This window comes from Marinimicrobium alkaliphilum (assembly GCF_003259155.1).
GTDB lineage: Bacteria > Pseudomonadota > Gammaproteobacteria > Pseudomonadales > Cellvibrionaceae > Marinimicrobium_A > Marinimicrobium_A alkaliphilum.
On sequence record NZ_QGMQ01000003.1, the window covers coordinates 115,344 to 346,029 of the forward strand.

Consider the following 230,686-nt stretch of genomic DNA (forward strand, 5'->3'; position numbering starts at 1 on the left):
ACCGACACTGTTTTGCGGGTAGAGCCGGTCGACACTGGCCACATTCTCGCGAATCGCTTGAATATCTTCCCCGAGCAGGCGGATTTGCCGACCGGTAGGCATACCCTGATAGGGGATTTGGGTGCGCCCCTGGGACCAGATCCATACCGAGTTGGCCGTGGGCGGGAAACCGGACATGGCGCCGTTCTCCAACGCTTTGCCCGCACCCAACAGCACCGTGAGCATAAAGATGCCCCAAAACACCCCAAAGGCGGTTAGCGCCGTGCGCAGCTTGTGCTGCCCGAGGGTAAGAAAAATTTCCTGCCATTTCTGAACGTCAATCATCCCGGCTACTCCGCGCGCATCGCTTCAATGGGCGGAATACGCGCCGCTTTGAGCGCGGGCATCAAGCCCGCCAGGGCACCGACTACCACCAACAAAACAATCGCCGTGAGCGCCGCCTGAAAATTCACCTCGGGGTTCTGGAAGTACGCCATGTCCGCACCGGAAGTGGCCAGTCCCAAACTCACCAGCTCGATCAGCCCGACACCCACCACCAAACCGGCGTAGCCCGCGATACTGGTCACCAACACCGACTCCAGCAACAAGGTACGCACGATATGGCCAGGGGAGGCCCCCAACGCTTTGCGGATGCCAATCTCCCGGGTACGCTCCTTGACGGTAATAATCATGATGTTACTCACCCCCACAATCCCTGCCGCCAATGTTCCGAGCCCCACAAACCAGATGAAGGCATTGATCGCGATAAACATGCCCGACACCATCTGGGCTGGCTCGGCCATATTGAACGACTGGATCGCGCGCCTATCTTCCGGAGACACCCCATGACGGCGCTGCAGGAGCGCGATCACCTGGCGCTCGAACTCAAAACCGTCGATGCCGGCCTCCGGTCGCAGCCACAAGCTCTGGACATTGTCGCCGCCGCCAAACACAGTGCGATAGGTGGAATCGGCGATATAGATGCGCTCGGAATCACGCCCCCGGTTGCCGCGATCATAAAAAATGCCGACCACGGTCATCACCACGTTATTGACCTCCACCTGGCGTCCGACCGGATCGACACCGGCGCCAAAAATGCGGTCCGCCACCGTGCGTCCGAGCAGCGCGGATTTGCGAGTCCGATCCTGATCAAGGGGGTTCAACCGACGACCGAAGTCAAACGCCCCCGGCTCCTTGATGCGCAAAAAATCATCGGGAATGCCGCGCAGGGAAAAACTGCCGGTGCGATTGCCGTGGCGAATGGTGGCGTTGCCCATCTGGTTTTCCGAGGCGATAAAGCGCACACCCGGCACCTGGCGCTTGACCGCGTCGACGTCCGCCGTGGTCAGGCGGATCTGCCGCCCCAAGCCCATGCCCTGATGCGCCACCGAGGTGGTGTTGGTCCAGACAACAACGAAGTCGCGCACATCGGTACCAAAGGTACTGTAGACCCCGTTTTGCAGGCCGCGCCCGGCGCCGAGCAGGAGAATCAGCATCAAAATGCCCCAGAACACGCCGAAGGCGGTCAGGGCCGTACGCAACTTGTTCTTGCGCAGGGTATAAAGAATTTCCTGTAAACCGTCCATGGCTTATTCCTCAGTCACCGCCACCGGCGTTTCATTGTGAAGTTCATGACCATCCACAATCAAACCATCCCTGAGCACAATCTGACGCTGTGTCTGGTCAGCCACATCCTGTTCGTGGGTCACAATCACGATGGTGTTACCCAGATTGTGCACCTCCTTGATCAGCGCCATGATGTCTTCGGTGGTATGGCTGTCGAGCGCCCCGGTGGGTTCATCCGCCAGAATCACTTTGGGCTGGGTCACGAGCGCGCGGGCGATAGCGACGCGCTGCTTCTGTCCACCGGAGAGCTCATTGGGCATGTGATGACCACGGTCATCCAGGCCCACCATCTCCAGGTAGCGGGCCGCACGGCGGTTGCGCTCGCGCCGGCCCACCCCCTGATAGTAGAGCGGTAAGGCAACGTTTTCGATCGCGTTCTTGAAGGGCAGAAGATTGAACGACTGGAACACAAACCCGAGCAACTGGTTGCGCATCTGCGCTGCCGCCTTCTGCTTGAGGTTTCGAATCTCACGCCCGGCAAGCAAATAGTTACCCTCGTCATAGTCGTCGAGGATACCGAGGATGTTAAGTAGAGTAGACTTACCAGAACCGGAGGAGCCCATAATGGACACCAGCTCCCCTTCACGGATATGCAGGTCGATGCCCTGGAGCACATGCAAACGCTGCTCGCCGGTGGTGTAATATTTGTGGATATTCTCAAGCTTAATCATGACTTCCCACCTGATATAACGCGCCTTTCCCGGGCGCCGCTTTATTGTGTTCCACCTTTTCGGGAACATCCAACCGTCGCCGTGTTACGACTTAACAGAGGGTTAGACGTCGCCGAAGTGAAAATGGATTCAAAGGCGGGGAAAAGTATATCAGGTCGGCGGGACTATATCCTTATCCTAAGATCCCCCACTGAATCAGCGCTGTGCCCACCAGGCTCACCACCACGATCCCGGCGACGTTGAGTGCCAAACCGGCGCTGACCATCTGCTTAATGCGCAGCTGACCCGAGCCGAACACGATGGCGTTGGGGGGCGTGGCCACCGGCAGCATAAAGGCACAGCTGGCGGCGATGGCGGCGGGCACCGCCAGGGCTTCCGGCGGCAGGCCGATGGCCAGGGCCAGGGCGCCGAGCAGCGGCAGAAATGCAGCGGTAGTGGCGGTGTTGCTGGTCACCTCGGTGAGGAAAATCACCGTCACGGTCACGGCGCCGATGATCAACAGAATGGGCAGGCCGCCTACGGCTTGCAAACCCTCAGCAATCGCACCCGCCAGGCCCGAGCTCTGAATGATCGCCGCCAATGCCAAACCGCCACCGAACAACAACAGGACATCCCAGGGCAATTTTTTGGTGGTGGCCCAGTTCATCAAGGAGCCTCCCGCCTTGTCACCGGAGGGAATCGCGTGGAGGACAATGGCACAACTGATGGCGATGGAGGTATCGGTAATCGGCACGCCGGGCAACAGGCGCGCCAACAGCGGTTGAAAAATCCAGGCCAGCGCGGTCAAAGCAAACACCGCCGCCACACGCTTTTCCATGGTGGTCATGGCGCCCAGTTCACGCAGCCGGTCCTTGAAAACGGAATGGTCACCATCATTGCCCACGTCGGCCTCAGCGTCAGTGCCCGCGGTCAGGCCACGGGCCACCACTTTCGAGAGCCAGAACCAGGCGAGCACCAGCATGATCGCCGACACCGGCAGTCCGATCACCATCCACTGGGCAAACCCGATGTTCATCTCATGCTGATCCGACAGATAGGCCGCCAGCAACGCGTTGGGCGGCGTACCAATAAGAGTGGCGATGCCGCCGATACTGGCGGCGTAGGCAACCCCCAGCAACAGCGCGACGGCGTAAGGATTGCCTTCGGTGGCCGCGGATGCCCCCTTGAACTTCACCACCGACAATACAATCGGTAGCATCATGATCGCCGTGGCGGTGTTGCTCACCCACATACTCAAAAAGGCCGTAGCGAGCATAAATCCGGCCAGCTCCCTGGCCGGCGTACCACCCACTGTCGAGAGCGTGAACAGAGCGATGCGTTCGTGCAGACGCCAACGCTCCATGGCCAGCCCCAACACAAAGCCCCCCAGGAACAGGAAAATCAGCGGATGGGCATAGCCTCGCGTAACGTCGCCCGGGTTGGCAATCCCCAGGGCCGGACCCAGCACAATGGGCAGCAGCGAGGTAATGGCGAGCGGCAGCACCTCGGCAATCCAGAAGGTGGCCATCAAAAACGCCAACCCGGCCGCCCGCCAAGCCTCGGGCTCCAGGCCGAAGGGCGCGGGTACTACCCAGGTCAAGATCAGCCCGGTCAGGCCGATACCACCGCCTATCAGGCGGCCACGGTTGTCGGCGGCAGCAGGCACGACGTTGTTGGGGGCGGCTTCAGTCATAGTGTTGAATCTCACGCAATTGGGCTCAGAAGTTGTTATGCTTTCTATCATAGCCGCCTGAAACGGGGTCTGCCTTTGACCCGACGCAAACCGACACGCATCGAGGGAACTTTGCCCGAGCTAGACCGCCATCAACTGATTGCCGCCGCCAAACGCTTCAGCGCTTTGAACGAGGTCCGGCGCACCCGCATGCTGGATGCCCTGCGCGATCGTCAGCACAGCTTTGTTGCGCTCCTGCCACTGTTTTTCCACCTCAACCACCGGCAACTGCCCGGCTATATCGATGAGGACACCCCCGTCGGGGTATTTGGTTACAGCCCGGACAAAAACCAACAACGCCTGGCTCAGGGCCTGGCGCCAGGCTACTACTACCGGCATGAACCGGCGCGCGGCAAACCCGCCATCGATGCGCTCTTCGTCATGGGCAGTGCGGGTACCATCGCCCAGGGCCACAAAAGCGACTTCGATATCTGGGTGTGCGTCAACCCGGCGCTCACCTACGAGCAACGCCAACAAGTTCAGCGAAAGTGCAGCGCACTCAGCCAGTGGGCCGAGCAGCAGCTGCGCCTGGAAGTGCACTGCTTTTTGATGGACCCGATCAAATTTCGCGCCGGCGCCACGTCCGCCATGAGCGGTGAAGCCAGCGGGTCCACCCAACACTACCTGTTGCTCGATGAATTCTACCGCACCGCCATCTGGCTGGCGGGCAAAAAACCGCTGTGGTGGTCTATCCCCGCAGAACGCGAAAGCGAATACGCGGCCCTCGCGGCCGAGCTGGAGCACACGCGCATGCTGCGCACCGACGAGCTGGTGGACTTTGGTCCGGTGGCGGAAATCCCCACGGCGGAATTTGTCGGCGCCGGGATGTGGCAGCTGTACAAGGGCATCCACTCGCCCCACAAATCGATACTCAAACTGTTGTTGTTGGAAGTCTGCGCCAGCCACCCGGCGCGCCGCCCCCTGTGCCTGGACTACAAACTCCAGGTTCAGAGCGAAGCCCGTACCCCGGAGACCTTGCCCGACCCCTACCTGCTGATCTACCAGCACCTCGCGCGGCACCTCGAAGAGCGCCAACAGCCCCGGCGCCTGGAACTGGTGCGCCGGTGCCTGTACTTCAAAATCGACAAACCCCTATCGCGGCGCGAACGCAGCGCCTCACCAAGCTGGCAGCGGCAACAACTTGAGGCTCTGGTGAGCGAATGGGGCTGGTCGGAGGCGCAGATCCACAGCCTGGACAACCGGCGCCAGTGGCGCACCCCCGAGGTCACCGAGGAGTACAGCCTGCTGGTCAACGAACTGACCAACAGCTATCGACTGATCAGCAACCTGAGCAAAACGTCCGCCGGCGCATCGGCAATCGATCGCCAGGAGCTGGCCATACTCGGGCGCAAACTGCATGCAGCGTTCGAGCGCAAGGCGGGTAAAATCAACCCGATCAACCCGGATATCGCCTTGTCCCTGGAAGAGCCGGCACTGAGTTTTCTCGAGGAACGCAGCGCGCAGCCGGATACCCATGGCTGGCGAGTCTACGCCGGGCGCCTCAACACACTGCCCGCGGGCGAGGCGCCGCTTAAACGCGCGCGCCACCTGCTTGAACTGTTCTGGTGGTGCTACTACAACGGCATTGTTTCCGGTGCCTCCCGAGTCGATATCCAAAGCCAGCGACTCAGCCTGTCCGCACCCCAGCAACAGGCGCTGCTCAACCAATTGCGCCAATGGCTGCCTTTGCCGGCACCGAGCCCGAGTCACGAGGCTTTTACCCACAAGGCCGAGGTCGAACAGCTGCTGTTAACCCTCAATATCGGGGTCAGCGCTGCGGCACAGGACCGGGTCCTGCGCGCCGACCAGGACCCGATCAACCTGCCCACGGCACCGGGCAGCCTGGTGCGCGAGGCCGAACTCAGCTACACCAACAGTTGGCAAGAACTGGTCTGCCGACACTTCGACGGCGATGCACTGATCAGCGCTCTGATCCACGCCCTGCGCCTGACACCGCCGGATACCCGCGCCCACTTGCCAAGCCCCACGGTGTTTACCCTCCCGCACCCCAATGCCCAGAGCCTCATCCAGAGAGTTCAGCACCTGTGGCAAGACATCGACCGTGCCTTCTACCGCCACAACACCCCCGGGGCGCGCTACATCATGGAATACAGCGGGGACTACCTGCTGATCCAGCTGTTGCATCAGCAGCCCCAGGTCACTCGTTTTACATCGGTAGACGCCTTGATGACCAAGCTGGGGGACGCCCAGGCCCAGTTCAGCCCCCTGCGTATCGACCGCTACGCCCTGCGCCACCACCTACTGGGGCAACTGAGCGAACTCCTGGAGCAACCGGCCGTTACCCTCTGCTACCGTCCTGCCCAATCCGCCCGCAAGGCGCAACTGTTGATCGCTGACGAGCGCGCCTCACTCTTTACCCTGGGCGGAGGCATTTTCGATCCACGCTTCTCTCTGCGTCCGCTGCAACAGTTTATTGAAGCCACCCAGGAACGTCAGCTGCAAGACGGCGACCTGAACGAACTACCCCCGGTCCGCTGGTACACGCTCAACGGCGGCGACACCCTGCAACCGAGCCAGGTTGCCCCCGGCAGCAGCCTGCCCATGGCCAACCTGCGCGCGATTGCCGAGCCCGATGACAACGGCGGTCTGGGTTACACCCTGCTGTGCGAGGAGCAGGAATTCAGCGCCCTGGAGCACGGCTCGGATCTGTTTCCGGCGGTCGCCCGCTACATCCTCTCCATGCGCCAAAAGCGCCAGCGCTACCCCTGTCACATCACCGACCTGGACCTGTCCCAGTGCCGCGACCTGCTGGCGCCCGCCAGCGGGCTGCAACTGAGCCACTACCTGCGCATCAAAGCCCGAATTGAACAACGCCTGAACCTCGCGATTCAGCAGGTCTGAGGTTATACTGCCCGGCTATTACACCCGCAGCGCGAACCACCGTCGGAGTTCTGATATGGCACACCCGAAAATCCTCGCCCTGAGCCTGGGCAGCCTGTTGCTGGCGGCGACCCTGGCTGGCTGCGGTCAAACCGGGCCGCTGTATTTGCCCGAACAGGAACAGCCGCCCGAGTTGGAAGAAACGGTCCCCGCAGACGCGGATTAATTCACGACACAATCAGAGAACACTATGGAGCACTTTACCGAGCGCCAGGGCGAATTGTTTGTCGAATCCCTGCCCCTGCGCCAATTGGCCGAGCAGTTCGGCACGCCCACTTACGTCTACAGCCGCGCCGCCTTCACCGAGCGCTACCTGGCTTACGCCCAGGCTCTGGGTGAGCACCCGGGCATGATCTGCTACGCGGTCAAAGCCAACGCCAACCTGTCGGTACTGAATGTACTGGCGCGTCTGGGTGCGGGCTTTGATATCGTCTCGGGGGGCGAGCTGGAGCGGGTCTTGCGCGCGGGCGGCAAACCCGAACGCATCCTGTTCTCGGGCGTCGGCAAAACCGCCGAGGAGATGGCGCGCGCGCTCGAGGTAGGCATTTTCTGCTTTAATGTCGAGTCCGAAGCCGAGCTGACGCTGCTCAGTGAAGTCGCGACCCGTCTGGGTAAAACCGCCAACATCTCCCTGCGGGTCAATCCGGACGTGGATGCCAAAACCCATCCCTATATTTCCACCGGATTGAAGGAAAACAAATTCGGTGTCGATATTACCCAGGCGCCCGCGGTCTATCGGCGGGCGGCAGCGCTGCCGGGGATCAGCATCCAGGGCCTGGACTGCCACATCGGCTCACAACTGACCGAATTGACGCCGTTTCTCGATGCCCTCGACCGGCTGTTGCTGCTGATTGACGAGCTGGCTGAGAACGACATCCGGATCCATCACCTGGATCTGGGCGGCGGCCTGGGCGTGACCTATCGGGACGAGCAACCGCCAGCGGTAGCGGACTATATGGCTGCCGTCAAAGCCAGACTGGGCGACCGCCCGCTGAGCCTGATGTTCGAGCCCGGCCGCTCCATCGCCGCCAATGCCGGTGTGCTGCTCACCCGGGTGCTCTACCTCAAGCCCACCGAGCACAAAAACTTTGCGGTGATCGACGCGGCCATGAACGACAACATCCGCCCGGCGCTCTACCAGGCCTGGCAGGCCATTCGCCCACTGCAAGCGCGCGCCGAAGGCGAAAAAACCTGGGATCTGGTGGGCCCGATCTGCGAAACCGGCGACTTCCTGGGCAAAGACCGCAATTTGTCGCTCGAAGCCGGAGATTTGCTGGCAATTATGTCCGCAGGCGCTTATGGTTTCGCTATGAGCTCCAACTACAATACCCGCGGGCGCGCCGCCGAGGTCCTGGTAGACGGTGACCAGGTACACCTGGCCCGCGCCCGGGAAACTTTTGAGGATCAGGTACGCGGCGAAACCGTACTGCCGGAATAACAGGGATACCAATGCGACTGCGCTTTACCAAAATGCACGGCCTGGGCAACGACTTTATGGTGATCGACGGGATCAGCCAGCGCGTGCGCCTAAGCCCGGAAGAGATTCGGCGATTGGGCGACCGTCATTTCGGGGTCGGCTTCGACCAGTTATTGCTGGTGGAAATCCCCACCCGCCCGGACGTGGATTTTGGCTACCGGATTTTTAACGCCGATGGCTCCGAAGTCGAGAACTGCGGCAACGGCGCGCGCTGCTTTGCCCGCTTTGTCATCGACCGGCAACTGACCGGCAAGCGCACCATCCGCGTGGAAACCGCCGGGGGCCTACTCACCCTGGACGTCGACGACAATGACGATGTTCAGGTCGACATGGGCGTGCCGCGTCTCGCGCCCGCCGACCTGCCGTTTACAGCCGACGCGCAAGCGGTGACCTATCCGCTGACGGTCGATGACCAGACGCTGGACATTTCTGCCGTCTCCATGGGCAACCCTCATGCGGTGACGCTGGTCGACGATATCGAGCAGGCGCCGGTTGAACAGCTGGGGCCGCTGGTGGAAAACCACCCGCGCTTCGCCAAGCGCGTCAACGCCGGTTTTATGCAAGTACTCTCGCGCTCGGAAGTGTGCGTGCGGGTATACGAGCGCGGCGCGGGCGAGACCCTCGCCTGCGGCACCGGCGCCTGTGCGGCGGTGGTGGCGGGACGCTTGCGCGGTCTACTCGACCCGGCGGTGACGGTTCACCTGCCCGGCGGCGCACTGCGCATTCACTGGGAAGGGGAAGGTCAAACGGTTATCATGACCGGACCTGCCACCACTGTGTATCACGGACAAATCAAACTATAAAATGACTGATAAAACTCGCCAGACAGCTTCTCTCAGCGCCCAGCAAGTGGCCGACTACCTGCAGGCGCATCCGGATTTTTTTGTTGAGCACGGCAACCTGCTCGGCGACCTGAACCTGCCCCACGATAGCGGCAAGGCGGTGTCGCTGATTGAACGGCAAGTTGCGGTACTGCGCGAGCGCAACATGGATATGCGCCACCGCCTGGGCAAACTGCTCGACAACGCCCGGGAGAACGATCGACTGTTCGACAAAACCAAGCGTCTGGTGCTGACGCTGATCGAAGGCCAGGACATGGGCGACGTGGTCGATGCGCTTTACTTCGCCTTCGACAAGGAATTCGACATCCACTACACCAGCCTGGTGCTGTTTGGCTACGCCAACAAAATCCCCAGCAGCCAGGCGCGAGTCGTCACCGTCAATGAAGCTCGGGACAACATCCCGGATCTGCTCAAAAGCAGCCGCGCCACCTGTGGCCGTCTGGGCGATAAAGAAAAGCAGTTTCTGTTCGGCAAGGACAGCGCCGAAGTCGGCTCCGTCGCCACTATTCCGCTGATGCACGGCACCGCCTTCGGCCTGCTCGCCATCGGCAACCGGGATCCGGATTACTACCGTTCCAGCATGGGCACCCTGTTTCTCGGCTACATTGCCGAAGTGCTCAACCGCCTGCTGCCCCGGCACCTGCCCCGGGGCTGATGGCCCGACGCCGGGAGGCTGCGTATGCCCCACGAGACCAACGACACACTGCCGTTTCACACCGAAGTGGACGCCTTTCTGCATTACCTGCGCACCCAAAAGCAGCTCTCACCGCACACCTGCAACAGCTATGGCCGTGACCTGGCGAGCTTTCAGAGCGGCTGCGCGCGCCTCGGCTTCGAGCATCTGGACGCGCTCCACCCCCAGGATATTCGCCAACTGTTGGCCGCCGAGTTCCGCCGCGGCCTGGCCAGTAAAAGCCTGCAGCGCTGGCTCTCGGCCCTGCGCAGCTTTTTTCGCTACGGTATTCGCAAAGGCTGGCTCAAACACAACCCCGCCGATGGCATTCGCGCGCCCAAGGCCACCAAAAAACTCCCCAAACTCCTGGACGTGGACCAGGCTGGGCAGTTTATGGAACTGGGGGGCGACGGCTTTCTGGATTACCGGGATCGGGCGCTGCTGGAGTTGATGTATTCCTCAGGCCTGCGCCTGGCGGAAGCGGTGAGCTTGAACGTGGCCGACATCGACCTGCGCGAAGCCATGGTCAGTGTCACCGGTAAGGGAAGTAAAACCCGTATGCTGCCCATCGGGCGACTGGCGGTGAAAGCACTCAAGGCCTGGTTGGGGCACCGGGAGACCTGCGTAAAAACCGGCGAGCATGCACTCTTTATCAGCCAGAAAGGCACCCGCCTGAGCCACCGCGCAGTACAGGCGCGGCTCCAGCGCCTGAGCCTGCGTCAGGGCATGGATACGCCCGTACACCCGCACATGCTGCGCCACTCTTTCGCCAGCCACATGCTCGAATCCAGCGGCGATCTGCGCCTGGTACAAGACCTGCTCGGGCACGCCAATATCGGCACCACTCAGATATACACCCACCTGGACTTTCAGCACCTGGCCAAGGTCTACGACAAGGCGCATCCCCGAGCCCAGCGCAAGCCAGACTCGGGCGAGGACTGAGAGCCGGTCAACCCGGTCTAGAAAGCCCGACCGCCAAAATCCGAGGCGGGCTTCTTCGGGGGTACACTGCTGAATGCGGTGGGCAGCTCATTGATCTTGCCACCGCGCGCCAGGAACGCTTCGATCTGAGCGTTGAGCTCATCACGCATGCGCTGACGGGCCGCAATACTGAAGTCTTCCAATGGCTCTGAGCGGCGACTGGTGGGCTCATCGTCCACCTCGGTGTCGTCGTCGAGGGTCTCCTCTTCCAGAGTGTTTTCCTCAACACTCTCGTCCAGCAGTTCTTCGGGTTCTTCTATAATTTCACGCCGAGCCATAGTCACCACCTGTCAGTAGCGGAGTGGGGTTTTCGCCTTCTTTATATCGCAGTCAGATGTCAGCGTCATGAAAAAATTCAGCGATTTTTAGGCTTTTTTTTCCTTACCTGCGTACCTGTTCAAGCTTTTGGTTATGATGGCCAGAGCGGCCGTCCGGCGAGCGCTACCGAGCCATGTATAATGGCGGTTTTCGACCCTGCAATACTGGATTTTTTATGAATAGCAACCTCCTGCTGCGCCACTACCCCGAGTTGCACCATCTGCCCCCCGAGGCCCAACTGAGCGTGCTTGAGAAAGCCAAAGAAGACGCCTTTGGCCAGAGCCAGAAGCTGCGCATCTGGCGCAAGAACATGGTGACGCTCGCCATCATCTGCGCCATTTCCTTTGGCCTGGTGATGTGGGTCGGTCCAGCCCTGGGACTGCCCGGTGTGGCCACGGCGGTGGTCATGATGGTCGTGGTGCTACCGGTGTTTATGATCGTTCAACAGCGGCGCTATATCGCCGACCTGCGACCGGCGGTGCAGGCGCGGCTGGCGGCGTACGAACAGGCGCAATAAAAAAGGCGCGCTGTTGCCAGCGCGCCTTTTTCGATCGGGCCCATCGGGGCCCAAGCAGAGGACTTAGATAGCGTCCGGGCCGGTCTCGCCGGTACGGATGCGGATGATCTCCTCCAGCGGGGTAATAAAGATCTTACCGTCGCCGATTTTACCGGTCTGTGCCGCCTTGGTAATGGCTTCTACAGACTGTTCAACCATGGAGTCGTCAACCGCCAGCTCGATTTTTACCTTGGGCAGAAAGTCGACCACGTATTCCGCACCACGGTAAAGCTCAGTGTGACCTTTCTGACGACCGAAGCCTTTGACCTCGGTCACGGTCATGCCCTGTACGCCCACTTCAGACAGTGCGGTACGCACATCGTCGAGTTTGAAGGGTTTTACAACAGCAGTAATCAGTTTCATTGCATGTTCCTTTAAGTTGCGTCTAGTGACTTGTCAGCTCTTGAGCTCACCGGGGCGGGCGGTTAGCGCGCCTTTGTGTCTAGCTTACACACAGCCCCGGTGAAATTCATCTGTTACTTGTTGACGAACTCTGGGTAGGCTTCCATACCGCACTCGCTCAGGTCAACACCTTCGTACTCTTCCTCTTCGCTCACACGGATACCGATAGTGGCTTTGAGGATAGCCCAGACAATCAGGCTAGTCACGAAGACCCAGACAAAGATAGTCAACGCACCGATGATTTGCCCACCGAAGGACGCATCGCCAGTGACCGGCACAGCCAGCAGACCAAACAGACCGACAACACCGTGAACAGAGATGGCACCGACGGGATCATCGATTTTCAGCTTGTCCAGACCGACGATAGAGAACACAACGATCACGCCACCGATAGCACCGATGATGGTGGCACCCAAGGCGCTCGGGGTGTCCGGGCCAGCAGTAATGGCAACCAGACCGGCGAGGGCGCCGTTCAGGGCCATGGTCAAGTCAGCTTTACCGAACAACAGGCGGCTGACAATCAACGCAGCGACCAGGCCGCCAGCAGCAGATGCGTTGGTGTTCAGGAACACCATAGCCACTTCGTTGGCAACGGAGATATCGCCCAGTTTAAGAACCGAACCACCGTTGAAACCGAACCAGCCCATCCACAGGATGAACATACCCAGGGTCGCCAGGGGCAGGTTAGCACCGGGAATGGCATTGATTTCGCCGTTCGGGCCGTATTTGCCTTTACGTGCACCCAGCAGCAGAACACCCGCCAGAGCCGCAGCAGCACCGGCCATGTGCACAATACCGGAGCCGGCAAAGTCACTGAAACCCAAGTCTCCCAGAGTGTACAGACCAAAGACCGAAGCGTCGCCCCAGGTCCAGCTACCTTGCGTCGGGTAGATGACACCGGTCATAACCACAGCAAACGCCAGGAAGGCCCACAGCTTCATACGCTCAGCGACCGCACCAGACACGATGGACATGGCGGTAGCCACGAACACCACCTGGAAGAAGAAGTCAGAGGCCGGCGCGTAGATAGAGTCGCCCTCGAAATCGCCACGGTCAGCGTACTCGCCCAGTGTCGCCGCAACGTCAACTTCGCCGATGCCGGACAGGAAGGGGGCACCGCCGTACATGATCGCGTAACCGCAAACCAGATACATGATGCACGAGATCGCGTAGAGCGATACGTTTTTGGTGAGAATTTCGGTTGTGTTTTTAGCCCTTACCAGGCCTGACTCCAGCATAGAAAAGCCGGCAGCCATCCACATAACCAGCGCACCGCACACCAGGAAGTAAAACGTATCCATGGCGTACTGTAGGTGAAAAAGATTTTCTTCCATTATTGATTCCCCGTCGATGTTTACGTGTTGATGCTCGGCTTTGGCACAGGTCTTTTCGGGAGCAAGGCCTGGCCGAACGTGTTCATCGTGGGGGATTGCACAGAGTAGGCCAAGTCACTAATAATGTTTAATTTCAATGGGTTAGCTTTAAAAGCGGGGTGAACCCCAGGAAATTCGGGGCACCAATAGCGGGCTCGCGCCCCAAAATCGAACACACCCAAAAGGCATCCGCACCATTTTGGTGCCGAATGGCACGCAAATCGCGCTTCTTGCCTCTGTCTCACTGTCCTGGGCTCGGCTTTGCTACAATAGCGAGCACATCCACGCGCACTCTTTGAGCGGACCGACGCCATGAATGACTTTGCCCAACGCTTTTTTCAGGACCTGAAAGCCCAACTCCCCCAAGCCGCACAACTGCTGCCCAAGAAAGAACTCCAGGCCGCCCTGCAGTCGAGCCTGAATCGTCTCGATCTGGTGACCCGGGAAGAGTTTGATGCCCAGTCCGCCGTGCTCCAGCGCACCCGCCAACGGCTCGAGGCGCTTGAGGTGGAGCTGGCGCAACTGCAAGCCCAGCTGGACCGACCCGCGCCCGAAAACGACAAATAGGTCACAGCGCAGGCGAGCGCTTTGCCCTAGACTGGGCCTTTTACTGACCAAGGATGGACTATGTCACTCGCTATTGTTTACTCACGTGCCAAACTCGGCGTCGAAGCCCCCCTGGTCACCGTCGAGGTGCACCTCTCCAACGGCCTCCCCGGCCTCTCTATTGTCGGACTGCCGGAAACAGCCGTGAAAGAGAGCAAGGATCGGGTACGCAGCGCCATCCTCAACAGCCACCTGGAATTCCCCGCCCGGCGCATCACCGTCAACCTGGCCCCCGCGGATTTGCCCAAAGAGGGCGGCCGTTTTGATCTGCCCATCGCCATTGGCATTCTGGCCGCGTCGGAACAATTACCCATGGAGGCACTCACCCGGCACGAGTTTCTGGGTGAGCTGGCCCTGTCCGGGGATCTGCGTCAGGTGGGCGGGTCCCTGCCGGCGGCGCTGGCCGCCGGCGATGCCAAACGTGCACTGATAGTGAGCGCCCACAATGCCGCCGAAGCGGCCTTGAGCACCATTACGCAGGTCCATGGCGCGGACAACCTATTAACAGTGTGCGCTCACTTACACGGGCGCGAGGCGCTCCCCAAAGCCGAGCCCGAGCCCCCTATCAGCGAGCGGGTGATTCAGGATATCCGCGACGTCAAAGGCCAAACCCAGGCCAAGCGCGCCCTGGAAGTGGCGGCCAGCGGCGGCCACAACCTCCTGTTCTTCGGCCCGCCGGGCACCGGTAAAACCATGCTCGCCAGCCGCTTGCCCGGTATTCTCCCAACCCTGCAGGAGCGCGAGATGCTGGAAGTGGCAGCGGTGTATTCGGTCGCCTCGGGCAGCCAGAGGGCCATCAGCCACGAACGGCCCTTTCGCGCGCCCCACCACACCAGCTCAGCGATCTCGCTGGTAGGCGGCGGCGCCCACCCCAAGCCCGGAGAAATCTCCCTGGCCCACAGCGGCGTCCTGTTCCTGGATGAGTTGCCGGAATTTTCCCGGCACGTGTTGGAGGTGCTGCGCGAACCGCTGGAAAGCGGCGAAGTGCGGATATCCCGGGCCAAGGCCCAAACCACCTACCCGGCGCGCTTCCAGTTGATCGCGGCCATGAATCCCTGCCCTTGCGGCTACCACGGCAACGATGACAACCGCTGCCGCTGTACCCCGGATCAGATCCGCCGTTACAAGGATAAAATCTCCGGGCCACTGCTGGATCGCATTGACATGCACGTGCCCGTGCGCCTGCTCAAGCGCGAGGAGCTCCAGAGCCCGGCCAGCGGCGACAGCAGCACCCAGATCCGGGATCGGGTCGAGGCCGCCCGCGCGCGCCAGATTGCGCGCCAGGGCAAGTGCAACCACCAGCTGACACCGCCAGAGCTGGACACCGTCTGCCCGCTCACGCCTGCGCAACACCAACTGCTTGACGGCGCCATCGACAAGCTCGGGCTCTCGACCCGCGCCTACCACCGGGTACTCAAAGTGGCGCGCACGCTGGCGGACATGCAGGGTGAGGAAGCACTTACAAACGGGCATATCACCGAGGCGCTGAGTTATCGCAATCTGGACCGCCAGAAACACTGAAGCGGGTCCCCGGCTCTGCTACAATGCGCGGCTGTCCAGTCACTGTGCAAATCGGCCGCCCGGCCAACCGAGGTAGTGTGAACCAACTCAACCCCCGCCAAAAAGAAGCTGTCCACTATATCGACGGCCCCTGTCTGGTACTGGCGGGCGCCGGCAGCGGCAAGACCAGCGTGATCACCCGCAAAATCGCCTACCTGATTCAGCAGTGCGAACTGCCCGCCCGGCATATCGCGGCCCTGACCTTTACCAACAAGGCCGCCCGGGAGATGAAGGAGCGGGTCGCAAGCCTGGTGCGCGGCCCCGCCGCCAAGGGCCTGACCGTCTCCACCTTCCACAACCTGGGCCTGAACATTATCCGTCGGGAGTACAAAGCCCTGGGCTACAAGCCCGGGTTTTCGATTTTTGATGCAGAGGACGCCCGCTCGCTGCTCAAGGAGCTGATGCTCAAAGACGGGGAGATGGACAGCGACCTGCTCAACCGGGTACAGCACCAGGTTTCCAACTGGAAGAACGATCTGACCACGCCCGAGCAGGCGATTGCCATGGCCCAGAGCCCCGGCGAGCAGACCATCGGCATGATCTACCAGCGCTACAACCAGGCCCTGCGGGCCTACAACGCGGTCGACTTCGACGATCTGATTCTGGTACCGGTGGAGCTGTTTCAGAGCCAGCCGGAGGTCCTGCAACGCTGGCAACGCAAAATCCGCTACCTGCTGGTGGACGAATACCAGGACACCAACTCCAGCCAGTATTTGCTGGTGCAACTGTTGATCGGCAACCGGGGGGCGCTCACCGTGGTAGGGGACGACGACCAGTCCATCTACGCCTGGCGCGGCGCCCGGCCGGAGAACATGTCCCTGCTCAAGCAGGATTTCCCGCAACTGCGGGTCATCAAGCTGGAGCAGAACTACCGCTCCACCAGCCGGATTCTACGGGTGGCCAACCACCTGATCGCCCACAATCCGCACGACTTTGAGAAGGCCCTGTGGAGTGAGATGGGCCTGGGCGATCCCATCCGGGTGGTGCGCTGCGTCAATGAAGACGCCGAAGCCGAGCGGGTCGCCACCGAGATCCTCACCGACCGACTGCGTCTGCAGCGCAAGTTCCGGGACTACGCCGTGCTCTATCGGGGCAACCATCAGGCCCGGCTGCTGGAGATCAAGCTTCAGCACCACCAGATTCCCTACAAGATCAGTGGCGGCTCCTCCTTCTTCAGCAAGACCGAGATTAAAGATGCCATGGCCTACCTGCGCCTGGTGGTCAATCCGGACGACGATAATGCCTTTTTACGGGTGATCAATACCCCCCGGCGTCAGATCGGCACCAGCACCCTGGAAGCGCTGGGCCACTACGCCACCGAACGGCATATCAGCTTATACGCGGCTGTGGATGAGGTGGGCTTTCAGGGCCGGGTGGCGGACAAGGCCCACGAACGTCTGCAACGCTTTGTCCACTGGCTGGGCAAAGTCAGCGACAACTGCCGGGGCGACGCGCCCGTGCATGCGATCCGCGAAATGCTGGAAGACATGGATTACGAGGGCTGGCTGCACCAGAACGCCAGCACCCCCAAGGCCGCCGAACGGCGCTGGGAGAACGTCAATTACCTGGTGGAGGCGCTTCAGAAGACCCTTGAGCGCAATGAGGACGACAACCAGGAAGGGGATGTACGCATTGAAGACGCCATCGCCAAACTGGTGCTGCGCGACCTGCTCGAGCGCCAGGAGGAAGAGGATCTGAGCGATCAGGTGCAACTGATGACCCTGCACGCCTCCAAGGGCCTGGAGTTTCCCCATGTGTATATGGTGGGCATGGAGGAGGATCTACTGCCGCACCGCAACAGCATTGAAGACGGCAACATCGAAGAGGAACGGCGCCTGACCTACGTGGGTATCACCCGCGCCCAGCGCACCCTCACCATGACCCTGGCCGGCAAGCGCAAGCAGTTTGGAGATATCAGCGAGACCACCCCGAGCCGGTTTTTGGAGGAGTTGCCGCAAGAGGATGTGGAGTACGAGGGGTATGGGGAGCATAACCCCGAGAAGAACAAGGCGAAGGGGGAGGAGACCCTCAACAGTTTGTTGAATATGTTTGATTGATATTGGCGGGGTTTGGGTGCCTCAGGTGTCGGATTACGCCCTGCGGGCTAATCCGACCTACTCGGACATTGGGGCCTTGAATCTGGGGGCATTTGGGGGCCCATTGTCGGATTACGCCTTCGGCTAATCCGACCTACGCGGGCGTTGGTGCGTTGGATTTGGGGGGATTTTCGGGGGGTGGTGCCGGATTGTCGGATTACGCCCCTTTGGGGCTAATCCGACCTACGCGAACATGGGTGCGCAGTTTCCAGTAGGTCGGATTAGCCGAAGGCGTAATCCGACAAAACGTGTCGTAACCCAAAAAAACGTTCCGAAAACCGACAAAATATCCCAAAACCGCGCCGTATTCCGGCAATATTTTCGGGGATGGTGCCGGGTTGTCGGATTACGCCCCTTTGGGGCTAATCCGACCTACTGGCTCTGCTCGATCATGTAATCCACGGTTACGCGGATCTCTTCTTCCGAACAATTCATACACAGGCCCATGGCCGGCATGCCGCCGATACCGTTGATGGCATTGGCATACACTTCATCGATATCCCGGGCAAACACATCCGCCCAACTATCCGCATCGCCCATTATCGGGGCGCCAGCCACACCGGCGGCGTGGCAGGTCGCGCAATGCGCGTCATAAATTTCACCGCCGCTGCGCGGCTCGTCGGACGCAGCAGCGGTCGGTGCGGCGGCACAGTCTTCGCCTTCCATGCACAAGGTGCCTACCGGGGCCAGACGCTGCTGCATGGCTTCGCTCAGGCGGTCAGATTGTGCAAAGGCCAGGGTCGACATGCCCAGAGCCACCACCAACATCAGGCGAATCATTTGCTTCATTTGAATCACAGTGCTTTCCTCATTGTGTCACCGGGCCACTCGGGCAGCCCGCCATAAAATTCGATCGCGGCATTATACCCACAAAGCCCCCTTAGGGCTATGGTCCCCCGGGGGCCACCAAGGGCGATAACGGGAGGCTGTATCTGGCGTCAGATACTGCTATCCTGAGTCCTGGAACGGCACCGCAAGGACTCACAATGGAATACGATAATGTCACGCTGACAGCCTACTTGAGCGCCCTGGTCGTCTCGGCCCTGCTCACGGCGGTATTTGGCTATCAAAAGCTCAAGGCGCAGCGCACCGGGGTTTTCGTCTATGCCGCCGCAGTGCACACCATTCACCTGGCCAGTATCACCCTTGCACTGGCAGGCTGGTTTCGCTTTCCAGTGTGGTTGCTGTTCTTCGAAACCCTGCATTTCGCGGTGTGGATCTACGCCATCCATCAGTTGTTGCGCCAATTCACCCCGGATGGCCGGCTGCCGCGCAGCCTATTGATTCTGTTCGGCCTCGCCTGGCCGGTCACCCTGGTCGCCCTGCTGGGTGCCCTCATCAACCTGCAGGTCATGCTCGCGCTCGCGCCCTGGTTCGCACTGGTGCTGGCGGTCATCAGTCTCGCCAGTACCGAACAGCTTTTCCGTCAGGCCGCGGCCAACAACCGCCAGATCAAGCTGCTCTGCCTATGTCTGGTCGCCCTGTTCCTGTACGACATCTACCTGTTCACCCACGTGCTTATCTTTCAGGAGATCGACTCGCTCATGTGGCAAGGGCGCGCGGCGGTGTCGTCCGCCGCTTTCCTGTTTATGGCCCTGGGGGCACTGCTGTTGATGCAACAGCGCGACGACCGACCCGCGCATTTCAACCTGTCGCGACCGGTCGCCTTTTACAGTACCTCGTTAGTAGCTGTCGGTTTTCTTATCACTATGCTGGCACTGGGTGGCTATTACGTGCGCCTTTACGGCGGCGAGTGGGGCACCATCGTCTACGGCTTTTTCATGGTGGGTGCCGTGCTCTCGATCGGCGCCGTGTTTGTGTCCTCGCGCATTCGCTCGAACCTGTCGGTACTGATCAACAAGCACCTGTTTCGTCATAAATACGACTACCGCAGCGAATGGCTGCGACTGATCAACTTCCTCGCGCAACCGGCGGACAGCAGCGAAGTGAATATGCGCGCGTTTTACGCCGTGGCCGCCATCACCCGCACGCCCGGCGGCGCCCTGTGGCTGCGCAAGCAGAATCGCTTTGAACCGGTGTATCAGGCGGGGCTGCCCTACCATATGGACCTGGAAGCCGAATCCGTGGACAGCCCCTTTTGTCGCACGCTGATCGAATCCGAATGGGTGTTCTTCCCCGACGGCGCCGAGGGCCAAGCCCTCGGGCAATACAACGAACGCCTGCCCGACTGGGCCCACCGTATTCCCAAACTCTGGCTGATCTTCCCTTTGATTGTGGGCGAGGAACTGGTGGGTTTTATGGCGCTGACCAAACCGCTGGCCAACGCCGAGCTCACCTGGGAAGACCTGGACCTGCTTAAAACCATGGGCCGACAGCTGGCGAGCTATCTCAAACGTCACCAGCAAGCCGAGCAACTGGCCGAGGGCCGTCAGTTTGAAACCTACAACAAACTGGTCGCCTTTATTATCCACGACCTGAACAACCTGATCGCCCAACAGGCACTGGTGGTGCGTAACGCCGAGCGCCACAAACACAACCCGGAATTTGTCGACGATGCCATCCACACCATCAGCAACTCTGTGGAGCGCATGAACAAACTCCTGCTCAAGCTGCGTCCGAGCGCGAGCGAAGTCATCTCCCGCATCAGTCTGCACGGCGCACTGGCGGAAGCGATCGATGAGTGTAATGACACCAGCGGCAGACTCAGCGCCGAACTCAACCCGCAGCCGACGAGCCTGGACGCCGACCAGATGCGCCTGGTCAAAACCTTCAGCCATTTTATCAAGAACGCCCTGGAGGCCACACCCGACGACGGTCGCGTTCATGTTACACTGGACTACAAAGAACACCTCGCCGTTGTTAAGATTGAGGACAACGGCAGCGGCATGGATTGGGACTTTATTCACAACCGCCTGTTCAAACCCTTCGAGACCACCAAGTCCGGCAAGGGTATGGGCATCGGGGTGTACCTGTCCCGGGAATACATCAGCGACCTGCGCGGCTCGCTGGACATCGCCAGTAAACCAGGACAAGGCACCACCGTCACAGTGACACTGCCCGTAATACAGGACTAGAGCGCCCGACCACTATGAGCCATAAAGCGAACGACAACCCGACGCTGTTGATCATCGAAGACGACAAGGGCCTGCAGGGACAACTACGCTGGCACTTCGATAGCTACGAAACCGTATTTGCAGAAAACCACAAGGACGCCATCGCCGCCCTGCGCTTGCATGAGGCACCGGTGATCATCCAGGACCTGGGGTTGCCGCCGGACCCGGACGGTGTCGATGAAGGTTTCAAATGCCTGGAAGACATCCTGCGCATGGTGCCCACCAGCAAGGTGATTGTCATGACCGGTAAAACCGGCCAGGAACACGCCATCCGCGCCGTCGACATGGGCGCCTACGACTATTACCAGAAGCCCGTCGACCCGCAAACACTCGACCTGATCGTCAACCGCGCCTTCAATATCTTCAACCTGGAAGAAGAAAACCGCCGGCTGCAACAACTCCATCAGGAGCCGCTGGAAGGGCTGGTCACCAACGACCCGCAGATGCTCAAGATTTGCCGGATGCTGGAAAAAATCGGGCCCGCCAACGTCACCTGCACCCTGCTGGGTGAAAGCGGTACCGGCAAGGAAGTCCTGGCCCGCGCCATCCATCAGCTCAGCCCGCGCAACGAACAGCGTTTTATCCCCATCAACTGTGCCGCCGTGCCGGAAAACCTGATCGAAAGTGAACTCTTCGGCTACGAGCGCGGTGCCTTTACCGGCGCCAACAAAACCACCCTGGGCAAAGTCGAAACCGCCCACGAAGGCACCCTGTTTCTGGATGAAATCGGCGACATGCCCCTGAATCTGCAGTCCAAGTTACTGCGCTTCCTGCAAGAGCGGGTGATTGAGCGCGTCGGCGGCCGCACTGAAATCCCCGTGGATGTGCGCGTGATCTGCGCCACCAACAAAGACCTGAAGCAGATGGTCAACGAAGGGACTTTTCGGGAAGACCTGTATTACCGAATCGGGGAAATGGTGGTGGAAATTCCGCCGCTGCATCAACGTACAGGCGATAAAGCCCTACTGGCACGGCACTTTCTGAAAAAATTCTCCCGCGAGCACAACCCCCAGGTCAACGGCTTCACTCCGGACTGCGTGGCAGCGCTGGAGGCTTACCCCTGGCCCGGCAATATTCGGGAAATGGAAAACCGGGTGAAACGGGCCGTGATCATGGCCGATGGCAAACAGGTCACCCGCGACGACATGGGTCTGATCAACGACAGCGACGACCTGGCCCTGTCACTGAATTTACGTCAGGTCCGGCAAGAGGCCGAGAAGCACGCGATTTTACGGGCAGTAGCGATGACCGATAACAACATCTCGGCGGCGTCCAAGTTGTTGGGCGTCACCCGGCCCACCTTCTATGACCTGATCAAAAAGCACGATATTCCGCTGGGCAACCAAGCACCGCAAGCCAAGTAGCAATGACGGCGCCACTGGGCACCAGCGACCGCTTCTTCCCGCTTCACCATCGGGCCGGGCTGTTCTACTCCCCGGCCTGGCTGGATGCCTGGCAAGCGGCCTGGGGTGATTTCTCAGGCATAACCCGGTTTGATGACGCTTCCCTTCCCTTCTACCACACGCGCGCACTGAAAAAGGGACTGGTCCCCATCGCCAGCCTGGTACCCATCGGCGCGGGCGGGCCGGGCGTGCGAAGCATCCGCTCGGAATACCTCTGCCTGGCCCCGGAAGCGTCGCATTATCTCGACAAGGCCCTCACCTACCGCTGGGATCAGTTGCTGCTACCCGACGTCATCATCGACAGTGCGGAGTATCATTCAGCGATCGCCCAGGCGAAGGCGCACGGCCTGCTGGCCATTGAACTGCAACGGGAACTCAGCTATGCGGTGGACCTGCGCAGCGGCACTTTCGACAACTACCTGCAATCCCTTGGCAAACACTCACGCTTGCGTCTGTACAACCGTCGCAAGCGCCTTGCCCAAGAGGCAACCATCACGCAGGAAGACATGTGGCCGGACCAAAGTGGATTTCTGGATCTTCTCAACGGCTTTCATCAGGCACGCTGGGGCAAACCCTGCTTTGACGGCCGTAACCTGGAGCAGGTCTCCCAGCTGCTGAAAAAGCTGCCGGAGCACGGCGCCAAGGTCGAACTGTCAGTGATGTCGGCAGATGGGGAGCCAGTGTCGGTGGTGCTGGATATTATCAGCCAGGGGCGCTGCTACAACCTTCAATCCGGGTACCGGGAAGATGCCTTTAAAGGCGTGTCCCTGGGCACGCTGCACTTCGGCTACCGCATCGAACGGGGATTTCAGCAAGGCTGGGATCACTACGACTTTCTTGCCGGCACCGGTAAAAATGCCAACTATAAGGCATCTCTGGCAAACACCGATACCGAGCTTGCGACTCTCGCCCTGGTACGCTCGCTGCCGCTCAAACTGGCTTACCGGCTCAGGGGATATGCTTCACTATCGGCGGGCCCAGCCAACGTGACACCCACACCGGCAGGCGCTGCCACACCGCGATCATCAATTTGAATTTGGGGTTGTCCGGATTTAATCCCGGCAGCTCGCCGCCCTCAGGCAAGATGTAGTACCAGTGATGCTCATGCGGCTCGGCGCCCCACTGCTTCTTGAATCGGTAAGTGCCTGCATCCCGGGTCGAGCGTCCAAAATCAAAGAAATCGTAACCCTGCTCCACCGCGTAATCCAGAATGCGCCGGTACATCCACATGTTGGTGTCCAGTGTATTTGCGCGGCGTAAGGTCGACGCCCACGGAATCTCCAGCATGCCGTTATGGCCCATAAGAAAACCGGCGGAGACCGGCCTGGCATCCACGTACACCACAACCAGACGCGCGTTCAGCTCATCACGCTGGAGGATTTCAGAAAACCAGCGCTTGGTGTAAACCGGCGTCCCCAGGTCGCGCATATTGTGAGCAAACACCCGATAAAAGTCGTCCAGCAATTCCAGGCCGCCAAAGCAAATACCGGGGCGTGCGGCGTCTGCCTTTTTGCATTGAGCTCTTACCTTGGCCCCCAGCTGTGTGTCCAGCGCCTCTGCACTGTCGGGCAGCGCAAGCACCATGGACACTTTCTTGGTCACGCCCGGCAAGGGCAGGCCCGCCTGCATGGTACGAATTTCAATGTGCTCAAGGCGCTCATCGACCACCACTTGCTGAAGATGGGCGATCAGCGCGGAGGCAATCGTGCCATACTCGGCCAGCAGGCCGCCGTAGTTGAAGTAAGGCACCGACACCGCAAAGCGGCCAAACAGGAAATGAGAGAAAAAGGTGAGGGGCACACCCCCGAGGACTTTTCCATCGGGATCAAAGGCCGCCCAGACCCGAGTGGTTCGACCGAAGGCGTTGGCCATCACGTCCCGCCACAGGGGCTGACAATACAGCGGTGCCTGGGGCGTGCTGCGCACAAACTCCTGCCACGCCTGCCAATCGTGTTCGTCCGCCAGCTCGCGGATGACGAACTCACCCTCGTAGAGGCGCTCAAGCGGCAACCGATAAAACGGTGGTTCAAGTTGATCCGGATCGGATGAAGGCGCCAGCATTGTCAACGCTTCACTCAGGGCGCTCTCTTCGGCCTTCAACTTGGCTTCGACAGCCTTACACGTTTCTGCCACGTGGGTCATTCGCGCCACCAGATCGGCGTGCTCGGCCGAACCAGACTCTACGGCCTTAAACTCCCGGGCCACCACCGCTTTTTTCTGCTTCAGTGTCTTTAGTGTCCGTTTGAGCTCGCGAAGGTGACCGGCTTTCCCGAGCAACAAGGCCCCGTTTTTATCACTGCCGGAGAATCCGGCGTCAGCGAGGGCTTTTTCGGGGTTCTGCAAAAACGTTTTTGTATCCATACTGAAACTCAGGGACTCTATCAAACGGGAAACTTACTGCGCAATGCTTCAAGCCAGGAGGTATAGCGTGCGAACTGGTCGAGGTGGTTCGGGAAGCCAATCCGCGCCACGCGGAAAGGGTTGCGCGCGATCTCCCGATAAAAGGCGACTTTTGAAATGGTGCTGACGGCAGCTTTATAACCGGCCTGCTTTACCAGCTGTTCGTGCTCAGGCGCAAAATCGAAACGCGTACCCGAGGGGTAACAGAACACGCCCGACGGCGATACCAGCTCGGTCGACAAGCGGTTTTGTGAATGGTTGAGCTCTGCCGCCACCTGCTCATTGTCCATCGCATTGAGCAAGTTGTGGCTCCGGCTATGAGAACCGATAACCAGGCCCTGACGCTCACTGGCCCGCAACAGGTCCCAGCTCGCAGGGCGATAACCGTCAGGCGCCTTAGCGGGAATGGTCAGATCGCAGGCTACTTCCAGCGCGGCTAAAAACGTCTGCACCTGGGTTCGACTCATACGCTTGGCGTAACTGACCAGGCGGCGACGGGCCTCAACCCGCGCGTCCGCATTCACCAGCGATATCGCCGTGTTCTGGTTATCGAGTGCAAGCTGAATCTTGTCTCGGCGCGTACTTCTCACCGCATAGGCCACTTTGGCATCCCAGGGCCAATCCAGGTCATCGGCAAAATCGGTAATGGCAAACAGGGTGGGCTTTGCCTCGGCCTCCAGCAGCACCGGCACCAGCCGTGTCAGCTGATCCTCGTAGCCATCGTCGAGGGTGATACAAATCTGTGGCCGCTCCGGTTTCAAGCCGACACGGGCGGCCGCAATCACCTCATCCAAGCCCACAAAGGTGAAGCGACGTTTGCGGGCGTAATCCAGGCACTCCCGTAAAAACGTCTCGGAAATACCGTTGAACGCGCCATTCTCCGGCTTGGGGCGGTGCAGGGTAAAAATGGTCACGTAGGGGCCAGCAAACCCGGAGAAACAGCGCCTCAGAGTATGACTGAACATGATCGACTGCAGGCCCCGGTTTATCATAAGCGGCCTCTAGACCCAACCCGACAGGCGGGCATCAAAGCGGGTAGGCGTGTTGGCGATATCGTCGTGAATACCGACCCGGGTCAGCTCGTGCAGTGCCAAGGTGTCGGACTGATTGATCCCCCGGTTGGTGGTTACGGCGGCCTTGTAGGTTTCTTTCACCAGCGCCAGCGCTTCCGGATTGAAATCGCCGTTGGGGAAACAAAACAGATCCACCGCCCGCTGAATTTTGTCTTCAAGCCGCGCCTTGCTGGACACAATCTCGTCACTCAACGCCTGGGCGGGCAAGGCGGAGGTCAAGCGGGCATGGGTCCGTGTGTGGGAGCCGATATCAACCAGCCCGGAGGCCTGCATGTCCAGCAGCTGCTCCCAGTTCATCAACGCTGGCACCATGGCACTGGGAATCTGGGCGCGCCAGTCCATCGCGTCCAGCGCGCCGAAGATCTCCGCATCCGAGCGGGACTTGAGCCGCTTTATCGCGCCCGCCACCGCCTCCTGATCGGGATAGGCTTCGTGGGTCGCCGCGTCCGCCAGCACCGGGTCATTCTTGAAACGCGATCCGGCACCACTGAGGAGCAGGCTGGCCACAATGTTGGGCCAAAACTGAAAGTCGGTACCGATCTTGTCCACCACGGCAAAAAGCGTGGCCGGGGCGTTGTACTGCTTCAACAACGGAAAGGCGTACTCATAGTTGTCCCGCCAGCCATCGTCAAAGGTGATTGCGCAAGCTTTTGGCGGCAATTCCCGCCCCTCTTCCCGGGCACTCACCCAATCCTTCAGGGACACCAGCTCAAAATGCTTACGCAGTTGCTGCAAATGCATCTCGAAGCTTTCCGGCGTTACCCGCATCCCCGGCTCTTCCAGGTGGTAGCGCTCGTCGGTGACCGGAAGTATGCGGTGGTACATCAGCACCCATAGCCGTGGCGTCGCCGAGTGCTGGCGATGGGCGCCATAGCGACTCGCCAGGGAAGTCAGCACAGGCTTGAGCGGCTTCTTGATTAACGCTTTTACCATCGCACTATCGCCCCACAAGTTGCTTGATGTAACACGTCAGTTCGTACCACGCCGGCTTCAGATCCCCAAAGCGGTTGACCTCGTGCCGGCAACGCCAGCTGGGTAACAGAAACCCGAACAACCGGCGCAACTTCTGAGCGGCGCTATAGGGCCCCTTGCAATAGATATACAGGCTGTCCAGATCCCCCAGCCACCAGCGCAAGCGCTGACCAATCCGGTAGGTCCAGTCCCGATCGATAGCCTGTGACTGATGAACTTGCCACAGTAATAAAGGAAAATCGACGCCAGCGTCAACGGCCAATTGCAACGACCCCCAAAAGCGGGTGTTGACCTCCATCAGATAGGGTTGCCCATCCGGGGTCACCCGGAACTCGACCATGGCCACACCGTGCCACTGACAGTGGTCAAGCAGAAGCTCCGCGTAACGGCTCAGTTCGGGATTGACCGCAACACTTTCACTCAAAACACTGACGCCACCCTGCGGAGGTTTTTCGCGCACACGCCGATGGGCAAAATTGGCAACCGGCTGTCCGTGCCCATACAGATAGAAAACGCCCGCACCACTGCCCGGCACAAAGGCCTGAATCATAAAAGGATAGTCGGCCAGGTAAGGCGACGCCGCCAGCTCTGCCTCCAGAGCCTCGGCGTTTTCGACCACCTTCACCCGGGTATGAATCCAGCCGCTTCCAGTGTAGATACGAGACAGGCAGGGCTTGATGACACAGGGGTAGTCCAACGCCTGGAGCTTCAATTCATCGGCTTTGGCAAAGCGCCGGGTAGCGGGGTAGGGAATACCCAGCTCATCCGCCAGCGCCATCAACTCACCTTTGTCCGCCATCGCCATCACTTGCTCGTAGCGGGCGAAAGGAAAGACACCGCTCGGAAACCGTTCCTGATTCATCAGCAGCAGCTGACTGGTCACCTCGGTGACCGGAAGCACCATCGAAAACGGTGTCTCCGCCAGAAGATCTTCCAGCCACTGCAGAAAAGCGTTGGGCTCGTCTTCGGGACTCGGGGTTTTTAGATAGGTTTTGGAATAACGGGAGCATCCCGCTAGAGCTTTTTGTTTAGCGTCAGCGGTATACACAGTCAAACCCGCTCGTCCCAGCGAACGAACCACCGACAAGGCGCTGCGTTGCGCTGCATCCAAAACCAACACTCTGTTATCCATAAAAACCTGACTTTTCCTTACCCCTAAATTCGTTACCCGCCAACGCTCACAAGTGTCGATAATCCTTACACCCGATCGTGTAGTAAGGGAACATGCGCCTATAGTAAACTGTTTGTCAGTTGTCCGGATAGGGATTAAGGGTACATGAGCCAACACCCAGGGTCGATACTACACCTGATTGACACAACAGGCCCCGGTGGAGCAGAAACGGTCTTTACACAATTGGCCGCTCACACACATCGCGAGGGTTACCGCACGCTTGCCATCATTCGCGGCCCGGGTTGGGTACGTGATGAACTTGAGCGTCTGAATATCGAAACCCGGATCATCAATTGCAAAGGCTCTTTCAATCTGACGTTCCTGCGCGAGTTGATTCGCACCATCAGACAGGAACGCGCCTGCCTGATACAGGCTCACCTGCTCGGCTCGTCTGTCTATGCCAGTCTCGCAGGATTACTGACGCGCACCCCGGTGATCAGCACCTTTCACGGTCACGTGGACGTCTCTCCCAAAGAGCGGCTGCGCTGGGCAAAATTTCTCATCATTCAGCTGGGCAGTAAAAAGGTCATTGCGGTAACCCAAAAGCTCGCGACCATGCTCAACAACGTCAAGACCCTGAGCGTCCGACGCATCACCACGATACCCAACGGCATCGATACCGATCACTTTGAGCAGGCGCCGCCGGCACCGTTGCGCGAGACCTACGGCATTCCAGCCACGGCCCTGGTGATCGGGTGCCTGGGCAACGTCCGCCCCGCCAAGAACTACACACTCGCGATAGACACGCTCAAGCAACTGACAGATGACGGCGCGGACGCCTACCTGTTGATCGCGGGCGATGACACCAACACCCTGGCCCAATCGGTAAAAGCCCATGTGGAAAGCCTCGGGATGAGCGACCGAGTGCGCTGGCTGGGGTTCTACGGTGACAACGCGGGCTATTTGAAAGGCCTGGACGTATTCCTGCTGACCTCAAGCTCCGAGGGACACCCCCTCGCCCTGACGCAAGCCATGGCGGCGGGCACACCGATTGTCAGCACCGCTTCCGGTGTCGAAGAGATCGTGAGCCACGGCAAAGAAGCACTGATCGACCATACCCATACCGCCAGGGCGCTGGCTGAGCAGATTCTGACACTGACTGGTAATGACGCAGAGCGCTCAAGTCTGGTCGACCAGGCAAAGCACCTCGCCTCCGAGCGTTACAGCCAGCGGGCCATGATTGCGGCTTATGACAGCCTCTATCGCGAGCACCAACGACTGCGGCCCAAGCACACCAAAGCCGCGCAGTTCATCATCGACCGGTTCGGCAGCAAGCGTGCGCTACTGACAACAGTCAATCTGACACTGACCGATGTGTTCACCCGGCGTTACGACCGCTACAAACAGATACCTGACGCTATCGGCCGCGTCGTGTTTGTGTGCAAGGGGAATATCTGCCGGAGCGCTGCCGCCGAAGCTGTTTTCAGAGCATCATCGGACATACCCACAGCCTCGGTAGGTCTGGATACGCAGACCGGACACCCGGCGGACCCGCGCATTAACCGCATTGCCAATGCCGCAGGACTGGATATGAGCCACCACAGAACCACGGCGGCCCGAGACTTCCAGCCTCAGCCTGGCGATCTCTACATTTGCATGGAGCCGAGGCACTTGCCATTGCTTCAGGAACAACTCGGAGACGTGCCGGCGGTGTTACTGGGAACCATTACCAAGCCGACTCGCCTCTACATTCACGACCCGTACAGTTCTTCCGACGCCTACGCCCAACGATGCACACAGAGCATCACCGCACGCACCAAACAGCTGGCACAGCAGTTAGAAGCCCACACCGCGAGCAGGAGTCATTCCCGTGCAACTGGTTAAGGACGCCAAATCTTACCTCTCGCAGCTCAAGGGGCACCATCTCGGATTTTATCTTGCTGCGGCGTATCTGTTTTTTGAATATTTCCGGCCTCAAGTCATCTATACGGCTATCGATGTTCCTCCTTGGGCCAGGAGGGCACATCCGAGTCACGACTTATCTATTGGGAGAAGAGCTGGGTAATGATGACTGAACACAAATGGACTGGCGTGGAGAACTATGCGTTTCCCAGCTACCTTGAGTACCATTATGCCTCTTATGTGGTGCTTGAAGAGTTCAGCTACAGAAGGGAGGTTGCGCACTACACGTATATTCAAGCAAGTAGCGAAATGGGATATCCTGAGCAGATTTTATATTTAGTTATTCTTTTTCATATATATAGACTGTCGAATCAACCCTCAAGATTGGCGTGCCCTGTCCCACACGACAAGGATCTGATTTGGGTGACAGCCTACTGCAAAGGTAGAAATATCACCCTTACCGGACACATGGTAGTATCAATTTTTATGTCTGTTGCCTTCTACCCTTATGTTTATTTATTTTTAATGCTAAATCAATCCGCGCTAAACGCGGTCCGGAAACAGGCAAACCTGCCTCAGAGTAACGCCTGAAAACCGATTCAGAAAGCGTTAAACGAAATAATTTGGATCAACAATTATGTGCGGAATTTCAGGGTTAGCTCTATTCAATAAAGCCTCTTCGATGGAGTTACGCTCCTATCTAGACCCCATGGTTGAAAATCAAAACCACAGAGGTCCAGACGCGTCGGGAATTCATATCAACGACCAGAAAACGCTAGCTCTAGGCCACAACAGGCTATCAATAATTGACTTAAGTTTCTCCGCCAACCAGCCAATGTCTTCCGAGTGCGGAAATTTCACCATTGTCTTTAACGGAGAGATTTACAACCACAAAGAGCTCGCTACAATACTAGAAAGGCAAGGTATTATTTTCCGAACCCATAGCGACACAGAAGTACTGCTGTATTGCTTGATCTGTTTAGGAGTAGACGAAACGATTAGAAACTTGAAAGGGATGTATGCCTTCGCATTCTACGACTCAAAGGAAGATGTTCTGACGCTTGCTCGCGATTACATCGGCGAGAAACCGTTACATTACTGTATCAACGAAAGAGGATTGGCATTCAGCTCTGAGCTAAAAGCGCTATTCGCCTCAGGATTTCTCAAGACAAAAGAAATAAACAAAGAGTCTCTTGCACAGTATTTTAGATATGGATACATACCTTCACCAAACACGATCATCAATCAATGCTACAAGCTTCACCCAGGGCACTCTTTGACGTACTTCTCTAGAGATAAGAAGATAACAACAAAAGATCATAGACGAGAAACCCTTACATCTGAAAAGAACAAGTGCCCTAATGTTGAGGATTACCCCTCAGCTAAAAGCGCACTAAAACACCGGCTTAACTCCATCATTGAAAGGCAGTCTATTTCGGACGTCCCCCTTGGAGCTTTTCTTTCCGGGGGCATCGATTCAACGCTTGTGACCTCCGTATTGCAGTCACAGAGCGAGTCTCCAGTTGATACCTTTACTATTGGGTTTACAAACAAGGCATTTGACGAATCATCGTATGCCAAAGACATATCAAACTACCTAGGAACAAACCACAATGAAGTTATCCTGGATGGAAACGATCTGGTCGAAATGCTAGACACCTACTGCGACGTATTTGACGAACCTTTCGCTGACGCTTCGGCACTTCCGTCGCTCGCGATAAACAAGCATGCGAGAAAATCCGTAAAGGTCTGCCTTTCAGGTGATGGAGGGGATGAGCTCTTCTGTGGATACAACCGCTACTCCCACACATTTCAAGCACACACTCGAATGTCTAAGCTTCCCTCATGGGCAGCAAGAACCATTGAGCTCGCGCATGGCTCACTGAGCTCTGAAAAGGTTGATCATTTCTACCATGTACTTATGCGAATACTGAGACGGCCAACGTCCTCGAATATAGGCCTAAAGTTACAGAAGCTCGTGGCGGCTAAAAACTACAAATCCGCGTCTGAATACTACACTTACCTATGCTCATATTGGACTAATTTAGAAGACCTTATAGGCGTTTCAGACGACACAGGAGTCGTTCCTTTCATAAGTAACGAAAACGAGGTAGATTTTATCAAAAGCGCAATGTCCTGGGACATGGAGAACTATCTCCCGGGTGACAACCTTGTAAAAACCGATCGCACAAGTATGCATAACAATTTGGAAATTAGAGTACCCCTACTCGACATCGATATGCTAGCACTTAGTAACAGTATGCCGCTTGACCATAAATACTACAAATCTCAGAAGAAGTTTATTTTGAAAGATACACTAACGGACTACGTTCCTAGCAAATACATCGATAGGCCAAAAATGGGGTTCACACCACCAATCGGAGATTGGCTTAATAGTTGCCTAAACGAACAATTAAGAGAGTACCTTTCTTCCGAAAGAATCAGAAAGGGTGGAATTTTGTCCGAGCCCGCCATCTTTCAAACGATAACAGAACATCAAACCGGCTTCCGGGATCATTCAAATAAGTTGTGGGCAGCGCTCATATTCCAGCGATGGCACGAGAGACATTACGAACACATCAAGATTAGTTAGGTAACTTTCTATAATGGATCAAATATGAAACGCATTCTATGGCTATCACACATTGTTCCCTTTCCGCTGGAGAGCGGAGTTATACTGCGAAGCTATAACCTGATAAAGGAACTGTCGAAGAAACACTCTATTACTATGATAGCGTTTAACCAGACAGACAACTGCCCTAGTCAAGATGATCTAGATACTGCAACTACAGAGCTGTCGAAGTTTTGTAGTATCGAAGGCGTCGTAGACATCCCCAAAGATGTCAGTCTAGCATCACGTATCACCTTGCCTATCAAAGGTCTGCTCCCAAACAGAACCTATACGAACCTCTGGCTAAAATCCCAAGCATACAAGGATCTCGTACATCGCGTTCTTATCGAGAACGAGTTTGACGTAATACATGTCGACACAATTAGTCTCGCCCAGTATCTTCCTTCCGATACGCGCTCGTACACAGTTCTAAATCACCACAATATTGAATCTTTAATGATGCTTCGCCGAGCATCACAAGAAAAAAATCTCTTAAAGAAATTCTATTTCTATCAAGAAGGCAAGAAACTCAAAGCCTATGAGGCTCAAGTTTGCCCACAGTTCGATCTCAATATTACATGCTCTGATCTGGACATAGAGCGCCTTTCAACAGTTACTTCTGTAAGAAAATGCATTTCAGTACCCAATGGGGTTGATACGAAATACTTTTCCCCCTCCGAATCGGTGCAAGTCGAAAATAGACTCATCTTCACCGGGTCGCTCGCATGGTACCCCAATGCCGATGCCGTCCGTTTTTTCTTCAACAAGGTATGGAACCGCCTAAAAGACATCGTCCCCAATGTAACTATTACAATTATCGGTAAAAGCCCACCCTCCTGGCTAATGGCGTTGAGTAAATCTGACAAGCAGGTGATGGTATTGGGATATGTGGATGACGTAAGACCTTATATGGATGAGTCATCAGTTTACATTTGCCCGATAAAAGATGGGGGAGGAACAAAGCTGAAGGTACTTAATGCTCTATCAATGGGAATGTGTATAGTTGCGGATCCAATCGCATGCGAAGGAATTTCCGTAGAAAATGGTGGCAGTGTCATTCTGGCGTCCACACCTGACGAATACGTCAGGTCAATTGCGGACATCCTGAACAACGAAAGCGATAGGTTACGCATCGGGCGACAAGCTAGAGACCTTGCTATCAAAAATTATGACTATACGGAAATCGGAGGCTTGTTGTCAGACTCCCTAGATGCAGCTCACTAGTGGAAACTCAACAGAATGATCAATATCTTTAAGGTGAAAGAGATAATCAATACCTTTCTTAGAAATAAGATTTCGGCAGCGATCGGCACTGTTACCTACGCTGCAGGTCAATCTCTGATGCTCACCAGAGCAACACACTCGCAGATCAAGCTATTTTTCATATCCTTAACACTATGCGATATACACTTGCTAGCCTCAGGCACTGAGACAAGCTGAATTCGAGAGAGCTCGCATCTCAATCGCCGTGCGGAACAGAAGTATTTGAGCGATTTATCATCCTTTCTTCGCCCGTACAGAAAAATGAAGGAAGTCGGATTGGAACCCGAAGTGCACCACTTGATAAAAAGAAAAGGCGGCCCGCTAAGAGTATGCTTTGCCGCTTTTCTCCGGCAAGAGATTCAGTTATGGCAAAACCATAAAACCAGCTGACCTACGGAAAAGGTGCGAGATTTACGTGCTAAATAGAAGCGGTTTAAGCCAAAGAGAGATAGCCCCAGCTGTTGATGTCAGCCAGTCAACAATTAGCAGAGAGCTGGCCAAGAACCTAGGAGACCGAGATTATCACCTTCAGAAAGCGCATGCTAAAGTCGTTGAGCAGCGCCCGCCGACTACTGAGGAGCGATCACGAGTAGGTGGCTGGGGGATAGATACAGTCATCTGCAAATGCCATAGCGGTACCCTACTGACCCTTGTTGATCGCGCGACGAAGTCTACCGTGCTTGCCCAGACTATCAGCAAGAGTGCATCTGATGTTACCCGGTCCACTATTGCGCTGGCTCGGTCCTACAAGGAGGCGGCGCATACCATTATTACTGACAACGGCAAGGAGTTCGTCTATCATGAGAAGATTACTAAAGCGCGCCACGGACCGGCAGAAGAACCGCGCAAGAAAAACGTTGAGATTAAGAACGCCCGGAAAGCTAATAATCGATCACATGACGGGGCTGGCAGAATAGGTGGTTATTCGATTCAGAGACGAACCCAAACTTTTACTATTTAGGGAAACGAGAAATTATGAGTTTAGCCGCATCCTAAATTGAACCTTTAATTTTCAATTTATAGATATTTACAGAAAACCATTTCCTTAATGATTATAAATTTCGATAGAGAGCCAATTAATGGCAATGAATAGTAAACTTAGCACCAACTATCTGGTGATAGATTGACGGATTTTATAGACCTAATTAAAGGTAAAAGTCGTCTCATAACAGTAGTCAGTTTTTCTAAGTATGTATCTAACCGGCTTAGGTAGTATTTAGCAACTCATGTTTTTTATATAGGTAAATGATAATGATATTGGCACGCTTTAATGGACGATATGATAACTTCGGGGATATTTTGATTTTTAGTAAACTGTATTCTGAACTGATAAAGTACGATCAAGTATATTTGTTGGGGGCGGCAGTTCCTGGGATTGACGCAAAAGCCGTTCGATTTAGAGAAGCCTATGTTCTTGCGCTAAAAGAGCGTTTTCTTAAGCGGAAGCCAGTTTTGGTAATAGGACCTCCAGGGGCCAGATTTACCCCGAAGGTGAAAGCTGTTGTTCCTCCAGCTGAAAGGGTCCGAAGATTCTCAATTTCATTTCTCTGGAGGTTGATAAGCGCGAAGTTCCATGTTGCTGGAATCTCTGTAGATTCCAAGGTATGCGTGCGTGATTATGAGCACTGGGAAACTATAGGCGTTAGAGATTTCAATAGTTTGGATAAGTTGGCGAGAGCTGGTGTGAGCGCCTCATTTTGTCCCGACATGGCCTGTCTAGCACCACCAATACTTTCGGCCTGGTCGAGACAAGATGTGCTGATAAGTTTGCGCCGAGAGAGTCCAGACAACGGTTACACTGGACGGTATTCGCTCGACTTGGAGTCAGCACTACCAAATGTGATGAAAATTCTAAGAAAGCCCTCTACGGAATTTGTATTCTACGCTCAAGTTCTAGAGGATGTGGATTATAATAAGAGTTTATCTTCGCGGTTGCGCAATGGCGATCTCTGTAAATACTTTGATTTTTTCCCCGCACTATCCGATTATAGAGAAGTGTATAAAAGATATAAATTTGTTGTGAGCAATCGGTTGCATGTATTGCTTCCAGCGATATCTGAAGGTGCAGTGCCAATCGCGCTAGTATCTACTGGCCACTCTAAGATAATTAATCTTTTTGAAAGCTATGGCTTTGAGTGGGCAATAGTCTATGTTGATGGAGATATTTCTGTTGAAGATCAATTGGTTCGTTTGCTAGATAGCCACAAAGACTTACTCATTGAGAATTATAATAAGATGTGCGATCTGAACTTACAAGCTAAAAAGTATATTCAGGATGTAGCAACGACTTCGCGGTTGCCCTCCGCTAAGTTCGGCGAAGTGAACTCCGTATGATGTCCTCCCTTAAGGATATAGAGAACAACAATCGCCAACTGAAGAAGATATAAAAGACACCGCTCGGAAACCGTTCCTGATTCATCAGCAGCAGCTGACTGGTCACTTCGGTGACCGGAAGCACCATCGAAAACGGTGTCTCCGCCAGCAGATCTTCCAGCCACTGCAGAAAAGCGTTGGGCTCGTCTTCGGGACTCGGGGTTTTTAGATAGGTTTTGGAATAACGGGAGCATCCCGCTAGAGCTTTTTGTTTAGCGTCAGCGGTATACACAGTCAAACCCGCTCGTCCCAGCGAACGAACCACCGACAAGGCGCTGCGTTGCGCTGCATCCAAAACCAACACTCTGTTATCCATAAAAACCTGACTTTTCCTTACCCCTAAATTCGTTACCCGCCAACGCTCGCAAGTGTCGATAATCCTTACACCCGATCGTGTAGTAAGGGAACATGCGCCTATAGTAAACTGTTTGTCAGTTGTCCGGATAGGGATTAAGGGTACATGAGCCAACACCCAGGGTCGATACTACACCTGATTGACACAACAGGCCCCGGTGGAGCAGAAACGGTCTTTACACAATTGGCCGCTCACACACATCGCGAGGGTTACCGCACGCTTGCCATCATTCGCGGCCCGGGTTGGGTACGTGATGAACTTGAGCGTCTGAATATCGAAACCCGGATCATCAATTGCAAAGGCTCTTTCAACCTGACGTTCCTGCGCGAGTTGATTCGCACCATCAGACAGGAACGCGCCTGCCTGATACAGGCTCACCTGCTCGGCTCGTCTGTCTATGCCAGTCTCGCAGGATTACTGACGCGCACCCCGGTGATCAGCACCTTTCACGGTCACGTGGACGTCTCTCCCAAAGAGCGGCTGCGCTGGGTAAAATTTCTACTGATACGACTCGGCAGCCGGCGGGTCATCGCGGTCACCCAAAAACTCGCCGCCATGCTCAAAAGCGTGAAAGCCCTTGATGATAGCCGCGTAACGGTCATACCTAACGGCATCGATACCGAGTTGTTCACACACGCCAACCCGCCCCCCCTCAGGGAAGAGCACCAACTACCTTCGTCGGCCTTGGTCATGGGTTGCCTCGGCAATGTCCGCACCGCCAAAAATTACACGCTTGCGATCGACACCGTGAAGGAACTCGAGGGCAAGGGCCTGGACCCCTATCTATTTATAGCCGGCGACGACACCAACAGTCTCGCGCAACAACTTAAACAGCATGCGTTCGACCTCGGCCTCGCCCACAGGATCATCTGGCTCGACTTCTATCAAGACAATGCCGGGTTTCTGAAAGCTGTGGATATGCTACTGCTAACTTCCAGCAGCGAGGGTCACCCCCTAGCAATCATCCAGGCGATGGCCTCAGGCACCCCCGTCATCAGCACGCCCTGCGGCGTCGAAGAAATCGTTACCGACAATGAGACTGCCCTGCTGAGCAGTACACACTCCTCGCAAGCGCTGGCCGACCGCATTGCCAGCCTGCATGAGGACAAAGAGGGCCGACAACGCATCATCAGCGCCGCTCGAGTGCTCGCTCGCGACACCTACAGTCTACAGGCGATGATCGATCAATACGAAAACCTCTACTGCAACAGCCGCCGCCCCCCAAAAAAGCACAATTGGCTGGCCCAGATCATTATTGACCGCTTCGGCAGCAAACGGGCGCTACTGACGACTGTTCAGATTGGCCTGAAAGACGTCACGCCATCCAATTATCGACGCTTCAAACACATTTCAGCGCACCGCGACCGGATGGTATTTGTGTGTAAAGGCAACATCTGCCGTAGCGCCGCCGCTGCTTTCTCCCGGCACAGTGATATTGACGTGGCGACTGCTGGCCTCAACACCCACACTGGCAATCCGGGCAACGAGCGAATTACCGCTCTCATGAGCGACAACGGGTACGATATGAGCAACCGCCGAACGATGGCACTGACGGATCTTAACCCATTGCCGAGCGATTTCTATATCTACATGGATTCGGGGCACCCCCAGGCGCTCGCGCAAAGCTACCCGAACGCAGCCATCGCGCTGCTCGGCACCATAACCTCTCCGAAACAGCTCTACCATACACGCCCCCTACTCCTCATCCGACCGGTACACCAAAGGCTTCACAGAGAGCATTATTGCGAGAAACCGAGCCCTGGCCAAAGGGTCGGCCGAAAATGCTCAAACGCAGAGGGCGCATCGTGCAGTTAGTTAATGACGGAAAGACGCTCTTAAAGCGCCTTATGGGACACCACGCAGGGTTCTATCTCGCCGCAGCGTACCTGTTTTTCGAATATTTTCGACCCCAAGTCATTTATACTTGGATCGATGTACTTCCCTGGGCGAGAATCATTATCCTTAGTGGTTTCTTCTACGTAATCGCCAAAGGTCACGTAAAACTGCAGGGCATGCACTGGTTGCTTTTTACTTTTATGTGCCTCGTCTTTGTATCGACCTATTTCTCTTTCGATCGCATCGCATCACTAAATACCATAGATTACATAATCTCTTGGGTTGTTATTGTCGTCTTCTTTACGGCCGCAGTAAGAAACCTAGAACAATACAAAGTCCTGCTTATACTACTCTTCATATTTTTATTCAAAATGTCTTTTTTCGGAGCGAGGACATGGGCGACGCGAGGGTTTGGTTTTGCAGACTGGGGCATCTCCGGACCAAAAGGTTTTTTTCAGAACTCTGGTGAGCTCTCGCTACTGATGGTTGTTTTTACAGCGATGAGCTTGGGTTTCATTTTGGGCCACAAAAACGTGAACAAAATTTACTATCTCGTTCCTATAACAGCTGCCATGACTGTTTTGGCGTCGAGCACCCGAGGCAGCCAACTGGCACTCGCCGTCGTAGCTGTGCTCTTTCTACTCTGTTACGGAAAACTGCGCATCAAGTATATTCTGGCCTTTTCCGTCATCGCATGGATAGGGTTTGCGCTACTGCCCGAAGAGCAAAAGGACAGGTTCAGAGACATGGGGCAAGATGACACCTCAGAATCTCGCCTAACCTACTGGGAGAAGGGCTGGGAAATGATGAACAATCACAAGCTAGTCGGGGTGGGCTACTACGCATTCCCCAGCTACTTCGAGCACCACTACGCGCCATACATTCAGTTTGAGAACTTTACTTATAGGCGCGAAGTGGCACACAACAGCTTCATACAGGTAGGCAGTGAAATGGGGTATCCGGGACTAATAGTGTATCTCCTTCTACTGTGGCAGTGTTACAAACTGAACAAAAAATCTCAGAAATATGCCAATGCCAACCCGAACAACGCCTCTATCTCATGGGTCCCCTCCTATTGTACCGGCCAAAATATTGCGCTCGCAGGTTATGTAGTAGGGTCTCTATTCATGTCGGTTGCCTTTTACCCTTACCTTTACTTGTTTTTAATGCTAGCTGCGTCCTTGCATCAAGTTATCACTCCTCATAACAAAGCCCCTGAAATCGGGGCTGCCTACATTAAAGGACCCACGAATGTACCCCAAAACTAAGGTCAGAGAGATGGCTCTATCAGCCATACGGAAGTACCTTATACCGATGATAGCGATATTATTTTATCTATCGGCGCCACTGCTATACATTGCGGGACTGAAAACCAAAGCGACAAAATTGCTTCTAGCCTCCATACGCTACCGCAACCTACCAGGGGCTATACGACTGCTTCTGAGAAAAAAGCGCAGCGGCGAGCTTAAATACGAAAAGCTTATTTCTCCTCCGACAACAAGCAATGACTTTTACTCCAGAGCTATCATCCTCAGCATGCCAGAGATCGGAAAGGATGAGCAAATAATAAAGGGGGTCATGCTAGTAACCTTCACTCATACATTCTCGTATTTATTGCATAGCCCCAATTGGCCAGACATCAATAAACACTTCCTATTTGTACTGGAGCCGAGCTCGTCCGGATATGCGGATCCCGAAATACTGCTTTTCATTGATAAAGCTACTGATTGCATAGTTCAGTGCACCGAGCCCATGGACAGAGCTTTTCTTCAATCATACGCACCCGAGGTTACTTGCCTGGACATTGGATCAGGAAACTGGGTCGATCACGAATTATTCAACGACAGAAACAATAGCCGCGAAAAGCAGTATGATGCCATTTACATCGCCAACTTAAATCCCGTAAAAAGAGTTTATCGAGTTATTAAAGCCATGGCCGAGTGTGCGAGAAAACGCGAATATCGCGGCGCCATATTATGTGCGCCCTTCGGATCAGGGAGCATAGAAGACATAAAACGCTATGTTCAAAATCTAGGAATGGAAAAATCAATAGAAATACTTCCGGGAACAAACAAGGAAGGAGTTGTTAACCTTTTGGCCTCGTCGAAATGCAGCCTACTGGCCTCCCTAAAGGAAGGTAGCAGCAGAGTAATCTCCGAATCAATGTTCTGCAATACACCCGTGATATGTTTATCCGAAAACATAGGCGTAAACAAATCATATATCAACGAGCAGACAGGGCTTCTTGTAAGTGACCATGCATTGACGGACGCACTGCTTTACCTCCAGTCCTATTACGAGCTTTTCTCGCCAAGAGAGTGGGCTTTACGCCACATCAGCCCCGAAGCCTCCACCGACAGAGTCAGGGCAACTCTTCTATTGAAGAGCAAAGGCAAGGTAAACTCTACCCTACGAATCAAGACAAATAGCCCAGAGGTTGAATATCAGGATAAGACACAGCAGCAAAGAGAAGTCTTAATAGCTGCACTCAACGACATAGAGCAGAACAGGCTCCCTACTTGGCCCGCCCACAACGAGGAGAAATGAGATCCAATTTAGACGTCTCATAAAGTATTTCACTCTTTTTAGGTCATCTTGGTAAGAATTTGTGAATTCACAAAACGACTTGAGTATTGCCATTAGAGTTCAAGTGACGCACTATATTTGACTAATCACACGCGACATGCTGATCGCGAGCGGCACTCATATAACGAAATGGACTTAACACAGGGCTATGGGAACATATTGTTATTATATGAATACAGATTTGTGACGCCTTACCGAAAAGTTAGACCGAATTATGGCAGAATATCAAACAATGACGCCAATTCCGGTGCTCGTTTTCTCCAACGCCAAATATCAACCAGCAACTAGCGGATCTACAGCTTCCGCAAGCAGAGGCACAATGAACACACTCAAGACTATCAAGAGGGTCGCTCCTGTCATCGGACTATTAATTTCGTCTTTGCCGCTAGCGGCTGCAGCTTTTACGCTGACGATTTCAGGAGAAGGTGGCGACCCAGGAGAGAAGGCCTCAAGCCGTGACTGCCAAAGAGGAGGTCAAGAGGCCTTCACACACGCAGCCGGAAGCACGGAGTACACAGACGAGGAGTTTTTTAGCGGGACCAAAGGCCTACGACTCGAAATCAAAGAGGGCAGAACAGGCTGGGGGAGCTTAGGAGGCGTAGTCAACTTCGAGGATTGCTCTCACGCAGGAGGCCGCCATCTTACCCGAGGCGACGAGCTTTGGGTCAGAACCCGTCTCTTTTTCCCAGTCGGCTTCGAATTCATGGATAGAGGAAGGCATAAGTTTCTGCGGGCTAGACACTATTCTATGGTGGACGGCCAAAAGATAAGCGAGGGCTACTTGAATCTTTACATTAACCCTCAAGTAAACGACCCTGAGTACAAGCCTTTTGCATATATTCTCGAAGCTCACGTACCGGGTGGACTCCGTTGGGCTTCCGTCGGAGAATCTCGCCACTTTTTCCAACTAGGACAGTGGCACACCGTAGAATATTACGTAAAACTTGATACCGTGACAGCCGCAGACGGCGGCCAAGCCTTGATAAGAGTTTGGGTTGACGGGGAACTTATTGGCGAAATTGACAACCGAATCACGCTGATAAACCCTGATAGTTGGGTGGAGTCTCTTTACTATTTTACCTACTGGAATGACGAAGGCCCAGATAGAACAATGCACTTTTATGCTGATGATATCGTGATCACCTCCGACACTCCTGCCGATAGGGACGAGCAAGGCAATCCTTTCATCGGAGTTGGTGGCGATCAATCATCCAGACCTAGGCCGCCAGCCCCCCTCAATTAACCTCACATAACCAGGGGCGCCACAATATTGCGGCGCCCCACTGTTGAGCATATAAAAAAAGATCCAGAAAGGGGAAAAACTGATCTCAGAAAATGGGTACCCTCTCGTGAAAGAAACGTATGACCATTACCCAAATAGGACTAAGTTTCGACCGAAGACCTAGAAATCTGTTTTAAGGCTCGAAATAAGCTATCGTACTCCCAGTGGACATATGCAATCCGTCGCACTTTCAAGCTAAAGATAGCGCTCAGAAAACTCTTTGGCTACGTTTTTAATGACCACCTTGAGACTTTCACTTCGGCCGCGATACTCTTCGCATATGAACGACGTTCTCAATAGCCGGCCTGATAAAACTCTTTCTTTACCAAGGCTCATAGCGACCCAATAAAAACATTTCCTCAATCTTCACCCTTTTATTGCCAAATGAGATGTGGGGAGATCCACATACTGCTTGAGTTATAGCAGGAAAACGCTATGATTATGCTAGAATGGCGATGCTTCTAAACGAAACCATCGAATACCCAGGTCCAGTTAAGGGAACTAGTATGCCTTTTTTTTCTGTAATAATTCCTACCTACAATCGTTCTAGCATGGTGGCAGAAGCGGTTTCGTCAGTTCTCAACCAAACATTCAAAGACTTTGAGATACTTGTGATCGATGATGGATCTACAGACGACACTCAAAGTGCATTGTCACCCTTCAGCGATAGAGTATGTTATTTCAGGCAGGAAAATGGTGGCGTGGCATCAGCCCGAAACTTAGGCATAGCCAAGTCCCGAGGTGAATACATATGTTATCTTGATAGCGACGACTTATGGCCCGCTAACAAGCTGTCAAGTTACAACGACGCTATTCGAAAAGCAAACGACCCTCACTTTTTATTTTCAGACTTTGTAAAGCACGATTGCAGTAGAAATATTACCTATGACATTTCAAATAGTCGTATATTTAGCTATTTATATAGCCTATGCACTATCGAGGAACAATTGGCTCAACTGTCAGGGAAAGATCTCAAAGAGCTATTGCTCCGGGGCTACCCGCTATACCCGTCCACGTTTTGTATAAAACGCAACGTACATCAGCAATACCTTTGGGACCCAGGCGTATTAAAATCAGAAGACTTTAATTTTGTTCTAAAGTTGGCCCAGAAATATAGCTTTTTTTATATAGATCAAACACTCTGCACAGTTAGAGTTCACGACTCCAACAAATCATCTGACTTCCTCACTAAAAATGCTGTTATTATCGGGACAATGCGAGCTGTCAGAGATCTATATGAAAGCAATGATCAAAAACATTTCTATAACTTGTATATCGCGAAGAAGCACCTTTCAAATATGACGCATTATCGAGAGGTTGGATTGTATAAAAAATCCATAGAACAGCTAGTTTCTGCACTCTGCTACAAGAACACTTGGGCCCGCCTTCTCCCTCCAATTTTTGGAAAGAGGAATATTGAGAAGTCCGACTAACTTTCTCCAGATCGGGAGCTTCGACTACGATACCAGCTACGCATTACAACCCAATAGAGTCGCGCTCCTTCCCAGCGGATGATGACCGAGATCGCCCCGTCTTCCCCTGCAATCTATTCCAAACTATGCAGTGGACATAGCACCCTAGTTTGAGTCGCAAAAAGCTGGGCACATTAACATAGCTATTTCACACTCTATCTTCCACCAGTGCAATGAGACATTCCCCCACTACTCTAACTGATGAGATTCTTCCGCTATTAATCTAGAGCCTAGCTTTCATATTTCGACCAAACTCCCAATCCTTATCTCGCCCAAACCTCGATAGCATCATCATTCTTGCTAAGTATTTTCGCGGCCATCTAAAAAACATTTTTATCGAAAGCGCGTCTCTAAATAGGGACTTTCTTCCGTAGGTTCCACCGCCGTGATCAACTATGTAGGCTGCCACCGGAAACCCAAAGGGTTCTAAGGGCACACCTTTTTCCCTCATTACTTTAAGCAGAAACCGGTGGTGACCATAGATCTCCCGAATTTTCTTATCGGGAATATCCTCAACTTTCTTATTTATATCAAAAAGTGATGTTTTAACGACTGCAAATGTCCCGCACCAGTTATAAAAATCTGTAAGCAGAAGGGCTACCTTAGATCGATGAGGAAGCATCCAACCCTTGTCTACATACCATCCATTTTTACCTCTATTAGCCTTAACATGATCGATAATATGGCGAGACACCAAATCGTCAGCGTCAACATTCATTACATACTCTGACCCTCGGTCTAACGCCCAGACCACGCCTGTTGCCACCTTGTGGCCTTTGTCCCGACTAAGCATTTTGATTCGATCTGCCTCATCCGTATCACCCTTAAAGACAGATCTTGCCGGAGGCCCAAGCGAAACCCTCGCGACACTTACGGTACTGGGAAACTCTACCGAGTCCAGTTCGGCTTCTTTGTTCGCGACTACTACAGCCCCGACACCTTTATGCCCTCTGCAGGCATTGTCGATCGAGCTCAGCGTTTCTTGTAATCGTTCAAGAACGTCTGACCAATTGCGTGCAGATTCAGGATGAATCAGTGGGACGATAAACGTAATCATCATTGACATTAAAGAACCCCTTAACTTATCAACTCAACAATCTATTTCAACATTCCAGCAAGAGATTACAAAAGACAATACAGATAGAGTGTAAACACGCCAGAAGCCGCAAGAGAGTCCAGGTACTTGTGAGTACGGCTATCAACGCAGCAGCATAAGTACCGCCGGTCTAATAGCATGCTAAGGTTGATTAATTCACGTTAGCTTTTACCATAGCCTCGCGAAATTCTCTAAGCATCTTCTCCTCAGTGTAGTTGTTCAAGACCGAGAGCCTAGCATTCCACCCAATTTCTTTCCGACGCTCTACTGATGAGATCAATGCTCCAAGCTTTTCAGCGCAATCTTCCACGTCCTCGGAGCGATAGATAACTGCATCCTTACCATCTGTTAAGAAAGAGCTAACCGATGAGTTGTCCGAGGTTAGCACCGGAAGCCCCGTCCCCATGTACTCTAGCAAAGCAAGCGACATCGCCTCGCCTCTAGATGGATGAAACGCTATGTCATAGTGGGGGAGACGCTCGCCAATATCATTTGTCGCGCCGGGGAAGTCAACAAATTCGTCAACACCCAGCTTCCGCGCTAGCGCTTTGAATGCCTCAAGATCCGGTCCGTCGCCATAGAGCGTATACCGGATAGTTTTATCACCCCTCTGAACTAGCCGTGAGAGCACACTTAGTGCGAAATCGATACCTTTATAATAGTTAGCTCGACCAATGGAAACAATTTTTGTTGTTTCGGCGCTCTCATATTCCGTCTTAACACTTTGAGGAGGATGAATACCGTTGGTTATACAAACGACCCTCTCTCGAGGAAAGCAATTGACCTCCTCAAGGCGTCGGGCAATATAAGGGCTAACGGCAAAGCATTGATCAGCCGCGAAAAACGGCGCTCTGTTGTAAAGTCGCTTGAAGAGACGCTTTAGAAAACCTGGTCTAGTCCTGATTCCGGGCATGTGATCGTGAATGATGATTTTTTTTACACCGAAACCTTTGAAAATTGCATACCGCCAAGATGCCGTGGCGAAATCGGTGAAATAAATACATCGAACATCATTGCGTCGTATATAAAGACACTGCTTAAATAACCCAGACCATGAGCGCACTTTAAAGTCGAGAGCGTCAATTTGAAATCCAGCTTCTGATAAGATCTTCGGTTCATCGGAGACAGACGGATAAACCACTATTGGTCGATACCCGTACTCTCTCAGAGTACTGGCTGCTTCCAGCCACAACTTCTCCATCAGCTTCCATGCATAGCCTGTACTGGAGTCAAAGTTCCCAACCGCAAGAAACCCGTATTCTCTATTCATCTCAGCCGCCTTTTCCAACCATCTCACAAATCAATCGAAGCCATGTACTTTTATAGGCCAAAAAAACCATAAAGTCTCAGTTGGGAGTGGCCTCTCTATAGTGAAGAAGCTTTTCCGGAGGCCAAATGTCTTCGCTGTTCAAATAAAGAATATATTCACCACTCGCTGCAAAAAATCCGGCATTACGTGCGGTTCCGACACCTTGATATACCTGTCACATATAGCGGTTACTTGAACGAGATTCCTATATTACGGTCTCAATATCATCCCTTGATCCACTATTCACAACTATGATCTCGTAGCCATCAGTATCTTTCCCGAGGACAGATTCAATTGCTTCTTTCACCATCTCAGAACGATTGTAAGTTCGAGTAATAACTTAGAACTTTGGCATATAGAAGACGCATAAGTATGGCAGACTCTAATTGAGGAGAGTTACATTCACATATCTATGCGAAGACTAGAATAGTGACTCAAGCTCATTTCTATATTCTTCTACCTGCCCTTTCACTCGCCTGTATGACTCTTCAAAGGACCTAAACCTCTCTTCGACGAGCCTTTCCAAAGCCTGGTCGACATCGCGTAAAAATTCATCATTAGAACCCTCTTTTAATGTCAGATAGTAACTTCCCATATCAAACATATCGAAGAGAACCTGTTTTTTATAATCCCCAATGCTGCCATCTTGCTTGATCGAATACCGGCCCATCCCTACAACAGGAACACCGGCACTCATCGCATTGACACAGACATGGTAGGTATCTGTGATCACAAACTGCGACTCCATTATCTGCTTAACATTCTTCGAAAAATGACGATGCGCATTCTTAGTATCCAGCGTCAACCATCCGTCGAGCTCATGTCCGACACAGCCACTTATCTTCTCGATATTTCTGATTATCTTTCGAGTTTCCGGCAACTTAGAGCGATCAAAAAAGTAACTGAACATGGGGCTTTCTGGGGCTGAGCTTGCATTTTCAGCATTCAGCCCGGAGTGGTCTAGCAGAAAGGCACAATCCAGCCCTTGTCCTAATCTCGGCTTAGAGCGCGCGCCCAACAACCTCTCAACTTGCTCTAACGATTTAACATCTCGCGGCAAGATTACATCGAAGTGTTTTTCCCAACAATCAATCACCTGTTTATTATAAGGATCTTCTGCGTCAAGTGGATTCTGTATATTGTTACCTATCGAATATACCTTTTTCCCATTCACATCCTGTCCTTTAAGAGCAAATAAAGATAACCACTTCTTCCTGGCAATCTCCTCACTAGCGGACAGATGCATATAGTGATCCCGGTTTGCGTACCCATCTCTGCCGTAATCCGGATTGTTCAAGAAATCACCCCAGTACACGATATGACTATGTTCTTTCAATTGGTCAATGGACTTCAAATAGTGACACTTCAGTTTACCGACGTGGTCGACAGGTGCAATGGTCCAGTTCGGGTTAACCCTTTCAATAAACCTAGCCCCTCTTCTCCGAAGCTTTTGGGCAACATACATTTTGTAGTCGACATCAAGCGAATCGAAAAACTGCTTCGCCGCAAGGTCAACACTGTACATGCCTGAATTATTCGGGTTAAACGCGAGAATAACCGCTATACTTGACTTCATTTATTTGCTTCCCTTTGCTCATATCAACCAGGTGGTATTCCGTGATATCCGCATTAAACTCATACGCTCTATCGATTTACGAAATCACTTAACGCACTAGCCAGGTCTTTACCATACTCTTCGACATTGTATTGACTTACTACTTTCTTCCGGGCATTTTTCCTAATCCTGTCTGACAACTGATTGTCATTCATAAGACTGGCTATACCTACCAACAGAGAGTCAGGGTTATCCGGCTCAGAGAATACAATATCTTCTCCCTCTGAGAAATATTCCTCCAGAACAGGCGTTCTGGTAGCAACAACCGGAATACCCATAAGCATAGCCTCCATCACCGCCCGGATTCCGGAGGGATAACTAATGCCTGCCTTGAGCGGGACGACCGCTACACATGACCTTGAATACGTTTCAAATAACTCTTTGTAGCTCAGTCTCTCATAGATATTTATTCTGCTCGACTCCGCCGCATTCTCAGGAAGCAGGTAAGGCAGTGTCACCAGATCCAATGTAGCGTCAGTCTTACTTACTGCCTGCATGAGAGAACCAAAGTCTCTGCCCACATCCCGACCAATGGAAATAATATGCCTTTCTTTGGAGGAGTTCAGTTTTTCGGTATAGGGATAGAAGTCACAGTCCATCGCATAATAGAGCGGAATTATACGACCACTCGGGATAGTCAGTGACTGAGACCAAAGGCGTGCTTGAGATGACGACAATGCAATAACACCATCGGACCACTTAATGGCGATTTTGAGCAATTTCCGTTTTACCCGGCTTTCTGGCAGCTTGAAAAGCGTATCCAAATAGACAATTCTCTTTCCCATCAAGCGCGCCAGAAAGGACTGAAGCGGCGAAAACTCATCTTTCACAACAATAACGTCGGCCTTCCAGAAGTCTCTCAACAATCCCACTGACGGAATTTGAATGTATCGCCGGGCGAACCGCCTAAGCCCGGACAACCCGGAGCTCCAACGATGATCAGAAATAGCGACATTCATCCCCATCATCTTCAGCTGATAAAACCCTGTCAGCCGTTCCTTAGGTATCTCTCCTCGCTCGATCTGCTGAACTGCAGGGGACGCGACATCCGGATATAGAAAGACATATTTATTGTATTTATCCACCTGGGGAGAATCATTCTCAATCGTCATAGTGCACTTCCTCGGTCATCATCGACTTAAATGAAGGTATTCTTTCAATGAGACTCTCATACCCCCCCCTATCGACTATTGAGCCCTTATCCATAAGAATGATCTCATCGGACATTTGTATCGATGCCGGCCGGTGCGAGATAATAAGTATAATCATATCTTTCTTTAACTTATTAAGATTTTTTAGTAGATTAACCTCTGAGACAATATCCAAAGCGCTTGTCGGCTCATCCAATACGAGAAGATCCGTCTGCCGATAGAGCGCTCTCGCTATACCTATCCGTTGCCGCTGACCTCCGCTCAGCAACTTCCCGTCCTGCCCCAAATTCGTTTCTAATCCCTGGGGCAACTGAGCGACGAAGTCCGAAGCGTTCGCTAACGATAGCGCGCGCTTAACTCGCTCCATATCGATATCTCTCTCGACCTCGCCAAAAGCAACATTCTCAATAACTGACCCTTCCAAAATAAAAATGTTTTGCGCTACGTAGCTAAGGCTGTTTCGAAATCCGAGCCGCAACGAGTCGGTAATCGGTTCGCCATTTACCTTAATTTGCCCCTCGGACGGATACAGCAATCCCAGAAGAACGTCTGCCAACGTTGACTTTCCTGACCCCGAATGGCCAGCGAGGGAATATATCTTCCCTCGCTCCAACGCGAATGAAATATCTTTTATCGCTGGCTCATTCGACTCGGGATACTCGAACGAAATTCCACTAAATTCCACCGTATGGACCGACATCTTTTCCGCGCTTATAGGACCAGCTTCGTTCTTCTCAATATCTCTCAACGCAGCACCTATACTTGTCGCCACGGCCCCATGCCCACTGAGACTTGATATTGACTTGTAAATCTGCTGCATTGTGGGTAGCAGTTTGTAACCAGCAAGCGCATAGATACTTAATACTGGAACTATGGAGCGCATATCATCTTGGGTAATTAACAGTACGACGGCCAACAACAGTATCGCGCCAAACGCAACAGACTCGATAATGAACTTGGGGATTTCTCCTGAAAGGGCGATAAAAGCTTGGGAACGAAGACCTCTTAAATTAACCTCGTTAAACTGGTCAATATAGTTCTGCTCCATGCATCCGAGCTTGACATCTTTTATACCCACAAAAGACTCTGACAGTATGCTCTGTATGCGACTGTTCTTGTATGACACATACTCTCCATGACGGAAAAGATTATGACGCAGAAAAACATATGTTGCTAAATAAGCCCCACCAATCAGCACTCCGGCGATAACAGCGAGAAGAGGGTTAAAGAGCAGCAGCCCCATAAGCACTATCATGCCAATGAACAGTTTGCTTGTTAGAAGTAGAAAAGGTTGAAAAACCATGTAGACGAACCTGGGCACCTGTTGCGACACTACGGCAATCAGCTTGTTATAGTTCTTTGTTTTGTGGTACAGATAATCCTGAAGCAGAAACCCTCTATATAGAGTCCTCTGGAGCCTCCCACCCAACACCACGGAAAATTTGTAGGTAAACCACATCGTAAGTCCAGCCACGGCATTGGACATCAAAATCATTACCAATGACCCCAGAGCGGCTGCGATAATAAACGTTATATCTCGCTCAAAGCCAAACCTTTCGTACGTCCATGAAAGAATAGAGTTTGTGTGAATTATTTCAGGGTTGGAAATAATAGCTATGAAGGGCCCGATACTGGCGATGCCCAGGACCTGAAATATTGCAGATAGAAAATAGAATATCTGAATGCCAATATACTGCTTCATGGCCCTTGAATCCAGGAGGCGGAAAATACTCTTTATTACTGTCAACAGGTACATTAATGCTCCAATCCTATAGCAGCTTTGTTTCGTTGTACACTCGGGGATTCACGAGATTTCGATACAGGCTCATTGTTTTTTCAGCACAGCAATCTATCGCATAATTCGGGTTCAGCTCCACATCATAGCTTGGGAGTGAGGGAACTATATTCTCAATCGCAATCGCATAGCCCTTGGGGGCATGGTCGCTCACAAGAAGGTCAGGATACTCCGACAGTATATCTTTCAATCCCCCAACACTATGGGCAATTACAGGAATACCGATAGCCAAGGCCTCCAATGCCACCATTGGCATTCCCTCATGATCTGAACACATTACCAACAAGTCGCTCTCACTCAACGCCCGAAGAATTTCGTTCGTGTGTCCGTGCCAATGTATATTGTCTGGCGACGAATAGCCGTCGGAGCCATCACTTGTTCTGGCGTATGGCTCCAGCATCTCACGCTGAGACCCATCGCCATAGATATGGAATTCCAGCTTGCCGGAAAGGGGCCCCTGATTGAGGCGCTTCGCCATCTGAAGAAATATGTCGACACGCTTTACCGGTTCAAGCCTTCCCGCCATTACAACGCGAATGGGATCGCCAGATACGCCTGTCGCTGGCTTGCGGAACTGCTTCAGCGCGTGTACGTCTACGCCGTTCGCGATTACGTGCACAGAACTAGATGAAAAAGTCTTTTCAAGCTGCATCGCCAAATCGCAAGAAACAGCAATAATGGCCTTCTGGCAGAAACGGCCTACCCAATGATCTAAAAGTACTTGTAGCCGCTGCTTTAAAGAGGGGTCATATTCCGGCGCCCCATGCACAGTGCGTAGGCAGGCTGCACGCACTGTCAACAAGTTTGCAAGCGCTGCGAGGATATTTTCTTTTTGGCGATGAGTGTGAATAATTGTTGGCTTGATGGTTTTTATTAGGCGAATCAATGCACGAAATATCTTCCAGCTAGAAAGCTGCCTCTCGTCCAACACATAGACGTTGACTTCAAGCCGCTCTAATTCTTCGGATAGCCGCCCAAAATTCAGCACCGCAACGTGGACTTCACAGTACACGGACAGCTGTTTTATCAGAGCGTACACCTGTGCCTCAGCGCCTGCCCACAGGTCCCCCGAGATAACATGCAGCACCTTGGCTCTGGATCGTTCCTCTGCCATCTAACTCGCCTTCAGTAAATCCTTTTCGATAGGCGGCCACTATAGCATAATTGGGTCTCGCGCCATATTACGCGCCACACCACTTTCCGTAAATTTTTCCGACAGGTGCTGCATGCTAGGATTGTTATTTTGGGTTTTTTTACTGGGCGCCATTTATAGCTATTTTGTCTATCCCTGCCTGCTGTTAATTCTTTCCCGATCCAAGGGCAAGTTGTCTCTGAATGAAAACAACAGCTTGCCGAAGCTCTCAATTATCGTAACTGCCTACAATGAGAAAGATCGTATAGAGCCCAAAATCAAAAACACCCTGGCCCTGCAATATCCGCGCGAGCAACTGGAGGTTATTATCGCCTCTGACTGCTCCACGGACGGTACCGACGACATCGCCACAGGCTTTGCAGAACAGGGCGTGAAACTTGTGCGAGCTGAAGAGCGGCTGGGCAAGGAGAATGCACAACTTGCGGCCATTAACGCTGCGTCAGGTGACATTCTGGTATTTTCCGACGTAGCCACCGAGATCCCCAATGACGCCCTCCTCAAACTGGCCAATTATTTTTCATCCCCTGAGGTTGGCTCGCTCTCCAGTGAAGACCGCTTCATTACCGAGGAAGGCAAAGTTGCCGGCGAAGGGGCCTACGTCAAGTACGAGATGTGGCTGAGAAGTATGGAATCCCGACTCGCGGGCCTGGTGGGCTTGAGCGGCTCTTTCTTCGCGGCCCGAGCTCAGGTCTGCCAGGACTGGGACATCCATTCCCCGAGCGACTTTAACACCGCCCTCAATACCGCCAAGGCCGGACTGGTGGCCGTCAGCGCGCCGGACGTCAATGGCTACTACAAGGATCTGAAGGACCCCAAAAAGGAGTACGCGCGCAAAGTCCGGACTGTACTGCGCGGTATGGTGGGCCTATCTCGCCACAAGGACGCGATGAACCCGTCCAAGCGAGGGCTTTTTGCCTTTCAGGTAATCTCCCACAAGCTGATGCGCTGGGCCGTCCCCTGGTGTTTGCTCGCGCTGTTTGTCGTTACCCTGGCACTGGTCAGCCGCTCATGGCTCTACGACCTGGCGCTTATCGGGCAGCTGGCTTTTTATGGCGTGGCACTGCTGGCACACGGGGTTCCCCGGCTGCAGGAGATTGGGCCGATCAGAATCGTGTACTTTTTTGTTCAGGTCAATATTGCCGTACTTCACGCGGGAGTCAAGTTTCTCTCCGGGCAGCGCATGACAACATGGACTCCGTCAGCACGATGAGTCGGACTGTGCTTCCGCCGTCAGGCAACCGTATTCATGTAGCCCGCTCGGAGGGGCTCCCGACTGACCTCTTCGCTGATACGGCTTCGCTCGCCTGGCTGGACTCCGGCACGAGTGCGCTCGGGCACTGTTTGGAACACATCAAGCAGTCCGCTACTATTGAGGGCCGCCCTGAGGTTGTAATACCAGGCTATTGCTGCCCGGATCTTGTAGCGGCAGCTCACGCTGCGGGCTTTCTCCCGGTCGCCGTTGACCTGGCGCCTGACAGCACCTCGTATGACCTGACGCAGCTGGAAAGTGCGCTTTCGCCAGATACATTGGCGGTGATTGCTGTGAACTTTATGGGTATTTCCGCCGATATCGCCGCACTCAGGGGCGCAACCCAGAATCACGGCAAGATACAGATTATTGAAGATAATGCGCAGTGGTTCCCCAGGGACTCAAAGCCCTATTCCCCCAAAGGCGACTACAGTATTTTTTCGTTTGGCCGCGGAAAGCCTGTAAGCCTGCTGGGCGGTGGCGTGGCGCTAGGCAAGTACGCTGGCACCAAAGTCGCTCCCGCTGCCGCTGGCGCACTCAAGGACACACTGACACACACAAAAATCGGACTCTACAACACCCTGTCCGCGCCCCGCGCCTATCGCTGGCTGGCCAACAATCCCTTGCTAAAACTGGGCGCGACCGAGTACAGCTCCCTCGAAAAGATCGCGCCCATGGATACGTTCCGGGCGTCGCTCCTGGCGCACAGCCTTATGCACTATCGAGAGCGGCCGTTGACAATTCAGGCCACTTATCTGGAACAGTTTGCGGCGATCAACCGCCTGAAGCTCGATGATAATACGCTCGGTCAGCAGGCGGTGTTTTTGCGCTATCCGCTGCTGCTCGAATCCGAGCGAGAGAGAGATCGGGTTTTGAATGCCCTGGACGCTGAAGGTTTGGGCGCCAGCCGGCTGTACGCGACGGTCATTACTGAGATTGAAGGTGTAAAGGACATCGAAGCCAGGGGCACGCTGGACAATGCGTACGCCTTTGCAAAAAGACTGTTGACGCTACCCACTCACGACAAGGTCTTGCCTCGGTATGCCGAGCGTATCTGCGCAGTTATAAAGTCGGAAATAACTCGCTAGCCCCACTTGAGAGCGCCGCCTCGATCCGCTCGCGCGCACTTTCACAGCCTCCGCGGGTACATTCGGCCTGGAGTGTGAAGATATAGAAGTCGTTAATGCCCCGAAATACGGCGGGCACCTGAAGGACTTTGGCGTGGGGGACGGAGTTTGTTTTTATATCCCCTATGCGAAACCATTGAACCTGGACGACGGCGCGTCGCTCTGATACGGCACTGAACTCCGACAGGGTGTAGCTGAAGCCCTCGTGCTCAAAACTGAACGTTTCGCCCCGGTGCCAGAACTGGTGATCAAACAATCGCGGAATGTAGGGCACCAGCTTATCGTCCATTGACTGTCGGCGATAGTGATCCTTCCTGACAAAGACCCCTTCGGAACGCTCAACTGACGTCACGGCGCCCGGCGGGGCTCTGACTGTCATGGGCATCGATGGCCCTTGCACGTTCATACTGGAAGCCTCATCGCCAGCCCGATTGCCGAAAGAGGAGGAGGCCTGCGCGCTGAAGTAGAGTGCGAGCAAAGGTCCGACCAGTACACACAGCCCCAACATAATCCCCCGCCGCGCAGGTAGAACCGCCCGGTCGGGCATGTCGTGGGCCATGGCTTTTGCCTTCACAACCGGGGCGAAATAGATCGCCGGTATGCAGATGGCCGCAAACAGTATCCACCCGAACAGCTCGTGATCCTGCATCAGGCTACTTTGCATTTCTGTGCGGTAGCCGATGAGGATCAACACAAAGATACGGACCCAGTTTGTCATCAGCCCGAGGAGGGCACCGATCATCAAAAGGGCCGCCATGCGTCCTTCACGGTAGTTATTCAAGCAACCAATCAGGTAGGCCAGCGTCAGGGCAATCACAAAGTATCGGATGCCCGAGCAGCCATCGGCAATCAGAATTTGACCAAAAGGAATATGGATACTGTTTCCACGGATAACCGCCGGTATTTCAATCCAGCGGACCATTTCGCCGACCACAAGGCTCGCCATTTCCAGCAAGATATTATTAAAACTTCCCCAAATGGGGATGGCAAAAACGGGAAAAAGCAGCACAAAACGGTGCACAAATACGACCTTCCAACCATAAATGGCTGCGAAGACTGACAGGAGGATGGGAACCAGCAGTAACTGTTCAATGATCTGGATGTTGACGGCGTAGGCCACAGCCCAGACAAACACCAGGAGCACAATCACTCCCAACGTGAGTCCGTATTCGACGATCCTAAGCGGCTGGGACGGTGCATTCCAAGGAAGGCTTCGCCAAAGCAGGTAAAAGAAAACCAAGAAAGTCGGGATACCATGTGCCATCTCGCTATCCCAGCGTGTCCAACGGCCCCACAGATCCTGAAAGGTCGTAAAGAACAACACAACCCAACCTAGCGCAATCACCAGCGGCAAATGTCGCTTCAGCCATTGGGCGCAGTCGTTCCGACTTATTCTCTGTTCTATTTCCATGCGGAGCCAAAGTAAGGTATTGACGCGAAATCCTGCATCAATGTTACCTCAAATCGTGTTGACGTAACCACGATTTTGAATAAAAAAAAGCCGGCCCGAGGCCGGCTTTTTCTAAGCGTGATGCTGTTCAGGATTTGGCAGCTTTACGACGCGCCGCACCCAAGCCCAGCAGGCCCAACCCCATCAGGATCAGTGTGCCCGGCTCCGGCAGGCGACCGACAGTAACGTTGTCGATGCCCCAGCCGTCATAACCCACTGAGTTGCTGAAAGTGAACGTTCCGCCCAGAATGTTCTGGTCGCTGGATACAGACACGTACTTCAGGTTGCCGTTAGGCTGCGGATGGAAGATTTGCGCAGTGTCAAACGAGCTGGTGGTACCGTCCTCGAAAGTCAGAGTCAGGAAACCGGCGATGTCGCCGGCATCAGCAAGCTGGAAGCCAAAGGCATTGAAGTTACCTGACAAGGGAGCGCCAAAAGTCCAAACCACTTCGAGAGCATCGGCGCTATCGAGCCAGAAGTCACCATCATCCAGCGTTTCGCGACCAAACTGACCGGTAGCTTGACTCTCGATTTTGAGCTCCTCGCGGTAGGTGTTGCCGCCATACTGGCCAGCCACTGTCAACTCAAAAGTCCCTACATTAGTGACGAAATACGAATTTTTCGCTTCGTAGGATTCGTATTGATTGAGGTTTCCACCTGGCGCTACGATTGATTGAGTGTAGTCACCTGAGCCAGTAAGCGCTGCGATGTTCGCAAGGTCGTTGAAACCTTCTTCTGCAACGATGCTGTTCAAGCTTGCCAAGAAGCTCGCCTCGCCAGCAGCGGCATCCTCATGGACAGTAATATTGATATTGGCGGCTTGCACGGCACTTGCACCAACCAGTGCGCTCGCCGCAATAAGTGTTTTAAGCATAGTGTTCATAAGTCCATCCTTTGATGTATCGGTCGTTGAACCAAAATCTCGCATTTGAGGCTTAGGGTGAAATGGAAGCCTTGACCCTTAATAAAGCAGGATGCGTGCCATATAATTTTATTGTTCTAATTCAATAGGTTAAGGCGGCGTGATTGGTGCAAAGCTTATGTCCTGTAAGCTTTCCCGACTGATTTATAGCGGTTTGTTGAAACGTGTGGCAGGGGAGAAGGGGGCCCTGTAGACCCCCAGGAATTGTCAGTCTGACGCTTTCACAATTTGCAGATTCTGCTGAATTTCTTCCGAGTTGGGGGCCAGTTCAGCCGCTCGCTCGAGGAAGCTCAGGGCCCCTGCCCGGTCGCCCTGGAGGTGGAGCAACCAGCCGTAGGTATCCAGAATAGGCGCGGAGTCCGGCTCCAGTGTCACCGCCCGCTCCGCCAACTGGGTCGCGCGGCCCAGCTCACGGTCTTTCAGGAGCCAGGCGAGGTTATTGAGAGCGACAGGGTCTTCGGGGTTGCGCTCGATCATTTGCTCGTAGGTCGCAATCGCGGCGCGCTCGTCGCCGCCCCGCTGCTGCTCTCCGGCAACATAGAGCAAGCGCAGGCGGCTGTCCGGCTCGGCCTCGGCCCATTGCGTTAAAATACCCGGCACCGCCTCGGGGTTCACGGCTCTGGCCAGGTTCAACAGGCTTATCGCCATCTGACCGTCGGGCCGCTGGTCCCATACCTGACGTAACTCCCGGTAGGCCTGGGCTTCACCGTGCTGCGCATTGGTAGCCCGGGCCTGCATCAACGCCACCTCGGTATCTGTCGGGAAGCGCTCACGCAGGTCGCGCAGTACCGCATTTGCTTCGCGATAGCGCTCCTGGTGCAGATCGATCCTCACCAGATCCAGACTCAGGGAGCGACTGTTCGGGAAGGCGCTCAAGGCATCCATAATCAGCGCCCGGCTCTGCGCCGGCTCGCCGGCGTCAAGGAGCTGTATCGCGCGATCGCGATACACTAATGAGCGGGTCTGGCGCAGGTAGTCGCTTTGCTGGCCTTCATGTTCATCAACCCGCTCAACCGCGGATACCAGGTCGCCGGCATCCCGGTACAGCATCGCGCGCAACGCGGTAACATTTGCGCGCAACGTTGGATCTTCAGCGGGCAGGGACGCGAGCCACGCCTGCGGTTCGATGTCTGCGCTGCCACTGCGAATGATCTCGACCCCAAACCGAAGCGCCTGGTCGTTAGCCGGCTCAAGCGGCAACAGCCGCTCCAACGAGGCCAGCGCAGGCCCCGTCTGACCTTGCTCGTAGTACATCTGCGCCAGCACACCGTGCGCCCGGGCATAGCCCGGCTCACGCTGTAACAGCTCGCGCAATTGACTCACCGCCTGCTCCGGCTGATCGTCGCGGAACCGGTACTGGGCCTCAAACATGGCGGTTTCTCTGGCTCTGGGCGCGGCTGATTTCAAGGTATCAATTACCTGACTCAACTCGCTCATTTGCCCCTGCCTGAGCAGCTCATTGACATAAGCGGTGGTGACCGGCCAGTTCGCAGGCTGGTAGTTAAAGGCGCTGCGAAGCTGCGCCATCCCCTGCTCCCGCTCATCCTGCTGGAAGTGGTAACGGGCCAGCGCCAAACGCAGGCCACCCCGATGCGGATCCCGCGCCAAGGCTTTCTGGAGTGCAAGGTAGCCCTGCTCCCGGTGATCTTCGGTATTGAGGGCCAGTGCGCCATAAAGTGACAGCAGCGTAATATTGTCGGGTCGAGCACGCACGGAGCGCGCCAGTGACGCCAGGGCCATATCGACGTTGCCCATTTGTGCCTGAGCCATCGCCAGCGCCTGAATTGCCTGGGTACCCGCTGTTTCAACATCCACAGCCTGGGTCAATAGCGGTTCAGCGGCCTCGACGTCGCCCTGACTGAGCTTCACCATGCCCAATAACAGTCCCGCCTGCTGGCTTTCGGGGTTTTCTTCAAGCAGTTCCCGCAGCAGTGTTTCGGCTTCGTCCAGACTGCCGGCTTCCGCGTAGGCAATGGCATCCGTGAGCTTCTGCTGCGCCTCGAACGATTCGGGTGAATCCTCGGCCAGTACCCGTGTGTAAATCATGGCCTCGGACGTGCGCCCCAAGGCAGTCAGGGTTTCTGACAAGAGCTCCAGAATGGCCGCACGCTCTGGCAGCATCAGGTCTACCGTGGGGATGTGCAATAACGCTTCGGTTAACCAGGCTTCGGCGCGCTCGTAATTCTCTCGCTGTAGTGCCGCTATGGCGCTGAACTGGAAGGCCTCGGGATTTTCCGGCGCATCCTGGCGCAGTTGACTTAGATACGTCTCCGCATCATCCGGACGCCCCTGAAAAATAAGGTTTTCGGCCAGCCGCAACCGTATGACCACGTCGCCAGGGTATTGCTCAAGCAGCTCGCGGTACCCGGCTTCGCTCTCGTCGAGCCGCCCGCGCATACGATCGGCGTCGACCAGGTAGAGCGCTTTGAGGCGTCGATCGGCATCGTTGCCAGGTTCGTAGGGCTCAAGGACCTCTTCGGCGGACAAAAACCTACCCTGTAAGAGGTATGAACGCGCGAGTGCGAGCGCGACGGCGTCGCCGTGGTCGTCCTGAAACTCTTCCAACAAACCCGAGGCCCGTCGACCCGCCCCCAGCGTATTGAAAATGTCAGCCATAAACAAAGCGGGCTCTGGCGCATCCGGCGCGGCGTTCATCGCGTTGGTGGCTTCCAGCATCGCTGCCCGGTACTGGCCCTGATCGCGATAGAGCTCCGCTCGATTAAGGTAGTCTTCCATTTGCTGGCGACCACCCTCGCGGCTACAGCCGGAAAGCGCGACAACGACCATCAGTAAGAGGAAAGGAAGAAAGCGGTGGGCGTGGGTAAGCATAATGTGTCCCTTCAGCGGGTATAGCTTTATTCATTGACCGAGCTTGAAGGAAGTATACGCCGCCAGTGGGCGCTTTGAAACATGACGGGAAATTTAACAGCTTCGGGCCAGAAAAGGTCTGGCCCGAAGGAGAAGGGAGGAGTTGACTCAGTACTGCGGGGTAATATCCACAAAGCGGCTGTAAAGGCCACTGGAATCGTAAACCGCGATGGTAAAGTGGTAGTTACCTTCAAGATTCTCGAAGACAACTTCGTCGGCGTCCGGACCCAGCTCGGTGACTTCATAGGTGTCTGAGCCGACTTCCCGATAACGCAACTCGTAGCCGCCGATATCTTCCAGGAACAGGTTCTCGCCGTTTTCGCGCTCACTCGGGCGCTCCCAGCGCAGCTTGATGTAAGCATTGACCTCAACACCCGAATCGTCGTTGTCGGCAATGGGCGTCTCGCCAGCTTCGTCTTGGTCTGCTGCTGGATCAGTATCCGCAACCGGGTCAGTGACCTGCTCGGTTTCGTCCACGATTTCTTCCGGCGCGTCTTCCTGGGCGTTGTTCTGACCGTTGCCTGCGGAGTTGCCCGGGTTACGGTTCTGGCCCGGTGCCTGGTCGCGATTGCTATTGGCGTTACTCGCAAGCGTGCTTTCCAACAGAGAGCCCTCTTGGGCTTCACCGCCGCAAGCACTCAGGAAAAGTGCGGCCAGCAAGAAGGCGGCAATACGGGTGGTGCGAAAAACACTGTTTTGGACTATCTGGGTCATGGCGGTTACCGGGTTACGTTAAGTCGTTGAATTCCTGCGTGTCGAAATTCCTTACGACTATTTGTAACACCCCGGCATATGCCTTTTCAGTAGTTGACAACCCTTTATTTCAGTTCTGCGCAGTGGCCCACAGAGACTGTGCGGACTGGTTTTTCAAGGCGTTAGGTGCTCTATAACAAAGAGTTATATCGCCTTGCGTACTGTTATGTTTCGCGCGATTTGGCTAACTGAGAGTTATGAGAAAAGCGGAAGCAAAACAATGCTTTAGGCGCCAAAATGCCGCCTGCGGAGGAGGTGCGTGGAGTTTGACGACAGCTGGAACGCCCTAAAGGAGGTCGTACGTCAGACCGAACCCGGCTACCGCTTCCGTGTATTCGCGGCGACTGGCATCGGCATCAGCCCAATGGGAACCCCGCTGGTGGTAGCGGACATAGACGCGGGTATTCAGGCCACTGATAAACCGGTGGTTATAGCTCACCTGAGTGCGGGTAAGTCGGTAGTCGGGGCGGTCGCTGTCTTCGTCAAAGCTGTGATCGCGCCGATCCCAGCTGAGGCGAACCGATGTGCTCGGCGCCAGGCGGTAGTCCAGTCCGGCTCGAGCGCCCAGCTCCGACCGGTCTTCGTCGATTTCCTGGTAGTCGTCCGCTCGGTAAAAAAGGCCGGCGCTCAAGGAGCAGCGCTGGCACAACGCCTGAGTCCTCCAAGTGAACTCGGCGTCGATACGCTCCATCTGATCGAGCCTGGCGGTGGAGGCATCGCGCGGATTGAAACGATCAAATTCACCGGCGCTGCCACCGCCGCCCGAGCTGTCCGTGAGGAATCGACTCGCGGACAGCGACCACAGGTTGGGCCCGCTGGTGTAATTGATGTCTGCACTGTAGGTCGGGCGGGACACGGACTCGCCTATCGCGGGTTTGGTCCGGTTGCGACCCGCCCGAAGGCTGTAGCTGAGCTGGCGCAACTCGACCGCGTAGGTCACGGCCAGAGTCGTCAGGTCGTAATCCACCTCGGGCGCCGCATCGAAGGCAATCTCCGTCTGCTGGGCAGTAAAGGTAAAGTTGTCTGTGGGCGACATCCGGCGCAGCCAGGTGAGCGTAGCGCCGGTGCGCTCGCTGCGGCGTTCGGGAGCAAAGCGGTAGTCGATTCGGGCATAGTTGCCACTGGTAACAAACGTATTCGCCGCGCTCGCACGCCAGCGCAGGGAGGGCCGCGCCGTGAGAATTTCCCGCTCGTCCGTGTTGGCCAGCAGGTCGACATCGTCAGGGGCGTTGAGGACGGATTGCCGAGTATGGCTGATATAGAGGTCGCCGAGGTGGTAAGGCTTGCCGATGGTCAGCTCGCTGCGGCCTTCCAGGCGGCGCCGGTCTTTCTGGCTGTCCTTGTCGAAACGGCGCTCGCTGGCTCGATAGTTCACGCCCAGCTCGATCAGGCTGTTGCTGTAGTCCCCGCCCAACTCAAGGCGCGCCTCGTCCTGGCGCTCAGACAGGGTGTCTTCGCCGTGGACTTTACCCGCGTTGTTGGTGATTTCGCTGACCAACCCGACCGAGGCCCGCCAGTCGAGGTCTACGGCATCGGGATCCTGGGCGCTGACATTCATCGCCGCCGTGAGCAGCGACAACGCCAAATAAGGGGAGAGCTTGCCCAGGGTGATGTCCATGTCATTGCAGCCGCTAGTTGTTGAAGATTACGCCGGTAAACTTGTCTCGCCCGAGCGCGTCGATACCGAAGTTGACGTCCTCTTTGGTGGCTTTGCCAAAGGGCACCACCAGCAGGGCGTGATCGCAATAGCGCGAGAGAATCCGCGCTTCGGTAGAGAATTGCACCGAGGGCGCATCCAGGACCACAAACCGGTCCGGATAGCGGGATTTAATCTCGGAGATCAGCACTTCCATGCGCTTGGAGTTGAACACTTCGGCTGCCGAGTCGCTGCCCATGCCCGAGGGGATCACCCGCAGGCGCTCGACGCCGGAGGGGTAGATAATCCGCTTGAGCGGCACGGTGTAATCGTTGAGGTACTGGGTCAGCCCGTCTTCCACTGGCTCCACCGCAAACTTCTCCGCCGCTGACCGGTAGGGGTTACAGTCCACAAAGAGCGCGGTTTTGTGGCGATCCAGGGCAAAAGTGGCCGCCAGATTGAACGCCACAAAGGTGCCGCCGCCGTTGTCGGTAACCGAAGACACCAGCGCCACCACGTTATCGGTTTTGCTTTTTTGCAGGATCTTGATTCGAATTTCCCGAAAGGCGTTGATCAGCTCCCGCTGGCGCATGCCGGAAAAGATCACCTTTTTTGCGTAGAGCTCGTCCTGGTTCCACAACAGGGGTGTGGTCATGCTTTTGATTTGGGCGCGCTTGCGGTGTTCGGACACCACACTGCGCATCATGGCTTCGTGGCTCTGGTAGGCGCGGTCGGAATCGTCGCGCTCTACCACTTCCATCAGCTCGGAACTGGCCCTTTTCGACTCAAATTCCCGCGTTTTATCATTCATAATTCGGCCTCTGAGTTCGGTCAGCTCTTGATTTCATACAGGGTGTAACCCAGCCCGGCGTAGCCCGCCATGGCAAGCACACTCAGGATAAAGAGCAAAATAATGTCTTTGCGCAGTATGCGCCGGGTCAGCGGTGTATGGTAATGGGGAATCGCCCCAATCACTTCAACACCTTCCGGCAGACTCAGCTGGAGATTGCGCGCCGAGCGCAGATGCGGATCCAGCATGATGTAAATGATCAGTAACCCCAACGGCGCGAGAAAACCCACAAACGGGCCGATGGCGGCGAAGTGGACATAGCGCAAGCCGGACGGGCCGAGCGGGAACGTTGCCGGATCCTGAATGCGGTAGCTGACGCCCTGACCTTCAACATCCAGGGTCATGGACAGGCGCGCGGACTCGCGCCGCTGGAGCATCTCTTCGTACACATCGCGGGTGACGTTCAGGTCCCGGGTCAGGTCCGAGAGCTCGGCCTGATTGGCGGCGACCCGCTCGGCACGTTCGTGTTCACGTTCAAGCATGCGCTGCAAAGAATCCAGGCGACGCTCGCGCGTACGTTTTTCCACCTCGGCGATGGACATCTGCAAGCGCAACTCTTCGTACAGGGGATTTTCGATGCGCTCGCCTGACGAGTAGGTGTCGCCGGCGGCATCCAGGTTGGCGATTTCATTGTCCAGGTCCTGGATCTGCTGGCGCACAGAAACGATATCCGGGTAGCTGTCCTGGTAGCTCATGCGCAGCTGTTCAAGCTGCCGGTTCAGATCCCGACGGCGCTCACGCAACGTGTCCGCTTGACCGCGTGCCATCTGGTACTCGCTTTCCTGACTCAACTGTTGCTGTATGGACAGAAGCCGGGATTCAGATTCCTCAATTTCAACGCCCAGGTTTTCAATGTCGTTGCGCAGCTGATTGATACGGGCACTGACTTGCGCCTCGGTACCATCGGTATTCTGGGAGCGAAACTCTTTTAACCGTTGTTCGGCGCGCTCCAGTTGGCGCCGGTAGGAGTCCGCCTGGGCATCGATAAAGTTGAACGCGCCCATGCTCTCTTCACGTTTGCGCCGGGCACTGTCCTGAATAAACACATTGACGACGCTGTTAAGCACCAGAAAGGACTGGTCCGGATCATCGGAGCTGTAACTTACCCGAAAGTGCTGCCGACCTTCAGTAGCCACCCGCACCCGGCTGCGGATATGGCGCACGGCCTGGGCTTTTTCGTCATCCGAAGCCCGGGCACTGACCAGACCGGCACTTTCCGCCGCCCGCTCCAAAACCCGGCGACTGTAAATGACCTCGCGCGCTTCGGCGGCGCGGTCAACGTTGGTGATCTGCGCCCGACCGCGTAACAGCGGTTCGATGATGTTCGACTCCTCGGCATGCAACAAGGCCTCGGTGGAGTAGGAGTTGGGCCAGTAATAGCCTACCGCCAGGGGTACAAAGGCCACCACCACGAACAGCAACACATACAAGACCCGAAAGCGAATAGCCTCGAACTTGAGGGCGTTGAAAAGATCTCTAATCAGTGTTTTATCCATACCGCTAACTCTTAACTAGAACGACCGCTCGGGCACCGTGACGATGTCCGAGGGCTGAAGCGAATAATTGGTCTCGATCTCACCTTTTTCGATCAAGTCACGCAGGCGCACCGGGAAAACTTTTACCTCGCCATCCACCTGCCGGTAGAGGCGCGCCCGATTGGACGAGGCATATTCGTTGGGACCGCCGGCCATCAGTACCAGATCGAGCACTGTCATCCCCTCGCGGTAGGCCAGCGACTGAGGGCTACGCACGGCCCCGGTGATGCGTACCCGACGCTGAAAATCCGAGCTGCTGGGGTTGGTCACAATCACCGTGACCTGAGGGCTGCGAATGTATTCTGTGAGCGCGTTGGCGAGGTCGTTACTCAGTTCCGTGGTGGTCTGACCAGCGGCCTGCACATCCCCCACCAGGGGCAGCGAAATTTTCCCGTCCGGGCGCACAGGGACATCGCTGGACAGCTCGGCATTGCGCCAGACGTTGATGCGCAAAGCATCGCCCACACCGATACGGTATTCATCCAGAACGCTACTGGTCGTCTGCGGCGGCACTACCGGCGAGCGCGAGCAGCCCACCAGCGCAAACAGCACCATGACTGCCAGCAGCCCTTTTATGCCTGTATTCTTTAATGTCGTGTTCACGCCCAGCTCTCCTGTAAAACCGTGGTGTCTAATGCACACCCTTACCCAACAAGATGATTTCTACCGTTTGAATCATGATCAACAAATCCATCAACAAACTGTGATTCTTGGTGTAGTAAAGGTCGTACTGCAATTTCTGACGGGCATCCTCAACCGAGGCCCCGTAGGGGTATTTTAACTGCGCCCAACCCATCAACCCGGGCTTGACCTTGTGGCGCATGTCATAAAACGGAATATGCTCTTTCAATTCGTCCACAAACTCGGGACGCTCGGGGCGCGGCCCCACAAAACTCATATTACCGCGCAATACATTCCAGAGTTGGGGTAGCTCATCGAGCCGGGTGTTGCGAATAAAGGCGCCCACTCGGGTGATCCGGTTGTCGTTCTTTTGGGCCCACACTGCCTTGCCACCCTTTTCCGCATCTTTGCGCATACTGCGAAACTTGTAGATGCGAAACACTTTGCCGTTCAGGCCGACCCGCTCCTGGTGATACAGCACCGGGCGGCCGGATTCGAGCGCCACCGCCAGGGCCGTCAGCAACATCAACGGCCAGAGCACCAGGAGGAACACGGTGGCAATGCTCAGATCGAGCACACGCTTGGCGAAATCCCGCCGGCGCGAATGCTTGAAACCGTCAGAAAACAGCATCCAGCCAGGCGTCAGCAAGCTCACATCCACCTTGCCCAACTCACGCTCGTAAAAGGTCAACACATCAGTCGCGGGCACGCCGGCGAGCTTGCAATTGATCAGTTCTTCCAGCGGGAAGCTGGCACCATCACGCCGGCGGCGTTCGTCCGGGGCAATCACCACCTCCGAGATATGGTTGTCTTTGACGAAACTGAGCCAGTCGCTCGGGGTGTCCATCATGGAGGCTGGCGACACTCGAGTCTGTTCGCTACCGCTCGATACACAGCCGACTACTTTGACACTCAGGGCCCGGGTCTCCGGGGCCAGGTCGCGCAGCAGGCGCAAAGCCCGCTCGCCAGAGCCGAGAATCACGACCCGGCGCTTCAGATCATCAATATCGACGAGCCGCAGGAAAATACTGCGGGTCAGAAGAACACCCACGGTGGCAAAGAGCACCCCCCAAAACACGAGCCGCTGAGGAATAAAGCCGTTACCGATCAGCAGGTTAAGCAAAAACAGCGCCAGACTGCCAAGCAGGAAGAAGCTCACCACCGTGCGCAACACCATGCTCGCGAAGCCCTCGCGCACCATGGCCATGTAGACGCCCATCGACAGGGTGCAGCAGCTCAGGATGACACCGAAGGCCAATACCGTGAGCCACTTTTCCTCAACCCAGACACTGGCCAGGCTACCGGTGACGACAAACTGCTGAAACTGAATCGCAAGCCAGGCCGCCAGGCCGAGCAATAAAAACTCGACCAGTCCCAGCATCAGGTAGGGCGTGTGGATATAGTGCTTATTAATGCGTATGTAAGACAAACCTGAATCCTTTATTTGGCAAGCAGTACAGGCAAAAAAAACCGGCACCAAAGTGCGTTACGCCAACCGTTTCCATTCGAGCGATTATAACGGAACATGCGCCACACATTCGAGACATATCTGTCAAGAGTTTTACACCTGTAAAGTATATCGACGAACACGCACCGCGACGGATTTTTTACCCTTGCCCGTATAAATCTTTCAGACGAGTGTGATACCTTATAAGGCGCTGTTCAAGGATTTCTTTTCGCCCCTAAAAACACTATTCAGATCAAGGGATTAGCCTTCATGTTTTCTGACTCCCCGAAACTTGCAATCATCGGTTTGGGCTACGTTGGCTTGCCGCTGGCGGTCGAATTTGGAAAAAAAATCGACACCATTGGTTTCGATATTAACGCCACCCGAATTCGGGAGCTGGGACAGGGACAGGATCATACCCGCGAGCTGACGACCGACGAGTTACAGCAGGCCGATAAACTGCGCTTTACAGCCAACGAAAATGATCTAAAAGGTTGTGATGTTTATATCGTTACGGTGCCAACGCCCATTACCGACAGCAAGCAACCGGACCTGACGCCGCTGGAAAAAGCCTCGGCATTGCTCGGTCGGGTGATCGGGAAGAACAGCATCGTCATTTTTGAATCCACGGTATACCCAGGCTGCACGGAAGAAGTCTGTGTGCCGATTATCGAGCAGACCGCTGGCCTGGTGTTCAACAAGGACTTTTTTGCCGGCTACAGCCCTGAGCGGATCAACCCGGGCGATAAAGAGCACCGGGTCCACAATATTGTCAAAGTCACGGCCGGCTCCACCCCTGAGGCCGCCGACTATATCGATGCCCTCTACCGCCGGGTGGTGACGGTGGGCACCCACAAGGCCAGCTGCATCAAAGTCGCGGAAGCGGCGAAAGTGATCGAGAACACCCAGCGCGACATCAATATCGCCCTGATCAATGAGCTGGCCCTGATTTTCAAGCGCCTGGGCATCGATACCCTCGAAGTGCTGGAAGCCGCGGGCACCAAATGGAATTTCCTGCCCTTTCGCCCGGGTCTGGTGGGCGGGCACTGCATCAGTGTCGACCCCTACTACCTGACCCACAAGGCCCAACAGCTGGGCTATAACCCGGAAGTCATTCTCGCCGGGCGCCGGATCAACGATGGCATGGGCAGCTTTATTGCCGAGTCGGTGATCAAGTTGATGACCCAGCGCAAGATTCATGTGGTGGGCAGCAATATCCTGCTGATGGGACTGGCGTTCAAGGAGAACTGCCCGGACCTGCGCAACACCCGGGTGATCGACATCATTGACGAGCTGGGCACCTACAACGCTCAGGTCGATGTCTACGACCCCTGGGTTGATGCCGAGGAAGCCAAGGAAGAGTACGGTCTGGACCTGATTGCCGAGCCCGCCGCTGATCATTATGATGCTATTATCCTGTGCGTCGCGCACACTGAATTCCGGGCCATGGGCGTCGACGCTCTGCGCCGCCTGGGTAAAAGCAAACATATCCTCTTTGATGTCAAACACCTGTTCCCCAAAGAGGCCGTGGACGCCCGCCTGTAGGCGGCGCCACCCAAAGCCAGACATAAGGACTACCGAATGAAAGTGTTGGTCACCGGTACCGCCGGTTTTATCGGCTTCAGCCTCGCCCGGAAGCTGCTCGCCCGGGGCGATGAAGTTATCGGCATCGACAACGTCAACGACTACTACGACGTCAATATCAAGTATGCCCGCCTCGCGATCCTCAAGAAGGAGCCCGGCTTTACCGACATCCGCCTGGACCTGCAGGATCAGGCCGGTATCAACAAGGTCTTTGCCGAGCACAAACCCGAGCGGGTGGTGAACCTCGCGGCTCAGGCCGGTGTGCGCCACTCTTTGGAGCACCCCCATACCTACGTCGACACCAATATCAGCGGTTTTTTGAGCATTCTCGAAGCCTGCCGCCACTACGGCACCGAGCACCTGGTGTATGCCTCCAGTGCCTCGGTCTACGGCGCCAATACCACGCTGCCCTTTTCCGTCGACCACAACGTCGACCACCCCATCAGCCTCTACGCCGCCAGCAAGAAGTGCAACGAGTTGATGGCGCACACCTACAGCCACCTGTTTGGCATCCCCACCACCGGCCTGCGCTTCTTTACCGCCTATGGCCCCTGGGGTCGTCCGGACATGGCGCTGTTCATTTTTGCCCGCAAGATCATCGCCGGCGAGCCCATCGATGTGTACAACTACGGCAAGCACCGCCGGGGTTTCACCTATATTGATGACATCGTTGAGGGCGTGATCCGCACCCTGGACAAGCCGGCTACGCCCGACCCCAATTGGAGCGGCGCCGACCCGCACCCGGCCACCTCGAACGCCCCCTACCGGGTGTACAACATCGGCAGCAACACCCTGGTGGAGCTGTCCGACTATATCGAGCTGCTGGAGAAGTGCCTGGGCAAGAAAGCCGAACGCAACTTGCTGCCCATGCAGCCGGGCGATATTCCGGATGCCTATGCCAATGTCGACGCCCTGATGCAGGACGTCGGTTACGCGCCCACCACACCGGTTGAGGTGGGTGTCGCCCGCTTTGTGGAGTGGTACCGGGACTACTACAAGATTTAACGGAGTTACCTATGTCAGTCACTCATGCCATGACCGTCGATGTCGAGGATTACTACCAGGTACAGGCGCTCGCCGAGGCCGTGGACAGAGACCGTTGGGATGAGTGGCCGTCGCGGGTCGAGGAAAACACCGACCGGTTGCTGCAGCTGTTTGACGATGCCGGGATCAAGATCACTTTCTTTATTCTGGGCTGGGTGGCCGAGCGCCACCCCGACCTGGTGCGCCGGATTCAGGCTCAGGGCCACGAAATTGCCTCCCACGGCTACAGCCATCGGCTGATTTATACCCAGACACCGGAGGTGTTCCGGGAGGAGACCGAGCGCTCCAAACGGATTCTGGAAGACCAGATTCAGCGCCCGGTGACCGGCTACCGCGCCGCCAGCTACTCCATCACCCGCAAGTCCCTGTGGGCGCTGGATACGCTGGCGGAACTGGGCTTTACCTGGGATTCAAGCATCTTTCCCACCCGCCACGACAATTACGGCATCCCCGGCAGCCCGGAGCAGCCCTATAAGATCATTACCACCAACGGCGCCACGCTGACCGAGTTCCCGCTCACCACCGCCAAGGTGCTGGGCCAGCCGGTACCGGCCGCTGGCGGTGGCTACTTCCGCCAGTACCCCTATGTGCTGTCCCGCTGGCTGTTCCGCCGGGCCAGCGACAATGGCACCAAGCCGCAGATTTTTTATCTGCACCCCTGGGAAATTGACCCCCACCAGCCCCGGGTCCCCAATGTGCGCTGGTTTTCCCGCTTCCGCCACTACACCAACCTGCACCGCTGCCTGCCCCGGCTGGAGCGCATGGTGGCGGACTTTCCTTTCGGCACGATAAGCCAGAGCCTTGGCACCACCGAGGTGACCCAGACCCTGACGTTGCAGCAACTGGCAGAAAGCCAGCCGGGCAAGTAGACGGGAGCCCCACAGAACTGTAAAATCGCGCCCTGCTCTCGAGCACGCTGTTTTTAGCACCCGTAGCTCAGTTGGGTGAGCCCGGGCGTTTGCGAAGCACCGCTTCGCGCCCGGAGCGAACGCCTTTTGGCTAGGCCAAAAGGCCGGGCCCGAACGCAGTGAGGGGAGTAGCGGCAGCGCATAGCGCTGCTAGAAGGTTCGGCTACCGCCGGAACTTCAATAGAACACCAGTTTTTTGCACCCGTAGCTCAGTCGGATAGAGTAGCGGTTTCCGAAGCCGTTGGTCGCAGGTTCAAATCCTGCCGGGTGCGCCAATTTAATGAAGCCCGCGCTTATGCGCGGGTTTTTTGTAGGCACCCTCGGATTGCCGGTCGCCAGGCACAGCCTGGCGCCGTTCGCTCCGGGCGCGAAGCGGTGCTTCGCAAACGCCCAGGCTCACCCTGCCGGGTGCGCCATTTTAATGAAGCCCGCGCTTATGCGTGGGCTTTTTTTGTTGGCTTCTTCCTTTCCTGTCGCTCAAAACCCCCATTGCTTTCAGCCACTTACGCACCTATACCTCCCCTTGGGCAGCTGTTTTTGGCAGCCGACGGCCAAAAACAGTGGAATCTGTCGTTTTTTTAATCGATAATGTAGAAAAACGCGCCAATTTCCCAACGCAAGGGCCTCATGAAATCCAGATCCTTTCAGCTCCTGGTAATTCTGCTCATCGCGCTGACCTTTGTCGCGATTGCCGCAGAACGCTTCCTACCGGATCGTCGCTTGGTACTCTTACCCAGCGAAGACCTGGTGCTGTTCCTCTATTCTGACGGAGAGGAGCCCAACGGCAACAGCGAAGTGACCTGGATAGACGAGTCCAGACACCACTTTCGCTGCTCTGTCCGGCCCGGGGCCAACTATCTTTACTGCGGTTTCAATCTGATGATAGAGCGCGAATCCGGTGAGGGCATCGACCTCACCGGATTCGATCGACTGGAGATGACATTGAGCCATAGCGGCGACAGCCGGCATATGGTCTTTTTCATGCGCCATTATGACGAGCGCTATTCTTCGCTCACGGACGGCAACAGCTCCCTTTATATGTCCCGCACGCTCCTGAGCGAGGATGTCACTTCCGATCTCACCCTGCAGCTGAGTGAGTTCAAAGTGGCGGACTGGTGGGAGATGGCCCACGATATTCCGCGCGCGATGAGCCAGCCAGCTTTCGGTAACGTCACCGTTTTTGGCATCAACTTCGACCGCATCGGAGAGCACGAGTTGCGTCTGGATGAAATCGCCGTTGTGGGCGACTGGGTCACCACCGAAGACTGGTATTTGAGCATACTCGCGCTCTGGCTGAGCGGTGCGCTGTTTATGGCCTTTAACCGCCTCGCCTATCTGCACCGGCGCAACCGCCGCGACCTGCGCCGGATTCAGGAGCTGGCCCAGCTCAACATCCGTCTGGAAACGGACAAGGACCTGTACGAGAAGTTGGCTCAGCACGACGCTCTGACCGGCACCCTGAATCGTCACGGCTTTAACCGGATTGTGCACGAGATACTGAGCCGCAATGATCGCGCGACCCACAGCCTGATCCTGATGGATATCGACCACTTCAAGGCCATTAACGACAGCGCCGGCCACGACGCGGGGGACGATATCCTGCAGGAACTGACCCGGCTGATTGAGGCAAATATCCGTTCGAACGATTATCTGGGGCGTTGGGGCGGTGAAGAGTTCATCATGTTCTGCGCTGGCAGCCCCCTCACCAACGCCTACCCACTGGCCGAAAAGCTGCGCATAGCGATCAACGACACGGCGTTAACGCCGGACGGCAGCCCGTTAAGCGCCAGCTTTGGGGTGGCTGAATTTATTCCGGGAGAGCGCTTTGAAAGTGTCTTTCGGCGGGCGGACAAAGCGCTCTACAAAGCCAAGCGCGAGGGCCGCAATCAGAGTGTCATTGCCACCACGACCGATCAGGACTGATCGGCCGTGGTGCGTTAACGATCCCTTTAAAGCTTGTCGAAGGCATCGGTGATCAGGCAGTCATAACGGCGGGCATCGTACTCTTTGATCTTGTCGATCTCCTCCGCTTTAATCACCCCTTTCTCAGCCGCATCTTTCAGCCGCTCTTCCAGGGTATCGCCTTCCAGTTTGCCTTTGTTCTGGGCCTTGAGGAAATCGCCCCAGGCACTGCCCAGCGACAGTAGCAATTGATAAGTGCTCTCCACCCGCCCCGAAACATCGTCCGGATCGCGGTTGACATACACCAGCGGCGCGAAGGACTGACGGATGGGATTGTCCTCCATGATCAGGTCGCCGAGCTCCCGGATCAGATTATCGCTGGGTTTGCGGACAATACGACCGTAGGGAAAGGCCGCACACTGAATGGCCCTGGCCAGGAAGCGGGCCGGGAAGTTGGCGTAAAAGTCGTACAGTGCTTCCTGCGCCTTGTAGATGGCCAGATGCAGCGCGTACTCGGCATGCGCATCTTCCGCCCGGGTATGAGGATGGGCGGAGTGGTACTTGAGAATCGCCGTGGCGATAAAGAGCTGACTGTGCACATCGCCCAGACGCGCGGACAACAGCTCGCGCCGCTTCAGGTTGCCCCCCAACACACCCAGCGCCAGATCCGAGGTCACGGCAAAGGCCGCACTCAGCAGGTTGATGCGCTGGTACCAGCGGCGACTGAAGCCGTTGGCATTGACCGGGGTATCACTGAAGATCGCCCGGGTGAAGCCCAGAAACTTGGTCCGGGTCAGGTTACTGAACACATGCCCCATATGGCGGATGAACAGCCGATCGAACTCTTCCAGCCCGGCCTCCTGGTCTTCGGCCTGAATCGCCTGCAGCTCGTCAAACAGGTAGGGATGGCAACGCATGGCACCCTGACCAAAGATCATCAGTGAGCGGGTGAGGATGTTCGCCCCTTCCACGGTAATGGCCACCGGCACGCTGTGGTAGGCATAGATCATAAAGTTGCGCGGGCCCATCTGAATGGCGCGGCCACCGACGATATCCATGCTGTGGTTGGTGAGGGTGCGGAACATTTCCGTGGCGTGGTATTTGGCCATGGCGGTCATTACTGAGGGCGCACCATCTTCCAGCCCCTTGGTCACCAGCTGACGCATGGCTTCAAGGGTGTAGGCACCGGCGGCGATTTGCGCGCTCGCCTCCTGCACCCCTTCGAACTTGCCGATCTCGGTGTTGAACTGGCGGCGAATGCTGCTGTAGGCACCGACCAGGCGGTAGCAGACTTCGCTGCCCGCCGTGGCGAGCGCGGGCAGCGACACACCCCGCCCGGCACCCAAACATTCGATCAGCATGCGCCAGCCTTTACCGGCCATGGCCGCACCGCCAATCACCCAATCGATAGGGATAAATACGTCGCTGCCCTGAATCGGCCCGTTCATAAAGGGCGAGCCGGGGTTGTGCCGGCGTCCGATTTCAATGCCCGGGTGATTGGCAGGCAACAGTGCGCAGGTAATGCCGTAGTCGACTTTGTTTTTGTCACCCAGCAGGCCTTCCGGGTCACTGAGTTTAAACGCCAGCCCAACCACTGTAGCCACCGGCGCCAGGGTGATCCAGCGTTTGTTAAAGTTGAGGCGCAGGCCGATAACCTCCTTGCCCTCAAACTCGCCCTTGCAGACGATACCGGTATCCGGAATCGAGCCCGCGTCTGAGCCCGCTTCGGGGCCGGTCAAACCAAAACAGGGAATCTCGCTGCCGTCAGCCAGACCGGGGAGCCAGCGCTTCTTCTGATCCTCGGTGCCGTACTTCATCAGGAGTTCGCCAGGCCCGAGGGAGTTAGGCACCATGGCGGTCACAGCAGCGGTACTGGAGCGGCTGGCAATCTTACTCATCACCCGGCTCTGGGCGTAGGGGCTGAAATCGTGACCGCCAAATTCACGGGGAATGATCAGACCGAAGAAGCCTTTTTTCTTGAGGAACGCCCAGGCCTCTTCGGGCAGGTCTTTGCGGTGGTAGTTGATGTCCCACTCGTCGAGCATGCCACACAGCTCTTCGACCTCGTTGTCGAGGAAGGACTGCTCGGCTTCGGTCAACTGCGGCGTTTCGATATCCGCAAATTGCTGCCAGTTCGGACGGCCGACAAAGAGTTCTTTTTCCCACCAGGTGGTGCCGGACTCCAGCGCCTCGCGCTCGGTCACACTCATGCTGGGCATGGCTTTGCCGAGCATTTTCATCACCGGCGCCGACACCAGAGGCTTGCGCACCGCCGACCAGTTCAGGGTAATCAATACAAACGCCAGGGGCAGTACCAGCCACAGGGACAACAACACGGGGGCGGCTGTCAGTCCGAGTGCCAACCAGGCGCCGACGACCACCGCTGACCCCAGAGGTAAAGCCACCCCGCGATAGAGCAAAGCCCCAATTAACACCACAATAATGATGAGTGACAACAACAGCATAGCGTTCTCCCGCAAAGACTCGGCCCACCGGGCCGGTTAAAATTCGATCACTGAATTTATCATGGCGCGACCGCCAGGCGCGCGCCCCCTAACAATAGCCCAAAATCCCGCGCGCTGGGCGACAATTTTGCGCGCACACCCGCGCTACAAGCGCGGGTTCAAACCATCGGAGAGTGCCCGACGATAACCCACCCAGGCGGGTACCAGACCCACCACGCCCGCAAGCGCGACAATACCGCCGGCGATCCACAAGGTCTGATCCTGAAGCGGATTGAGGGCGATAAAGAGCCCAAACTCGCTCGCCAGCAGCGGCTGCGCCACCCACAATACAATACTCAGCAACACCGTACCGCCGATCACCCCCAGCAGCGCCAGCAGCAGTACCTCCAGCTCAATCAACCAGAACAGATAGCCACCACTGGCGCCCACGGCGCGTAAAATCGCCACCTCCCGCTGACGCTCCTTCATGGACGCGAGCAACATGGTGGCCATGCCAATAAGCGAGGCCAACAACACCATAAAGGTAATGACGTAGAGCAGGTTTTCCACCATGGCCAGCATCTGCCACAACTCTGTCAGTGCCACGCCCGGCAAAATTGCCGTCAGCGGTTCCTGCCGGTAGTCGTTGATCTGGCGCTGCAGGGTAAAGGTCATGGCCCGGGAATTGAGGCCCACCATAAAGGCGGTGATGCTCTCGGGCGTCAGGTCCATGGCCCGCACCTGCTCCGGATCCGGTTGGGCGCCGCGCCGGGGCGCTCCGTCGCCCCAGCCAATATGAATGGCTTCGATACCCTCTAGGCTGACATGCACCGTGCGGTCCACCGGCGTGCCGGTAGGGGCGAGTATGCCCACCACCGTAAAGGGGTGATCCTCGTGCCGGGCAAAACTGACCGAGCCGGTACCGTGGGCGACCACGATCTCCCGCCCCAGGGTGTAGCCCAACTCGCGCGCCACCTGAGCACCGAGCACGGCGTCGTAAACATCGTCGAAGGCGCGACCCTCGGCAAAGCGCAATGGGTGGCGCTGGCCGTAGCGGTAGTGCTCGAAGTAATCGGTGGTGGTGCCCAGTACCCGGAAGCCCCGGTGCGAATCCCCGAGCGAGAGCGGTACCGTCCAGGCCACCGCCGGGTGTCCGGCAATCTCCTGATAGCTTTCCCAACTGATATTGTTGGTGGGGTTGCCCATACGAAACACGGCATAGAGCAGCAGGTTGAGTTGGCCGCTGCGCGCACCCACGATCAGGTCCGTGCCCGAGAGTGTCTGACTGAAACTGTCCCGGGCCTGATTGCGCAGGTGATCAATGCCGAGCAGCAGGAGCACGCTGATCATCAATGACACCAGGGTCAGGGCGGCGGTGGAGCGACGGTTCCATAAGCTTTGGCGGGCGAGCTTGAACAACATCAGGCCGTCTCCCCCTGGTGAACCAGTTCGCGCACATCCAGTGCTCGGGAAAAGTGCGGCTGCAGTGCCCGGTCGTGACTGACAAACACCAGAGTGGTGTTGTTGCGCGCGGCGCTGGCGAGCAGCAACTCGATAAAGGCATCGCGGGTGTCACTGTCGAGGGCGGACGTGGGTTCATCGGCGAGCAAAATCTCCGGCTCGGCTACCAGCGCCCGGGCCACTGCCACCCGCTGCTGCTGGCCGACGCTCAAGGTTCGCGCCGGACGTGTGGCCAGTGCATCTTCCAGGCCCAGATGGGCAAGCAGCTCTCGAGCCCGCGCATGGCTTTCCGGTCCCGGCAGACGCGCAAAGTGCGCCGCCAACAGCACGTTGTCGAGCACGCTCAGGTAGGGAATGAGATTGAACTGTTGGAATACCACGCCGATATGCCGAGCCCGGAAACGATCGCGCTTGCGCCCGGAGAGGCGGTTGAGCTTTTCCCCCAGTAGGGTAATATCGCCGCTCTGGGGCAGGTTGACCCCTGCAAGCAGATTGAGCAGACTGGTTTTGCCCGAGCCCGACGGCCCGTAGAGGAACACCCGCTCTCCGCGGGCAATCGCGAGACTCTCGATACGCAACAGCGGCGGCGCCGAACGGCTCCAGCCAAAGCTCACATCCCGCAACGCAATCGCGGGTTCGGGAACGGAATTACGCGCAGACTTGTCCATACACCATCAATCCGGGAAGACCACAGGAAGCCGCTACCATGCCACAGCCCACCGCTTTTTTCACGGCAACACTGCTCATAGTGGGTATGCTTGTCAGTGGCTTGACCGCCAATGCCCAGGCAAATTCCCCACGCACCATTGAATGGACCGATTTGTTGCCTGAAGAAGACCTTGAGCTGCTGCTGAACATGCCGGCGGTAGATCACGGTGACTTGAGTGACGAGGAGCTGGCGGCCGATGTCCCGGCAGACGGCTTGCGCATGCCCGAAGATGACCTGACCGGGCAGATCGCCGGCGCCATTTCCCAGGCCATGAGCAGTGGCAGCGACAGCGGTGAGCGCACCTGGGAAGACGCGCTGGTTTCAACCAACGTGCGCGAGGAGTTCAACAACGCCGACATACGCATTCCCGGGTTTATCGTGCCCATAGAATTTGACGACACCATGCGTATTACGGAGTTTTTCCTGGTGCCCTACTTCGGCGCCTGCATCCATTTGCCACCACCACCGCCCAACCAGATCATTTACGTTAAACACGAGGCAGGCATGCACCTGGACGCCCTGTACACGCCTTTTTGGGTCACTGGCACGATAACGACGGACACGACGGAAAACGAGTTGGCGTTATCGGTGTACGCCATGACCGCCGATAGCGTGATCGAGTACGAAGAAACCTACGACGACTGAGCCAGGCGTAGGGCAAGCAGCTCGGATTCCAGTCTGGCGCCGTCAATGGGGTTGGGGTCGAGCAACTCCAGCCGACTGTCCAACGCTTCATCCAATCCGTTAACGCTGAGCACGCCCTGCTCGGCGTTAAAGCTGAAGACCCCCCGATCGGTAATCATCACCGCCTTGACGCGCTCGGCCGGCAGGCCCATAAGCCAGTGAAACATCGGCTCGTAGGCGAACGTCTGGGCCGGATCGAAAAGCCAGCCGCAGGAGTGATAGCCCCCGCCGCGCCCCTCTTTGCGGACAAAGTCCTCGTCCTCGGCGAGGGTCACGCCCGCCGGCACCGGGCGCGGCGGGGCCAGCGGATTATCGCCCCCAGGCTTGCCCGCGACGGGTCGACCGGGCAGGTCCAGCCAGTTTCGTGCGAACGCCCCTTGGGTCACCCGCTCGCTCCCGGCCTTGGGCGGATCGAAGCTCGCCAACAACTGATCGAACGCCTGCCAGTCCTCGCGCCCACAGACGTCGGCCTTGTTGGCGATCACGACATCGGCCACCGCCAACTGGTCGCGAAAGGTCTGGTTTTCAGTGTAACGCGAGTCCGATAGCTTACGGGGGTCCACCAGGGTCAGCGTAGCCTGAAGCGACAAAACACCGGTGTAGTCCGGCCCACCCAGCAAACCCAGAATCTCCTGCGGGTGACCCAGACCTGTGGGTTCGATCAGAAGTCGATCCGGGCGCTCGCGCCCAATCAGCAGGTTGAGTGCAACCCGCAGAGGCACACCGGCGGCGCAGCAGATACAACCGCCCGGCACCTCTTTGATGCGCGCGCCTGAATCCGCGAGCAGTGCTCCGTCAAGGCCGATTTCGCCAAATTCATTAACCAGCACCGCCCACTGCTCCCCGGCGGGTGCCTGGGCGAGCAAATGGCGAATGGCCGTGGTTTTCCCGACACCGAGAAAGCCGGTGACGACATTGGTGGGTATTGCGGTATGGGTCATGGCAACCTGATGGATTCGTTAGCGAAAGCGCACTTCCGGGCTTTGGGGCTGAAGCGTCATGGCGCCCTGCTGATCCTCACGAATCCACATCAACTCAATGCGCTCAAGCGCCGGGAAAACCTCAAACAGGTTGACCGAGATGCCCCCAATACGAGCCGGCTGGGCACAGTTGAACGCGTAAAACGCCTGAAACTCCGCGTGACGGCTTTCGCCGGGTTGATCTTCGAGTAGTGACGACAGCACCTCTACGTCGGCCAACTGACATTGGCTGGAGCTGCCAAAACCGAATAACCGCTGACCCTGGCGCATCTGATCAGCGGCCTGTGCGACGGCGGCACGCTCGGCGTCGGTTTCCGGGTGGGACTCAAAACCTACGGCATCCATTCCTGTCAGCGTCAGCTCCACACTGACCGCGCCATCGTCAATTACCAGGCCAACCTGAGCCGCACCGTGCACATGCGCGCCGTGATGACGGTGACCGTGGTCATGATTGTGGTCGTGGTCGTGGTCGTGGTCGTGGTCGTGGTCGTGGTCGTGGTCGCCATGAGCATGATCTGAATCATCATGTTCATGCGCATGATCGTCCGACAATTCGTGATCATGGGCATGATCATGCCGGTCGCAACCGGCGAGAAAGACCACAGCACCCACGCAGACCGTCATAGCCAAAAGCCATTGAGGTTTCACTGTCGCTGCCCTCCGAAACAATCCATAGGCTTTTATTAGATCACTGCTCGGCCGGTGCCGTCCAGCTCGGAAAGGGGTCGGGCAGGTGCGCCCACTGATCGGCGCCCTGCATGACTTCCTCTTCCGACAACAGACAGGCATCAAGCGCCTCGGTCATCGCCTTGGGATCCAGCCCCTGGCCGATAAACACCAGTTCCTGGCGCATGTCGCCAAAAGGCTCCTGCCACTTTTCCATGATATAGGCACGCTGCTCCGGGTCGTCCGGCCAGTGCTCTTCCGGCACGGCTTTCCAGAACATGCCAGCGGCACCGTGCTGGGCGATACCGCCGGCCTGACTCCACTGACCAGCATAGCGCGGACGGGTCGCCAACCAAAAGAAACCCTTGGAGCGCAACAGCTTGCCGCCGAGCTGTGGGCGGGCAAAAAAGTCATACAGCTTTTCCGGATGGAAGGGCCGGCGGGCGTGATAGGTAAAACTGGCGATGCCGTAGTCTTCGGTTTCCGGGGTGTGCTCACCGCGCAACTCCTGGAGCCAGCCAGGCGCCTGCTGCGCCTGATCAAAGTCAAACTTGCCGGTATTCAGCACCTGCTCCAGCGGCACCTGACCGTTGACCATGGGAATAATCTCGGCGCGGGTATTGAGGCTGCGCAACACCGCTTTAAGCTCGTTGAGTTTCGCTTCTTCAATCAGATCGGTTTTGCTGATCAGGAGCACATCGCAGAACTCAATCTGATCCACCAGTAGGTCGGCGACGTTGCGCTCGTCCTCTTCCCCCAGGCTTTCGCCGGTATCGCGCAGATCGGCGGCACTGTAATAGTCGTCCAGAAAGTTGGCGCCATCCACGACGGTGACCATGGTATCCAGGCGCGCGACCTCGGACAGGCTGCGCCCGTCTTCGTCCTCAAAGGTAAAGGTCTCCGCCACCGGCAACGGCTCGGAGATGCCCGTGGACTCGATCACCAGGTAATCAAAGCGGCCGGACTCGGCCAGCTCGGTCACTTCGATCAGCAAGTCCTCGCGCAGGGTGCAGCAGATGCAGCCGTTGCTCATCTCCACGAGTTTTTCTTCGGCGCGGTTGAGCTGAACATCATTGTTTATCAGCGCGGCGTCGATATTCACCTCGCTCATATCGTTGACGATCACCGCCACCCGGCGGCCTTCGCGATTGGTCAGAATGTGGTTGAGCAAAGTGGTCTTACCGGCTCCGAGAAATCCGGAGAGCACGGTGACAGGCAGGCGTTGGGTCATGGCTAACCTCGTTGTTTGGCGTAGTTGCGTTCGCGTTGTTCCTGGCGGGTTTTCTCTTCGGCACTGAGCTCCGCCGTGGGCCGGAGTAACAGGCGCTGCAAACCGATGGGTTCACCGGTGACTTCACAGAAGCCGTAACTGCCGTCGTCGATTTTGGCAAAAGCGGTGTCGATTTTGCGCAGCAGAAAATACTGACGTTCGGCAATGCGCAGTCGCTGCCGGTTTTCCTCTTCCATGGCGGCCCGATCCAGTTCATCGGCCTCGGGCTCGGTGGCAGCGATAGCCTGTTTAACGGCTTCAATTGCCTCTTGGGTTTCCCGGCGCAAATCGTTCAGATAACGCTTGAAGAACGCCAATTGGCGCTCGTTCATATAGTCGTCTGCCGGCATTGCCAGTAGCGCCGCCTCGCTCAAGGGTTCCGAATTACTCTGGGGCATAGGATTTCCCGTCCTGAATATTTGACGTTATAACATAACATAAACGGGAAGAATAACAAGTGCTGGCGACGCCGCTGGGCGCCGATACGATGGCGGGTCGTCAGGCGCGACCTACAGGTAGACGACGTCCTTGTAATCCCGGGCCAGAATCGCCAACAAGCGATTCTGGGTGCCGGTATCAACGTCCCGACGATTCATGGCGGTGATCAGGTTTTCCACCAGGGCATTGAATTCGCTATCGGTGAAGTTGTGCCCTGAGTGCACGATACGCATGCTGTCCCCGGTGTACTGGCAGGGGCCGCCGGTGACACTGCACAGGTAAGTCTCCAGGCCCTGCTGGAAGCGCGCGATATTGAGCTCGCGAAAACGCTCAACGATGCGCTCGTCATTGGCAATTTCCACCAGCAGTTCGTACACGATCCCCTCGATACCGGCTTCGCCCCCCAGGCGCTGGTAGAGGCTGTCTTCGCCGCCCGGCAGTGAGGTGCAAGCTACCAGCCCGAGCGCGAGCACAGCCACGACCCCTTGTGTTAACCGCTTCATCAGAAACTCCCCTGCAGCGATACGTAGGCGCCACGCTGATTGTCGAAAGTAGCCACTTCCCCGAGGTCGACATAGGCGCCCACCAGGCTCCAGCGTTTGCTGGGGAACCAGGCGACAAAGGCGGTATACCAATCGCTCTCGGGAATGAAAGACAGATTGTCCGGCTTTTGCCGGTATTCAGCGCCAATCAACCAATGCTGATTCAGGAACAGTCCGGCGGACAGCTCCCCCACCCATTCGTGGCTGTCGTTGAGATCGCCCCCAAAGCCCACCAGGCCCACTTGGTTGGCCTTGGTGTAGCGGATGTTGGCGTTGAGCAAGAGGTTGCGCTCAAACAGCCCGGCAAGAATCAACCGGGTGGCACTCAGGTAGAGGTCGTAGCCCGAATCATCCTGGGCGCCGGCCGCTTGGGGTACAAAAAAGTCGTGATTCTTTTTGTATTGCACGCCCACACTGACCTGAGGCCAATCGGTGTAAATCAGATCGCCCGCCAGGCGCACTTTGGCTTCGGCCACGGTCTGCCGAATACTGGTCGGTTCGACGTCAAGCCGCTCCGACAACGGCTGGTGTGACAGCCGCTGCTCCGCCAGGGAGATGGCCACGCGGTTGCGCCAACTCCAGTTGACCCCCGCCACGGCCAGGTCGTAATCCGGCAAATGAACATAGCTGACGAAGGCACTGCCACCCTGCTCTTCGCGCGCGCCATAGCCCGGCAGCACGGCCATGGGCACGATGCCGCCCCCGGCACTGCCCTCGAGGGTGGTTGCCGCGCTTGTGGCGAGTATACGGCTGCGCGATTCGGCGGCCAGCGCCGGCGACGCCAGCAGGGTCGCGAGCAACCACGCGCTCAGCAGGGGTAGTACTCGAGGTCGGGACACGCTCATTTCTCCTGTCCTGAATGGTCTTGAAGCCACTGCAAAAAATCCGCCTCTGGCTGTGGACGTGCATAGTAAAAGCCCTGAACCCGCTCGCACCCCCACTGACGCAGGAGCGCCTCGGCCCCGGCGTTCTCGACACCCTCGGCGGTGGTGGTCAGCCCGAGGGTGTGAGCCAGGTCGATGGTCGAGCGCACGATGCGCTGGTCATCGTCACTGCTGTCGAGCTGGAGCACAAACGATTTATCAATTTTGAGTTCGCTGACGGGCATTTTTTTCAGTTGCGACAGCGACGAAAAACCTGTGCCAAAGTCGTCGATGGAGAGTGGTGTGCCCAGGGCCTTGAGCTGGTGCAGGGTCGCCAGGCTCTGGGTCGGATCGACCATCAACGCGCTTTCGGTGACCTCCAGGGTCAGACGCTCAGGCGCGACCTGGTGACGCGCGAGGGTAGCCCGGACGTCATCCACAAAGTCGGACTCAAGCAAATCCATCGCCGACAGATTGACCGAGAGGTGCAGCGCCGGCACCCGCGCCAACAAGCCGACCGCCTCATCGATCACCCAACGGGTCAGCAACGTAATCTGGCCAGTGCTTTCCGCCGTGCCGATAAAATCATCGGGGTTAATAAAACCCTCGCGCGGATGGATCCAGCGCACCAGCGCCTCGGCGGCCACGATCGGCGGTGGGGCCAAACTGATTTTGGGCTGGTAGTAGAGCTGCATCTGACCGTCGGCAAGTGCCTCGCGAAACTCCCGGAATACCATCAGGCGACGGGCGTGTCGCTCGTCCCAACCCGATTGATAACGGCAAATGGGGCAGCGCCGGGCGTCGGCGGCCTGCAAGGCCAGATTGGCGCGACGCAGCAGCGCATCCGGCGCTTGTCCATCCGCCGGGTAGTGCACCAGTCCCGCCTTCACCTCAACATTGACGCGCAACTCACCGATGGCCAAGGGCGCCAGAAACAATCCCCGCAAACGGTTGGCGAGCGCCGCCTCATCATCCACATCCGCCGCCGTCAGCAACAGCGCGAATTCATCGCTGCCCATGCGCACCACCCGCTCACCCGTGCCCGCCAACGCTTTCAGGCGCTGCGCCACTGCCACCAGAATCTGATCGCCCATCTCCGGACTCAGGGCATCGTTGAGTGCGGTAAAGTTTTCAATGTCCACCAACAGGACGCCGCCGGTGCTCGCGTCCGCCAGTTCGGCTTCCAGCAAAGGGGTTAGCTGAGCGCGGTTATAGAGTCCGGTCAACGCATCGTGCTGGGCACGAAAGGTGATTTCCCGTTCGCGCTCTGCGATCGCGCGCTGCATTCGCGTAAACCCCTGCGCGAGCTGACCCATTTCGTCGCGAGACTCAATCTGCACGGGCGTGTCGTAGTCACCCGCCGCCATACGCCTTGCCGCCGCCGCCAGGGTACGCAGCGGACGGGTGACGGTGCCCGCCAGCAGCCAAGCCAGGAGCGCCGCAAACAGGGAGAAGCCGAGCGTAATCCACAAGAGCTGCCGATCCAGCGCGGAGTAGGGGGCCAGCACCTCGGCCAACGGCACCTGCAACACCGCCTCCAGGGAATCCGGGGCAGCGGCAATGGGCACACGCAGGGTCATCATCTCGCGGTTGATAAAGGGTTCGCCGAACTCGGGCGCACCCGCCGCCAAGTGCTCCAGCAGGGCCTGACGTTCGTCCTGGTCGAGGGTACCGCTGAGATAACGCGGCGCGTCACCGGTAGCGACGAAGGCGACCTCCAGGCCAGTGAGGCGCTTGAGGGATTCGCTCAGGCTGTCTTCAATTTCAAAGCCCAGACCGGCGGTGCCGATACGCACCGGCGCCCGGACCGGCGACACCACAAACTGATAGGGCCGCTGATTGATGATCACGGTATCGTAGCGGGTGCCGGTGGCGTCGCCCCGGGCAATGATCCCGTCCAGCGCCTCTGAGGGCGCTTCCAGGGTCGAGGCCACCAGCACGCCCTGGTTGTCGGCCACCAGCGCCAGGTCGGCCTGGATCCGGGCGGCGTGATTGATCAGGGCCGAGCGGATGGTCGGGGCATCGTTGCTGGCAACCGCCTCCTTGAAGCCAAAGTCATCGGTCAGCACAGTGACCGAAAGCGCCAGCTGTTCAGCGCGCGCGTCCATCAACCGGGAAAAGACCTCGCCGCCACGGGCCAGCTCGGCCCGGGCGTTGGCGGTGACCGCATCGCGGATGGCGACCCGGGTGGTGAGGTAGGACGACGCCTCCAGCAGCAATACCAGCGCCAGCATCCACAACAACAGCTTGACCAGATAACTTTTCACCCGATAACGGCGCCCCATGTGCACTACCTATCGCCTGAACAGGCGCTCCAGTTCCGAGTCGGCGGCGCGCTCCCGCGGGCCCGGCTCAAGGGGCGACAACTGTATCTGTTGACTGAAGGGTTGGCCCGCGTTCAGAGTCACCGATTCGCGGTAGGGCTCAGGGTATCGGGGGTGGTAAATTTCCAGTTGATAGTTGCCCGGCGGGACGTCGGCCAACTCTACCCGGCCATCGTCACCGGACACCCCAAACCAGTCGGTATCGACGACGTAGATGTAGGCCAGCATGGTGTCGTGAATATTACAACCAATCACCACCTGCCCGGTCTGGTCAAAAACGACTGGCTCGGACGGGGTGCCGTGGTAGAGGCGCAATTCAAAGCGCTTGGGCGGGGAAAATGAATACACATGATGACGAATGTTGTCACTGTTGGGGAAGGACACGGCGGTATTGCGTCGCACCGCGATCACGTGAGGCACAAAACGGATATCGCGTTGGTCCATGACGGCCTGGGCCACCTCATCGGTCGACACGGTTCCCGCTTCGGGCACCAGGGCGACAACGGCATCGCGCAGGGGCTGCTCCCTATCGTCGGTAAAGCGCACCTCGACGTCCACCGCCCACGCCAGATTCACGAACAACAGGACTGGTACAAGCCATAAACGCTTCACTGGCGGGCCTCATTTTCGGGTTTTTCGAACGCTTGCACGTCTTGCTCGTCTGCCATACAGCAACGGTTGCGACCGCCGGATTTGGCGCGGTACATGGCGCTATCGGCCCTTTCGAACAGCGACTCGGCGGTGTCGGCCGGCGCGATCGGCGCCAAGCCAGCCGAGAGGGTAATCTGAAGCTGCTCGCCCTGAAAGCGGAATTTGGCCGACGCCAGGGTCTCGCGAATATCCTCCATGACGTGCCAGGCCTGCTCGGCATCGGTTTCCGGCATCAGGATGACAAACTCCTCACCCCCGTAGCGGGCGATGAAGTCCACTTCGCGCAGACGCTTGCGCAACTCCCGGGCAATCACTTTAAGGATGCGATCACCGGCGAGGTGACCGTGCTGGTCGTTGATCGATTTAAAGTGATCGACATCGCACACCACCAGGGTCAGGGGGTGGCCGTAGCGCTGCCATCGTTGCAGCTCCAGGGCCAGGCGCTCGTCATAGGCCTCACGGTTGGGCAAGGTCGTGAGTGGGTCGTGCAGGGCTTTATGGCGCTGTTCCTGGAGCGTCTTACGACTGCTCTCAGCCTCGCGCTCCATGTGTTGAATCTGTTCAGCCAGCCGCACGAGCTGCCCGGTAAGCGCTTTCTGATCTTCCTCGGTCGAACGCACCCGACGCAGGGATTCTCGAATATTGCCCAAGCGAGTATTGACCTGGGTCTTGAGTTGGTTCAGGTCGCGGGCATCTTTGACACAGGCGCTCAGCCCGGCCATTTCCTGTTCGACATTGGCGTGCAGCGTTTCGCCTGTGGCCTGACGGCTGACCTGGGCCTGGGACGCGCCCTCGAGCGCGCTGTAAATCTCGGTCAGCTCACCATTGACGCGCTCCAGGTAATCCCCAAACGCCCGGTTGCTGGCCAGATGCACCCGCATGAGCAGGTCGCGCACAGCCGCCAGATTGCCAACCATGTTGTCCCAGCTCAGCCCCAGTCGCAGCTCACGCATCAGCCCCTGGGCCTCGACCGCAGACTCGTCATCCATAGCCAAATTGGCGATCAACGACTGGAGGATCTCGCAAACATCCTGGCACAGCTCGTCCGGCGGACCGCTGAAGGCAGGCGCCGGGCTCTGACCCTTGAGTCGGTCGATCATGCTCGGCTTGTGCTCACGCAGCGCCAGCTGCGCTCGCTGCTGAATATCGGCAAGCTGTTCAATCAGATCGGGAAGCAGCCAGATTTTATCGGTCTGGCGTCCCATCTGCTTGAGGTAACCGCGCAACTCGCGCCGCAACGGGCGCGGCAATTGACTTTGAGGCAGCAGACTGGCCATGCGTGTGAGCGCGCTCGCCAGGTCCTCGGCATTGCGCCCACGAAAATCATCAAACTCGGACAGAGCCACGTCGACCTGGGGCTGGACATCGGTAAGCGGGCCACCATTGCGCAGAGCGCTGCGCAGCTGGTCCAATGTGCGATCCAGGCCCGGTTCCTGGCCATCTGCGGCCAAGCTGATGCGCACCAGCAGTCGACGTAGCAGCTCGGCCTGCTCGGCGCCGTCCTGCTCCAGTTGTTCCAACTGCTCGAGAGCCGCGAAATACTTGTTGCGCCAATCGCTATTATCGGTGGAGTGATCCAAGGTCCTCGGCTCCTTTGGCCTGTTAACGGATAAAGTGTGGCACAGATTATAGGCCAGGCAAAATTCGGCCCCCAAAACCACACTGCCCGCGCCCGGGGTTACCGGACACGGGCAGCATAGATCTTGATAGCGGTCTCGCTAGCGGGTTAGTTGGCCCGTTCGGCGCGTACTTTCTCTACCAGGAAGTCAACAATGTTGAGGATGTCACTGTGGCTGTCGACGCCATTGAACTGGGTGCTCACCCGATACTGACCGTTGACCACCATCTCCGGGGTGCCGGCAATCTGATAGCCGCGGGCCCGGGCGTCGGCCTGGCGCACCTGGCTGGTGACACTGAAGGAGTCGAACGTGCTGAGCACCTCTTCTTCCTCGACACCGTAGCCGGACAGGAAGCTGACCCACTGATCGCGGGAGTTGAGGGTGCGACGCTCTACGTGCAGGTGGTTGAAAATCGCCATGTGCACGTCATCGAGGATACCCAGAGCGCGGGCGGTGTAGTAGCCGCGACCGTAGACTTCCATCTGGTTGTTCCACATCGCCGGTGTTTGCAGGAAGTCCACATCGTCCGCCAGATTCGCCTTCCAGGCGCGCAGGGGCGATTGGAAATTGAAGCAGTGGCCACAGGTGTACGCGAAAATCTCATTGACCTCGATCTTACTCGGGTCGCTGGTACGCACCGGCTGGCTCAGCTCGACAAAGTGGCGGCCTTCAACATACTCATCCTGAGCGTTGGTTTGATCTGAACAGGCGGCCAGCAACATCGCCAGCATCCCCACTACAACCATCATATAACGCATAGGATTCTCTCCCCGTAAGTCGGCTTGTATTACTTCTGCAGCCCGGAAATAAAGTTGGCTACGGCTCTGATCTCAGCATCGCTCATATTTCTGGCGGTACCGCGCATCATCATTTCTTCGCCATCGTTGCGACGATCGCCAGCGCGGAAGGCGCGCAGCTGTTGTTCAATATACTCCGCATACTGGCCTGCCAGACGCGGGAAGCCTGCCGGATCGTTGCCCATGCCGGAGGGAGCGTGACAGCCGGTGCAGGCCGGTACGCCAGTTTCGAGGTTGCCCGCACGCCAGATGCGCTCGCCCAGCTCCAGGCTATCGACCATATCGCCCGTGTAGATCTGGACGTCGAATTCACGCGCGCCGCTGGTCTGCATCTCGTATTGGGCATAGAAGGCAGCCATGTCTTTCAGGTCCTGATCGCTCAGATTGCGCAGCATACCGGTCATCTGCGGAACCGCACGGCCAGCTGGGCGGGCGATATTCTGCTGCTGCTCCTGATCCCAGGTCTGGATATCGCGCAGCTGCTTGAGCAGGTACTTTTCACCCAACCCGGCAATTTTCGGGAAGGCGGATGAGGGGCTGTTGCCGTCATCGCTGTGACAAGCCGCACACACGGCGACTTTGTCCGCACCGGCCTGGGGGTCACCGGCCATAGCACCCTGAGCCAGAGCGACCATACCCAGAGAGAAGAGCACACGAGTTACTAACTTTTTCATTGGCTAACCTGTTATCTCGATGATTGCCACACCGGTGGGTGGCGCTATTCCAAAAACGGCTTTAATACGCCGCGCGTCCCGGGGGCCGCTAGGGTACACTAGGGCCTGCCGCGAGGCCAGAGATCCGGCCGGGACGCACCGCAAGCGGCCGTTTCACACCAAAATCATCGCGCATTATATAGACTAACCGCAGGAATTTGCAGGGTTTATGAGCACCAAAATCAATTTCAGTACCGCCAGCTTTGCCCTCAGCGCCCCGACCATCCGGGAATGTCCGCCCGAGGGCGGCCTGGAAGTGGCCTTTGCCGGGCGCTCCAACGCCGGCAAATCCAGCGCCATCAACACCCTGACCGGCAACCAGAAACTGGCCCGCACCAGTAAGACCCCGGGACGGACCCAATTGATCAATTTTTTTGCCCTGAGCGAGAATCAATTCCTGGTGGACCTGCCCGGCTACGGCTTTGCCAAGGTCCCCAAGGCCATGAAGGAGCGCTGGCAGCGACACCTGTCCGAGTACCTGCAGGAACGCGAGTCACTCCAGGGGCTGGTGCTGCTGATGGATATCCGCCACCCCATGCAGGAGTTCGATACCACGATGATCAACTGGGCGGTGGAGGCTGAGATGCCGGTCCACCTGGTGCTGACCAAGGCCGACAAGCTCAAAAAAGGCCCCGCCAACAGCATACTGCTGAAAATTCGCCAGGAGATGAAAGCCGCGGGCGTCGACGATCTGGTCACCGCCCAGACCTTCTCATCACTCAAACGCACCGGCGTCGACACCCTAGCCGCCAAACTCGAAAGCTGGCTTTGCCCTACTCAGGCGGACTCCGAACCGCAGACGGCCGAGTAGCAGGGTGCGGGGGACACTCCCGAGACACGCCGTAAATACTTCCCTGTAGGCTCGACTGCCGCCGTCCAGGCGGCAGACGGTCTCGGGAGTGTCCCCCGCACCCCGCTACTCTCCAGCGCCTCCCACCAGTTTCGGACTCCACCCAAGGGAGCTGGCGGCGGGCATAGCTTTGCGGGACCGTCTGCCGCCCGGACGGCGGCAGTCGAGCCCCCACGGATGGGTTCACGGCGTGTCCCGCAAAGCTATGCCCGCCGCCAGCGTGCCGACTAGCAAAAACTCCGAAACTGAGGGCAAAAAAAAGCCGGCGACTTGGGGGAGTCACCGGCTTGAAACACTGACATCCTTGGGGTGACGTCAGTCATGCGCTAACACTCGAGGGGTTCACTTCATCATGTTACTGATGAGTCTGACCGAGCCCATTCGCACTTAGTTCCAGCCCTGTGAAAAAAATTTCCACTTTTTTCACAGGGCACTAATGCGCCTCGTCCCAACTGTCCCCCACGCCCGCCTCAACCAGCAGCGGCACCTTGAGTTTGGCGGCCGCCGACATACGGGATTCAACCCCTTTACAGATCTCGTCCAATTGGCCTTCGGCCACCTCCAGCACCAACTCATCGTGCACCTGCATGATGATCCGGGCGTCGCGTTCGGGCGCCTGCAACCACTGGTGGACATCGATCATGGCGGTTTTAATGATATCGGCGGCGGTGCCCTGCATGGGCGCGTTGATCGCGGTGCGCTCGGCCGCCTGCCGCAAGGCGCCGTTGCGGGCGTTGATCTCGGGCAGGTACAGGCGCCGACCCATCAGGGTCTGAACGTAGCCTTTGTCGTGGGCCAGGGCACGGGTGTCATCCATATACTTCTTCACCCCGGGATAGCGTTCAAAGTAACGATCGATGTATTCCTGGGCCTCTTTGCGCCCCAGGTGCAATTGCTTGGCAAGACCGAAGGCAGACATGCCGTAGATCAGACCAAAGTTAATGGCCTTGGCACTGCGACGCATGTCGCCGGTGACCTGCTCCAGATCGACCCCGAAGACCTCGGCGGCGGTGGCTTTGTGCACATCCAGGCCCTCGTCAAAGGCCTTGAGCAGGCCCTTGTCCTCGGACAGGTGGGCCATGATGCGCAGCTCGATTTGCGAGTAATCCGCGGCCACGACCTTATAGCCCTCCGGCGCCACAAAGGCTTGACGAATCTTGCGGCCCTCTTCGGTGCGGATGGGAATGTTCTGCAGGTTGGGGTCCGAAGATGACAGCCGCCCAGTGGCCGTTACCGCCTGATGGTAAGACGTATGGATACGCCCGGTGCGCGGATTGATCATCTGCGGGAGCTTGTCGGTGTAGGTGGACTTGAGCTTGGACAGGCCCCGGTACTCCATCAGCACCTTGGGCAGCGGGTAGTCCAGCGCCAATTCTTGCAAGACTTCCTCAGCGGTAGAAGGTTTACCCTTGGGGGTCTTTTTCAGGACCGGCAACTGCTGCTCGTCAAACAGGATCTCGCCCAACTGCTTGGTAGAGCCAAGGTTGAATTCGCGCCCGGCAATCTCATAAGCCTCCCGTTCCAGCTCGGTCAAGCGATCGCCCAACTGGCGGCTGTGCTCGCCCAGGCGCTTGGCGTCCACCAGGGCACCGTTGCGCTCAATATCGGCGAGCACCGGCACCAGGGGCATCTCCAGATCCTGAAAGACGTGCCGCAGCGGTTCGACCTGCTCCAGCTCCGGCCACAGGTGCCGATGCAAACGCAGGGTGATATCGGCATCTTCGGCGGCATAGGGCGCGGCGACTTCCAGGGAGATCTGGTTGAAGGTGAGCTGTTTGGCGCCCTTACCGGCGATGTCCTGATAATGCGTGGTGGTGTAGTCCAAATGACGCAGGGCCAGGTCATCCATATTATGGCGACTGACAGTGGGGTTGAGCACATAGGATTCGAGCATGGTGTCGAAGGCAATGCCTTTGAGCTCAATACCGCAGCCGCGCAATACGTTGCGGTCGTACTTGAGGTTCTGACCCACTTTGGGTTTTTGGGGGTCTTCCAGCAAAGGTTTGAGGGCCGCCAGCACCTTCTCTTTGGACAACTGCTCGGGCGCGCCCATGTAATCGTGGCCCAGAGGAATATAAGCGGCCTCGCCCGGCGCCACGGCGACGGAGATCCCCACCAGATCGGCCGCCATGGCCTGCAGGCTGGTGGTCTCGGTATCCAGGGCGATCAAATCCGCTTTTTCAAGACGCTTGAGCCAATCGTCAAAGGCCGCCTCAGTGGTCACGGTGTCGTAGTTGGCCTCCACCGCTGCGGGGACAGCCGCTACCGCCGCCTCCTCGGCCACGACCTCCGCCTCCGCAGGGGCTGCGTCGGCCAGCTCGGCAACCCAACTCTTGAACTCCATTTCCCGAAACAGCACTTGCAGGCGCGCACTGTCCGGCTCGCCCGGCACAATCTGCTCCGGGGTCACGTCCAGCTCGACATCGGTTTTGATGGTGGCCAACTCGTGGGACAGGAACGCCAGCGCCTTGTGCTCCTCCAGCTTCTCGGGCATTTTTTTGGCGCCGCGAAAGCCGAGTTCACGCACGGCCTCCAGGTCGGCATAGATGGCGTCCAAGCCACCCAACCCCTGAATCAGCGCCTGCGCGGTTTTCTCACCCACCCCCGGGACACCGGGGATGTTGTCCACCTTGTCACCCATCAGGGCCAGGTAGTCGATCATCAGTTCCGGGCCAAAGCCATACTTTTCCGTGACCCCGGCCACATCGAGGGCCGTGCCGGTCATGGTGTTCACCAGGGTGACATGCTGGTTGACCAACTGCGCCATATCCTTGTCGCCGGTGGACACCACCACGTCGCGCCCCTGCTCAGTGGCCTGGCGCGCCAGGGTGCCAATCACGTCATCCGCCTCTACCCCCTCGACGACCAATAACGGCAAGCCCATGGCTTCGACGATGTCGTGGATGGGCTGCACCTGCGGGCGCATATCGTCCGGCATTGGCGGGCGCTGAGCCTTGTACTCGGCGTAGAGGTCATCGCGAAAGGTCTTGCCTTTCGCATCGAATACCACCGCCACCGGACTGTCCGGGTAATCCTTGAGCAGGCGCCGGAGCATGCTGATCACACCACGCACAGCGCCAGTGGGCTGCCCTTGGGACGTGGTCAGCGGGGGCAGCGCATGGTAGGCGCGGTACAAGTAGGAGGAGCCATCCACCAGGACCAGGGGCCGTTGTTCACTCATAGCAGTCTCTCAAATTACCGGGTTCGGGATTGCATCAAATTGGTTCGCAAGGATACACCAAAAGCACACAAGGCTCGCCGCTGGCGCACAAAGGCACGACGGCGACGCACTGAAAGTGTTACCGCCGCCGTTACCTGTTCGATTTTTGTGCAGTGCATCACAGGCCGCACCTGATTTTGAGACGAATTTAACAAAATCAGCACTTTATCGTCATTTCTTTGAAATGACACTAGATTATGATCTGTCTTGTTGTTACCATACGTAACACAAGGTAACACATACCTTACTGAAGCAACCCGACGCGTCGGACTACCCACTGACCGCGTCACCACTGGCAACTCAAGGAGGGCCATACACATGAAGCGCATCGCTTTTGTTTTTACTGTACTGCTGTTTGCGGCGCAATCCGTCGTAGCAGACGATACTGCCAGCACCGAAAACCGCCAAAACCTGACCCTGGCGGCAGCCGATATTGCCCATCAAGATCGCTGGAGCAATCAGGCTCGCAAGCCCCAAACGCAAGCTCAAGCGCCCGCTGCGGACTTTTCCGCGCAAATCAGCGCGATGAACGAGCGCATCAACGCACAGCTTGAAGAGCGTTTGATGGATCGCGGCGTCATGGAATTTGAAGTGAATTTCTAAATGGATGAGGGCAGCAGTGCCCTTATCGATGGTTATTGCCGATAATTGCTCGTCGTAAACGCCGGAACCGTGTCATAACTGACCAGGGTTCCGGCGTTTTTTTATGCGCGCCATGTTCTACTCAGCTTTCAGCAGGCTGCAAACACCGGTAAAAGTCTTCAGCCATCTGCTCAAGCAGCAAACGGTAGCTGGTCACTGTCCGGCTGCCGAGCGGGTCCAGCTCGCCCACCCCCAGGTTTAGCGAGTCAGCCAACTCCTCGGCCACGCGCATATCGTAGTAGGGCTCGGTAAACAGACATTGGGCCGAGGCCGCCTGCTGGCGCAGTTGATACAGGTGGCGTGCGCCCGGACGACGCTCGGGGGAGACGGTGACATGAGCCACCTGCGTCAGGCCATAACGCTCGGCAAAGTGTCCGTAGGCCTCATGGTATACCACGTAACCCACGCCCTTGACCGGCGCCAGGCGGGCGGCCAGTTGCGCATCCAGGTCGACCAGGTCGGCCGTGAAGGCCTCGGCGTTGGCGCGGTATTGGTCCGCGCCTCCCGGATCCGCCGCGCCCAACTGCTCGGCCAGTGCCCTGGCAATGACTCCGGCGTTAGTCGGGTTGAGCCACAGGTGCGGGTCCTGGTCGTGGTGATGCTGCTGGCCCCGGGCATCCGTATGACTGTGGCCACCGCTGGTCGGCCAGACAATGCCGGACAACTGCTGAGCCTCCAATTGGTTGGCGGCCGGAAGGTTGCGCAAGGGGCGCTGTAAAAAGCTTTCCAGCTCCGGGCCTACCCAGAGCACCAGATCGGCCGAACGTAGCTGGCGTACATCCGACACCCGCAACGGATAGTCGTGGGGCGAGGCGGTATCGGGGAGCAGGATCTGCACCTCGGCTCGGCCACCAGCCACCTCCTGGGCAATCAAACCCAGGGGCTTGACGCTCGCCAGCACCATAGGTCGCTCTTCGGCGAGCACCGTAGGTGCCAGGAACAGCCCCAGCATCACCGCCAGGCGCCCGGCAACACGGAGGAAAAACAGGGGATATGCAGTCATATGATGAGAAACCCGTTACTATACCCAGCAGAAGCGTTCGGGCGGCCGGGTGTCGCCCAGAAAGGTTATATAGTAACATAACCACTGTCTTTTAAGTTTGGAATTCTCATAGGCGAAACGATTGATGACCGAGCGGCCCCTGGCCTGCAGCCAGCACAACCACGATCACTGCATCGACGACGCCCTGAGCGCCGCGCGCACGCTTTGCGCGGAGCGCGGTGTGCGCCTGACCGATTTGCGGGAGCAGGTGTTGGCGCTTATCTGGGACAGTCATAAACCGCTCGGGGCTTACACGCTGATGGAGATGTTGTCGGAAGAATCCACCCGCCGGGTCGCGCCACCCACGGTCTACCGGGCGCTGGACTTTTTACTGGAACAGGGACTGATTCACCGGATCAACCGGCTCAACGCCTTTGTCGGCTGCCCTTCCCCGGAACATCAACACCACAGTCACTTTTTACTCTGCAACGACTGCGGCGTTGCCGTCGAGCTGGAGAGTGACAAACTCGACAAAGACATTTTGAGCGCGGCGCGCAACGCCGGCTTCAGTGTCGAAGCGCACTCCCTCGAAGTCACCGGCCTGTGTGCCCGCTGCCAGACCGGCAAAGTATGAGCGAGGCACTGATTCGCGCTCACCATATCGGCGTTCGGCGCGGCGGGCGCGATATCCTGCAACACGCCGACCTGACCCTGGAGGCGGGCAAGATCACCACCCTGATCGGCCCCAACGGTGCGGGCAAGACCACGCTTGTAAGGGTGCTGCTCGGGCTGGTCAAGCCGGATACCGGCTCCCTGACCCGACGCAAGGCCCTGCGTATCGGCTACATGCCCCAGAAACTGCATATCGATCCGAGCCTGCCGCTCACCGCCCGGCGTTTTCTCGCGCTTGCGGGCAAACCGCGTATCGACCTGGATGAGGTGGTGGCGCTCACCGGTATTGAGAGCCTGTTGACCACCCCCATGAGCCAGCTCTCCGGCGGCGAGACCCAACGGGTCCTGCTGGCCCGGGCGCTGTTGCGCGACCCGCACCTGCTGGTGCTGGACGAACCGGTGCAAGGCGTCGATATCACCGGACAGGAAGCGCTCTATAAACTGATCAACGACATTCGCCGGGCGCGCCAATGCGGGGTGCTGCTGGTCTCCCACGATCTGCATCTGGTCATGGCCAACACCGATACCGTAGTGTGCCTGAACCAGCACATCTGCTGCCAGGGCCACCCCGAGGACGTCACCGCCCATCCGGCGTACCTGGACCTGTTCGGCGATACCGTCAAACCCCAGGTGGCGCTCTACACCCACCACCACGATCATGAACACGACGATCACGGCAATATCGTCACCGGGACGGAGCCCCACGATGCCTGATTTTATGCTTTATGCCCTGCTCTGCGGCCTGGGCGTGGCGATGGTGGCCGGCCCCCTGGGCGCTTTTGTGGTCTGGCGACGCATGGCCTATTTCGGCGATACCCTGGCGCACTCGGCGTTGATGGGGGTGACCTTTGGCCTGCTGCTGGATATCAATCTGAATATCGCGGTGGCCATCGGCTGCCTGCTGCTGGCCCTGATGCTGGTGGCCCTGCAACACAACCGCCTGCTCGCCACCGACACCCTGCTCGGCATTCTGTCCCACTCCACGCTGGCTCTGGGGCTGGTGCTGGTGAGCGTGTTCACCAGCAGTCGTATTGACCTGATGGCCTACTTGTTTGGCGATATTCTGGCGGCCAACCGTGCCGATGTAGTGACCGTGTGGGTGATCGCCACGGCGGTAATTGCGCTTCTGCTATGGCTCTGGCGACCGCTGCTGGCGGTGACCGTGCACGAGGAGCTGGCGGAGGTGGAAGGCTTGCCGGTGGCCCTGATCCGCACCGCGTTTATGCTGATTATGGCGCTGGTGATCGCCATTGCCATGAAGGTGGTGGGGGTTCTGCTGATCACCGCCCTGTTGATCATTCCCGCCGCCGCCAGCCGCCGCCTGGCCCACACCCCGGAGCAGATGGCGCTGATCGCCGGGGGCTTTGGCTGCCTGTCGGTCGCCGCGGGGCTCACCGCGTCCTTTTTCTGGGACACCCCCGCCGGTCCCTCCATCGTGCTCTCGGCCACCAGCCTGTTTGTCTTGACGCTGCTAAAGCCACAACCTCGTTAACGGGTTGAATTCGGTTAGGTGCCTCAGTGTCGGATTACGCCCTGCGGGCTAATCCGACCTACTCGAACAATGGCACGCTGCTCCCAGTAGGTCGGATTAGCCGAAGGCGTAATCCGACAAAAATCCCGCGAAACCCAAATAATGGTACAAGGCCACCCCGACTCGCGCGGGCGGCTTCACGAGATTGTCATCGGGTGGTTACCCGGTCGTCACATAGCGCGGCGACACTGGGCTCTGACAGTGTGCCACCGCCAAATGAGGACTGACCCATGACGCCGGGCTCGACACTTGCCAATCCGCTCCATGCACGCACCATCTGGATCTCCGACCTGCACCTGGGCTACCGGGACTGCAAAGCCGACTACCTGCTGGAATTTCTCGATCGTATTCGCTGTGAGACGCTGTATCTGGTCGGCGATGTGATCGACCTCTGGGCCCTGAAAAAGCGCTTCTGTTGGCCCGCCCAACACTACCAGGTTTTACTCAAACTCTACGAGCTGGCGGACAAAGGGGTCAGAGTCATTTACGTACCGGGCAACCACGACGAACCCCTGCGCCACTTCTGCGGCGACCAGTTTGGGGCCATCGAAGTGGCGCTGGAACATGAATACGTGAGTGCCGACGGAAAACGCTGGCTGGTGATGCACGGCGACGCCATGGATGCCCATATCAACCTGAGCTGGGTCACCCGCTTTTGTGGCGACATCGCCTACGACGCGCTGCTGTTTATCAACCGTTGGGCCAACCGCTGGCGCAAACTCACCGGCCGGCCCTACTTTTCGCTCGCCGGACTGATCAAGAGCAACGTCAAAGGCGCGCAAAAAGCCATCGAAACCTACCAGAATGAAGCCATGGACGAAGCCCGCCGCCGGGGCTACGACGGCGTCATCTGCGGTCACATCCACGCCGCGGCGCTACTTGAGCAAAACGGCATCCGCTACGCCAATACCGGCGACTGGGTGGAGAGTTGCAGCGCGCTGCTGGAAGACCACCAGGGCCACCTGCGCCTGCTGCACTACAGCGATCAATTGCACTGGCAAGCTGAACAGGCACCGAGCGCGTCGGCGGAAGGGCGCGTGGCGAAGGCGGCCTAATCAGTAGGTCGCCATCCGCACTCGCAACAAGAACGGGCGCTCGCGGAAGTTGAGGCCCCAGTCGGTCTGGTCGCCGTTCCAGACACGGATAAATTGCCATTCGCCTGCATCGTTGAAGTAACCCTCCTCGGCGCGAACCACCATGTAGCGTTCGCCTTCCTGTTCGCCCGCCGGACTCAGGCTGACGCGGCTGTTGAGGCCGGTGATCAGAAATTCGTCGTCGTCGAGCTGGGCGATGAGTGCGCCGCCGGAGGGTGGGTCATTGCCTTCGGGCGGTTCGATCCAGAACATGGGCCGGCCATAGGTGACTTCCGCCTGCCAGCGGCCCAGGTCGAGGTGTTGGGTAAAGGTTTCGGCCTGCTGCTCCAGCTCTTCCGGGCTGGCTTCGGCATTCCAGATGCGCTGACTCATTTCCCGGTCGCCGCCGGGCTCGGACGCGCCCCAGACTTTGCCTTCAAAACTCAGCCGGGCCCACTCCCGCGCCCAGGGCGCAACCAACCGGTAGACCTGGGCAAAGTTTTCAATCACCTGGTCGTCAAAAGTCGGCGCCCCCAGGGGGTAATTCATATAGCCGGTATCGTCCATGCCGAAAGGTGCGAAACCAATACCCTGATGGCCGAGGGCGGAGAAAAAGTAGCGGGCATAGGGCTGATCGTTGCCAATCTCCGCGACAAACAGGGCGTTGTCCGGCCGCGAGTAAAGCTCCATCACCCGCTCTACGGTGCGGTGATCGCGGAAGTAGATGTCGGGCGAAATCATATCGATGGCGGGCGCCGCCACTTTCCACAGGTCGAGCACATTGTCGGTGGCGCCACCGCTGGAATATTGGCCGGGCTCACCGGGATAGAAAGGATTGCGCAAGGCGACGTTGACGTTCATGGGCAGGTTTTTCACCGCCTTGCCGGCTTCCGCAATGCTATTGATGTAACGGGCGATGCTGTAGGCATGCAAAAATTCGTCGGCGTCATCGCCGAAGGTTTCCGGCCAGTTGCCGCCGTGCTCGATGCCGAGCCCACGGGTCAATTGTTCGGGTACTGGCCGTTCAAAAATCGCCTCCGCCATCGGGGAGAAATCCCGCACCGAGCGATAGGTGCCGGGCTCATTCTGCACTTGCACCATCATCACGGTGTGATTGGGGTCGTTGTCGCGCAGGTAGGTCATCAGTTCGACGAAGGCTTTTTTGTCGGCTTCCCGCGTGGTGTCCGCGTGGGGCGAGAGCGAGTTCAGGGTTTCGCCATTGCGCTGAATCACGCGCGGAAAACGTTCGTTGTCCAGCTTCACCCACGCCGGTGCGTAATGAGGCGCGTTGTTTTTCCAGGTGGCAAACCAAAGTAACACCAAGCGGATGTCACGCTCGTGGGCCTCGGCAATCAAGGTGTCCAGATAGGAGAAATCAAACTCACCTTCACGCGGTTCGATCTGCTCCCAGGCCACGGGAATACTCAGGGTGTTGGCGCCGAGTTTTTCAATACTGGGCCAAACCTGATCCAGCACTGCCGGGTAGTTGGCGGAGTTGTTGCTCTGTCCCGCCAGAATCAGAAAAGGTTCACCATCGACCATCAAGGCGTGCCGACCATCGCGGGTGTCCAGGCGCGGCAATTCCGCCTGATTGCCCTGAAGACTCTGGTGGCTGCAGGCGCTCACTGTCACAACCAATGTCAGTACTAGCCAGACGCGCGCGCCGTTGATCAAACCGTGCAGTGCCATAGTGCTCTCTCATGTCGTTGTTATTCGATAGGATACTGCGCAATAAATCGGTCCCACAAATAAAAATGCACCGAATACCCCCGGAAGAGGTATTCGGTGCCACATGCCCAGCCTTAGGCATCCGTCATAACAGCATACTAAAATGTCGCCCGAAGTGTCAGTGCGTAGCGGGTGTCGTTGACAAAGTGCGAGGCGTAATGGTCGCCGGCACCCTGCTGACGCATGATGGTGCGAGTTTCCGCGTTGGTAATATTGTTCATTTCCAGACCGACCAGGAAGTTGTCATTGATCCGGTAGAACACGGAGCCGTCCAGCTGTCCGGTATCGTCACTCCAGACCGGCAGGCGCCAGCGCACCCCATCACTGGAATTGACGCCACCGTCACCCCCTTCAAACCCGTTGGGCCCAATGGCCATCAGGTACTCGCTGCGCCAGCTCCAGGCCAGTCGGGCAGACCAGGCGCCGCGCTCATACATGCCCACCAGGTTGTAGGCGTGCTCGGACAGTCCTTCATAGGGCAGGTTGGTGTCCATCATGGTGCCATCGGTATCCACTGGCCCGATAACCTGATCCGGATTGTCCGGATCCAACGCCAGGGGGATATTGGTGGAACTGTCGATGTAGGTGTAGTTGAACTGCATGCCCAAACCGTTGAAGGGCTCGGGCAGCTGGTCGAAGAACTGACTGTAGCCCACCTCAAAGCCCTGAATGCTGGCATCACCGGCGTTGAGCGGCCGGGTCACTGCATAGCTGTGGCCGTTATGGACTTCAGTACTGGACTGACTGCGGATGATACCGTCGATCTCTTTATGGAACAGGTTGACGTGTGCCATGCCCCCGCGGTCATCAAAATACCACTCCAGTGAGACGTCCGCCTGGGTCGCTTCCAGCGGCTCAAGCATGGGGTTCTCCCAGGAGCTGGACGTCAGCACATAGTCATCGGGCTGGGGCGTACCATCCACCTCAGGATCAAAACCGGGGCGCAGGTCCGCGCTCAGCTCCTGAAAGGCTTTGAGTTGGTTGAACTCCGGGCGCGAAATTGCCTGAGACAGTGCGAAACGCAAGAACAGATCACTGTCCAACTCAACCCGCACATTCAGGCTCGGCAACACGTTGGTGTAGGCATTTTCAAAACTGATGGGCACCGAGGATACCGCGTTCGGGTTGGCCGCATCGTGGAACGGATTGAAATACTGGCCGGCAAACTCACCGGTCGGGTACACCATGTTGCCGCTGGCGGTGGACTCGGTGCGCACTACCCGCACGCCAACATTACCGTCGACCGGGTACGGGAGGTCATCGAACCCGAAGCGCAAGGTGGCGTAGGTCGCGTAGGTATTTTCCTCCTGACGGTTCTGCCAGGCCGGATCGTCAGTGGTGCGCAGATTGTAGGGCCAGCTGCCCGCAAACGCGTAATCAATGGCACCGTCGGTGGCATCGGGGTTGTGACCCAGCTCGTAGGCATAGTCAAATGCCGATTCGTGCAAGTCGATAAAGCTTTGCGGGAAACCCAGCGCCAGATCGACGGTCGGGGCCCAGACCACGCCCGGTGCCGGCGCACCACCGCGGAAGAAGTTGCTAAAGCGGTTCAGGTTGAGCAGGCCCAACTCTTGCTCTCTAATTTTGGGCAGACCCAGCTCCGGATCGAGCGCCCACCACATCATCCACGATTGATAGAGCGGCTTCCAGTCGTACCCGGTGTTGGCGTTGTCGGCCTCGCGATCCGTAACGCGGACACCCACTTTGAGCGAGCGCACCGGTGAAGCGTCGAAGTTGTATTGCGCATCCGCGCGCCAGGCAACCTGAGAGGCTTCGTTATCCTGTATATGGGGCATGGTGAAGCCCCAGTAGTAATTGGAAAAGTCTTCCAGATAATCTGCATCGGCGGTCAGCAGCGGTGTTGACCCGGTGAGATCGAGATCCAGGTAGGGCAGGTTGATACCCGTGGCGATCGTCAGATCGAGCGAATCACTGGTGGACTCCGTGTACTGCAAATCCGTGCTCAGCTGCCAATTGCCCGCCAGGCGCTGATAGTTGAGTGCGAAGTCGGTAGTCACCGATGCACCGGTCGCGACACGCACGTCAGCGCCAAACGGAATGCCATTGTTGGTCGGATCCGTCAAACGGCCGCCGATAAATACACCGTCCTCATAGGTCGCGCCTTGGGGTTCAAGAGTCCAAGGGTCGTTCTGCACGAAGATGGCATCCTCATTCCACTGCATGTCGTATTCGCTGCGGAACGCGGTAAACGACAATTCGGACAGGCTATCCGGACGCCACTGGAACGCCATATAGGCACCGGTGCGCTCGCGCTCAAACTCCATGGAGCGCCAGTCGGCACCGCGCGGCACCCAGCGCGTGCCATCTTCAAGATCGGTACGAGCAAAGAAGGGGCGGTTAAAAATACCGTCTGTGCGGGTGGCAATTTCCGAGTAGGCGAAATCGGCCAGGAAACCGAATTCACCCGCATCAGTCACCCATTTGTTACTGTAGAGTGCCGAGATCGAGGGGCGGGTTTCCTCAATAAAATCACCGTAGTTGGCACTGACGCTGGCACTGATGACCCGACCGCTTTGGTCCAAAGGCATTTTGGTGCGCAGGTTGACGGTACCACCCAGACCACCTTCGATCATATCCGCCGACGGGTTTTTGTAAACATCGACACCGGCCATCAGCTCGGCGGGCACGTCCTCAAAAGATAAACTGCGTCCACCCGCAGCGGCAAAGGAGTCGCGACCATTGAGCTCGGAACGCACATGTTTCATCCCGCGAATAGCAACACCACTACCTTCAGCGGAGAAATGTTCCGGGTCGCCGATATCCATAAAACGTTCGATGGTAACGCCGGGGATACGCTGCAGGGCTTCGGTGACACTGCGGTCCGGCAGTTTGCCGATGTCATCGGCGACAATGGAGTCGACGATCTGCTCGGCGTTGCGCTTAAGCTCTTGCGCCGACAGGATCGTGGCGCGCTGGCCGGTAACCACGATTTCTTCCAGCGCCTCCGGGGCTTCATTTTGGGCCAGTACGCTCTGGCTCAGCGCGAGCGTACCGGTTGCGGACAGGCTGGCGATCGCCACGGTCAATAGTTTGCGTTTGCTGTCGTTATTCACAAGTTTAACCCTCTCTTTTATAGGCTTTCTAGTTGGTAGTGCTTAGTGCTGGCCGGTAGCCCGGCGTTTTCAGTCGCTCTCCGATATTGCATACAGGGTGACCGACTGATCTCCCGGTAGGCGAAAACTCACTCGATCATCGTGCGCGCGCAACGGCACCGCTGCACCGGTATCAGTCAACTCGGCGCGCACAGGCACGCGAGTACGCACCGTCAGCTCCTGAGCATGCGCACTGTGCAGCTCCGCGCGCTGCAAGCGCCCTTCACGCCAATGCAGATCGACAACAACATTGCCGCGCGCGCGCAACCCCTGGGCACTGCCCTCGGGCCAGGCGCTCGGCAACGCGGGCAGCAGGTTGATCACATTCAGATGACTTTGAATCAGCATCTCGGCGACGCCTGCCGTTGCCCCAAAATTGCCATCGATCTGAAACGGCGGGTGGTTGCCCCACAAATTGCTCAGGGTGCTCTGGCGCAATTGGTCGTGCAGAAGTTTGTGGGCACGATCACCGTCGTGCAGACGTGCCCACTGATTGATTTTCCAGGCCTGGGCCCAGCCGGTACCGCCATCGCCGCGCGCTTCGAGCGAGCGCTGGGCGGCGTCGCGATAGGTGCGATTGTCCTCGGTCAGCTGGCGTCCGGGATGCAGGGCGAACAGGTGCGAAATGTGGCGATGGTGATTGTCCGGGTCGTCAATATCTGCGCGCCACTCCTGCAACTGTCCCCAGCGGCCGATACGCAGGCCCGGGTCGAGTTTGGCCTTGGCGGTGCGCAACTGTGCCAGCCAGGCATCATCCCGACCTAACACCTCGGCGCTTTCCAGTACTCGGGCAAACAGGTCGTACACCATCTGTTGAGACATGGCGGCACCGACCACAAAAGGGCCGTGTTCCGGGGAGTAGCTGGGCGCAACCACCAGCTCACCTGTGTCCGGATCCTCGATCAGAAAATCGAGCCAGAATTGCGCCGCTTCGCGCATCACCGGCCAGGCACGCTCGCGCAACAGGGTCTCGTCGCGGGTGAACAGGTAGTGTTCATGGTAGTGCTGCATCAGCCAGGCCGCCGCTTCCGGTTGCCAGAAGGCGGTGGGCCACTCAATCAAACCGGTAAAGCCCCAGACATTGGTATTGAGCGACAGGGTCCAGCCTCCGGCGCCGTAGATGCGTTCGGCGGCAACCCGGCCGGGCTCGACAAGACTGTCGATAAAGTCCAACAGGGGCTCGGCGGTTTCCTCAAGGCCAGTGACCAACGCGGGCCAATAGTTCATCTGTAGATTGATATTGACGTGGTAATCCGCGTGCCAGGGCGGGGTGTTACTGTGGTTCCAGACACCCTGCAGGTTCGCCGGCAGCGACCCGGGCCGCGAGGACGCAATCAACAGGTAGCGCCCATACTGAAAATACACCGCTTCGAGCCAGCGAGCCTCGGGGGTGTCGGTACCGGCGTATTCGGCCAGTAGACGATCCGTGGGCTCATCCACCGGGGCCTGACCGATATCCAGACTCATGCGCTCAAACAGCGCCCGGTGATCGGCTTCATGCTGTGCGTGCAGCGCCGCAAAATCCTGATTCGAGGCACGCTCAACACGCTCATTGACCGCGGCTACCGGTAAGGAACCGCGATAGCTCGGGTAATCCGATGCATAGTCAGTGGCACCGCTGAGGATCAAGGTAACGGTATCGGCACCGGCAATGTGAAAGGCGGGACTCCGGTGACCGTCAGCGGAGGTTACAGCGCTGTCATTCTGCATCACAACATCGCCGTCGGTAGTCACCTGCAAGCGCGCATAGTAAGCCAGACCATTGTCCGCAAGCGCCCCACGCACGCTCAACGCGCCGTCATCAGAGGCGGTGAACTCGGCACTGCGGTTGTCCGGAATCTGCAGGCCCACACTGAGATCGAGCTCGCCCGGCTTATCCACGGACAGGCGCACCGCGATGACGCCGGCGGGGTAGCTGGCAAAGTATTCGCGTCGGTACTGGCGTTCACCGCGCCGATAGGTAATTTCGATCACGCCCCGCTCCAGGTCCAGCGCGCGACGATAATCCTCGACCGGGGCGTCACTACCGCTGTAACGCAGCCAGAGGTCGCCGAAGGTCTGGTAGTCACCGTAGGCGACCATGGGCTGGCCCAGGCGTTCAGCAACGGCCTCGGGCTCAAGCTCGCCTTCGCGGAACAGGTCTTGCTGCACGGCGCGCACGGCATTCTTCAGCGAGGCGTCCGGCCAGCCGAAGTTGTAGCCTTGGGCACCGGGGCCACCGGTCCAGAGCGACTTCTCGTTGAATTGAATGAGTTCGAGTTCGGTGCCGCCGAGAATCACGGCCCCCATGGCGCCATTGCCGATTGGCAGGCCCTGGGTCTCCCAGTCCTCGCCGGGGGCGTCATACCAGAGGCTGAGCGGTTCGGCGTTACTCACGGGCGCGCACAGGACGCCTGCCAGGATCAGTCCCCAGCGGAGTGCAGCTGTGATTCGCGAAACACCGTGTGGTTCGGTCGCTATTGCCATCGTCAACCCGTCTTAAACGTTATTGTGGTTTTTCACGCTATGCGTGTTCACCCTTTATGACATATATCATATATGAATATATTATCAGATAAATAGGATTTTCTAGTTTAATTGGGTATTAGGCGCCACACGAGTAAAACCAAACGAAATATCAGACGGGCTTAAACCAAACATAAAAAACCCCGGAAGACCGGGGTTCTGGCAGAAAAGCGCACCAATGGGGTCATCGATTTAGAAGCGGAAGTCTCGATAGATGGCGCCGTAGGTACTGTTCAGCTGTTCGATATCAAACGGCGGACGGAAGAAGGCGTGGTAGTCGCCCTTGGGGTTGATCAACACCACCTGACTGCCGTGATCGACGGTGTAATCGTCGCCCTGGGTCACGCGGGCAAAGGCCACGTTGAGCTCGTTGGCAAAACGGCGGATGGTCAGAAATTCACCGGTGACGCCAATGAAGTCTTCATTGAAGTGGGGAACATACTCGGCCAGCACGCCCGGCGTGTCCCGCCCCGGATCCACAGTTACCAACAGCACCTGGGTGTTGTCGGCAATGTCCTCAGGGAGTACCTGCACCAGATCGGCCAGATCCATCATGGTCATGGGACAGATGTCCGGGCAGTGCGTGAAGCCGAAAAACACCAGACTCCACTGCCCCTGCAGGTCCTCGTGGGTAAACGACTCGCCCCGGTGGTCAACCAGCTCAAAAGGCGTAAAGCGACGCGGACTTTCCAGCAGGAAGGCGTTGTTCTGACGCAGCTGATCGCGATCCAGCGGCGGCTCGCGCAGGATTTTGTTAAACGCCAGGCCGATCACCACCAGTACCAACAACACCAGAAAAAACACAGTCCGGCGAATGCCGCGTTTTTGTGCTTCGGTATGATTCGGGTTGTGCTCAGATGCCACGTTGACGTACTCCGATTAAATAATTTACGACCAGGGCAGCCCTGCAGGCGCCACTATCAGATAGTGATCCAGGAGCATAACCACAAACAGGGTCATGAGGTAGACAATGGAATACTTGAAGGTATCCATGCCCGCCGTGGGCCGATCGGTGAATAACAGCACCAGTGACCAGTAGAGAAACCCGGCCCCGAGCGCCACCGCGCCGGCAAGGTAGAGCCAGCCCAGCATCCCGGTAATCCAGGGCAGCAGGGTCACCAGGATCATGATGATGGTGTAGAGCAGGATGTGCACTTTGGTGTACTGCTCACCGTGGGTCACCGGGAGCATGGGAATGTCGGCTTTGGCATAGTCGTCTTTACGATGTACGGCCAGCGCCCAGAAGTGCGGCGGCGTCCAGGCAAAGATGATCAATACCAGCAACAGCGCGTGACCGTGAATCTCGCCCGTGACGGCGGTCCAGCCCAAGAGCGGCGGCGCCGCGCCCGCAATCCCGCCGATGACAATATTCTGGGGCGTAGCGCGCTTGAGAAACAGGGTGTAGACCAGAGCGTAGCCGAGCAGCGACGCCAGGGTCAGAACGGCGGTCAAAGTGTTGATAAAGACCACCAGCAAGGCCATGCCCGCAAGCCCGAGAACGGCAGCGAACAGCATGGCCTGCAGGGGTTCGACCCTCCCCCGGGCAACCGGCCGATTCAGGGTGCGGGCCATTTTCTGGTCCACATGGCGATCCACCATGTGGTTGACGGCAGCGGCGGACCCCGCGCACAGCGCGATCCCCAGGTTACCGATCAGCAAGACGTCCAGAGGGACCATGCCCGGCACCGCCAGGAGCATACCGATGATGGCCGTCAGGATCATCAGCATCACCACACGAGGCTTGCACAGCTCGTAGTAATCCCGCCAGGAGGCGGTCGCCGTGCGATTCAGGGTGTTGCTGCTCGCCTTACTCATTATTGTCTAACCTCTGTGTACGCTCGTCGCGCCGTGCTCAGGCACTGCGCGCGCTATAGATCCGGTGGGCCAATGTTACCAAGGTTAGCAGCAGAACGGCACCCACCGCGTTGTGCGCCACCGCCACGGCCAGAGGCAAGGACGCCATCACATTGGTAATGCCCAACAGTATCTGCACCACCAGCACCCCGGCAATAATCAGCGCCAGGCGCTGAGTGGGACGCTGTCCAATACGCCACAGGCGCCAGCACAGCAGCGCCAACACGGCCGTTACCACCAACGCCCCGAGACGATGACTGACATGGATGGCGGTGCGGGCATCGCCCTCAAGCAGCCCCCCCAGGTAATTGGGCCCGACGCCCTGCGCGAAGTTGAAGCCGCGCACAAAGTCCATTGCCGGCCACCACTCACCGTGGCAGCGGGGAAAGTCTGTGCACGCCAGCGCCGCGTAGTTGGCGCTGAGCCAGCCACCCAGTGCGATCTGCAGTACCACCGCCACCAGGGCCACCCACATCAGTGGTTTGAGTGCCTGGAGCTGGCGGTAGACTATGCCCGAAAACGACCAGCGCCAACGCGCAAAGCGTTGCGCCAGGAGCCACAACATACTCAGGGTCGCGAAGCCACCGAGCAGATGCGCGGTGACGATCTGGGGCCAGAGTTTGAGCGTGACCGTCCACATACCGAAGGCCGCCTGTACGATGACCAGCACCAGTAGGGCGATGCTGTGATTGCGCGGATAGCTTTGATGTGGATTCTGCCGCGCCCAACGCCAGGTCATAATGGTCAGGCCGAGAATGATCAACCCGAGAATACCGGCCACGTAGCGGTGTACCATCTCCGGCCAGGTTTTGTCGTGTTCAACCGGAAACTCCGGGAAGCGCGCCTCAGCGGCTTCGACCGCACCGTCAGAGCGCGGCCAGGTCAGGTGGCCGTAGCAGCCCGGCCAGTCGGGGCAGCCCAGGCCGGCATCCACAAGGCGGGTAAACGCCCCCAGAATGACCACCACCATACAGAAAGCCGTCGCCGCCAATACCAATCGATAGCCAAGCCGAAAGTTATTTTTCTGGGTCACGGTTGAGTCCTCGCCGGAATTATTCGTCGTAAGTCACTTTAAGCATGCGTTTGACATCGTCAAGCAGCTCATTGCCGGTATGCGCCGGGGTATAGCGCATCATCAAATAACCAATCTGATCCATCAGAAAATACTCGCCGCTGGCTACCGGGTCGACGCCCCGCAGGTTGGTGCGATCGAGCAACTCCGCCAACGCTTGCGGTTCGGTGCGCATGACGCGCAGCCCCGGATGCTCGGTTTCGAGCCAGTCGACAAGCGCTGGATCAATGTGGTCATCCAGTAACAGGTAGATACGCTCGACCCGGTAGGCATCCTTACCCAGGCGGATATGCACCTGGCGGGTCAGGTAGAGGGTATCCTGACACAGCTGATCGCAGGTGGCGTAACCCGGGATCACGTACCGCCAGCGGCGACGTTCTTCGGTGCCGATCTCCCACGCACCGTCGGTACCCAGTTCGCGCGGCTCAAGCTGATCGATCAATTGCGGTGGGCTGACCAGGTCGCCACGATTGACCTGGGTGGTCGGCATACCGATGCCGGTGTAGTAAACAAACCAGGCAGCGGCCAGCGGCAGCGTCACCACCAGCATCAGCGCTGTCGCGATAATGCGGCCCCGGCGCTGCATGGCGCGATCATACTCGGGAGAGCGTTCGGTCACTCAATCTTACCTCTTGTGTGTCATACGGTTGATAGCTGGTTTCCGGCGACTGCGCCACCAGGCCAACACGTTGGAGTTGGCAAACACAAACCAGATACTCAATGCCAGCGCCATTGCAAACCACTGCACGGCGTAGCCGATATGGGTTTCGGTGCTCATGTTAACTGCTTGCCAACGGGTTTCAAACGCGCCAGCACTGTTATCATCAATCAGCAGATAAAAAGGTGCCAGGCGCTGGCCCAACTGCCGGCCCATGGTCACCGGCTCGATCTGCAAGATCACCTTGGGCCACCCGCGACTGTCGCTGTGCGCATCGAGCATGGGGTGATCGCTCACCTCTGCCACCTGCGCAAACAGGGTACGCTCGCCCGCTACCGCAGGCACTTCAGGTAACTGCTGACGATTCCCTGTGGATGGTATCCACCCCCGATTCACCAGGATCCGGGCACCGTCCTCCAGCACAAGGGGTGTTACCACCTCGTAACCCACCCGTCCACTGCGTTGTTTATTGTCCAACAACCATGTATGTTCGTTGTCGAATTCGCCCCGGACAATGACCCGCTGGTAGCGCGCCAAGTCCGCCGCTTCGGCACGGGTCAGCTCGACCGGGGGCGCCTGACGCTGGGCGTCGAACGCGGCCTCCAGGGCGCGTTTCTCCGCGGCCCGATCCAGCTGCCAGAAACCGAGACTGAGCAGCAAGGGCAGCGCCAGAAGCGTCAACAGCGTAATTTTCCAGCTGATGGCCAAGCGTAAACGCACAGGATGGTGTTCGCTGGTCACGGCAAACAACGACGAACGAGGATAACTATGTGGCTTAAAATAACCATTGTGCTGCTGCTCATCGGTGTAGTACTTAGCCTGGGTAGCGGATTGCGCTTTTTACTCAAAGACCTGGGCGTTTCTGAATCCAAGCGGACGCTCTATGCCCTGGGTGTGCGCATTACCCTTGCTGCACTGATGATGGGGTTGATCTTTTACGGTCTCTACACTGGCATTCTCACCAGTCAGGCACCCTGGGATACCCGGGTATGACCTCAGGCCGACGCGGCGTTCGCTCGCGTCGGCCCTCCTGCCATCAGCCGAAGATGTATACGGCCAGAAACAGAATCACCCAGACCACATCAACAAAGTGCCAGTACCAACTGGTCGCCTCAAAGCCGAAGTGATCATCCTTTTTGAAGTGCCCCTTCAGAACCGAGCGCAACCACATCACCAGCAACATGATGGTGCCGAGCAGAACGTGGGCGCCATGGAAACCGGTAAGCATAAAGAACGTTGACCCATAGATACCCGATTGCAGGGTCAGGCCCATCAGCGCATAGGCTTCGTAGTATTCATAAGCCTGCAAGAACAGGAACACCACGGCCAACACGATGGTTGCACCCAACCAGACGTTAAAGGGCTTGCGCTCGCCTTTGAGCAGGGCGCTGTGCGCAAAGTGAACCGTGACACTGGAGCTCAGCAGGATCAGCGTGTTCCAGAACGGCAGCCAGGTAAACAGGGACCCGGCCTGACTCAGACTCATGGCCTGATCGGGACCGCGCACCTCGGCGGCATCACCACTGGCAGCCATATCGGGCGTTTCCATCAGCGGCCAATGGGCTTCAAAGCCGGGCCAGAGCAGGGGGTTGTGCACGCCATCGCCTTCACCGGCAAGCCAGGGTAGCGCCAGCGTGCGGACGTAAAAGAGTGCGCCAAAGAAGGCGGCAAAGAACATCACTTCGGAGAAGATGAACCAGCCCATACCCCACACATAGGAGCGCTTGAGCTGTGGGCTGTTGAGCCCGGCAATGTTCTCGCTGATCACAATGGAGAACCAGCTCCAGATGGTGGCGGCAAACATCAGACCACCAACACCAAACACCAGCGGCCCGACCAACACCGAAGACAGCGCGTCAGAGCCCGCTGACACCAACAGAAACAGCACCACGCCGGCGGCGATGGTGACCTTGCGCGGCGGCTGCAAGAGCACGGCGACGAAGATGAATAACGAAACGAAGAATACCAGCGGACTGCTGACAATCCCGCTCATCCAGCTGGATGCCCCAAAGACGGTGACAAACATACCAATACTGGCAAGCAACGGCAGTTTGCTTTGCTCCGGTACGTAATAATTTCCTTCAGTTGTTGCCATTGTTTTTTCTCCGCGCTAATTATGATTGTGCGGTTATCGGTCGCTTGACCTTATCGCGCACCCAGCAATTGATCGGCCGCGTAGCGATCAGTCACATCAAATATAGTGTAAGACAGGGTGATGGTGTGGACACCCTGCGGAATATCCTGGTCGACAATAAAGAGCAAAGGCATATTCGCACTTTCGCCGGCCTTGAGCGGCTGCTGCTCAAAGCAGAAGCACTCGGTTTTGTGGAAGTAGTTTACGGCGTTGTAGGGCACCAGGCTTGGAATCGCCTGGGCAATCATGTCCTTGCCGGTGGGGTTGTGAACCCGATAGTCAATCTGCACCTGCTCTCCCGGGTGCACGCGCACCGAGCGGGTCTGCGGGACGAACTGCCAAGGCATCTTGTCGTTGTTGATCGCCACAAACTGTACGTTGATGGTGCGGCTGGTGTCGATCTGCTGGATCTCACTGGCCTCGTAGCGGCCACCGGTTTTACCGTTCAAACCGGTGATCTCGCAGAACACGTCGTACATCGGGGGCATGATCCACAGCGCAAAGACGAACATACCCACGGCCCAGGCACCCAGCTTTAAGCAGAGTGCGTGGATGGGGTTGCTTGGCATTGGCAGTTTCACCGTAAATACCTCCTGATCAAACCTGTTACTTCACTTCCGGCGGCGTGCTGAAAGTGTGGTAAGGCGCCGGTGACGGCACAGTCCACTCCAGACCCTCGGAGTTCTCCCAGACACGATCGGTGGCTTTGCGGCCTTTGATGATCGTGGTCACGATGATGTACAGGAACAGCAACTGGGCGCCCGCGAACAGGAAGGCTCCGACCGACGAGATCATGTTCCAGTTGGCGAACATCATGTGGTAATCCGGAATCCGGCGCGGCATCCCCGCCAGCCCTGCAAAGTGCATGGGGAAGAAGGTCAGGTTCAAACCGACAAACGCCACCCAGAAGTGGGTCTTGCCCAGGATTTCACTGTACATACGACCGGACCACTTGGGCAGCCAGTAGTACACTGCCGCAATGATCGAGAAGAGCGCACCCGGCACCAGTACATAGTGGAAGTGGGCCACGACAAAGTAAGTATCGTGATACTGGAAGTCCGCCGGTGCAATCGCCAGCATCAGGCCAGACAGACCGCCGATAGTGAACAGCACCACAAAGCCAATGGCAAACAGCATGGGCGTTTCAAAGGTCATGGCACCCTTGAACATGGTCGCCACCCAGTTGAACACTTTCACCCCGGTAGGCACCGCGATAAGCATGGTGGCGTACATAAAGAACAGCTCACCCGCAATCGGCATCCCCACGGTAAACATATGGTGCGCCCAGACGATAAAGCTCAGGAACGCGATCGACGCGGTGGCGTAAACCATGGACGAGTAGCCGAACAACGGCTTGCGCGCGAAGGTCGGAATGATCGCACTGACGATACCGAACGCCGGCAGAATCATGATGTACACCTCGGGGTGCCCGAAGAACCAGAAGATATGCTGGAACAGGACCGGGTCACCGCCACCGGCGGCATCAAAGAAGCTGGTACCGAAGTGAATATCCATGAGCATCATGGTCACTACACCGGCCAATACCGGCATAACGGCGATCAACAGGTAAGCGGTAATCAACCAGGTCCAGACGAACAGCGGCATTTTCATCAGGGTCATACCCGGTGCGCGCATATTCAAAATGGTGGCGATGATGTTGATCGCACCCATGATCGAGCTGATACCCATGATGTGCACCGAGAAGATGAAGAAGGTCACACTCGGAGGCGCAAAGGTGGTGGACAGAGGCGCGTAGAAAGTCCAACCGAAGTTGGGGCCGCCGCCCTCCATAAACAGGGTGGACAGGAGCATGAAAAATGCAAAGGGCAGAATCCAGAAGCTCCAGTTGTTCATGCGCGGCAGGGCCATATCCGGGGCGCCGATCATCATCGGTAGCATCCAGTTTGCCAGGCCCACAAAGGCCGGCATAATGGCACCGAAGACCATGATCAGGCCGTGCATGGTGGTCATTTGGTTAAAGAAGTTCGGGTCGACAATCTGCATGCCGGGCTCGAACAGCTCGGCGCGGACGACCAGTGCAAACAAGCCGCCGACCAGGAACATGGCAAAGCTGAACCAGAGGTACATGCTGCCAATGTCTTTGTGGTTGGTGGTGAACAACCAGCGGCTGATACCTTTAGCGGGACCGTGAGCCATTACTTATCTCCTAGTTGTCCTGTTTGAAGTTGAACACGTCAATCGGCTGAACCATATCGCCCATATTATTACCCCAGGCATTGCGCTCGTAGGTAATAACCGCTGCGATATCCACTTCGCTCAACTGACTACCGAAAGCCTGCATGGTGGTACCACGCACGCCGTTCACGACCACATCCAGGTGGCCTTCAACAGGACCGACAGAGATACCGCCGATCAAACCGGGGAACGTTCCCGGGACACCCTGACCGTCACCCTGGTGACAAGCGACGCACCAGCGATTGTAAACATCGCGACCGCGGTCATAGAGCTCATCAAAGGTAAAGGTCTGTTCCGTCAACGCCCGAATGGCTTCCGCTTCTTCGCGCTTGGCGGCGAGCCATTCCTCGTACTCTTCCTTGGGCAGCACTTCGACCACAATCGGCATAAAGCCGTGGTCGCGGCCACACAGCTCGGCACACTGGCCACGGTAGGTGCCCGGCTCAGTGACCAGCGCCCAGGACTCGTTGATAAAACCGGGAATCGTGTCTTTTTTGACACCCAGGTCCGGCACCCACCAGGAGTGGATCACATCCGCGGCTGTCAGCAGAAAGCGCACTTTGGTATCCACCGGAATCACCAACGGCTCATCAACTTCCAGCAGGTAGTGGGGCCCTTTGGGCTCAAGACCCTGAATCTGTTCGCGGGGTGTCGAGAGGTTACTGAAGAAGCTGACATCGTCATCCAGGTAGTCGTAGCGCCAGCGCCACTGGTAACCGGTGACCATGATGTCCAGCTCGGCTTCTTCAGCGTCGTAAATCTGGATCAGGCCCTTGGTGGCAGGGATCGCCATAATGATCAGGATCACCAGGGGAATGGCGGTCCAGATAATCTCAAGGGTCGTACTTTCGTGAAAGTTGGCCGGTTTGACGCCGCGGGATTTGCGATGCCTGATCATGCTGTAGAACATGATACCGAACACCACCACCGCAATGGCCACGCACCACCAGAACATCTGCATATGCAGGCCATAGATGGTTTGGCTCACTGGGGTAACGCCTTCCGGCATATTGTAGCTCCAGCGTCCACCTTCCTCTGCCAGTGCCTGATGAGACATCATCAGCACAACAGGGGCCAGCAGCAAGGCCGTCAGCCTTTTTGCTTTCATTAACATCGCCCATCATCTCCGTGTAGCTTCTTTATGTGCTTATCACTGCTGGAAGATTGCAAAATCGTGTCTTGTTTTTGCTATCGCCAGGGTAACGCGGTGAACGGCATCACTCACAGGTATGGCCGCCCGGCCCCAAGACCCAGCGCACACGATGTGCATCGAGGATTGGCTGACTCTGCTCCCGGGCAGCGGATCCCGGTCGACTGCTTTCACATCCGTGAACGCGGCCAGAGCCGCCAACTGCAGAAGGGATACCACCAATAAGTGCGGCAATTCGTCGCAACTACCAGCGCGTAAGGAGGCCACAGGCAAGCAAAAAAGTCAATAAATTTATGATGTTGAGTGCTTTTTGACGAGTCTTTGCAGAGGCCTTCCGGCCGCCCCTCAGACACCAAAATCGCTATACTGAGCGGGTTCTGACAACAAACGTCTGACAATTACCCCCAAAGAGGCAGGCTTGAACCCATATCCGCACCCACAGGACCGCTGGCAAGTCCGTCATCGGCGCATCTGGCAGCTCGCCTGGCCCCTGATTCTGAGCAATCTATCCGTGCCGCTGCTGGGCGTGGTGGATACCGCGATTCTCGGGCACCTGCCCGAGGCCCGCTACCTGGGCGCCGTGGCCGTGGGTGCGAGTATTTTGAGTCTGCTGTTCTGGTCATTTGGCTTTTTGCGTATGGGCACCACCAGCCTCGTCGCTCGCGCCTGTGGACGGGACGACGGCGATGCCAGCCGCCTACTGCTGGCACAGGGGATGGTCCTGGCGCTGCTCATCAGCGCGGTACTACTCGCACTGCAGGGCTGGCTCCTGCCCCTGGCCCTGCACCTGATGAACCCCGGCAATGAGGTGGCCACACTGGCCCACAGCTACCTCGCACTGCGCCTCCACAGCGCCCCCGCAACCCTCGCCACCTATGTTCTGATCGGCTGGTTTATCGGTCAGCAGGATACCCGCAGCCCGCTACTGATACTGGTGGTCACCAACCTGCTCAATATCGTTCTGGATATTGTGTTGATTATCGGTCTCGGCCTCAACAGTGACGGCGCAGCGCTCGCCAGCGTCCTGGCGGAGTACGCTGGCCTCGCGCTGGGGCTGTGGGTGTTGCGCACCAAGCTCAAAGGCATCAGCGGACGTCTGGACACAGGTCTGCTGCGGCACTGGCGCAGTTATTTGCCCCTGCTCGACGTCAACCGCCACTTGTTTGTGCGCACCCTGTGCCTGCTCGGGGCGTTTGCGTTCTTCACTGCCCAGGGCGCGCGCCAGGGAGAGCTGATCCTCGCGGCCAACGCGATTCTCCTGCAACTGGTCATGCTCAGCGCTCACGGCCTGGATGGCTTTGCCCATGCCGCCGAGGCACTCACTGGCAAAGCCATCGGCGCCCGCCGCCTGCATCAATTTTTACTCGCCTGTCGGGATACCACCGCCTGGGCCCTGGCTGTCGCGCTCTTGATGGTACTGATTTACGCGGCGGGCGCCCCTTGGCTTCCGGGCCTATTTACCGGTCAGCCCGAGGTCCTTGAGCGGGTTCACCGGTATTACCTGTGGGTCTGCTTGCTGCCGTTGGTAGCGGTGTGGGCCTACCAACTGGACGGGGTTTTCCTGGGATCCGGACACACACACGCCATGCAATACACGGTGATCGCGGCAGCGATCGGCGTGTTCCTGCCCCTTTGGTGGCTCACCCAGCACTGGGGAAATCACGGCCTGTGGCTTGCCTTTGTTGCCTTTAACGGCGCCCGTGGTCTGTTCCTGGGTGGGTGGTTCATAGCACTCACCCGATATCGACGATGGCTCTGACCGTAAGTGAATACTCACTACCCTGATTGAGAATGTCGACCCCTTGCCTTGCAATTGGGGGGTTATGGATTAAGGTTAGGGAAACAACGCGATAACCTAACATCCAAGGCACCCCCCAACACTCATGACGCTGGAACAGCTACCGCGCATTCGCGCCCTGATCGCCCAGGCGCGCGCCAAGGACCCCTTGAATGAGGCCCTTGTGACCCGACTGCGGAAACAGGCGCCGAGCCTGCACAGCTCGATTCAATTGCCACCCGAGGCAGCGGCGGAGGAGTTGGCGCGCTTCATGTTGCGGTACATTGAGCACGTGCCTGACTTTATCGATGCCATCTGCGACCTGACCCGAGCGTACCGGGTGCACCAACAAATCAGGCCACTGCTGACCATCGCGTGCGATTATTTCGTATCGCCACCCGACATTGTCGACACCGACAACGAGATGGAAGCCCTGCTGGACGAGGCCTATCTGGCACACCGGCTGCTGGAAGAGGTCAACGACCGGTTTATCAGCGAATGCGGCATCCCACTGGTGCCCGTCGATATGACCCGGGCCAACCTGATCGCCCACGCCCTGATTGGCGAGCCTTTTGCCACCGAACTGGATCAGGCGGTCATCTTTTCCGCCGATCTGCTACTCAATGAGCATCCCTTCGACGGTGAGGACTTCAAACGCTATATCGTGGTCCATCAACAGCGCGGCTGGGAGCGGGATATCGACCGCTGGCCCTGCCTGGCCCAGGATCTCGATGTCGGGGTGTACTTCAGGCCTCGCTGACTATCGCCATCGAGCTGATCCAGCTCGCATAAAAAAACCCGGCAGTGGCCGGGTTCCTGAAAACGTGTTGGTCGCGGAGGGATCAGCCCAGCACGCTGCGCACGTAAGCTTCCAGATCTTTGTCCTGACAGTTGTCAAAGAAGCACTTCTGGAAACGCTCGCCGGTGACGGCGGTTTTTACCAGCTCCTGATCCAGCGCCTTGAGGCCTTCCAGTACATCTTTGCTCAGGGCAGCTTTAACACCACTGAGGATACCGGCGTTGCGCACCTGGGACTCTTTGCGTTCCGGCGGGTAACCCTGGCCGGTGACACCGGTAAAGGCCTTCTCGCAGATGTAGCGCACGTTCAGTTCGGCACCCCAGCCAAAACCTTTGGCAAAGGGCAGGGCCAGGGCGTTACCGTTGTTGATCTGGGCGAACAGGTAAGCGTCCGAGGGCTCGATGCAGTAACCGCACGCGACACCGGGGTGAGCGTTCAGGGACATCATGGCGCCCTGGCCGGTGCCGCAACCGGTCAGCACAAAATCCACCGCTTTACTGTTGAGCAGCAGGCTCGACATGATGCCCAGGTGAATGTAGGTCAGGTGGTGGTCATTGTCGCCGTCCATACCGACGTTGGCCACGTCATGGCCCAGCTCTTTGGCCACGGCTTGCAGCTGTTCCCAGATGATGGGGTTCTTGCCTGCCTGGCTGAATTCGTTCATTAATGCAATTTTCATAATCTCAGTCTCTCGTTTGCGTGGCTGGCCGAGCCAGCTGGGGGAAATTTGATAAACGCAACCATTGTAACACAGTCTGACTCCCCAGACTCAAGGCGCCAGAGTGCTCCCCAGACAGTGACTAACCGGCGTCGCGCGCCAACACTTTGGACAGGGTCGGCATCGTGGCCAAAGCGCGATCCAGGGCCTGCTGAATCCGGCGGTGCAAATCCGCCAACTGCCCGTCGGGCAGGGCATCCAGCAGCCGATCATAGCGCGCGGGCTGCACACCCAACCCGGTCAACAGGATAATCCAGGCCTCCTGAGGCACAGCCTCTTCGTCCTCCGGCCAGAGCCGGCCCTGAGTTTCAAACAACGACAAACGGAAACGTAAGGACGCGGGCCAGGCGTCCCGCTGTTCGAGCGTAACCCCGGTCTCGGCCAGTCGATGCGCCAGATGGAAGTCGCGGATGGCCGCCAGCATAGCCCCGGCCCGGCGGTTGTACTCCCCCTGCAGCGCATTGCTCAAGCGTTTATCCGGGTATAACTCAAGCCACAGGAGCAGGGCTTTACAGGCCCAGTGCAGCTCGGACAGCACCAGCGGCGTCGCACTCCCGGCGGCATCGCCCAACGCCAGGCAGTTGCCCCGCCAAAAGACCTCGCGCCGCCCTGGGCGCAGCGCACGCAGGGCCTCGTCAGCCTGCCCGTACGCGCGACACCAGCCCACCCAGTCGGTTTGGGCGGTGCCCAGGGCATCAATGCGCTCACAGCTGCGCAACCCGGCCCGACGCTCCCAGCCAAAGTCCGTTTGACACAAGCGCGCCCGGGGCTGCGGCTGCGCCTCGGGCGGCAAGCTCAACTGGCTCTGCACGGTCCAGGGCAACCAGTGCTCCCAATCCTCAAATCCGACGTCGAGCGCCTCGCCCAACAGGCGCGACTCAGCCCCGGTAGCGTCAATGTAAAAATCCGCCACCAGGCGCTCACCGTTACCCAGGCGCACAGCGGCAATCCGCTCATCGACACCCCGTTCAACATCGTCGAGGGAGGCCTTGCAAACCCTCAACCCCAGGCGTTCACCGTAATCCGCAAGGGTGTCACATAAACGGCTGTGATCCAGGTGCAAACCGTAGCGCAGGGTCGACTTGATGGAACGCGGGTCGTCCACCGGAAAATCAAACTGACCCCGGCGCGCCGCCTGGGTGGCCAGAAAATGCTCGCTGTAACGCTGGGCGATCGCCCCCGGGTGGCATTTGAAAAAACCCTGCTCAAAGCTGGCGGGCGCCGGGTCAATGCCGTGGCGACCAAAAGGCAGAAAAAACCCCTCGCGTCCAAGCGGCTGATACTCAAACCCGAGGCCATAGAGGCCATCGCAGGCCTTGAGCAATGCAGGCTCGGGCAATCCCCAGATACCGATCAATTCGTGCAGGGCCGGCTGCGAAATTTCCACCTGCTGCTGATCGCCCGGCGCGGCCGGTGTCACCACCAGGGTCACCTCAACGCCGCTGGGCTTGAGCGCCCGCGCCAGGGTGAAGGCGGCCGCGTGTGCCACGGCACCCGCCCCCACCACCGCAATATGCTTCAGGGCAGTATCAGCGACCATAACGCCCTCCGTACAGGCTCAATTCCGCCGGGGCCGGTGAGCCGGTGACCCCGCGCACCACCGCCTCGGCATGAGGCGGCAGGGATTCGGCACAGCGTTTGAGTGTGTCCGCCATGCCCTGGAGGTGGGCGGCCACCTTATGCGGCGGATGCCCGGCCACCCGTGGGTCGCAGCCGTCGGGGGTTACCCCCTGACCAAGATACACCGCGAGCCAGCTCGGCAGGCCGAAGAGCCCGTGCTCGTAATGTTCGACGGCAGCGGCTTCCTTGAACAGCGCGAGCTTGCGCGCCAACTCGTCGGGAATCGTCATCTCTCGGCACTGCTGCCAGAAGGCTTCCGGACGCCGGTTGGCGTGGTAGTGCAGAATCAGAAAGTCCCTTACGCGGCCGTATTCCAGCGCCATCCAGCGGTTGAAGGCGTCCTGCCCCGGGCCCTCGCAACGCGCGTTCGGGAAGTAGGTGACCAGTTTCAGAATCGCCATCTGAATCAGGTAGATACTGGTGGACTCCAGTGGCTCCAGGAAGCCGCTCGACAGACCCACGGCAACGCAGTTTTTGTCCCAACTGCGCGCGCGATAACCGGGCTCAAAGCGGATAAAGTTGGGCTCGGTAATGGCCGGCTTGCCGATGGCGATGCGCAGTTGCTCGCAGGCCTGCTCATCGCTCAGGTGATCACTGCTGTAGACATGACCATTGCCGGTGCGGTGCTGCAGGGGAATACGCCAGATCCAGCCCGCCCCGGAAGCCGTGACCCGGGTATAGGGGGGCGGCTCGGCCATCGCCGGGCTCCCCAGCGCCACGGCCCGGTTGCACGGCAACCAGTGGCGCCAACTCTGATAGCCCACGCCCAAGGTATCCCCGATCAACAGGGCTCGAAAACCCGAGCAGTCCACAAACAACTGACCCTCGACCGCCTGCCCGCTCTCCAGGTGAAGCCGCCGGATATGGCCGCTATCCGGGTCCTGCTCCACCTGCGCGACCCGACCCTCGATACGCTCAACGCCCCGCGCCTCGGCATAGTCGCGCAAGAAGCGCGCGTAACGCCCGGCATCCAGATGGAAGGCGTAGCCGTAACCAGTGGGGAACTCAGGCCGGGGAGGACCAAAGCGCCCCGAACGCGCAGCCCAGCTCGCCAGCGAAAAGTCATCCAACGTCAGGTCAGGGCGATGCTTGCGCGCCCGTAAAAAATAATGGTGAAAATCGATACCGTTGAGGTCGTCCCCAAAACCACTGAAGGGGTGCAGGTAACGGCTGCCGGCGTCGCCCCAGCCATTGAATTCGATCGCCAGCTTGTAAGTGGCGCCGGTGGCCTGAACAAAAGCGTTTTCGTCGATACCCAAGAGGGTGTTGAACTGGCGCAAATGGGGAATGGTCGCCTCACCCACGCCCACGGTACCGATCTGTTCGGACTCCACCAGACGAATTTTGATATCCGGCGGCAGCAGGCGGCTCAGCGCTGCGGCGGTCATCCAGCCGGCGGTGCCACCCCCGAGAATCACCAGGCGTTCAATTGCTGCTGTCATGGTTGTCGCCGTCGCTATAGTGTCGTTTTGACTATTTATTAGATTCTGGCATTATTATATGAGCATTCATTCAACACAATCAGGCAATTCGCCCGCACAGTGACCGACCTCAATCCAAGCCCAGCGCTCACCCTCTACGCCTCCCTGCTGTAGCGCCAAGGGATTGATAAACAAGTACTAATTCCCGCGTCTGAGACCTACCGCACCGACGCCGAAGTCAACAGCTGCTATGCTTCATGGACGACCAATAGTCTACAACGAGGATTCGCCATGACTGCATTGAGCCTGACTGTTCGCCGCCTGCTGTTTATCGCCTGCGCCTTTATGCTGATCGCTGCCGCCCTGCCCAGCGCTCAGGCCGACATCGTCGGCACCCAGGATCTGGTCATGGAGCACAGTGGCGAACGCCAACAACTGTTGAATGATCTGAATCGCGATGATATCCGCGCCGAGCTGGAACGCTTTGGCGTGAACCCGGACCAGGCCCAGGAGCGCGTCGCGGCCATGACCGATACCGAGGTGATGGAGTTGAGCGCGGGTCTGGACCAGTTCGCCGCCGGCGGCAGCGTTGTCACCGTGCTGCTGATACTGATTCTTGTCATTCTGCTGACCTGATGCTCACCCGGGTCGTGGCCCTGCTTGGGGCCACGCTACTGGCTGGCTGTGCCAACGCCCCGTTGCAGTACCCGGATCTGGACGATGCGTACAGCGCATCGCCCGCGACCGAGCTGAGCGCCACTGCCTTTTTCCCTCAGACCGATTACCAGTGCGGCCCTTCCGCACTGGCCACTCTGTTGCACACCAGCGGCCTGCGTGAGGCCGACCCGGACGCCCTGTCAGAACAGGTGTATCTGCCGGGCCGCCAGGGCAGCCTGCAAACCGAGCTGCTCGCGGCCAGCCGACGGGCCGAGCGTGTGCCCTATGTCCTGGAACCTGAACTCGCGGACCTGTTGACGGAAATCCAGGCCGGCAACCCGGTACTGGTACTGCAGAACCTGCAATTGCCGCGCTGGCCCCAATGGCATTACGCGGTGGTCATCGGCTTTGATCTGGAGGCCGGCGAAGTCATCCTGCGCTCGGGGGAAGAGTACCGGCAGGTAATGTCCCTGCGTCGCTTTGAGCGCACCTGGCAGCTCGGGGATTACTGGGCTCTGGTGATCACCGCCCCGGACGCCGTGCCTGCCACCGCCCGCCCCCAGCGCTACCTGCAAGCAGCCCTGGCACTGGAACAACAGGGCCGCGTAGAACCGGCGCGCAAGGCTTACCACGCCGCGGCGAACCACTGGCTGGACAGCCCGCTGGGGCCCATGGCACTGGGCAACCTGGCCTATCAGGAAGACGACTACAGCGAGGCCGAACGCCAGTTTGGCGCGGCCATCGAACGGGCCCCTGAGGCGCCCGCAGGCCACTATAATCTGGCCTGGGCCCTGGCGCGCCAAGGGCAACGTGAGGCGGCGCTCGCCGCCGCGAACCGGGCTCAACAGCTGGCGCCGGCGCACAGCCGCTACGCCGCGGCGGTAACCACGCTGTCGGAAGCCCTGGACTAGTCCTTGGGAACCCGAACCTCAGTGTGACCGATCCCGGCAGGGTCTTCGTCCGGCATCAGGTAACGCAGATCTCTGAAGATCACCCGCCAGTAATCATCCTGCTCAATGACCTCCCAGTACAGAAAACGCGACCAATGCATAAAGCCGCGCACGCTGGGGTCCGCCATGGCCCGCGCCACCACCGGGCTGGGTGACTCCCGGGGAATCGTGCGACGCTCACCATCGGCACTGATCACCTGATAGTAATCGTCATGAACCACCACCAATCGGTGCGCACTGGGCACGCCGGGGGTCGGGTTGGCCTGCACGGCAATGGCTTCACCGTCTTGCGCCAGCCAGGTACTTTCAGCCAGACGCGCAAGCCCGTAGGCCGCACACACATACATGACCAGAGCGGCAAAACTGAGCTGCGCCACCCGCTGCCCGGCGGCTGGCGAAGGCCGCCACCAGCGCAGTGCGACGATCGCCGCAACACCAGCCACCCACAGCAACTTGACACCGAGCGGAGGCATACTACTGGTCAAAATCAGCGCGCTCGCGAGCCCACCCAGCAGCACCCAAGCGGCAATTTCAGGGCGAGAAGCCGAGCGCGCAAGCACCACGCCTGTGGCAGCCAGCAGCCACACCCAGGGGTCGATAATGAACAGGGTATCGCCGTAGAACCAGGTGTCGTCGAAGGGCATCAACAGGCGGATGCCGTAGGTATTGAGCCAGTCGAGCAGCGGGTGCGACCAGACCGCAATAAAACTGATGGTCACCAACCAGGGCAGGTGCAACGGCGGTCCGTCGGATCTCAGTCGCCCGCGCCAACGGTGCCATAACAGCACGGCAGCCACCAGCAGCACCGGCAAGACAACCATCGCCAGAATCCCGTGACTCCAGCCCCGGCGCACGTACAGCGAGGTGTCCTCTCCCCACAGCATGGCCAGGGCATCGATATCGGGCAGGTTGACCCCGATCAACAGGGTCGGCGTCGCGTACCGGGTGAGTTTTTTCAGACCGGACTCCGCAAGCGCGGCCCCGACCAGGGTGTGGGCGACTGGATCCATAGGGCTTATTCCGGGTTGCGCAAACGCTGTTTGGCTTCAATCCACTGAGACATGTATTGGGTGCTTTTATGGTGGTGGTGATTGAGCAGGGCACCGGTAAAGTTACGCTGCCGGTGCTCGCGCAGATGCGTGCGCACGGCACACAGGCGCTCGATCAAGGCGGTGCGGTGTACGCCCGCATCAAAGCGCTCGCGCAACAACGGCAAACAACGCGCCCGGGCGGTTTGCCACCGGGCCGCGTCCGTGTAGAGCGCCGCGGCGGCCTCGGCAAAGTCCGCGGCAGTATTGGCCAGTGCACCGGGCCAGGACTGGCTGCCAGCCATGCCCTCGGCGCCGATGGCGGTCGTCACGCTCGGCGTCTGAGTGCGCAAGGCATCAAGCAGCTTGCCTTTGAGGCCTGCGCCAAAACGCAGCGGCGCCAGACACACCCGGGCGCGCCCCATGACTGCCTCGACGCTGACCGCCCGCCCGCACACATGGAACCCCTGCCCGGGGTTGTGCAACTGGGTCGCCTTGGGAGCCACATAGGCGCCGTAAATATGCAACTGGGCCCCGGGCACGCGGGCGCGCAAAGCGGGCCACAGGTCCGACTTCAACCAACGCACCGCGTCCCAATTGGGGCCATGGCGAAAATTGCCGATGGTGACAAAATGCTCCCGCTCAGCGAAGCCCGGGCTGGTTGATAACGCCTCAGGTTCCACCATAAACGGTATATAGTGCAGCAACGAAGCCGGCACGCCAAACGTCTCTTGCAGCAGCGCCATTTCCGCCTCGGAAATCATCAGGCTCATATCGCTGCGGTAGATCGCGGCGACCTCCCGCAGAGCGATATCATCGTTGGCCATGGCTCCGTACAACGCCTCGGCATCAGCGTTAACCGGCTCGTCACCGGACTGCTGCTTGAGCAAGCGCTCGCGTGCGTAGCGCAAACTGTGCAGATCCTCTGTGTCCAGTACCCGCATTGCGTCCGGGCAGGTCCTGGCCACCCGCCAACCAAACTGCTCTTCACTCAGATAGCGATCGAACAGCACCAGGTCCGGCTGCCACTCCGCCAGCTGGGTATTGAAGCTGCTGCAATTGAGCGCAATCGGTAACTCGTTGATCCCTTGAGCCGTCAAATCGGCAGAGTGTTCAGTGCGCTCAGCAGCGCAGGCAAACGTGACCCGCCAACCCTGCGCGCGAAAACTGTGCAACAGTTGCAACAACCGACTGCCGGCTGCCGACGAAGTCGGCTCGGGCCACACCTGACCAATACACACTACACGCATAGGACGTCCTACAGCCGCCAGGCAAAGGTCAGGGAGCCGAACCGCTGCCGAGCCGTAGCGCGCCGGTCCATGGTGTTACCGTCGGACAGGGACAGAGTTGCACTGAAGGCATCCCAGGAATAGGAAAAACCCGCACTGAACTGATACTGCCAATGCTCAAGGTCCGCCGAGGCGCTGCTGCGCAGATAATTACCCTCCACCAGGATCTGGTTGTGCACGTATTCGCTACTCACCCCCAGGTAAACATTCCAGCCGCCGTTAATCGCCATGGGGTTGCTGATACGGCCAGTCATCTGGGCGGCGGTGGGGAAGCTGTCCTGCAGACCGGCGCCAAAGCGTAAAATAAAGCCGCCACCGGCGGCACTTTCAAAGTTACCGGCACTGACACCGGCCATCGCAAGCAGATCGAATGAGGGCTCCCGGGGCGAGCTGGCCAGGCGCCAGATGCGGCCGCGCTCAATATTAAATACCGGCTCGTTGCGCAACTGATAGTCCCAACCCTGCGGGTCGGTCGAGCCGGTTATTTTGTGAATAAACGCCTGGGTGTGCTCAGCCCCTGACGCCGGACCAATGATGCCCACGTTCAGACCCAGAATATCGGCGTAGTCGTCGTACACGGCAAAGTAAGCCGAGCGCAAAAACAGCAGTCCGGCGTAGGGCGCATCATTGACCTCGGGGGTTGTCGCACTGATGTTCTGCGGCGTCGACATCACCTGTCCGAGTGCGTGGGCGTTCACTTCAAAACGCACATTGTCGCGCGCCGGCAACAACAGCGGTGACCAGCCGCGCAGCAATGGCGGCCGTTTGAACTCTGGCGTATCGTCAAGCGCCGAGAGCCGATACCAGGCGACAAAGGCTCCGTTGGTATAGCCGCCGCCGTCCTTACCCACAAACAGATCGTTGTGCCAGATCACGGACAGCCAATCAACGGCCAGCGCGGTCGGCGCCCAAAGCAAAAGGGCGGATAGAACGGCCGCGCGGTGCCTAGTCGTCCGTTTCGGCATCGCGGGCAGCCTGAATGTAGATTTTGTAGTGCTCGCGGTAGTCTTCCAGATTGTCTCTCAACAGCTGGCGGTAATTGTCGGTCAGGTAGTTCAGCGATGGCTCCATCTCGACAATATACTCTTTGCGGTCGATCGACGACGCCGCCACCACAAAGGCGTTAAAGCGCGCGGCGGCTTGCAGCAGGGCGGCGCTCACCGCCGAGGGTTCCTGCGCTTCACAGGCCTGATTGGCCTGTTCGATAAACGCGTCGACCTGATTCCAGAATACTTTGTCGCTCTCGTCAGTCATTGGGGTTCCCCAGCATTGATTCGTCTTCATCCAGGCGGCGCCAGCCCTGCCAGCGCTCGCCCACTCGATAACCCAACCAGTATAACGTCGGCACCAGTATCAAAGTGACCAGGGTGGCAAAAATCACCCCGTAGGCCAGTGAAATCACCATCGGAATCAGAAAGCGCGCCTGAACGCTCTGCTCAAACATGATCGGCATCAAACCGATAAAGGTGGTGAGCGAGGTAAGCACAATCGCCCGAAACCGGTCGCGCCCGGCCTGGGTCACCGCCTCAAACACCGCCATACCCTGACGACGCAAGCTGTTGATCCGATCCACCAGCACCAGGTTGTCGTTGACCACAACCCCGGCGCAGGCGATAAAACCGAGCATGGACAACATACTGACCTCCCGGCCCATAATCAGATGGCCGATCACCGCCCCCATAAAACCGAAAGGCACGGCGGTGAGGATCAGCAGCGGCTGCCAGTAGGAGCGGAAGTTGACCGCCATCAGACCGTAAATCACCAGCAGCGCGATCAGAAAATCGCGCCCCATATTGGCCATAAAGTCTGCCTGGTCGCGCATATTGCCCGCCGGCTCCAGGGTCAGGCCGGGGAAGTCCCGGCGCAGCTCCTGCAGGTTGCGCTCGATCATAGCCTCGACAATGGCATTGGCATCACCACCCTCATCGGTACTCGCAGAGATGGCGATATTGCGCTTGCGGTCGCGCCGGTCGATGACGGTAAAGCCGGGCACAAAATTGATCTCCGCCACTTCCAGCAGCGGAATTTCAGTGCCGTCGGGCGCGCGCACGCGCATATGATCCAGCTGGCCCAGCTCGCGCCGCTCTTCCGGCGGGTAACGCACCATCACGCGCACATCTTCGATGCCCCGGGGAATTCGCTGCGCCTCTTCGCCATAAAAGGCCTGACGCACCTGGCTGGCCACCTGGGCCAGGCTGATGCCGAGGTACTCGGCGTGGGGCTTGAGACTGATGTCGATCTCCTGACGCTCGGCCTGCAGGCTGCTGCGCACGTCGTACACATCCGGGTACTCTCGCAACGCCGCCATGACCCGTTCGGCGGCGCGCTCCTGCTCCGCCAGGTCGTTGTCGGCGATGCTCAGGTTCAGGTTGATGTCATCCCCTGGCGCGTTGATGGTGAACTGCAAGCGGTACTCTTGGGCCTCGGGAATATCACCGATCAATTCGCGCCAGCGGCGACTGACTTCAAACCCGGAAATCTCCCGCGCTTCGGCATCCTTCAGACTGATACCCACGTGTACATTCACGCCCCAGGCCCGGGTCTGGATACCCTCAATAAAGTTACCGCCGTCGTAACCACTCAGTTGTTCGTCGTCCTGAAGTTTCAGCGCCGCACCTTCGACCCGGCGCATGATGCGCTCGGTTTCCCGGAAGGGCGTACCTTCAGGCAGACGCACATTGGCGCTGATGTAGTCCGAGGGCACCATGGGCATAAAGCTTGTCAGCAGCCAACCGCCGGTGAACAGAAGCACAGCCAATGTAAAAGCGATGGCAAAACCGGTGACGGTGGCGACCTTGAACTTCAAGAACCGCTCCAGACCCGGGCGGTAAATCCGGTCGCCAAACCAGGTGAGGCCACCGGACACTTGAGCACGTACCCAGGTGAGCCACTGTAAGGGTCGGTAGCGGCTGGGGCGTTCCGGCTTCATATGCGACAAGTGCGAGGGCAGAATGCAAAAGCATTCCACCAGAGAAAAAATCAGACACAGAATCACCACCACGGGGATGGCTTCGGCAATGGTGCCCATGGCGCCGGGAATGGAGAGCATGGGCACAAAAAAGATGATGGTACTGAGCACCGCGAAGAACACCGGCACACTCACCAACTTGGCGCCGCTGGCCGCGCTGGCCGAACCCTTCAAGCCGTGCTGCTGGCGGGTATAAATACTCTCCCCGACGATGATCGCATCGTCCACCACAATCCCCAGCACCAATAAAAAGGCAAACAGGGAAATCATGTTTACGCTTATCCCGGTGTAGGGCAGCAGCCACACCGCGCCGGCAAAGGCGGTCGCGATACCCACGCACACCCAGAGTGCCAGGAGCGGACGCAAGAACAACATGAGTACGATAAACACCAGAATCAGACCGTTGACGGCGTTGCCCAACAACAGGTTGAGCCGACCTTCGTACAGGCGCGACATATCCCACCAGACATCCAGCTCGATGCCCTGGGCGAGAACGTTCTGCATGTCGCGCACATAGGACTTGACCGTCTCCGCCGACGCGACGATATCCGGATTCTCCGTGATATTGAGATTGATGAAGACCGCCCGACGGCCGTTGAACTGGGCGTGGGTTTCCCAGTCTTCAAAGCCGTCGGTCACGCGCGCCACATCGCGCAGCAGCAAGCGGCTGCCATCGGAACGGGTGAGCACCGGAATGCGCCCGAAGTCCTCGGCGCTGTCGGCCTGGGCCCGGGTCTGAATCTGAATATCGCCCTCGCGCGCGCGGATCGAACCGGCGGGCATGTTGAGCGAGTATTGGCGAATGGCCTGAGCGATGTCATCAAAACTGAGCTGGTAGCGACGCAGATCCACCTCGGCCACTTCGATCGCCATTTCATAGGGGCGGGTGCCGTCGATGCTGGCGTGGTCAACACCCTCCAACAGCGTCAGTTCGTTGCGCATGCGGTGCGCGGTTTCCTTGAGTGCGGCCTCGGATACTTCGCCGTGCAACACCAGGGTCATCAACTGACTGCGGCCCACCAACTGGCGCGTCACCGGCCGTTCGACATTGCCGGGGAAGGTGTTGATGGCATCCACGCGGGTTTTGATATCGTTGAGCAGGCGCTGGGGATCGTAGCCCTCCAGCACTTCCGCGCGCACCGTGGCCGAGCCCTGGCGCGACTGGGAGGTCAGCTCGTAGATGCCGTCGAGATCGGCAATGGCCTCCTCAATGCGGATGGCGATCTGCTCTTCCACCTCCGAGGGCCCGGCGCCCGGGTAGGCCATGGACACTTCGATATAATTTCTGGCCACCGCCGGAAACACTTCTTTGTCGAGCTTGCCGATACTGCTCCAGGCACCAATAAAAATCAGTATCATCAACAGATTGGCGGCGACTTTGTTCTCGACAAACCATTGGATCAGGCGGTTCATGACTCGGTCTCACCCTCGTCGTTTTCACTGCTGTCCTCGGGCAGGGTGACCTCCATACCCGGGCTGACATAGCCCTGGCGGTCACTGATGATTTTCTCGCCCTCTGCCAGATCGCCGCGCACCCAGATACGGGCATCATCCCGATGAATCACCTGCACGGTTTTTTCCTGCACGGTGCGCCCGTCCAGAGTGTAGACCCTGTTCCGGCGGAACACCGCGCTCACCGGCAGCGCCACCAGGCCGTCGAGGGCGCGCCCGGCAATCTCCGCTTCCACAAAGGTACCCACCAACAGCGGCAGAGGATGGACGTCGGTATCAAAAGGTGACTCGACTTCCGCAATGGCGTGCAAAAGGCGGGATTGGGTATCGACACTGGCGCGGGTGCGGGTAATGCGCCCTTGCCACTCACCCGGGTCGCCCGCCACCCGGGCGCGCAAGGTCACCACCGGCAGCGCCTCCCGCGCCAGGCGCTGCCCGATCAAGGGCAAGTCCACCAGAGCCGCCTGAGTGTCAGTGAGCGGCAGTGCCACTTCCACCACCGCCGCATCAAAGACCGTGGCAATGGGCGTGCCCGGTGTCACATACTGGCCCAGCTCCACATGGGTCTCCATCACCCGGGCATCAAAGGGCAGGCGCACCCGGGTGCGCGCCAGCTCCAGCTCAGCCTGGGCCAGATCCGCCCGCGCCGCCGCCAGTGCGCCTTCTGCGGCTGCGATCTGAGGGCGACGCAGGAACAGGGCATTGGCGTCCTCGCTGCCCAGATCGCGCCATTCGCGCTCGGCCTGGCGGGCCAGGCCGCGCTCGCTCGCGAGCAGACTCTCGGTCTCGGCCACCCGGGCGCGAGCGCGAATCAGGGCATGCTCGTAGTCCTGTTCTTCCAGCGCCACCAGCCACTCGCCCTGCGCGATATAACCGCCACTGACAAAGGCCGGCGCCACCTGCTCGACTCGGCCCGCGACCTGGCTTACCAGCTCAATCTGGCGGCGGGGCCGTACCGTGCCTTGGGTCTGCACCGGCAGGCTCAGGCGTTGGGGCTCGGCCGTCACAACCTCCACCACGGGCTTGGGCGGCTCCGGCTCCGGGAAGGGTTGAGGACGGGGCTTGAAAACCATCAAAAGGGTAATCGCGAGCGCGCCCACCGCCAGCACTATCAGTACCGGAGGCAGTCGCAGCAGGCGGCGGGCAGAGACATTCACAGCGAACTCCTTAGGGGATGTCCTGGGTACACATGAAGCCGTTTTCAGGGCCCGACAGTGTAACCTGTCAGGGCCGCGTTGGCATGTACCAAACCGTTACCGTTCGCTCTGCTCGGACCGCGCCCGATGTTGCTCCCGCAGCAGCCTCGCTTTTTCCCGCTCGTATTCCTGCTGACTGATAGCACCTTTGTCGAAGGCCACCTGAAGATCGGTCAGCTCCTGGCCCAGGGTGGGCAGATTGACGTGCTCGTGGGAGCCACCGTGGAAAAAGCAGCCGCCCATGGCCAGAGATGACGCCAACAGTGATGCCAGAATGATTTTGTTATTCATCGGTAAAGCTCCATTTACAAGTTGTGAGTGGGTTGGATTAAATTTCATAGCGGTAGTTGCGCAGCCAAATGCTCGCGGCCAACAATAAGGCACTGATGAGCCAGCCGATCCAGAGCGCCGGTTCTGCCAGCATCTGAAGCGCCTGAATGCCGATCTGGTCAGGAAAGGGAATCACCTTGCCCAGGGACGCCAGCGCCCACTTGGCCTGGTCGCCCAAGGCACTACCGATGTGACGACTCCCCAGGGCCCAGAACTCCAGAACCACCAGCGCCAAAGGAATGCCCAGTGCCATCAGGAATGGCACCTTCTTCGCTAGCGCCGAGCAGAACATCAGCCAGCAGAAGATCGGCAAGGCCCAGAGCGACATCATCAGCCAGCCCGCAACCAGACTCGCGATGCTGCCCAGGAACGAGCTCAGGATATGACCCAAGCCCGGCAGTGGTAGATTCAGAAACACACCGGTGTAAACAGAGATCAACACCAGATAAAAAATCCCCGTAGCGAGCGCCGCCGCCCCAAAGAAAATGGGGGCACCCAAGACCCCGGCGGCCAGCTTGGTAAGCACATTCCGTCGCTCGGTCACCGGCAGGGATTTCCAGAAGAAGACACTCTGGTCGCGGCGGTCACTGTAGAGCGAGCCCAGGAAGTAGACTGACAGGATCGGTAACAGTACCAGCGCGAACACGATATGAATCATGCCCAAAGCGGCACCCAGAAGTTGCGGGTGAGAAGAGTAGAGTTCGCCACTTTTCAGTTTATGAAGGTCGGCGGCATCAATTTCGTAGGATCTGTCATCGGAAAGTTGCAGACGAAGTCCGTTACCACTGGATTCGACCTCGGTATTGGAAACGTCCGGCTGCGGGAAATTGTCGCCCAGCTTAAACTGAACCGTCACCTGCCCCACGATCAGCAGCAGCATCAGCAGGCCCGCCAAAATAATCGGCGTGCGGATAAAACTGGCCCGGCACTCCCACAGTTCGCGCTTCAGTTGCATGATGGTTTTGTTCATCTCAAGCCACTCCCTCTAATCCGCTCGATGCGGGCGCACCGGGTCTGTGCGGCGCTTCCATTTTGGCGACGAAGAGATCCGCCAGACTGGGGGTTTTCGTCTCCCCTAACGGCGCCAGGCGGGCGCGCTCCACCTGCTCGAAAATCATCGCCTTTCCGCCCAGCGCACTGCGGCTATAAATCGGCCCCAGGGCCTGGGCCTGATCCACCCGATCCGCACTCACGTGCAACTCGGTGTACAGCGAATCCAGATCATCCATGGCGACGTTCAGGCAGAGCTTGCCGTTTTTGATAAAGATGACATCGGTAAGCAGATTTTCGATTTCCTCCACTTGGTGCGTGGTTATCAACAGGGTTTTATCCGCATCGAAGTAGTCGTCGAGTAAACTGCTGTAGAACTGTTTGCGGTACAGGATATCCAGCCCCAGGGTAGGCTCATCCAGCACCAGCAGTTTGCTGTCGATCGCCATGATCAGTGCCAGGTGCAACTGGGTCAGCATACCTTTGGACAGCTCGCGCACCCGACTTTGGCGTTTGATACCCGTGCGCGCCAGAAAGGCCTCGGCGCGCTCGCGTTCAAAACGCGGATGCACACCGGTCATGTAGTCGAGGGCTTCGCTGACCTTGAGCCAGCGCGGCAGAATGGCCGTGTCGGCGATGAAGGACACCTGCTCAAGCAGCCGGCTGCGCTCAGTGCGGGGATTCATACCCAGCACCGACAGCTCACCCGCCACCGGTGCCAAGCCGAGAATGCTCTTCAACAGGGTGGTTTTGCCCGCGCCATTGGGGCCGATCAGACCCATGATCCGACCGGGCGCCAGGTCCAGATCGACCCCGTCCAGGGCTTTTGTTTTACCGTAGGTCTTGGTCAGACCTCGGGCTTTTATGACGGCTTCCATCAGGGGTTCTCCTTCAGCATGTGGCTGATCTTCTCGATCAGCTCGTCCTCGTTGATACCCAACTGCCGGGCACGTGCCAGCAGCTGGGGCAATTCCTGAGTCAAAAACTTGTTGCGCTCGCTGGCGGCCACCTGTTCCCGCGCCCCCGGCAACACGAACATGCCGAGACCCCGGCGCTTTTCCACCAGACCCTGATCCACCAGTTCCTGATAGGCCTTGGCGACGGTCAGGTGATTGATCTGGTAATCGCTCGCCACCTGGCGCACGGAGGGAATGGCTTCGCCCTCTTTGATCGCGCCTTTCAGAATCAGGCCCAGTATCCGCTCATGCAGCTGGCGGTAGATGGGCTGATCGTCTCTCCAGGGTTCCAGCATCGTTGACCTGCGCTAGTGGGTAATGAGTATTGCACCGCTCTGGTGATATACATAACTATATCACCATATCCGTGACTGGCAAGTCTTTTTTTGTGGCGCCGAATCCCACCTCCGAGCCTGCGCCATAAATTGCCCGTAAAAACAAGACTGGATCGGCGGGCGCTTTTGCGCATAATGAGCGGCTTGAAATGAATCAACTGTTAACGAGCCAGAAGCCATGAACACTATCGCCCAGCGTATCGCCGAAGAACTGAACGTCCGCGAGCAGCAGGTCAGCGCCGCCGTGGCCCTGTTGGACGAAGGCGCCACCGTGCCCTTTATCTCCCGCTACCGTAAAGAGGTCACCGGGGGGTTGGACGATACCCAGATGCGCGGCCTGGAAGAGCGCCTGCGCTATCTGCGCGAACTGGAAGATCGGCGCGCCACCATCCTCAAAAGCATTGCCGAGCAGGACAAGCTGACGCCCGAACTGGAGCAGGACATTCTCCAGGCTGACACCAAAAACCGCCTGGAAGATCTCTACCTGCCCTACAAGCCCAAGCGCCGCACCAAAGGTCAGATCGCCATTGAAGCCGGTCTGGAGCCGCTGGCCGACGCCCTGCTGGCCGATCGCACCCTGGACCCGGAAGCCGAGGCCGCCAACTACCTCAACCCCGAACACAAGATCGACGACATTAAAGCGGCCCTGGATGGCGCCAAATACATTTTGATGGAGCGCTTCGCCGAAGACGCCAACCTGGTGGGCAGACTGCGCGACTTCCTGTACCGGGAAGCGACCCTGAGCGCGCGGGTCGCGCCCGGCAAGGAAGCTGACAATGCCCAGGACGTGCAGAAATTCCGCGACTACTTCGAACACGATGAACCGCTCAAGGGCGTGCCCTCGCACCGGGCCCTGGCCATGTTCCGCGGCCGCAACGAAGGGGTGTTGACCCTGGCCCTGACCATGGGCGACGACGAACCGGGCAAGTCCCACCCCTGTGAAGCCATGGTGTCCGACCACTGGGAGATTCGCGACCAGGGCCGGGCGGCAGACAAGTGGCTGGGCGAAGTGGTGCGCTGGACCTGGCGGGTCAAACTGCTCACTCATCTGGAAACCGACCTGCTGGGCAGCCTGCGCGAACGCGCCGAAGACGGCGCCATTCAGGTTTTCGCCAGCAATATGAAAGACCTGTTGCTGGCCGCCCCGGCGGGCCAGAAAGCCACCATCGGCCTGGATCCGGGTCTGCGCACCGGGGTCAAAGTCGCGGTCGTGGATGCCACCGGCAAGGTCCTGGACCACGGCGCCATCTTTCCCACCGCGCCCCAGTTCAAGATTGCCCAGGCAGAAGCGGTGATTGTCGAGCTGTGCAAAAAACACAAGGTCGGCCTGATTGCCATCGGCAACGGTACCGCCTCCCGGGAAACAGAGAAGTTCGTCAAAGACGTCCTGAAAAAGCACAGCGACCTGCAAGCCACAGCGGTGATGGTCAACGAGGCGGGCGCCTCGGTGTACTCCGCGTCTGAATTTGCGGCGCGGGAATTCCCGGACCTGGACGTCACCATCCGCGGCGCCATCTCCATCGCCCGACGCCTGCAGGACCCGCTCGCCGAACTGGTGAAAATCGACCCCAAATCCATCGGTGTGGGCCAGTACCAGCACGACGTCTCCCAAACCCAGCTGGCGCGCTCGCTGGACGCGGTGGTGGAAGACTGTGTGAACGCCGTGGGCGTGGAGCTGAACACCGCCTCCGCGCCACTGCTGGCCCGGGTGTCGGGCCTGAACCAGACCCTCGCCAACAATATCGTGGAATTCCGCGATGCCAATGGCACCTTCAAGTCACGCAAGGACCTGAAAAAAGTCCCGCGCCTGGGGGACAAAACCTTTGAGCAGGCGGCGGGCTTCCTGCGCGTCGCCGGCGGCGACAACCCGCTCGACGCTTCGGCGGTGCATCCGGAATCCTACCCGGTGGTGGAAAAAATCGCCCAGGTCAACGGCCGCGAAGTGCGCAGTCTGATCGGCGACTCGGCGTTTTTGCGCGGCCTTAAAGCGGCCGACTACACCGACGACACCTTCGGCCTGCCCACAGTCACCGATATCATCAAGGAACTGGACAAACCCGGCCGCGACCCGCGCCCGGAATTCAAAACCGCCCAGTTCCAGGAAGGTGTGGACACCATCAAGGACCTGGAGCCGGGCATGATCCTGGAAGGCACTGTCACCAACGTCACCAACTTCGGTGCCTTTGTCGACGTGGGCGTACACCAGGACGGCCTGGTGCACATCTCCGCCCTGTCCAACACCTTTGTCAAAGACCCGCGCGAAGTAGTCAAAGCCGGCGACATCGTCAAAGTGAAAGTGATGGAAGTGGACGTCCCGCGCAACCGCATCGGCATGTCCATGCGCCTGGACGACGAGCCCGGCGAAAAAACCGACGGCAGCGCCCCCCGCAGCAACCGCGGTAAAGGCGGCGGTAACAACAGCCCGCGTGGTGGCCAGCGGCAGAAGCAGCCATCGCCGCAGCCCAGCCTGGGGAGTATGGGTGCGTTGTTGCAGCAGGCCATGAAGAAGAAGTAAGTGGTTCGATGTTGAAGAAGCCCGCCTTGTGCGGGCTTTTTTGTGAATGTTTCCGGCAATTTCGCCAGGGTTTTTCTGACAGTCAGAACAAAGGAAATTGTAAAAGGCCAAGTCTGTATGAGAGAGGAACTTAGAACAAAAATTATCGACGTATGCACCAAGAAAATACTGGCGAAGGGTGAAAGCGTCGGCGTTTCCTTTTATGCGTTCTTTGCCAACAAAAATGACGACCCGGAGCTGTTAATGGAAGCGGCTACCTGGTGGATTCAAACCCATAAGCTGGATCATTTTGAGAAGGCGGTGAAGATCAAGACCATGGTTGAGAGGCGACTCTGATTGGCTGGGTGCCTCAGGTGTCGGATTACGCCCTTCGGGCTAATCCGACCTACGTGGGCTGGGTGCGTGGGTGTGGTTGGGGGCTGCATTGTCGGATTACGCTGCGCTAATCCGACCTACGTGGGCTTAGTGCGTGGGTGTAGTTTGGGGGGCTGCATTGTCGGATTACGCTGTGCTAATCCGACCTACGCGAGCCTGGGCGCCTTGAGGTGGTTTGGGTGGCATATTGTCGGATTACGCCCTTCGGGCTAATCCGACCTACTTGAACAATGGCTCTCTGTTTCCTGTAGGTCGGATTAGCCCGAAGGGCGTAATCCGACACCTGAGGCACCCAAACCTAAACAATACATCTGTCAGGGTTCAATACTGCCACCCCCACCGGGATAAGAGGCTGCTGAAACTTTTTCGGGCGTCGCGCCAAGGCGGGTTGTGGTCTCTGGGGAAGGCGTCGCGGAGTTGGGCCTGGAAGAGTTCGGCGGTGGCGATGGCGTCGCTCAGGGCGTGATGGGCGCGCCAGTTGGGCAGGTGGTAACGCTCGCGGCAGGCACGCAGGTTGAGTGCTTTGGCGGTGGGCATCTGTTCACTGCGGCGGCCGAGTTGGCGGCGGGTAAAGTACTGGGTGTCCAGGCGCTGCGGGCGCCATTTTTTGCCGAAGTAATGACGGTGGCGGTGGTCGAGAAAGCGAATGTCCAGTTCGCCGCCGTGCGTAATCAGCACGCGATCTTGCAGCTGCTGCAAAAGGTTTTGCAGAATCTCGTCGGGCTCGCCGCCGCCCACTTTCAGGTCATGATCCCGCAGATGGTGGATGGTGGCGCTGTCGCTGACACGCGCGTCGGTTTGCAGCAACCAGTGCTGGGCCTGCCCCAGGGGAATGCCCTCGACGGTGAGGGGAACGGCGCCAATACTCAGGATGTGATCGCGCCTGGGATCGAGACCGGTCATTTCCAGGTCGATGGCAAGCAGTGCCTGGTCGAACAGTCGCGGCGTTTCACTCACGGTGCATTCACCCCTGATAACCGCCGGCAAAATGTTGCAAGGCCGCGCTTTGAGCGTCCTTGATGGTGCTGAACGCCGCTTTGAGGCGCTGCTTTTCATTCGGGCTCAGGTCTTTGGGCGAGAGCCAGTGGCCGGTGTAGTCGCCGCTGTTGCTGCGCTGCTGGCGCAACCGGGTGAGCAGCAACCAGGCGTAGCGCAGATCGCGCGCAAGCTTGTCCGACAGGGAGCCGTGCTCAGCAGCGGCCACCAATCGGTCGAGAGTGTTCTGTGCGTCGCTGCCCACCGCCAGGGCGTGGATGCGGGCGAGATCGTTGACCAGCGCCAGGCCTTCATGTTTGATATCGAGCTGGTTTTTGTGTTCGCCTGAATGGGTCAGCAAGACGCTGCGAAAAAAACCGATGGGCGGCGAGTGACGCAAGGCGCCCTGGGTGAGCATGGCGATAAAACGGCTGTCCGGTTTGATGCCGCGCATACGCGCGCGCAGCCCCTCCTGTAAGCGGTCCGGCCCGGCCACCAGACGCCAGTCAAAAAAGATACTGCAGTACATCAATGCTTTGTGGGTCGGGCTTTCGATCCACTGATCAAACTGTCTGTTCCAGCCCTCCATGCTCAGGCGCCACTGGGTATTACTCGCCATGACATCGCCCGGGCAGTGGCGCAGGCCGCAACGATCGAGCCCATCGCACACCCATTGCGCCAGCTGCTCGAAGTAATGCGCTTCGTCCTTATCCGGCTCCCGGCTCAGAATAAGACCATTGTCCTGATCGGATTCCAGGGTCATTTCCCGGCGTGCCTGGGAGCCAAAGGCGAGCCAGCCGTAGGCCATGGGTGGCGCGCCCAGACGCTGCTCACCCAGCTGCAGCAAGCGCCGGGTGAGGCCGTCGATGACCGTGGTATACAGCTGGCCCAGCAGCGGTAAGGCACTGTCCTGCTGACGCAAGCGGTCGAGCCATTGGCGACAACCGGCCATCTGCCGGGCCAGGCCCTTCAGGCTCTCTTCCCGGCTCAGGCGTTGAACAAAGAACAGCGGCGAATCTTCCTGGGAGCGCATCAGGTCGGTGACCGTAAGCATGCCTACCAGACGTCCCTTCGCCAATACCGGCAAGTGGTGCAATTGTTTTTCGCTCATCAGCCACTGGGCGTCGAGCAGGGTGGCACCGGGATGGGTAGCTGTGGGTTCCGGGGTCATGATTTTTGCGAGCGGTGTATCGCCCCCAAGGCCTTCGGCCAGCACGCGCGAGCGCAAATCCCGGTCGGTCACGATGCCGTGCAGGTTGCCCTCCTCCGCAATCAGCAGGCTCGAGACCCGGGCCTCGCGCATCAGCACCGCACCCTCCTGCACACTCTGCGTGGGCGTGGCGCAGGTCAGTTCCCGCGACATCCAGTGCCCGACTTTCTGCATCAGGGGATGGCTGGTGGGCGGCTCGAGCGCGCTCATGCTCTGGCGCTGATCCGCTAGTTTACGGAAAAAACCCGCCAGCTCCCGGTGGTTGCGCATCAACTTGTCGAACGCGACTTTGGGCAGGCGATAGAGCAGACAATCTTCCAGCGTGTGAACCGTGAGCCCCTGGGTGTTCTGCTCCAGCGCGCTGCTGATGCCAAACACATCGCCTTCGTGCAGCCGGTCCACCAGCCCGCCCTGGCGGTTGCGCAGCTCGATGGCGCCGGAGCGGATGATGTTGAGGTAGTCAGCGGTGCTCAGTGGCTGATCTTGCTGGTGGGGCTGGTAGTGAATCAGTAGCTGCTCGCACAGCTCCAGCAGCACCGGCTCTTCCAACTGATCGAAAGGCGGACGGTGCAGAAGAAATTGCAGACTGTCGGCGAGATCGTCGGCGCTGGGCATGACTGCCTTCACCCCCTCGGTGATGTTTGACTACACAACAGGCGCCGCCACTCACTGCTGGCGGGCAACCTCTGCAACTCTTCCCGTGACGGCCGGCCCTGCTCGCTCAGGGGCACCCGCTCGCCAGTGGTGCAATTGAGCAGGTAGCCCTGATAATGCATGCGCTCGATGGCATCGCGTTCAAAGTGGTAGGCGACGAAACGCACCACCTTGTCGCCCTCGATGCGGGTGCTGGCGATACTCCCGGTATCGACCACGGTAAAAGCGGTGGTCATGGGGAAGATGTGGGTCCAGGGCCGCCAGAAGGCCGGCGCAGCGCTGGACTCGACCAGCTGTGCCTCGGTGGGCAGCTGCGCCAGGCGGAACTCGGCCCAAGTGTACTCGTAGTACACCTGGTACCCGAGGATGCCCAGGCCTGCGGCGGCCGGGACCAGCCACCTGGGCAGGCGCCCGCGACTGAGCTTGCGCAGCAGCAGTGCTACGCCGGCGCTGCCCAGGCCGGCAAAGGCCGCTGCTATCAAGTGCCACAACATCGCCGAACTCCGTTAGTGGTCGACCGCCTGACCCGCCCCTTTGGGGTAGCGCACGCTTTCCACCAGTTCCTGGATCTCCACCGGTGGCGGCTTGGTGACCGAAGACACGGCAAAGGCGACGGCAAAGTTGATCAAGGCACCGACGGCCCCGAAGGACAGGGGCGAAATACCGAACAGCCAGTTCTCCGGGATATTGGCAAGCAGGTTGGTGCCCGGGATAAAGAAAAAGCCCAGAAAGGTGAAGATATAAAACAGCGTGCTCAACAGGCCCGCCAGCATCCCCGAGACCGCACCGTACTTATTCATACGGGTGGAGAAGATGCCCATCATCAACACCGGGAAGATGGAGGCCGCGGCAATACCGAAGGCGAGCGCCACCACCTGGGCGGCGAAGCCCGGCGGATTAAGCCCCAGATAGGTTGCCAATAGAATCGCCCCCGCCATGGATATCCGCGCTGCGAGCATCTCGCCCTTCTCACTGATATCCGGCTTCAGGGTTTTCTTGATCAGGTCGTGACTGATCGCCGAAGAAATCGCCAGCAACAGCCCCGCTGCCGTCGACAGCGCGGCGGCAATGCCCCCGGCGGCAATCAGGCCAATCACCCAGGGCGGCAGGTTGGCAATCTCCGGGTTCGCCAGGACCAGGATGTCGCTGTTCACTGTCAACTCGTTACCCTCCCAACCACGTTCGGCGGCGGTGGGAGCAAATTCTGGCGAATCGTTGTACAGCTGGATACGACCGTCTTCGTTCTTGTCTTCATAGCGGATCAAGCCCGTGTCTTCCCAAGTGCGAATCCATTCCGGCCGATCCTCGTAGGCCAACGCCGGTTCAGTGGGCCCCTCCGGGTAAATGGTGGTATACAGGTTGAGCCGCGCCATAGAAGCCACCGCCGGTGCCGTAAGGTAAAGCATGGCGATAAACACCAACGCCCAACCGGCGGACCAGCGCGCATCGGCCACTTTGGGTACCGTGAAGAAGCGGATGATCACATGCGGCAGGCCAGCGGTACCGATCATCAGGGACAGGGTAAAGAGCACCATGTTGAGCTTATTGTCGACATCGGCCGTGTAGTCCTGAAAGCCCAGCTCGCGCACTACCTGGTCGAGGGTCTGGAGCAGAGGCAGTCCGGATTCGACGTGAGTGCTGAACAGCCCCAGCGGCGGAATCGGGTTGCCGGTCAACTGCAGGGAGATGAATACAGCGGGAATGGTGTAGGCAACGATCAGCACCACATACTGAGCCACCTGGGTATAGGTGATGCCTTTCATGCCGCCAAAGACCGCGTAGAGGAACACCACGGCTGCCGCAATCCAGATGCCAGCCGTGTTGCTGATTTCCAGAAAGCGGGAGAAGGCGACACCGGCACCGGTCATCTGCCCGATGACGTAGGTGACCGAAGCGGTAATCAGGCAGATTACGGCGACCAGCCGGGCTTCACTGCTGTAAAAGCGGTCGCCAACGAAATCCGGCACAGTAAACTTGCCGAACTTGCGCAGGTAGGGTGCCAACAGCATCGCCAACAGCACAAAGCCCCCGGTCCACCCCATCAGATAAGTGGAGCTGGCGTACCCTCCGGCGGCGATCAGGCCCGCCATGGAAATAAACGAGGCGGCAGACATCCAGTCAGCGGCAGTGGCCATGCCGTTGGTAACCGGGTGTACGCCGCCCCCGGCGACGTAGAATTCTTTGGTGGACCCGGCGCGGGCCCAGATGGCAATACCGATATACAGGGCGAAGGAGGCGCCCACAAACAGAAGGTTAATCGCGAACTGACTCATGGGCGCTATTACTCATCCAGGCCGAATTTTTTATCCAGGCGGTTCATGCGCCAGGCGTAAAAGAAGATCAAGGCAATAAAGCTCAGGATCGAGCCCTGCTGGGCAAACCAGAAGCCCAGGTCAGTGCCCCCGATAGGAATACTGCTTAAAAGCGGGCGCAGCAGAATGGCAAAGCCGAAAGACACCAGTGCCCAGACAAACAGGCAACCGAAAATCAGCCGGACATTCGCTTTCCAGTAAAGGGCAGCTTGGGATTTCTCATCAGTCATGGAGTTATTCTCCCTGGTTATTGTGCTTGTGGTTCAGGTCTACGCCCAAGTCTAACCCAGGGTGGGCGATTCGTCCTCCCCGCAAAAGCAAAAGTTCATGCGGATACCCCCAATGACGCGACATTTCCTCACTGCCAACGCTCAAGCTCAGGCCCGCCCGGCCGCTAACTTCAAGGTAGTGACACCAGACCTTCGACCTCCGAGCAATAAAACCGCGAGCTATAAGCACAGCGGTTTTAGAAAACTTTGCTGTATGATGACGGAGGCCATGGATTTAAAATGATTAATGTGCCATATTCGCCCTAAAAGCACCGAAAGCTCTTGGGCGAGCCTTACGGATACGCGGATAACAACGAGGCCCGACGTGAATAATCTATCGCTCAAATGGAAAATCCTGCTCAGTGTAACCATCACTTGTGTGCTGGCGGTCGTCGTGGCCACGGTCGTGACGGTGCGTTCCGGCATCAGCACCTCGGAAGACATGATCGTCAACGACACCCAGACTCTCGCCCAGGTGCTCGGCGAAGCCAACGTGGGCGCCTTGACCTTTGACGATCGCATGACCGTTACCGCCTCGCTCGAAGCGTTGCGCGTCAGCCCCCGGATTACCGGCGCCGCCATCTATAAAGACGGCCGCGTGTTTGCCTGGTATGCCCAAGGCGCCAGCGGCACTCGCCCCGCGAGCATTTCCGAGCGCGAACCCGCCCCGGGCGTTGATCAGGGCCGTGATGGCCTGGTGGTGACCGAACGCATCATGAGCGACGGCAGCCCGATGGGCACCATCACCCTGCAAGTGAATATGAACGAGCTGGACAACATCATTGCCAACGCGATCCGCGACGGGCTGATGGTGATTGTGATCATCAGCATACTTGCCGCCTCTATCGCTTTCTTCGTCCAGGCCAGCATCACCAAGCCGGTGAATAACGTGGTGCGTGCCCTGCGCGATATCTCCGAAGGCGAGGGCGACCTGACCCGGCGCTTGCCCGTGGCCGGCAACGACGAAATCTCTGAACTGGCCAAGTGCTTCAACACCTTTGTTGAGCGGCTGCAAACCATCATTGCGAGCGTGGCCCAGACCGCCGAAGAAGTTACCGCCAACTCCGAAAGTCTGTCGCAGATTTCCCAGGAGAATGAGCGCGCGATCCGCAGCCAACAGGCCGAGATTCAACAAGTCGTGGGCGCGATCAAAGAGATGGCGAGCGTGGTGCAGGACGTGACCCAGAGCGTGACCGAAACTGCCGACCGCGCCGAGCAGGCTGACCAGACGTCGGTTTCCGGCCGCCGCGTGGTGACCAACACCATGTCGCAGATTCAGAACCTCTCCAAAGAAATCAAGACCGCCTCGGAAGTGATCGATCGCCTGCGTCAGGAAACCGTGAGCATCGGCTCGGTGCTGGATGTGATTCGCGGCATTGCCGAACAGACCAACCTGCTGGCTCTGAACGCTGCCATCGAGGCCGCCCGCGCCGGTGAGCAAGGTCGCGGTTTCGCGGTAGTCGCGGACGAAGTACGCACCCTGGCCAGCCGCACTCAGAGCTCGACCACCGAGATTCAGGAAATGATTGAACGCCTGCAGACCGGCGCCCAGGAAGCGGTGGATATGATGTCAGCCGGCACTACCCAGGCTGATGAAACCGTCAACCGGGCGAGCGAAGCCAGCGACTCCCTGAATGAAATCACTGATATCGTGAGCGTGATTCGCGACCGCACCAATCAGGTAGCCGCGGCCTCGGAAGAACAGAGTGCTGCCACCAAACAGATCGAGTCCAACATCGACAGCATCTCTCAGGTGGCCACCAGTACCGCCGACGGTTCAAGTCGTATCTCCTCCAATACCTCAAGCTTGGCGGAGAGCGCAACGCGCTTGTCGAAACTGGTCAGTCAGTTTAAGGTTTAAAGTACACGGAGCGGTAGCGGCGGGGGCGCCGATAATAATTCAGCTTTCCCGGGCCTTGGGGCCCGGGCCAAAAAGTCAAAACGAAGAGAACGGCCCTATGATGAAATCTACACTCGCTATTGCACTGAGCCTTGCAGTCCTTACCCCCATTGCTATCGCCTGTGAAGAACCGGCATCACAACCCGAGATTCCGGATCCCGCAACCGCGGTAACGGCGCAGATGGTGAAAGCCAACAACGATGTGCGCGAATATGTGCAGGCCATGGAAGCCTATATCGGTTGTGCGCGTATGAGTTCTGCTCAGCAGCGCCGACGTGTCAGTGAGCTCGAGGCCTTTGCCGACGAGTTCAACCAGGCGATTCGCGCGTTTCGGGCGCGCTCGGATACCTGATACTTCGCGCTTTACTCTACCCACATAAAAAACCCGCCCCAATGGGCGGGTTTTTTATTGACCCACGTTTCGACCTTTTAAGCCGGACGGTGGGGCCGGGTAACCCTTTCCGGCACACGCCGTAAACCCATCCATGGGGGCTCGACTGCCGCCGTCCAGGCGGCAGACGGTGCCGGAAAGGGTTACCCGGCCCCAGCTTGTGCCAACTGCAGGTTCGAGCGCTGGGACTCGGGTTCAAGACCTTTGGTCAGACGCGGAATTGTTGGACCATGCCGCGCAGTTCTTCCGCCAGTTGTGCCAGGGCTTCGCTGGCCTGCTTGCTCTGATCAACGTTGCGGGCGTTCTGCTCGGTCACAGCACTCACCGTATGCACGCTTTCGTTGATCTCCTGGGCCACCGCGGTCTGCTCTTCAGTGGCCGTGGCGATCTGCTGAGCCATATCGTCAATGCGGCTGACCGCCTCGGCGATTTTATTCAGAGAAATCCCGGCGCTAGTGACCTGTTCCACACCTTTATAGGCGCTATCGCGACTGACTTCCATTGAGCGGGTAGCCTGATCGGCGCGGGTTTGCAGAGTTTCGACGGTTTTTTGAATCTGTGCTGCCGAGGTCTGGGTACGGCTGGCGAGGGTGCGCACTTCATCGGCGACCACCGCAAAACCCCGTCCCTCTTCACCCGCCCGCGCGGCCTCAATCGCGGCGTTCAGAGCCAGCAGGTTGGTCTGCTCGGCGACATCGCGAATCACCTGCAGCACTGATCCGATATTGTCACTGTCCTGCTTGACTGAGCTGACCACGTCGGCAGACTCGCTGATTTCCTCGGCCAACTTCTGAATGGCCTTGATCGCCTCGTCCACCACTTCGCGGCCACGATCGGCTTCTTCTGTCGTGGAGCGCGCACCCTCAGCCGTCTCTTGGGTGTTGCGCGCGACCTCTTCTACGGTTGCGGTCATCTCGTTCATGGCGACAGCCACACTACTGACCTGTTCGGTCTGGTGCTCAATGCCTTTTTCGGTTTCGCTATTGACCTGGGTCAGCTCGGTGGCGGCAGCTGCTACTTCATCGGAGTAACGGTTGATCTCCCCCATCATGCGCTGCAGGTTGGTCTGCATATCATGAATGTGGGCGAGTAAGCTGGTTTTGTCACCGCTCTGTACCGGCACGGTCACGGTCAGATCTCCCTCGGCGACTCGGCGCACCACATCCGCGGCGACTTGCGGGTCGCCACCCAGGGTTTTGACCACCGAACGCACTACCAACAGACTGATCACGATCGCAACCGCGATAATGGCCGCAGTGACCATCACGAGCATCCAAAACACCCGGTTCACTTCCGCCAATGCCTGCGCTTCAGGCACTTCCAACACCACCCCCCAACTCAGACGGTTGAGATAGCTGACGCTGCCAATCACCGGCGTACCCACAGCGTTGGGGTATTGTCCGATCCCATTTTCACCCTGGGCGACCAGGCGCGCGGCGTGGGTATCGATCCGACGGTTTTCCCCCCGCAGGGCCGCGACCGGGGTCACCGGATTGCCGTCTGCCGCAAGCAAATAGGTGTCGGAACTACCCCCGACCGACATATCTTCCATGCGCCGGAACAGCACCTCCAGCGATACCGCGGCGCGGACTACCCCGACAATCTCCTGATTGCTGTCATACACCGGGACCACAATATTGCTCACCTGGTTGCCTGTCGCCCGCGATACCAGAGGTTGAGAGAAGACTTCTTCACCCCGAATCGCCGTTTGGAACCAACTCCGATCGGCGACATTGAAGCTGAAGGCTTCGTCCGCGCTCAAGGCTGTCACCCGACCATCGTAACTCACCCCGGCCAGGCCTCGGCCATTGGGATCGACAAAGTAAATGGTGTCGTAATAGCCGTCCTGGGAAGCAATCACCGACAATAAGTGGGTGATCTGCTCGGTGTCCCGCTCTCGGACGGGGTTAAGTTCCGCGATATAACGCATATCGCCCTGGCGCGCATCCAGCCATTGGCTGAAGGATTCCGACATCATCTCGCCCGTGCCCTGAAGCTGGTTGATGGTCGCCTGGGTGTACGAATTTCGGTATTGGATATAGACAATGCTGGCGATCAGCAAGACTGATACCAGTACCAGTGAAACGATTGCCAGTGTGAGTCGTCCGCGAAATCCCAGCGCCCCCGTCAGCCCCTGTGTGTTGTTCATAGTGCCCCCGTGATGTATGGCCGTGCTATGTTGTAAGAGTCATGCACGGCTTATAAATAGTAGTACAGCTTAAACGTGCCGGCGTCCCAAATGTGAGGGCTTACCCCCGCGCGAAGCCACGCCGCATCAGGGGTTATCGGCTTGCACCCAGAGCGCTTGAGCCTTTTTCTACGCGAACGGAGGATATTGTGAACAGCTTGGCAGAACAGCCTATTGGCTGCCCCTATTGCGGGGCGCAAATCACCCTGCTGATCGATTGCTCGGTGGGTGAGCAGAGCTATACAGAGGACTGCCAGGTGTGCTGCCAGCCGATCCTGGTGTGGACCAACGGCGACAGCGACGACCTGGCGGTGGAGGTGCAGCCGGAGAACGACTGAGGGCTAGACCTTTTTATCGCCAAACTGCTTCATGATGCCACTGAGCAGATCCACCGGCAGCGGGAACACGATGGTGGAGTTCTGCTCTCCGGCGATGTCAATCAGCGTCTGCAAGTAACGCAGGGTCATGGCATTGGGGTTTTTCGAAAGCTCCTCGGCGGCGTCCGTCAGACGCTCGGCGGCCTGAGCCTCACCTTCGGCGTGAATCACTTTGGCCCGGCGTGAACGCTCGGCCTCGGCTTGACGGGCAATCGCCCGGATCATGCTTTCATCCAGATCCACGTGCTTGATTTCGACATTGGTGACTTTCACACCCCAGGCGTCGGTGTGCTCGTCGAGAATGACCTGAATATCCTGATTGAGCTTGTCCCGCTCAGACAGCATTTCATCCAGCTCGTGTTTCCCCAACACCGAACGCAATGTGGTCTGGGCCAGCTGGCTGACCGCCTCGTAGAAATGCTCGACATTGATGATCGCCCGCTGGGGATCGACCACGCGGAAGTAGACCACGGCATTGACCTTGACCGAGACGTTGTCCTGACTGATCACGTCCTGGGTCGGGACGTCCATCACCACCGTGCGCAAATCCACTTTTTCCATGGTTTGCAGGAACGGAATCAGGATGATCAGGCCAGGGCCTTTAACCTTGTGAAAGCGGCCAAGGGTAAACACCACCCCGCGCTCATACTCGCGCAGGATGCGCACCGCGTAGGCAACCAGCAGTACGACGAAAGTGAGTACCAGCATTAAGGTATATTCCAACATCTGTCGAACTCCTCTCTTGAGAAAAACCGGGTTTACGCCGCAGACGTGTCTGCAGCCTGCACTTTAAGTACCAAACCGTGTTGATCCACAACGATCACGTTCTGCCCCTCGCTCAGGGGTTCATCAGCCCAGGCATTCCACAGCTCGCCATCGAGCATGACGCGCACGCCGTTGGGCAAGGACTCGTCGCCGCGCTTGATCACCTGGCCGGCATAACGCACCCGCGAATGCCGCCCAATCATGGCTTTGTTGCTGGCCACCCGGGGACGGCGCACCGAGCTGCCCACCACCCACAGAATACCCAGAACCATCAGTACACCCGTGGCGGCAATGGCTCCGATCAGCTCATAGGAAACTTCCATACCCGGGATATCCGTATCCACCAGGATGATCGAGCCGATCACCACCGCAATCACCCCGCCAATCCCGAGAATCCCGAAACTGGGCATAAAGGCTTCCCCCAGTATCATCAGGGCGCCCACCACAATCAGCGCTACCCCCGCATAGTTCACCGGCAACACCTGCAGGGCGTAAAGTGCGAGCAGCAGGGATATGACGCCAACCACCCCGGGAATCATGGTGCCGGGGTTGTAGCCTTCCAAAATCAGGCCGTAGATGCCGATCAGGAACAGAATGGACGCGACCTGCGGATTGGTGATGATGGACAGCAGCTCGGTGCGCCAGTCCGGCGCGTAGTCGCGCACCGGCAGGTCGGCGACCTCCAGGACCCGTTCGCCCTCGTCCATGATCACAGTGCGACCGTCGAGCTGTTCAAGTAGATCGTCCATATTGCGCGCCACCACATCGACAACATTCTGCTCCAGCGCCTCACTGGCGGTCAGACTCACCGCTTCACGTACCGCCCGCTCAGCCCAGTCGGCGTTGCGCCCGTGACGCTCGGCCAGGCCGCGAATAAAGGCCACAGCGTCATTGATCACCTTGCGCTCCATGGCCGAGCCGGGCTGGGGGGCGGACTCCCGGTCACTTTCACCGTTATCGGCATCCTCACTGCGTTGTTCCGCGCGCTCGCGCCGTTCCTCCGCTTCGTCGTCACCGCCGGGCATCGCCGGTCCACCCATCTGCACCGGCGTGGCCGCGCCCAGGGTCGTGGACGGTGTCATCGCCGCCACATGGCTGGCATACAGAATATAGGTGCCCGCACTGGCGGCACGGCTGCCGGCCGGGTGCACATAGGTCACTACGGGCACTGGCGAGGCGAGAATATGCTTGATGATGTCGCGGGTGGCGGCGTCGAGCCCGCCGGGCGTGTCCATTTCGATGACAATAGCGCGGGCGCCGCTGTCCGTGGCCTCAGCCATCGAACGAGCCAGATAGTCCGTTGTTGCCGGGCCGATCGCACCCGCGACGCTCAGGCGCGCCACATGGGGCACGCTATCATCGGCATCGCTGGGTAGGCTGCTACCCAACCACAACAAAACCCCGCCCAGCATCAGGCTGAGCAGCGCCAGCGGGCGAATGAGTAAACGTTGCATCATCGTTAAGCCTCCGATTTGAGTGTAGCAGGCTGCTGACACTCTTCCCGGCTTCTGCGCGGACCTTATACTTTTGGAGTACGCCACTGGGCGCGTTCAGGATGCATTGGCAAGCTTCCCACAACAGGGTATTGTGAAGCGCTGTGTCTTATTCTGAACTGCGGAGTTGGGGTTATGTCGTTTATTCGCCGTATCGGCCTGGGTTTTTTGTGTCTGTTTTGTGTCAACGCCTTCGCCACCGAGGCGCCGGATTTCACTCTGCCCGATCGCAACGATGAGCCACTGACCCTGTCGGAGCAACAGGGCAAGGTGGTGATGCTCAATTTCTGGGCTTCCTGGTGCGCGCCCTGTATTCAGGAAATGCCCGCGCTGGATGAGCTCTATAATGACTTGAAAGATCAGGGCTTTACCCTGATTGGGGTCAACGTTGAGCAGGATCGCACCGCTGCCGAAGCGCTACTGGAGCGGGTCGGAGTCAGCTTTCCCATTGTCTTTGACCCGGAGGGCAGTACCCGCCTGGATTATCGCATCCGCGCCATGCCCACCACCATTCTGGTGGACCGCGAAGGTGTGATCCAGCAGGTCAATCGGGGGTATCGCCCGGGCGATGAAGACAAGTACCGGGAGCAAGTACTCACTCTGCTCAAGAAATAAAGTATAGCGGCTCGCCGGCGACGGTCAGCAGCTCACCCGGCGCCGCAGCGATGGTTGTCCCGGTCATGCCCTCCACCCGGGTGCAGCCCGATGGCACCCGGCACTGACCGGGCGTCAGTGCATACACCACTTGGCAATGTTCGAAGCGCCACCAAATCACGCCCTCGCGCTCTTCCCGACCGATAAAACGATCGCTCGCCAGCACCCGGTGGAATTGCACCAGGGCCTGCCAGCCCGGACGCGGACGCCAGCCGTTGAGATCGTCCACCAGACCAAACCCGTGGTGGGCCAGGCGCCACCACCAGATTTTTTCAGTACTGCCCGAGCACAGCGCGATCAGGGCGAAGCGCACCATATAGGCGGCGCTGGTCGCCTCGTCGACGTGCAGGTCGCTTTCGGTCTGATCCCGGGGAATGTAGCTGCCTGCCAGGGGTGAGTACTCACCGGTATTTTGCAAAGGCCAGTTAATCTCGGTGACGTAGAAACCTTTGCGCCCGTAAACGTCGGCCACCGCCTTGCCGTACAGGCACTTCTCCAGACTGGAAAACCCACCCTGATAGTTCTCCGGCCGCCCGCGCCGATCCACATACAGGTGACAGGGAATCGCATCCACCACCGGCGCCAGGCGCTCGAGCAGTGGCGGGTAGTAATGGAATTCAAAGTCGTTGACCGCCGGGCCCAGGAAGGTCAACTCAGGGTAGTTGGCACGCCACTGCTCAGCGCCACGCCACAGGCTGTGCATTTCCTCCAGCGTCCACAAGCCCCACTTGACCCGGTTGAAGGCATGGCCGATTTCGACCTCCTGCACCCAGCGATGCAGGCGCTGTAAGGTTTGTTCTACAAAGGCTTGCCAGCGCTCGGGTTCAGCCACCGCCGTCCGCGATTGAATCAGACCCAGGGCCACCGGGTGGCCAGCCGCGTACAGCCGCTCAACCGCCGCCACGCAGGCCGCCAGACCGGCCTCACCCTTGTGAAAATAACACCGCACCAGCACCGGCAGTCCCGGGGTTTGGCGCAGCACGCCAAGTTGTTGCTCGAGGTTACCGTCCACCTCCAGACACACCCCAAGGCGCTGGTACAGGGCCACTGGTTGCTGATAGGCGTCGGCCTTGAGCGCCAAGTAGCGCCGCCGCAAAGCGCGCGCGCGCCGGGCGTTGGCCCGGAGAATTTGCCAGACATCCCGCCAGCGTCGGTGCTTGCGCCGATCGTGAGCCTCGAGCACAACCGAAGGCTGACCGGACTTGCTGTCCCACAACCAGATTTCCTTGTCGTCCGGCTGGCCCGAGGAGATGGTAATCTCCGGCGGCTGAAACAGTTGGCGCAAACTGCGGATCGGGTGCCGGAGTTTACGCGATGCCCGGTGCCGACGAATACGCGCGCGGTAGCGGCGCTCCCAGCGCGAAAACTCCGCCGGGATGGGACCGTCATTAAAGTAGATATGGTAAAAGATCGTGAGGAAATGGGAGGGAATTTCCAGGCGCGACATATCGCGCGCGCGCTCCTTCAAGCTCACATCCGCGAGGGGTCGCCCCCGGTTGAGGTCGATAAAAACCGGCGCTGCCCACTCGGCGGGGCCGATACGGCGCATCAGAATATTCTGCGCCCCCAGGTCATTGTGGACAAAACCACTGTCGTGCATATGCCGGATCGCGCCGGCGGTGAATCGCAGCAGGGCAATAAAACGAAACGCATCCGGGTCTTCGCGCAGGAGCCGGGTCATTTCGGTATACAGGTCGGTGGCATCGCTCAGGTAGCGGGTCAGCAGGTAGCTCTCGCGCAGATGGTTGCCATCCCAACGTTCGAAGTAGGCGATAGGCTCGGCAACGCCAGCACCCTGGCGGTAAAGGTGGCGGGCGTAATCATGGGCGCGCTGGGCTTTGGAGCCGTGGCGACGGTAATACCAGGCACGAACGTAGGCGGGCGGACGAAAGGCTTTAACACAGATACCCGGGCCGTTGGGATCGAGCGGGTCATCAACCCGGTAGACGCGGTTGCGCACCCGGTAAATCAGCTCGCTGTCTTGTCCTTCGAGCTGTGCAGGCAGTTGTGCCAGCCAGTCGAGCACCGCCGTTTGCGCATAGGCCGGTGCCAGGTTGCCCTCATAGGCGCTCAAGCGAGCGTCGTTGAGCGCGGAAAAGTCGACGTAGCCACCCTCCCCCGGGGCAACTGCGTGCGTATGCGCTGACATAGCAGTCCTTACAGGCTCAAATCCAAACGGTATTGCAAACGGTTGTTATCGTCCCTGCCCTGGTATTCAGCCACCACATCGATCCACTCGCGGGCCTGGATCTCTTCGGCAAAGCCCGGATCCAGCGACATGATGCCGTCCAGATGTACACCCCCAATCGCGTACACCTGCGCTTTCACTTCCAGCCCCAGCACGCCTTCGAGATCAAAGATATTGGCCACCAGGTTACCTTCACCATCATCACTGAAGTCGGCGGCAAAACTGCCAATGTCATACCAATTCTGGCCGTCATTGACGCGCACGTTGCGCCAGCTGCCGTTGCCGCGAATGTAGCGCAAGCCGGTCTGATCGAGCTCCACCCGTTCGAACCGCCCTGAGAGCTGGCCATCGAGTTCATCCGGCACCAAGTGCTCGATAACGGTCGCCGGGGCACTGATATCGGCGTCGTGAATCACCAGGTTTCCATTGAGGCTAGCACAAACCCGGGCACTCAGGCGCTGGCGATCGAGCTGAGTCTGCACGCGCGCGCAGGGCGAAAGCACCAACAGGCTGCCACCCTCAATCCGCCAACGCAATTCCCCCAGCGAGAATTCCTCACCATCGACCCGAACCGTAGCCAGGCTTGCACGTCCGTTCCAGAGGGTGCCATTGACGCCACTGAGCGCCACATTGCCGCTGCGGGTCATGGCCCAGGCACCCCAGTGGGCGGGAATCTGGGTGAGCACAAACCAGAGGAAGAACACCAGCCCGAGCAGTGACCAGAGCAAAATCGACCAGACTTTGGAGCGCCGCTTGTCCGTGCTGGGGGTTTCAGTTTGACTCATAACCGCATAAACCTGTGACAAATTAGCGTTGTTGGAGACGAATATTGACCGACACCAGACCTTCATCCGTGGTCGGCGAGAGGGTCAAGTCCTGAATCGACACTTCGTGGCGATATTCCAGGTCGTACAGCCACTGCATCACCCGATCGTAGGGCATACGCTCGAGCCGCACCCGCACCTCACCGCCGGTGCCCGGCTGAAAACCGGCCATGCGCAGGCCATTGGCCTGCAAGCTGGAATCGACCAGGCGACTGATATCGCCACCGCTGCCCTGGCGCTGACCATTCTGGCTGGCGCGCTCCAGGCGTGCGGCGAGCACCTGGACCCGCCCAAGACTCAGCGCGGCGGACGTATTGGCCTGTATCTGGGTTTCGCGTCGCTCCTGCAGCGGCACCAGCAGCACCATCCAGAACAGGTACACCACGACCGCGGCAACACCGACGATCAGAATAGTCTGTTCGCGCCGGTTAAAGCGAGCCAGGTATTTGAAAATCTGGTTCATTGTCCGCGCCCCCGTATCCGCATGCGCGCCGTGTGGGTGTCGCCCGAGGCGCTGACGCTCAACAATTCCGCCTCCAGCCCCTGCTCGGCAATTGACTGCCGCAGGGTATCGAGTGCGTTGAAGCTGTCCCCGGCAATATTGACGTTGAGCTCGCCATTGCTGGCACTGTATTGAATATTGCGGAGCTGGACACCTTCGTTGTCAGCCACGGCGGGCAGCATCTCGGCCAGCAGGGCCGTTGCCCGACGTCCCGAGCGGGCCGCTGGCTGCAATTCGCGAATCATCCGCTCCAGTTGGCCTTCCGGGTCGCGCGTACTGCTGTCTCCGGCGGCGCTGCGATAAACACTGTCGATCGACTGGCGAATGGCGACGTTTTCGGTGCGCAGCTGCTCAACTTGATAGAGCAATACACCGACGTAAACAATTACGCTGGCCGCCGCCATCACGCCGATATTGCGCCAGTTCCTCCACCAGCGCTCAATCGGCAAGCGCTGGGAGTATTCTCCCTGACACAGATCCGTGGTACCTGACGCGTAGTCCAGTGCCCAGGGATCCACCACAGCCTCGTAGCTGACCTGCTCATGCAAGGTCGCAGGCAGCAGTTCGCGCAGAGCCACCAAGGACTCATCGGACGTGGCCAGAAGCTGAATACGGGGCAGATTGTCGACCCGGTTTTGTTTTACCAACAACATTTCCAGAGTCGCTCGCCCCGCCTCCGCCGGGACGCTAAAACCCAGATCCGGGGTATAGCGCACCACCAGTGTCTGGTCCCGCAGCTGCAGCGTCCAGTAGTCGAGCAACTGCTCACCGTCCTCGTCGACCTGAGCTTCCGGTAGTGGCAGCACCAGCGGCAACGGCCAGCAGCGCACCACTTCAATACCGGCCTGCTCGAGACCGCGGTAGACACTGTCGAACCAGTCCCGATCGGTATAGGCGATTGCCGCGACACCCTCAGCGGCTCGGCCGAGACCAAAATGAAAGTGCTCGATATCACCGATAACCGATTCTTCGAGCTGGTAGGGCAACAGCTTGCGCAGATGCTTTTTCTCGGCCGCCACGTAGGTCAGCTCGCGCGTGACCACTTTGCTGCCGGGCGCCAGCAGCCAAGCCTGTTGACCGGCGCCACCGACGCTCGTGCGCAACAGTTCAAGGTCACCTTCGCCCCGGCTTTCCGGCAGAGGTTCACCGTCGGCGTCGAGCCAGCACCAGCGAAAATAATCGCCCGCGGCATTGATTGAAAGTACGAGTTGTTCGGCCATAAAACCGTGTTTACCTTGTTGTTAATACACGTCAGTGCGACGCACCACGATCAGGCGGTCGGCGTCGCGGCGCAGCAGGCTTTCCATACTGCGGCGCTGCTCGACCAGCTCCACCTGTATTTGCACCAGAAAGTACCCGGTATTGACCGCCAGGCCGTTCAAGTCCGGCGCACTGCCGGCAATAATGCTGCTCCAGGCAAAATTCTCAGCAAACGCCTGAGGATTCTCGTAAAAGCCTTCAAAAGGCCACTCTTCACGTAACAAACTCACCTGCATGTCGGTGAGCGGCTGCAAAATATCGGCGCTGTTGAGCGTGCGCATCAAACGCTCGGGCAGGGTGTTGATATTCATCCCCTGGCCGGCAGGCATCACGATCAGGTAGGGCCGCAACAACGCCATGATTTCCGGCTCGAAGTAGCGCACCAACCGCAGCTCATCGACGCTGGTAAAAGGCGCATTCGCCGCCAAGTAAGGCGGGTCAAGCGACTGATAGTACGCCGACTCCGCACCGCCAAAACCGCTCACGTCATCGTCCGGATCCATCCAGTCAACCACCGCTTCGAGCATGGCGATAGCCTCGTCCTCGGCGATGGGCACATCCTCAAAACTCTGCAACAACCGAATAAAGCGCCGCTGATCGACACTGAAGCGCTGCGGGTCGTTGTAGGGACGATCCTGGTCCAGCGCGCCCCCGAGATTGTTCAGGTTAAAGCGGCTCTGAGCGTCTTCAATGGTCGCCATGATCCAGCCACCCTCGACTTCGAACGGCGGCAACGGCTGAGCCCAGGGCTCGTGCAAACCATCGACCTCCGGGTCGACATCCCGAAGCATGGTCCGGGCCAGCGTCTCAGCGCCCTGCAAATACACACGGGCCTGCGCGCCGTGCCAGCGCCCTTCGGCACGCGCCAGCCCGAGGCTGTAGTCCGCCATATAGCGAATCGACAGCGCGGCCACAACCGCGACGATCAGCACGGCCATGATCAATGCCGCACCGCGTTCGCGCCGGGCGTTAGCGAGCTTGTGCAAATTCAAACAGGCGTCGACTGACACCACTGCCCTCCAGCTCAATGCGTATTTCCACTGCCACCGGCAACTCCAAGGTGCCCCCAATCTGGTTGGGATCGGGCCACAATTCGGGCCAGTCGCGGGTGTAGTCCGTGCCTTCTATCGAGCTCAGGCCCCGCTGGGCGGCGATGGCTCCGGACAGAAAGCGCATCTGTATGTCCTGGATCCCATCGAGCAATTCCTGACGCAGGGCCTGCTCGTCAAAATCGTACTCGTCAAACGGGCGGTTGCGCGCCGGGCGAAAATAGCGCCACAAGCGGCCGTCTTCAACCCGGTAGCTCAACTCCTGAATATCGCTGCGCAGCCGCTCCATGGGGTTGATCCAGCCCCGGCGGGTAAAGCGCATCAACAACTGACGCTCGTCGGCATTGCCGCGCAGGCTTTCGCCCTGAAACAGAAAGCGCACACCGTCCACACCGGGGCTGGGCTCTGGCGGCAGCGCGTGGCGCAAATCCGCGGCGATGATCTGCCAGGTGCGATCCAGGCGGTTGATCTCATCCATCACTTCGGCACTGCGCTCAGCCCCGCCCGCGGCGCCGTGAATCGACTGGTAGGTGATCGCCGCAATGGCAGCGGTGATCGCAATAGCGACCATCACCTCAAGCAGGGTCAGCCCCTGTTGTCGGCGCCTATTCATCCGTCGCAAACCCCACCAGTACAGCCAGGGTGTCGTCGCGACTCTGGCCCGGGGTCACCCGAATTTCCAGACGACGGAACCCGGGGATGTCCGTGACCTCAGTGGTCAATTCCCAAAACCATTCCTGCTCGGCAAGCGTCACCGTGCCACTGTCCGTATCCGGCACCCGGTACTCACTGCTGATGCGCTGCTTCAGGTTGAGCCGCGCCAGCTCGTTTTCTGCCACCCAGTGGGCGTAGGTACGCTCGCGAATGGCACCGGCGCCGTCGAGCTGGGCCATGATCAGCCCGAGCATGGCCGGAAGTGCCACCGCCACGATGGTCAAAGCCACCATGACTTCAATCAAGGTAAAACCGCGCGTGCGCCCCCGGATCATCGCCGACGCCTCTCGCCGTGCTCCAACTCTTCCTCGCGGTTGAGCCAGCGCACATCACTGACCATATCCACCTGCAACCGCTGTACGCCGTCCGTGTCAAAGCTGCCACGTTCGGACAAGGCAATCTCAAAGGGCGTCGACTCGCCGCTGGGATAGAACACCAGCACCGGTTTGGGCGAGGTGCGTTCCCGGTCGTGCCGGTAGGGCTCACCCTCGACGATCATCTCCACCTCGAGGCGCTCCGACAGGCAGCGCTGGCTTAAATGGCTGGAGCTGTCCTCCCAGACACCGTCCCGGTAGCGGCGCCAGTCATAACACCAGCGTTCGTGCGGTTGACCGGCGACCGCTTGAGGCACAATAAAAAAACCGATCACTTCACTGTTGAGCACTGACTGCTCGGCGACAAAACGCGCCTGCCGCAAAAAGTGCTCGGACTCGTCGCGAATCAGGGACTCTCCGTCGTCGCGACCGACGGCAAAGGAAACCATACCTATGGCCATGCCGACAATAAAGAGCACCACCAACAGCTCTATCAGGGTAAAACCCCGCTGCTGGTGACCGCCCGCGCTGAATTTATTCAAACTGCTCAAGATCATCCCAGACACTGATATCCGCGTTCTGCCCGTCGCCACCCGGTGTGCCGTCGGCACCCAGGGTGTAGATGTCGTACTCGCGATCTCCGGCTGGGCTCTCATAACCGTAGGGGTTACCCCAAGGGTCGCGCGGGAGCGAATCCAGGTAACCGCCGCGGCGCCAGTTGCGCGGCACCGGTTCGCTGGTGGGGCGCGAAACCAGGGCTTCCAGACCCTGCTGACTGTTCGGATACATGTAGTTGTCGAGCCGGTACAGCTTGAGCGCCGTCTGAATCGAGTTGAAGTCGGCCTCCACTTTCTGGATCCGGGCGCTGTCGGCCCGATCCATGACGTTGGGCGCAACGATGCTGACCAGCAACCCGATGATGACCAGCACCACCAGGATTTCAATCAGACTGAAGCCGCGCTGACGCGCGTGAGCAATAGTGTGTGTCATGTCTCTGTCTCCTGCCCGCCGTCGGATTGGCGGATACACGTTTTACGGTTATTAAATAAGGGTGTTCATTTCAAAAATCGGCATCAGGATCGCCAGTACAATCAAGCCCACAGCCCCCCCCATAAAAACCACGGTAAGGGGTTCGAGCAGGCCCATGGCGACACCGAGCATCATTTCCAGCTCCCGCTCCTGATCCTCCGCAGCATTTTCCAGCTGCTCGGGCAGGGTGCCATTGGACTCACCGCTGGAGACCAGTTGCACCAACAGCGGCGGAAAACCGCCAACATTGTTCATGGCCTTATGCAAACTGGTACCTTCATGCACAGCCTCAGCTACCTCCTGGACATTTTCCTGGAGGATCTTGTTCGTCATTACCTGCCCGGCAATATTCAGGGCCTGGAGCAGCGGTACACCGCTATTGGTGAGCAGCCCCAGCGTCGACGCAAAGCGCGAGCTGTTGATCTGCCGCACCAGATTACCCATCACCGGTAATTTCAGTTGCCAGGCGTGCCAGGTGCGCAGTCGCTTGGGCGCGCGCAACAGACGTTTTACGCCCCAGACTGCGCCAATGATGGCGATCAATACATAGACCCCGTAGCCCACCACAAAGTCACTGGTGGCGATCAGCATCCGGGTCAGCAGCGGCAACTGGGTTTCCTGATGCTGGAAGATCCCGATCAGGTCGGGCACCACAAAGGCCATCAGGGCGACAATCACCAACAGGGCAAAGGTCAGCAGCACCGCCGGATAAATGGTGGCGGAGCGCAGTTTGGACTGAATGATCTGGCTCTTCTGGGTGTACTCGGCCAGACGCTCGAGCACCGGTCCGAGATAGCCGGAGCTTTCACCGGCGCGCACCATGGCCCGATACATGTCGTTAAAGGCACCGGGATTCTCGTTAAGCGCCTGGGCCAGACTGAAGCCTTCGAGTACCTTGGCGCGCACCTGCAACAAAATGCGCTCGTTGTTGGGCTTTTGCTGCTGGCGTGCTGTGGCCTGCAGGGCTTCGTCCAGAGGCAGACCCGACTTGACCAGCGACGCCAGCTGGCGCGTCATCAGACTCAAGTCTTTGGCGTTGATTTTGGTACGCACGCCCCGACGAAACAGCTTCAGATCAAAGCCCTGGCTGGGTTTGTCCGCACGCGCGCCGGCGCTGGCGCTTTCCACGTCCAACGGTTTGAGCTTTTTGGCCCGCAATTGCGTGCGCACCTGGCGCTCGGAATCGCCCTCAAGGATGCCCTTGACGGTTTTTCCGGCTTCGTTCAGCGCACGATAACTGTAGGCACCCATGGACTTATCTCACCTGCTTTCGTTACCCCTGGGTGGTGACCCGGAGAACTTCTTCGATACTGGTAATGCCATCGATCACGCACTGGCGGCCGTCGTCCATCATCGACGGGCTGTGTTTGCGTGCCTCGGCCAACAACGCCTGCTCGCCCGCGCCCTCGTGGATCAGATGACGCAGGCGCTCGTTAATTTCGATCAGCTCGTAAATCCCCTTACGCCCGCGATAGCCCATCTGATTGCACTGCTTGCAACCCACCGCGCGATAGGCCGGGACAGCGTCAGGCAAGCCCATCAGCTCACGCTCCGACTCACTCGGCTGATACTCCTCTTTGCAATGGTTACACAGCAGACGCACCAGGCGCTGTGCCATGACCACCTCCAGACTGGAAGACAACAGGAAGGGCTCGACGCCCATATCCTTGAGGCGCATGACCGCGCCAATCGCGGTATTGGTGTGCAGGGTAGAGAGCACCAGGTGCCCGGTCAGTGAAGACTGAATGGCAATCTCGGCGGTTTCCGCGTCGCGGATCTCACCCACCATCACCACGTCCGGGTCTTGCCGCAGGATAGCGCGCAGCCCCCGGGCGAAAGTCATGTCGACCTTGGTGTTGACCTGGGTCTGGCCGATGCCCGGGAGCAGGTACTCGACCGGGTCTTCGATGGTCAGAATGTTGCGCTCACGGCTGTTGATATGACTCAGCCCCGCATACAGAGTGGTGGTTTTACCTGAGCCGGTGGGGCCGGTCACCAGAATGATGCCGTGGGGCTTGTGCAGCGCACCGGAGAATTTTTTGTAGACATGCTCGGGCATGGTCAACTGTTCAAGGCTGAGCTGCCCGGCGGCCTGGTCAAGCAGACGCAGTACGATCCGCTCGCCAAAGGCCGAGGGAATGGTCGAGACCCGAATATCCACTGCGTGACCCGCCAGGCGCACAGTAATACGGCCGTCCTGGGGGATGCGTTTCTCGGCAATGTCCAAACGCGCCATGACCTTGAGGCGCGACACCAGCACGGGTGCCAGCTCGGCCTTGGGCGAGAGCACTTCGCTCAGGACACCGTCGATACGAAAGCGCACCGAGACCCGATCTTCGAACGGCTCCAGGTGAATATCCGACGCTTTTTCACGCACGGCTTGCGACAGAATGGCGTTGATCAATCGGATAATGGGTGCGTCGTCGTTCCCGGCGAGCAGGTCGGTGCGCTCGGCCAGGTCGTCGGCCATGGAAGAGAGGTCAAACTCGTTACCCAGGTCCTCGGCCGCACGCTGCGCCGCACCATCACCGCTTTGATATTCCTTGGTCAGGCGCTTTTGAAAGTCTTCAGCGCTGATTTCACGTAAGGCAACGCCTTCGCCAAGGTAGCGCTGCAACTCCAGCAGGGCCGCAAAATCCAATCCGGGACGATAGAGCAGGGTGCGCGAAGCCTCGGGATCGAGCATTACGCCGTGGGTCTGGGCAAAGCTGAACGGCAGACGCACCTGTTCCTCGCCCTCGGCGCTGGCGGCGAGGTGCTCCTCTTCTTCGGGTACGGCCCCGGGCGCGTCCCCCAGAAGGGGCTCATCGCCCGGCTCTAACATTGGATCAGCATTCACCATCATTCTCCGTCATCCGGCCCGCGCCGGATGCCCTGTTTAATCGTCGGACTCTTGCTCAAGTTCTTCCACAGCTTCTTCCATCTGTGCAGGCGCCTCGCGCAGGAACTCTTCCCACTCCGGCAGCACCGGCATATCCCGACGGTTGACCATGATGCCCGGGGTACTGCGTCGGCGCTCGATCTGCTGATCGCGAATCACCCGGTATTTCTCCGCGGTGGCACCGGTGAGCATGCGCTCGTCGCGCACCACCGTGGCCCGGATAAACACCAGCAGGTTGGTCTTGCGCACAGTGGAACTCTGGCTGCGGAACAGGTGGCCGAGCACTGGAATACTGCCGAGAATGGGCACACGCTGCTCTGAAGTCTGGACGTCATCCTGAATCAGACCACCGAGCACCACGGTTTCACCGTCTTCGGCCAGAATCTGGGTGTTGATGTTGCGCTGGTTGGTAATCGGGCCGGTCTGGCTGCTGATGCTCGACAGGCTGGACACTTCCTGGGCGATCTCCAGCACCACACTGTCACCTTCGTTAATGTGTGGTGTCACTTCCAGAAGGATGCCCACATCGCGGCGCTCAATGGTCTGGAAAGGGTTCTGCGGGCTTGAGCCACCACCGCCGCCAAAGCCGGAGAAGGAGCCTGTCACGAAGGGCACGTTCTGACCCACGGAGATGGACGCGGTGTGGTTATCCGTGGTGAGCAGATTGGGCGTAGAGAGGATATTAGTGGCGCTGCTTTCTTGCAGCATGCGCAGTATTCCAAGGAAGTCGGTGCGCTCGCCCAGACGACCAACGCCGAAGGTTTGCCCCCCGGCCTGGGACAGGCCCTGAGCCAGGCCCAGAAGCGCCGCATCGCGCTGATCCTGACTGCCCGACAAGGTCCCCAGTGCTGAGCCACCGATACCGGCCAGGGTACCATCGCCATCGGTAGAGGCACCGAAACCGTAATCGTTGTCCCGGTACATCCACTGGAAGCCCAACTCGCGGCCACCGGTATCCTCTATTTCAACAATGATCGCTTCCACCAGCACCTGAGCACGGCGGATATCCAGACTGTCGATCACCACCAGCAGGGTTTCCATGATATCCGGGCCGGCAGTAATCAGAATGGCATTGGTATCGACGTCGGCCTGAACACTGGCCTTGGCGTTGTCGCCGTTAACCTGTGCCAGATCCTGCACAACCCCGCTCAGGACCTGAGCCACTTGTTCGGCTTTGGCATAGCGCAGGTAAATCACGCGCACATTGCTGTCGGCCGCCTGCGGGCGGTCGACACGCTCAACCAGCGCGCGAATGCGTGAACGCTGCATATCACTACCGTGCACCAGGATGGAGTTGGTGCGCTCGTCGGGTACCAGAGTCAATTGAGGCTGTGCGGTACTGCCGTCGGCGTCGCGGCGTTGAATCTGGTTGAGCAGATTCACCACATCCGCAGCTGCGGCATAGCGCAGGTCGAGCACGTCGGTATCGGCCGCTTTCTCGGTATCAATACGTTCGAGAATATTCAGAATCCGGCGGATATTGGAACGGGTATCGGTGATGATGATGGCATTGCTGGGGTCGTAGGCCGACAGGTGGCCGTGCTGGGGTACCAGCGGGCGCAGGGTCGGCAGTACCTTCGCAGCACTGGTATGTTGCAGCTGTACGACCTGGGTGATGTAGGTGTCGTCGCCATCACGACCCTCCTGGGTGGAGGGCACTGGCAACGAGCGGGCATCCCGGTTGGGTACCACCCGCACCAGATTGCCACTCTCTACAGCGGTGAAGCCGTGTACGTCGAGCACCGACAGAAACAGGGCATACAGCTCCTCCGTGGAGACCGGTTCGGCCGAGACCACCTTCACCTGGCCCCGCACCTTCGGGTCAATCACGATGGTTTTACCCGTGGCATCGGCCACAAACAGGATCACCTCCTGAATATCGCTGTCCCTGAAGTTGACCGTCCAGGGCTCGGCAAAAGCCGTGGCGCTGAGCAGCAGGGCCCCCAACAGGACCGGCAAACGTTTGATACAGGCTTTCACTACATACCCTCTTCATGCGCTGAGCGGGCACTGTCAGTGCCCGTTGATTATGTTCGTGGCAGCGTTGACCAGCGGTCACGCGCCCGGGTTATTGCAATACGATATCGATAGACATCTGGTCGCCGCCACGGCGAATATCCAGGGTCGCGGAAGTCGCATCGTTCATATCACGTGAGATTTCCATAATGCGCCCCGCGCTGTCTAGCGGCACACCGTTGACCGCCGTCACAATATCGTCGGACTGCAGGCCGAGCGATTCAAACAGCTCGGCGTTGCGTCCCGGGCGAATGCGATAGCCAACAATCTGACCGCCCTCTCGGTGAATACTCATGGAGACCACGTCGGTGAGCGACTGTCCGGCGGCCGAGGCAAGCTCATCGGCCGATACCGACACCTCCGTTGGCTCCTCTTCCGGCCCCATCGCGGCCTGATCCTCTTCTACACTATCGTCGACGTAGGGCTCATCAAGCTGCTCATCATCACCCTCCCAGGCGCGACTGGCGGCGGGCAAATCGGCCGGCAGACGGGCGTCGCGCCGGGCAAAATCACCCTCGGTGAACAGCCAGAGCGACTCGTACCGGCCGTTATTGTCCAGAATCACCCGCCGCGCCAACACCTTCGCCAAGGTCACATTCCGCCCCACGGGTAGCTCGTCGCCAACCCGGTAAATCGCCTGACTCGAGCCTCGGGCAATAATCGCCGCCGCCGACGCGTCGTCGCCACTGCCAAACGCGCCGTGCAATTTCAGATTGAGCTCAGTATCGACAGCGTCGTCTTCGATGCCTGGGGCATGGGCCTGCTGTCGGGCAGCTTCCTCTTCTTCCTGGGCTGCAATGGCCGCCTCATCGGCGCGCCCGAAAATCTGTAAATTCTTGATCCGGTCAATATCCACAGGAGCGCTGGCGACCCCGCCGCGATCCGTTGCCAGGGCGTTGGCTGAGACGCTGGCCTGAGGCAGTTCCGGTACCGGCACCACCAGCCAAAACAGCCGCGCCAGGCTGTGACTGAGCCAGAGTACCAACAGGAAAATGATCAGAAAACGCCAAACACCCACAGGCACCCGGGCGAGCGCCGCGCCGACGCGCTGGGCCATCTGCTCCAGGCGCTCAGCGCGCAGATCGAGCGCCTTGGCCCCCAGGGCAGGTTTGTTCTGTTCGTGTGTGTTTGCCAATGACTTCACCCAACTACGGCCGACGGTGACCCGATCACCTGAAAGACTGAGAACACGTGGCCCACAGAGGCCCGCTGTTATTATCGGACGCCGGATTGTAACACCAAGTCTACGCCAAAAGCGAAAGCCTGGAAGCCCCTGATAACGCACCCTGGCGCATTTTTACGCCAAGCCACGGCATTGTGACCATCGGCATCGGCATTTAATTCCCCGGGGGCGCAGCAGAACGAGAAAGAAGGCCCCCACAGAGGGGGCATCGAAGGAAGGAGTCGGTCAGACGCGGGCTTAATTCCTGCGCCCGGTTCCAGCCCGGTCATCGGCCGGCATGGGGTACCGACCGAAGACCTGTTCAGCATACCCAAGTGCCCCAGGCTCGCCATCACCCATTTGAGGTAAAGTGTGGATCCAGCGCCGCACACAACTCCCGAACGAAAGCCTGAGGGGCTTCAAACAGGGGGAAGTGATGCGTGCCCGGCAGCACTTGGGTGTTGACCCGCTCAGCGCACCGCTGCTGGGCCGGTTCAGGTATATGCTCACCATTGAGGGCTAAAATCGGGCACTGCAGCTCGGCAAAGGCGCGCGTCGGCGTCCAGCGCAACAGATCTGCCCACAGCGGTAACATCTTGTCCGGATCGGCACTGGCCATGCGCTCACGCACCCAGCGTCGGGTTTCCTCGGGCAGCGCCGCAGCCGTAGTCGCGTCCACCAACTGGTGCATGGCAGCGACAAAATCAGTGTGAAACGGGGTCTCAATCGAGGCGATGGTGTCGGCGTCCATATCGCCGTAAGGTAGGCCGAAAGTATCCACCAGGACCACAGCCCCCAAGGCATCCTGACCGTGCGCCTCGGCCCACGCGCGCGCCGCTTCCAGTGCCACGGCGCCGCCCATGGAGTGGCCCACCAGATGCAGGCGTTCGATGCCCTTGCTCTCCGCCAGAGCACTCACCAGACGGCCCAGCCCGACGATGGTCCAGTCATCCCAGGCCACGCCGTGAGAACCGTCGTGCCCCGGCAAATCCGGTACCAGTACGGGCCAGCGCCCTTCAAGGGCATCGATAGTCGACAGCCAATCGCTGGCCCGGCAACTCCAGCCATGCAGAAACAGGACGACCTCGGTGGCGCCCGCCGGCGGCGCAACCGCCAAGTGCAATTGCTCGGCGCTTTGGTACAATTCTTGCGATGCAGACATTAGCAGCTCCTTATTGATTTGGCTCCGCCTCAGTCCGGCAGACAACCGACCCACTTTGATCTATAGTGACTATTATAGCGGTGGCGCCAAAAGTACAAAATTATCCTGCGAAACAACCGCCGAGCCAAACCCATGAACGATCGTCAACTGACACAAAGCTTCGAGGCCCAGCACCCCCGGCTGATAGAGTCACTGTACAACACCAGTACAGACCATCGCCAGTGGAACGCTTTTTTGCTGGAGCTGGTGCAGGCCACGGCCTCGCGCTCGGCGCGGCTATTGGTCACCAACGCCCAGGCCGATGAAGTGCTCTACAGCACCAAGGTGAACATCGACGACAGTGAGCATCAGCGCTATGTCGAACACTTCGTCAACACCTGCCCCTGGCGCACCGAGCTGGGGCAGAAACCCATCGGCAGTCTCTACTCCACCTATTACGACTTCAGTTGCGATCAACAGGCGTTTTACCAGACCGAGTTCTTTAACGACTGGGCCCGGCACCTGGATATTCATCATGGCGTCTGTGGCACCGTCTACAAGAGCGGCGCCCACAAAGTGCAAATGCTGGTGCAACGCACCCGTCAGCAGGGCCATTTTTCGCACCAAACGACCGGGCTGATCAACGGCCTGCTGCCCCATGTGCGTCAAGCCCTGCGCCTGAGCCAGCAACAGGCTGCGGTCAACCATACCCTGCACGGCGCCAGCCTGGCCGCCGAGGCCCGAGCACTGCCGTTTGTGCTGCTCGACGAACGCGGGCGAATCTGCCATCTGTCAAACCGCGCCGACCTGTTGCTGCAAGAACAGAGCCTACAGATTGTCGACGGCGAACTGGTGCTTAACGACCCTCTGTTACAACGCGACTATCAGGCGGGGATACGACAGGTACTCGCGAGCACCCAGGCTATTGCGGGCAGTGAATACGCCTTTCGTCTGCCGCGCTCCGGACGAGCACCGCTCGACTGCCTGGTCACCCCCATTCATCCCGCAGCCAACGCACTCAACCTCTGGCCCAGCCCTGGCTACGCCGCACTCTACATCTACGACCGGGAACAGCACCTGACAATCAACCCGGCCATTTTGAGCCAGATTTTCGACCTCACCGATAGCGAGGCACGCATCGCCGCGGATATCGCCCGCGGCATGGACCCAGGGTTTATCGCCGAGCGCGACAATCGCTCGCCCCACACGGTACGCGCCCAGCTCAAATCGGTATTCCACAAGACCCGCTGTCACCGCCAGAGCCAGCTCACCGCCCTGGTCCTTCAATCGCCCGCCGCGGTACTCCCGGGGTCTGCGCCGGAGGACTTGCGCTCAGGGCCGGAAACCTGAACAATTCCCTCTGGGCGCTCAGGCGCCACCCGGACCCGCCGTGGTATCCTTGCAGCAACAAAAGGGGGCAGAGGCACCAGGAATGACTAGCGTTTACATCCTGCAGAACCAGGACCAACAGTTTCTCAGCAAGCAACGCGAATGGCTCGATGGCCGCGACGCGGGTTTGCTCTACAAGACGCCGCACAAAGACGAGGCCATCAATCTGATGGTTGAAGTCAGCGCCAAAGACTACACCCAACGCATCCGCCTACTGGCCTGTCGTACCAACGACAAAGGCCTACCCATTATCGAACCTGAAACCCTGACGGACTACTGCTAAGCTGTCAGGGCTGCCTTTGGGCCCTCTGAGGATCCTATTTTGTCCCGTTTTGAAGAGCATTTAACGCGCCTGTCGCACGTATCCGCTGAGGCCGGCTTGCAGGATATCTTGCGTGGCCTGGAGAAAGAGAGCCTGCGCGTCGACCCCAAGGGCACCCTGGCGCGCACCGGCCACCCCCGGGCATTGGGCTCGGCCCTGACCCATCCGCACATCACCACTGACTACAGTGAAGCGCTACTCGAGTTCATCACTGAACCGCACCGGGACATCGATGCACTGCTGGCACAACTGGAAGGCATTCACCGCTACACCTACAGTGTGCTTGAACAGAACGACGAAGTGCTTTGGCCCGCCAGCATGCCCTGCTCACTGGGCCCCCACAGCGATATTCCCGTGGCCCGTTATGGCAGCTCGCACAGCGGCACCATGAAGACCGTGTACCGACTTGGGCTCGGACACCGCTACGGGCGGGCCATGCAAACCATCGCCGGCGTACACTACAACTTCTCCCTGCCCGACACGTTTTGGCGCCAACTGCAGCAGCTGGAAGGGGACAGCCAACCCCTGCAGAGCTTTAAAACCGCGCGCTACTTTGACCTTATTCGCAATTTCCGGCGCTACTCCTGGCTGTTGATTTACCTGTTCGGTGCCGCCCCCGGGGTATGCCGCTCCTTTGTGCGCGACCGGGCTCACCAGCTGGAGCCTTTCCGGGGCGACGAGCACAGTCTCTACAGCCCCTTTGCCACGTCGTTGCGCATGGGCGACCTGGGTTATCAAAGCGATGCCCAGCAAGCGCTACAAATCAGCTACAACGATCTGCCCAGTTACATGCAGACCCTGTGTCAGGCCATTACCCGACCGCACCCGGCGTACCAGGCTATCGGGCTCATAGATGCAAAAGGTGACTATCAACAGCTCAATACCGGCCTGCTCCAGATCGAGAACGAGTTTTACAGCAGCATCCGCCCCAAGCGCACCACCCGCCGGGGAGAGACGGCCCTCAGCGCCCTGCGTGATCGCGGGGTGGAATACATAGAGGTGCGCTGCCTCGATCTCAACCCGTTTGACCCATTGGGTATCAGCGCCAGCCAGATCCGCTTTATCGACGCCTTCCTGATCTACTGTCTGCTGGAGGAAAGCCCACTCAACAATGGCGAGGAGCATGCCGAACTGCGCGAGAACCAGCACCGCATTGTCTACCGGGGCCGCGATCCGCGCGTCAGCCTGCTGCGCAGTGGGCAAGAGGTGGGGCTGCGCGACTGGGCCGAATCCCTGACCGACCGTATCGCCCGCTGCGCTACGCTACTCGATGACGCTAACGGCGGCGATCAGTTCTGTCACAGTATCAGCGAAATACGCCCGCGCATCAGTCACCCCGAATGGACCCCGGCGGCGCGCCTGCTGGCGGAAATGGACACCCACGAGATGAGTTTCCTGCAGTACACCCTGGCCTTGGCGCGACGCCACACGCACCACTTCAAGGTTCCACTGGCGGAGAAACAGCAAGCGGCTTTCGCCGCCTTGGCTGAGACCTCATTGGCAGAGCAGGCGGCACTGGAGCGCGCCGACGAGGGAACATTTGAGGATTATCTGGCGCGCTATTACAACCAGTACCACGACTGCCAATGTAGCGGCCGTGACACCGAAGCCGTCAGTTCTGCACCGTAAAGGTGTTGAACAACAGGTCGTTGGCCTGTATCTCCTCGCCCTCTTCCCGGGCGAGCAGGGCATTGACCTCATCCAGTGCTTGCTGGCGCAGGCGCTGGCGGCCTGCCTGCGTGTTGACGTCTTCTTCGCTCAGGCGGCTCAGCAACAAAATCAGACTGTTGCGAATCAGCGGCTGGTGGTGGCGAATGGTATCCGCCACAGCACTGGTGGGCGCACGCAGGGCAATTTCCGTCTGCAGATACTTTAGCCGCCCCTCACCGCCATAGTTGACTGTGAACGGCGGCGACAGCGGAATGTAGTTGGCTCCCGACGGCAAGGGTTCGTCCGCCCAGACGGCACTCAACCACACCAACAAGAACGCTCCCGCGAGCCCCTTCAGGGTGACTCTGTTCATCGCTTACCTCTTCCGCATGCGGCGGATTCAAGACCTTCGTTAAGCCACTATTCAACTGCGCGACACCGGTCAGGTCAAGCACTGTGATCCAATGCTGGCCATGGGACCAGTTTTTTGCGTACTATTGACCCCACGAAGTTTGTGAGGCTTTTTATGTTGTTGCCCAGTACCCGCCAGATTTACCTGCTGATTGTCGCCGGTTGCGCTGCCATTCTCGCCGTCGCGCTGTATGCCGAGCACGTGCTGGGCATGGAGCCCTGCCCGCTGTGCATGATTCAACGACTATTTTTTATGGCCACCGGGTTGGTCGCCCTGATCGCACTGATACACAACCCCGGACGCCCGGGACGCTGGCTCTACGCCGGGCTCGGCATCGGCGCCGCCACCTTGGGCATACTCACCGCCGGGCGCCAGCTGTGGCTCCAACGCCAGCCTGAGGGCCAAGGCCTGACCTGTGGCCCCAATATCGACTACATCTTTTCAACCCGTGACTTCGTCGACGCCATCGGCCACGTCATGGGCGGCCACGGCGACTGCACGCAGGTGTCGACCCTGTTGGGGGTCAGCATCCCCCTTTGGTCGCTGCTGGCCTTTGTAGGCTTCATTGCACTTTACCTGTGGCAGTGCGTGCGCCGCCACCCTTAACACCGATACACGCTTAAACCGGGATTTTTTATGCTAGATAACTGCAAAACCGCCCAGGAACGCTGGGGTGGCGTCACCACCATTATCGACCGCTGGCTGGAAGAACGTCAGGAACTGCTGGTGCGCTTTTACCGCGTCAGTACCGGCGCTGTGGACGAAGACATTCGCGGCGAGAAGCTGCGCCGTCTGTGTGAAATTCTGGTGGATTATGTCTCTGCTGGTCATTTCGAAATCTACGACCAACTCATTAAAGAGGGGCGGGAGTTTTCCGACACTGACGGCCTGAAGGAAGGTTCGCGCTTATTTGCAATTATTGATCAAACCACTGAAAAGGTGCTCGACTTTAACGACAAGTACCAGGAAACCGATGATCTGACCAGTCTGGATCACGACCTGTCGCAGCTGGGCGTTACGCTCGAAACCCGCTTTGAAGCTGAAGACGGCATGATCGCCGTGCTCCACACCGCGCACAAAGACCTGGTCAGCCAGTAAGTCCAGACCCGGCGCCTACGCCCAGCGAACGCGCTGGGCGCATTTTCCTGCTAAGCTCCTGAGAACACCGAACAATTACACGGGTTTTCGTCTATGCCTGCTCGCCCCCTGTCTGTTTTTCGCCCCCTTGTCATCGCCTTCCTGCTGATCCTGCTGGTCAGTGCCTGTGGGCGTGCCGAGCGCCCTATCAGCAGCCTGGAGGTGACCGTACGAGCAGCGCCAGTGGTCGCCCTGGACCGTCAGGGTGACTGGGCCGTGGTGGCATCCAACCAACACGGCGGCAGCCTCTGGCGGCTCACTGACGGCGAGCGCCTGTACGACTGGAACCACCGCGCGGGCGAGCACACGCTCATCACTGATGCGGCGTTCTCGCCCGAAGGGGACTGGGCCGCCACCAGTGACGGTCGCACCCTGGTACTCTGGGACCGGCGCACCGGCGGTGCGGTGCAATACTGGAGCATCCCCTCGCTGGTGCTCGATATGGCATTGGGCCCGGACGGTGAGCGGGCATTGCTCGCGCTCGCCGATAACCGCGCCGTGCTCTATGACATCAAGCAGGGTGGCATCCTGCGCAGCTTTCAGCACGCGGGGCGGGTCAACAGTGTCGCTCTGAGTGCCGACGGCACCCGTGCTTTGACCGGTGCCGATGATGGCACGTCGGTACTCTGGGATACCCGTTCGGGGGAGGCACTGCAACGGCGCAACCACCCGGAAGACGTGCAACTGGTAGCCTTGAGTGACGACGGCCAGTACCTGCTGTCGGCCGCAAAATACGATGAAGTGGTGATCTGGACCGCCGACGGCGAGACCCACTGGCAGTTGCCCTTTCCCAGTGAATGGTTGCGTCGTGGCTTTCAACTGTCGAGCGCGCGCTTCAGCCCCGACGGTACCCGCCTACTCACCGGCCGTCCCGATGGCCGGGTGCAGTTGTGGGATATGACCGGGCGGACACACCTGCGGGACTGGCGCCTGCCGAGACGCAACGCCTGGGAACCCATCGCGCCCTCGGTGCGAGCGGTCGGCTTCTACGACGGCGGCATGCTCGCTGCCAGCTCCGCCGGCTTTATCCACCAACTCGAATAAATGGGGCCACACTCAAAGGGGTCAGAAACTCAAAGGGGTCAGAGTCGATTGTTCAATCGACTCTGACCCCTTTGAGTTTTTTGAGCTTTAGCAGAACTTATTCCGCGTCCACTTCCAGCAGCTCGACCTCAAAGATCAACGCTGCGTTGGGCGGAATCGGACCCGCGCCGCCAGGGCCGTAGGCCAGATCTGAGGGAATGTAAATTTCCCACTTGTCACCTTCGGACATCAGCTGCAGCGCTTCAGTCCAACCGGCAATTACGCCACCGACATCGAAGGTGGCGGGCTGATTGCGCGAGTAGGAGCTGTCGAACTCGGTACCGTCCAGCAAGCGGCCGCGGTAGTGCACGGTAACCACGCTGTCAGCACTCGGGCTTGCGCCATCACCTTCTTCAACCACCTTGTACTGCAGACCAGAATCGGTTGTGACGACTCCTTCAACGGTCGCGTTCTCGCTAAAGAAGGCGGCGGATTCCGCTTGATTCTGCTCGGCCAGGCGCGCGCTTTCCTGTTCCTGGCGCGCCATCTGCTGCTCCTGGAACTGCTGCATGATCTGCATGCTTTCCTCTTCGCTCAGACGCGGCTCGACATCGTCACGCGCATCCTGCATACCTTGTAAAAACGCGGCCGTGTGAATTTCCACTTGGCTTTGCTGCATGTTGCCAGCCACATTCAGGCCATAGAGGTAATTCACTTTTTCTTCCAGGGTTTCCAGTTCGACGCTTTCAGGGGCGGCTTCCTGCTCGCCGCAGCCGGCAAGCACCAGCGCGGAGGCGGCTAAACCCATAGCCATCAGACGTTTGTTGATCATAGTGCACCTTCTGTTATCTGTGTGTTGAGGCGTGCACAACGGTGCTGCACGCCCGATCCTGGGCCCCATCCGGCGACGAGGCAAAATCATATAAGCGCCTAATGGTATACCAAGAAGTTGCCAGTGTGGGCGCAAGAGCGCATTTTTTTACCCAAATGCTCCCAAAAACCCGACTATTTCACGCTTTTGTGGCTACTGAAGCCATACACTTTTTCCGAGTCTGGTACTACAATGAACCCTAAGTCCCGGGTAAGTGCGGGCGCACCTACCCTACGCTCAAGCCTGTCATAACCGCAACCGGAAGGATTAACATCATGGCCGCTCGTAAAAGCAAACCGACTGTTGATGCGCTCGAACAAGAGATCGCCAAAGTCAGTGCCCAACTGGATAAAGCCCGCGCGCTGAAAGTCAGCGATGCGGAGAAGTCGCTCGCCGGCGCTCAAAAATCCCTGGCAGCGGCCAACAAAAAACTCGCCGCGGCGCGCGACCGCAAAGCCAAGGCTCGCGCGGCCAAGGCCAACACGGCAGCGGCCAAGTTGCGTTTGGAGAAAGCCGTAAGTGCACTGGCCGAACAACAAAAGGCAGCTGCCGAAGCCAAAGCACAGGTGGCAGAGGCCAAGGCACACCTGGCGGCAGCCAAAGACGAGAAACGCGCAGCAGACAAACTGGCGCGTGATATCAACAAACTGAGTAAACAGCTTACCCGCAAAACCAAACCGGCACGTAAACCTAAGACCGCACGCAAAGCCAAATCAGCCGCGACCGCTGGCACCCCCGCCAAGAAAACGGCGGCTAAAAAAGCCGCTACAAAAAAGGTCAGCGCGAAAAAATCTGCCACTAAAAAGCCGGCTGCGCGTAAAGCCTCGGCAAGCGCACCGAAGGCCGGAGCACCCAAAAAAGCCCGCGCAAAAAAGCCGGCTTCGGCAAGTAAACCCAAGGCGGCAAGCCCGAAACCGGCGTCCCCAAAACCCGCACCGGTGAAAAAGCCGGCCGCCGCCAAACCCGCACCCGAGCCTACACCGAGTGCGCCGGTGCCTCCCGCAGCGCCCAAACCGACACCGGTAACCGCCGAGCCCAGAGAGGAGCCGCACCTGGAAGGCTTAAGCACGCCCCACGAAGGCCCCGGGCACGCCCACACCAGCTTGATTGAGCCACGTGAAGAGCGGCTCCCCAAGCCCACGCCCGTGGATACGCCCTCACGCTCAGGCAGCCTGTTCGACATCAAGAAAGACGACTAAACCTGACGCGCCGATTGCTACCGCCAGTGCAGCAATCGGCGCAGACTCTCCTCGCACTCCACCTCTGGCATCCCGCACGCCATTAAATAGTCGCGCAACCCCGCTCGCCAATAATCGCTGCCACTGTCCTGGCGCGCCGCCGGCTCCACCAGGGTTTGCAGCTCCTGCAGAAGCAGGCGCTCGGCTTCCAGCTCCAGCGCTTTCACTTGGCTTCGGAAAGGCTCAAGCGCGTGCCCGGGAAAGTCCTCCGGCGATACCTTCAGCCACCGACGCACACCACGCAGCGGCCCCACCACCTGTTCCTGCCATCGCGCGCACAGCTGCTCGGCCTCTGTTCTGGCGTGCGCGTCCTGTGGCTGGCCGCGCCAATCCAGCCACGCCAACCACAGCACCTGCAGCACATCAACACTGTAGGTATCCTGCACGCGGATGCACAAGGACGAAATGCCGGGGCGGGCATAGAGCCAAAGAGCGAATTCCCAGAGCGTTGATTCAGAAGCCGGTCGGGTCATAACACGTTTCCTCAGGAGAACTGCAACCCGCGATGGGCGGCGGCGGACGATTCGGATAGAATGCACGCCATGATTCAATTACAGCATATCAGTTTACAGCGCGGCGCCAAGTTTCTGCTCAATGAGACCGATCTGAATATCTTTCCCGGTCAGAAACTCGGCATCATCGGCCCCAATGGCTCGGGCAAGTCGAGCCTGTTCAAGCTTCTGTTGGGCGAGCTGGCAAGCGACACCGGCACCTGCGAACTGCCCCGGCACTGGCGCATAGCGCACATGGCCCAGGAGCTCAAACACATCCAGCGCACGGCACTGGAATCGGTGCTCGACGGCGATACCGAGCTGCGCCGCCTGGAGGCTGAGCTGGCCGCGGCCCAGGCCCGGGATGAGGGCGAGCAGGTGGCGAAAATTTTTGCCGAGCTTGAGCGCATTCAGGCTTATTCGGCGCCGGCACGCGCCCAGCAGTTGCTCAAGGGTCTCGGCTTTGCGCCGGGGGACGATGAACGCCCGGTAAGCGATTTTTCGGGCGGTTGGCGCATTCGGCTCAACCTCGCCAAAGCGCTGATGTGTCCCTCGGATTTACTCCTGCTCGATGAGCCCACCAACCACCTGGATCTCGATGCCACTTACTGGCTGGAGCAGTGGCTCAAGCGCTACAGCGGTACCCTGCTGGTCATCTCACATGACCGGGACTTTCTCGACAACCTGGTCGAAGGGATTGTCAGTCTGGAGGGTGGCAAGCTGATCAGCTACTCGGGCAACTATTCCGGTTACGAGCGCCAGCGAGCTGAACGCCTGGCGCAACAACAGGCCTCCTTTGAGAAGCAACAGGCGCGCAAAGCCGAAATTGAGGATTTTGTCCGCCGCTTCCGTGCTAAAGCCACCAAGGCGCGCCAAGCGCAAAGCCGTCTGAAAGAGCTCGAACGCATGGAGGAGATTGCGCCGGCGCACGTCGACTCCCCTTTTACCTTCCGCTTTCCTTGCTCGGATAAACTCTCGAGTCCGCTCGCCAACCTGTCCCAAGCCAGTTTGGGTTACCCCGATGCGCCCGTGCTATCAGAGGTCAACCTGAGCATCGTGCCGGACACCCGCATCGGCCTGCTCGGCCCCAACGGCGCAGGTAAATCGACGCTCATCAAAACCCTCGCGGGCACCCTTGAACTGCTCGCGGGCGAGCGCCACTACGGCGAACATTTTTCCCTCGGCTACTTCGCCCAGCACCAGCTCGAAGCACTGGATCTGAAGGCCTCTGCGGCACTCCATATTCAACGCCTGACGCCTTCCGCCCGCGAGCAGGAAATCCGCAATTTTCTCGGCAGTTTTGGCTTTCAGGGGGACCGGGCATTTGAACCGATCACCCATTTTTCCGGCGGCGAAAAAGCGCGCCTGGCACTGGCGATCATCGCCTGGCAAAAGCCCAATGTGCTATTGCTGGATGAGCCCACCAACCATCTGGACCTTGAAGTGCGCCACGCCCTGACCCTGGCCCTGCAGGAGTTCGAAGGCGCAGTCATTGTCGTGAGCCACGACCGGCATTTGCTGCGTAACACCGTGGATGAATTTGTTCTGGTGGCCAAAGGCCGGGTAGAACCCTTTGACGGCACCCTGGACGATTATCACCGCTGGCTGCTGGCGGAGAAACAGCAGACGGGACAGAGCACCCCGGGGCAGCGCGAAGCGCCCATCGTGGACAAAAAAGCCCAGCGCCAACAGGCTGCTGCTCAACGGGAAAAACTGAAACCGCTCACCAACCGCCTGAAAACGCTGGAGCGGGATATGGAAAAGTGCCAGAAACAACTCGCGCAGCTGGAAAGCGAACTGGCCGATCCAGACATCTACGACAGCAGCGAAGCCGAGCGCCTGAAACAGCTTTTGCTGCGCCAGGGTGAGACACAACAAGCACTCGACGCGTTAGAGGAAGAGTGGCTGGAGGTGAGTGAAACCCTTGAAGCCACCCAGGCGGGGGATGCCTGAGCAGACTGACCCTCAACAACCTCTGCTCAATCCTCTTCAAAGGCCTCCACCAGAGAGCGGAATTCCCGCAACCGGGCCTTGATGGTTTTCACATCGCCGGCAGTGTCCTTGGCCAATGTGTGGGTCGAGCGGGTGGCGTGATCGACGCTGCGCACGCTCTGCATGATTTCCTCAACCGCACTGGTGTGCTCCTCGGCGGCTACCGCAATTTGAGTCATGCGCCCATTGATTTCTGATACCGACGATTTCACTTTTTCGACTTCGTCCTCAGACTGCTGGCTCAAGCGTCCGCAATCTTCTGCCAGGGTCTTCTGGCGCTCCATCTGCGACTGCCAACGTCCCATCACTTCACTCATCCGGGTCATGGTGCTCTCGATTTCGTCTACCGCTTTTTGCGTGCGTTGAGACAATGCCCGCACCTCATCGGCGACCACTGAAAAACCGCGACCATGCTCCCCCGCCCGCGCCGCCTCAATGGCGGCGTTGAGCGCAAGCAGGTTGGTTTGTTCCGCGATGGCATCAATCTGCTGGCTGACCTGCTTGACCGACTCGGCACTGCTCACCAGCTCGTGAGTGGTTTCTGCACTGGTGGCCACTTCGCGCACCAGGGTTTTCATCTTGCGACTGCTATCGGCAATAAAACTCACAACCTGTGTGACCTGCCGGTCGACATCGTCACAGGCCTGGGAGGAGTCGGTCGCATTGCGCGCAATTTCCGCCACGGTTTGGGTCATCTGCTCGGTCGCTGTGGCAATCTGCTCAACATTACTGACCGTCTGCTCGGTGGTGGCGATGGTCTGGTCGGCATTGGCTTCGGTCGAGGTGACCGCATCGGACAACGCCGCGGTGCCGTCAGCCATACGCGCGGTCAGGGCCATGACCGAGCTGTCGCGCAGGGCCAGCTCGTACATGGCACGCCCGAGCACCGAGTTGTCGGCAAATACGGCCTGCTGAATACTGGCCGTGCTGCCATCGGCAGAGTCAAGTTGCTCCCGGTAGCGGCCGGCAGGGCGACTCAACCAAAGCAGAGCAACCGCCGCCAGGGTAATGGGAATCGCCGCCGCGACCGAGCTGGTGAGCAGACTGACCACCCCAATGACGGCGATGACACCCATCTGCAACAGCAGCGGCCAGTTCATGCGCCGCAGGCCCAGACGGCGATACAGCCCCTGGGCGCGCTCGCTGTGCTGGGCCTCGGCTTTATACATCAACCACTGACTGCCATTCACCTGTCCCCGGCGAAATACCGGACGCACAATGACGTCGAACCACTGGATACCATCGCGCGCCGTTCTGAAAGGCAGAATACCCCGCCAGGGCATCTCCCGCGCCATCGACTGATTGATCTCTTCGAGTACCGCGCCCGGCAGAGCGTCGAGCAAAGTCGTCAGGGGTATGCCTTTGAGCGCATCCGCCGCTTGCCCCTGCAAGCCGCAAAAATTGGGTAGGCTCTGGTTGACGCAGGCGCTGGTGTCCAGGCTGAAGATAAACAGCGTGTCGCGGTTCCAGTGGAAGGGTTGCCCGGCGGCATAGGCGTTGCGGGTAGGCGACGATGATTGCCCATCGGTGGTGACGGTGGTCGACATAACGGTTTCCCCATGGGATCGTTCAGGTGGTATCTTCGCATGCACCGGTTCCGTGGATGCTAGACCCTATGGCGCATTATTCTACATGCAAAACGGGAACTTGGGACCCGCAGGTGCTGCCGTTCGTCGGATTCCAGGAAAACTTGCCGCACCAGAGATGTCATCGGCAGCAATCGTAGTTTCTCAAGTCTTATCAGCTTTCAAAAGTCTGACGATGCCTCTTAGATGGCGCCTTCATAGTCTTCGGCCCGCAATACCGCCAGGAATTCTTCGCCAAAACGTGCCAGCTTGCTGTCGCCCACTCCGGTCACCTCCAACAACTGGGCCTCGGTGACCGGCCGCCGCGCAACCATTTCACGTAGCGTCGCATCGTGAAAAATGACGTAGGGCGGCACCCCCTGGGTTTCCGCCAAACGCTTGCGGCACGCGCGCAAAGCGTTCCAGAGAGGCAAATCGACAGGATCGATATCCCGCGCCGGGCTGCGCCGGGGCGCTTCGGGAGCGGCAAGTTTGGCATCCTTACGCAGGTGCACGGCAGTTTCTCCGCGCAACAGGGCGCGGCAACTGGGATTAAGACGCAGGCTGCCATAGCCTTCAGGATCCACATCCAGATAGCCGCGCGCCATCAGTTGACGAAACACCGAGCGCCACTCGCCGGCGCTCAGATTTTTGCCGATGCCGTAGGTGGACACCTTGTGGTGATTGAATTGCAACACCTTTTCCGCTTCGCTGCCGCGCAACACGTCGATCACATGGTTGGCACCAAAGCGCTGGCCCGTGCGGTAGACACAGGACAGAGCCATCTGCACCGCCTCGGTAGCGTCCCAGGTCTCGGCCGGGTGAAGGCAGGCATCGCAGTTACCGCAGGGCTCGGCCAGGTTGTCACCAAAGTAGCGCAACAGCGTCTGCCGTCGGCAACTGGTGATTTCGCACAGGCCGAGCATGGCGTTGAGCCTCTGCTGCTCCTGGCGCTTGTGCTCCTCACTGCCCTCGGACTGGCCGAGCATCTGGCGCAGTTTGACCACATCTTCCAGACCGTAGAGCAATAGCGCGGTGGCGGGCTCACCGTCCCGCCCGGCGCGGCCGGTTTCCTGGTAATAGGCTTCAATGCTTTTGGGCAAATCCAGGTGCGCAACAAAGCGCACGTCGGGTTTGTCAATTCCCATGCCGAACGCGATGGTAGCCACCATGACGATACCCTCGTCGCGCAGAAACCGGCTCTGGTTATGCTGGCGTAGCTGGGGGCTGAGCCCGGCGTGATAAGGCAATGCATTGAAGCCCTGCTCACACAGCCAGGCGGCGGTGTCTTCGACTTTCCGTCGGGACAGGCAGTAGACGATGCCGGCATTGGCTGAATGCTCTTCGCGCAAAAACTGCAACAACTGCCGGCGCGGATTATTCTTTTGAGTGATGCGGTACTGAATGTTGGGGCGATCAAAACCGGCGATAAACTGCTCTGCCTGTTCAAGTGCCAGACGCTCGATAATTTCCTGACGGGTACGCACATCCGCAGTGGCTGTCAGAGCGATGCGCGGGACTTGGGGAAAGGCCTGGTGGAGCACATTCAGACGCAGGTAGTCGGCACGAAAGTCGTGCCCCCACTGGGCCACACAGTGGGCTTCGTCAATGGCAAACAGGGCAATGTCGCACTGGTGCAGGAGCTCCAGCGTGCGGTCCTGAATCAGGCGCTCCGGCGCGACGTAGAGCAGATCCAGCTCACCGGCCCAGAGCGCGCGCTCGGTGTCGCGCACCGCCTCGGGCGATAAGCTGGAGTTGAGAAACCCGGCGCGCACCCCAAGGGCGCGCAGCGCGTCCACCTGGTCCTGCATCAGGGCAATCAGGGGGGAGACCACGACGCCCACGCCCGGGCGGGCAAGCGCTGGAATCTGGTAACAGAGGGATTTGCCCCCACCGGTGGGCATCAGTACCAGAGCGTCTTTACCGGTTACCAGCGCATCGATGATGGCCGCTTGCGGGCCGCGAAACTCGCGGTAACCGAAAGTGTGTTCAAGAATATGCAGAGGCGATTGAGTCATGGGCGCTATTGTAGCCCACTGAGGATTGGAAAAGGGTGCCAAAAACAGAGAGCGGCTTTCTGGCAGGGTACGCAACTCGCCGTGCGCACCTGCCAGACCACGCGTTACAGCGACTCGCGCCAGGGACGCTCGTTCTGATAGTTCTGTAGGCGCACTTGCTGAGTGTCCGTATGAATACCCAAACTCTTGGCATCCTCTAAAGCGCGCTCTTGCCAACGCACGGCGCTGCGAAAATCGCCGGTATCAGCGGCCAGCGCCGCGCGCGCCTGATAGTAGCTCTGTTTATCGTGATAGCGGCGCTCAATGCGGTCGAGCAACTCCTCGGCCAGCTCGGCGTTGCGGAAACTCTCGTCCGGATGAGTGGCGAGCATCCAGGCATACTGGATTTGTGCCGCAGGCAGGGAGCGCGCCGCCCGCCTGAGTAAAAACTGGCCCAACGCGACATTCTGCTCTAAACGCACACCGGTCAGGTACTCCATGCCCAGCGTGTACTCGGCATCGGTGAGGTTCTGTTCTGCCGCTCGCCACAGCCACAGTTGGCCGTGCTCAATATCACCAAAGTTGAGCATATGTGACCCGAGCATATACGCGGCTGCACCGTGGCCCATGCTGGCGCTGCGCCAGAACCAGTCATAGGGATCATCAAAATCGACCCCCCGCAATTCGCCCTGGGTCCAGCCAGAAATCATGCTCAGAAGGTAGGCATACGAAAACTTCTCGCCAGCGTCTCCGCCGCGCGCGCGGTCTCGCTCTCGGGTGATAATACGCCGCACCTCGCGGTCTGCGACACCACCGCCCTCCATGAAAAAATTGATTCGGTAAGAAGCTCCGTAGGCGGCCGTCGGGTGACTGCCATATTTGATGGGTTCATATAAATGGCCGCGCACGGCATCAATAGCCGCACGCCCAAAGCCCTCATGGGTAGCGTGTATCACATAGTGATCCCGGGTATTCCCGTCCTCATCGATGGTGAAGCGGACATCCGCCCACCCCTCCGCACCAATGCGGGCCAAGCGTCTGGGGAACTCGATTGCAGCATGCCGTATAGGGCGGTTAAAGTTGGTATAACCGGTCAGACGCTCTGGATTCGGGCGCAAGCGTTCAACAATGGCTGCCTCGCTGTAACGGGCTTGAATAGCGTCGGCGACAACCTGCGCTTCGGCCTGCGTTTCCTCGGGAAAACTGTCAAAAATGCGCTCATGAACCGGACTGACTTCTTGCGTATCACCCTCGGCATAGGCCAGTGAAAGCCAGGCATAGGCCTGAAGCCAATCCTGCTCCACGTGCTGCCCCTGCAAATACATTACCCCCAAGTTGTAACGCGCCTCCTTATGACCGTGTGATGCAGCGCGTCGAAACTCCCGGTAGGCGCCGGCATAGTCCTCCTGGTCGTAAAGGTGCAGACCGAAATCAAAGCTGGCCTTAACAGGCATGACACCAAAACAGAGAACAAAAGCTGCCATCAGTCGCTGAATGCTCATAGCGCTCAGACCTCCTTTACGTCAACAATTTCGACTGCACCGCAATGGCTTGTGAGTTCGACAAAACGCACCCGCTCACCAAAACCGTCGTCCACGAAAACTTCGCCGTTAACCACAACCCGTAGCTCGCGTTTATTGCGCCAGCGCACCTCAATCACATTGTCTTGTCCCAACGGTAGGCCCCGATCATCATAAACGCTGCTCAGGTTGTCATCGCCATCCCGAAAGCGGGCGGAAAGTGCCCAAAAACCCACGTTCGGCATGGCCTCCGCAAGCACCGAAAGCGCATCCATACTCCGTCGACTCCGGTGGTTTTCACGCAGGCTCAGGGTCATAAGAGTTCGGCTACAATGGCTGGACTCCAAGGCGCGGAAGGTGACCTGAACGCCGCCGGAACGACCGAGGGTCTCCACGTGCCAAGCAGGATTGGACTGGGCATCAAGCACCAAGGGTAACTCAGAGGGGGTGGGATAACGGGTAAATGCGCAAGCGGTGAGTGCACCGGCCAGCAAAACGCCTAAAACACGTTGACACAGACGTGACACGGTGCCTCCTTGAATATCTTTTATTGATCTTCCTCGCTCCTGGCGGAGCCGTTGATCACATTAAAAGAGGCAGCCTGAAACTGTCAAGCATTTATACGGCGGCGAACACCCAAAAGTGCGAGAAGGCCGATCAGGAAAAGCCCCAGAACGCCCGGCTCAGGTACGGCGGCAAAGGCTGAAAACTGGGCGGTAAACACCAGATCACCATAGTCCGACGACGATCGCCACATCCGCTCAGTCCAATAGCTGGTGCGGGTGCCATTGTTGAGCCAGAAAAAGCCGCCGTCTTTGTAGCCATCCTTGGCACCCAGGCTGGCCACATAAGCGGTACCCGTCTGTTGTGCAGTCCACTCGCTGGTACTGATGAACGCCACGTAGCTGGCACTGGCATCCAGGACCAAGCCTCCCGTGGCAAAGGTGAAGGCTTCGTAACCGTCCTGGCCACCATTGTTGGTGGTCGACACCTGATCACTGGCAAACAGAATATCGCCGGTCGCGCGCGTAGTGTTACTGTCCCATGCCATCACATACATCGAGAAATCGACCGGCGCGCCCGCGGTCATATCATTGAGGAAGAACGTCCAACTGTCGAGGTAACTCGCCGTTTCCGGAGCCACAAAGGTCTGGCCGTAGGTCGCCGTGTTGGTGTGACCAAAGGGCGATATGCCGGATGAGCCGTTCCACTGGGCGCTGGTATCAATAATCGCTGCCTGAGCAACACAGGCTCCGAAGAGCAGTCCCAAGGCGGCCAGCAGGCGGGTGGCGAATGACATAACAGGATCTCCGAAAGCAGAAGCGACACAATGTCACCGAATTCAACAGAAGTCTAGCAAGCGCCAGGCCACTTTCGTAAGGTCATGATTTTGAAGGATTTGTTAGAATGGCTGGCACATAAAGCCGCACCAGCTGTAAGAATATTCGACGATTCAAGCGCCAACTATTATTGATCGCGGCGTCGACGTAAATGCGCACACCCACGCTGTCGGTGCGCTGGGTGGGGGCGCAAGGCTGACAGCGCCCCCCACCGGGGGCGCGTTCTGAAGACGGCTTAGAAGCCGCCGTTGAAGGTCGGGTGCAGATTGTTCTGATTGTGGTTGCCACCGCCCTCCCAATCGACACCGGCAGTGCCCGCAGGGCCGCGCCGAGTCTTCCATTCGAAGTTGCCCGGATCAGGAATCGACACTTCCCAGACATTACCCACGGTCCAGGTGCCCTCGACGCCACCGCCCCAGCTGGTCAGGATTGAGGGACTTCCGGTGAAATAGAGCGAGTGACCGTAACCCACATCTTTGGTCATACGCAGGGTGATACTCCCCGGCTGACTTCCGGTGGATGCTTCGGGCACCCAGATGGACCAGCCAGTGCCTTCAGACATGTTGACCGGAAAACTACCAAAACCGTTGGCATCGGTGGTGACCGTGCCGCTGACATTGCCGGTGTAATCGTAAAAAGTCGTGTCAGGCTGATGCGAATTGATCCAGTGACTCTGCTGCGTGCCCCAGTTGCGACCGGAAATCAGCATCACCAAACCGGTGCCCGGCACTTCCGCCAAACCTTCACGGACATACGCGTAAACGGCTTCGGTGTTGCCGCTGTACTCGTGGCCCGGGCCGTAAGCAAAGTAACGACGAGCCTCGATCAATTTATCCAGCGTCGGCGCCATACCAAACTCGTCATAGTCCCGCGCAAAGACAGTGGGGACACCCTGTTCTCGCATGAGAATGTAGGCATACGCCTGATTTTTGTAGCTGTTGACTTCCGGCATGCCGTAGGGATTGCCGGCGCGGCTGGTATCGTGATTATCAACAAAAGTGACGGCCTGTTCGGCGCGGTGGCTGTTGACCAGGCCACCCCACCAACGCATGTCTTTATTACCACTGCTCAGGCTAACGAAATCCTCGCGCAGCTGGAAATCAAAGGCGCGCAAATGCGGCGTACCGACATGGTCCAGATAGCCGATGACGTCATTGACCCACGCCTCCGCCACAAAAAACACCTCGTCATTGGTGGCCCACTGCACGTGGTTGACCCAGTCGCGGGTAAAGTCGCTGTCGACGTGGGCAATCGCATCCATACGGAAGCCGTTGAAACCCACGTGGTTGATGATCCACTCACCCCAGGCTTTCATTTCGTCGACCACGTCATTGCGGTTGTAGTCGACGTCATTGCCCATCAGGTAGGGGAAGTGGAAGGTGTTACCCCACCATTTTCCCGGAAACAGGCTGTCATCAATGCCGTTGAACGCGGTCCAGTCCCACTGAAAATTGTGGTAAAGGTAGCCCCAGTCCTGAGTGTAATGGGCATCGCGACCGTCAAGGTTGAACATGGACCAGGCCGTGCCCCAGTTGGGAATATTTTCCTGGGCATCGGCACCCATACGGTGGTTGAACACCACATCGTAGTAGGCCTCGATACCCAGGTTATCCAGTGCTGCCAGTGCGTTTTCCAGTTGCTGGCGGGTACCGTAACGGGTTGGCACGGTGCCTTTCTGGTCAAACTCACCCAAGTCCCAGAAGTCATACACGTCATAACCGACGCTGAAGGTACCAGCCATACCTTTGGCTGCTGGCGGCAACCATAGGGAAGTAATGCCCGCTTCTGCCAAAGGCTGGGCCATCGCCGGCAGGTCATTCCACAAGCCTGGATAAGCATCCCAGTAAAAAGCTTGATACATCGTATTATTGACGAGATGCTCGGGCACCTCGGGCAAGGATTGCTGAGCATTGGCGCCGAGCGACAAGGTCAGCAGTAAAGCACCGGCGATTAAACGACCGGCGGATTGGTACAACCGTTTTGATGAAAAAAACGTCATAAGCATGCCTGTTATTCTTAGCGTTAGTGAGGGTGACTTTCGCGAACGAAGGTCAACGGTGTTGCCGAGAGAATCCCGACGCAGCTTATCCTTTGCTTGAAGATCTCCAGTACCGATAGACTCGCTACCGGCGGAGTGTTGGGAATAGTGACGACTATTATTGGAATGACTGCCGCCTGTTTAAAATCTAAACACTTCGCGCTAGGCTGAACAATATGAATACGTATGCAAACGGTGAGGAGTCGGAATTGTGAACGGTTACAGCGTTGAAATGCGCCACCTGATGACGGCCTTGGCGGCACTCTTTCTGATACTTGTCGGATTTCTGCTACCGGCGTTTGATCAACCCGATGGGTATCACCTGTGGGTTGACCAGCGCACACTTGGGGTTATTCCCAACGCTGGCGACGTGTTTTCCAATATCGGCTTTTTCCTGGTTGGCTGTGCGGGCCTGTTTACGTTAGCCACTGGACGAGCCTTCATTCACGGCCGTCACGAAGCCCGGCTCTGGGGCGCGTTCTTTATCGGCTTGATCGCGACCGCCGCCGGCTCGGGCTACTACCACTGGCATCCCATTGACGCGACATTAGTGTGGGACAGGGCCGCAATGGCGCTGACATTCTGTGCACTTTTTGGGGCGTTGGTGAGCGATCGAATCGGTGCACGGGCGGGCGTTCTGCTCTTTGCGGCATTACTGGTCTATGCGTTGACCAGTATTTTTTACTGGTATGCAGGGCGGCTGGAAGGCGCGGGGGATTTGCGCCCCTATGCCATGGTGCAGGTGGCGCTGTTTGTGCTGATCCCCTGGATACTCTGGCTTTACCCGGCGCGCTACAGCCACAGCAGCTTTTATCTGCTGGCCCTGGCCAGCTACGCATTGGCATTGATCAGCGAATATTTTGATCGGGCGATTTTTGAAGCCACCGCCGTGATCAGCGGTCACTCCCTTAAACACTTGCTCGGGGCGCTGGCCGCCGCCTGGCTGTTGTTGATGCTCAGGCGGCGAAAACCTTGAGCATCAGGACCGTACCCGATAACCCGTTTTGAATATCCAGCACACAATCGCCAGACAGATCACCAGGAACACGCTAATCATCGCCAGACTGATAGTCACTGGTACGTCGGCCGTGCCGTAAAAACTCCAGCGAAAACCGCTGACCAGATAAACCACCGGGTTGAAGAGCACCAGCTTTTGCCACAGGGGCGGCAGCATGGTGATGGAGTAAAACGTACCCCCAAGGAACGCCAGTGGCATAACCACCATGGCGGGCACAATCTGCAAGCGCTCGAAGCCATCAGCACAAATACCGATGATGAACCCCAGCAGACTGAACGCCAGCGCGGTCAGAAACAGGAACCCGAGCATCCACAGCGGGTGGGCAATGGAAAAATCGACAAACAAACGTGCAGTGACCAGAATGATCAACCCAATAATGAGTGACTTGGTCGCCGCTGCGCCAACATAGCCGAGCACGATTTCAAACGCCGAGATGGGCGCCGACAGGATCTCGTAGATGGTGCCCGAAAACTTGGGCATATAAATGCCGAAGGACGCATTCGAGGTGCTCTCCGTTAACACCATCAGCATAATCAGACCAGGCACAATAAAGGCACCGTAACTGACCCCTTCTATGTCCCCCATATGCCCACCAATGGCGGAACCGAACACCACAAAGTACAGCGCCGTGGTGAGCACCGGTGAAGCAATACTTTGCAACAGGGTGCGCCAGGTGCGTGCCAGTTCAAACAGGTAGATGGCTTTGACACCGTAATAGTTCATGCGCGGCGCTCCTCTACCAGACTGACGAAAATATCTTCCAGTGAACTCTGGTTAGTGTGTAAATCCGAGTAGTCCAGACTGAGTGCCTCAAGGTCCCGTAACAACGGTGCAATCGCCGCCTGATTCTGGGTATCGTAGTGATAAACCAACTGATAGCCGTCGTCAGACAGGCTCAGTTGATAACGGGTCAAACGCTCTGGCAGCGCATCGAGTGGTGCCGTCAATTGGACACTCAGCTGTTTGCGCCCCAACTGGTTCATCAGGTTCTGTTTGCCATCAACCAGGATGATTTCGCCCTGATGGATCACCCCAATACGGTCCGCCATTTCCTCGGCTTCCTCGATATAGTGCGTGGTCAGGATGATGGTGACGCCCTGTTCGCGCAGCGCTCGAATCATGGTCCACATATCCCGGCGCAGCTCGACATCGACGCCGGCGGTAGGCTCATCCAGAAACAGGATCTCCGGTTCATGGGCGAGGGCTTTGGCTATCAGCACCCGCCGCTTCATACCGCCGGACAGTGCCATAATTTTGGTGTCTTTCTTGTCGTACAGCGACAGGTCCCTGAGCAACTTTTCCAGATAGGCATCATTGGCCGGCTTGCCGAACAGCCCGCGACTGAACTTGACCGCAGCCCACACGGTTTCAAACATATTCACCGACAGCTCTTGGGGCACCAGGCCGATACTGGCGCGAGCGCGACGATAGTCCTTGACCACGTCCCAGCCGTTGGCGAGCACACGTCCATCGCCGGGGTTCACAATGCCGCAGATGATACTGATCAGCGTGGTCTTGCCCGCACCATTGGGCCCCAGTAACGCAAAGATTTCTCCCTTGTGAATGCTTAGGTCAACGCCCCTGAGCGCTTCAAAACCCGAGGCATAGACTTTCGTCAGCCCCTCGACAGCAATTACGGGTTGCACACAGTCTCCTCAGCCCTTACGCGGGCGCTAGTGGTTGTGGCCTGCGATACCTTTTCTACAGGTCCCCAGACCTGAATCTCGCCCCACCCGGTTTGTGGGTTGAATGATGCGCCGTAACGCTCAATCAGCATCACGTTGCCTAGTTGTGGCCTGGCGGGCTTGAGCCGCGCCGCGCTTAGACCGGCCGCAAAAATATGCTGCACGGTTTGTCGCATGCGGGAAACATGTCCGGCATGCTCAAAAACCGCGTACTGCTGAGCCGGAAGCGTTAATTTATTCCATTCGGACGTGAGTCCATCCAGCGTCGCCACCTGCGTGCAAGCCAGGTAGTCAAACAGCCCAGCATCCTCGCGAACGTATAGGCTGACGCCATAGCGGGTGCGGCCGATTTGCCCAGGCACCCAGCCCTGATAAACGGAAAACTGTTGCCACAAAGGCGCTATTTCCTTCATTGGTCGGGCTTTTATCCGTCGCCGAATACCAGCCAAGTGCAAATCACCACTGTGCTCAAGACGCAACATAACCTTTCACTCCATCGGGTTGCCAGAGGAGCACCGCATCCTAAAACCTGTACTTAGGTTAAGGTCAAGTAAAAAGATGTAGGCGCGCTCGTCTTTGTCTCACACGTCGAGTTCACGTATCGGGCGAACCTCGATGCTGCCCACGCGCGCGGGCGGTATCGCAGCGGCGATACGCAGCGCTTCGTTGAGGTCCTGGGCGTCAATCAAATAGAACCCCGCCAGCTGTTCCTTGGTCTCGGCGAAGGGCCCGTCGGTGATGTGCACCTGCCCTTGGCGCACCCTCACGGTGGTGGCACTCGCCACCGGGGCCAGGGCTTGCCCCGCCAAAAGGTGGTCACTCTCGACCAGGCTCTCAGCATAGGCGAAGCACTCGCGGTCTTCCGGGCTATCGGGCAGGCTGTGGAGCTTGTCTTCTTCACTGTACACCAGGCAAAGGTATTTCATGGTAGATCCTCCGTTAAGGGGCGCGGTTGTCATAACCGGCTGAACTGCCTCTAGTCGCTCGGCGACAGGGCCAATCGACACTCGGCCAGGCGCCGCTCAAGAAAATGCCGTTCTTGTTGTTGCTCGGTCAGCGCCAGCGCCTGTGCGTAGGCCTTGTGCGCCTTCTGCCATTGGCCCAGGCGTCGACACAGATCTGCGCGAGCCGCATAGGCCAGGTAATAGGTATCGAGCGGGCCCTCAGCCAACAGTTGGTCCACCAGTGCCAGGCCCTGTTCGGGGCCATCGCGCATGGCCACGGCAACGGCGCGATTAAGCGCCACCACAGGCGTTGGTGTCGCCTGCAACAGCAAGTCATAGAACGCCACGATTTCATCCCAATCCGTTGCTGCATAGTTGGGCGCCTGCGCGTGCAACGCGGCAATCGCCGCCTGCAGGGTGTACGCGCCTACCACCGGTGCCATCAGCGCGCGGCGCACTCGCTCATCGCCTTCGGCGATCATGATCTGATCCCAACGGCGACGATCCTGGTCTTCCAACAAGACCAACTCACCCTCAGCATCGGTGCGGGCATCGCGCCGCGCTTCGTGCAACAAGATTAACGCCAGCAAGCCCTCCACCTCTGGCTGCGGCAACAACGCAAGCAGCAGGCGGGCCAGCCGAAGGGCTTCCCCGGACAACTCTGCGCGGGTCAATTCAGCACCACTCGACGCGGAATATCCCTCGTTGTAAATCAGATAGATCACCTGCAGCACGGCATCGAGACGCTCGGGCAATTCGGCAGGACCGGGGACATCGTAAGGAATGGCCGCTGTGCGAATTTTTTGCTTGGCACGCACGATGCGTTGCGCCAGCGTCGAGGCCGGGATCAGATACGCCCGGGCGATCGCCTCGGTGGTGAGACCGCAGACTTCCCGCAGGGTCAGTGCCACTTGCGCCTGAGGCGCGAGACTCGGGTGACAGCAGGTGAAAATCAGGCGCAAGCGATCGTCGGGAATACGATCATCGTCGTCGAACACCTCGTCATCCCGGTGCTGATAGAGCTGCTCGGCAATCACGTCCTGAGCGGCATCAAAACGCCCCCGTCGACGCAAGTGGTCAATCGCCTTGAAGCGCCCGGCCGACACCAGCCAGGCCACCGGATTGGCGGGCACACCCGCATCAGGCCACTGACTGAGCGCAGCGGTGAAGGCATCGTGTAGCGCTTCTTCGGCCAGCTCAAAATCCCCCAACACCCGGATCAGGGTCGCAAGTACGCGTCGGGATTCCGCGCGATAAACCTGCTCGATGGCGGCTGTCTGGTCTGTCACCCTGTTCACCTCGTGGCCTTTTCGGTTACCGGTTTGCGGAAGATCAAGTACAACACCGCCCGGACTTGCTATCTTTAAGCCTGCACACCGCCGTCCCGGAGGGAACGACCATGACCGAACGCGTCCTCGTTATTCAAGGCCACCCCGACAACCGCCGCAAACATCTTTGTCACGCCCTGGCCGAAGCCTACGCCGAAGGGGCCGAAGGCGCAGGCAGAGAGGTGCGCCATATCGATATCGCATCCCTGGACTTTCCGCTGCTGAACAGCCAGGAAGACTGGGAAGAGGGCGAGGTGCCAAGCAGCCTCAAAGCCACCCAGGAAGCCATTGAATGGGCTCAGCATCTCGTGCTGATCTTTCCCTTGTGGCTCGGGGACATGCCCGCACTGGTCAAAGCGTATCTGGAACAGGTGGCACGCCCGAGCTTTGCTTTCAATCAGACTGAGAAAAACCCGTTCGCGCGCAAACGCCTGGTCGGCCGTTCAGCACGGGTGATTGTCACCATGGGTATGCCCGCCATGGTCTACCGCTGGTATTTTCGCGCCCACAGTATCAAGTCGCTGGAGCGCAATATTCTGGGCTTCGTGGGTTTCGCCCCGGTGGACGAAACCCTCATCGGCATGGCCGGCAATATGAAACCCGAGGCCGCGCGGAAATGGTTGAGCAAGGTGCGTAAGCTGGGCGAGCGCGGAATGTGAGTTACAACACCATCACCCCATCCGCTTCAACTTGGGCACCCTTGGGCAGCTGGCTGATACCGATTGCCGCGCGCGCCGGGTAGGGCTCGTTGAAGTACTGGGCCATGACCTCGTTAACCACCGGGAATTGACTCAGGTCGGTCAGGTAAATATTGAGTTTGACGATGTGTTTCAGGCTGCCGTTGGCGGCTTGGCACACCGCGCTCAGGTTTTTGAAGACCTGGTGGGCCTGTTCAGCGAAGTCATCACTTACCAACACCATTGTGGCCGGGTCCAGCGGGATCTGTCCCGACAAGTACACGGTGTTGTCCACCTTGATGGCCTGGGAATAGGTACCGATGGCCTCGGGGGCATTCTCGGTGTGGATAACAGCGCGATTGGTCATAGAGGCTCCTCGCCAAACAGGGTAAAAGGGGCCCAGTATAGTCAAGCTACGGGTATCGCGCCAGCGCTCGGCCGGGGTGATGACAGCGCTGCCAAGCGCTCGCCAACTAAGCTATAATCAGCGGCAATCAAATCAGACAATGACTCCCCCAAGCCCAATGTAGACTCGTAGGCCGTTTGGCCTCGCGGGGCGGGGTGGTTTTTCCAACGGACGCCCCAGATGACTCACAGCCTCAGCAAAGCGCGCATGCGCGTGATTGAAATCGCCCTGGCCATTGGTGGTTTTGGTATCGGTACCGGCGAATTCGCCGCCATGGGGCTGATGCCCGGTATCGCTGCTGGCATGGGCGTGACCGAGCCTCAGGTCGGCCATGTGATCAGTGCCTACGCCCTTGGGGTGGTGGTGGGTGCACCGCTGCTGGCGGTCTTCGGGGCGCGCCTGTTCCGGCGCCACCTGCTGATTGGCCTGATGATCTTTTATACCCTGGCCAATATCGCCAGCGCCCTGGCGCCGGATTACCCCACGCTTCTACTCTCTCGCTTCATTGCAGGGTTACCCCACGGCACCTATTTCGGGGTCGCGGCGCTGGTGGTGGTCAACCTCTCGCCCCCGAGCGACCGGGGCAAGGCGGTCAGCCGGGTTCTGATCGGTCTGACCCTGGCGGTGCTGATTGGCACCCCCCTGACCACCTGGATGGGTCAGACCCTCGATTGGCGTCTCGCGTTTGGCTTCGTCGCACTCACGTCTGTGATCACCGCCGCAATGCTGTTCAAGGTCCTGCCCCTGGACCGCGAGCAGGCGCGCAACAGCCCCAAGAAGGAGCTCAAAGCCTTTGTTCAGCCTCAGGTGTGGCTGACCCTGATGGTGGGTGCCACCGGCTTTGCGGGTGTGTTTTGTGTATTCAGCTACCTGGCACCGACCCTGCTTTACACCACGGAGGTCAGCGCCGGCTGGATTCCCGTGGCCATCGCCGTATTCGGCGCCGGCGGCTTTGTCGGCAACCTGGTGGGTGGGTGGCTGTTCGATCGCTTTCAGTTCAATGCAGTGGCGGGTATTCTGCTCTGGAGTCTCGGGGTATTTCTGTTGTTTCCCCTGGCGGCGACAGCACTCTGGAGTGTGCTCCTGTTGATTTTTATGGTCGGCCTGATCGGCAGTATGTCGCCGGTGCTGCAAACCCACTTGATGGACGTCGCGAAAGGGGCACAAACCCTGGCGGCGGCCTCACACCACGCGGCCTTCAACGCCGCCAACGCCCTCGGACCCTTTCTCGGAGGCCTGGCGATTTCCGCGGGCATGGGGTGGACCTCGACCGGCTATGTGGGCGCCGCCACGGCGCTGGTAGGACTGGGCTTTTTCGCCCTGGCGAAGGTCTGGCCCTCTTCAGAAGGCCAGATTCAATAACCGCAGGCTAGTTTTTGCTGCGCTGCACCCGGATGACAAAGCTCATATTGCGAATCCGGCGCATGATGTTGGCCAGGTGAATCCGGTTGTGCACGCCGATGCACAGATGAATCACACTGTTGTGGGCATCACGCTCGCGCACGTTGATATGCTCGATGCTTGCGCCCTGATCCGTAATACGCGTCGCCAGGGTGGCGATGATGCCCCGCTCGGATTCCACCTCGACCCGAATATCTGCCAGGAATTCACCGCTGACATTGGGGGCCCAGTTGACCTGACTGATTTTTTCCGGCTTCTGGCGCAGCTCGGTGATATTGCGACAGGTGTCCTGGTGCACCACCAGGCCTTTGCCGGGGCTGATATGACCGATCACCGGGTCGCCGGGAATGGGACGGCAACAGCGGGCAAAAGTGACCATCATGCCTTCACCGGCATCGATGGTCAGGGGCGCGTGCGTGCTGCCGGTCTTGCCTTTGAATTCGGCTCCCGGCTTGAGCAACTTGGCCACAGCATAGGCCACCCGATTGCCGAGCCCGATATCTTCGAACAGATCTTCCAGCGACTTCATCTTGGTGGCGTCGAGCAGCGCCAGCGTTTGTTCTTCTGTCAGCTTTTCCAGCTCCAGTTGAAGCTCCGTCAAGGCCTTGCTTAGCATCCGCTTGCCGAGCGCGACCGACTGGGTGTGGCGCTGGTGCTTGAGGAAGTGACGAATAGCACTGCGAGCCTTGCCCGAGACCACAAAATTGAGCCAGTTGGGATTGGGCTGGGCGTCCTTGGCGGTGATGATGCTGACCTTCTGGCCACTCTGGAGCGGCTGGGACAGGGGCGCCAGACGACCGTTGACCCGACAGGCGACGCAGTTGTTGCCGACATCCGTGTGCACAGCGTAGGCAAAGTCCACCGGCGTAGCGCCGTGGGGCAACTCGACAATGCGCCCCTTGGGTGTAAACACATACACCTCATCCGGGAACAGATCGATTTTGACGTTCTCGATAAACTCCAGGGAGTCGCCCGCGCGCTGCTGCATCTCCAGAAGCCCTTGCACCCACTGACGCGCGCGATTGTGGCTACTGGTCAACGCATCGTCGCTGGTGGACTTATACAGGAAGTGGGCGGCGATGCCGTTGTTGGCCATCTCGTCCATTTCTTTGGTGCGAATCTGTACCTCGATCGGTACCCCGTGCATGCCCACCAACACTGTGTGCAGTGACTGGTAACCGTTAGACTTGGGAATGGCGATGTAATCCTTGAACTCGCCGAGTACCGGTTTGTAGAGGTTGTGAATCACCCCGAGAACCCGATAACAGGTGTCGACGCTGTCCACGATAATGCGGAAAGCGTAGACATCCATAATCTCCTTGAAGAACTTTTTCTTGGTGCGCATCTTCTGGTAGATGCTGTACAGGTGCTTCTCCCGCCCAATCACCAGGGCCGTGAGGTTTTCCCGCCCCAGCCGTTTTTCGATGGCAGTCTGAATCTGTTCCACCAGCTCCTTGCGGTTGCCGCGCGCAGTTTTGAGCGCGGCCTGCAGGCGACTCGCTCGCAGCGGGTACATGGCGTAAAAACCGCGATCCTCGAACTCCAGACGCATATCATTCATACCCAGACGGTGGGCGATGGGCGCGTAGATTTCGAGAGTTTCCTTGGCAATGCGGCGTTTTTTGTGGGGCGGCATGGCCCCGAGCGTGCGCATGTTGTGCAGCCGATCGGCCAGCTTGACCAGAATCACTCGCAGGTCGTTGGCCATGGCCAAGGCCATTTTCTGAAAGTTTTCTGCCTGTTTTTCGGCGTGGGATTCGAACTCGATCTGAGTCAGCTTGGAGACGCCATCCACCAGCTCCGCCACGGTGCTGCCGAACTGCTTGCTGATGGCTTTTTTGCTGATGCCGGTGTCTTCAATCACATCGTGGAGCATGGCCGCCATCAGACTTTGGTAGTCCATATGCATGCTTGCGAGGATATCGGCAACCGCCAGGGGGTGGGTAATGTAGTCTTCGCCACTGCGGCGCTTCTGGCCGTCATGGGCTTGCTCGGCATAAAAGTAAGCCCGCTTCACCAGATTGATCTGGTTCGGCTCAAGGTAGGACGACAGCCGGTGGCTCAGGGCCTCTATGGTTTGCAACTATGCCTCCGCAACAACTCCCCCGAAACAAGAAACGCCTCTGCTGCGCTCAATGATATCACCGTGCTCGACCGCGCGGGCGGGCGGCTTCAAGCACGGGTCCACTGGGCTTCGGACTTACATCTCTTGTTCGTAGTTTTGTTCCGGTCTCGCCGGCACGATCGGCTCGTCTTTTTCCAGCAAAATGCTCGCGTCTATCAAGCCCTCTTCGATCTCGCGCAGAGCGATAACGGTGGGCTTGTCGTTCTCTTCCGGAACCAACGGTTCCTTGCCACCCACAGCGATCTGGCGGGCGCGCTTGCTGCTCACCATAACCAGCTCAAAGCGGTTGTCTACGTGGTCCAAACAATCTTCAACAGTAATACGTGCCATAAATAGTCCGTGATCAATCCGAGTTGCAGTAAAAATGCGGCCTTCAGGGGGCCTATTATGCGCGAGAAACGCGCGGCCCGCCAGAGCGGGAGAACCGCGCATTGTACATTAATTGGGCAGCGGGTGGTGACTTTTACGCGGCTTCAAGCGCCCGATGGCTGCGGCACCAATTCGGCCAGCAAGGTCGCGTGGCGCCGGGCTTGGCGCGTCAGGCGCAAATGCTGACTGGTAATCAGGGCCTGCAACTGCGCGAGCGCGACATTGAAGTCGTCATTGATGATCAAGTAATCCGCCTCAGCGTAGTGGGACATCTCATTGATCGCCTCGGCCATGCGCGCCTCAATCACTGAGGCGTCGTCCTGACCGCGACCGGTCAGGCGTTCGCGCAAACAATTGAGCGAGGGCGGCAGAATAAACAGCCCCACGGTTTCCGGCATCAATTTGCGCACCTGGCGAGCGCCCTGCCAATCGATCTCGAGAATCACATCCATGCCCTGGGCCACCTGCTGCTCGACCCAGGCACGGGAGGTGCCGTAAAAATTGCCAAACACCTCGGCGTGCTCCAAAAATGCCGATTCGGTCAACATCTGCTCAAACTGCGGGCGACCGACAAAATGGTAGTTGACCCCATCCTCTTCGCCCGGGCGCTTGGGCCGGGTGGTGTGCGATACCGAGACACACACCTCCGGGCTGGACTGCACCAGGGCGTTGACCAGACTGGTTTTGCCGGCACCTGAGGGGGCCGACACCGTATACAGAGTGCCGAGTTTGCTCATGAGGGGCTGCTCTTGGTTGTCAGATAGAAAAGTGAATCCGTTGCGCGCGGCTATTATGGCACACTGCTCGGGGGGAATCAGCGCCGGAAGCCGGGGACAGGCCCGCAGCAGAGACGTGGTCAAACGGCGAGCAGTCGCTCTATAATGGCCCTGTTATACTTGCAGCATGACCCTAAGCACGCCCCCTTCGGCTCCGAGCCTGCACTCGCGTACGAGGTAACCCCTGTGACCCGCCAGGCAAGGCCAGACACCGATGACTACCGTCGACTCCTGCTTCAGGATGTTCCCCTGATCGATACCCGCTCGCCGTCGGACTATTTGCGCGGCTCGCTGCCCAACGCCGTCAACCTGCCGCTGCTGAGCGACGCCGAGCACCAGCAAATCAGCGAGTGCTACCGCATCCAAGGCGAGGTGGCTGCCAGCCAACTGGAAATGCGCCTGATTGACCCCTACGAGCGTGAGCGACGCACGCAGCAGTGGCTCAACTTTGCGCGGGCTCACCCCCAGGGCTATTTTTATTGTGCCCGGGGTGGACACCATTCGCGCCTGTGCAAGGATTGGCTTGCGGCCACCGGCGCCCAGTATCCCGCCGTGAAGGGCGGCTACAAAGCGCTGCGCGGTTACCTGCTGGAGACCATAGAGCGCGTGTTCAGCACCTATCCATTGATGGTAATCACCGGGCACACCGGTGCCGGCAAAACCGAGTTACTCAACCGGCTTGAGAGCGGCCTCGATATCGAAGCGCTGGCCAACCACCGGGGGACGACCTTCGGCAACCGGCGCGGCGGCCAGCCGACGCCCTCGGATTTTGAGAATACTCTGGGCATTGCTTTGCTGCGTCACGAGCAGGCGCGACCGCAGCAACCCTTAGTGATTGAGGAGCATATTCGTCGGGTGGGCCGCTGCCAACTGCCCCTGGCACTGCGCCAGGCCTTTGAGAAGGCCCCCTTATTGCTGCTGCGCACCTCACTGGAAGATCGGGTCGAACACTGCTTTCAAAACTATATTCTGGTCAAATTGGCAGAACATCAGGCACTTGATGGCGAACAGGAAGGGTTTGAACGCTTTACCCAGGACCTGCACCGCTCACTCGAGCGCATCGGCGAGCATCTGGGGGGCGACCGTCTGCGTACCCTTAGCGGGGTCCTCGACTACGCCTTGCGCCGCCATCAAGCCGGTGATAACAGTGCCCACCGGCTGTGGATCCGCCGGCTACTGGAAGATTTTTACGACCCTCTGTACGAGCGCGCACTGGCGCGCAAACGCCAGCGCATCGTGTTTGAAGGCACTGCCGACACCCTCAAACACTATGTCGATTCAAACCTGAAGAACTGAGGTAACAATGACCGAACACACCGTTTTACCCCCGATTGGCCTGGGTACCTTCCGGCTCCAGGAGCAGGTCGTGATCGACTCAGTACTCAGTGCCCTGGCACTGGGATACCGCCATATCGACACTGCAACCTTCTACGAGAACGAGGCGGCGGTAGGCAAAGCCATCCGTGCCAGCGGCGTCCCGCGCGAGGAAATTTTCGTCACCACCAAAATCTGGTGGGACCAGCTCGACGGCGACGGCCCCATTCGCAGCCTCGAAGGCAGCCTGGAACGCCTGGGGCTGACTCAGGTCGACCTGGCACTGATTCACTGGCCTTCTCCCAACGGGGAGGTGCCCATGGCCGACTATCTCGACGGCCTGGGTCGCGCCCGAGCGCAGGGTCTGACCCGCCATATCGGCGTCTCCAACTTTACGATTGCCCAAATTGACGAGGCCCTGGCGCTACCGGTCGGCAAATATCTGGTGACCAATCAGGTGGAAGTGCAGCCTTACCTGGCGAATCGGAAATTGGTCGAGCACTGTCAGCGACGCGGGCTTCAGGTGACCGGTTATATGCCGCTAGCAGTGGGCAAAGTGATGAAGGACCCGGTGCTCAAGGCCATTGGCGAGCGCCACGGTGCCAGTGCCGCGCAGGTGGCCCTGGCCTGGGTTGTCAGCCGAGGCATCGCCGTCATCCCCGCCTCGACCAATCCACAACACCAGCAAAGCAACCTGGAGGCGCTCGAGCTCACCCTGAATGCCGAGGACATCGCTCAAATCGATGCGTTGGACGCAGGCGAGCGCATTGCCAATCCGCCCTTTGCCCCGCACTGGGATCAATAACGCCTAGAACTCGAGGCCACCGTCCCACCAGAGCATCAGGGCCACGGCGGCGATTGAACAGCCGAGCGCGGCGGCGGCCAGCGGCAGCAACTCGGGCAACGCCAGGCTCGGCAAAGTCAGCCCCCACTGGATCACTGCCGGTATCAGAGGCCACAACAGCAATCCAAGCAGGCTCGCCAGTATCAGCGCTGCCAGCAGCAACAACCAGGGCACCCGCCGCCACCAGGCCACCGGCCGCGACTCAGGCAGCGCCGCCATCACCCCGGCGCTGAAGCCATCGTCGGGCAACTCGCGTGACTCGCGCCGCAGGCCCTGAGCGAGCCAGTGTTCAAAATCGTGATCGTCGCGGTTCATGGTGCCGTCTCCCGCCAGGGGGCAAGTAATAACTGCAAGTGCTGCTTGCCCCGATTGATATGGGTCTTCACTGTGCCGAGGGGCAGCCCCAGAATCTCGGCAATCTCTTCGTGGGTAAAGCCTTCCTCCAGCGACAGGCGAATGGTCAGCTGCTGCGCCTGAGACAACTGCGCCATGGCCAGGCCCAGGTCATTGCGCGCATCAATCTGCTCGCTGCTGTGTCCGGCTTGCTCCTCGATCGCGTCCTCACTCAGCCACTCCCGCTGTTTCCGTCCCTCGCTCACAGCCAGATTGAAGGCAATACGGTAGAGCCAGCTGGAAAAACGCGCCTCCGCACGAAAGCTCGCCAAGTGTGTATAGCCACGAATAAACGTCTCCTGGGCCAGGTCGTCGGCAGCGTGACTATCGCCCCGGCACAAACGTCGGGCCCAACGCCGCACCGTCGACTGGTAGCGAAGCACCAGTTGCTCATATGCGTGCCGATCCTGCAGGAATAACACCCGCTCAATCAGCTCCCGATCGGTGGCCATGACTCAGTCCTGAGCCGGAAGCCGACGTTCACCCAGTTTAAGCGCTACCAGCTTGGCGATGCCTACGGCCAGAAAAAGCATGCCGATACTCGCCCACTTGATCCCGCCAACCAGCCCGAGGGCCAGCGCCAGGCCCACCCCCCAACCGATAAAGTGGATCGCCGAGGACTGCTGACTGTCCGACGGGCCCTTCGGAGTCTGCTGATCGAGCACCTGTTGTGGTACCGGCTGACCAGCCTCGAGAAACTGTTGGATAGTTTCTTTTTGCAAACGCAGGCGCTCGCGCCGGCTGCGCAACAGGAAGTACACCACCAGCACCAGGGCCACCAGGGGTGCACCGAAGATCATAAAAATGGCGAAGTAGGCAATAAACGGCACACTGCCATCAGCGCTGGCCTGCATGGGATCAAAACCCCAGGCGGCGCTTAGGGGCAGGAGCACCAGTGCAGTGCCGGACAGTAATCGGAGCATCGGGTTCATGGCATCTATCCTCGTATGACAGCTATCCGCACTGACAGATTCGGTGCGCGACCAATGGTGGTCTGTACATTTAGGACGCCTCGCCCGAGCATTTGGATTCACAGCGCCTGCACTTTTTCCGCACCACAACGCGCGCAGCGAAACTGGGTCACCAGCTTGCCCTGCTTGACGTCAAAGGTGCGCTCGGTCACCACCAGCCATTTATGAAAACCGCTACGACAAAGGGTCTTGCCCTTGTGTTTTTCCTTGGGGCTGGGGCGCTTGAAGGGCACCACATTATCAGTCATAAGAGGGTCTCCAGGTCCGCGATCGACGTCAGGGTCTGAGCCGGTGGCGACAGTCGCGTCTCGTCACCGGGCTGGTACTTCCCGGTCTTCACCAGGCGCGCCTCCAGGCCCGCCTGAAGGGCGCCGTCGACATCACCAAAGACATCGTCACCAATCATCAAGCAGTTCTCAGGGGCTAATCCGGTGGAGTTGACCACCTCGGCAAAAAACGCCGCACTCGGTTTGCCCATAACCACCGGCTCGGCATCCGCCGCCCAGGCAATCGCCCGAACAAAGGGCCCGGCATCGAGGCTCAGCACATCACCGTCACGAAAATACTTATTGTCGCCGATCGCAATCAGCGGGCAACCCTGTTTGACCAAGCGGAAAGCGCGGTTTAGGTTGGCGTAACTCAACCCGTCTCGGGCATCGCCAAGCACCACGCAGTCAGGCGCCTCAGGTGGCACCCCGAACACCGCCTCAATCGACGGGTGCACCAGCGTGTAGGGCTGCATGCCCCGCGCTTGCACATACCTCAAGGCGGCATCGGGGGCAGTAAACAACTCCTCGGCCTCGACATTGAAACCCAAGGCCTGCAACTTGTCGAGAATCTGCTCCCGGGATTTGGTCGCGGTGTTGGTGACAAAGCGCAACAGCCACCCCTGCTCTCGGGCGTGCGCCACGGCCTCAAGGGCGCCAGGCAGCAGCCTGTCGCCGTCGTAGAGAACGCCGGACAAATCCAACAGCAAAGCTTTAGTCATAACGAGCTCCCGTGATTTATCGCCAGTTCACTCTCAAGTATAGGCATTGAGCAGTCGCTCATCATTGCGTCGAGGGTCACCAATGTTAGAATGGGCGCCAACGACAACCGACGACAATGGATTATGACGCTCGCCAACCCGACCCTGACCGCCCGCCTTCTGCGCCTCGGCCTCTTCCTTTTTACCGCCGCTGCCATCCTCGCCCCCTTCAGCTTGGCCAATGCCCAGCAGGAGCCCCTGCGGGTACAACTGCTATGGGAGCACCAAAGCCAGTTTGCCGGGTTCTACGTCGCCGAGGCCCGTCGGCACTTTGAGGCGGAAGGCCTGAGGGTCGAACTGATCCCAGGAGGTCCGGGCATCAACCCCATCCAGGAGCTGCAAGCGGGCAATGCCGACGTCGCGGTTGCCTGGCTGAGTGACGCTTGGGCCAACAGTACCCGGGACAACCGCGCCGTCAATGTCGCGCAACTTCTATCCGGCGGTGCCATGACCGTAATCTGCCGCATCAGCGGCGGGGTGATCGTGCCCGAAGACATTCGCGGCAAGCAAATCGGCTATTGGGGCCTGGGCGACGACGAGATCGTCAAAGAGATGTTACGCCGCCTGGAGATTCCTCTGGACTCGATCGAGCTGGTGCGTCAGCGCCCCCACGGGCTGGACCTGATTGAGGGCACCCTGCCCTGCGCCACCGCCATGACCTATAACGAATACTGGCGCATCATGGCCGCCGGTGTACCCGCGTCCGACCTGGTGCTGGTGGAGCCCGAGCGCTTTGGTCTGCCTCATATTGAAGACGGCCTCTACGCCCTGAGCGATCGCCTGGAGTCGGATGTCTTTCGCGACCAACTGACCCGCTTTGTGCGCGCCCTGCGCCAGGGCTGGGTTGAGGCCTGGGCCGCGCCCACGCTCGCGGTCGAGTCGGTGATGCGTAAGAACCCGGACCTGGATCGCGACCACCAGCGCCATATGCTCGAGACGGTGCTCAGCAACCTGCCCAGCGACCCGGACGACTTCGGCCGTTTTGATCTGACCCGCTACGACTATGCCTACTACAGCTGGCTGCGCAATATTGACGCCAACGGCGAACCCCCGCACATCTGGACTCACCAGATCTGGAACCAACTGCTCCAGGAGGAGGGCCGAGCCACGCCCCTGACCGAGGCCACCCGCCACTACTCATCGCGTGTACTGACTCACCCGGCATTCAATGCGTTCGTACTCATAGGGGTGCTGATCTATGCCCTGTCGGGCGCACTCGAGGCCATCAAGCGCAAGTACGACCTCTGGGGCCGATTGATTCTGGCCTTCCTGTCCGGAATCGGTGGCGGTACTCTGCGCGACCTGCTGATCGGTCAGGAGCGAATTCCGTTTTACTATGTACAGAATGTCGCGTATCCGCTGGGGATTCTACTGGTGGTGATTGCCGCCTCGCTGGTGACCTCCATTTTCGAAGATGTACAGGAAACCAAAACCTTCAAGAAAACCAAAACCTATGCCGACCTGATCGGGTTTTCGATTCTGGCCACCAGCGGCGCCCAGATCGCCCTGGCCTCAAGCCTGCCCTGGTACTGGGCACCGGCGTGTGCGGCTTTGACCTGCGCTGGCGGCGGTATGCTGCGGGCCATCGTCATCAATCAGGAGCCCATGACCTTCAAAGGCGTCATCTATGAAGAGGTCGCCCTGATCGGCGCCGCATTGTTCCTCGGCGGGCTCTTTGTCGCCAACCACTTTGAGGCCACCCCCATCCCCGTGTACCTGAGCGTCGGCCTGTGTCTGTTTACAATTCTCGGGCTTAAAATCCTTGTGCACGAAGGCAACATCAAATACCCGCACTTCAGCTTTCTGCACCGGGATAAACCCGAACAACCGGGAGATGAGCACTAGGGCCTGGCGGTTTCCTGTCTGACGCTGTGTATCCTTTGATCGCTTTCGCCGAAACGCGCTCAAGAGCGCCTCGGCGCCAATCACTGACAAGGTGTACACGGGGTTATCCACAGATTGTGTGGATAAGGGGCACCCTATTCAATATTCTGGATCTGTTCGCGCATCTGCTCAATCAACACCTTGAGCTCCACCGCCGCCTGAGTGGTTTTGCTGGCCACTGACTTGGACGACAGGGTGTTGGCTTCGCGGTTGAGTTCCTGCATGAGAAAATCGAGCCGGCGGCCGATGCTGCCTTTCTGTTGTAGGGCGAGCTTGACTTCGTTGACGTGGGCGCCGAGGCGATCCAGTTCTTCATCGACGTCGGCCTTCTGCGCCATCATCACAATTTCCTGCTCCAGGCGCTCGGGGTCGAGGTCCACATCCAGGGCGGCGATTTTACTTTGCAGGCGCTCTCGTTGGGCGCTGAGAATCACCGGCATGGCTTCGCGCAGCTCCGCGACCAGGTCATCAATTCTATCCAAACGCTGTTGGATAAATTGCATCAGCTCCACCCCTTCGCGGGTGCGATGAGCCACCAACTGTTCCAGGGCTTGGTTAAAGAGCCCTAGTGCGGCCTGATTCAGCTGGTCGCGATCCAACTCTTGCTGCCGCAGGACGCCCGGCCAACGCAATACCTCAAGGGCATTGATCGGGGCGGCGCGCTCCCCCAGGTGGGCACTGATGCGCCCCGCCGCTTGAGTAAGCTGGGCAACACGTTGTTCGTCCAGGTTCAGCTCGGTGACGTCACTGTGTTCACGCTGAAAACTGAACGCGGCCTCAAGCTTGCCCCGCTGCAAGGTACTGCGAATCTGCTCCCGAAGCTTGGGCTCGATGGCGCGCACCTCTTCCGGCAGCCGGAACATGGGTTCCAGGTAGCGGTGGTTGACGCTGCGCACTTCCCAAATCAGGGTTCCCCAGGGCAGTGTCTGCTCGCTGCGGGCAAATCCGGTCATACTGCGGGGCATGGCGTGTCTCCAATCTGGCGGTTACGACGGCGGGCGCAAGCTGGTAGAGTATGCACCCTCATTACTGTGAAACCGGATAGTAACACAGGCCACGGAACACCTACGGCCTCCGAAAACCCCCATTATTTCTGAAGGATTGCCTATGCAACGCCCGAGCGGACGCCAGCCCGACCAGTTACGCGATATTCGCCTGACCCGCCACTTCACCCGCCACGCCGAGGGTTCGGTGCTGGTGGAATTTGGTGATACCAAGGTCGTGTGCACCGTCAGTGTGATCGACGGCGTACCACCGTTTTTGCGCGGTCAGGGCCAGGGCTGGATTACCGCCGAGTACGGCATGCTGCCACGCTCCACCGGCAGCCGCATGAACCGCGAGGCGGCGCGCGGCAAGCAAACCGGACGCACCGTGGAAATTCAGCGCTTGATTGGTCGCTCACTGCGTGCGGCTATCGACATGAGCCAACTGGGCGAATACACCCTGCAGATTGACTGCGATGTGATTCAGGCCGACGGCGGTACCCGCACCGCGTCCATCACCGGCGCCTGGGTGGCCCTGGCCGACGCCATCGCCTGGATGCAGCGCGAGGGCAAGCTGAAAGCCAGTCCTATGATACGGGCGATTGCGTCCGTGTCTGTGGGTATTTATCAGGGTGTGCCAGTGTTGGATCTGGATTACCCGGAGGACTCCGGGGCCGACACCGATATGAACGTGGTCATGGGTGACGATGGCGGCATGATCGAAGTTCAGGGCACCGCGGAAGCCGAGCCGTTCAGCGAGGCGGAGTTTGCAGCCATGTTGGGCTTGGCCAAAAAAGGGATTCAAGAGTTGACGCAGTTACAGCAGGCGGCGTTGGCGGAGGGGTAAATTTTAGGGGCGGGTGCCTCAGTGTCGGATTAGCCCGCAGGGGGTAATCCGACTCTGATGCACTGAGCATCAACGAAGGCCATCAAAGCTCGATGTCGTAATCCACAATCACCGGCAGGTGGCTGGAAAACTGCTGCATTTTGTAGATGGCCGCATGCTCAACCTTGTGCCCAATACTGGCCGACACGATCTGCATATCGGTGCGCCAGCCCTCACCTTCGTCGAGGTTGCCACTGGGCCACCAACTGTATTCATCCGGGTCCTTGATCGCCTTGCGGAAGGCGTCGACATAACCCAACTGGTTGAACACCTGACTCATCCACTGGCGCTCGTGGGGCAGAAAACCCGACTCGTGCTGATTTTCTTCACTGTTGGTGACGTCGCGCGGGGTGTGCGCCATCTGCCAGTTGCCGGTGAAGATATACTCACGGCGCTTGCGGGTGATCTTGTCCATATGCGCCTGCACATCCTCGAAGAACTTGATTTTCACCTCTTGGGATTCCATTTCCGAGGTAGCACTGGGGGCCAGCAGCGAACCAACACTCAGGTTTTCATAATCGATCTGCAGGTAGCGGCCTTCCATATCCACGCCCGAGGCGAAGCCCAAGCCGTAGATCAAGGCTTTGGGCTGCTTGCGGGTATAGATGGCGACGCCATTATAATGCGGCGTTCCCGAATCAAAGTAGTAGGCAAAATAACCGTCGATGTCGAACTCGGGCTTGTCGAGTTCGGGCTCGAGTGCCCGCAGATCCTGCAAACAGATGACATCGGCATCCTGACTTTCAAGCCAGTCATACAGTCCACGTTGCGCAGCCTGGAATATCCCATCGACGCTAAGATTTATTACTCGCATGTTAGCCCCTTACTTTCGGACTGTGTATGATACCTGAGCGACGGCGAATTGTGTCAAATCGTAACACTTTTATTGTGAAAAAACGTTCGGCTGTGACCAACACTGCTCAAAATATGAACAAGGCGCCATTATTGAAGTGTTTTTCGGCGCTGATTGCCTTTAAAATTAGCTTATTTAAGAGATTTGTCCATGCAAAAATACCAGCAGGCCTTTATCGAGCTGGCCATTGAGCACCAAGCATTGTGCTTTGGTGAGTATACGCTGAAATCCGGCCGAACCAGCCCTTATTTTTTCAATGCGGGGCGCTTCCAGACTGGTGCGGCACTCGCCGCCCTGGGGCGCTACTACGCCGATGCGGTCGCCGCGTCCGGCGTGCCATTTGACCTGGTGTTCGGCCCGGCTTATAAAGGGATACCGCTCGCGGCCACGACAGCGGTCGCACTCGCGGATCATCATAACCGGGATCTGCCTTATACGTTCAACCGCAAGGAAGCCAAGGATCACGGCGAAGGCGGCACCCTGGTGGGTGCGCCGCTGTCTGGACGCCGGGTGCTGATCGTCGATGATGTGATCACTGCCGGTACCGCCGTGCGTGAAGTGATGCAGATTATCGAGGCCGCCGACGCCAAGCCCGCCGCCGTATTGATCGGGCTCGATCGCCAGGAGCGCGGGCAGGGTGAACGCTCGGCCATCCAGGAGGTAGAGGAGCAATTCGGCATACCCGTGGTCAGTATCATTACCTTGACCGACATTATCAGCTATTTAGAGCATCAGGGAGACAACACCGGGCAGCTGGAAGCCATCAAAGCTTACCGCGATCGCTACGGCGTCGCCTAACCGCAGCGGAAACCGCCATGCGCTATCTTTTGATTGTCACCGCCGCGCTGATGTTGAGCGCCCCCTTGCAGGCCTCCGAGGAGATTCCCCGGGGCGCCCTGTTCCGCTACGTCAACGACGAGGGAGTCCAGGTGATCAGCCAGAGTATCCCGCCCCAATATGTGGGCAGCGGCTACGAAATTCTGTCCCGCTCCGGGCGCGTGATTCGGGTCGTACCGCCCGCACCGACGGAGGAGGAGCGGGCGAAAATGCAGAGCGCCGAGCGCGAACGCCTGGAGCGCGAAGAGCGGGAGCGGGAGCTGCGTCGGCGCTATTCCAGCGTTGCTGACATCGAGGCGGCAAGCCGCCGCAGTGTCGCTGAACTACAGGGCAACCTGAGCATACTGCGCGGCAATCTCAACAGTGTGCGCGGGCAGATCGAGCGCCTGGAAACCCAGGCCGCCAACCAGGAACGCAGTGGGCGCGAGGTCAACGAATCGGTATTGACTAATCTGGAGACTTTGCGGCGCGAGGAGCGTGACCTGGAGCGGCAGATTGATCAGCGCCGGACAGACATCGAAGCCACCCGTGAGAGCTATGAAGAGGATATTGAGTTCTTTGAGCGGATTCAGCGTCGCCGCTAAGCCCGCGGCCGCTCTCGGCGTTTACACAGTCTGCAATTGCTCGCGCATCAGCCCGAGCGTCATCACATCCCACTGCTCACGCCAGGCTTCACTCGGGTCGCGGCGAAAACCACTGCGAATAAACTGGGTAATACGCCCTTCTGCGGCCCCCAACATCAGACTCGCGGTCGCGGTCAGTGACAGGGTTGGCCGCAGACCTTCACGCAACTCCGCTTCGCGCAAAATCTGTTTGAGCTGTGTCTCGATCCGGTCAAACAGCTGCTCGACACGATCGCGCAAACGCTCATGCTCGCCCACCAGGGCATCACCATTGAGCAGGCGAGTGAACCCCGGGTTGCGCGCGGTAAATACCAGAAGGGTTTCGAGGATACGAAAACAGCGTTCGAGCGCACTGCCCTCACGCTGCATGATCACCGGAATGCTATTGAAGAGGGTTTCTTCAATAAACTCAATCAGCCCCTCAAACATTTTGGACTTGCTGGGAAAGTGCCGATAGAGCGCTGCCTCCGACACACCCACTTCTTTTGCCAGGGCCGCCGTGGTGATGCGCACACCTGGGCTGGTCTCAAGCATCCCTGCAAGGGCCTCAAGAATCTGTTGCCGGCGCGAGATTTTAGTCGTTGTCCTGCTCATGATTGTCATCGTACTCAGGTATTGTTGTGATTGCGGCTTTAATCCCACACTGGCCTTCAGTGCGCCGGGCGTAACGTCCCCAAGACAGCGCCCTATTCGGTGTGATCAAAGTTTCAGTCTATGCTACCAGATGTAACCGTTGAGCAACCAGCAAAAAGTGCCTAACGGTATCAGGTCGGCATGTGATTGGTAATCAATGTACCCACACCGGCGTCGGTAAAGATCTCCAGCAGCACCGCATGATTGACGCGACCGTCGATAATATGGGCGCTGGTCACGCCGGCTTTGACCGCATCCAGGGCACAAGCAATTTTTGGCAACATTCCCCCATAAATGGTGCCGTCTTCAATTAAGGCATCCACTTGCGCGGTACTCAAACCGGTCAGCACTTTGCCTTCTTTATCCTGCAGGCCCGCCACGTTGGTGAGCAGCATCAGCTTTTCCGCCTGCAGCACTTCCGCCATTTTACCCGCAACCAGATCCGCATTGATGTTGTAGGAAGCACCGTCTTCGCCCACACCAATCGGCGCAATGACGGGAATACAGTCGCTGTTGATCAACATGTTAATCACCGAGGTGTTGATGCGGTCAACCTCGCCCACATGACCGATATCGATGATTTCTGTGGCCTGCAGGTCCGGCGATTTTTGGGTGACTTTCAGTTTTTTCGCACGAATCAGCTGACCGTCTTTGCCGGTCAGACCGATGGCATGACCGCCGTTGCGATTGATCAGGCTGACGATCTGTTTGTTCACCGTACCGCCCAGCACCATCTCCACCACATCCATGGTGGCGCTATCTGTCACGCGCATTCCGTTAATAAATTCCGACTGAATATTCAGGCGACCGAGCAGATCACCGATTTGCGGACCGCCACCGTGAACCACGACCGGATTCATACCCACCAACTTCATAAGGACAATGTCGCGGGCAAAACTGTTTTGCAGTTTTTCATCCACCATGGCGTTGCCGCCAAATTTCACCACAATGGTTTTCCCGGTGAAGTGCTGGATATAGGGCAGAGCTTCGGTAAGCACCTGGGCGACATTCATGGCCGCATCGCGACTTAAAGACATAGGGTTTATTCCTGCAAATTACAAATCAATGGAGAGCTCGGGCGCGACCTTGAGCAGTTCGCGCTTGAACAACTGTTTAATTTTTTCGAGCGCGGCTTCGCTTGTCGCCTCGAACCGCAAGGTCAGTGCCGGCGACGTATTGGAGGCCCTTACCAACCCCCAACCGACGGAGAAATCCACGCGCACGCCGTCGATGCGCGTCACTTCACCACCGGGAAATTGGCCTTGGGCCGCAAGCGCATGCACCAGGTCGAACTTGCGCTCGTCGGCTACGGCAATTTTTATTTCCGGGGTTGAGGGAAGACGCGGGAAGCTCTCGAACACTTCGTCGGCAGTCTGGTCCCGAAGCACCAGAATGTCGAGTAGCCGGGCCATGGCGTAGAGCCCGTCATCAAAACCGTACCAACGATCTTTGATGAAAATATGTCCGGAGTATTCACCACCAATGAGTGCACCGGTCTCGATCATCTTGGCTTTCATGGGCGAATGACCGGTTTTCCACATGATCGGCCGACCACCGTAGCTGGTGACCACCTCGGCCAACTGGCGCGAGCATTTTACATCGTAAAGGACGTCGGCGCCCGGGTGACGGGTGAGCACATCCCGGGCAAAGAGCATCAGCAGCTGATCTGGCCAGATCACCTCGCCGCGCCCGGTAACCACCACCAGGCGATCGCCATCACCATCGAAAGCAACACCCAAATCCGCGCCGGTTTCTGCCACCTTGGCCTTGAGTGCCGTGAGATTTTCGTCCCGGGTCGGGTCCGGCTCATGATTCGGGAAGTTGCCGTCGAGCTCGCAAAACAACGGCACCACCCGGCAGCCCAGCGCTTCAAACAGTTTAGGTGCCACGGTACCGGTAACGGCGTTGCCCGCGTCCACCACCAGGGTCAACTCATCCGCCGGGGCGATATCGGACACGATGCGATCGATGTAAGCGGACACCATGTTGCGCTCGCGGACTGTGCCTTTGCCCTGGCGGAACCGCTGATGCTCAATGCGCTCGCGCACCCCCTGCACCTCCTCGTCAGACAGGGTGTTCCCGCCGATCACCATTTTAAAGCCGTTGTAATCCGCCGGGTTGTGGCTGGCGGTCACCATCACGCCGCTGCTGGTATCGGATTCGTGATAGGTCGCGAAATAGAGCACGGGCGTGGGCACAACACCGATATCAATCACGTTGCAGCCGGTGCTGACGATCCCCTCCATCAGCTCCCGACACAAATCCGGGCTGTGAATCCGGGCGTCGCGGGCGACAAGCATGGCGCTTTCACCCAGGTCAAGCGCGGCACTGCCAAGCGCCTGGCCGACCTGATGGGCCAGCCCCAGGGTCAGGTCGGTACCGACGATGCCGCGGATATCATAGGAGCGGAAAATATGCCCGGGCACGCGGACACTGGCGCCCTCATCCGCTACCGGCGGCTTGGGCCGGCGCATCGGTTCATCCATCCCGAGGAGATCCTGATCCTCATCCGCCATAGCGATATCGAGAATGTCCTGATCCTGATACATAGTGCTCGTCAACCGCTCGGGCGACGCTCGGTCGGACGCTTCAGGCTTACGCGATTCAGTGGCCTGCGTGTCCGCCTTGGCCGGGCCTTGTCGCTTGCCGGCAGGGCTTTTAGCACCGGCTTTGGGCACGGCGTAACGCCGACCCGCCAGGCGGTAACCCACCCACACCAGCAGCAGACTCAGCAGCGTGCTGCTGCCGACAATGATCAGAAGGATCTGGGGCGGCTCCCGGACTTCCTGCAAGAACAGCGGGGAGGGCGTGAAGGTCACCACCCAGTAGCTGTCGGCAAGGGCAGCTTCGGACGTGCCCGCCTCATCGGCGGCGTTACCGTCCTGCAATAACAACAAAGGGTGGGTGCCCGGAAATCGCTGAATCAAGCGGGTCTGACCGCGCCGACTGTCGAACCGGGAAACATGCTGCTGGAGCTCGCCGCGATCGAGGGTGACCAGCAGCGTGCCCCAGGGTTCGGCATCGTCGTTCGAAGGCAGTGGCCGCGCCCAATGGAGAAACCATTGATCGCCCACCCGAACCATTTCCGGGGGCGTCGGTTCGCTGCGCTCGGCGCGGCGAATCAGATCCAGCTCGGCAAAACGAATCGGCACCGCGTGATCGCGCTCCTGGACTGCACTGCCCAAGGGGATCAGTCGCACCGCGAGTGGGTTGGGAAACTGCTCGGCAATAGACCGTGCCAGCACCTCGCGCGCGTCCGGTGTTTCCAAGCCGCTCGGATCAGCCAGCGCCAACGCCGCTGTCATCTGGCCTTCAGTCTCGTCGAGGTAGTGGCGCAGGGCATTGACGCGGGCACGCAGCTCCAGCGCCTGCTGCTGGGCCAGCCGCTCTTCGGTCACGTCGTCGACGAGGGAGGACCGCAGGTGCCACGCAAGTAGCGCGTTGGCGACCACGACCAAAGCAATCAACAGGGGCAGAATTTTCTTGTTCAAAGTCCCTCTTCCTTCTTATGCCGTCGTTGTCATCAGATGCTGTGCAATGAGCCCGATAAGATCCCGGGCCAATTGGGATTTGCTGCGCTGCGCCAGATACTCTTCTCCGGCGTCGCTGATAAAAATCACCGCGTTGTCGTCGCTGTTAAAGCCGATGCCCTCGGTACTGATGTCATTCGCCACAATGGCGTCCAGGCGCTTGTGCTCGCGCTTGGCTCGGGCGTGCGCCAGCAGCAACTCGCTTTCCGCCGCGAACCCCACCACGCAGGGGCGCTCGGGCAAGGCGGCGACACTCGCAACGATGTCCGGATTCTTAACCAGGGTCAAGGTCAGGGTGTCGATGCCCGCCGTCTTTTTCAGCTTGTGCTCTGCCACCGACGCCGGGCGGTAGTCCGCGACCGCCGCCGCCGCGATAAATACATCGGCACTCGACGCGCAGGCGAGCGCCGCATCATACATTTCCTGGGCGCTGGTCACGGGAATCAGTGTCACCCGCTCAGGCGCGGGCAGAGCCACCGGCCCACTGATCAGAATCACCTTGGCACCGGCTTCCAGTGCCGCCTGCGCCAGCGCATAACCCATTTTCCCAGAGCTGTGGTTACTCAAATAACGCACCGGGTCGATAGCCTCCCGGGTCGGTCCTGCGGTAATCACCACCGTTTTTCCCGCCAGAGCACCGGTGTCAAAGAGCCCGGCCGCCGCGGCGACCAGGTCCTGCACCTCGAGCATACGCCCCGGGCCGACATCGCCACAGGCCTGACTGCCTTCGGCCGGCCCGAACAGATGAACGCCACGCCCCGCGAGGGTCGCGATATTGTCCTGAGTCGCCTGATTGCGCCACATCCCCTGATTCATCGCCGGGGCCAGCGCGATTGGCGCGGCCGTGGCCAAGCAGATCGTGGTCAGCAGGTCGTCGCCCTGCCCCTGGGTCAGGCGGGCGATGACATCCGCACTCGCCGGCGCCACCAACACCAAATCCGCCCAGCGCGCCAATTCAATGTGGCCCATGGCGGCCTCCGCCGCTGGGTCGAGTAGGTCCGCATGCACCGGGTGCCCCGACAGTGCCTGTAGCGTCAGAGGCGTAATGAACTCCTGCGCGGCGGGCGTCATCACCACCCGCACCTGGGCGCCGGCGTCCTGCAGGCGCCGAATCAGCTCGGCGCTTTTATAAGCGGCAATACCACCGGTCACCCCCAACAGGATGCGTTTGTTAAACAGTGAACTCATCGACACTTTTGCCCCAGCAAACCGACTCCAAAGGCGATAAGATACCACCCAAGCGGTGCCTGACGCACCCAACCGGTTCAAGGAATGCCCGACGCTATCATCTACAAGGAGGTTTTATGTCCATCGCCCAATGGCCCGAGGCCGAGCGCCCTCGAGAAAAACTGCTCACCCGCGGCCCCGCCACCCTGTCTGACGCCGAACTGCTCGCCATTTTCCTGCGCACCGGCTGTGCCGGTAAATCCGCCGTCGATCTGGCGCGCGAGCTGCTGCACACCTTCGGCGGCCTGCGCCCCCTACTGGAGGCCGACCAGGATGCCTTCTGCGCCGGACAGGGTCTGGGCAGCGCCAAGTACGCCCAACTCCAGGCGGTACTGGAGATGGCCCGACGCCACCTCTCCGCCGGGCTCACCGAGGGCGAGTCCCTCACCAGCCCGGACCTGGTGCGCCAGTACCTGCGCGCCCAACTGCGACACCTGCCCCACGAAGTCTTTTCCGTGCTCTTTCTAGACAATCGCCACCGGCTCCTGGCCTACGAAGAGCTGTTCCAGGGCACCATCGACGGCGCCAGCGTCTACCCCCGGGAAGTGGTCAAGCGCGCCCTGGCCCGCAACGCCGCCGCCGTGATTCTCGCCCACAACCACCCGTCGGGCGTCGCCGAGCCCAGCGGCGCCGACCGGCGCATCACCGAGCGCCTGCAACAGGCCCTGGACCTGGTGGGCGTGCGGGTCCTCGACCACATGGTGGTCGGCGACACGGAAGTGGCCTCCTTCGCTGAAAAAGGCTGGATTTAAGTGCGACCCAAACTCGCAGTCCGACAGACGCCGAGGTCGGGGATACCTGTGCGGGACACGCCGTAAACCCGTCCCTGGGGGCTCGACTGCCGCCGTCCAGGCGGCAGACGGTCCCGCACAGGTATCCCCGACCTCGGCTCGTGCTAACCGAAGAGCGGTGTCGCCGCGAAAGGGTTGAGGGCCGGGCTTTCAAGACCGTAAGCCGCGGGACTAGCGCTTTCGAGCGTACAGGGATGTACTTGCAGCGTGTCTTGAAAGCCTAGCCCTCAACCCTGCCACCTCGGTGAAAGCGGCGAAACAGGCCAAAAAAGCGCCAGAAAACATTGCTATTGGAGCCCTGTTTTGGTATAAAACGCGGCTCTTCGCGACCGGGAATTTCCGTGCGCCCTCTGTGAGGCGCGAAATGTCCCATTTTCGGGTCGCTGACTGGAACCCAATGGCTGCTAGATCCCGTGCTGGGCTGGCAAGCGTTAAACGCTGCAGCGCAGCACTACAAAGTATTGACGAGGCGAGACAATGTCTAAGGTATGTCAGGTAACCGGCAAGCGCCCGATTACCGGTAATAACGTTTCCCACGCAAAAAACCACACCAAACGTCGTTTTTTGCCCAATCTGCACTCTCACCGCTTCTGGGTAGAGTCTGAAAAGCGCTTTGTAAAACTGCGCGTTTCCTCCAAAGGCATGCGCGTGATCGACAAGCGCGGCATCGATGTCGTACTGACTGAGCTGCGTTCGCGCGGCGAAAAAGTCTAAGCGCTAACCCGACAACCCAGGAGATACGATCATGCGTGATAAAATCCGTTTGAACTCAAGCGCCGGTACCGGTCACTTCTACACGACCGACAAAAACAAGCGCACCATGCCCGAGAAAATGGAAATCAAAAAATTTGATCCCGTTGCTCGCAAGCACGTGATGTACAAAGAAGGCAAAATCAAGTAAGCCTCGGCGACTTGGTAGTGCATAAAAAAACCCGGCTCTGGCCGGGTTTTTTCGTTTAGGTCGCTCAGTACTCCGCCAGAAGCGCTGTGTAGCCTGCCCGATAATTCGGATAGCGGAACCGGAAGCCGCTCTCGAGCAAGCGCCGGTTTGAGCAGCGCTTGTTGGTGCGCCCCTGATCCGGCGCAAAGCACGCCTGATCCACACCCATCTGGGTGGCCAACCAGGCGACCACCTCCGCCATGGGCGCAGGCTCACAATCGCTCAGCACATACAGTGACTCTACCGGCTCCCCCCGGCACTGCCGTTGAATCAGATGGGCGATGGCGCCGGCCACGTCGTCGGCGTGGATGCGGTTGGTCCAGGCCCGGGACAGGGTCGCCCGGCCCTGGCGTACCAGAGTCTGCAAGCGGTCCCGTCCGGGGCCGTAAATACCGCTCGGGCGCACGATGCAGTGGGGCAGGCCGCTGGCGCGGATGACGTCTTCCGCCTCCAGCAGTCTCCGGGCCGTATCGCGCGTGGGTTCAGGCGGCGTCTGCTCATCGACCCAGTCGTCCTCGTCCCCGGCTGCGCCGTAAACACCGGTGCTGGAGACCCACACCAGCAGCCTTGGCGCCCGAGGCGCCGCCTTGAGCGCCGACACCAGCGCACCTGCGCTTTCCACATAGCCTCGGCGATAGCCTTCATCGCCGGATCCATCCGGCGTCGGTGTCACCACCACCCAGTCGACACCGGGTATCAGCGCCTGGGCCAGGTCCGACTCCCGTCTGGCGTCACCGGCGATATACGTCAGCGCGTCAGTCGGCGCCGGGGGACGGCGCCGCAGGCCGGTTACCGTATACGCCGGTGCGGGCAGCGCGGCGGCCAGCCGCCGGCCGATGTCTCCACACCCTACAATCAATAGTTTTTCGCTATTCACCTTTGCGTCCTTCCTCATAACAGGGCAAACTTGGGGGCTGTCACACCCCACGCCGAGATCACGGATCATGACCTTAACAGAACTGCGCTACATCGTAACCCTGGCTCAAGAACAGCACTTTGGCCGCGCCGCCGAACGCTGCTATGTGAGCCAGCCGACCTTGAGTATTGCGGTCAAAAAACTCGAGGAAGAGCTGGGTGTGGCCCTGTTCGAGCGTTCCAAATCCCGGGTAAGCGCGACGCCCCTGGGTGAGAAGATCGTCACCCAGGCCCAGTTGGTGCTGGAGCAGACGGCAGCCATCAAGGAAATTGCCAATGAAGGTAAGGACCAGCTCAGCAGCCCCCTCCGGGTCGGCGCCATCTTCACCATCGGGCCCTATCTATTGCCGCATTTTATCCCCGAGCTGCAGAGAAAAGCCCAAAAAATGCCGCTCTATGTGGAAGAAAGCTATACCGCCACCCTACGTCAGAAACTGCGCAAGGGTGAGCTGGATGTGATCATCATTGCGCTGCCCTTTTCTGAGCCCGATGTGGTGACCCAAGCCCTGTACGAAGAGCCTTTCGTGGTCTTGCTGCCCAGCACCCACCCGCTCACCGCCAAGGAGCGCATAGATCCCAAGGATCTGGAAGACGAAGACGTCCTGCTACTGGGCGAGGGCCACTGCTTCCGCGATCAGGTCCTGGATACCTGCACCCACCTCAACAACCAGCGCGATGAACACGGCGAGCGCGTTCAGACCGCCGCCGAGGGCAGCTCCCTGGAGACGCTGCGCCATATGGTGGCCTCGGGCCTGGGGATTACCATCCTGCCCCAGTCTGCTGCGGGCAATTCCGCCTATATGCCCGAAGTCCTGACCACCCGCCCCTTTTCCGACCCGGCCCCAAGCCGCACTGTGGCCCTCGCCTGGCGCGCCAGCTTTCCTCGTCACAAGGCCGTCGATGCCCTGCGCGAAGCCATTAATACCTGCCGTAAAAAAGATTATCCCGGTTAATCCGTTCCCGTGATCACCCAGGACGCGCCATCGCTGGATCAGCTACCGGTCACCACCCTCAAAGGGGTGGGCGGCCAGCTGGCCGGCAAACTTGAAAAACTGGGTATCCGCAGCCTTCAGGACCTGCTCTTCCATCTCCCCCTGCGCTATGTCGACCGCACTCGAATCACCCCCATCGGCGCCCTGCAACCGGGAGTCACCGCCGTGGTTCAAGGGGAGGTACGCGGCGCCGACATTGTCTTTGGCAAACGCCGTAGCCTGGTGGTGCGCCTGCAGGACCACACCGGCCTGATCACCCTGCGCTTCTACCATTTTTCCGGTGTCCAGAAGCAGCGACTTGAGGAGGCGGGAGAACTGCGCTGCTACGGCGAAGCCAGGCGCGGCGCCTCGGGACTCGAACTCTATCACCCCGAATACGAGGTCATCGACAGCACCCGCCCCGCACCGCTGCAGGAAACGCTGACGCCGGTGTATCCGGCCACCGAGGGCCTGACCCAGCAGCGCTTGCGGGGCCTGCTGGCACAGGCTCTCGGCTATCTGCAAAAACATCCGCCCACCGAACTGCTGCCCGACGCCCTGCGCGAACAGCTCGATCAGGTGCCCCTCGCGGACGCCCTGCGCTACCTGCATGCGCCGCCGGCCGACGCCCCGGTGGCGGCGCTGATGGACGGCAACCACCCCTACCAGCAACGCCTGGCGTTTGAGGAACTGCTCGCGCACCACCTGAGCCTGTTGTTGTTGCGCCGTCAGGTTCAGTCCGATGGCGCGCCCACTTTGACACTGGCGGGCGACCTGGTGGAGCGCTTCAAGACCAGGCTCGGGTTTGCACTCACCGGTGCCCAAGAGCGGGTGGTACATGAAATTGCACAGGACATTGCCCAACCCATCCCGATGCTCCGCCTGGTGCAAGGTGATGTCGGGTCAGGCAAGACTGTGGTGGCGGCCCTGGCAGCCCTGGCGGCGGTCGCCAGTGGTCGGCAGGCCGCGATCATGGCGCCCACCGAAATCCTCGCCGAACAGCACCGGCAAAATTTCAGCCAATGGTTTACGCCCCTTGGGATCACAGTGGGTTGGCTTACCGGTCGGCTCACGGCCGCGCGCCGGCGCGATCAGCTGGCCCTGATCGCCAGCGGCGAAGCCCAGGTGGTGGTGGGCACCCACGCGCTCTTTCAGGAGGGGGTCGAGTTCAAGGATCTGGCGCTGATTGTGATCGACGAACAACACCGCTTCGGGGTCCACCAGCGCCTGTCACTGCGCCAGAAAGGCAGCCAGGGGAGCGTGCGGCCGCACCAGTTGATCATGACCGCCACCCCCATTCCGCGCACCCTCGCCATGAGCGCCTACGCGGATCTGGATACCTCGGTAATCGATGAACTGCCGCCGGGGCGCACGCCGGTTACCACCGTGGTGATCAGTGAACAGCGCCGGGCCCAGGTGGTGGAGCGGGTGCGTGCGGCCTGCGCCGAGGGGCGTCAGGCCTACTGGGTCTGCACCCTGATCGAGGAGTCGGAAACCCTCTCGGCTCAGGCGGCCGAAGACACCGCCGAACAACTGGCGCTGGCCCTGGGCGAACTGAATGTCGGGCTGGTGCACGGGCGCCTCAAACCCAAAGACAAAGAAGCAACCATGGCCGCCTTCAAGCGCGGTGACATTGATCTGCTGGTGGCCACCACCGTTATCGAAGTGGGTGTGGATGTACCCAACGCCAGCCTGATGATCATCGAAAACCCGGAGCGTTTGGGTCTGGCGCAGCTGCACCAGCTGCGCGGACGGGTAGGACGAGGCGCCACTGCCAGCCACTGTGTGTTACTGTACGGGTCGCCCTTGTCCCAAACCAGCCGCGAGCGACTGACCGCCATGCGCGACAGCAGCGACGGTTTTGTGATCGCGGAAAAAGACCTCGAGCTACGCGGCCCGGGCGAGGTACTCGGCACCCGCCAAACCGGCGAAATGGCCTTTCGCATTGCCGACCTGCAGCGCGACGCCGAGCTGCTGGACAGCGTCAAGCAGGGTGCGCATCAACTGCTTCACAACCATCCCGATTTATGTGCAAACATCATTGAGCGCTGGCTCGGCGAAAAGCAACGCTACCTTCAGGTTTAAAGCACCTCTAAATTGCAGACGCAATATTCACAAATGTTATTTTTGCGTCTATCCTTGATTGAGATAGGCACTTAACCGAAACTAGGCTAAGGAATTTAGCGGAACAAAATAGCGGAACAATAACAGGAGTCATTTGTGCCCATACCCAATAGTATCGAGTCGTTGCTAAACGCGCAGCAGATCAGCTACCAGCTAGCCCCTGCGCCCAAGGGCCTGAACAACCTGCCCGTTGGCCACGAGCAGTATATGCGCGACTGCGGCGCGGTGACTTCGATGATTCTCGGCGACGAAATCGGCCAGATTCAGGTGCTGATCAGCGCCGACTCCCTGCTCGACCTGGCGGCCGTGAACCGGCGCCTGGAGCGTAACCTCAAAGCCGCTTCCCCGGATCAGTTGAAACAGTTTTGCACGCTGCATTCCGTCAGCCGCGTGCCGGCCATTCCCAAAATCGGCGGTTTCCCGACCCTGGTGGACAAACGCCTGCTCGACAAACAGCAGCTGCTGCTCGAATCCGGCGACGACGAACAGTTGATCACCCTGAGCCGAAAAGATTTCGAACAGGTCCTGGCGGACGCGATGATCTGCGATATCGCGCAACCGCTGGCACCGCTGGAGCAGGACGCACCGCCCCAAAACGACAGCGAACAGATCCTCGGCGCCGTGCGCCACTTCACCGAACGGCGTGTGCGCCAACGGCTCGAAGAAACCCTTGAACTGCCACCCCTGACCGACACCGCCCAGAAGATTGTCACTCTGCGGGTCAACCCCAACGCCGACGTCAGCGACCTGGCACAGATCGTCGAGACCGACCCCAGCCTGGCCGCCCAGGTGGTGAGTTGGGCATCCTCGCCCTACTATTCCGCCCCGGGCAAAATCCGCTCCATCCACGACGCCATTGTGCGCGTGCTCGGCTACGACATGGTACTCAACCTGGCGCTGGGTCTGGCGCTGGGGAAAACCCTGTCCCTGCCCAAGCAGGACCCGGAGGGTTCCCCCAGCTACTGGGAACAGTCGGTCTATGTCGCCGCCACGGTCGAGGGTCTGGTCAGCGCCATTCCGCGCGAACAGCGGCCGAGCTTCGGTATGGCTTACCTGGCCGGGCTGCTGCACAATTTTGGCTATCTGGTGCTCTCGGAAGTCTTTCCGCCCTACTTCGAGCAATACTGCCGGCTGGCCGAGGCCAACCCGCACCTGTCCCACCAACCCATTGAGCGACACCTGATCGGGATCACCCGCGAGCAACTGGCGAGCACCCTGATGTCGCTCTGGTCGATGCCCGAGGAAGTGGTGCAGGCCCTGCGCCACCAGAACAATCCCGCCTACGATGGCGAACACCACCTGTACGCTAAATTGATTTTTGTCGCCCGCCGCCTGCTCGCCCAGGAAGGACTGCTGCCCGGACCCAAGCTGGACGTCCCCGCGCCGCTGCTCAAATCCCTCGGCCTCGAGCCCGACAAGGCCCGTTCAGCCGTGCTCAATGTCATGGAGTCGGTCGACGAACTGGGCGAAATTGCCCGGCAGATCGGCGGCAGCTGATCGGGGGGTAGGGATGGCGAGGGACGATCAGGACCCCATCTTCAGCTACGACATTCCGGTACGCTGGGGTGATATGGACGCTTTTGGCCACGTCAATAACACCCTGTACCTGCGCTACTGCGAGGAAGTCCGCTTCCAGTTGCTGACCGCCAAAGGCATTCAGATTTCACCGGCCAGCTACCCGGTGGTGGTCACCGTCGGGTGTACCTTCTATGCCCCGGTATTCCATCCGGACACCCTGCGCATCGACTGCTACCTGAGCGAGCCGGGGCGCTCCAGCTTTCTGATCGAATTCGATATTTTCAGCGAGAAAGCGCCGGGCAAGCCCGTCGCCCGCGCCCACTCAAAAGTGGTCTGGGTGGATGCCGAAGGCAAATCCCAGGCCCTGCCCGACGCGGTCAGAGCCTGGTTTTAGGATCGTCTCAACGCTGCTCGAAACGCTCCCGGTCAAGCAACCCCTCACTGTTGGCCACGACACTGGACACCATCGCATCACCGGTAATGTTCACCGAGGTGCGCACCATATCCAGCAGTCGGTCGACCCCGATAATCAGTGCGACCCCCTCCACCGGCAGGCCCACCTGCTGCAAGACCATCGCCAGGGTGATCATCCCCACGCCGGGCACGCCTGCGGTGCCCACCGAGGCCAATGTGGCGGTCAGCACCACCAGCAGGTAGCCGGTCCAACCGATGTCGATTCCGTAAGCCTGGGCGATAAAAGCCGTGGCCACGCCCTGCATGATCGCCGTACCGTCCATATTGATAGTGGCCCCCAAAGGCACACTGAAAGACGCGACTTTATTGTCCACCCCGAGATCATTTTCCACCGTGCGCAAAGTCACCGGCAGGGTGGCGTTGCTCGAGGCGGTACTGAAGCCGAACACCATCACCGCGCGCATCTTGCTCAGAAACATCAACGGGCTGAGCCGGGTGAAGAATTTGAACAACAGACTGTAGACCCCGAGACCGTGCAGCAACAGCACAAAGAGCACGGTAAAGAAATACCAGGCCAGATCCAGCACCGCCCCCAGACCCAGATCCGCAAACAAACGCGCAAGCAGACAGAAAACCCCGTAGGGCGCCAGCTGCATCAGCAACAGCACCATCTTCATGACCACGTCGTTGAGGTTCTGGAAAAAATCCAGGATGGCTCTGGCGGCTTCACCACTGCGGGATATCGCAATACCAAGCAGCAGCGAGAACACGATAACCTGCAGCATATTGCCTTCCGCCATCGCTGCCACCGGGTTGCTCGGGAAAATGCCCACGAGGGTCTCTTTCAGGCTGGGCGCATCACTGACTTCAAATGACGTGTCCGCCTGCAGCTCAATACCTTCGCCCGGCTTGATCAGCGTCCCTGCCGTCAGCGCCAGGGTGATGGCCAGGCCGGTGGTCATCATGTAGAGCAGGATGGTTTTGAGGGCGATGCTGCCCATGCGGGTGTGATTACCGAGCGCGGCGCTGCCGCATACCAGCGACACAAATACCAGAGGCACCACCAGCAACTGCAGGGATTTGACAAAAATCTGCCCGATACCATCGAACAGGCCATCCACCAGAAACAGCTGTAACCACTGCCCGAGCCCCGCGTCGGGTCGGCCTTCGGCATCGGTGCTGATGGTCAGATTGAGCACAATGCCCACCGCCACACCCAGGGCCATGGCGAGCAGGATACGCTTGGTCAGACTCATGCGCTGACCCCGGTGTTGACCGCATCCTTGAGGCCCTTACCGGGCTTGAACACCACCTGATTGCTGGCGGCGATCGCGATGCTGGCGCCGGTTTGCGGGCTGCGCCCGGTGCGCGCGGCGCGGGCGCGCACGCTGAACCTTCCGAAGCCCACCAGCGCCACCTCGTCGCCCCGGCTGAGGGCGCCGGTCAATTGCTCGATGGCGGCGGCGACAGCATCGTCCGCCTGGTTGGCCGTCAGCTCCGCGGCTTCGGCCACAGCCGCGACCAGTTCGGTTTTATTCATGGGTTATCCTCGATGTTGTTATTAACCATGCGCGGCCATTAAACCAAGCCGGGCAGGGCGGGTAAAGAGCCGCACCGCACCGAAGCTGATAGAATGCCCGCTTTATCCCGGCGAAGGACAGTGTTTTGTTGGCCCACGCACATTCCCCTGAGCACACCCAGCCGCGCTGGCATTCCGGCGCTCATCGGCACCGGCAGATGCCGGCGCACCTGCGCCCCTGGCTGCTCGACCACGGCTCGCTCACCGCCAAACTTCAGGCCCTGAGCCAGGGCCACTTCCGGGTCGAGATTCTGCGCCAGTCCCGGGGCTACCCGCTGCTCTCGGAGCAAAAACTGCTGGGCATGGCACCGCGCCGACTGGCGGTTATCCGCGAGGTGGTGCTTTACGGCAACAACGAGCCCTGGGTCTTCGCCCGCAGCGTTCTGCCCCTGGCAAGCCTGACCGGACCGCTGCGCCGCCTGCGCCATCTGGACAACCAACCCCTCGGAGCGCTACTGTTCAGTCAGCCGAACCTGGTTCGCGGCCCCATCGAAATCAGCGCCATGGGACCCGGTCAAGGCTATGTCCCGACGGCGCTGCAAGGCCAGGAACCCCTCTGGGGGCGACGTTCGGTCTTCTGGCTGTACCAACGGCCACTGATGGTAAGCGAAGTGTTTCTCGACGCCTTTACTCGACGCATTCAGGATCAATGATGAACCGACAGCGGACACATCCGGCGCAAGCCCCCTGGCGCGAACGCGCCAACCTGTACCTGCAACTGATGCGCGTCAATCGGCCCATCGGCACCCTGTTGCTGCTCTGGCCCACGCTCTGGGCCCTGTGGCTGGCGGCGGGCGGCCTGCCCGACCTGCATCTGCTGGTGATTTTTGTCCTGGGCGTGTTTTTGATGCGCGCCGCCGGCTGTGTGATTAACGACTTTGCCGACCGCAACATCGACCGTCACGTCAAACGCACCCGAGACCGGCCGCTGACCACCGGCAAGGTCAGCACCAGGGAGGCGCTCGCACTCTTCATCGGCTTGTGCCTGTGTGCTTTCCTGCTGGTGCTGTTCACCAACCCCTTTACGGTTTACCTGTCCTTCGGCGGCGTTGCACTGGCTTTCTGTTATCCCTTTATGAAGCGCTACACCCATTTGCCTCAAGTGGTCCTGGGTGCGGCCTTTGCCTGGGCCATTCCCATGGCCTTTGCCGCCCAGCGCGGCAGCCTGGGGGAAGAAGTGTGGCTGATCTATGTGGGTGTGGTGCTCTGGACCGTGGTCTACGACACCTTTTACGCCATGGTCGACCGGGAAGACGACATTCCCCTGGGCGTCAAATCCACCGCCATCCTGTTCGGTGAATACGACCGGGTGATGACCGGGATGCTTCAGGTCATGACGCTCTGGGCACTGCTGATGGTGGGCGGTCACTTTGACCTGGGCTGGATCTACCATCTGAGCCTGGTGGTGGCTGCCGCGCTCTTCGGCTACCAGCAGTGGCTGATCCGCTACCGTGAGCGCAAAGCCTGCTTCAAAGCCTTTTTGAACAATAATTGGGTGGGCTGCGTGGTGTTTCTCGGGATTGCCGGGGATCTGATGATCCGGGGGCTGTCATAAATCTGTAACACCCGGTACGTTAAATAGACACACTGACAGATGTCTTTATTCTACCGTGTGAACAGGGTGTCACTCATGAGTAACCGCAAAATCCTGGTCGTCGACGACGAATTTACCATCCGCGATATGCTGCGCGTCGCACTGGAGATGGCCGACTACGAAGTGCACGAAGCCGGCAACGCCCAAGAGGCCATGAGCCTGGTGGTGGATGTTCAGCCGGATCTGATCCTGCTGGACTGGATGATGCCCGGCACCAGCGGCATCGAGCTGGCCCGGCGCCTGAAAAAAGACGAACTCACCGCCGAAATTCCCATCATCATGCTCACCGCCAAGACCGAGGAGGACAACAAGGTCCAGGGTCTGGAAGTGGGCGCCGATGATTACATCACCAAACCTTTTTCCCCGCGCGAACTGGTGGCACGCCTGAAGGCCGTACTCCGGCGCACCGACCCCCAGAGTGGCGGTCAGGCCATCGTCGTCAACGGTCTGTGCCTTGACCCGGCCAGTCACCGGGTCACCATCAACGACCGCCCGGTCGATATGGGCCCCACGGAATACCGCCTGCTGGAATTTTTCCTGACCCACCAGGAGCGCGCCTACACCCGCGGCCAGTTGCTGGATCAGGTCTGGGGCGGCAACGTCTATGTGGAAGAGCGCACCGTGGATGTCCACATCCGCCGCTTGCGCAAGGCGCTCACCATCGACAACCACGAGAACCTGGTTCAAACTGTGCGCGGCACCGGTTACCGTTTCTCCACCAAAGCCGGCTAACAAAAGGGCGATCACCTTGTTGCAAGGATTTGGCGCCGAGCTGCGCCGCCTCGGGCTCTACGGGGCCGTCTGCGTCATTATCGGGCTGATTATCGGCCACCTGGGCTATACCCTGGTGGCGGGCATGGTGTTCTACCTGTGCTGGATGCTCTGGCAGATGCGCCGCCTGAACCAGTGGCTGCTGCGCAAACACGACGAAGATCCACCCGAAGCCAGCGGCCTGTGGGGCGAAGTCTTCGACAACGTCTACGGCCTGCAGCGTTTGCAGCGCTATGAAAAACAGAACCTTGAAGCGGTCATCAGCCGGGTCCAGGAAAGCACCTCAGCCCTGCGCGACGGCGTGATCGTGCTCGATCGGCGCGGCTACCTGGATTGGTGGAACCCCGCCGCCCAGCGCCTGCTGGGCTTCAAGGTCAGCGACCGCAATCAACCGATCCTCAATTTCATTCGCCACCCGCGCTTTGTGGAGTACTTTGAGGGCGGGGATTACAGCGATCCGCTGGATCTGCCCTCGCCGCGCTTTAACGCCAAGCAGCTGCAATTTCATATCACCTATTTCGGCCGCAGCGAGCGCCTGGTGCTGGTGCGCGATGTCACCCGTCTGTATAACCTGGAGCAGATGCGCCAGAACTTTATCGCCAACGTCTCCCACGAATTGCGCACGCCGCTGACCGTACTCAAAGGCTACCTGGAAACCCTGGACGACAGTCGGGCACTGGGTGCGGAATGGGACAAACCCATGCAGCAGATGCTCCAGCAGGCCCAGCGCATGAACCTGCTGGTCAATGACCTGACCACCCTGTCGAAACTGGAAACCACCGAGGTGGGCCTCAACCAACAGAAGGTTGCCCTGGGGCCGCTGATCGAACGTATTCGCAACGAGGCCCTGGTGCTCGCGGGCGACAAACAACAGCGTATCAGCTGTGAGTGCATGCCCGATATCACCCTGATGGGTAGCGAGAAAGAGCTGCACAGCGCCTTTTCCAATCTGGTGGTAAATGCGATCAAATACACCCAGGCCGAGGGAGAGATTCGTCTCAAGCTGTGGCGGGAACGGGATCGGGTGTGTTTTTCAGTGACGGATAACGGGCCGGGGTTTGAACGCAAACACATTCCGCAACTGACCCAGCGCTTTTACCGGATCGAATCCAGTCGTAACAGTGGTACCGGCGGCACCGGCCTGGGGCTGGCGATCGTCAAGCACGTGCTGCTGCGCCACGACGCCGAGCTCCAGATCGACAGCGAAGTGGGCAAGGGCAGCACCTTTACCTGCGTCTTTACCCCGCCCGAGTCAGTCGATTCGGCGAAAAACTAGATCCCAGACTCCATGCCCCAGGCGCTCGCCGCGCTGCTCGAACTTGGTGATCGGGCGGTAGGGGGGGCGTTCGGCATAGTCGGCGACGGTATTCTCATAGCCCGGCGCCACGGCCAGGACCTCGAGCATATGCTCGGCGTAATTTTCCCAGTCGGTGGCCATGTGGAAGACGCCACCGGGCTTGAGTTTGGGCCGCAGCGCCTGCACAAATTCCGGCTGGACGATGCGCCGCTTGTGGTGCTTTTTCTTGTGCCAGGGGTCCGGGAAGTACAGCTGCAGACGATCAATACTGGCATCGGGGATACAGTCTTCGAGCACATCCATGGCATCCGCCATATACACCTTGAGATTGGTGACCTCGGCCTTCCCGGCATCGTTGATCAGTCGCCCCACGCCCGGCGGGTGCACCTCAATACCGATAAAATCCTTGTCCGGCTCCTGTAGGGCCATCTCCAGCAGTGACGCCCCCATCCCGAAACCGATTTCCAGCACCAGCGGTGCCTCGCGCCCAAACAGCGCAACCGGATCGATGGCACCGTCAAACAGGCTCAGGCCATAGCCCGGCCACCAGCGGTCAAAGGCCTTTTTCTGGCCCACGGTCATGCGCCCGGCGCGAATCACATAGCTGCGGATGGCTTTGGGCTTGTATTCGGGTTTGATCTCAAAGGTTTCGGCGTCGGACATGGGCGGGTCGGTAGTCTCGCGGTTTGGCTGGGGGATAAATAAAAAGCCGCGCGGGTGCGCGGCTTGCGAATCGATGACTGGCTGGCACGCCCGGTCAGGCCGCCAGCATCATGGTCTTGATTTTGTTCATGGCATTTTTCTCCAACTGGCGCACACGCTCAGCGGAGATACCGTACTCGGCCGCCAGATCATGCAGGGTCGCCTTGCTGTCGCTCAACCAGCGGCGCTGCAGGATGGTGCGGCTGCGCTCGTCCAGCTGCTCCAGGGCGCTTTCCAGGCCATTGACATTGGTTTCTTCCCAGTTGGACGCTTCGAGCTGAACTGCCGGGTCGTAGCGCTTGTCTTCCAGGTAGTGGGCAGGCGCGACATAGCTGCTGTCGTCATCATCGTTTTCGCCGGCATCGAAGGTGGCATCGTAAGACGACAGCCGCCCTTCCATTTCACGCACGTGTTTGACTTCAACATTGAGGTCCTCGGCCACTGCCTTGGCCTCATCGTTGGTCAGCCAGGCCAGACGCTTCTTGGCGCCGCGCAGGTTGAAGAACAGTTTGCGCTGGGCCTTGGTGGTCGCCACCTTGACGATGCGCCAGTTGCGCAGAATGAATTCGTGAATCTCGGCCTTGATCCAGTGCACGGCAAAGGACACCAGGCGCACACCCTTCTCCGGGTTGAAGCGCTTGACCGCCTTCATCAGGCCGACATTGCCCTCCTGGACCAGATCGCCCATCTGCAGGCCGTAGCCGTTGTAGGAGCGGGCGATATGAACCACAAAGCGCAGATGCGCCATAACCAGTTGCCGGGCGGCGTCGAGATTGCCGTTGTAGTACAGGTCCTCGGCCAGTCGCTGCTCTTCTTCCTGGGACAGGACAGCGATGCCGCTGACGGCCTGGACGTAGGCATTGAGGTTGCCCCCGGGACTCAGGTTCCCGAGCGGCTGCAAGCTGGTGCTTGTGCTCATCTGTGTTACCTACCTCGCATTGAATTTGGGTCTTTGGGGCTAGCCCCAAACGACATTGGAGTTTAGCACTACTGGCCTTAGACTGCCAATAGGCCAAAAGTTCCTGCCTGGCGCGGTAATTTGCTGGGAAATCAGTGGGTTGGCGCAACCGTTCAGTCCGCCACCGGCCGTTGCTGCGCGTCATGTGGCACCCGCAGAATTTGGCGTTGGTTCTGGGCGTAGTCTTGCCGGTACACCACGATAAACGGCAGCCCGTCGATCACCCGTTCGCGCGTGCCCTTGGGCCGGCCAAGTCGACCGGCGCCCGGATGTGCCGGCAAGATCAGATAGCCGAGTCAACCAACTTCAGCACCACGTCGATGGCGAGACTGGGGCTGCTCTAATTAAGGAATCTCAAATACCTTTCTATGCCGATAGATCTCACATAGCTTATCATTACAAAATGTCAGCTTTACGACATTGAATCGGGAGGCGTTCAAATAGAACTTCCATACATCCTTTTCCATAAATTCTTTTGTGCCCACGGGGTGCATATATGTCTGCATCAGAACCTGAAAACCCTCATCGACGCCCACCTTAGGACTCAAGTTACTATCCACTTCTATGGAAATAAATATTTCCTCCCGCTTACCACTTAGTGCTGCCAAGTTAGCAAACACTTTGCTGTACACGTCTTCCTTGCTCTCTCCGATTACAAAGCCTAGCGATTCTCCGCTGGCAGTGACTTCATCCTCGTATTTAATCCAAAAATAGACAAAGCCAGCCAAAAACAAGAGAAACACTTGCAATCCAGAAAATAGAATAATCGAGACAAACGCTACCCTCATTGTGAACCTCTGCTTGTTTTGATGCTCGACGAACAAGTGCCCGCGCGGCGCCTTCATCGATCTTCTTCCCGAAGGAAATTATGCATAATCGGAACCCGATCTGCTTGGCCGCTGCCAAACTGTGGCCGGCCGCTGTCGACCTCTGAAGGCCCTCCGTCCGCTGCATTTGCAATTGCACCCGCAGCACTATTGCTATTTGTAGCACGCCGTCTCGCAGCCGGAATAAGGCTATACCTCTGACCCTGAACTAGTCCTCTCGCCAAACCATCAACGCGTGAATCTGATGCATTGATTTCTCGAAACGTTATACCGGATCCTTCATTACTCAAATCTAGCCAAGCGCTCCTGTCGGTTTCATGCGTACCGAAAGACAAGCCAGTCGTGTCATCGTTTACTCGACCCATTTGGCCATTTCCTACATCCCCATAGGAGTATATCGTAGCGTTACGATCTCCCAAATATTCTGCGTTAGTCACAATAAAGTTATGATTCGCTGGCACTGGAAAGTCTAAAGGCCTACTAACCAAGTACGAATGTTCCCCGGTCGGGTCAACAAAACTCAACGGATCATTATGCACATAAGCATAAAGATTCATCTGATCTTCATAAAAGATCGGATCGGTTTGCAAGAACCGTCCGCCTACGTGCCGTCGCAGCTATATCCGCCGATAACCCCAACGCAATCAATCACTTAAAGAGCGCACACCCCGGTGCAGCGGGTACTTTAGCAAGTTACAGGCCCCGACGCACTTTTTTGCTTAGCTGCGGGTTCTGGGGCGCCGATAAGCGCCCCTGTAACAGCCGCCCGAAGGCGGCTAAAGAGGGGCTATTGCCCCTCGATCAAGTGCATGTAATGCGCTTTGACATCTTTGACGTACCGCTGCCAGTCGTCCAGGCGCTCCCACGCCTAGACGACATCCCGGTAGTTGGCGGGCAGGTAGTCCATCCGGTTGAGGACGAACGCCGCCGCGATCCGCTCACCGGTGCTGGCGCCGGTACGACCGGTGCGTTGCAGTTGGTTCGCGAGTTCGGCAGCCATAAACACCACAACCGCAAAACCGGGGTTATGCTATGCCAACGCTCACATACAGTTTGTTGGATGAACAGATGACCCAAGACGACAAGGTATTTTTTAAGCAACTCGGCCAGCGGGTGGCAAAACTACGCAAGGAACTCAATTGGACTCAAACCCAGTTGGCCGAGACGCTGGGAATTTCACAACAGCTTATCGCGGCCTATGAGTCCGGGTCGCGGAAGATTCCAGCGTCGATGCTGCCCACGCTGTCACGGCTGTTTTCCGTGCCCCTGGAGCAGTTGGTGGGTATCCAGCCCTTACCGGCCAAGCGAGGCCCCGCTTCGACACTGCAACGGCAGATGGAACAGATCAACTCCATGCCCAAGGGCAAGCAGAAGTTTTTTACGGAGATGTTGGAAGCCTTGATCAAGCAACAGCAGGCTTCCTGAGAAGAGAGACGCTTTTAAAGACGCAGACCCAGGGTGCGCCAACACCCTGGGTCTGCTAACCACAGCAAACCTGCATAGGAGGTTTACCATGGCTACAGCCAAGTGTACGCAAGCGGCGCCGGTGTGTCATACCCGGCGGATCAAGATGGGGCAGAAGTTCTACGACTACCGGCGCAAGGACCGGTCTCAGGCCAGGGTGCCCTGGCTGCAACTGAGGGGGCATTGGCTCGATAAGGCCGGTTTTGGGATTGATGTGCCGGTGACCGTCAGAGTGATGGAGGGGTGTTTGGTGTTGACGGCGGAAGAGATCGGCGCTTAACGGAAAAAGCCCAGCCGGGTTTAGCGGCTGGGCTTTTTGATTAATTAAATACGTCCCCTTTTTCGTCCTCTCTTTTTGAGCTCAACCTTTTAGTTCTTCTCCTCATTTCAAATTCAAGTCGAAGGTGAAAGGTATTTCATCAGAGTCTTGCAGTCGCCCTGTCTGTGGAATCATGTATCTAATTCCCCAATTACCAGGCAACGATAATAGAGTTATCAAACGATCAATATTTCCATAGCTATACCGAACTCGATCACCTTCAAGCCACTCCCCCGCGAAGAAAAATCCGAGCTTTTTACATTTTTGAGATGCGAGCCGTGAAACCTCAGCGAGAAAATCAAAAAACTTGGGGCGATCACCGCTCACCTCGAAAGCAGTCAACTCTTCATGTATGCCAAAAGCCAAACCAATGTCATCATCTATGGGGAACTGCAAAAAAAGTACATTCATCCAGTTTTCATTTTTTTGCATAATTTCTAGCCCAGAACGAACGTTGGACTCAGAGTGTTCAACGCCATTCAAAAGGCCATAACCAAATTTTTCAGCTATGAGTTTTAGCTCAGGATAAATTTCACTATCATCAATAGTTGAATAGCCAATACCAATAGTAGTGCTCATATCTACCTTCCTGACCTTGTACGCGTTGTGCTTGTCCCCTGACCGGTCTGAGCTTTATAAAGCTCACGAATATCTCTGGGTGTAACAGCCCTGTCAGGCCCTTTACCAGTAAATACTCGCCCTTCTGGCGTCACATGCCTAGCATTCTGAGGTGTAGCTGTTGCTTCAGTCTGACCATGCCCTCGTGATCTTAAGCGAACTAGATCTTGCCCTCCACGTTGAACCGTAGGGTTACCAGCTTGAGTAGCAGCATCAACTTGCCCTTGAATGGTTCTTTCACCAGGAGCAGGCCTAACACCCCGCGTTTCAAGGCCCCTAGCTCCGCTTGTTGTATTACCACGACTAGTCCCAGTAGCAACCGTCGCCGCAGCAGCACAAACCGCGCTAGCATTGCATGCGACAACCGCCGCACCAGCGACAACCACGCCGGAACCGATAATCGTGCCCATATCTCCCTGGCGCCGAATTTCTTGTAAATCTTCTCTCTCCATTATCTCTTGGTTGGAATGCCGCTTCCAGCCCTCGAGATGACCGGCGGCAGCGCTAACCTTACCGGTCGGATCTGTGTAGTTCAGCGGATCATTATGCACGTAGGCATACAGATTCATCTGATCTTCATACCCAATCGGATCGGTTTGCAAGAACCGCCCCAGCGTCGGCGAGTACATCCGAGCCTTATAGTGGTATAACCCCAGCTCCTCAAACCAGATTTGACCAGTATACGCAAAGCGCCCAACGTTGCCATCCCCCGGTATACCGTAGGCGTCATAGGACAGCTTGGCCACGGCACTGCCGCTCTGGTTGGTATGGGCGATGATGCTGCCCTGGTGGTTAGTGTGCAGGTACCGTCGGGCACTGGCGCCTAGGCTGCTGCCGTGGTACTCCATCAGGGGCTCATCGACCTGATCGCCGTGAACGTAACGCCGAACTGGGGCAGTGGCGGTGCCACTGGTGTATTCGGCAATCAGAGCATCGCCGTCGTAGAGAAACTGGCGGCGCTCCCCATTGATGACCACTTCGAACAGTCGCCCCAGTGGATCATAGGTGAACGTCGCGTTTACGGCACCAGTGGCGCTGGAATCCGTGATTTCGGTCAGGCGGTTTTCATCATCGTAGATGTAACTACGGGCGCCATCGACAACAAGGTTACCGTTGTCGTCATAATCCATAGGAACGTCGTTGACCTGAGTGTACTGATTGAGGCCGTTGGGTATATAAATGCCGGCGCGATTGCCATTGCCGGCGTGGCGGTACTGGCCGTTACTGTAATTAATAGCGGTGATCTGGCCGACCGGGTTGTAGCCGAAGGTGTTGGTCAGGTCGTCGGCACTGCCAGCCAGATCCTGGCTAAAACTCAGAAGTCGGCCCGCGCTGTCGTACTCATAGCCGGTAGTGGCCCCGTTGGGGCGTTGCAAAGCCTCACGCCGGGCGCGGTCGTTGTATACGACGGTGAGGATGGCTGGATTAGTACTTTCCTGCTCGTGAACGCTGATCATCCGGTTCAGTGCGTCAAATCGGTAGGAAAACGTCGCCGTGGAGCCTGGGTGTGTTATATGCGTGCGGTTACCGTTGTTGTCATAGGCATAAGTGATCGCACGGGTCAAACTGCCCAAATTGTTCTCGGAGCTAAGCAGGTTGCCAAAACCGTCGAAACTGTTTGTGATGCCGGGGCCGGCACTCGAATTGAAACGGGCGTACAACGACAGTCCTTGGAGATTGTAGCCGTAATGCACATCCGGCATGTCGCTGGAGTAGCTTCTCCGGGTAACACGGTTCTGAGCATCGATTGTATGGGTGACCACGATTTTATTACGCTTGATCTCCACCTCGACGTTGCCGTTCAGGTCATACTGGTACTCATTAAAATCGTCGTAATTGACCGCCCCCGGATTGGTGGGGGATTGGCCTAGGCTTAGGGTTTTGGACGGGTAGTAGCGGCGGTGCAACCGACCGTTCTGGTAAGTCAGTTCCGTCTGGTTGCCATTGGCATCTGTCTGGGTTTTCAGTCGCGCGCCTAGGTAGGTGTTGGCCACATATATCTGTTCTAGATCGGTGTCCACCGCGCGCCGCTCGGTCTTTATCAGATCCCATTGGTTGTATGTGTATTGAGTGATGCGGTCAGGACCAAAGGGACTGTTCTGGCGTGTACACGCGTCCGGCAGAGAGTCGTAGTAATGGACGGGTTCCAAATAGGCGCTGAGTCGTTGCGCCTTACAGTTGACACGGTGGTGTTGGTCGTAATTGTACTGAACCAGACTTTCCGTTGTGCCTTGGGTGTTGAGTACCGCTTCGATGGTTTTCCGGTTGAGCCCGTCGTACTGGTAAACCTCCGCCTGGTGGACAGTGAAGCCCTGCCATTCGGAAGGGACAATGGCGTCATCCTGCCAGGCTGCCAGTGTGCCCGTCTCCACCTTGATCAGGAGTCCGTAGTCGTTGTACGTGTTTCGCGTCGCGGGGTAACCGAGAGAGCCGTCGCCGTCGGGATCAGGCCGAATAACGCCGGTCAGGTGGCCGGCAAGGTCGTAGCGCATGACCGTAGTATGAGGTATTTCCAACTGCGCCGCCAAAGCACTTATGCAGACGAAAGCGCCTATTGAGGCAATCGCCAGATATCTTAAAGCCCGGAGTAGTAAATGGTGTGTCATGAGAGCAGGTCCTTCTGTTACGGGCAACTGGTCAGGTTGGCATTGGGCGCAGTTTCACCGATTTGATTTCCGTAAATGTCATATTGATAGCAGGTGCGCAGGGTTCTATTATCCTGTTCGGATGTCACCGTTACGCCGGTCAACAGAAGGTTGTCGTGTTCGTACTCATAACGAGTGACAACCTCATCATTACCGGAGCAGCCATCTCCGGCGGCCTGGCTGTTGGTACAGTAGCTCTCTTCCACTTTCATCCAAATCCCGTTTTCAGCAATCGACTTGGTACCGGATGGAGAGTAGTAGTTGGCAAACCTCTGCTCGTACCTGAAGCGCGTTTGCGGGCGAATGCCAGCAGAGTTGGCCGGGCCGGTGACTGTTGCCAACTGGCCGGATTGTGGGTGATAGGTGTAGTCCGTCCGGTTGCCTTTAGCGTCCTCGGTCCATTCCGGCTTGTTGCAGTATTTTTCGTTGCTGCTGTTGCAGCTATTTGGGTATTTCGCTGTTCGGGTTCCGCCTTGGGCGGTGATGGAGGTGATGTTTCCACGATCATCGTGCTCAAAAACGGAAACAACGCCGTTGGAGAGGTCATGGAATTGTTCTAACAATGTGGCTTGATCGCCACTGAAGCCCGCGTGGTAGTTCCAGGCCTTTACGCTCATAAGAGCGTTGGATCCGGGGTTGAGCTTGACCTCTCCAACCGATCTATAACCGCCGTTAATATTCAATATTGCTTCAAGCTGACCATGCGATCCGCGCCTTTCTTGCCGTATGTTATATGTGTTTCCAGTTGTCATCGAGTCGTTTGCGGCGCCAAAAGCGCTTGAACCAATAAGCATCGCGTAGTTTGTAGGTACATAGTAGGTATTGGGCCCCAACCCGAGACCGGGAAACTGCCTGGGAATGTACTTGTTCTCATATCGGTACCGGAATTCTTTTGTCCCGGTATTGCCATTCCATATTTCTACAAGGCGCGGCAACTTTCTTTGACCGGGGCTATAGCCAGCATAGGTGCCGTCGGGCTCCTGAATGGCCATGTCGAAGGGCCGGTGGACGTAGTCTGTTCTCTTTCCATTGGGCTCAATAACACTGAACGTGGCTTCCTGGCGATACATTCTACGCGGCATACCTGTTGGCCAGAGGTATTCCACTTTGGGCCAGTCATGAAGGCTGCACTCCGCTGCGCCGGATTGCTCGCCCCGGGCCGCTGAGCAATGCTCAACGGCGTTATTGATGGCCTTGACATAGCGCGGAGTCGAACCTGTCCAAGCAGCGGTATCACTGGGAACGTCACTACTGCTGCCCGTATCGCTCAAACCGGAGGCATGATCAATCACATAGTAATACTTGAGCTGGAAGCCTGTATTGGTTGTCACGCTGGCTATGACGTCGGTGGAACCCCCGTCCTTGTGGACTTCTACAATCTTACCGTTGGGATAATGTATTTCCGCCATTTCCAAGCGATTGTGCCATTTGAACTCTCCATTGGTCTTGTAAACTACCCTGGTGCCATCGGGCTTGGTCATAACGACCCCGCCCCAGCTTGACTCGAACCGCAAACGATGCCCTGGATGTCCCACTGGCTTGAAATACCCTTCGGAGTCGGTCACGGGCAACTGGTCAAAGGCGTCGCTCTGTGTCGTGCTGATTTGTGTATCGAAGGTTTGTGTGGAGACTCCATCAGAAACGACTATCCAGTAAGTGTTCATGGGGGACTGGGTGTAAAACAGCTTCCCATGAAAGTTGCTTAATGGCCCCCAGATTTGTCCAATCTCATACCCAACCCACTGGTTTTCATGCATGGAAATACTGTGACTTAGCCCCATGTCACCACCAATGCTGACTCCGGGATGGGTAAGCTGAACCTGGCCGGTTACCAT

Annotated in this window: 210 protein-coding genes, 1 tRNA gene and 1 pseudogene (2 of these 212 only partly in view); 79 read left to right on the forward strand and 133 right to left on the reverse strand. The window is 58.4% G+C overall.

Annotated features, from left to right (window positions below):
* The 4 genes from DKW72_RS06020 to DKW72_RS06035 all read right to left on the reverse strand — a co-directional run.
* On the reverse strand, positions 1-324 hold the start of the coding sequence (locus tag DKW72_RS06020) for an ABC transporter permease (RefSeq protein WP_111641443.1). Its footprint begins 936 nt before the window's first position; 324 of the gene's 1,260 nt are visible here — the first part of the coding sequence; it begins with the start codon at positions 322-324; its stop codon lies off the left edge, out of view.
* Positions 325-329: 5 nt separating this feature from the next.
* The gene (locus DKW72_RS06025) at positions 330-1,565 is read right to left on the reverse strand and encodes an ABC transporter permease (protein WP_111641444.1); all 1,236 of its coding nucleotides are present in this window, start codon (positions 1,563-1,565) and stop codon (positions 330-332) included.
* 3 nt (positions 1,566-1,568) lie between these two features.
* The gene (locus DKW72_RS06030) at positions 1,569-2,276 is read right to left on the reverse strand and encodes an ABC transporter ATP-binding protein (RefSeq protein WP_111641445.1); all 708 of its coding nucleotides are present in this window, start codon (positions 2,274-2,276) and stop codon (positions 1,569-1,571) included.
* A 172-nt stretch (positions 2,277-2,448) separates the two neighbouring features.
* Positions 2,449-3,948 (reverse strand): SLC13 family permease, encoded by a 1,500-nt coding sequence (locus tag DKW72_RS06035; protein WP_111641697.1) that lies wholly within the window; start codon positions 3,946-3,948, stop codon positions 2,449-2,451.
* Between the two features lie 111 nt (positions 3,949-4,059).
* On the opposite strand from DKW72_RS06035, the gene DKW72_RS06040 reads away from it, so the two are divergent.
* The 6 genes from DKW72_RS06040 to xerC are packed head-to-tail and all read left to right on the forward strand — an operon-like array spanning position 4,060 to position 10,822.
* Positions 4,060-6,849, forward strand: a complete 2,790-nt coding sequence (locus DKW72_RS06040; protein WP_198411240.1) for a class I adenylate cyclase — start codon at positions 4,060-4,062, stop codon at positions 6,847-6,849.
* Positions 6,850-6,904: 55 nt separating this feature from the next.
* Complete coding sequence (gene lptM / locus DKW72_RS06045; protein WP_111641447.1) at positions 6,905-7,054, forward strand: LPS translocon maturation chaperone LptM; 150 nt, start codon at positions 6,905-6,907, stop codon at positions 7,052-7,054.
* A 24-nt stretch (positions 7,055-7,078) separates the two neighbouring features.
* A complete protein-coding gene (lysA, locus tag DKW72_RS06050; protein ID WP_111641448.1) occupies positions 7,079-8,326 on the forward strand; it encodes a diaminopimelate decarboxylase in 1,248 nt (415 codons plus the stop codon).
* Between the two features lie 11 nt (positions 8,327-8,337).
* Positions 8,338-9,168: a diaminopimelate epimerase gene (dapF, locus tag DKW72_RS06055; RefSeq protein WP_111641449.1), complete on the forward strand. Its 831-nt coding sequence runs from the start codon at positions 8,338-8,340 to the stop codon at positions 9,166-9,168.
* A 1-nt stretch (position 9,169) separates the two neighbouring features.
* Positions 9,170-9,862 (forward strand): DUF484 family protein, encoded by a 693-nt coding sequence (locus tag DKW72_RS06060; RefSeq protein ID WP_111641450.1) that lies wholly within the window; start codon positions 9,170-9,172, stop codon positions 9,860-9,862.
* Between the two features lie 24 nt (positions 9,863-9,886).
* Entirely contained in the window at positions 9,887-10,822 is a 936-nt protein-coding gene (gene xerC / locus DKW72_RS06065; protein WP_111641451.1) for a tyrosine recombinase XerC, read from the forward strand.
* A 17-nt stretch (positions 10,823-10,839) separates the two neighbouring features.
* On the opposite strand, the gene DKW72_RS06070 is transcribed toward xerC, so the two are convergent.
* Positions 10,840-11,139: a hypothetical protein gene (locus tag DKW72_RS06070; RefSeq protein WP_111641452.1), complete on the reverse strand. Its 300-nt coding sequence runs from the start codon at positions 11,137-11,139 to the stop codon at positions 10,840-10,842.
* Positions 11,140-11,354: 215 nt separating this feature from the next.
* On the opposite strand from DKW72_RS06070, the gene DKW72_RS06075 reads away from it, so the two are divergent.
* The gene (locus tag DKW72_RS06075; protein WP_111641453.1) at positions 11,355-11,696 is read left to right on the forward strand and encodes a hypothetical protein; all 342 of its coding nucleotides are present in this window, start codon (positions 11,355-11,357) and stop codon (positions 11,694-11,696) included.
* Between the two features lie 63 nt (positions 11,697-11,759).
* Here the strand turns inward: DKW72_RS06075 and DKW72_RS06080 are convergent, their stop codons facing one another.
* On the reverse strand, positions 11,760-12,098 hold the full coding sequence (locus DKW72_RS06080; RefSeq protein WP_111641454.1) for a P-II family nitrogen regulator: 339 nt from the start codon (positions 12,096-12,098) through the stop codon (positions 11,760-11,762).
* Between the two features lie 113 nt (positions 12,099-12,211).
* Entirely contained in the window at positions 12,212-13,471 is a 1,260-nt protein-coding gene (locus tag DKW72_RS06085) for an ammonium transporter (protein WP_111641455.1), read from the reverse strand.
* Positions 13,472-13,822: 351 nt separating this feature from the next.
* Here DKW72_RS06085 and DKW72_RS06090 point away from each other — a divergent pair, with 351 nt between their 5' ends.
* From DKW72_RS06090 to rep, 3 genes are all read left to right on the forward strand, one after another.
* Positions 13,823-14,077, forward strand: coding sequence for an accessory factor UbiK family protein (locus DKW72_RS06090; RefSeq protein WP_111641456.1), 255 nt, complete (start codon positions 13,823-13,825; stop codon positions 14,075-14,077).
* A 60-nt stretch (positions 14,078-14,137) separates the two neighbouring features.
* On the forward strand, positions 14,138-15,637 hold the full coding sequence (locus DKW72_RS06095) for a YifB family Mg chelatase-like AAA ATPase (RefSeq protein ID WP_111641457.1): 1,500 nt from the start codon (positions 14,138-14,140) through the stop codon (positions 15,635-15,637).
* A gap of 77 nt (positions 15,638-15,714) precedes the next feature.
* Positions 15,715-17,733 (forward strand): DNA helicase Rep, encoded by a 2,019-nt coding sequence (gene rep / locus DKW72_RS06100; protein ID WP_111641698.1) that lies wholly within the window; start codon positions 15,715-15,717, stop codon positions 17,731-17,733.
* Positions 17,734-18,144: 411 nt separating this feature from the next.
* On the opposite strand, the gene DKW72_RS06105 is transcribed toward rep, so the two are convergent.
* Positions 18,145-18,561, reverse strand: a complete 417-nt coding sequence (locus DKW72_RS06105; RefSeq protein ID WP_111641699.1) for a c-type cytochrome — start codon at positions 18,559-18,561, stop codon at positions 18,145-18,147.
* 197 nt (positions 18,562-18,758) lie between these two features.
* Between DKW72_RS06105 and prsK the strand changes: the two genes are divergently transcribed.
* Genes prsK through DKW72_RS06120 form a run of 3 tightly spaced genes read left to right on the forward strand, consistent with a single transcriptional unit; the run spans position 18,759 to position 23,283 of the window.
* Positions 18,759-20,807: an XrtA/PEP-CTERM system histidine kinase PrsK gene (gene prsK, locus DKW72_RS06110; RefSeq protein ID WP_111641458.1), complete on the forward strand. Its 2,049-nt coding sequence runs from the start codon at positions 18,759-18,761 to the stop codon at positions 20,805-20,807.
* A 14-nt stretch (positions 20,808-20,821) separates the two neighbouring features.
* Positions 20,822-22,210 carry a PEP-CTERM-box response regulator transcription factor gene (gene prsR, locus DKW72_RS06115; protein ID WP_111641459.1) on the forward strand — a complete coding sequence of 463 codons (1,389 nt, stop codon included), beginning with the start codon at positions 20,822-20,824 and terminating at the stop codon, positions 22,208-22,210.
* 2 nt (positions 22,211-22,212) lie between these two features.
* Complete coding sequence (locus tag DKW72_RS06120; protein WP_111641460.1) at positions 22,213-23,283, forward strand: GNAT family N-acetyltransferase; 1,071 nt, start codon at positions 22,213-22,215, stop codon at positions 23,281-23,283.
* On the opposite strand, the gene DKW72_RS06125 is transcribed toward DKW72_RS06120, so the two are convergent.
* The 4 genes from DKW72_RS06125 to DKW72_RS06140 are packed head-to-tail and all read right to left on the reverse strand — an operon-like array spanning position 23,198 to position 27,826.
* Positions 23,198-24,610 carry a FemAB family XrtA/PEP-CTERM system-associated protein gene (locus DKW72_RS06125; RefSeq protein WP_198411241.1) on the reverse strand — a complete coding sequence of 471 codons (1,413 nt, stop codon included), beginning with the start codon at positions 24,608-24,610 and terminating at the stop codon, positions 23,198-23,200. The genes DKW72_RS06120 and DKW72_RS06125 overlap by 86 nt on opposite strands.
* Positions 24,611-24,630: 20 nt before the next feature.
* A complete protein-coding gene (locus tag DKW72_RS06130) occupies positions 24,631-25,641 on the reverse strand; it encodes a polysaccharide deacetylase family protein (RefSeq protein ID WP_111641461.1) in 1,011 nt (336 codons plus the stop codon).
* Positions 25,642-25,650: 9 nt separating this feature from the next.
* On the reverse strand, positions 25,651-26,655 hold the full coding sequence (locus DKW72_RS06135; protein ID WP_111641462.1) for a polysaccharide deacetylase family protein: 1,005 nt from the start codon (positions 26,653-26,655) through the stop codon (positions 25,651-25,653).
* A 4-nt stretch (positions 26,656-26,659) separates the two neighbouring features.
* Complete coding sequence (locus DKW72_RS06140; RefSeq protein WP_111641463.1) at positions 26,660-27,826, reverse strand: carboxylate--amine ligase; 1,167 nt, start codon at positions 27,824-27,826, stop codon at positions 26,660-26,662.
* 144 nt (positions 27,827-27,970) lie between these two features.
* Here DKW72_RS06140 and DKW72_RS06145 point away from each other — a divergent pair, with 144 nt between their 5' ends.
* The 6 genes from DKW72_RS06145 (at position 27,971) to DKW72_RS06180 (ending at position 35,915) form a co-directional block, all read left to right on the forward strand.
* Positions 27,971-29,689 (forward strand): glycosyltransferase, encoded by a 1,719-nt coding sequence (locus DKW72_RS06145; protein WP_111641464.1) that lies wholly within the window; start codon positions 27,971-27,973, stop codon positions 29,687-29,689.
* 180 nt (positions 29,690-29,869) lie between these two features.
* The gene (locus DKW72_RS06155) at positions 29,870-30,298 is read left to right on the forward strand and encodes a hypothetical protein (RefSeq protein WP_111641466.1); all 429 of its coding nucleotides are present in this window, start codon (positions 29,870-29,872) and stop codon (positions 30,296-30,298) included.
* Between the two features lie 46 nt (positions 30,299-30,344).
* Positions 30,345-32,300, forward strand: coding sequence for an asparagine synthase (glutamine-hydrolyzing) (gene asnB, locus DKW72_RS06160; RefSeq protein ID WP_111641467.1), 1,956 nt, complete (start codon positions 30,345-30,347; stop codon positions 32,298-32,300).
* Between the two features lie 24 nt (positions 32,301-32,324).
* Positions 32,325-33,542, forward strand: a complete 1,218-nt coding sequence (locus tag DKW72_RS06165) for a glycosyltransferase (RefSeq protein ID WP_111641468.1) — start codon at positions 32,325-32,327, stop codon at positions 33,540-33,542.
* A 373-nt stretch (positions 33,543-33,915) separates the two neighbouring features.
* On the forward strand, positions 33,916-34,542 hold the full coding sequence (locus DKW72_RS06175) for a helix-turn-helix domain-containing protein (protein WP_198411242.1): 627 nt from the start codon (positions 33,916-33,918) through the stop codon (positions 34,540-34,542).
* A 290-nt stretch (positions 34,543-34,832) separates the two neighbouring features.
* Positions 34,833-35,915 carry a polysaccharide pyruvyl transferase family protein gene (locus DKW72_RS06180; RefSeq protein WP_157960409.1) on the forward strand — a complete coding sequence of 361 codons (1,083 nt, stop codon included), beginning with the start codon at positions 34,833-34,835 and terminating at the stop codon, positions 35,913-35,915.
* On the opposite strand, the gene DKW72_RS06185 is transcribed toward DKW72_RS06180, so the two are convergent.
* The gene (locus DKW72_RS06185) at positions 35,887-36,270 is read right to left on the reverse strand and encodes an ATP-grasp domain-containing protein (RefSeq protein ID WP_111641471.1); all 384 of its coding nucleotides are present in this window, start codon (positions 36,268-36,270) and stop codon (positions 35,887-35,889) included. The two genes, DKW72_RS06180 and DKW72_RS06185, sit on opposite strands and share 29 nt — an antisense overlap.
* A 144-nt stretch (positions 36,271-36,414) precedes the next feature.
* Between DKW72_RS06185 and DKW72_RS06190 the strand changes: the two genes are divergently transcribed.
* The 5 genes from DKW72_RS06190 to DKW72_RS06210 all read left to right on the forward strand — a co-directional run bounded on the left by DKW72_RS06190 (position 36,415) and on the right by DKW72_RS06210 (position 43,446).
* Positions 36,415-38,124, forward strand: a complete 1,710-nt coding sequence (locus DKW72_RS06190) for a glycosyltransferase (protein ID WP_111641472.1) — start codon at positions 36,415-36,417, stop codon at positions 38,122-38,124.
* Positions 38,091-39,413, forward strand: coding sequence for an O-antigen ligase family protein (locus tag DKW72_RS06195; protein WP_111641473.1), 1,323 nt, complete (start codon positions 38,091-38,093; stop codon positions 39,411-39,413). The genes DKW72_RS06190 and DKW72_RS06195 overlap by 34 nt, the downstream gene beginning before the upstream one ends.
* Entirely contained in the window at positions 39,397-40,692 is a 1,296-nt protein-coding gene (locus DKW72_RS06200; protein ID WP_111641474.1) for a glycosyltransferase, read from the forward strand. The genes DKW72_RS06195 and DKW72_RS06200 overlap by 17 nt, the downstream gene beginning before the upstream one ends.
* A gap of 358 nt (positions 40,693-41,050) precedes the next feature.
* Positions 41,051-41,974, forward strand: a complete 924-nt coding sequence (locus DKW72_RS06205; RefSeq protein ID WP_111641475.1) for a hypothetical protein — start codon at positions 41,051-41,053, stop codon at positions 41,972-41,974.
* A 488-nt stretch (positions 41,975-42,462) separates the two neighbouring features.
* A complete protein-coding gene (locus DKW72_RS06210; RefSeq protein ID WP_111641476.1) occupies positions 42,463-43,446 on the forward strand; it encodes a glycosyltransferase family 2 protein in 984 nt (327 codons plus the stop codon).
* A 262-nt stretch (positions 43,447-43,708) separates the two neighbouring features.
* On the opposite strand, the gene DKW72_RS06215 is transcribed toward DKW72_RS06210, so the two are convergent.
* The 7 genes and pseudogenes from DKW72_RS06215 to DKW72_RS06250 form a co-directional block, all read right to left on the reverse strand.
* Positions 43,709-44,551 carry a hypothetical protein gene (locus DKW72_RS06215; protein WP_111641477.1) on the reverse strand — a complete coding sequence of 281 codons (843 nt, stop codon included), beginning with the start codon at positions 44,549-44,551 and terminating at the stop codon, positions 43,709-43,711.
* Positions 44,552-44,732: 181 nt separating this feature from the next.
* Positions 44,733-45,851 (reverse strand): glycosyltransferase family 4 protein, encoded by a 1,119-nt coding sequence (locus tag DKW72_RS06220; RefSeq protein WP_111641478.1) that lies wholly within the window; start codon positions 45,849-45,851, stop codon positions 44,733-44,735.
* A 76-nt stretch (positions 45,852-45,927) separates the two neighbouring features.
* Positions 45,928-46,227: pseudogene (locus DKW72_RS16750) on the reverse strand (glycosyltransferase family A protein).
* Between the two features lie 84 nt (positions 46,228-46,311).
* Positions 46,312-47,466 (reverse strand): polysaccharide pyruvyl transferase family protein, encoded by a 1,155-nt coding sequence (locus DKW72_RS06235; protein ID WP_111641480.1) that lies wholly within the window; start codon positions 47,464-47,466, stop codon positions 46,312-46,314.
* A gap of 68 nt (positions 47,467-47,534) precedes the next feature.
* A complete protein-coding gene (locus tag DKW72_RS06240) occupies positions 47,535-48,617 on the reverse strand; it encodes a glycosyltransferase family 4 protein (RefSeq protein ID WP_111641481.1) in 1,083 nt (360 codons plus the stop codon).
* Positions 48,607-50,412, reverse strand: a complete 1,806-nt coding sequence (locus DKW72_RS06245; protein ID WP_111641482.1) for an ABC transporter ATP-binding protein — start codon at positions 50,410-50,412, stop codon at positions 48,607-48,609. The genes DKW72_RS06240 and DKW72_RS06245 overlap by 11 nt, the downstream gene beginning before the upstream one ends.
* Before the next feature lie 13 nt (positions 50,413-50,425).
* Positions 50,426-51,565: a glycosyltransferase gene (locus DKW72_RS06250; protein WP_111641483.1), complete on the reverse strand. Its 1,140-nt coding sequence runs from the start codon at positions 51,563-51,565 to the stop codon at positions 50,426-50,428.
* A 235-nt stretch (positions 51,566-51,800) separates the two neighbouring features.
* Between DKW72_RS06250 and DKW72_RS06255 the strand changes: the two genes are divergently transcribed.
* Both DKW72_RS06255 and DKW72_RS06260 read left to right on the forward strand, forming a co-directional pair.
* Positions 51,801-52,814 (forward strand): glycosyltransferase family 2 protein, encoded by a 1,014-nt coding sequence (locus DKW72_RS06255; protein WP_232522329.1) that lies wholly within the window; start codon positions 51,801-51,803, stop codon positions 52,812-52,814.
* An 8-nt stretch (positions 52,815-52,822) separates the two neighbouring features.
* On the forward strand, positions 52,823-53,941 hold the full coding sequence (locus DKW72_RS06260; protein ID WP_198411243.1) for a DegT/DnrJ/EryC1/StrS family aminotransferase: 1,119 nt from the start codon (positions 52,823-52,825) through the stop codon (positions 53,939-53,941).
* Here the strand turns inward: DKW72_RS06260 and DKW72_RS06265 are convergent.
* The 9 genes from DKW72_RS06265 to DKW72_RS06305 all read right to left on the reverse strand — a co-directional run bounded on the left by DKW72_RS06265 (position 53,916) and on the right by DKW72_RS06305 (position 66,044).
* A complete protein-coding gene (locus tag DKW72_RS06265; protein ID WP_232522347.1) occupies positions 53,916-55,325 on the reverse strand; it encodes an exosortase/archaeosortase family protein in 1,410 nt (469 codons plus the stop codon). The genes DKW72_RS06260 and DKW72_RS06265 overlap by 26 nt on opposite strands.
* A gap of 193 nt (positions 55,326-55,518) precedes the next feature.
* Entirely contained in the window at positions 55,519-56,313 is a 795-nt protein-coding gene (locus DKW72_RS06270; protein ID WP_111641487.1) for a PEP-CTERM sorting domain-containing protein, read from the reverse strand.
* A 246-nt stretch (positions 56,314-56,559) separates the two neighbouring features.
* Complete coding sequence (locus tag DKW72_RS06275) at positions 56,560-59,181, reverse strand: tetratricopeptide repeat protein (protein WP_111641488.1); 2,622 nt, start codon at positions 59,179-59,181, stop codon at positions 56,560-56,562.
* A 147-nt stretch (positions 59,182-59,328) separates the two neighbouring features.
* Positions 59,329-59,934, reverse strand: a complete 606-nt coding sequence (locus tag DKW72_RS06280; RefSeq protein WP_111641489.1) for a fibronectin type III domain-containing protein — start codon at positions 59,932-59,934, stop codon at positions 59,329-59,331.
* A 325-nt stretch (positions 59,935-60,259) separates the two neighbouring features.
* Positions 60,260-61,591, reverse strand: coding sequence for a hypothetical protein (locus DKW72_RS06285; protein WP_111641490.1), 1,332 nt, complete (start codon positions 61,589-61,591; stop codon positions 60,260-60,262).
* A gap of 13 nt (positions 61,592-61,604) precedes the next feature.
* The gene (locus DKW72_RS06290) at positions 61,605-62,420 is read right to left on the reverse strand and encodes a tyrosine-protein kinase family protein (protein WP_232522330.1); all 816 of its coding nucleotides are present in this window, start codon (positions 62,418-62,420) and stop codon (positions 61,605-61,607) included.
* Positions 62,421-62,440: 20 nt separating this feature from the next.
* A complete protein-coding gene (locus tag DKW72_RS06295; RefSeq protein ID WP_111641491.1) occupies positions 62,441-63,955 on the reverse strand; it encodes an XrtA system polysaccharide chain length determinant in 1,515 nt (504 codons plus the stop codon).
* A 15-nt stretch (positions 63,956-63,970) separates the two neighbouring features.
* Positions 63,971-64,549: an XrtA/PEP-CTERM system exopolysaccharide export protein gene (locus DKW72_RS06300; RefSeq protein ID WP_111641492.1), complete on the reverse strand. Its 579-nt coding sequence runs from the start codon at positions 64,547-64,549 to the stop codon at positions 63,971-63,973.
* A 76-nt stretch (positions 64,550-64,625) separates the two neighbouring features.
* Entirely contained in the window at positions 64,626-66,044 is a 1,419-nt protein-coding gene (locus tag DKW72_RS06305) for a TIGR03013 family XrtA/PEP-CTERM system glycosyltransferase (RefSeq protein ID WP_232522332.1), read from the reverse strand.
* A 288-nt stretch (positions 66,045-66,332) separates the two neighbouring features.
* Here DKW72_RS06305 and tviB point away from each other — a divergent pair, with 288 nt between their 5' ends.
* From tviB to DKW72_RS06330, 5 genes are all read left to right on the forward strand, one after another.
* The gene (gene tviB / locus DKW72_RS06310; RefSeq protein ID WP_111641493.1) at positions 66,333-67,607 is read left to right on the forward strand and encodes a Vi polysaccharide biosynthesis UDP-N-acetylglucosamine C-6 dehydrogenase TviB; all 1,275 of its coding nucleotides are present in this window, start codon (positions 66,333-66,335) and stop codon (positions 67,605-67,607) included.
* A gap of 36 nt (positions 67,608-67,643) precedes the next feature.
* Positions 67,644-68,651, forward strand: coding sequence for an NAD-dependent epimerase (locus tag DKW72_RS06315; protein WP_111641494.1), 1,008 nt, complete (start codon positions 67,644-67,646; stop codon positions 68,649-68,651).
* An 11-nt stretch (positions 68,652-68,662) separates the two neighbouring features.
* Positions 68,663-69,559: an XrtA system polysaccharide deacetylase gene (locus DKW72_RS06320; RefSeq protein ID WP_111641495.1), complete on the forward strand. Its 897-nt coding sequence runs from the start codon at positions 68,663-68,665 to the stop codon at positions 69,557-69,559.
* 237 nt (positions 69,560-69,796) lie between these two features.
* A tRNA-Arg gene (locus DKW72_RS06325) sits at positions 69,797-69,873 on the forward strand.
* A 352-nt stretch (positions 69,874-70,225) separates the two neighbouring features.
* On the forward strand, positions 70,226-71,521 hold the full coding sequence (locus DKW72_RS06330; protein ID WP_111641496.1) for a GGDEF domain-containing protein: 1,296 nt from the start codon (positions 70,226-70,228) through the stop codon (positions 71,519-71,521).
* Between the two features lie 26 nt (positions 71,522-71,547).
* Here DKW72_RS06330 and DKW72_RS06335 read toward each other — a convergent pair whose 3' ends face one another.
* From DKW72_RS06335 to DKW72_RS06345, 3 genes are all read right to left on the reverse strand, one after another.
* Positions 71,548-73,965, reverse strand: a complete 2,418-nt coding sequence (locus DKW72_RS06335; RefSeq protein ID WP_111641497.1) for an acyl-CoA dehydrogenase — start codon at positions 73,963-73,965, stop codon at positions 71,548-71,550.
* 144 nt (positions 73,966-74,109) lie between these two features.
* Positions 74,110-75,366, reverse strand: a complete 1,257-nt coding sequence (locus DKW72_RS06340; protein WP_111641498.1) for an ABC transporter permease — start codon at positions 75,364-75,366, stop codon at positions 74,110-74,112.
* Entirely contained in the window at positions 75,366-76,073 is a 708-nt protein-coding gene (locus DKW72_RS06345; protein ID WP_111641499.1) for an ABC transporter ATP-binding protein, read from the reverse strand. The genes DKW72_RS06340 and DKW72_RS06345 overlap by 1 nt, the downstream gene beginning before the upstream one ends.
* A gap of 38 nt (positions 76,074-76,111) precedes the next feature.
* Here DKW72_RS06345 and DKW72_RS06350 point away from each other — a divergent pair, with 38 nt between their 5' ends.
* Positions 76,112-76,759, forward strand: coding sequence for a DUF3299 domain-containing protein (locus DKW72_RS06350; protein ID WP_232522333.1), 648 nt, complete (start codon positions 76,112-76,114; stop codon positions 76,757-76,759).
* On the opposite strand, the gene DKW72_RS06355 is transcribed toward DKW72_RS06350, so the two are convergent.
* The 11 genes from DKW72_RS06355 to DKW72_RS06405 form a co-directional block, all read right to left on the reverse strand.
* Positions 76,747-77,739, reverse strand: a complete 993-nt coding sequence (locus tag DKW72_RS06355) for a CobW family GTP-binding protein (RefSeq protein ID WP_111641500.1) — start codon at positions 77,737-77,739, stop codon at positions 76,747-76,749. The genes DKW72_RS06350 and DKW72_RS06355 overlap by 13 nt on opposite strands.
* Before the next feature lie 18 nt (positions 77,740-77,757).
* Entirely contained in the window at positions 77,758-78,426 is a 669-nt protein-coding gene (locus DKW72_RS06360; protein ID WP_198411244.1) for a ZrgA family zinc uptake protein, read from the reverse strand.
* Positions 78,427-78,466: 40 nt separating this feature from the next.
* On the reverse strand, positions 78,467-79,675 hold the full coding sequence (zigA, locus tag DKW72_RS06365) for a zinc metallochaperone GTPase ZigA (RefSeq protein WP_111641502.1): 1,209 nt from the start codon (positions 79,673-79,675) through the stop codon (positions 78,467-78,469).
* Between the two features lie 2 nt (positions 79,676-79,677).
* Complete coding sequence (locus DKW72_RS06370) at positions 79,678-80,112, reverse strand: TraR/DksA C4-type zinc finger protein (protein ID WP_232522334.1); 435 nt, start codon at positions 80,110-80,112, stop codon at positions 79,678-79,680.
* Between the two features lie 111 nt (positions 80,113-80,223).
* Complete coding sequence (locus DKW72_RS06375) at positions 80,224-80,655, reverse strand: group I truncated hemoglobin (RefSeq protein ID WP_111641503.1); 432 nt, start codon at positions 80,653-80,655, stop codon at positions 80,224-80,226.
* Positions 80,655-81,539 carry a DUF3034 family protein gene (locus DKW72_RS06380; RefSeq protein ID WP_111641504.1) on the reverse strand — a complete coding sequence of 295 codons (885 nt, stop codon included), beginning with the start codon at positions 81,537-81,539 and terminating at the stop codon, positions 80,655-80,657. The genes DKW72_RS06375 and DKW72_RS06380 overlap by 1 nt, the downstream gene beginning before the upstream one ends.
* A complete protein-coding gene (locus DKW72_RS06385) occupies positions 81,536-83,842 on the reverse strand; it encodes a putative bifunctional diguanylate cyclase/phosphodiesterase (protein ID WP_111641505.1) in 2,307 nt (768 codons plus the stop codon). The genes DKW72_RS06380 and DKW72_RS06385 overlap by 4 nt, the downstream gene beginning before the upstream one ends.
* Before the next feature lie 9 nt (positions 83,843-83,851).
* Positions 83,852-84,493 (reverse strand): methylamine utilization protein, encoded by a 642-nt coding sequence (locus DKW72_RS06390; protein ID WP_111641506.1) that lies wholly within the window; start codon positions 84,491-84,493, stop codon positions 83,852-83,854.
* Positions 84,490-86,112, reverse strand: coding sequence for a GGDEF domain-containing protein (locus DKW72_RS06395; RefSeq protein WP_111641507.1), 1,623 nt, complete (start codon positions 86,110-86,112; stop codon positions 84,490-84,492). Before DKW72_RS06395 ends, DKW72_RS06390 begins: the two co-directional genes overlap by 4 nt.
* 146 nt (positions 86,113-86,258) lie before the next feature.
* Complete coding sequence (locus DKW72_RS06400) at positions 86,259-86,909, reverse strand: thiol:disulfide interchange protein DsbA/DsbL (protein WP_232522335.1); 651 nt, start codon at positions 86,907-86,909, stop codon at positions 86,259-86,261.
* A 29-nt stretch (positions 86,910-86,938) separates the two neighbouring features.
* Positions 86,939-87,622, reverse strand: a complete 684-nt coding sequence (locus tag DKW72_RS06405) for a c-type cytochrome (RefSeq protein ID WP_111641508.1) — start codon at positions 87,620-87,622, stop codon at positions 86,939-86,941.
* Positions 87,623-87,830: 208 nt separating this feature from the next.
* Between DKW72_RS06405 and yihA the strand changes: the two genes are divergently transcribed.
* Positions 87,831-88,472 (forward strand): ribosome biogenesis GTP-binding protein YihA/YsxC, encoded by a 642-nt coding sequence (yihA, locus tag DKW72_RS06410; RefSeq protein WP_111641509.1) that lies wholly within the window; start codon positions 87,831-87,833, stop codon positions 88,470-88,472.
* A 472-nt stretch (positions 88,473-88,944) separates the two neighbouring features.
* On the opposite strand, the gene polA is transcribed toward yihA, so the two are convergent.
* A complete protein-coding gene (gene polA / locus DKW72_RS06415; protein WP_111641510.1) occupies positions 88,945-91,692 on the reverse strand; it encodes a DNA polymerase I in 2,748 nt (915 codons plus the stop codon).
* 357 nt (positions 91,693-92,049) lie between these two features.
* On the opposite strand from polA, the gene DKW72_RS06420 reads away from it, so the two are divergent.
* A complete protein-coding gene (locus tag DKW72_RS06420; protein ID WP_111641511.1) occupies positions 92,050-92,334 on the forward strand; it encodes a hypothetical protein in 285 nt (94 codons plus the stop codon).
* 121 nt (positions 92,335-92,455) lie between these two features.
* Here DKW72_RS06420 and DKW72_RS06425 read toward each other — a convergent pair whose 3' ends face one another.
* A complete protein-coding gene (locus DKW72_RS06425; protein ID WP_111641512.1) occupies positions 92,456-93,376 on the reverse strand; it encodes a zinc ABC transporter substrate-binding protein in 921 nt (306 codons plus the stop codon).
* A 124-nt stretch (positions 93,377-93,500) separates the two neighbouring features.
* Between DKW72_RS06425 and DKW72_RS06430 the strand changes: the two genes are divergently transcribed.
* From DKW72_RS06430 to DKW72_RS06445, 4 genes are all read left to right on the forward strand, one after another.
* Positions 93,501-93,989 carry a Fur family transcriptional regulator gene (locus tag DKW72_RS06430; RefSeq protein WP_111641513.1) on the forward strand — a complete coding sequence of 163 codons (489 nt, stop codon included), beginning with the start codon at positions 93,501-93,503 and terminating at the stop codon, positions 93,987-93,989.
* Positions 93,986-94,741: a zinc ABC transporter ATP-binding protein ZnuC gene (gene znuC / locus DKW72_RS06435; protein ID WP_111641514.1), complete on the forward strand. Its 756-nt coding sequence runs from the start codon at positions 93,986-93,988 to the stop codon at positions 94,739-94,741. The genes DKW72_RS06430 and znuC overlap by 4 nt, the downstream gene beginning before the upstream one ends.
* Complete coding sequence (znuB, locus tag DKW72_RS06440) at positions 94,734-95,519, forward strand: zinc ABC transporter permease subunit ZnuB (RefSeq protein ID WP_111641515.1); 786 nt, start codon at positions 94,734-94,736, stop codon at positions 95,517-95,519. The genes znuC and znuB overlap by 8 nt, the downstream gene beginning before the upstream one ends.
* A 269-nt stretch (positions 95,520-95,788) precedes the next feature.
* A complete protein-coding gene (locus tag DKW72_RS06445) occupies positions 95,789-96,613 on the forward strand; it encodes a UDP-2,3-diacylglucosamine diphosphatase (RefSeq protein WP_111641516.1) in 825 nt (274 codons plus the stop codon).
* On the opposite strand, the gene DKW72_RS06450 is transcribed toward DKW72_RS06445, so the two are convergent.
* From DKW72_RS06450 to DKW72_RS06485, 8 genes are all read right to left on the reverse strand, one after another.
* Complete coding sequence (locus tag DKW72_RS06450; RefSeq protein ID WP_111641517.1) at positions 96,614-98,320, reverse strand: DUF5597 domain-containing protein; 1,707 nt, start codon at positions 98,318-98,320, stop codon at positions 96,614-96,616.
* Between the two features lie 137 nt (positions 98,321-98,457).
* Positions 98,458-101,433, reverse strand: coding sequence for a TonB-dependent receptor (locus tag DKW72_RS06455; RefSeq protein WP_198411245.1), 2,976 nt, complete (start codon positions 101,431-101,433; stop codon positions 98,458-98,460).
* 69 nt (positions 101,434-101,502) lie between these two features.
* Positions 101,503-103,848, reverse strand: a complete 2,346-nt coding sequence (locus tag DKW72_RS06460) for a glycoside hydrolase family 95 protein (protein WP_157960411.1) — start codon at positions 103,846-103,848, stop codon at positions 101,503-101,505.
* A 321-nt stretch (positions 103,849-104,169) separates the two neighbouring features.
* Complete coding sequence (locus tag DKW72_RS06465) at positions 104,170-104,841, reverse strand: SCO family protein (RefSeq protein ID WP_198411246.1); 672 nt, start codon at positions 104,839-104,841, stop codon at positions 104,170-104,172.
* A 24-nt stretch (positions 104,842-104,865) separates the two neighbouring features.
* Entirely contained in the window at positions 104,866-105,792 is a 927-nt protein-coding gene (cyoE, locus tag DKW72_RS06470; protein WP_111641519.1) for a heme o synthase, read from the reverse strand.
* A gap of 37 nt (positions 105,793-105,829) precedes the next feature.
* Positions 105,830-106,864, reverse strand: coding sequence for a COX15/CtaA family protein (locus tag DKW72_RS06475; protein WP_232522336.1), 1,035 nt, complete (start codon positions 106,862-106,864; stop codon positions 105,830-105,832).
* Between the two features lie 19 nt (positions 106,865-106,883).
* Positions 106,884-107,522 carry an SCO family protein gene (locus DKW72_RS06480; protein WP_111641520.1) on the reverse strand — a complete coding sequence of 213 codons (639 nt, stop codon included), beginning with the start codon at positions 107,520-107,522 and terminating at the stop codon, positions 106,884-106,886.
* Between the two features lie 6 nt (positions 107,523-107,528).
* On the reverse strand, positions 107,529-108,302 hold the full coding sequence (locus tag DKW72_RS06485) for an SURF1 family protein (RefSeq protein ID WP_157960412.1): 774 nt from the start codon (positions 108,300-108,302) through the stop codon (positions 107,529-107,531).
* A 27-nt stretch (positions 108,303-108,329) separates the two neighbouring features.
* On the opposite strand from DKW72_RS06485, the gene DKW72_RS06490 reads away from it, so the two are divergent.
* On the forward strand, positions 108,330-108,554 hold the full coding sequence (locus tag DKW72_RS06490; protein WP_111641522.1) for a DUF2909 domain-containing protein: 225 nt from the start codon (positions 108,330-108,332) through the stop codon (positions 108,552-108,554).
* Between the two features lie 43 nt (positions 108,555-108,597).
* Here DKW72_RS06490 and DKW72_RS06495 read toward each other — a convergent pair whose 3' ends face one another.
* The 4 genes from DKW72_RS06495 to coxB are packed head-to-tail and all read right to left on the reverse strand — an operon-like array spanning position 108,598 to position 113,005.
* Entirely contained in the window at positions 108,598-109,656 is a 1,059-nt protein-coding gene (locus DKW72_RS06495; protein WP_232522337.1) for a cytochrome c oxidase subunit 3, read from the reverse strand.
* Positions 109,657-109,706: 50 nt separating this feature from the next.
* Positions 109,707-110,276 (reverse strand): cytochrome c oxidase assembly protein, encoded by a 570-nt coding sequence (locus tag DKW72_RS06500; protein WP_232522338.1) that lies wholly within the window; start codon positions 110,274-110,276, stop codon positions 109,707-109,709.
* A 25-nt stretch (positions 110,277-110,301) separates the two neighbouring features.
* Positions 110,302-111,852 (reverse strand): cytochrome c oxidase subunit I, encoded by a 1,551-nt coding sequence (gene ctaD / locus DKW72_RS06505; RefSeq protein ID WP_111641524.1) that lies wholly within the window; start codon positions 111,850-111,852, stop codon positions 110,302-110,304.
* Between the two features lie 10 nt (positions 111,853-111,862).
* Positions 111,863-113,005 carry a cytochrome c oxidase subunit II gene (gene coxB / locus DKW72_RS06510; RefSeq protein ID WP_111641525.1) on the reverse strand — a complete coding sequence of 381 codons (1,143 nt, stop codon included), beginning with the start codon at positions 113,003-113,005 and terminating at the stop codon, positions 111,863-111,865.
* A 454-nt stretch (positions 113,006-113,459) separates the two neighbouring features.
* Between coxB and DKW72_RS06515 the strand changes: the two genes are divergently transcribed.
* A complete protein-coding gene (locus DKW72_RS06515; RefSeq protein WP_111641526.1) occupies positions 113,460-114,800 on the forward strand; it encodes an MATE family efflux transporter in 1,341 nt (446 codons plus the stop codon).
* A 124-nt stretch (positions 114,801-114,924) separates the two neighbouring features.
* Entirely contained in the window at positions 114,925-115,578 is a 654-nt protein-coding gene (locus tag DKW72_RS06520) for a hypothetical protein (protein WP_111641527.1), read from the forward strand.
* Positions 115,579-115,660: 82 nt separating this feature from the next.
* Here DKW72_RS06520 and DKW72_RS06525 read toward each other — a convergent pair whose 3' ends face one another.
* The 3 genes from DKW72_RS06525 to DKW72_RS06535 all read right to left on the reverse strand — a co-directional run bounded on the left by DKW72_RS06525 (position 115,661) and on the right by DKW72_RS06535 (position 119,397).
* On the reverse strand, positions 115,661-116,296 hold the full coding sequence (locus DKW72_RS06525; protein ID WP_111641528.1) for an RpiB/LacA/LacB family sugar-phosphate isomerase: 636 nt from the start codon (positions 116,294-116,296) through the stop codon (positions 115,661-115,663).
* A 121-nt stretch (positions 116,297-116,417) separates the two neighbouring features.
* On the reverse strand, positions 116,418-117,875 hold the full coding sequence (locus DKW72_RS06530) for a tryptophan 7-halogenase (protein WP_111641529.1): 1,458 nt from the start codon (positions 117,873-117,875) through the stop codon (positions 116,418-116,420).
* Positions 117,865-119,397, reverse strand: coding sequence for a tryptophan halogenase family protein (locus DKW72_RS06535; protein WP_111641530.1), 1,533 nt, complete (start codon positions 119,395-119,397; stop codon positions 117,865-117,867). The genes DKW72_RS06530 and DKW72_RS06535 overlap by 11 nt, the downstream gene beginning before the upstream one ends.
* Before the next feature lie 270 nt (positions 119,398-119,667).
* Between DKW72_RS06535 and DKW72_RS06540 the strand changes: the two genes are divergently transcribed.
* Both DKW72_RS06540 and DKW72_RS06545 read left to right on the forward strand, forming a co-directional pair.
* Entirely contained in the window at positions 119,668-120,012 is a 345-nt protein-coding gene (locus tag DKW72_RS06540; protein WP_111641531.1) for a PA2779 family protein, read from the forward strand.
* Positions 120,012-120,944: a PA2778 family cysteine peptidase gene (locus DKW72_RS06545; RefSeq protein ID WP_111641532.1), complete on the forward strand. Its 933-nt coding sequence runs from the start codon at positions 120,012-120,014 to the stop codon at positions 120,942-120,944. Before DKW72_RS06540 ends, DKW72_RS06545 begins: the two co-directional genes overlap by 1 nt.
* Here the strand turns inward: DKW72_RS06545 and DKW72_RS06550 are convergent.
* The 10 genes from DKW72_RS06550 to DKW72_RS06595 form a co-directional block, all read right to left on the reverse strand.
* Positions 120,941-121,993 (reverse strand): metal-dependent hydrolase, encoded by a 1,053-nt coding sequence (locus DKW72_RS06550; RefSeq protein ID WP_111641533.1) that lies wholly within the window; start codon positions 121,991-121,993, stop codon positions 120,941-120,943. The genes DKW72_RS06545 and DKW72_RS06550 overlap by 4 nt on opposite strands.
* A 5-nt stretch (positions 121,994-121,998) precedes the next feature.
* Entirely contained in the window at positions 121,999-123,261 is a 1,263-nt protein-coding gene (locus DKW72_RS06555) for a glycosyltransferase (RefSeq protein WP_111641534.1), read from the reverse strand.
* 8 nt (positions 123,262-123,269) lie between these two features.
* Positions 123,270-124,265 carry a lipid A deacylase LpxR family protein gene (locus tag DKW72_RS06560; protein WP_111641535.1) on the reverse strand — a complete coding sequence of 332 codons (996 nt, stop codon included), beginning with the start codon at positions 124,263-124,265 and terminating at the stop codon, positions 123,270-123,272.
* A complete protein-coding gene (locus DKW72_RS06565) occupies positions 124,246-124,554 on the reverse strand; it encodes a DUF3144 domain-containing protein (RefSeq protein ID WP_111641536.1) in 309 nt (102 codons plus the stop codon). Before DKW72_RS06565 ends, DKW72_RS06560 begins: the two co-directional genes overlap by 20 nt.
* Positions 124,547-127,681: an efflux RND transporter permease subunit gene (locus DKW72_RS06570; RefSeq protein WP_111641537.1), complete on the reverse strand. Its 3,135-nt coding sequence runs from the start codon at positions 127,679-127,681 to the stop codon at positions 124,547-124,549. The genes DKW72_RS06565 and DKW72_RS06570 overlap by 8 nt, the downstream gene beginning before the upstream one ends.
* Positions 127,678-128,877, reverse strand: a complete 1,200-nt coding sequence (locus tag DKW72_RS06575; RefSeq protein WP_111641538.1) for an efflux RND transporter periplasmic adaptor subunit — start codon at positions 128,875-128,877, stop codon at positions 127,678-127,680. The genes DKW72_RS06570 and DKW72_RS06575 overlap by 4 nt, the downstream gene beginning before the upstream one ends.
* Before the next feature lie 96 nt (positions 128,878-128,973).
* A complete protein-coding gene (locus tag DKW72_RS06580) occupies positions 128,974-129,207 on the reverse strand; it encodes an SHOCT domain-containing protein (RefSeq protein ID WP_157960414.1) in 234 nt (77 codons plus the stop codon).
* 37 nt (positions 129,208-129,244) lie between these two features.
* Positions 129,245-130,216 (reverse strand): hypothetical protein, encoded by a 972-nt coding sequence (locus tag DKW72_RS06585; protein ID WP_111641540.1) that lies wholly within the window; start codon positions 130,214-130,216, stop codon positions 129,245-129,247.
* Between the two features lies 1 nt (position 130,217).
* Entirely contained in the window at positions 130,218-131,114 is an 897-nt protein-coding gene (locus tag DKW72_RS06590; RefSeq protein ID WP_111641541.1) for an ABC transporter ATP-binding protein, read from the reverse strand.
* Positions 131,114-131,488: a GntR family transcriptional regulator gene (locus DKW72_RS06595; protein ID WP_111641542.1), complete on the reverse strand. Its 375-nt coding sequence runs from the start codon at positions 131,486-131,488 to the stop codon at positions 131,114-131,116. The genes DKW72_RS06590 and DKW72_RS06595 overlap by 1 nt, the downstream gene beginning before the upstream one ends.
* A gap of 217 nt (positions 131,489-131,705) precedes the next feature.
* On the opposite strand from DKW72_RS06595, the gene DKW72_RS06600 reads away from it, so the two are divergent.
* Positions 131,706-134,042 carry a Tex family protein gene (locus DKW72_RS06600; RefSeq protein ID WP_111641543.1) on the forward strand — a complete coding sequence of 779 codons (2,337 nt, stop codon included), beginning with the start codon at positions 131,706-131,708 and terminating at the stop codon, positions 134,040-134,042.
* A 117-nt stretch (positions 134,043-134,159) separates the two neighbouring features.
* The gene (locus DKW72_RS06605) at positions 134,160-134,378 is read left to right on the forward strand and encodes a DUF6500 family protein (protein ID WP_111641544.1); all 219 of its coding nucleotides are present in this window, start codon (positions 134,160-134,162) and stop codon (positions 134,376-134,378) included.
* Between the two features lie 360 nt (positions 134,379-134,738).
* On the opposite strand, the gene DKW72_RS06610 is transcribed toward DKW72_RS06605, so the two are convergent.
* From DKW72_RS06610 to DKW72_RS06630, 5 genes are read right to left on the reverse strand one after another with little or no spacing between them, the layout of a single operon-like run.
* On the reverse strand, positions 134,739-135,374 hold the full coding sequence (locus DKW72_RS06610; RefSeq protein WP_157960415.1) for a 3'-5' exonuclease: 636 nt from the start codon (positions 135,372-135,374) through the stop codon (positions 134,739-134,741).
* 7 nt (positions 135,375-135,381) lie between these two features.
* Complete coding sequence (locus tag DKW72_RS06615) at positions 135,382-137,217, reverse strand: DUF294 nucleotidyltransferase-like domain-containing protein (RefSeq protein WP_111641546.1); 1,836 nt, start codon at positions 137,215-137,217, stop codon at positions 135,382-135,384.
* Positions 137,218-137,225: 8 nt separating this feature from the next.
* A complete protein-coding gene (locus tag DKW72_RS06620) occupies positions 137,226-137,750 on the reverse strand; it encodes a hypothetical protein (protein ID WP_111641547.1) in 525 nt (174 codons plus the stop codon).
* Between the two features lie 12 nt (positions 137,751-137,762).
* Positions 137,763-139,529 (reverse strand): sodium:solute symporter family protein, encoded by a 1,767-nt coding sequence (locus DKW72_RS06625; protein ID WP_111641548.1) that lies wholly within the window; start codon positions 139,527-139,529, stop codon positions 137,763-137,765.
* 8 nt (positions 139,530-139,537) lie between these two features.
* Complete coding sequence (locus DKW72_RS06630; protein ID WP_111641549.1) at positions 139,538-139,798, reverse strand: DUF4212 domain-containing protein; 261 nt, start codon at positions 139,796-139,798, stop codon at positions 139,538-139,540.
* A 364-nt stretch (positions 139,799-140,162) separates the two neighbouring features.
* On the opposite strand from DKW72_RS06630, the gene DKW72_RS06635 reads away from it, so the two are divergent.
* The gene (locus DKW72_RS06635; protein ID WP_111641550.1) at positions 140,163-141,698 is read left to right on the forward strand and encodes a methyl-accepting chemotaxis protein; all 1,536 of its coding nucleotides are present in this window, start codon (positions 140,163-140,165) and stop codon (positions 141,696-141,698) included.
* Positions 141,699-141,795: 97 nt separating this feature from the next.
* Complete coding sequence (locus tag DKW72_RS06640; protein ID WP_232522339.1) at positions 141,796-142,089, forward strand: hypothetical protein; 294 nt, start codon at positions 141,796-141,798, stop codon at positions 142,087-142,089.
* Between the two features lie 247 nt (positions 142,090-142,336).
* On the opposite strand, the gene DKW72_RS06645 is transcribed toward DKW72_RS06640, so the two are convergent.
* A complete protein-coding gene (locus DKW72_RS06645; RefSeq protein WP_111641551.1) occupies positions 142,337-144,277 on the reverse strand; it encodes a methyl-accepting chemotaxis protein in 1,941 nt (646 codons plus the stop codon).
* Between the two features lie 188 nt (positions 144,278-144,465).
* Here DKW72_RS06645 and DKW72_RS06650 point away from each other — a divergent pair, with 188 nt between their 5' ends.
* Positions 144,466-144,654 carry a CPXCG motif-containing cysteine-rich protein gene (locus DKW72_RS06650; RefSeq protein ID WP_111641552.1) on the forward strand — a complete coding sequence of 63 codons (189 nt, stop codon included), beginning with the start codon at positions 144,466-144,468 and terminating at the stop codon, positions 144,652-144,654.
* A 3-nt stretch (positions 144,655-144,657) separates the two neighbouring features.
* On the opposite strand, the gene DKW72_RS06655 is transcribed toward DKW72_RS06650, so the two are convergent.
* Together DKW72_RS06655 and DKW72_RS06660 are read right to left on the reverse strand one after the other, a co-directional pair.
* Positions 144,658-145,419: a slipin family protein gene (locus tag DKW72_RS06655; protein ID WP_111641553.1), complete on the reverse strand. Its 762-nt coding sequence runs from the start codon at positions 145,417-145,419 to the stop codon at positions 144,658-144,660.
* 32 nt (positions 145,420-145,451) lie between these two features.
* On the reverse strand, positions 145,452-146,915 hold the full coding sequence (locus DKW72_RS06660) for an NfeD family protein (protein ID WP_232522340.1): 1,464 nt from the start codon (positions 146,913-146,915) through the stop codon (positions 145,452-145,454).
* Positions 146,916-147,086: 171 nt separating this feature from the next.
* On the opposite strand from DKW72_RS06660, the gene DKW72_RS06665 reads away from it, so the two are divergent.
* Complete coding sequence (locus tag DKW72_RS06665) at positions 147,087-147,566, forward strand: TlpA family protein disulfide reductase (RefSeq protein ID WP_111641554.1); 480 nt, start codon at positions 147,087-147,089, stop codon at positions 147,564-147,566.
* Here DKW72_RS06665 and DKW72_RS06670 read toward each other — a convergent pair.
* From DKW72_RS06670 to DKW72_RS06735, 14 genes are all read right to left on the reverse strand, one after another.
* Positions 147,556-149,754, reverse strand: a complete 2,199-nt coding sequence (locus tag DKW72_RS06670; RefSeq protein WP_111641555.1) for a lipopolysaccharide kinase InaA family protein — start codon at positions 149,752-149,754, stop codon at positions 147,556-147,558. The two genes, DKW72_RS06665 and DKW72_RS06670, sit on opposite strands and share 11 nt — an antisense overlap.
* Before the next feature lie 8 nt (positions 149,755-149,762).
* Positions 149,763-150,578 (reverse strand): type II secretion system protein N, encoded by an 816-nt coding sequence (gspN, locus tag DKW72_RS06675; protein WP_157960416.1) that lies wholly within the window; start codon positions 150,576-150,578, stop codon positions 149,763-149,765.
* A gap of 22 nt (positions 150,579-150,600) precedes the next feature.
* Complete coding sequence (gene gspM / locus DKW72_RS06680) at positions 150,601-151,080, reverse strand: type II secretion system protein GspM (RefSeq protein WP_111641557.1); 480 nt, start codon at positions 151,078-151,080, stop codon at positions 150,601-150,603.
* A complete protein-coding gene (gene gspL / locus DKW72_RS06685; protein ID WP_111641558.1) occupies positions 151,077-152,339 on the reverse strand; it encodes a type II secretion system protein GspL in 1,263 nt (420 codons plus the stop codon). The genes gspM and gspL overlap by 4 nt, the downstream gene beginning before the upstream one ends.
* 21 nt (positions 152,340-152,360) lie before the next feature.
* Positions 152,361-153,389 (reverse strand): type II secretion system minor pseudopilin GspK, encoded by a 1,029-nt coding sequence (gene gspK / locus DKW72_RS06690; RefSeq protein WP_157960417.1) that lies wholly within the window; start codon positions 153,387-153,389, stop codon positions 152,361-152,363.
* Positions 153,349-154,041, reverse strand: a complete 693-nt coding sequence (gene gspJ / locus DKW72_RS06695) for a type II secretion system minor pseudopilin GspJ (RefSeq protein WP_111641560.1) — start codon at positions 154,039-154,041, stop codon at positions 153,349-153,351. Before gspJ ends, gspK begins: the two co-directional genes overlap by 41 nt.
* Positions 154,034-154,417, reverse strand: a complete 384-nt coding sequence (gene gspI, locus DKW72_RS06700) for a type II secretion system minor pseudopilin GspI (protein WP_111641561.1) — start codon at positions 154,415-154,417, stop codon at positions 154,034-154,036. Before gspI ends, gspJ begins: the two co-directional genes overlap by 8 nt.
* On the reverse strand, positions 154,414-154,998 hold the full coding sequence (locus DKW72_RS06705; protein ID WP_157960418.1) for a prepilin-type N-terminal cleavage/methylation domain-containing protein: 585 nt from the start codon (positions 154,996-154,998) through the stop codon (positions 154,414-154,416). The genes gspI and DKW72_RS06705 overlap by 4 nt, the downstream gene beginning before the upstream one ends.
* A complete protein-coding gene (gene gspG, locus DKW72_RS06710; RefSeq protein ID WP_111641563.1) occupies positions 154,991-155,446 on the reverse strand; it encodes a type II secretion system major pseudopilin GspG in 456 nt (151 codons plus the stop codon). Before gspG ends, DKW72_RS06705 begins: the two co-directional genes overlap by 8 nt.
* A 51-nt stretch (positions 155,447-155,497) precedes the next feature.
* Positions 155,498-156,736 (reverse strand): type II secretion system inner membrane protein GspF, encoded by a 1,239-nt coding sequence (gspF, locus tag DKW72_RS06715; RefSeq protein ID WP_111641564.1) that lies wholly within the window; start codon positions 156,734-156,736, stop codon positions 155,498-155,500.
* A gap of 22 nt (positions 156,737-156,758) precedes the next feature.
* Positions 156,759-158,330 (reverse strand): type II secretion system ATPase GspE, encoded by a 1,572-nt coding sequence (gene gspE, locus DKW72_RS06720; protein ID WP_408631103.1) that lies wholly within the window; start codon positions 158,328-158,330, stop codon positions 156,759-156,761.
* A 33-nt stretch (positions 158,331-158,363) separates the two neighbouring features.
* Positions 158,364-160,346: a type II secretion system secretin GspD gene (gspD, locus tag DKW72_RS06725; RefSeq protein ID WP_111641565.1), complete on the reverse strand. Its 1,983-nt coding sequence runs from the start codon at positions 160,344-160,346 to the stop codon at positions 158,364-158,366.
* 88 nt (positions 160,347-160,434) lie between these two features.
* Entirely contained in the window at positions 160,435-161,517 is a 1,083-nt protein-coding gene (gspC, locus tag DKW72_RS06730; protein WP_157960419.1) for a type II secretion system protein GspC, read from the reverse strand.
* A 379-nt stretch (positions 161,518-161,896) separates the two neighbouring features.
* The gene (locus DKW72_RS06735; protein WP_111641567.1) at positions 161,897-162,706 is read right to left on the reverse strand and encodes an alpha/beta fold hydrolase; all 810 of its coding nucleotides are present in this window, start codon (positions 162,704-162,706) and stop codon (positions 161,897-161,899) included.
* A 132-nt stretch (positions 162,707-162,838) separates the two neighbouring features.
* Between DKW72_RS06735 and DKW72_RS06740 the strand changes: the two genes are divergently transcribed.
* The 3 genes from DKW72_RS06740 (at position 162,839) to gshA (ending at position 166,025) form a co-directional block, all read left to right on the forward strand.
* Positions 162,839-164,035, forward strand: coding sequence for a helix-turn-helix transcriptional regulator (locus DKW72_RS06740; protein ID WP_111641568.1), 1,197 nt, complete (start codon positions 162,839-162,841; stop codon positions 164,033-164,035).
* An 82-nt stretch (positions 164,036-164,117) separates the two neighbouring features.
* Positions 164,118-164,357: a hypothetical protein gene (locus DKW72_RS06745; protein WP_111641569.1), complete on the forward strand. Its 240-nt coding sequence runs from the start codon at positions 164,118-164,120 to the stop codon at positions 164,355-164,357.
* A 39-nt stretch (positions 164,358-164,396) separates the two neighbouring features.
* Entirely contained in the window at positions 164,397-166,025 is a 1,629-nt protein-coding gene (gene gshA / locus DKW72_RS06750) for a glutamate--cysteine ligase (protein ID WP_111641570.1), read from the forward strand.
* Here the strand turns inward: gshA and DKW72_RS06755 are convergent.
* Positions 166,009-166,419 (reverse strand): flagellar basal body-associated FliL family protein, encoded by a 411-nt coding sequence (locus DKW72_RS06755; protein ID WP_111641571.1) that lies wholly within the window; start codon positions 166,417-166,419, stop codon positions 166,009-166,011. The two genes, gshA and DKW72_RS06755, sit on opposite strands and share 17 nt — an antisense overlap.
* 153 nt (positions 166,420-166,572) lie before the next feature.
* Between DKW72_RS06755 and DKW72_RS06760 the strand changes: the two genes are divergently transcribed.
* From DKW72_RS06760 to DKW72_RS06770, 3 genes are all read left to right on the forward strand, one after another.
* Entirely contained in the window at positions 166,573-167,064 is a 492-nt protein-coding gene (locus tag DKW72_RS06760) for a disulfide bond formation protein B (RefSeq protein WP_111641572.1), read from the forward strand.
* Between the two features lie 30 nt (positions 167,065-167,094).
* Positions 167,095-167,556: a sigma D regulator gene (gene rsd / locus DKW72_RS06765; RefSeq protein WP_111641573.1), complete on the forward strand. Its 462-nt coding sequence runs from the start codon at positions 167,095-167,097 to the stop codon at positions 167,554-167,556.
* A gap of 93 nt (positions 167,557-167,649) precedes the next feature.
* Complete coding sequence (locus DKW72_RS06770) at positions 167,650-168,639, forward strand: WD40 repeat domain-containing protein (protein ID WP_111641574.1); 990 nt, start codon at positions 167,650-167,652, stop codon at positions 168,637-168,639.
* Between the two features lie 97 nt (positions 168,640-168,736).
* On the opposite strand, the gene DKW72_RS06775 is transcribed toward DKW72_RS06770, so the two are convergent.
* The gene (locus DKW72_RS06775; protein WP_111641575.1) at positions 168,737-169,450 is read right to left on the reverse strand and encodes an FKBP-type peptidyl-prolyl cis-trans isomerase; all 714 of its coding nucleotides are present in this window, start codon (positions 169,448-169,450) and stop codon (positions 168,737-168,739) included.
* A gap of 314 nt (positions 169,451-169,764) precedes the next feature.
* On the opposite strand from DKW72_RS06775, the gene DKW72_RS06780 reads away from it, so the two are divergent.
* Positions 169,765-170,688 (forward strand): hypothetical protein, encoded by a 924-nt coding sequence (locus DKW72_RS06780; protein WP_111641576.1) that lies wholly within the window; start codon positions 169,765-169,767, stop codon positions 170,686-170,688.
* A 17-nt stretch (positions 170,689-170,705) separates the two neighbouring features.
* On the opposite strand, the gene DKW72_RS06785 is transcribed toward DKW72_RS06780, so the two are convergent.
* Positions 170,706-171,200 carry a TIGR02444 family protein gene (locus tag DKW72_RS06785; RefSeq protein ID WP_111641577.1) on the reverse strand — a complete coding sequence of 165 codons (495 nt, stop codon included), beginning with the start codon at positions 171,198-171,200 and terminating at the stop codon, positions 170,706-170,708.
* 69 nt (positions 171,201-171,269) lie between these two features.
* Here DKW72_RS06785 and DKW72_RS06790 point away from each other — a divergent pair, with 69 nt between their 5' ends.
* Positions 171,270-173,171: an ABC-F family ATP-binding cassette domain-containing protein gene (locus tag DKW72_RS06790; protein WP_111641578.1), complete on the forward strand. Its 1,902-nt coding sequence runs from the start codon at positions 171,270-171,272 to the stop codon at positions 173,169-173,171.
* Between the two features lie 26 nt (positions 173,172-173,197).
* Here the strand turns inward: DKW72_RS06790 and DKW72_RS06795 are convergent, their stop codons facing one another.
* The 6 genes from DKW72_RS06795 to DKW72_RS06820 all read right to left on the reverse strand — a co-directional run bounded on the left by DKW72_RS06795 (position 173,198) and on the right by DKW72_RS06820 (position 181,631).
* The gene (locus DKW72_RS06795) at positions 173,198-174,757 is read right to left on the reverse strand and encodes a methyl-accepting chemotaxis protein (RefSeq protein WP_111641579.1); all 1,560 of its coding nucleotides are present in this window, start codon (positions 174,755-174,757) and stop codon (positions 173,198-173,200) included.
* Positions 174,758-174,978: 221 nt separating this feature from the next.
* A complete protein-coding gene (gene recQ, locus DKW72_RS06800) occupies positions 174,979-176,793 on the reverse strand; it encodes a DNA helicase RecQ (protein ID WP_111641580.1) in 1,815 nt (604 codons plus the stop codon).
* A gap of 104 nt (positions 176,794-176,897) precedes the next feature.
* Entirely contained in the window at positions 176,898-178,274 is a 1,377-nt protein-coding gene (locus DKW72_RS06805) for an energy transducer TonB (protein WP_111641581.1), read from the reverse strand.
* 5 nt (positions 178,275-178,279) lie between these two features.
* Positions 178,280-178,819, reverse strand: coding sequence for a hypothetical protein (locus tag DKW72_RS16350; protein ID WP_157960420.1), 540 nt, complete (start codon positions 178,817-178,819; stop codon positions 178,280-178,282).
* A gap of 83 nt (positions 178,820-178,902) precedes the next feature.
* On the reverse strand, positions 178,903-179,592 hold the full coding sequence (locus tag DKW72_RS06815) for a PEP-CTERM sorting domain-containing protein (RefSeq protein WP_111641583.1): 690 nt from the start codon (positions 179,590-179,592) through the stop codon (positions 178,903-178,905).
* A 275-nt stretch (positions 179,593-179,867) separates the two neighbouring features.
* Positions 179,868-181,631 carry an alpha-amylase domain-containing protein gene (locus tag DKW72_RS06820; RefSeq protein WP_198411247.1) on the reverse strand — a complete coding sequence of 588 codons (1,764 nt, stop codon included), beginning with the start codon at positions 181,629-181,631 and terminating at the stop codon, positions 179,868-179,870.
* 250 nt (positions 181,632-181,881) lie between these two features.
* Between DKW72_RS06820 and DKW72_RS06825 the strand changes: the two genes are divergently transcribed.
* Complete coding sequence (locus DKW72_RS06825; protein ID WP_111641585.1) at positions 181,882-182,646, forward strand: alkaline phytoceramidase; 765 nt, start codon at positions 181,882-181,884, stop codon at positions 182,644-182,646.
* A 3-nt stretch (positions 182,647-182,649) separates the two neighbouring features.
* Here DKW72_RS06825 and DKW72_RS06830 read toward each other — a convergent pair whose 3' ends face one another.
* The 5 genes from DKW72_RS06830 to DKW72_RS06850 form a co-directional block, all read right to left on the reverse strand.
* The gene (locus tag DKW72_RS06830) at positions 182,650-183,411 is read right to left on the reverse strand and encodes an ABC transporter permease (protein WP_111641586.1); all 762 of its coding nucleotides are present in this window, start codon (positions 183,409-183,411) and stop codon (positions 182,650-182,652) included.
* Positions 183,408-184,334: an ABC transporter ATP-binding protein gene (locus tag DKW72_RS06835; RefSeq protein WP_111641587.1), complete on the reverse strand. Its 927-nt coding sequence runs from the start codon at positions 184,332-184,334 to the stop codon at positions 183,408-183,410. Before DKW72_RS06835 ends, DKW72_RS06830 begins: the two co-directional genes overlap by 4 nt.
* On the reverse strand, positions 184,322-184,855 hold the full coding sequence (locus tag DKW72_RS06840) for a GyrI-like domain-containing protein (RefSeq protein WP_111641588.1): 534 nt from the start codon (positions 184,853-184,855) through the stop codon (positions 184,322-184,324). The genes DKW72_RS06835 and DKW72_RS06840 overlap by 13 nt, the downstream gene beginning before the upstream one ends.
* A gap of 99 nt (positions 184,856-184,954) precedes the next feature.
* The gene (locus DKW72_RS06845) at positions 184,955-185,299 is read right to left on the reverse strand and encodes a YciI family protein (protein ID WP_111641589.1); all 345 of its coding nucleotides are present in this window, start codon (positions 185,297-185,299) and stop codon (positions 184,955-184,957) included.
* A 50-nt stretch (positions 185,300-185,349) separates the two neighbouring features.
* Complete coding sequence (locus DKW72_RS06850) at positions 185,350-186,606, reverse strand: RNA polymerase sigma factor (RefSeq protein WP_198411248.1); 1,257 nt, start codon at positions 186,604-186,606, stop codon at positions 185,350-185,352.
* 110 nt (positions 186,607-186,716) lie between these two features.
* On the opposite strand from DKW72_RS06850, the gene DKW72_RS06855 reads away from it, so the two are divergent.
* Entirely contained in the window at positions 186,717-187,304 is a 588-nt protein-coding gene (locus tag DKW72_RS06855) for an NAD(P)H-dependent oxidoreductase (RefSeq protein ID WP_111641591.1), read from the forward strand.
* A gap of 1 nt (position 187,305) precedes the next feature.
* Here DKW72_RS06855 and DKW72_RS06860 read toward each other — a convergent pair whose 3' ends face one another.
* A complete protein-coding gene (locus tag DKW72_RS06860; protein ID WP_111641592.1) occupies positions 187,306-187,689 on the reverse strand; it encodes a RidA family protein in 384 nt (127 codons plus the stop codon).
* Positions 187,690-187,908: 219 nt separating this feature from the next.
* Between DKW72_RS06860 and DKW72_RS06865 the strand changes: the two genes are divergently transcribed.
* Positions 187,909-189,090: an MFS transporter gene (locus tag DKW72_RS06865; protein ID WP_198411249.1), complete on the forward strand. Its 1,182-nt coding sequence runs from the start codon at positions 187,909-187,911 to the stop codon at positions 189,088-189,090.
* A 7-nt stretch (positions 189,091-189,097) separates the two neighbouring features.
* Here DKW72_RS06865 and spoT read toward each other — a convergent pair whose 3' ends face one another.
* The 3 genes from spoT to gmk all read right to left on the reverse strand — a co-directional run bounded on the left by spoT (position 189,098) and on the right by gmk (position 192,360).
* Positions 189,098-191,212 carry a bifunctional GTP diphosphokinase/guanosine-3',5'-bis pyrophosphate 3'-pyrophosphohydrolase gene (spoT, locus tag DKW72_RS06870; RefSeq protein ID WP_111641593.1) on the reverse strand — a complete coding sequence of 705 codons (2,115 nt, stop codon included), beginning with the start codon at positions 191,210-191,212 and terminating at the stop codon, positions 189,098-189,100.
* A 117-nt stretch (positions 191,213-191,329) separates the two neighbouring features.
* Positions 191,330-191,584 carry a DNA-directed RNA polymerase subunit omega gene (rpoZ, locus tag DKW72_RS06875; protein WP_111641594.1) on the reverse strand — a complete coding sequence of 85 codons (255 nt, stop codon included), beginning with the start codon at positions 191,582-191,584 and terminating at the stop codon, positions 191,330-191,332.
* 143 nt (positions 191,585-191,727) lie between these two features.
* Complete coding sequence (gmk, locus tag DKW72_RS06880) at positions 191,728-192,360, reverse strand: guanylate kinase (RefSeq protein WP_111641595.1); 633 nt, start codon at positions 192,358-192,360, stop codon at positions 191,728-191,730.
* A 144-nt stretch (positions 192,361-192,504) separates the two neighbouring features.
* On the opposite strand from gmk, the gene mnmH reads away from it, so the two are divergent.
* Both mnmH and dkgB read left to right on the forward strand, forming a co-directional pair.
* Positions 192,505-193,695 carry a tRNA 2-selenouridine(34) synthase MnmH gene (gene mnmH / locus DKW72_RS06885; RefSeq protein WP_111641596.1) on the forward strand — a complete coding sequence of 397 codons (1,191 nt, stop codon included), beginning with the start codon at positions 192,505-192,507 and terminating at the stop codon, positions 193,693-193,695.
* 7 nt (positions 193,696-193,702) lie between these two features.
* The gene (dkgB, locus tag DKW72_RS06890; protein ID WP_111641597.1) at positions 193,703-194,518 is read left to right on the forward strand and encodes a 2,5-didehydrogluconate reductase DkgB; all 816 of its coding nucleotides are present in this window, start codon (positions 193,703-193,705) and stop codon (positions 194,516-194,518) included.
* Between the two features lie 3 nt (positions 194,519-194,521).
* On the opposite strand, the gene DKW72_RS06895 is transcribed toward dkgB, so the two are convergent.
* From DKW72_RS06895 to DKW72_RS06915, 5 genes are all read right to left on the reverse strand, one after another.
* Complete coding sequence (locus tag DKW72_RS06895; RefSeq protein ID WP_111641598.1) at positions 194,522-194,872, reverse strand: hypothetical protein; 351 nt, start codon at positions 194,870-194,872, stop codon at positions 194,522-194,524.
* Positions 194,869-195,402 (reverse strand): RNA polymerase sigma factor, encoded by a 534-nt coding sequence (locus DKW72_RS06900; protein WP_111641599.1) that lies wholly within the window; start codon positions 195,400-195,402, stop codon positions 194,869-194,871. The genes DKW72_RS06895 and DKW72_RS06900 overlap by 4 nt, the downstream gene beginning before the upstream one ends.
* Positions 195,403-195,405: 3 nt before the next feature.
* Positions 195,406-195,882: a DUF6249 domain-containing protein gene (locus DKW72_RS06905; protein WP_111641600.1), complete on the reverse strand. Its 477-nt coding sequence runs from the start codon at positions 195,880-195,882 to the stop codon at positions 195,406-195,408.
* Positions 195,883-195,980: 98 nt separating this feature from the next.
* Positions 195,981-196,169 (reverse strand): hypothetical protein, encoded by a 189-nt coding sequence (locus tag DKW72_RS06910; protein WP_111641601.1) that lies wholly within the window; start codon positions 196,167-196,169, stop codon positions 195,981-195,983.
* The gene (locus tag DKW72_RS06915; RefSeq protein ID WP_111641602.1) at positions 196,166-196,909 is read right to left on the reverse strand and encodes a TIGR01458 family HAD-type hydrolase; all 744 of its coding nucleotides are present in this window, start codon (positions 196,907-196,909) and stop codon (positions 196,166-196,168) included. The genes DKW72_RS06910 and DKW72_RS06915 overlap by 4 nt, the downstream gene beginning before the upstream one ends.
* 123 nt (positions 196,910-197,032) lie before the next feature.
* Here DKW72_RS06915 and DKW72_RS06920 point away from each other — a divergent pair, with 123 nt between their 5' ends.
* Positions 197,033-198,793, forward strand: coding sequence for an ABC transporter substrate-binding protein (locus DKW72_RS06920; protein WP_198411250.1), 1,761 nt, complete (start codon positions 197,033-197,035; stop codon positions 198,791-198,793).
* 134 nt (positions 198,794-198,927) lie between these two features.
* Here DKW72_RS06920 and DKW72_RS06925 read toward each other — a convergent pair whose 3' ends face one another.
* The gene (locus DKW72_RS06925) at positions 198,928-199,797 is read right to left on the reverse strand and encodes a YicC/YloC family endoribonuclease (protein ID WP_111641604.1); all 870 of its coding nucleotides are present in this window, start codon (positions 199,795-199,797) and stop codon (positions 198,928-198,930) included.
* Positions 199,798-199,939: 142 nt separating this feature from the next.
* On the opposite strand from DKW72_RS06925, the gene rph reads away from it, so the two are divergent.
* Positions 199,940-200,662, forward strand: coding sequence for a ribonuclease PH (gene rph / locus DKW72_RS06930; protein WP_111641605.1), 723 nt, complete (start codon positions 199,940-199,942; stop codon positions 200,660-200,662).
* A gap of 82 nt (positions 200,663-200,744) precedes the next feature.
* On the opposite strand, the gene DKW72_RS06935 is transcribed toward rph, so the two are convergent.
* Positions 200,745-201,515 (reverse strand): exodeoxyribonuclease III, encoded by a 771-nt coding sequence (locus tag DKW72_RS06935; RefSeq protein ID WP_111641606.1) that lies wholly within the window; start codon positions 201,513-201,515, stop codon positions 200,745-200,747.
* Between the two features lie 189 nt (positions 201,516-201,704).
* Here DKW72_RS06935 and pyrE point away from each other — a divergent pair, with 189 nt between their 5' ends.
* Together pyrE and DKW72_RS06945 are read left to right on the forward strand one after the other, a co-directional pair.
* The gene (pyrE, locus tag DKW72_RS06940; RefSeq protein WP_111641607.1) at positions 201,705-202,352 is read left to right on the forward strand and encodes an orotate phosphoribosyltransferase; all 648 of its coding nucleotides are present in this window, start codon (positions 201,705-201,707) and stop codon (positions 202,350-202,352) included.
* Positions 202,353-202,369: 17 nt separating this feature from the next.
* Positions 202,370-202,975: a hypothetical protein gene (locus DKW72_RS06945; RefSeq protein WP_111641608.1), complete on the forward strand. Its 606-nt coding sequence runs from the start codon at positions 202,370-202,372 to the stop codon at positions 202,973-202,975.
* A 21-nt stretch (positions 202,976-202,996) separates the two neighbouring features.
* On the opposite strand, the gene slmA is transcribed toward DKW72_RS06945, so the two are convergent.
* The 4 genes from slmA to coaBC form a co-directional block, all read right to left on the reverse strand.
* A complete protein-coding gene (slmA, locus tag DKW72_RS06950; protein ID WP_111641609.1) occupies positions 202,997-203,608 on the reverse strand; it encodes a nucleoid occlusion factor SlmA in 612 nt (203 codons plus the stop codon).
* A gap of 170 nt (positions 203,609-203,778) precedes the next feature.
* A complete protein-coding gene (gene argB, locus DKW72_RS06955; RefSeq protein ID WP_111641610.1) occupies positions 203,779-204,684 on the reverse strand; it encodes an acetylglutamate kinase in 906 nt (301 codons plus the stop codon).
* 18 nt (positions 204,685-204,702) lie between these two features.
* Entirely contained in the window at positions 204,703-207,138 is a 2,436-nt protein-coding gene (locus DKW72_RS16570; RefSeq protein ID WP_111641611.1) for a phosphomannomutase/phosphoglucomutase, read from the reverse strand.
* A gap of 15 nt (positions 207,139-207,153) precedes the next feature.
* Positions 207,154-208,365, reverse strand: a complete 1,212-nt coding sequence (coaBC, locus tag DKW72_RS06965; protein WP_111641612.1) for a bifunctional phosphopantothenoylcysteine decarboxylase/phosphopantothenate--cysteine ligase CoaBC — start codon at positions 208,363-208,365, stop codon at positions 207,154-207,156.
* A 116-nt stretch (positions 208,366-208,481) separates the two neighbouring features.
* On the opposite strand from coaBC, the gene radC reads away from it, so the two are divergent.
* The 3 genes from radC (at position 208,482) to rpmG (ending at position 210,096) form a co-directional block, all read left to right on the forward strand.
* Complete coding sequence (gene radC, locus DKW72_RS06970) at positions 208,482-209,156, forward strand: RadC family protein (RefSeq protein WP_111641613.1); 675 nt, start codon at positions 208,482-208,484, stop codon at positions 209,154-209,156.
* A gap of 516 nt (positions 209,157-209,672) precedes the next feature.
* Positions 209,673-209,909: a 50S ribosomal protein L28 gene (gene rpmB, locus DKW72_RS06975; protein WP_111641614.1), complete on the forward strand. Its 237-nt coding sequence runs from the start codon at positions 209,673-209,675 to the stop codon at positions 209,907-209,909.
* A gap of 31 nt (positions 209,910-209,940) precedes the next feature.
* The gene (gene rpmG, locus DKW72_RS06980) at positions 209,941-210,096 is read left to right on the forward strand and encodes a 50S ribosomal protein L33 (protein WP_111641615.1); all 156 of its coding nucleotides are present in this window, start codon (positions 209,941-209,943) and stop codon (positions 210,094-210,096) included.
* A gap of 64 nt (positions 210,097-210,160) precedes the next feature.
* Here rpmG and DKW72_RS06985 read toward each other — a convergent pair whose 3' ends face one another.
* Complete coding sequence (locus tag DKW72_RS06985; RefSeq protein WP_232522341.1) at positions 210,161-211,012, reverse strand: SDR family oxidoreductase; 852 nt, start codon at positions 211,010-211,012, stop codon at positions 210,161-210,163.
* A 67-nt stretch (positions 211,013-211,079) separates the two neighbouring features.
* Here DKW72_RS06985 and DKW72_RS06990 point away from each other — a divergent pair, with 67 nt between their 5' ends.
* From DKW72_RS06990 to DKW72_RS07005, 4 genes are all read left to right on the forward strand, one after another.
* Positions 211,080-212,003 (forward strand): hydrogen peroxide-inducible genes activator, encoded by a 924-nt coding sequence (locus DKW72_RS06990; protein ID WP_111641617.1) that lies wholly within the window; start codon positions 211,080-211,082, stop codon positions 212,001-212,003.
* A 12-nt stretch (positions 212,004-212,015) separates the two neighbouring features.
* On the forward strand, positions 212,016-214,106 hold the full coding sequence (gene recG / locus DKW72_RS06995; RefSeq protein ID WP_111641714.1) for an ATP-dependent DNA helicase RecG: 2,091 nt from the start codon (positions 212,016-212,018) through the stop codon (positions 214,104-214,106).
* Positions 214,107-214,241: 135 nt separating this feature from the next.
* Complete coding sequence (locus tag DKW72_RS07000) at positions 214,242-215,642, forward strand: aminoacyl-tRNA deacylase and HDOD domain-containing protein (protein WP_111641618.1); 1,401 nt, start codon at positions 214,242-214,244, stop codon at positions 215,640-215,642.
* 13 nt (positions 215,643-215,655) lie between these two features.
* The gene (locus tag DKW72_RS07005; protein WP_111641619.1) at positions 215,656-216,057 is read left to right on the forward strand and encodes an acyl-CoA thioesterase; all 402 of its coding nucleotides are present in this window, start codon (positions 215,656-215,658) and stop codon (positions 216,055-216,057) included.
* A gap of 7 nt (positions 216,058-216,064) precedes the next feature.
* On the opposite strand, the gene DKW72_RS07010 is transcribed toward DKW72_RS07005, so the two are convergent.
* Positions 216,065-217,333: a dicarboxylate/amino acid:cation symporter gene (locus DKW72_RS07010; protein WP_111641620.1), complete on the reverse strand. Its 1,269-nt coding sequence runs from the start codon at positions 217,331-217,333 to the stop codon at positions 216,065-216,067.
* Positions 217,330-217,617: an HU family DNA-binding protein gene (locus tag DKW72_RS07015; protein WP_111641621.1), complete on the reverse strand. Its 288-nt coding sequence runs from the start codon at positions 217,615-217,617 to the stop codon at positions 217,330-217,332. The genes DKW72_RS07010 and DKW72_RS07015 overlap by 4 nt, the downstream gene beginning before the upstream one ends.
* Positions 217,618-217,742: 125 nt before the next feature.
* Here DKW72_RS07015 and DKW72_RS07020 point away from each other — a divergent pair, with 125 nt between their 5' ends.
* The 4 genes from DKW72_RS07020 to phoR all read left to right on the forward strand — a co-directional run bounded on the left by DKW72_RS07020 (position 217,743) and on the right by phoR (position 221,297).
* A complete protein-coding gene (locus DKW72_RS07020) occupies positions 217,743-218,309 on the forward strand; it encodes a chorismate--pyruvate lyase family protein (RefSeq protein WP_111641622.1) in 567 nt (188 codons plus the stop codon).
* Positions 218,309-219,211: a 4-hydroxybenzoate octaprenyltransferase gene (gene ubiA / locus DKW72_RS07025; protein WP_111641623.1), complete on the forward strand. Its 903-nt coding sequence runs from the start codon at positions 218,309-218,311 to the stop codon at positions 219,209-219,211. Before DKW72_RS07020 ends, ubiA begins: the two co-directional genes overlap by 1 nt.
* A 75-nt stretch (positions 219,212-219,286) precedes the next feature.
* Positions 219,287-219,982 carry a phosphate regulon transcriptional regulator PhoB gene (gene phoB / locus DKW72_RS07030; RefSeq protein ID WP_111641624.1) on the forward strand — a complete coding sequence of 232 codons (696 nt, stop codon included), beginning with the start codon at positions 219,287-219,289 and terminating at the stop codon, positions 219,980-219,982.
* 16 nt (positions 219,983-219,998) lie between these two features.
* Entirely contained in the window at positions 219,999-221,297 is a 1,299-nt protein-coding gene (gene phoR / locus DKW72_RS07035) for a phosphate regulon sensor histidine kinase PhoR (protein ID WP_111641625.1), read from the forward strand.
* Here the strand turns inward: phoR and trmB are convergent.
* The 6 genes from trmB to DKW72_RS16355 all read right to left on the reverse strand — a co-directional run bounded on the left by trmB (position 221,274) and on the right by DKW72_RS16355 (position 224,814).
* Positions 221,274-221,957: a tRNA (guanosine(46)-N7)-methyltransferase TrmB gene (gene trmB, locus DKW72_RS07040; protein ID WP_111641715.1), complete on the reverse strand. Its 684-nt coding sequence runs from the start codon at positions 221,955-221,957 to the stop codon at positions 221,274-221,276. The genes phoR and trmB overlap by 24 nt on opposite strands.
* 118 nt (positions 221,958-222,075) lie before the next feature.
* Positions 222,076-222,939 (reverse strand): RNA polymerase sigma factor RpoH, encoded by an 864-nt coding sequence (gene rpoH, locus DKW72_RS07045; RefSeq protein ID WP_111641626.1) that lies wholly within the window; start codon positions 222,937-222,939, stop codon positions 222,076-222,078.
* A gap of 152 nt (positions 222,940-223,091) precedes the next feature.
* Positions 223,092-223,259, reverse strand: coding sequence for a type II toxin-antitoxin system RelE/ParE family toxin (locus DKW72_RS07050; protein WP_198411251.1), 168 nt, complete (start codon positions 223,257-223,259; stop codon positions 223,092-223,094).
* Between the two features lie 63 nt (positions 223,260-223,322).
* Positions 223,323-223,823, reverse strand: a complete 501-nt coding sequence (locus DKW72_RS07055; RefSeq protein ID WP_111641627.1) for a hypothetical protein — start codon at positions 223,821-223,823, stop codon at positions 223,323-223,325.
* Positions 223,820-224,395, reverse strand: a complete 576-nt coding sequence (locus DKW72_RS16680) for an RHS repeat-associated core domain-containing protein (RefSeq protein ID WP_269777884.1) — start codon at positions 224,393-224,395, stop codon at positions 223,820-223,822. The genes DKW72_RS07055 and DKW72_RS16680 overlap by 4 nt, the downstream gene beginning before the upstream one ends.
* Before the next feature lie 278 nt (positions 224,396-224,673).
* Complete coding sequence (locus tag DKW72_RS16355; RefSeq protein WP_157960422.1) at positions 224,674-224,814, reverse strand: hypothetical protein; 141 nt, start codon at positions 224,812-224,814, stop codon at positions 224,674-224,676.
* 23 nt (positions 224,815-224,837) lie between these two features.
* On the opposite strand from DKW72_RS16355, the gene DKW72_RS07065 reads away from it, so the two are divergent.
* Complete coding sequence (locus DKW72_RS07065; RefSeq protein WP_111641628.1) at positions 224,838-225,230, forward strand: helix-turn-helix domain-containing protein; 393 nt, start codon at positions 224,838-224,840, stop codon at positions 225,228-225,230.
* A gap of 88 nt (positions 225,231-225,318) precedes the next feature.
* Positions 225,319-225,549: a SymE family type I addiction module toxin gene (locus tag DKW72_RS07070; protein ID WP_111641629.1), complete on the forward strand. Its 231-nt coding sequence runs from the start codon at positions 225,319-225,321 to the stop codon at positions 225,547-225,549.
* Positions 225,550-225,651: 102 nt separating this feature from the next.
* Here the strand turns inward: DKW72_RS07070 and DKW72_RS07075 are convergent, their stop codons facing one another.
* The 3 genes in view from DKW72_RS07075 to DKW72_RS07085 are tightly spaced (at most 17 nt apart) and all read right to left on the reverse strand, a layout consistent with a single transcriptional unit that may run on beyond the window.
* Positions 225,652-226,167, reverse strand: coding sequence for a hypothetical protein (locus DKW72_RS07075; RefSeq protein WP_111641630.1), 516 nt, complete (start codon positions 226,165-226,167; stop codon positions 225,652-225,654).
* Between the two features lie 2 nt (positions 226,168-226,169).
* Complete coding sequence (locus DKW72_RS07080) at positions 226,170-228,812, reverse strand: RHS repeat domain-containing protein (RefSeq protein ID WP_111641631.1); 2,643 nt, start codon at positions 228,810-228,812, stop codon at positions 226,170-226,172.
* 17 nt (positions 228,813-228,829) lie between these two features.
* Positions 228,830-230,686, reverse strand: partial view of a hypothetical protein gene (locus tag DKW72_RS07085; protein ID WP_111641632.1) — the 3' portion only. The gene runs 132 nt beyond the window's last position; only the last 1,857 of its 1,989 coding nucleotides appear in the window; its start codon lies off the right edge, out of view; the stop codon is at positions 228,830-228,832.

Coding starts and splice junctions, on each gene's coding strand:
- DKW72_RS06025 (WP_111641444.1), bottom strand. CDS start 1,565: ATGGACGGTTTACAGGAAATTCTTTATACCCTGCGCAAGAACAAGTTG.
- DKW72_RS06030 (WP_111641445.1), bottom strand. CDS start 2,276: ATGATTAAGCTTGAGAATATCCACAAATATTACACCACCGGCGAGCAG.
- DKW72_RS06035 (WP_111641697.1), bottom strand. CDS start 3,948: ATGACTGAAGCCGCCCCCAACAACGTCGTGCCTGCTGCCGCCGACAAC.
- lptM (WP_111641447.1), top strand. CDS start 6,905: ATGGCACACCCGAAAATCCTCGCCCTGAGCCTGGGCAGCCTGTTGCTG.
- lysA (WP_111641448.1), top strand. CDS start 7,079: ATGGAGCACTTTACCGAGCGCCAGGGCGAATTGTTTGTCGAATCCCTG.
- dapF (WP_111641449.1), top strand. CDS start 8,338: ATGCGACTGCGCTTTACCAAAATGCACGGCCTGGGCAACGACTTTATG.
- DKW72_RS06060 (WP_111641450.1), top strand. CDS start 9,170: ATGACTGATAAAACTCGCCAGACAGCTTCTCTCAGCGCCCAGCAAGTG.
- xerC (WP_111641451.1), top strand. CDS start 9,887: ATGCCCCACGAGACCAACGACACACTGCCGTTTCACACCGAAGTGGAC.
- DKW72_RS06070 (WP_111641452.1), bottom strand. CDS start 11,139: ATGGCTCGGCGTGAAATTATAGAAGAACCCGAAGAACTGCTGGACGAG.
- DKW72_RS06075 (WP_111641453.1), top strand. CDS start 11,355: ATGAATAGCAACCTCCTGCTGCGCCACTACCCCGAGTTGCACCATCTG.
- DKW72_RS06080 (WP_111641454.1), bottom strand. CDS start 12,098: ATGAAACTGATTACTGCTGTTGTAAAACCCTTCAAACTCGACGATGTG.
- DKW72_RS06085 (WP_111641455.1), bottom strand. CDS start 13,471: ATGGAAGAAAATCTTTTTCACCTACAGTACGCCATGGATACGTTTTAC.
- DKW72_RS06090 (WP_111641456.1), top strand. CDS start 13,823: ATGAATGACTTTGCCCAACGCTTTTTTCAGGACCTGAAAGCCCAACTC.
- DKW72_RS06095 (WP_111641457.1), top strand. CDS start 14,138: ATGTCACTCGCTATTGTTTACTCACGTGCCAAACTCGGCGTCGAAGCC.
- DKW72_RS06105 (WP_111641699.1), bottom strand. CDS start 18,561: ATGAAGCAAATGATTCGCCTGATGTTGGTGGTGGCTCTGGGCATGTCG.
- prsK (WP_111641458.1), top strand. CDS start 18,759: ATGGAATACGATAATGTCACGCTGACAGCCTACTTGAGCGCCCTGGTC.
- prsR (WP_111641459.1), top strand. CDS start 20,822: ATGAGCCATAAAGCGAACGACAACCCGACGCTGTTGATCATCGAAGAC.
- DKW72_RS06120 (WP_111641460.1), top strand. CDS start 22,213: ATGACGGCGCCACTGGGCACCAGCGACCGCTTCTTCCCGCTTCACCAT.
- DKW72_RS06125 (WP_198411241.1), bottom strand. CDS start 24,610: ATGGATACAAAAACGTTTTTGCAGAACCCCGAAAAAGCCCTCGCTGAC.
- DKW72_RS06130 (WP_111641461.1), bottom strand. CDS start 25,641: ATGATAAACCGGGGCCTGCAGTCGATCATGTTCAGTCATACTCTGAGG.
- DKW72_RS06135 (WP_111641462.1), bottom strand. CDS start 26,655: ATGGTAAAAGCGTTAATCAAGAAGCCGCTCAAGCCTGTGCTGACTTCC.
- DKW72_RS06140 (WP_111641463.1), bottom strand. CDS start 27,826: ATGGATAACAGAGTGTTGGTTTTGGATGCAGCGCAACGCAGCGCCTTG.
- DKW72_RS06145 (WP_111641464.1), top strand. CDS start 27,971: ATGAGCCAACACCCAGGGTCGATACTACACCTGATTGACACAACAGGC.
- DKW72_RS06155 (WP_111641466.1), top strand. CDS start 29,870: ATGATGACTGAACACAAATGGACTGGCGTGGAGAACTATGCGTTTCCC.
- asnB (WP_111641467.1), top strand. CDS start 30,345: ATGTGCGGAATTTCAGGGTTAGCTCTATTCAATAAAGCCTCTTCGATG.
- DKW72_RS06165 (WP_111641468.1), top strand. CDS start 32,325: ATGAAACGCATTCTATGGCTATCACACATTGTTCCCTTTCCGCTGGAG.
- DKW72_RS06180 (WP_157960409.1), top strand. CDS start 34,833: ATGATATTGGCACGCTTTAATGGACGATATGATAACTTCGGGGATATT.
- DKW72_RS06185 (WP_111641471.1), bottom strand. CDS start 36,270: ATGGATAACAGAGTGTTGGTTTTGGATGCAGCGCAACGCAGCGCCTTG.
- DKW72_RS06190 (WP_111641472.1), top strand. CDS start 36,415: ATGAGCCAACACCCAGGGTCGATACTACACCTGATTGACACAACAGGC.
- DKW72_RS06195 (WP_111641473.1), top strand. CDS start 38,091: ATGCTCAAACGCAGAGGGCGCATCGTGCAGTTAGTTAATGACGGAAAG.
- DKW72_RS06200 (WP_111641474.1), top strand. CDS start 39,397: ATGTACCCCAAAACTAAGGTCAGAGAGATGGCTCTATCAGCCATACGG.
- DKW72_RS06205 (WP_111641475.1), top strand. CDS start 41,051: ATGAACACACTCAAGACTATCAAGAGGGTCGCTCCTGTCATCGGACTA.
- DKW72_RS06210 (WP_111641476.1), top strand. CDS start 42,463: ATGGCGATGCTTCTAAACGAAACCATCGAATACCCAGGTCCAGTTAAG.
- DKW72_RS06215 (WP_111641477.1), bottom strand. CDS start 44,551: ATGTCAATGATGATTACGTTTATCGTCCCACTGATTCATCCTGAATCT.
- DKW72_RS06220 (WP_111641478.1), bottom strand. CDS start 45,851: ATGAATAGAGAATACGGGTTTCTTGCGGTTGGGAACTTTGACTCCAGT.
- DKW72_RS06235 (WP_111641480.1), bottom strand. CDS start 47,466: ATGAAGTCAAGTATAGCGGTTATTCTCGCGTTTAACCCGAATAATTCA.
- DKW72_RS06240 (WP_111641481.1), bottom strand. CDS start 48,617: ATGACGATTGAGAATGATTCTCCCCAGGTGGATAAATACAATAAATAT.
- DKW72_RS06245 (WP_111641482.1), bottom strand. CDS start 50,412: ATGTACCTGTTGACAGTAATAAAGAGTATTTTCCGCCTCCTGGATTCA.
- DKW72_RS06250 (WP_111641483.1), bottom strand. CDS start 51,565: ATGGCAGAGGAACGATCCAGAGCCAAGGTGCTGCATGTTATCTCGGGG.
- DKW72_RS06270 (WP_111641487.1), bottom strand. CDS start 56,313: ATGAACACTATGCTTAAAACACTTATTGCGGCGAGCGCACTGGTTGGT.
- DKW72_RS06275 (WP_111641488.1), bottom strand. CDS start 59,181: ATGCTTACCCACGCCCACCGCTTTCTTCCTTTCCTCTTACTGATGGTC.
- DKW72_RS06280 (WP_111641489.1), bottom strand. CDS start 59,934: ATGACCCAGATAGTCCAAAACAGTGTTTTTCGCACCACCCGTATTGCC.
- DKW72_RS06285 (WP_111641490.1), bottom strand. CDS start 61,591: ATGGACATCACCCTGGGCAAGCTCTCCCCTTATTTGGCGTTGTCGCTG.
- DKW72_RS06290 (WP_232522330.1), bottom strand. CDS start 62,420: ATGAATGATAAAACGCGGGAATTTGAGTCGAAAAGGGCCAGTTCCGAG.
- DKW72_RS06295 (WP_111641491.1), bottom strand. CDS start 63,955: ATGGATAAAACACTGATTAGAGATCTTTTCAACGCCCTCAAGTTCGAG.
- DKW72_RS06300 (WP_111641492.1), bottom strand. CDS start 64,549: ATGGTGCTGTTTGCGCTGGTGGGCTGCTCGCGCTCGCCGGTAGTGCCG.
- tviB (WP_111641493.1), top strand. CDS start 66,333: ATGTTTTCTGACTCCCCGAAACTTGCAATCATCGGTTTGGGCTACGTT.
- DKW72_RS06315 (WP_111641494.1), top strand. CDS start 67,644: ATGAAAGTGTTGGTCACCGGTACCGCCGGTTTTATCGGCTTCAGCCTC.
- DKW72_RS06320 (WP_111641495.1), top strand. CDS start 68,663: ATGTCAGTCACTCATGCCATGACCGTCGATGTCGAGGATTACTACCAG.
- DKW72_RS06330 (WP_111641496.1), top strand. CDS start 70,226: ATGAAATCCAGATCCTTTCAGCTCCTGGTAATTCTGCTCATCGCGCTG.
- DKW72_RS06335 (WP_111641497.1), bottom strand. CDS start 73,965: ATGCTGTTGTTGTCACTCATCATTATTGTGGTGTTAATTGGGGCTTTG.
- DKW72_RS06340 (WP_111641498.1), bottom strand. CDS start 75,366: ATGTTGTTCAAGCTCGCCCGCCAAAGCTTATGGAACCGTCGCTCCACC.
- DKW72_RS06345 (WP_111641499.1), bottom strand. CDS start 76,073: ATGGACAAGTCTGCGCGTAATTCCGTTCCCGAACCCGCGATTGCGTTG.
- DKW72_RS06350 (WP_232522333.1), top strand. CDS start 76,112: ATGCCACAGCCCACCGCTTTTTTCACGGCAACACTGCTCATAGTGGGT.
- DKW72_RS06355 (WP_111641500.1), bottom strand. CDS start 77,739: ATGACCCATACCGCAATACCCACCAATGTCGTCACCGGCTTTCTCGGT.
- zigA (WP_111641502.1), bottom strand. CDS start 79,675: ATGACCCAACGCCTGCCTGTCACCGTGCTCTCCGGATTTCTCGGAGCC.
- DKW72_RS06370 (WP_232522334.1), bottom strand. CDS start 80,112: ATGCCCCAGAGTAATTCGGAACCCTTGAGCGAGGCGGCGCTACTGGCA.
- DKW72_RS06375 (WP_111641503.1), bottom strand. CDS start 80,655: ATGAAGCGGTTAACACAAGGGGTCGTGGCTGTGCTCGCGCTCGGGCTG.
- DKW72_RS06380 (WP_111641504.1), bottom strand. CDS start 81,539: ATGAGCGTGTCCCGACCTCGAGTACTACCCCTGCTGAGCGCGTGGTTG.
- DKW72_RS06385 (WP_111641505.1), bottom strand. CDS start 83,842: ATGGGGCGCCGTTATCGGGTGAAAAGTTATCTGGTCAAGCTGTTGTTG.
- DKW72_RS06400 (WP_232522335.1), bottom strand. CDS start 86,909: ATGCGTTATATGATGGTTGTAGTGGGGATGCTGGCGATGTTGCTGGCC.
- DKW72_RS06405 (WP_111641508.1), bottom strand. CDS start 87,622: ATGAAAAAGTTAGTAACTCGTGTGCTCTTCTCTCTGGGTATGGTCGCT.
- yihA (WP_111641509.1), top strand. CDS start 87,831: ATGAGCACCAAAATCAATTTCAGTACCGCCAGCTTTGCCCTCAGCGCC.
- polA (WP_111641510.1), bottom strand. CDS start 91,692: ATGAGTGAACAACGGCCCCTGGTCCTGGTGGATGGCTCCTCCTACTTG.
- DKW72_RS06420 (WP_111641511.1), top strand. CDS start 92,050: ATGAAGCGCATCGCTTTTGTTTTTACTGTACTGCTGTTTGCGGCGCAA.
- DKW72_RS06425 (WP_111641512.1), bottom strand. CDS start 93,376: ATGACTGCATATCCCCTGTTTTTCCTCCGTGTTGCCGGGCGCCTGGCG.
- DKW72_RS06430 (WP_111641513.1), top strand. CDS start 93,501: ATGACCGAGCGGCCCCTGGCCTGCAGCCAGCACAACCACGATCACTGC.
- znuC (WP_111641514.1), top strand. CDS start 93,986: ATGAGCGAGGCACTGATTCGCGCTCACCATATCGGCGTTCGGCGCGGC.
- znuB (WP_111641515.1), top strand. CDS start 94,734: ATGCCTGATTTTATGCTTTATGCCCTGCTCTGCGGCCTGGGCGTGGCG.
- DKW72_RS06445 (WP_111641516.1), top strand. CDS start 95,789: ATGACGCCGGGCTCGACACTTGCCAATCCGCTCCATGCACGCACCATC.
- DKW72_RS06450 (WP_111641517.1), bottom strand. CDS start 98,320: ATGGCACTGCACGGTTTGATCAACGGCGCGCGCGTCTGGCTAGTACTG.
- cyoE (WP_111641519.1), bottom strand. CDS start 105,792: ATGAGTAAGGCGAGCAGCAACACCCTGAATCGCACGGCGACCGCCTCC.
- DKW72_RS06490 (WP_111641522.1), top strand. CDS start 108,330: ATGTGGCTTAAAATAACCATTGTGCTGCTGCTCATCGGTGTAGTACTT.
- DKW72_RS06495 (WP_232522337.1), bottom strand. CDS start 109,656: ATGGCAACAACTGAAGGAAATTATTACGTACCGGAGCAAAGCAAACTG.
- ctaD (WP_111641524.1), bottom strand. CDS start 111,852: ATGGCTCACGGTCCCGCTAAAGGTATCAGCCGCTGGTTGTTCACCACC.
- coxB (WP_111641525.1), bottom strand. CDS start 113,005: ATGTTAATGAAAGCAAAAAGGCTGACGGCCTTGCTGCTGGCCCCTGTT.
- DKW72_RS06520 (WP_111641527.1), top strand. CDS start 114,925: ATGACGCTGGAACAGCTACCGCGCATTCGCGCCCTGATCGCCCAGGCG.
- DKW72_RS06525 (WP_111641528.1), bottom strand. CDS start 116,296: ATGAAAATTGCATTAATGAACGAATTCAGCCAGGCAGGCAAGAACCCC.
- DKW72_RS06530 (WP_111641529.1), bottom strand. CDS start 117,875: ATGGTCGCTGATACTGCCCTGAAGCATATTGCGGTGGTGGGGGCGGGT.
- DKW72_RS06535 (WP_111641530.1), bottom strand. CDS start 119,397: ATGACAGCAGCAATTGAACGCCTGGTGATTCTCGGGGGTGGCACCGCC.
- DKW72_RS06540 (WP_111641531.1), top strand. CDS start 119,668: ATGACTGCATTGAGCCTGACTGTTCGCCGCCTGCTGTTTATCGCCTGC.
- DKW72_RS06545 (WP_111641532.1), top strand. CDS start 120,012: ATGCTCACCCGGGTCGTGGCCCTGCTTGGGGCCACGCTACTGGCTGGC.
- DKW72_RS06550 (WP_111641533.1), bottom strand. CDS start 121,993: ATGGATCCAGTCGCCCACACCCTGGTCGGGGCCGCGCTTGCGGAGTCC.
- DKW72_RS06555 (WP_111641534.1), bottom strand. CDS start 123,261: ATGCGTGTAGTGTGTATTGGTCAGGTGTGGCCCGAGCCGACTTCGTCG.
- DKW72_RS06560 (WP_111641535.1), bottom strand. CDS start 124,265: ATGCCGAAACGGACGACTAGGCACCGCGCGGCCGTTCTATCCGCCCTT.
- DKW72_RS06565 (WP_111641536.1), bottom strand. CDS start 124,554: ATGACTGACGAGAGCGACAAAGTATTCTGGAATCAGGTCGACGCGTTT.
- DKW72_RS06570 (WP_111641537.1), bottom strand. CDS start 127,681: ATGAACCGCCTGATCCAATGGTTTGTCGAGAACAAAGTCGCCGCCAAT.
- DKW72_RS06580 (WP_157960414.1), bottom strand. CDS start 129,207: ATGAATAACAAAATCATTCTGGCATCACTGTTGGCGTCATCTCTGGCC.
- DKW72_RS06585 (WP_111641540.1), bottom strand. CDS start 130,216: ATGAACAAAACCATCATGCAACTGAAGCGCGAACTGTGGGAGTGCCGG.
- DKW72_RS06590 (WP_111641541.1), bottom strand. CDS start 131,114: ATGGAAGCCGTCATAAAAGCCCGAGGTCTGACCAAGACCTACGGTAAA.
- DKW72_RS06595 (WP_111641542.1), bottom strand. CDS start 131,488: ATGCTGGAACCCTGGAGAGACGATCAGCCCATCTACCGCCAGCTGCAT.
- DKW72_RS06600 (WP_111641543.1), top strand. CDS start 131,706: ATGAACACTATCGCCCAGCGTATCGCCGAAGAACTGAACGTCCGCGAG.
- DKW72_RS06605 (WP_111641544.1), top strand. CDS start 134,160: ATGAGAGAGGAACTTAGAACAAAAATTATCGACGTATGCACCAAGAAA.
- DKW72_RS06615 (WP_111641546.1), bottom strand. CDS start 137,217: ATGCCCAGCGCCGACGATCTCGCCGACAGTCTGCAATTTCTTCTGCAC.
- DKW72_RS06620 (WP_111641547.1), bottom strand. CDS start 137,750: ATGTTGTGGCACTTGATAGCAGCGGCCTTTGCCGGCCTGGGCAGCGCC.
- DKW72_RS06625 (WP_111641548.1), bottom strand. CDS start 139,529: ATGAGTCAGTTCGCGATTAACCTTCTGTTTGTGGGCGCCTCCTTCGCC.
- DKW72_RS06630 (WP_111641549.1), bottom strand. CDS start 139,798: ATGACTGATGAGAAATCCCAAGCTGCCCTTTACTGGAAAGCGAATGTC.
- DKW72_RS06640 (WP_232522339.1), top strand. CDS start 141,796: ATGATGAAATCTACACTCGCTATTGCACTGAGCCTTGCAGTCCTTACC.
- DKW72_RS06645 (WP_111641551.1), bottom strand. CDS start 144,277: ATGAACAACACACAGGGGCTGACGGGGGCGCTGGGATTTCGCGGACGA.
- DKW72_RS06655 (WP_111641553.1), bottom strand. CDS start 145,419: ATGTTGGAATATACCTTAATGCTGGTACTCACTTTCGTCGTACTGCTG.
- DKW72_RS06660 (WP_232522340.1), bottom strand. CDS start 146,915: ATGATGCAACGTTTACTCATTCGCCCGCTGGCGCTGCTCAGCCTGATG.
- DKW72_RS06665 (WP_111641554.1), top strand. CDS start 147,087: ATGTCGTTTATTCGCCGTATCGGCCTGGGTTTTTTGTGTCTGTTTTGT.
- DKW72_RS06670 (WP_111641555.1), bottom strand. CDS start 149,754: ATGTCAGCGCATACGCACGCAGTTGCCCCGGGGGAGGGTGGCTACGTC.
- gspN (WP_157960416.1), bottom strand. CDS start 150,578: ATGAGTCAAACTGAAACCCCCAGCACGGACAAGCGGCGCTCCAAAGTC.
- gspM (WP_111641557.1), bottom strand. CDS start 151,080: ATGAACCAGATTTTCAAATACCTGGCTCGCTTTAACCGGCGCGAACAG.
- gspL (WP_111641558.1), bottom strand. CDS start 152,339: ATGGCCGAACAACTCGTACTTTCAATCAATGCCGCGGGCGATTATTTT.
- gspJ (WP_111641560.1), bottom strand. CDS start 154,041: ATGAATAGGCGCCGACAACAGGGGCTGACCCTGCTTGAGGTGATGGTC.
- gspI (WP_111641561.1), bottom strand. CDS start 154,417: ATGATCCGGGGGCGCACGCGCGGTTTTACCTTGATTGAAGTCATGGTG.
- gspG (WP_111641563.1), bottom strand. CDS start 155,446: ATGACACACACTATTGCTCACGCGCGTCAGCGCGGCTTCAGTCTGATT.
- gspF (WP_111641564.1), bottom strand. CDS start 156,736: ATGGGTGCCTACAGTTATCGTGCGCTGAACGAAGCCGGAAAAACCGTC.
- gspE (WP_408631103.1), bottom strand. CDS start 158,330: ATGATGGTGAATGCTGATCCAATGTTAGAGCCGGGCGATGAGCCCCTT.
- DKW72_RS06735 (WP_111641567.1), bottom strand. CDS start 162,706: ATGTCTGCATCGCAAGAATTGTACCAAAGCGCCGAGCAATTGCACTTG.
- DKW72_RS06740 (WP_111641568.1), top strand. CDS start 162,839: ATGAACGATCGTCAACTGACACAAAGCTTCGAGGCCCAGCACCCCCGG.
- DKW72_RS06745 (WP_111641569.1), top strand. CDS start 164,118: ATGACTAGCGTTTACATCCTGCAGAACCAGGACCAACAGTTTCTCAGC.
- DKW72_RS06755 (WP_111641571.1), bottom strand. CDS start 166,419: ATGAACAGAGTCACCCTGAAGGGGCTCGCGGGAGCGTTCTTGTTGGTG.
- DKW72_RS06760 (WP_111641572.1), top strand. CDS start 166,573: ATGTTGTTGCCCAGTACCCGCCAGATTTACCTGCTGATTGTCGCCGGT.
- rsd (WP_111641573.1), top strand. CDS start 167,095: ATGCTAGATAACTGCAAAACCGCCCAGGAACGCTGGGGTGGCGTCACC.
- DKW72_RS06770 (WP_111641574.1), top strand. CDS start 167,650: ATGCCTGCTCGCCCCCTGTCTGTTTTTCGCCCCCTTGTCATCGCCTTC.
- DKW72_RS06775 (WP_111641575.1), bottom strand. CDS start 169,450: ATGATCAACAAACGTCTGATGGCTATGGGTTTAGCCGCCTCCGCGCTG.
- DKW72_RS06780 (WP_111641576.1), top strand. CDS start 169,765: ATGGCCGCTCGTAAAAGCAAACCGACTGTTGATGCGCTCGAACAAGAG.
- DKW72_RS06785 (WP_111641577.1), bottom strand. CDS start 171,200: ATGACCCGACCGGCTTCTGAATCAACGCTCTGGGAATTCGCTCTTTGG.
- DKW72_RS06790 (WP_111641578.1), top strand. CDS start 171,270: ATGATTCAATTACAGCATATCAGTTTACAGCGCGGCGCCAAGTTTCTG.
- DKW72_RS06795 (WP_111641579.1), bottom strand. CDS start 174,757: ATGTCGACCACCGTCACCACCGATGGGCAATCATCGTCGCCTACCCGC.
- recQ (WP_111641580.1), bottom strand. CDS start 176,793: ATGACTCAATCGCCTCTGCATATTCTTGAACACACTTTCGGTTACCGC.
- DKW72_RS06805 (WP_111641581.1), bottom strand. CDS start 178,274: ATGAGCATTCAGCGACTGATGGCAGCTTTTGTTCTCTGTTTTGGTGTC.
- DKW72_RS06815 (WP_111641583.1), bottom strand. CDS start 179,592: ATGTCATTCGCCACCCGCCTGCTGGCCGCCTTGGGACTGCTCTTCGGA.
- DKW72_RS06820 (WP_198411247.1), bottom strand. CDS start 181,631: ATGACGTTTTTTTCATCAAAACGGTTGTACCAATCCGCCGGTCGTTTA.
- DKW72_RS06830 (WP_111641586.1), bottom strand. CDS start 183,411: ATGAACTATTACGGTGTCAAAGCCATCTACCTGTTTGAACTGGCACGC.
- DKW72_RS06840 (WP_111641588.1), bottom strand. CDS start 184,855: ATGTTGCGTCTTGAGCACAGTGGTGATTTGCACTTGGCTGGTATTCGG.
- DKW72_RS06845 (WP_111641589.1), bottom strand. CDS start 185,299: ATGAAATACCTTTGCCTGGTGTACAGTGAAGAAGACAAGCTCCACAGC.
- DKW72_RS06855 (WP_111641591.1), top strand. CDS start 186,717: ATGACCGAACGCGTCCTCGTTATTCAAGGCCACCCCGACAACCGCCGC.
- DKW72_RS06860 (WP_111641592.1), bottom strand. CDS start 187,689: ATGACCAATCGCGCTGTTATCCACACCGAGAATGCCCCCGAGGCCATC.
- DKW72_RS06865 (WP_198411249.1), top strand. CDS start 187,909: ATGACTCACAGCCTCAGCAAAGCGCGCATGCGCGTGATTGAAATCGCC.
- rpoZ (WP_111641594.1), bottom strand. CDS start 191,584: ATGGCACGTATTACTGTTGAAGATTGTTTGGACCACGTAGACAACCGC.
- gmk (WP_111641595.1), bottom strand. CDS start 192,360: ATGAGCAAACTCGGCACTCTGTATACGGTGTCGGCCCCCTCAGGTGCC.
- mnmH (WP_111641596.1), top strand. CDS start 192,505: ATGGCCCTGTTATACTTGCAGCATGACCCTAAGCACGCCCCCTTCGGC.
- dkgB (WP_111641597.1), top strand. CDS start 193,703: ATGACCGAACACACCGTTTTACCCCCGATTGGCCTGGGTACCTTCCGG.
- DKW72_RS06895 (WP_111641598.1), bottom strand. CDS start 194,872: ATGAACCGCGACGATCACGATTTTGAACACTGGCTCGCTCAGGGCCTG.
- DKW72_RS06900 (WP_111641599.1), bottom strand. CDS start 195,402: ATGGCCACCGATCGGGAGCTGATTGAGCGGGTGTTATTCCTGCAGGAT.
- DKW72_RS06905 (WP_111641600.1), bottom strand. CDS start 195,882: ATGAACCCGATGCTCCGATTACTGTCCGGCACTGCACTGGTGCTCCTG.
- DKW72_RS06910 (WP_111641601.1), bottom strand. CDS start 196,169: ATGACTGATAATGTGGTGCCCTTCAAGCGCCCCAGCCCCAAGGAAAAA.
- DKW72_RS06915 (WP_111641602.1), bottom strand. CDS start 196,909: ATGACTAAAGCTTTGCTGTTGGATTTGTCCGGCGTTCTCTACGACGGC.
- DKW72_RS06920 (WP_198411250.1), top strand. CDS start 197,033: ATGACGCTCGCCAACCCGACCCTGACCGCCCGCCTTCTGCGCCTCGGC.
- DKW72_RS06925 (WP_111641604.1), bottom strand. CDS start 199,797: ATGCCCCGCAGTATGACCGGATTTGCCCGCAGCGAGCAGACACTGCCC.
- rph (WP_111641605.1), top strand. CDS start 199,940: ATGCAACGCCCGAGCGGACGCCAGCCCGACCAGTTACGCGATATTCGC.
- DKW72_RS06935 (WP_111641606.1), bottom strand. CDS start 201,515: ATGCGAGTAATAAATCTTAGCGTCGATGGGATATTCCAGGCTGCGCAA.
- pyrE (WP_111641607.1), top strand. CDS start 201,705: ATGCAAAAATACCAGCAGGCCTTTATCGAGCTGGCCATTGAGCACCAA.
- DKW72_RS06945 (WP_111641608.1), top strand. CDS start 202,370: ATGCGCTATCTTTTGATTGTCACCGCCGCGCTGATGTTGAGCGCCCCC.
- slmA (WP_111641609.1), bottom strand. CDS start 203,608: ATGAGCAGGACAACGACTAAAATCTCGCGCCGGCAACAGATTCTTGAG.
- argB (WP_111641610.1), bottom strand. CDS start 204,684: ATGTCTTTAAGTCGCGATGCGGCCATGAATGTCGCCCAGGTGCTTACC.
- coaBC (WP_111641612.1), bottom strand. CDS start 208,365: ATGAGTTCACTGTTTAACAAACGCATCCTGTTGGGGGTGACCGGTGGT.
- radC (WP_111641613.1), top strand. CDS start 208,482: ATGTCCATCGCCCAATGGCCCGAGGCCGAGCGCCCTCGAGAAAAACTG.
- rpmB (WP_111641614.1), top strand. CDS start 209,673: ATGTCTAAGGTATGTCAGGTAACCGGCAAGCGCCCGATTACCGGTAAT.
- rpmG (WP_111641615.1), top strand. CDS start 209,941: ATGCGTGATAAAATCCGTTTGAACTCAAGCGCCGGTACCGGTCACTTC.
- DKW72_RS06990 (WP_111641617.1), top strand. CDS start 211,080: ATGACCTTAACAGAACTGCGCTACATCGTAACCCTGGCTCAAGAACAG.
- DKW72_RS07005 (WP_111641619.1), top strand. CDS start 215,656: ATGGCGAGGGACGATCAGGACCCCATCTTCAGCTACGACATTCCGGTA.
- DKW72_RS07010 (WP_111641620.1), bottom strand. CDS start 217,333: ATGAGTCTGACCAAGCGTATCCTGCTCGCCATGGCCCTGGGTGTGGCG.
- DKW72_RS07015 (WP_111641621.1), bottom strand. CDS start 217,617: ATGAATAAAACCGAACTGGTCGCGGCTGTGGCCGAAGCCGCGGAGCTG.
- ubiA (WP_111641623.1), top strand. CDS start 218,309: ATGAACCGACAGCGGACACATCCGGCGCAAGCCCCCTGGCGCGAACGC.
- phoB (WP_111641624.1), top strand. CDS start 219,287: ATGAGTAACCGCAAAATCCTGGTCGTCGACGACGAATTTACCATCCGC.
- rpoH (WP_111641626.1), bottom strand. CDS start 222,939: ATGAGCACAAGCACCAGCTTGCAGCCGCTCGGGAACCTGAGTCCCGGG.
- DKW72_RS07055 (WP_111641627.1), bottom strand. CDS start 223,823: ATGAAGGCGCCGCGCGGGCACTTGTTCGTCGAGCATCAAAACAAGCAG.
- DKW72_RS07065 (WP_111641628.1), top strand. CDS start 224,838: ATGCCAACGCTCACATACAGTTTGTTGGATGAACAGATGACCCAAGAC.
- DKW72_RS07070 (WP_111641629.1), top strand. CDS start 225,319: ATGGCTACAGCCAAGTGTACGCAAGCGGCGCCGGTGTGTCATACCCGG.
- DKW72_RS07075 (WP_111641630.1), bottom strand. CDS start 226,167: ATGAGCACTACTATTGGTATTGGCTATTCAACTATTGATGATAGTGAA.
- DKW72_RS07080 (WP_111641631.1), bottom strand. CDS start 228,812: ATGACACACCATTTACTACTCCGGGCTTTAAGATATCTGGCGATTGCC.